Below are 226,613 nucleotides of genomic sequence, written 5' to 3' on the forward strand. Positions count from 1 at the left end.
GGGGGGGGAGGGGTGGGTAGGGGCGAGTAGGGGCGGGACCCAGCGGGCCCCGCGGTTTGATGATTGCCATGTCGAAATAGTTGCTCGGGGTCCCAAGACTGACCCGGGGTTACAGGAACGCCCCGTTGTCCACCTGGATCACCTGGCCGGTCACCGCCTTGCCCATTTCGCTCGCCAGGTAGAGCGCGGCATAGGCCTGGTCGCGCGGTTCGGTCCACGGCACGGTGGTGTTTACGTACTTGTCGGAGAACTCCAGCATTACCGCGCCGCCGTCCTGTTCGCCCGCGGCCCAGGCTGCTGCGGCGTCGGTCTCGGTGACACCCGGAGCGATGGCGTTGCAGCGGATATTGGTGCCGGACAGGCGTATGGCGATGTTCTTGCTCATGGTGTTCACCGCGCCCTTGGTCGAGGTGTAGGCGACACCGCAGATCGGCAGGGTGCCGTTGACCGAGGAGATGTTGATGATGCGGCCCTCGTTGCGCGGCAGGAAATGCTGCACTGCCTCGCGGCAGTAGCGGAACACGCCGGTCAGGTTGAGCTCGACGATCTTCGCGAAATGCTCGTCGCTGGCTTCCTCGACCGCCACCATATCGCCGGAGCCGGCGTTGTTGACCATGATATCGACCTGGCCGAAGGCTTCGATGGCGCGCTCGAACACAGCCTTGGGCGCTGCCGGGTCGCTGGAGTCTGCGACTACCGCCAGGGCCTTGCCGCCGCCCGCGGCGTTGATGGTGTTGGCTGCCTCTTCCAGTGCGGCCTCGCTGCGCGCTGTCATTACCACGTTGGCGCCTTCTTCGGCGAACACTTGTGCGATCGCAAAACCGATGCCCTTGCTGGCGCCGGTAACGATTGCGGTTTTACCTTCGAGTAGTTGTTTCATTGCTTGCTTCCTTCCTTTTCTTGCGTGTTTCCGGAGTCCGGCAGGGCCTCATGTGTTTTGACGGGCGCTGCGATCCGGCGTTGAAAGGACTGTATCGCCGCAATCGGGGCCGCACTACCGTATTGCGAAAGAAGCAGAGAAACAGGCAATAAATACATCGAATCCGGATATCTGTGTGTCAATTTGTAACCAGTTTCGGCTCTGGCGGGCGTGGCCGCCTGCGCTATCTGTTTGTGAGGTCAATAGAATCAGGCAAGAATTGCAGTGAATCGTTAAACCACATTTGCATTGCGGCAACTAGAATAGGTCATGTCGAATCTGGCCAGCGCGGCCGCGACGCGACCCCGGGTCGCCGGACTTGCGCAAGGCCAACGATCCGGCACCACCGTTTTGCAATTGGGAGAGCCTGACATGCGCATTGAACATCCATATCTCAGCCTGGCATGCATCGCACTGACAGGCGGCTTGCTGGCCAAGGGCCTCTGGGCCGACACCGCGTCGGCGCCGGCGGCCGGGCAGGTGCACTACACGAAAGACTCCCAGCAAGCGTTCACCGGCCCGGAAGCTTATTTCACCGGCGACGTGCAGGTGCAAATGGTTTTCCCGGGCAACGACACGGCGCATTACTCTGCCGCGTATGTCACCTTCGCGCCCGGCGCCCGCACCGCCTGGCACTCCCACCCGGCGGGCCAGCACATGGTTGTGGTCTCCGGCACCGGCCTCACCGGTACCCGCGACGGCAAGATCATCGAGTTCCAGCAGGGCGAAGCCGTCTGGTGCCCCCCGGGTATAGACCACTGGCATGGCGCGGCGGGCGATACGCCGATGACCCACCTGGTGGTGACCGGCAGCAAGGATGGCGAGAACGTCGTCTGGAAAGAAAAAGTCACGGATGAACAGGCCCACGCGACTGGCGGCTGAGCGCCGCGCGAGCCTGTCCCTCTGTTCATTACCGCAAGGAGAACACCATGATCCTGAATCGTAACGGAACCCGCGCTTCCATCCCCGGTCCTTCGGACTGGTTTGTCGGTGCCGTGCGCATCGATCCCATTCACATGGAACAGCAGGAGCCCTCGCGGATTACTTCAGCGCTGGTCACCTTCGAGCCGGGCGCGCGCACCAACTGGCACACCCATCCGCTGGGTCAGCTGCTGATCGTGACCGCAGGCCGCGGCTGGACCCAGTGCGAGGGCGAGGCGCGGGTGGAGGTAAACGCGGGCGACACCATCTGGTGCCCGCCCGGCCACAAGCACTGGCACGGCGCCACCAGCAGCACCGGTATGAGTCATATCGCCGTGCAGGAAATGCTCGACCGCAAGAATGTCGACTGGCTGGAGCCGGTCACGGACGCCCAGTACAAGGGCGAGTAAGGCGGTAGTGAGCATGCCCCGGACCAATACGCCATGGTTCTCACCAGGCGCGCTGCGAATCCTGCGCCGGGTGCTGGGGACCCTGGTCGCCGGCGTGCTCTGCCCCGTGGCCCTGCACGCCGCGGAAGATTCGGAGAGAACGATGACCAAGATCGTATTCAGTATTGACGGACAACAGGTCGTCGGCAGCATGGACGACAACGCCGCGGCGCGGGACTTCCTCGCCATGCTGCCCATGACCATGACGCTGGAAGACTACAGCCGTACGGAGAAGGTCAGCGACCTGCCCGGCGGGTTGTCTACCGAAGGTGCGCCGAAGGGCCACGACCCGGCCGTGGGTGATATCACCTATTACGCGCCCTGGGGCAACCTGGCCATTTTCTATCGGGATTTCGGTTACGCCAGCGGACTTGTCCGCCTCGGCACGGTGGTCTCGGGAATAGAGATTCTGCGGCGGCCGGGCCCGCTGGAAGTCACAGTCGAACGCGTCCAGTAACCTGGATGCAGCAACCAACATGGCGTGATGCGGCGCGAGCGACGCCGCAAGCACGCGAAACACGACGAATTGGAGAACAGCAATGATTTTGAATGAGACCTACACACTGTCCAACGGTATCGCCATCCCCAAGCTGGGCCTGGGTACCTGGTTTATCGAAGACAACAAGGCCGCTCAGGCGGTGCGCGACGCGGTCGACCTCGGTTACCGGCATATCGATACCGCCCAGGCCTATGGCAACGAGGCGGGCGTGGGCGAGGGTGTGCGCAGCTGTGGTGTGCAGCGCGATGATATCTACGTCACCACCAAGCTGGCCGCGGAGGTCAAGTCCTACAAGGAGGCAGTGGCCTCTATCGATGATTCCCTCGTGACGATGGGGCTGGACTACGCCGATCTGATGATCATCCACAGCCCGCAACCGTGGATGGAGTTTGCCGGTGACGACCGTTACCATGAGGGCAACCTGGAGGCCTGGCGCGCGCTGGAAGAAGCGCTCGCCGCCGGCAAGTTGCGCGCTATCGGCGTGTCCAACTTCGAACGCGGCGACATCGAGAATATCCTGGGTGGCTGTTCGGTCAAGCCGATGGTCAACCAGGTTCTCGCGCACATCAGCAATACGCCCTTCGACCTGATCGACTATTGTGAGGAGCAGGGTATCCTGGTGGAGGCCTACTCCCCGGTCGGCCACGGCGAACTGCTGAAGAACCCGGCGATCCAGGAATACGCTGCGAAATACGGCGTGTCTGTTCCGCAACTGTGCATTCGCTACGTGCTGCAACTGGGCCTGCTGGCCCTGCCGAAAACGGCGAACCCCGCACACATGAAGAACAACGCCGAGCTGGATTTCGAGATTTCAGCCACTGATATGGAGGCACTGAAAACCATGGAAACCATCAAGGACTACGGCGAAGCCAGCGTGTTTCCCGTCTACGGCGGCAAGCTGTGACATCACTGTCCAAGCTCAACCGACGCGAGTTTCTCTCCGGGCTCGGCACCAGTGCACTGGTGCTGGGCCTCGCCCTGCGTACCGGACGGACGATGGCGGACGCCACCGCCGGTGGCCTGCAGGAAGTGCGCGGCGGCGACGCCACGCCTGCGCTGTTTATCGCCCTGGAAGAGGATGGCACCATCAGGATTACCTGCCATCGCTCGGAGATGGGCCAGCAGGTGTGGACCTCGATGGCGCAGATCATCGCCGAGGAACTGGAGGCGGACTGGAGCCAGGTCGCCATCGTGCAGGCCCCCGGTGATGCGCGCTACGGCGACCAGAACACCGACGGTTCGCGCTCGGTGCGCTGGAATTTCCACCGCCTGCGGGTGGCCGGGGCGGCGATGCGCACCATGCTCGAGCGCGCCGCTGCCGCACGCTGGGGTGTCGCCCCCGGCGAGTGCCGCGCCGCGCAGAGTGTGGTCACCGGGCCGGGAATGTACAGCGCCACCTACGCCGAACTGGCACAGGATGCCGCCGCCCAGCCGCTGCCGACAGAAGCCGAGCTGCGGCTCAAGCCGCGCGAGCAGTGGCGCCTGATCGGTAAGGAAGTCCCGTCACTGACCGTGCCGGATATCGTACAGGGGCAGGGCACCTTCGGGATCGACGTGCAACTGCCGGACATGCTCGTCGCCGTGGTTGCCCATCCGCCGCAGGTGATGGCCTCGGTAGCGAAGTTGGACGACAAGGCTGCGCTGGCAGTGCCCGGCGTGGTGCGCACCGTCCGGCTACCGGCGCTTGACGGACCGGTGTTGTTCAAGCCGCTGGGCGGTGTCGCGGTCGTCGCCACCGATACCTGGTCGGCCATCCGCGGCCGCGCCGCCCTGAAGATCGAGTGGGAGGCTGGCCCGAACGCTGGCTACGACTCGCAGCAATTCGCCGAGACCATGCTGGAAACCGCGCGCCAGCCGGGCACGGTGCGACTGCGCCGCGGCGATGTCGATGCGGCCATGGGCGCGTCCGCCACGCGTATAGAGGCGGACTACTATGTGCCGCACCTGTCGCAAACACCGATGGAACCGCCGATGGCCACCGCGCGCTGGGACGGTGACAAGGTCGAGTGCTGGGTCTGTGTGCAGGCGCCGCAGCGCACCCGCTCGGTGATCGCCCAGGCCTGTGGCATCCCCGAGGAAAACGTCACGGTCAATGTCACCTGGCTGGGCGGCGGTTTCGGCCGCAAGTCGAAGCCGGACTTCGCGGTGGAAGCCGCACTGGTCGCACGCGAAGTGGGGCGGCCGGTAAAGCTGACCTGGACCCGCGAGGACGACCTGCAGCACGGCTACTACCATTCGGTCAGTGCGCAGCACCTGGAGGGCGCGCTGGACGCCGAGGGCAAGTGTACCGGCATCCTGCACCGCACCGTGTTCCCGCCGATCGGTTCCACTTTCGTCGACGGCCTGGCCACGCCCTCCTGGGAGGAATTGCGCCAGGGTGTCACCGATAACCCGTTCCACGTGCCCAACCTGCAGGTGGAAACCGGCGATGCCCCGGCCCATGTGCGCATCGGCTGGCTGCGCTCGGTGGCCAACATCTACCACGCCTTCGCGGTGCAGAGTTTTGCCGCGGAACTCGCCCATGCAGCGGGCCGCGACCAGAAGGATTACCTGCTCGAACTGATCGGCCCGCCGCGCCAGCTGGATCCGCGCAATGACGGCGCCCAGTACGACAACTACGGCGAGTCCCTGGAGGAGTACCCGATCGACACCGGACGCCTGGCCAACGTGGTGCGCGAGGCGGCGGCGCTGGCCGGCTGGGGCAGGGAACTGCCGGCCGGGCACGGGCTCGGTATCGCCGTGCATCGCAGCTTCGTCAGTTACGTCGCCACCGTGATCGAAGTGGCGGTCGACGCCGAGGGGCGCCTGCGCATTCCGGGCGTCTGGTCGGCGATCGACGCCGGTACGGTGGTCAATACCCGCCACGTCACCGCGCAGGTGGAGGGCGGCACACTCTACGCGCTGTCCAATGCCCTGTACGGGGAAATCACCGCAAAGGACGGCGCTGTCGAACAGGCCAACTTCCCGCAGTTCCGCCTGATGCGCATGAAAGAGGCACCGCGCGACATGGCCGTGACCATCGTCGCTTCCGATGCCCCGCCCGGCGGGGTGGGCGAGCCCCCGTCGCCGCCGGCCGCACCGGCACTGGCCAACGCCATATTCGCGGCGACCGGCCTGCGCATCCGCCGCCTGCCTATTTTCGGCAGCGGTTCAGATGATCGCCTGCCCCTGGACGCCACGCGTGAAGGAGAATCCGCATGAGTATCAAGCTCAAGGTCAACGGCAAGCAGCACGAGGTCGAGGTGAGCGAGGACACGCCGCTGCTGTGGGTACTGCGCGATCACCTGGGCCTGACCGGCACCAAGTTCGGTTGCGGGGTCGCCCAGTGCGGCGCCTGTACCGTGCACATCGACGGCAAACCGCGACGCGCCTGCGTGACACCGGTCGCCGGCGTCGGCGCACAGGCGGAAATCACGACCATTGAGGGCGTACAGGGCGAGGTCGCCAACGCGGTGCGCGAGGCCTGGGTTGAGATCGACGTGCCGCAGTGCGGCTACTGCCAGTCGGGCCAGATCATGTCCGCCGTGGCGCTGCTGGAGCAGAACCCGAATCCCGACGACGATGCTATCGACGCGGGCATGTCGGGCAACCTGTGCCGCTGTGCTACTTACATGCGGATTCGTAGTGCGATCAAGAGTGCGGCGAAGGCGGGTTCCTAGGCGGGACTGGGGGCTCGTCTGGCGTTTTGATCGCTCTCACAACTCGCGAATCGGGGCCGGGGGCTGGCCGCCGCGCAACTGGCCCTCGCAGCAAACGGACAGGAGTTAGTATCGCAGCGCAGTAGTTCGGCCCACCTGCGCATTCACGGAGGAAGGCACATGATCGATCTGCAACAGGTGGGCGCCCACGTCGGTGGCGCCCATCCCGACTCCCTCGTTCTTGGCATTCATCTCCCCAATATCACCCCTGGCAAGGGCTACCAGCTGTTTGCCGACCTCATCCACATGCGCGACCAGTTCGACCCGGACATACCTGCGGTCGCGGTCGAACTCGTTTATCAAGGCGGCGCGTACGACCTGTGGCGCTTCGAGGCTCGTATTGGCCAATTGCCGGCGCAGGGTCACATGGGCGACAAGGGGCGCTACCTGTACCGCTACCGACTGCTGCGTCACGGGCAGGAACTGGTGCGCTACTTCGCCGACCCGTTCGCCACCGTCAGCGGGCCTGGCACCAACTCCGCGTTCGACTTCCCGCCCGCGCCGGCATTTGCCTGGCAGGAAGACGGTTTCGAGGTGCCCGACTTGGACGACCTGGTCATGTACGAACTGATGGTGGACGACTTCGCCCACGATTTCGACGGCGTGATCGAGCGTCTCGACTACCTGGCGAGTCTCGGCGTGAACTGTATCGAACTGATGCCGGTGACCAATGTCCCCGAGCCGTACCGCTGGGGTTACATGCCACTCAGCTACTTCGCCATCGAGGAGCGCTACGGTGGGCAGGAGCAACTGAAGGCGCTGGTGAACAGCTGTCACAGCAGGGGCATCGCGGTGATTCACGACGCCGTTTACGCCCACATGCACGAGGAATTTAGCTACCGCAAGGTGTACTGGGCCGCCGGCGAGGACAACCCGATGATCGGTCCCTTCGCCGAGGATATGTTCGGCGTCGGCACGGACTTTACGCGGCCGTTCTGTTACGACTACTTCGCCGCGGTCAACGCGCACTTCATCGATACCCTGCACCTCGACGGCTTTCGCTACGACTACGTCCCCGGTTTCTACGACGGGCCGGTCGGGCAGGGTTACGCGCGCCTGGTGCACGACACCTACCAGCACAGCCGCGCCATTCCCCGCTTCGACGCCGGCGAGCGCAGCCGGCTGATCCAGGTCGCCGAGTACCTGGACAAACCCAAGACTGTGTTGCGCGAAACCTATACCAGCGCAAGCAAGCGCTGGTGGCCCATGCTACAGGCCCAGTCGATGGTGGGCGCTGCGAACCGCGCCGTGCCCGAGGCATTCGTGCACGACATGTTGCTCATCGACTTCACCGATCCCTGGCCGCAGTCCTACAGCAACGGGGACGACAGTTTTCCGGTGGCGCCTTTGCAGTTCATCGAGTCGCATGACAAGAGCCGCCTGATGTACCTGCTGAGCGGCGGGCACGATGCCTACCAGGGCGGCTTCGACCTGTTCAGCCGCGACCGCAGCCAGTGGTACCGGCTGCAGCCCTTCGCGATTTTCCTGATGACCTCGGTGGGCGTCCCGTTGCTGTGGCAGGGGCAGGAACTCGGGGAAATCTACGGCAAGCACGACGACGGTGGTTCGCGGGTACTGGCGGCGCGCCCCCTGCACTGGAACTACTTCTACGAAACCAGCGGTCGCACGCTGGTGCGCCTGTACCGGCGGCTGGGGCAGTTGCGCAAAAACCTGCAGGCGCTGCGCAGCCGCAACGCCTATTACCACTTTGAGCACGCGCGGCTCGAGCACGGGCTGCTGGCCTTCACCCGCTTCCCGGACGACGAGACACAGCCGGCGGTGGTCGTGCTGCTCAACTTCGGCGACCTGCCGGGGGAACTGTTGACGCCGTTCCCGCGGTCCGGGGCCTGGGTGGAACAGCTCAATCATGGCGACGTCAGCGCTGTCGAAAGCCTCGATCTGCCAGCGGGTGGCACCACGGTTCCCGTATATGTGCCGGCCAATTACGGCAAGGTGTTTGTTTCCGCCTAGTCGGGCCTGTCCCGTACTCAATTGAGCACGCTGTAATAACCCTCTTCCATCAACACCTGGCGCACCGCCGGCCGCTGCAGCATCTGCCGGTAATGCCGCTCGCAGAAGGGCGGCAGCGCGACCTCGCTGCGCTGTGCCCAGAATTCCACGTAGAACTGCGCCGCGTCCGCCACACTGAAGGTGTCGAGGTAGAGTTCACCCGCGGCATAGCGCCGGTCGAGTTCCTCGAGCCCCGCGCGCACCATGCTCCAGCCTGCTTCCTGGATGGCCGCGTGTTGTGCTGGATTGTCGCTGTACTTGCCGGTGGTGAACACACGCGTGTAACCCTGGCCGTGGATGGTATTCACGCAGTACGCCAGCGTGTCGAGAACCGCTTCCCGCCGCTGCGGGTCATCGGGCAGCAGCTTGCGCCGGGGATACTTTTCGGCCAGCCAGTTGGCGATCGCGATGAAGTCCGTTAACACCTCGCCGTCGGCGGCCACCAGGCTGGGGATGGTGCCGTGGGGATTGATGGCCAGGTACTCCGGGGCGAGGTGTTCACCCTTGACCAGGTTGACCAGGTACGCCTCGAAAACCAGTTCCAGTTCTTCCAGCAGGATGTGGATGCCGATGCTGCAGGCGCCGGGCGTAAAGTAGAACTTCATGTTGGCCATGCGCTTCGCCTGTCCGCCGCTCAGCGCACCGCACCGTAGTCCGCCAGCGAATCTTCGATGCCCAGGTGGGCGTAGTCGTCGACGGCGGTCACGCCGATGGCCTGCAGTTTTTCGCTGGGGCCGTCGCCGATTTTCGCCACGAACACCGCGTCGCAATCGGCAATGGTTTTGAGGATGCGCTGCATCGCGCCCTGGTCGCCGGTCTGGCCGTGGCAGTAGTGGTCGACATCGCGGCGTTCCAGCAGTTGCCACTGCCCGGCGGCGAACTCGTAGACCCAGAATTCGCGCGCGTGGCCGAAGTGCAGGTTGATGGAGATGCCGTCCTTGCTTGCGACGGCTACGCGCGGTGCGGCGTCCGCGACTGCCTGTGGCGTCGTCATGTTCGCGTGCCGTAAGTGCAGGGTCGGTCGGACACTGTTCGCACATGGTGTGCAGTGCCCACCAGCAGGCAAGACCGCGGCGGTGTTCCCAGCATCAGCCGTACCAGCATCAGCCGTCCCACCCCTCATCGTCCATCGCGTCGAAGCGCGAGTCGTCGGTCGATTTCTGTTTTTTCTGCAGCAGTTTCTCCAGCCAGCCCTCCGGCTCGCCGCACAGTTGCGCCTGGAGGGACTCGATCTCTTCCACCACGTCCGGCCCGCCTTTGACCTTCAGCGGGTGGATGCCCAGCGCCAGCAATTGCCGGGTGGCGGAGCCGCCGATCGAGCCGCAGTAGACGATGTCTGCGCCGGCCAGCCAGGCCAGCTTGGGTTTGAGCTTGTCCTCGTTGCCGTCCTTCTTCTCGATGCCGAAGGACTGGAAGCCGAGCAGTTCGGCGCTGTCGGCGCTGACCGCCCAGAGGTAGAAGGCCTGCGCCGAGCCGAAGTGCTGGTCGACCATGTCGCCGTCCATGGAGGCGAAGGCGACCAGCAGGCAGTCTTCGCGGGCGCTGGCGTCGCTGACGCTGGGCAGGTGGGCGGGGCTGTTCATGCTGCTGTCCTCCGTGGATTGGCGCTGTGGAATGTCTCCGTGGATAGCCGCGCGCTTCAGGCGGCCGCCTGCAGTCTCTCCAGCAATTGTGGTTTCACCTGGGCCACCCAGGTCTCCAGGCGCTCGGCGGTTTGCATGCCCTGGGTCCGCTGGTCGATGACCAGCCCGACGAAGCGCCCGTCGACCACCGAGGCGGAGTGCTCGAAGACGTAGCCGTCGGTGGGCCAGTCGCCGATCATCTCTGCCCCCAGGTTTGCAAACACTTTGTACAGCGCCAGCAGCGAACTGGCGAAACGTTCCGCGTAGCGCTCCTGCGCACCCAGGCCGAACATGGCGATGCGCTTGCCTGCGAGGTCCGGGCTGCCGAACTGGGCCAGGAATTCCTCCCAGTTGCGCTCCAGGCAGCCGGCGCTGAGCCCGGGGATTTCGCCGACGCCGTAGCTCGGCGTGCCCAGGATCAGGGCGTCGTACTGCAGCAGCTCGTCTGCCGTGATGCGATTGACGTTGAGCGGCTTGTCGGCGACATCCTCGCCGAGGAGCTTGAAGATTTTCTTCGCGATCAGGCGGGTGGTCCCGGTCTCGGTACCAAAAAAAATGCCGATCTTCTGCATGTGCTGTCTCCTGGCGTTACGGCGGCGGGTTGTGGGTACGGCCTTTGCGCAGTCCGAAGCCCACGGTCGTGCGGTGGCGCACCGCGCCTTACCAACGGTAAGAGCAAGAATCCGGCCAGCGCGGGGTTTGCGTTGCTGTCGCGTAAAAAACAATAAAAACAACATGTTACGATTTTTGGAATAGCGCGTCGGCGGGCGTGGGATTGTGGTATATCCGACAATTTCCCGCTCCCGGGCTCGCCGAGCGACACTGCGCAGGCCGGCACGGTGTCCCGCGCGGCCCGCTGGCGTTACTCTTGGGGGAACCGGACTATCACTACGCGTGTGGTGCGTGCCCGGCGACTGTCCAGAACAAGAAGTCCAGAACAAAAAGCCCAGAACAAAAAGTCCAGAACAATAAGGAGACCCGCCAGATGCAGCCCGATATCGAGATCGCCCGCGCCGCGAGCACCATCCCCGTGCTGGAGATCGGCGCCCGCCTGGGTATTCCCGCGGCCGAGATGATTCCCTACGGCCACGACAAGGCCAAGATCCGCCTCGACTACCTGCACTCTCTGGCGGACAGGCCCCAGGGCAAGCTGGTGCTGGTCACCGCCATGAGCCCGACGCCGGCGGGGGAGGGCAAGACCACCGTCGCCATCGGCCTGGCCGATGCGCTGAACCGTGTCGGCCACAACGCCTCGGTGTGCCTGCGCGAACCCAGCCTCGGCCCCTGTTTCGGCCTCAAGGGCGGCGCCGCCGGCGGCGGCTATGCGCAGGTGGTGCCGATGGAGGACATCAACCTGCATTTCACCGGCGACATGCACGCTATCGGTGCCGCCCACAACCTGCTGGCGGCGATGATCGACAACTACGTGCACTGGGGCAACGAGATTCGCATCGACCTGCGCAAGGTCACCTGGCGCAGGGTGGTGGATATCAACGACCGCCAGTTGCGCCAGATTGTCACCGGTGTCGGTGGTCCGGCCAACGGCTACCCGATGGAGGGCGGCTTCGATATCACCGTGGCCTCCGAGGTGATGGCGATCTTCTGCCTGTCGCGCAGCCTCGCGGAACTGCAGCAGCGCCTCGGGCGTATCGTTATCGGCTATACGCGCGGCGGCGAGCCGGTGACCGCGGAACAGGTGCAGGCGGCGGGCGCGATGACCGCCTTGCTCAAGGACGCCCTGGCGCCCAACCTGGCACAGACGCTGGAGAACAACCCGGCTTTCATCCACGGCGGGCCCTTCGCCAACATCGCCCACGGCTGCAACAGCGTGATCGCCACCGAGGCGGCGCTGCGCCTGTCCGACATCGTGGTAACCGAGGCGGGTTTCGGAGCCGACCTGGGTGCGGAGAAATTCTTCGACATCAAGTGCCGCAAGTCCGGACTGCGCCCGGACGCGGCGGTCATCGTGGCTACCGTGCGCGCGCTGAAGATGCACGGCGGCGTGCCGCGCGGCGAACTGGAGGCGGAAAACGTGGCGGCCGTGGAGGAAGGCCTGGCCAACCTGGGGCGCCATATTCGCAACATCGGCCAGTACGGCGTGCCCGCGGTGGTCGCACTCAATCACTTCGACAGCGACACCGACGCGGAAATACAGGCGGTGCGCGAATACACGGCGCGTAGCGGCGTGGACACCCAGGTATGCCGCTATTGGGCCCAGGGCAGTGCCGGGGGCGAGGAACTGGCCCACGCGGTCGCGGCGCTGGCGTCCTCGGGCGCGGCGCAGTTCCGCACGCTGTACGACGACGCGCAACCGCTGTGGGACAAGGCACGCACCATCGCCCGCTCCATCTACGGGGCGGACGATATCGCCGCGGACCAGAAGATCCGCGACCGCTTCCGCCAGTACGAGGCGGAGGGCTACGGCCACTTCCCCATCTGCATGGCGAAGACGCAGTACAGTTTTTCCACCGACCCCCAGTTGCTGGGCGCGCCGGACAAGCACACGGTGGTGATCCGCGACCTTGCCCTGGCCGCCGGCGCCGAGTTCCTGGTGGCGATCTGCGGCGACATCATGCGCATGCCCGGCCTGCCGCGCAAACCCGCGGCCAACGGCATTTTCGTCAATGCGCAGGGGCAGATCGAAGGTTTGTTCTGAGCAAGTGTGAACTGCGCCAGGGACCGGCAAATTAGCCGCTGCGTCCCCCGTCGCGATGGGTTATAGTACCGCCTGAATATTGGCGACATTCCTATGTCGCCAATTTGCAGGTTACCCCGAGGTAGATCCCCGACCCGTTCGTCCCGCGCAAAACGCGGACTGCGGGCGCGGTGATTGCCGGCGAGGCACGCGCCCGGAAGAGCGCGGCGGGGACAGCGGCTGACAGCGGGACTCCCGAGCAGGGGCCCGGCCTGGTGGTCAGCGGGACACAGACGTCTGGAAGTAGAGCCAAATCGAGTTGTAACCACCCTTAGAGTCCAACGATGACACGACGCAAACGTATCCTGGTGATACTGCTGCTGGTATTGGTGCTGCCCGCCGCTGGCGTCGGCGTCACCGCGCTGCTGGCACCACAGGTATTGCTGAGCCTCTTCATGCCGCCGCCGGCCGCGCCGGACCCGCCGCCACCGCCGGTGAAGTTCGCCGTCGAGAGCACCGAGGTCGGCCAGTTCCTCGATCACCCGGTGGCCAGGAAGTGGCTGGACAAGTACTTCCCCGGGCTGCGCGAGGCCGAGCAGGTCGAACTTACCCGGCGGCTGACCCTGGTGCAGGTACAACCCTATTTCCCGGAACTGATCAGCGATGAGGCATTGGCCGCGCTGTCTGCGGAGCTGGCGCCGCTGCCGCCGCTGGAGCCGGTGGTCGTGTATTCCAGTGGCCAGACGGAGCTGGGCACGATCCTCGACGACGCGCAGGCGCGAGAGATTGTCGAGGCGCATATCCCGGGTTTCTTCGACGACGACCGCATCAACATGGCGCGTCCGTTCACCATGAAATTCCTGCAGATACATATCCCCGACGTGATGACCGAAGAGCGGCTCCACGCCATCGATGCGGATTTTGCCGCGCTGGCCGAGGCGCGGGCGGAGAGTGCGACACCATGAAAACCATCAGCCTGACCATCAACGGCAAAGCCCACAGCCTGGAGATCGACCCCGCCACGCCGCTGCTGTGGGCGCTGCGCGATCACCTGGGTATGACCGGCACCAAGTTCGGCTGCGGTATCGCCCAGTGCGGCGCCTGCACCGTGCACCTGGACGGTGTCGCCATGCGCTCCTGCTCGGTGCCCGTCGAGTACGCCGAAGGCAAACAGTTGACGACGATTGAGGGCCTGTCCGAGAGCGGTGACCACCGCTTGCAACAGCTGTGGGTAGAGATGAACGTGCCCCAGTGCGGCTACTGCCAGGCCGGCATGCTGATGGCGGCGGCGGACCTGCTGCAGCGCAACCCCACGCCCAGCGGCGAGGAGGTCGACGCCGCGATGACCAATATCTGCCGCTGCGGCACCTACCCGCGTATCCGCGCGGCGATCCTGCGCGCGGCGGGCGACCCGCAGGCTGTAGTGCGTTACGCCGGAGGTGAGGCGTGAGCGACGTGGTCCTGAATCGCCGCCGCTTCCTGGTCAGCAGTGGGCTGTTCGCCGGTGGTATGGCGCTGTCCCTGAGTCCCCTGGCGGCGGTGCCCGGCGGTGTCGCGGCGCAGCCGGCGAAGGTACCGGGGGAGGGCGATGAGCTCGACCCGTGGATCGTCATCCGCCCGGACAACCGCGTGATCGTGCGCGTGCCCTGCCCGGAAATCGGCAACGGCGCCGCGACGCAGACGGCGATGAACGTGGCCGAGGAACTGCAGTGCGCCTGGGAACAGGTCGAGGTGGAGTTCTGCGATTTCACCCGCGAGTGGCGCCAGCCCGGCACCTACGCCGTGGGCCTGCAGCCGTTCTTCGGCGGGCACAGCACCGACCACGAGCGCATGCCCTACACCATGCAACTGGGCGCCAGCGCCCGCGAGAGACTAAAGGCTGCGGCCGCCGCCCGCTGGCAGGTGGCGGCGAGCGAGGTCGAAGCGCGCGGCGGCGAGCTGCGCCACGGCGACAAACGGCTTAGCTTCGGCGAAGTGGCCGCGGAGGCCGCGGCGATCGCGCTGGCGCAGGAGCCGGCGCTGAAATCGCCCGGCGACTGGTGGCTGATCGGCAAGGCGACGCCGCACAAGCTGCACCTGCCGCAGGTGGTGACCGGCAGCGCGGTGTACGGCATCGACGTCAAGCTGCCGGGCATGGTGCACGCGGCGCTGAAGCAGTCGCCGGTGCACGGCGGGCGCGTCAAGCACTTCGACAGCGCTGCGGTCATGGACATGCCGGGAGTGCGCGCGGTGGTCGAGATCGACCCGCGCAAAAGCGTCGGCTCCCCGGTGGAAACCCAGTCTACTTTCGGCCTCGAGGACTCGCAGCTGCGCAGCGGCGTGGCGGTGATCGCGGACCACTACTGGCAGGCGAAAAACGCACTGGACGCACTGCCCATCGAGTGGGACGACCGCCTCGGCGCCTTCTGGAAGTCCAACGAGCAGATCTACGCCAAGCAGGAGGAAATCCTGCAGCGCTGGCAGGGCAAGGCGATCACCCGCAAGGGCGATATCTACTCGGTGGAACCCGCGCAAACCGTCGAGGCCACCTACCGCACGCCCTACTGCGAGCACGTGGCCATGGAGCCGCTCAACGGCACGGCGCTGGTCAGCGACGGGCGCCTGGAGGTCTGGCACTCCAGCCAGGACATGCAGCAGGCCTTCTGGGTGGCGGTGGACGAGAGCGGCTTCATGCCGGAGAACGTGCGCGTGCACCAGACCCAGGTCGGCGGCGGCTTCGGCCGGCGCACCATGGGCGACGACCTGCGCGTGGTGGTGGCGGTGGCCCGCCAGTACCCCGGCGTACCGGTGAAGGTCATCTGGTCGCGCGAGGAGACGACCCGCCAGGGTTTGTACCGCACGCTGCTCGGCGCCAGCTACCGCGCGGGACTGGACCGCAAGGGCATGCCCGAGTCACTGGAGGCGGAGACCTGCTTCAGCGGCCTGCAACTGAACCTTGGGTTTGTCGACAACATCTACGCCAGCAACGGCGAGATCGAGAACGTGCGCCTGGCGGTGAGCAAGTTCCCGCTGCATATCGGCACCGGCGCCTACCGCGCGCCGTGCTACAACTCCCACGTGTTCACCGTGGAGACGTTTATCGACGAGTGCGCCGCCGCTGCGGGCATCGACGCCTACGACTACCGCCACAAGCTGCTCGGCAGCTGGGACAAGAGCTGGCGCAAGTGCCTGCAGGTGGCTGCGGAGAAAGCCGGCTGGGGCGAGCCGCTGCCGCGCGGGCAGGGCCTGGGCATTGCCATCAGCAACTGGCCGGCGGCGGGGGAGAAAAACGCGGGTACCACCGTGTGCGCCGTGGCGCGGGTGGAGGTCAGCCCGGCGGGGGAGGTGCGCGTGCGGCAGATCGATATGAGCTTCGACAGCGGCCGGGTTGCCAATCGCGACGCAGTGTCGGCGCAGCTCGAGGGCGGTATCGTGTTCGCCATGAACATGACCCTCAACGAGGAGCTGACCATCCGCGACGGCGCCATCGTCGAGGGCAACTACCACGAGTACCCGGTGCTGCGCATGGCCGACATGCCGCAGATCAACATCCACTTCGATGCCCTGTCCGGGCACGAGCGCTTCGCGATTATCGGCGAAGCGCCGGTGGGTCCGGTGGGGCCGGCGATCGGCAATGCCATCTTCCAGGCCACGGGCAAGCGGCTGCGCAGCATGCCGTTCCGCAAGCACGACCTGAGCTGGGGGTGATTCGCGCGCGCTTGCTGCGCGCTCTGTGACCCGCGCTCAGGCGACCTTGATCGCCATGTCCTCGAAGTTGTTGGCGCTGATGTGGATGCGCTTGGCGATCTCGCGCAGCTGCGCCACGATGTCGTGGTGGCGTAGTACATCCAGCGCGTTCGCCTCCTGGAAGCGCTGGGCCATCGCCTGTGCACACTGTTCCACCACCGCGTCGTAGCTGTCGTGAATGCGCTCGGCGGTATTCGCCAGTGCCCCCAGTTGCTTGCCGACCAGTTGCGCCGAGGCGTCCTCCAGTAACTCCGCCATGCTATCCAGCAGCGCGAAGATCGCCGCGTAGTCGGACAGCGATTCGATGCCGTAAACCTCGCGCTCGATGACGAAATGCTTGGTACTGAGCACCACCCAGTCCAGCTGGGTGAACAGGCGGTAGATCGACTCCTTGTCGTAGGGGGTGAGGAACACGTCCAGCAGCAGCTGCAGGTTCTGTGTCTTCAGCGCCGCCGCGCGCTTGGCATCCACGCGGATGCTGTCGAAAGCCTGCGCGTTGCCCGCCACGCAGGCCTCGTGCAGGTCGCGCACGATGCGTCGCGTCAGCGCGGTCTGCTCGCGGATCGCCGCGTTGAAGTCGACGGATTTCGGCAGGATGAATTTTGCGATGAACCCCATGTTTACCCCCAGATGCGCAGGCAGACATAACAGTAGGTGAAGCCCAGCCCGATGGAAATGGGCACGTTGAACAACCAGCCGGCGACGATGCTGCCGGCGGTCTTCCAGCGCACGTGCGCGGGTTTTTCCGCGGCGCCGAAGACGGTGGCGACGGAGTTGACCAGGGCGGCGTTGAGCTGGCTGGCGACCGAGTGCAGCAGGCGCACGCGGAACAGGTCGAAGCCCAGGGTCTTGATGATCTGCCAGCCGCCGAACAGGGTACCCGCGGTGATCGACGAGGCGCACAGCACGATCACCCAGTCCGGCACGAAGAATTCGCTGCTGTGGCCGCTGGCCAGCAGCATCATGGCGATCAGCGCCATGCCTTTTTGCGCGTCGTTGCCGCCGTGGGAAAAGCCCAGCCAGGCGACGCTCACATACTGCGACGCGACAAACAGGTGCTGCACCTGTGCCGTGGCCCGGGCCAGCGCGCGCAAAAGCAGCTTCATCAGCGCAAAGCCGAGCAGGAACCCGAACAGCGGCGAGAGGAACAGGCCCACGATCACCTTGGCCACACCCTCCAGGTGGCCCGCCTGCAGCGCCGCCAGGCCCCAGTTGATCTCACTGGCACCGACGGCGTAGAGGCCGGCGCCCACCAGTCCGCCGGCCAGCGAGTTGGACGAGGAGGAGGGGATGCCGAGGCGCCAGGTCACCAGGTTGTAGGTGACCGCCGCGCCGAGGGCGGCGATCACCAGGGTCTCGCCGACTACCGGACCGGCGCTGTCGATGCGCACGAAAGTGCCAATGGTGTCCGCCACGGCCAGCCCCACGGTGAACGGTGCGAGGAAGGTAAAAAACGTGAGCAGGGCGATGGCCACGCCGGGGCGCATGGCGCGCGAGGCGATGGCGGTGGCGACCATGTCGGCGGCGTCGTGGAAACCGTTGGTGAAATCGAACACGGCGACCATGACGACCACCAGGACCAGCAGCAGCGTGATCGTGTCCAAGGCGCGTCGCCCGCGTCAGGGCTGTGTCAGCCGGGCAACCAGGGGGCGACGAGTTTTTCGCTCTCCTCCCACAGCCGCCGCGCCGCGTCGTCGTCCTGCCCCGCCGCGCTGGTGGGAATGGCCTCGCGCAGGTAGAAGTAGCCGCCGGTGCTCGCGCCTGGCTCTGTGGCACTGGCCAGCCATACCAGCGTATCCGCCGCCACCTCCGGGGTTTCCCCTTCGAGGGTCGCCATGTAGTCCTGCATCTGCTGGTCGGCGTGGCTGGCAAAATTGCTGTGTACCACGCCGGGGTGCATGGCGTGGGCGACAATGCCGTCACCGGCGAGGCGTTTGGCCAGTTCCCGGGTGAACAGGATGTTGGCCAGCTTGGCGCGGCAATAGGCGGCGCCGGAAATGAACTGGCGGGTGGATTGCAGGTCGTCCCAGTCCAGGCCGTCGGTGTGTTCGTGACCGGTGGAGGAGACACTGACCACACGCACTGCGCCGGGGCCGGTGTCCGCCGCGGCCGCGCGCAGCAGCGGCAGCAGGCGCGCGGTGAGCAGGAAGTGCCCGAGGTGGTTGCTGGCGAAGGTGTTCTCGTTGCCCTCGGCGGTCATGTGCCTGTCGCGGGTGACACCGCCGGCATTGTTGAGCAGGGCATCGACGCGATCGGTCAGCGCCGCAATCTCGTCGGCGGCGCGCGCGGTGTCCGCCATCAGTGCCAGGTCGGCGCACAGCATCACGGCGGGGTTCGCTTCACTGGCACAGGCCTGCAACTCGGCCTGAGCCTGGGCGCAGCGTACGGGATTGCGGCCGATGCCGATCACCCGCCAGCCGGCGCGTGCCAGTGCCTTTGCCGCTTCCTTCCCGATACCGGAACTCGCACCGGTCACTACCGCGACCCGCGCGCTGTTTGCCTCGGACATGGACTTCTCCTGGGTTCGACGTGTGTCGAGCTTACCAGACCAGCGGCACGTGTTCCGGTCCGACCACGCCGCCGGGGCGGTACTCGATGGTGGTGCCGGGCTTGACGGAGAACTCGGGGATGCGGCGCAGCCATTCCTGCAGTGCGATTTTTATCTCCAGCCGCGCCAGGTGCGCGCCCATGCAGCTGTGCACGCCGCCGGCAAACGCCAGTACCGGCTTGCGCCGGCGGTGGAAGTCGGTCTCCTTGGGGTTGGGGAAGACGTCCGGGTCGAAGTTGCAGGTGGGCAGGATGGCCGAGATACGGTCGCCTTTTTTCATCTTCACGCCGTGGAACTCGTAGTCCTGGGACAGCATGCGGCCGGAGAACGTCACCGTCCACATGCGCAGCAGTTCCTCGACCTGGTTGTCGATGTTCTCCGGCTCGTCGATCAACTCACGCACCCGCTCGGGGTTGTTGGCCAGCCACAGCCAGATGTTGTTCAACGTGGCGAAGACAGTATCCAGGCCGCCGATGAACAGGAACACGACAAAACCGAAAATTTCCGGCGGGGTCATCGGCCGGCCATCGACTTCCGCGTGCGCGATGCGGCTGATGACGCGGTCGTCCGGGTGCTCGACCTTCTCGGCGATCACCTCCTTCAGGTAGCTGCTGATGGACTGCATGGCGCGGCCCATCACCGCCGGGTCCTGCGAGTGCAGCAGATCCATGGCCCAGTCGACGAAGGTGTCGCGCTTTTCCTGGGGCAGGCCCATGAGGTCGAGGAACACCATGACCGGCAGCGGCCGGCCGAAGGCGGTGGTGAACTCGCACTCGCCCTTGTCCTGGAATTCGTCGATCAGTTCGTTGGCCAGCGTGCGGATCTTGTCCTGCAGGGTGAGCACGGCCTTGGGCGAGAACACCGGGTCGAGGATCGCGCGGTACTTCTTGTGATGCGGCGGATCGATCTCGATGGGGATGAAGTAGAAATAGTCGTCCGGGTCGCGGGGGAAGGGGGTCGCACCCTCGTTGGTGAAGATCTCCGGGTGGCGCAGCATGAACAGGGCATCGGCATGCTTGATCAGCTGCCAGGCGTTGCCGTAGTTGTTCACCTCGTAATACACGGGCGGCATGCGCTCGTGCAGGTCGGCCATGAACCCGTGCGGGTTGACCAGGAACTCGGGTGAAAACGGGATGCCGGTGGTGCGCACCAGCGCCGGGTCGACGTGATCCGGGATGTTGTCGCTGCCGGCGATACGCGGGAATTCAGGGGGTACGGGGCGGGTTGCGTCGATTGCCATGGTCGTTCTCGTTATGTTGGAAATGGTCAACAGTGCTGCCTAATAGCGTAGTGAGATTCCGGCCCAAATGCCAGTGTTTCGGCACACCGCGCAAAGGGGCTTGCACCGCGCGGCGACAGCGGTCAAAATTGACGAATATTTAGTTATTTGGCCGAACTTTACTCTCCGGAGTAGAACTTTTGTAGCGACCGGCATACCGGCCCGGCGCCCTGGGCCGTCGATCGCGCTTTGGAGTCACGCATGACAGCAGTGCTGGAAATCGAGGATGTGTCCGCCGGATGGCTCTCCGGCGCGCTGGGCTGCGAGGTGACTGCCTTCGAGCGCCAGCGGGTAGGCACGGGCCAGACCGGCGCCTCCTATCGACTGCAACTGCAGACCGAAGATGGCCCGTCGTCGCTGATCGCCAAGGTCGCGCACGGTTCGCTGGAGGCACGCGGCCGGGTGAAAGGGGGGTACGCCGCCGAGGTCGGCTTCTACTCGCAACTGGCGGACACGGTGGACGTGCGCATGCCGCGCTGCTGGTACGCGCAGATTTCCCCGGACCACCTGCACTGCCTGCTGCTGCTGGAAGACCTCGCGCCGCGCCGCCCGGGCGTACAGGCCGAAGGCTGCAGCGTAGCGCGCTCGCGCGAGGCCATCCGCAACCTGGCGGGGCTGCACGCGCCGCACTGGAACGACGCCGCCCTGCACCAGTGCGGTTTCCTGATCAACACCTTTGAGCCCGGCCGCGTCGATTTCCTGATCGGTATCACCCGGCCCGCCGCCGCGCAGTTTGTCGAGCGCTACCGGGAACAACTGGGCGAGGAGGATTGCGCCACGGTGCTGGCCGCCGCGCAGTGTATAGACCGCTGGCTGCGCGCCGCGGACCGGCCGTTTTCCGTGATCCACGGCGACTACCGCCTGGACAACCTGCTGTTCGGTGACAGCGACGGTGATGTCTACGCCCTCGACTGGCAGACCGCCGCACTCGGCCCACCCCTGCGCGACCTGGCCTATTTCCTCGGCACCTGCCTGTCGGTAGAGGACCGTCGCGCGGCGGAACGCGAGCTGGTGACCCTGTACCACGATGAACTGCTGGCCCGCGGCATCCGCGACTACGACTTCGCGCAGTGTTTCGACGATTACCGGCTCGGCCAATTGCAGGCCACGATGATCACCACCATCGGCTGCATCTACGCCACCGGGGAGCGCAGCGCCGACAGCGACGCGATGTTCCTGGCCATGGCCAAGCGCTCCTGCGCCGCCATTCGCGACCTCGACACGCTGGCGTTGCTGTAGGCCAGGGTATCCGCCAACATTCCAGTTCCCGAGCATTCCAGGTCGCGCGCATGATTACCCGTTTCGACGATTTCCCGATTCACCAGACGGTGGACCCGATCGCCTACACCGCCACCAGCGACCGCTTTACCTACGACCGCTACTGGTACAACGGGCACTCCCGTGATGGCGCCGTGTATTTCGCCGTGGCCCTGGGGCGCTATCCCAACCTAGGTATTCTCGACTGCGGTTTCAGCCTGGTCATCGACGGCAGGCAGTATGCTTTTCACGCCTCGCGGCGTGCGCCGCGCGAGCCTTCGGAGACCGTGGTGGGTCCGTTCTCCCTGCAGATCCTCGAACCCATGGGTCGCCACCGCCTGCGCATCGAACCCAACGAGACCGGCATCGAGTGCGACCTGGTGTTCACGCCGCGCAGCTGCGCGATCGAGGAGGGGCGGCAGACCAAGCGCAATGAGCGCCACCTCATCCAGGACGTCACGCGCTTCGACCAGTTCGGCTTCTGGCACGGCTATATCCGCTGCAACGGCATCGAGCTCGCGGTGGATGCCAGCGAGACCTTCGGCCTCAAGGACCGCTCCTGGGGCATTCGCCAGGTCGGCGAGCGCTACACCGGCGGTGCGCCCATGCAGGCCAGCCACAACGTGCACTTCCTGTGGGCGCCGATCCACTGGCGCGAGCGCTGCACGCTGGCCGGCCTGTACGAGGATGGCGACGGCTACCAGTGGCACAGCGACCAGGCCATCGTCACTGCCGGCGCCGTGGCGCAAACGATCGACCCCGGCGATGAAAGCGGTCTCACCCAGTGGCGCGGCCGGGTCGAACACCAGCTGTGCTTCGAACCCGGCACGCGGCGCGCGAGTTCCGCGCAGATCCGCATGCAGGACCGTGATGGTGAGAACATCGAGATCGACCTCGAGCCCGTCGCCCTGTTTCGCATGAAGGGCATCGGCTACCAGCACCCGGAGTGGGGCCACGGCGCCTGGAAGGGCGAACTGGCCATCGGCGCCGAGAGCTGGGACTGCGATGCCCCGGACCCGCTGGCCTGGGAGAACCTGCACATCCAGCAACTGGTGGTGGCCCGCTGCGGCGACGAGGTGGGTTACGGCGTGCTCGAGCAGATGCACATCGGGCCGTATGCGCCCTATGGGCTGGAGGGCATGTTCGGCGGCGCCCCGGGGGCGGATCAGCCGCTTCCCTGAGGCCGGGGCGCATCGTCGCGATTGCGCGTGCCGCTATTTCGGTGGCGGCTTTTTCCGTCGCGGCGTTTTCAATTTTGGTTTTGCCGGGCTGGTCCGGTCTCGGCTGTCTCGCTGACCGCTAACTTCTTTACGGCCAACTCCTTCACCGCTACCACCGATAGCGCTATCGAAGCGGTCCCAGTACGGCGGCTCGCCGTAGTAGCCCTGGATCGATTCGACAAAGCAGCGCAGCTTGTTCGCCAGCAGCTTGCGGTGGGCGTACACCGCGTACAGGGCCAGGGGCGGGGGCTCGTGATCGGGCAGCAGCACCTGCAGGTCGCCGGCGGCAATCGCCTCGCCGCAGATAAACGTCGGCTGCAGCACGATACCGCCGCCGGCGATTGCCGTCTGCACCAGTACGTCGCCGTTGTTGCTGGCCAGCGCCCCGCGCGGCGGGCTGCCTTCGCCCAGCCAGCGCTGTAGCGCGTCGTCGGCGTCGCTGTCGCGGTAGCCGTAGCGCAGGTAGCGGTGGCCGGCGAGGTCCTGCGGTTGCTGCGGCGTGCCGTGGCGCTCCAGGTACTGCGGGGCGGCGCACAGCACCAGGCGCACCGGCGCAATGCGCCGGGCGATGAGGGATGAATCCCTGAGCTGGCCGATGCGCAGGGCGACATCGAAACCCTCCTCGACGATATCCACCTTGCGGTCATTCAGCTGCAGGTCGATACCGACCTCCGGATACGCCTGTTGGAAATCGTTGAGGAAGTGGCCCAGGTGGCGCATGGCGAAGGACACCGGCGCGCTGACGCGCAACTCGCCGCGGGCCTCCCCGTGCAGGTCGCCCAGCTGGTTTTCCATGTCATCGATATCGTCCAGCACCTGCTGCGCCTGCTGGGCGTAGCGGCTGCCGGCCTCGGTGGGGTGCACGCGGCGCGTGGTGCGGTTGAGCAGGCGCACGCCGAGGTGCTGCTCCAGCTGCCCCACGTACTTGCTCACCAGCTGCGGCGACATCGACAGCCGTTGCGCGGCGGCGGTGAAACTGCCTTCCGACACCACCGCGACGACGGCGCGCATCGCGTCGATCCGGTCCATGTTGTTCTCCGCTCGGGTTTTCAATCGCAATTATCAATGTATCGTTGATAATTAAGCAATGATTGCCCGATTAATAATCCAAATCGGTGATAGTAATCTAGGCCCCATGCTTGAGGTGCCGGCGAGCGAACAGCACGAAGCCGCCACCGCGACCACAAACACCTACGATCAAAGCGAGGGTACCACCATGAACAAGGCAATCACCGATACACTTCTGGCATCGTCTGGCGGCTACGCCGCGCTGCTGCTGCGCGTTCCGACCGGCATCATCCTGGCGGGCCACGGCTCGCAGAAACTGTTCGGCTGGTTCGGCGGCTACGGCCTGGAAGGCACTGGCCAGTGGATGGCGAGCATCGGCCTGGAGCCGGGCTACCTGATGGCGCTGCTGGCGGGCAGCGCGGAATTCTTTGGCGGCCTGGCCCTGGTGCTGGGACTGCTGACCCGCCCGGCGGCGCTGGTGACCGCGTTCACCATGCTGGTGGCGATTCTCAGCGTACACATCGGCAACGGCCTGTTCCTGGCCAACAACGGCTACGAATTCGGCCTCAGCCTGCTGGCAGCTACTGCCGCGCTGGTGATCCAGGGTGCGGGTGAGATCTCCCTCGACGGCCTGTTGCACAAAGCCCTGGCCGGTGGTTCCAGCCAGCGCAGCTCGCTGCTCGGCCGCCCCGCGGTACGCGGTGCGTGATCCGCTGATCACTTCCTCCGGTGCCGGCCGCGTTGCGGCTCGCAGCATAGCCCGCGCGTCGGTACCGGAACCTGTTTCCCGATTCTGAGGGTGCTTCGATGAACAGCAATACCCAGGTGCTTTTCCTCTCCCACGGTGGCGGCCCGCTGCCGCTGCTGGGTGACCCCGGGCACGCCGCCCTGGTCGAACGGTTGCGCGAGATCGCCCCCGGCCTGCGCCGGCCCTCGGCGATACTGGTGATCAGCGCGCACTGGGAGGCGCCGGTGGCGACAGTCACCGGGGCTGCCAACCCCGAACTCATCTACGACTACTATGGTTTCCCGCCCGAATCCTACGAGATTCGCTACCCCTGTCCCGGCCAGCCCGCGCTGGCGGATGCGGTGGCCAGCGCAGTGGCACAGGCGGGTATCGCCGTGGAGGTCGACACCCAGCGCGGCCTGGACCACGGTGTCTTCGTGCCCCTGAAGATCATGTACCCGGCGGCCTCGATACCCTGTGTGCAGCTCTCACTCACCGGGGATCTCGACGCGGCCGCCCACCTGGCCCTGGGGCAGGCCCTGCGCGCCCTCGAGTTCGAGAACCTGCTGGTGATCGGTTCGGGTTTTTCCTTCCACAATATGCGCGCGTTCGCCGCACGTACGCCGGCCGCGCTGGAACACAACCGGGCGTTCGAGGCGTGGCTGCAGGAGACCATCGCATCACCGGCACTCACCGAGGCCGAGCGCGAGGCGCGCCTGCGGGACTGGGCGCAGGCGCCCGGTGCCCGTTTCTGCCACCCGCGGGAAGAACACCTGCTGCCCCTGCACGTCTGCTATGGCCTGGCGGGCAGGGCCTGCGATGAGGCGCACAGTGTTCCCGTGCTGGGCTATGCCAGCAGCCAGTTTCTCTGGAGCCGGTGAGCGGGTGTGGCTATATATCTGAAATACCTGGGTGTATAGAAAATCAATATTTCGGGAATAAAGTACGCTACATTGCTTTGGTTATGACGTGTCGTATAAAGCCATAGACTTGGTAAAACCACTGTATATACAGTGCTAAATCCCGTTTACATTTCGTTACATTCTTTTTCATTTTTTTCTCGGTATTCCTGCATAGCGATCTCCTGCTGAAGTCCGCTTTAATCGACTCAACTCGTCGTTTGGCAGCTGCTGCAACAACAGCGCGCTGAATGAACGACGGACATCATGAGCGAGACAGGAGTGAGAACAATGAACAAGTCGATGATTACAGGCACCGTCATGGGTATCGCTGTCGCCACTGCAGCCGGCAGCATCGCGGGCTACAGCATGTTGTCCGATGGGGATGCCGCCGAAGTGGTTGCGGTGGAGCCGATCACCCGCCAGGTGTCCACACCGCGCGAGGAATGCGCGGACGTCGTGGTCACCAAGCAGGCGCCGGTCAAGGACAAGCATCGTATTGCCGGTACGCTGATCGGCGCGGTCGGTGGTGCGCTGGCTGGTGATGCCATCGGCGGTGGCGGCAAGAATACCGGTGCCAAGGTGGCGGGCGCCGTGGTTGGCGGCGTGGCGGGCAACCAGGTGCAGGGCAGCATGCAGGCCAACGACACCTACCAGACCACCGAGCGCCGCTGTAACACCGTCAACGACGTGAGCGAGGAGACCGTCGCCTACCAGGTCACCTACGAGCTCAAGGGCAAGACCGGCACCGTGCGCATGGACTACGACCCGGGTTCCACCATCCCGGTGCGTGACGGCGAACTGGTGACGACCCGCAACAACGGGTAAGCAAGCCCGCCGCCCTCCGTAGTACACTGCCGGGATCATCCCGATAAGCATAACTACGGAGGGCCCCTGCATGGGCACGCTTGGCGTTCACCAGATGTGCGCGCTGGAAATCCAGCCGCTTGAACTTGTACGCATCGCCGCCGAGGTCGGCTGCCAGGAGGTCTCGGTGGTCTCCCAGCCCCTCGACCCCGCCAATAATATCTTTCCACTGGTGACGGCGGACAACATCGCCGCCCTCAAGCAGGAACTTGCAGCCACCGGCGTTGGCGTGGCGAATATCGAGGCGTTTCCGATCGCGCCCGCCGCGCCGGTAGAGGCCTATCGCCCGGCGCTCGAACTGGGCGCGTCGCTCGGCGCACGCGGTGCCACTGCGCTGCTGTTCGATACCGAGGAATCCCGCGTGGTGGAGACCCTGGCGCGCTTCGGTGAAGTGGCCGGGGAGTACGGCCTGCGCGTGGGTATCGAGTTCATGGCACTGTCGCCGCGCTGGAATACGCTGGAGAGCATGCGCGACCTGGTCGTAAAGGTGGGCAGCTCCAACGTCGGTATCGGCATCGACCTGTTGCACCTGGTGCGTTCGGGAGGGAGACCGGCCGACGTACTCGCCCTGGACCCGGCACTGTTCGCCTACGCCCAGTTGTGCGATGGCGCCAATCTCGACGTGACCACCGATTATGTCGAGGAGGCAGTAGGCAACCGCCTGGCGCCGGGGGAAGGCTGTTTCCCGGTGGTCGATTTCCTGCGCGCCTTACCCGCGGGCGCAGCGGTGGAACTGGAAGTGCCGCAACCGGTGACGCGCCCCGCGCTGGAGCGCATTGGTCACGCCGCGCACTGTGCCCGCGAGCAACTGGCTGCCGCTGGCCGCTGAATCCGTCGCCAGCCTACAGCAGGGTGCCGCCCTCCACTGCGAGCACCTGGCCGGTGACGAAGGCGGCGCTGTCCGCGGCAAAGTAGATCACCGCCGCGGCCACTTCCTCGGGTCTGGCCAGTTTGCGCTCCAGCACGCCGCCGGGGCGTTGCATCTTCTCCCGGTCGGCCGGGTCAGCCTGGGCCAGGCGCGCGAAAAATGCACTGTCCGGGCGAAAGCGGCTGCCGCTGCTGAACGCCTCCGGGTCCTCTGACACTGTGCCGTAGGGCGCCACGCAATTGACGGTGACGCCGTGCTGGCCGAGCTCCTTGGCCAGTACTTTGGTAAAACCGTGGACGGCGGCCTTGGCGGTGGAGTACAGGCTGAGCATGTAGTCGCCCACCAACCCGGCGGTGGAGCCGATGTTGATGATACGGCCACCTTTGGCCGCGACCATTGTCGGCAGCACGGCGTGCGTCATGCGCAGCAGGCTGAGCAGGTTGAGGTCGATATCCGCCTGCCAGTCGTCCGGGTCCGAGTCCACGAACAGGCCAGCGCCGACATTGCCGCCGGCATTGTTGACCAGCACCGCGATCGGTCCCAGGGCCTGCGCTGCGCTGACGATACGCCCGGGGGAGGCCGGGTCCAGCAGGTCCGCGGCGACGAACTCCGCGCCCGCCGCCCCGCGCTCCAGCGCCTGCGCCACGACGCGTGCGCCCGCGTTTTCATCGCGACCGACCACCACCAGTTGCGCGCCCTCTGCGGCGAAGGCGAGCGCGATGGCCCGGCCGATATTCGCAGTAGCGCCGGTCACGATGACCACCTTGCCTGCCAGTTGTGTATCCACATTGTCTCCCGCGTCTATCGAATTTAGGTCCCGCTATCGGCCGCCGGCCATAGGCCGTGTGATCGCGCCGCCTGCAAGCGGCCGCGGACTGGCCGGCGCCGTCGCCGCGGTGCTAGTCTAGCGGCGTCACCGCGCGCTCGTCGCCCCAGGCGGCGCGCCAGTCCGGCATAAGGATTACAACACCATGGGACTGCAGCACAAGCTCGACGAACTGATCGACATCCCGCGCCTGAGTACCTGGCTCGATGCGCACCTGCCGGAACTCGGCGATGGCCCGCTGCAGGCGAGCCTGCTGCACGGCGGGTATTCCAACGTGGTGGTCAACCTGGAGCGCGGCCGCCACGCGGTCGTCATGCGCCGTCCCCCGGCGGTCCCGCCGCCGGGCAGCGAACGCACCGTTTTGCGCGAGGCGCGGGTGCTCACCGCACTGGCCGGCACCGACGTACCGCACCCGCACTGCTACGCCAGCTGTGACGACGATAGCGTGGTTGGCGCGCCGTTTTACATCATGGAAAAGGTCGAGGGCTGGTCCGGGCAGGTGATCGACCAGAAGGTGGTGCATCCGGCGCCCTTCGATCGCATGCCCTACGAGTATCGCATTCCCTTTGCCGTGGTCGATGCGCTGGTCGCGCTGGCCAATGTCGACTACCTGGCGGTGGGCCTCGAGGGATTCGGCAAGCCCGACAACTACCTGGAACGACAGGTGGACCGCTGGTCCGGCCAGCTGCGTTCCTACAAGGAAAAGTACAATTACCCGGGCCGCGAACTGCCGGGCTACGACCTCACCGAGCGCTGGTTGCGGGACAACATTCCGCCGGCGGCCAAACCCGGCATCATCCACAGCGACCTCGGCACGCCCAACATGCTGTTCGCCCATGAGCCGCCGGCGCGCCTCAACGCGTTGATCGACTGGGAGTTGTCGACGATCGGCGACCCGATGGTGGACATGGGCGGTTTCTGCAGCGGCCTGCGCGACGAGCGCACGCCCGACCTGACACCCAACTCCCTGCACGACACCAGCCAGTGGCCCACCCGCCAGGAGCTGGCGCGCTATTACGCCGCCGGTACTGGCCGCGATGTCAGCCACCTCGACTACTACCTGATTCTGGCGCGTTTCAAGGCCGGCTGCATTATGGAGTACAAGGTCGCCCAGGCTGCCGCCGGCAAGCTCGACGCGAAAGTGGGCGCCTGGTTTGCCGAGATCGTGGCGGACTGTTTCACTACCTCCGCCGAGCACATCCGCAAGTTCTGTTGAACCGCCAATAACGACAACAAGCGCCAGCACTGCAGCGGGCGCGAGCGATAAGAAAATGAGGTAACGCCGATGATCGATTTCCGTGTCGAACCGGACTTCCAGGAAAAACTGGACTGGATGAACACGTTTGTCCGCGAGGAATGCGAACTCGTGGACCTGCTGTTCCCCAGTCCCTACGACATGTACGACGTCAAGCACAGCAAGGCGCGGCGCATCGTGCGGCCCTTGCAGGAGCAGGTGAAGGCGCAGGAGCTGTGGGCCTGCCACCTGGGCCCGGACCTTGGCGGCCCCGGCTACGGCCAGGTCAAGCTGGCGCTGATGAACGAGATTCTCGGCCGCTCCAGCTGGGCGCCGACAGTGTTCGGCACCCAGGCGCCGGACACCGGCAACGCGGAAATCCTCGCCATGTTCGGTACCGAGGAACAAAAAGCGAAATACCTTAAGCCGCTGATGGATGGCGATATCGTCTCCTGCTTCTCCATGACCGAGCCGCAGGCCGGCGCCGACCCGCTGGAGTTCGAGTGCAAGGCCTGGCGCGAGGGCGACGAGTGGGTGATCGAGGGCGAGAAGTGGTTCTCCTCCAATGCGCGCTTTGCGGAGTTCATCATCGTGATGGCGGTGACCAGCCCGGACAACGCCCCGCACGAGCGCATGTCCATGTTCCTGGTGGACGGCAACACGCCGGGCATCGAGATCCTGCGCAACTCGCCGATGCTCACCGACGACCTCGACGGCGAGAACGCGACCTCCGCCTACATCCGCTACAACCAGGTGCGGGTACCGCTGGACGCCATACTCGGCGGGGAAGGCCAGGCCTTCAAGGTGGCCCAGGCGCGGCTCGGCGGCGGGCGCATCCACCACTGCATGCGCACAGTGGGCCTGCTGCAGCGCGCGATCGACATGATGCTCGAGCGCGCGGTCTCGCGACGCACCAAGGGCAAGCGGCTCGCCGACCACCAGATCGTGCAGGCGCAGATCGCCGACTCGATCATCGAACTGGAGCAGTTCCGCCTGCTGGTGTTGAAGACGGCGTGGATTATCGACAACGAACCCCACGGCGCCGCGCGCACGCATATCGGTATGTGCAAGGTGCAACTGGGCAAGATTTTCCACGACGTCGCCCAGCGCGCGGTGCACCTGCATGGCGCGCTTGGGATCACCCACGAAACGCCGCTGGGCAAGATCTGGGCGGGGGCGCCGGCGCTGGCGGTGGCTGACGGTCCCACCGAGGTACACCAGGTGCAGGTGGCAAGGGCGTTCCTGAAGAACGTGCAGCCCGCACCCGGCCTGTTTCCCACCGACCACAATCCCACCCGGCTGGAAGCGGCGAAGCGCAAGTACGGCCACCTGCTGGAGGACTGACCCTGGACCCGCTACTCGATTTTACCGGCAAGGTCGCCCTGGTCACCGGCGGCTCGCGCGGGCTCGGCCGCGAGATGGTGCTGGCGCTGGCCGCGCGCGGCGCCGACGTGATCATCGTCAGCCGCAAGCTGGAGAACTGCGAGGCAGTCGCCGCGCAGGCGCGCGAATTCGGCGTACGCGCATTGGCACTATCGGCACATGTCGGCCGCTGGGAGCAGTGCGATGCGCTGCTGGATGCGGCCTACGCCGAGTTCGGGCGCATCGATATCCTGGTCAACAACGCGGGCATGTCGCCGGCCTGTCCCAGCCACGAGGTGAGCGAGAAGTTGTTCGACGCGGTGCTCAACCTGAACTTCAAGGGGCCGTTCCGGCTCGCCAGCCAGGTCGCGCAGCGCATGGCGGCGGGGGAGGGCGGTAGTATCGTGAACATCAGTTCCACCGGTGCGCTGATGGCGCTGCCCGGCGTGGTGCCCTATGGCGCAGCCAAGGCAGCCCTGAATGCGATGACCGTGTCGCTGGCCAAAGAGTACGCCCCCTCGGTGCGTGTCAACACAGTGTCCGCCGGGCCGTTCATGACCGAGGCCCACGGCGACTGGACCGATGAGGTCGTCGCCCAGTTCACCAACGCCGCCGCCCGCCCTGGGGACCCGGTCGAAATCGTCGGTGCCGTATTGCTGCTGGCCAGTAGCGCCTCGGCGTTTACCACCGGCGCTATTTTGCGGGTCGACGGCGGCCAGCGCGGTTAAGCAGATCGCGCGGTTGACAGGCAGCGCGCTGTCACCCTAACTAGAGAGCGATACTGTCACGAGGTAACGCCATGAAACCCCTGCTCTGGCTGCTGGCCATCGGCCTTGGCGGCGCGCTGTCCGCCTGTTCCACGCTCGCCCCGCAAGAACCGGCAGCGCCTGGCTATATCGCCCTCGTGGCGGCCTACCAGGGCGAGTTCGACAATATCCTGGCCGGACTGCAGGGCGAGGAAATCGAGCGGGTGGAACAGCACAACGGCGTGGACTTCCACATCGGGCGCGTACACGGCCAGGACATCGTGGTTTTCCAGAGCGGCATCGGCCTGACCAACGCGGCGATGACCACGCAACTGGCCTTCGATCACTACCCGATCCGCCACCTCATGTTCTCCGGCGTCGCCGGTGGGCTGGACCCCAGCCTGCGCAAGGGCGATCTCAACGTCCCGCTGTACTGGCACTACTATGAATTCGGCGGCCGTTTCACCCGCGACGACACTGCTCCTACCGGCTATCGCATCCCCCCGTTCCTCGAGGATGAGCGTCGCGATGTCAACTACGGCAACCTGTTCCCCTGGGGCATGGCGACGCGGCGCGCCGGCGAAGAGGCGCCGGTGCGCCAGGAACTCTACGCGATGGACGAACGCCTGGTGCGCCTGGTCGGTGACACCGCGGAGGGCCTGGACCTCGTAGCGGCGGACGGCGAACCGGCGCGGGTGATCACCGGTGGCCTGGGTACCTCGGGCATGGCGTTCAACGACGATGCCGAGTTGGCCGCGTTTATTCGCGAAACCTGGGGCAGCGCCTCGGTGGACATGGAGAGCGCCGCGATCGCCCAGGTGTGCTGGGCCAACCGCGCCTCCTGTGTCCAGCTGCGCGCCATCAGCGACATTGTCGGCAACGACAATCCCAACGAATTCGACGAGTTCAAGGCGGTGGCCGAACGCAACGCCGGCCGACTGCTGGATGCGGTACTGGCCAGCGGTGAACTCTGACCCGGTACGCTCCGGGACCTGACAGCTCCAGACAATAAAGAGAAAAACATGCATCCCTACCAGCACGCCGCCACACACCCCGACCGTCTCGCCTTTGTCGTCGCCGACAGCGGTGAGTCGCTCACCTACCGCGAACTGGACGAGGGCTCCAACCGGCTCGCCCATTTGTTGCGCAGCATCGGCCTGCAACCGGGCGACCGCATCGCCATCATGCTCAAGAACACGGCGGACTTTCCCCTGCTGTACTGGGCGGCGCAGCGCTCGGGCCTGTTCATGGCGCTGCTCTCCACTCACCTGAAGCCCGCGGAAGCCGCGTATATCGTCAACGATAGCGGCGCCCGTGCGCTGTTCTTTTCCACCGCAGTGGGGGAGACGCCGGCGGTCCTGCTGGCCCAGCGCGAGACGCTGATCCCGGCGATCACCCATTGCTTCGATGTCGGCGATTCGCCCCTGCCCGGCGCCCAGTCGCTGTGGCGGGCCGCGCAGGACATGCCGGTCACGCCGATCGCCGACCAGGTCGGCGGCTATCACTTCCTGTATTCCAGCGGTACCACCGGCCGGCCCAAGGGCATCATGCACAAGTTCACGCCGGGGCTGATCGAGGCGCTCTCACCCACCGAGGGCGGTACGCAGCTCTACGAGCGCTTCGACCCTCTGGTGACTTTTAACGCGGGCCCCGTCTACCACGGCGCCCCCTTGAGCAGCATGCTGGTGACCCAGCGCCTGGGCGGCACTTTCGTCACCCTGTACAAGTTCGATGCACTGGCGGCGTTGCGGGCGATCCAGGAGTACCAGGTGTGCGCCGCGCAGTTCGTGCCCACCATGTTCGTGCGCATGCTGGCCCTGCCCAATGAGGTGCGCAGCGCCGCCGACACGTCATCCCTCAAGTACGTACTGCACGCCGCGGCTCCCTGCGCGGTGGGGATCAAGCGGCAGATGATCGACTGGTGGGGCCCGATCATCGACGAGTACTACGGCGCCACGGAAAACATCGGCGCCACCTACATCCGCGCTGCCGAGTGGCTGGAGAAGCCCGGCTCCGTCGGGCGCAGCCTGCAGGGCGCCATGCACATCTGCGACGAGGCGGGCAATGAACTGCCCCCCGGCGAGGACGGCATTCTCTACTTCGAAGTGGCCGAGGGGCGCGGTTCCGATTACCTCAACGACGCCGACAAGACTTCGTCTTCACGCCACCCGCAGCACCCGGAGTGGGCGACGGTGGGCGATGTCGGCCACCTCGACGAGGACGGCTACCTGTTCCTCACCGACCGCAAGGACTTCACCATCATCTCCGGCGGAGTCAACATCTACCCGCAGGCGATCGAGGACACGCTCATCCTGCACCCCTGTGTTCTGGACGTGGCGGTGATCGGCATCCCCAACCCGGAGTTTGGCGAAGAGGTGAAGGCCATCGTGCAGCCGCTGCACTGGGAGGACGCCGGCGACGAACTGCGCCGGCAACTCGACGACTGGTGCCACGAGCGCATCTCCGCGATCACCTGCCCGCGCAGCTACCAGTTTGTCGAGGAATTGCCGCGCCTGCCCTCGGGCAAGCTGGCGAAGAAGGAGTTGCGCAAGCTGTTCGGCGGCGACGCGCCGTGGACGCGCTGAGCCGGGTCAGAACTCCGGCCCGACGGTGATATACACCTGGAAGGAATCCTCCGCGTCATCCAGCGGGATACCCAGGTCGATACGCGCCATGCCCACTGGCGAGCGCCAGCGCACGCCGATACCCGCCCCGTACACCGGCTTGATGCGGTCGAAGTCATTGAACGCGTTGCCGCCGTCGACAAACACGGCGACGCTCCACTCCGGTATGACCTGGTGTTCGTATTCCACGCTGGCGATCACCTGGTGCTTGCCGCCAGTGATGGCGTCGTCGGGCACCAGTTCCTCCCAGCCGTAGCCGCGGATGCTGTGCACGCCGCCGGCGCGGAATTCGTAGTACTCCGGCATCTTGTTGAAATCCACCAGCAGCACATTATCGCTTTTCGCCTCGGAGTAGCCGATGGCCGTGCGCACCAGCACGCGGTCGCTGTCGAACAGCGGACGGATGTGCCAGGTGCTCAGCGCGGCCTGCCAGAAGCCGATGTTCGAGCCCAGTGCCTCGTCGGTGCCGAGCAGGTCGAGGCGGAAGTGGTCGCCGTCGCGGATGAACAGGCGCTCGTCGGCGCGCCGCGCGGTGAGGCGCACACTGCCGACCACTGCCTCGAAGTCCGGCGTCAGCGTGTCGTAGGCCTGCGGGCCGAGCAGGTCGATGAGGAACTCCTGGTCGGCGTTCGACAGGTTGCCGAACAGCACCTCGAACACGTCGTAGTCCTCGGCGACCAGGCTGATGCCGCTGCGCGTTTCCAGTGAGAACGCGCCCCACTCACGCGGCGGGCTATGCCAGAAGGCCGAGACCAGGTTGGTGGCGATACGCGTTTCACCGCCCTCGGGCAGGCCGACATCTTCGTAGGTGAGGTCCTTGCTCTCGTGGCGGGCGGAGAACTCGAGCTGGCTGCCGCTCAGCGGGTCCATGGGGATGATGTAGTTGAGGTCGCCGGCGAGTTTGTTGCGTTCCTCCACCGCGGCGCCGCTGGCGGTGAAGCGCTGGCCGCGGCCGCCGACATAGCGCCGCGTCCAGTCCAGCTGCGCGCCGAAGCCGGTGTCGGTACCCCAGCCCAGGCTGCCGCGGAAGCGGTTGGGCGGGTAGTCGGCGAGACGGATGCGCAGGTCCACGGTGTCGGGTCGCGCGGGGTCGCCGGGCAGGGGGAGAATCTCCACCTCGCGAAAATAGCCGCTGCGGCTGAGCACCCGGCGCTGTTCCGCCAGCGCCGCGCCGTTGTAGGGGGCGCCGCTGTGCAGCACTAAGAAGCGCTCGAGAAACGCGGGATCGAGCCGCTCCTGTTCGAAGGTGATCGCACCGATGTAGAAGCGCGGGCCGGTGGCGATCGCCAGGGCGATATCCGCACGCGAGGCCGGCACATCCACCACCACCCGGTGCCGGGTGTAGGCCGCGTCGCGGTAGCCCAGCTCTTTCACCGCCTGCAGCAGGTCGCGCTTGGCCGCCTCGTAGCGGCGGTGGTCCAGGCGTGTGTCCTTCGCGAGGGCGAAGCCGGTGGCGAGTTGTGCAAGCTGCGCGTCACCGGAGGCGCCCGTGAACTGGATGTCGAGGTCGCCGACGGTGACCGCCGGCCCGGGATCGATGACATAGCTTGCCCGCCACAGGCCGTCACTGGCGGGCGGCTCGCGCAGGCGGTCTTCCACCGTCGGTTGGTAATAGCCGAAGGGTTGCAGGGCGAGGCGGATCTCGTCGGGCGCGCGGCTGTGCAGGTCGCGAATCTGCTGAGCACCGAGGCCCGGCTTGCCCGCTTGCTGCGCGATAGCCAGGGCGGCGCGCGCGTTATCGAGCAGCTCGCCTTCGATGCCGCTCACCTCCACGGCGAGTGTCGGCGCAGCGCGCGCGGCGGGCGCTGCCAGCGCGACCAACGCCAGCAGGCAGAGCAGTAACAGGCGTGCGACGGGTTCAGCGTTCATAGGTGAATGTCAGGTTGACCCGGTTGTCCGCCTCGCCGGCACTGGCCTCGATACCGTAGCGGGGGGTGATGGTGTACAGCGCGTCGAACTCGCTGGTCTCCGCCAGCACGTTATAGCCGTAGCCCACGTACAGTTTGCGGTGGATGTAGGTGCCGATGCTGAGCACGCTGTCGCGGGAACTCGCCGAGTGGCCGGTGAGCAGGTAGGACTGGATGTCCGCCGGGTCCAGCTGCGGCTGCGAAAACAGCACCAGCACCGGCTCGTCCAGCGGCCCGCTGATCTGTACCCCGGCGGCGCTGACCACCGTGTCGTTGTCGATCCAGCGCACCGCGCGCAGGGAGACCTCCGGCTCGGTCGCCGAACCGCCGTTGAACAGCACGGTGCCGGTTTCGATTTCCAGGTCCTGGCCGAAGGCGCGAAAGGTGCCGTTCTCCACCGCGAAGCGGCCCTTCGCCAGCGGCACCAGGGTGCGGTCTTCGGGTTTGTTGACGAAGGTCGCGCCGCCGCTGATACCGCCGGCGAAACCCAGCGCGCGGACCTTCACCTTGCTGCCCAGGCGCACCTCGATCTCGCTATCCAGGCGCACCGGCAGCTCGGGCGCTGCGGGGGCGCTCACCTCGCCGTCGTCGCCGAGCACGATGACATCGGGGGAGGGCGCGATCACCGCGGGCGACGCCTCGTCCGCCGCCACGTCTTCCGTGGCCAGGCCCGGGCTGAGCTTGAGCTGCGGTGTCACGTCGGCCTGGGGTATCTCGAGGCTGCCGCGAATGGTCGCCAGGTCGCCGTCCCAGCCCAGGCGCAGGTCCGGCGAGAGTACCGCGCGGGCGTCCTCCGTGTCGTAGGCGAGGAAGCGGTCGCCGCGCAGGCGCAGGTCGAGGCGGTTGTCGGCCAGGGCGTAGTCGCCGGTGATCTCGATATTGCCCTGGCCGGAGCGCATGCTGCCATCGATAGCCAGTACGCCGGGTTGTTCCGCGCTGCCCGTGGCGCTGAAGTTCACCGCCTGCAGCTTGAGCCCCGCCTGTGGAACCTCGATGGCCGCATCGCGCAGGGTGACCTCGCCGAGCACCAGCGGTTGCACCAGAGTGCCGGCGAGCTGCAGGTCCGCCCGCAGGCGGCCGGAGGTGGGCCCCAGTTCCGCGACCAGTGCCTGCAGGCCGCTGAGGTCCGCGAATTCCGCGTGGATGTCACCGCGCAGTGGTTGTTCCTCGGCCAGCGGCAGGCGATTGAAACGCGGCAGTTGCAGCGCGGCCTCGACCACCGGCTGCCGCTGGCCCTGTAGCGCCAGCTGTGCATCCAGCCCGGCGGCGCCGATGGTCAGGCCCAGGCTGCCGCCCTGGTGGGGGAGTTGCTGCTGGCCCTGCGCCGTGTCCACGCTGAGGGCGCCGGGGCTGAGGGCCAGGTCCGCGCGCGCCAGCAGCGCGCCGTCCACCGCCACGGAAGCCTGCAGGTCGCCGCTGACCTGGCCGGTAATCCCGGGGGCGAAGCGGTCGATGAAGACGCCGCCCAGTTCGGCGTCCAGAGTGATGGCACCGGCGCTGTCGCGCGCGGCGCCGGTGCAGACAAAGGCCTGGTCCAGTGGTTCATCGATACAGGCGCGCCCGAGTTGCTGGCCGTCGGCGGCGAGTTGCACCGCCGCTGCCTCGCGCAGGAACCAGTTGCCGTAGGCGGCGCTGTGCAGGTTGAGAATGGTCAGCTGTCCGTCCCAGGCAGCCTCCTGGAGGCCGCCCTCGAGTTGCAGTTGCAGGTCCTCGCTCGGCGCGCTCGCGTCCAGTCGCAGGCGGTGTGCGGCGGTGGTGCCCTGCGCCACCAGGTGCGCGCTGTCGAGCAATGCCTGGCCATCGGCGCTGACCGTGTCTACCCGGACATCCAGCTCCAGCGGGTCGTCGGCGCCCAGGCCCGCCTGCACCCTGGCGCGCAAGCCGGCGATGCCCTGGGACTCCGTGGCGAGACCATCGCTCTCGACCTGTGCCTGCAGGCGCGGTGCGTCCGGGCTGCCCAGTACCTGCCCGCTGGCACTGAGCGCGCCGCGCCAGTCCGCGGCGAGGGCGCCGGGATCGTCCACGGCCAGCTGCCAGTCGATGGCCAGCGTCTCGGGGCTCACCTTGCCTGCCGCGCTGAGCCGGTTGGCACCGCTGGCCAGCCTCGCGGATACCAGTTCGATATTTTCGCCTGCGATGCCGGCCTCGGCGCTGGCGTCCAGGGGATAGCCGGCGAGCGCGCCGTGCAGGCGCTGCAGCATCAGGCTGGCCCGGGGGCCGGTATCCGGGTCGATCACGCCCTCGGTGGACAGCCCCAGGGCCAGCGAGCCGGGCAGGTCCGCCTGCCACTGCCCCGGGTCGAGGTCGCGACCGCTGGCCCGCAGCGACCAGCGTGGGGCCTGCGCCCAGTCGATGTCGCCCTGCACCACGAGTTCGCCGCCCAGCAGTTCACCGAGCAACTCGTGCAGTTGCAGGTGCCCGCTGTCGCCGCTGGCGTCCATATGCCACTGGCCGGGGGGCACGGCGCTGCCGGCGACGTCGCTCGCCAGTTGCAGGCGGTAGTCGTCCGGTGTTCCCGCCAGGGTCAGCTGGCCCTGGGGTAGCGATGCCATGGGTGTCTCACCGAGTAGCGGCCAGCGCAGTTCGCGCCAGGTCACGCCGATTTGCAGTTGCGGAGCCTGGGCGTCGCGCAACTGCACAGAGCCGCTGGCGGCAAGCTGCGCCGGGCTGTCGTCGACACGCACTTGCATCTGTGTCAATTCAAGCTGGTCGCCCAAGTAGCTCGCCGCGAGTTTGCCGGAGAGGCCGAGCTGTCGCGGCAGTTCGGCTTGCAGCGCATCGAGCTTGTCCAGGCGTGCCGTGAATTCGAGCTCGGCGGCGGGCGCTGTCTCCCAGGCCAGGGTGCCGCGCAGGTCGAGCCGGCCGCGCTCGCTGTCCAGCGCCAGGGAGCGGATGGCCAACTGCCGGGTATCGCCTTCAGCCTGCAGATTGGCGGCGACGGGTTCCGGTACGACGCCGCTGAGCGCGAGTTGCAGCTCGAGCTGGTACTGCTGCAGGTTGCCATTGCTGCGCAGTGTGCCGGCGGCCACACGCAGGGGTTCGGCCTCGCCCAGGGGCGCGAAGTCGGGCCAGCTGAGCTCGCCCTCCCAGCGCGCATCGCCGAGCGCGTCTTCGATATGCGCCTGCAGCTGCAGTGGAAACGCGCCGCTGGCCGTGGCGGACAACTGCAGGCGGGCGCTGTCGCCGCGCGCGCTGAACTCGCCGGTGGTCTCGCGCTGGTCCGGCAGCTGCCACTGCCAGCGTCCGGCCAGGTCCAGGGGCAGGGCGTCGTGCAGGCCACCTTCGCCGTACACTGCCAGTGAACCTTCCGGGGCGCGCACGCTCATCTCGCGCAGGTCGAGGGCGCCGTCCGCGTAGGCCGCGACGAGCTCGACGCTATCGATGCGCAGCGGGGCCTCGCCGCCGGTATCTACCGTGATGTCGCGCAACTGCAGTTGGTCGACGCGAATGGCCAGCGGCGGCTGCAGGTCCTCGGGGCGCAGCGGCGCGCTCTGGGTCGTGTCGGGTTCGGCTTCAGCGATACTGACCTGGATGCCGCTGGCGATAAGCGCATCCACCTGCAGGCGGCCAGCGAGCAGGGCCGTTGGCGTCCAGCGCAGCTGCAGGTCGCGGATGCTCACAGCATTGCCGGCGCTGTGCAGCTGCAGGCCGGTGAATTGCAGGTCGCCCAGCAGTTGACCCTCCAGCGTATCCCAGGCCAGGGCGTCGCCGGCGACATGCCGGGCGCGCTCGGCGAGCCAACGCGTACCGCCGCTGGTGGCGCCCAGCAGCAGCGGCAGGGCGACCAGAACGATGACGAGCAGTGGCAGAATTACCAGGACTGGCTTGAGGCGTAGGCGCACTTCCGGCGGTATCCGTTGTCTATTGACTTACGACAGGTGCTGGCGGAAAGTCTATCCGCAACCTGTCCAGCACATACTAGAGAAAGGTCCCAAGCAATGAAACACGCAACCCTGGCGACACTCGCTTTCGCCGTCTCCGTTACTGTCTCCGCGCCTGCGGCTCTGGCCGTGGACCTCAACACCACAGCCCTCAAGACGATGCAGCAGCAGGGCCACCAGCTGCTCGAGGAGGCCCAGGACTGGCGGCATTTCGAGCTCAAGTCCAAGCGCTGCATGCAGATCGCCGGCGGTGTCAGCGCGGTGGGTGCGAACCTTGTATTCCGGCCCTGCAATGCCACCGCTCAGACCCAGGAGTTCCGCTTCGACGACAAGGGCCGGCTGGTCAGTCGCGGCGATACCTGTGTCGGCGTGCAGGGCAACGCCCTCAAGCTCGGCGCCAGCGCAATCATGCAGGCCTGCGACGACAGCAAGGCCCAGCAGTGGGAACTGGATGACAAGAACCGCCTGGTGAACAAGGATGAGCGCTGCCTGCAGGCGACCGGCAAGCCCGAGCAGAAACAGGGCAATATGATCCTCACCAAGTGCAGCGGCTCGCCCAACCAGGTCTGGGAAGAGTCCTGATTCAGCCGGCGGCGCGGGCGAAGCCCACGCGCTCATAGGCCTCGCAGATCGCCTGCTTTCCCGCCTCGGGCAGCAGGGCCTGGGGTGGGCGCGAATGGGGGTAGTCGCCGACCGGCAAGCCGATCACCGCCGCCGCATAACGAAACGCCTCGCCCCAGTGGGTGAGGTAGTCCGGCCGTCCCGGGTAGCGGGTGAACCAGCCGGCCACTTCCTCCAGCAAACGGTCGAAATCCGTTTCCCGCGCGTAGTCGATGGCCTCGCCCAGGCGGCACTCCCAGACCAGCGTCCAGTAAGTGGTCAGGCGGCGGTCCTGCGGGGTCTCCAGCAGGTAACCGGTGGTGCCCAGTTGCGCCGGCCCGACGATGCCCTGCTGCAGCCAACCGGCGCGGTACACCAGCGCGTCGCACTCCCAGATGACCAGGCCCGGCGCAAGGCGGTGTGCCTGCTTGCTGCGCCAGCGCTGCTGCGTACCTTCTTTCAGCGCGCATACGGCGGGGATGTCGCGATAGATGCGGGCCACGTCCGCCGGTGTGAGTACACAGCCCGAGGACGTGGAGTTGAACATGCCCAGGGCGATGTCCGTACGCTCGGCGACGTACTGGAAAAACCGCTGTACCCCCTCGCCGCCGTGTACCTCCGTTGGCGGGGTCTGGATGTAGCAGATATCGGCGCCGGCCTGTTGCGCGTGCAGTGTCAGCTCCACGCAATCCTTGGCCGAACTGGCACAGGTGCAGGCCTGGATCACCGTATCCGGGGCGATGGCTCGCGCGGTGGTGATGGCCTCCTCGGTGAGACGCTTGCGTTCATCCAGGGTCAGCGACCACCACTCGCCCACGCCGCTGGTCAGCCAGAGCATGGCGTGGCCGAGGTCGCCCACGCAGTAGCGCACCAGGGCGCGGTAGGCCTCCCAGTCGATGGCGTCGCCGTCGGGACCGGAGAAGGGGGTGTAGAGGGAGTCGCCTATACCCTGCAGGCCGCCGTCGGCAGCCCATTGTTTCGCGTCGCGCGCCGCCGGCATGTATCGCTCTCCGTGGCTGGGGATTCAGTTCAGATAGTGTCCCAGAAAGCGCACAGCGCCTTGGTGTCTTTCGGGTATACGTCGATGCGGCTGATCAGGCCGTCGCTGACAGTGTAGAGTTCCACGTAGGGCATCTCCAGCGTGGCGCCGTTGCTGTGGCCGATAAACTCCAGGGTCATATTGACCACCACCTGGTCGCTCTCGCTGATCACGCGGTAGTCGTGGATACGCATGTCTGCCTTGGCGGTAATGCCCTCGATCACGCCCTTGAGGAATTCCTGCTTGCCGCGGTGCACGCCGCCGATCGCCAGGGACAGCGGTTCATCCACCACCAGGTCTTCCGCCAGGTGGGAGAACATGCCCTCGAGGTCGCCCGCCAGGACCGAGTTGATCAACCCCTGTACCACCGCCTTGCCGTCGCTCATTGCCTTTGCTCCTGTATCTTTCGGGTTGTTATGCGTTGTTGTCGTTTGTCTTGTGCAGCTGCCCGGCGCCGCGCGCTCAGTATTCGACGCCGGTGAGCGCCTCGGACAACGCCCACAGCCGCGCCGCGGCCCCGGTGTCGCGCGCGGCGTCGGTGCAGGCCACGGCTACCGGCGGCCCGCGCATCTCGTTGCGCCCGCCGGGGCCGAAGTAATCGCCGGCGCCGGCCTGCGGGTCCACCGCCGCGCGCAGGGTGGGCAGCGCGCCGGCCGCGTTGTCCTGGCCCATGAACAGGCCGAGGAAGCGGTATTTCCACACGTGGCGCTGCAGGTCGGTGCGCGTCCAGCCGGGATGCGCGGCGGTGGCCAGGGTGTCGCTGCCGGCGTCCGCGAGCTTGCGCGACAGGGCGGTGACGAACAGCAGGTTGGCCAGCTTGCTGTCGCAGTAGGCCTGGCCGGTGTTGTACTCGCGCCGCTCCCAGTTGGGGTCGTCGAAGTCGATGTTGCCGCCGCGGTGGGCGAGGCTGGAAACCGTCACCACGCGCGCCCCCGGCGTCGCCTGCACCAGCGGCAGGAGCAGGCCGGTGAGCGCGAAGTGGCCGAGGTGGTTGGTGCCGAACTGGATTTCGAAACCATCGCGGGTGGTGGCGTAGGGGCACATCATGATGCCCGCATTGTTGATCAGCAGGTCCAGCCGTTCGTGCCCGTCGGCGAACTGCGCTGCGAACGCGCGCACCGAGGCGAGGTCAGCGAGATCCAACTCGGCCAGTTGCGCGTTGGCCTCGGGTACCGACCCGGTGAGGTTGTCCAATGCTCGCCGGCCCTTGTGCATGTCGCGCACCGCGAGAATTACCTGTGCGCCCTTGGCGGCCAGTGCCTCGGCGGCAGCCAGGCCGATGCCGCTGCTGGCGCCGGTGACCACCGCGACGCGGCCGTCTTGCGCGGGAATATCCGCAGTGTTCCAGGTGTTTGCCGCCATGTGTCGTCCTCTTATAGTTATCTGCCTGCCCGCCCGATTCTAGACCAGTGCTGCCGCGTTATCCCTGCAGTGCCTGCAGCAGGTCCTTCAGCGCATGGTGAATCTCGCGGTTGACGTTGAGCATGGTCGAGAGTTGGATGCCGCTGACCGTGTCCTGCCCCGCCATGTCGTGCACCGCCTCGTTGGCCTGCTGGTAGTGGCGCTCATTGTCCTCGAGCAGGGCGTTCAGTGTGACTGCGTCTTCGCCGCCGCTGGCGATGGACTGTGCCGCCGGCAGGTAGCGCCGGTAGAGATGGGCGACGAACTGCCGGTGCTGGCGGTACAGCGCCTGCACCTCGGGCGGGTCACTGTGGCGCAGCGCCACCAGGTTCTCGCGAATGTCGTTGAGAGTCTTGCTGCTGTAGACCAGGGCGCGGGCCTCGCGCGTCTGGCGGCCGAGCAGGGCGACCTGCGGAGCGCCCAGCGGCTGCTCCTGCAGGTCGAAGGAGTAGGCGAGCAGGTCCGACTCCTGGCGCTTGATACGCTGGTAGCGCTGTTCGGCGTCCAGGTGTTGCGCGAATACCCCCTGCAGCGCCTCGCCCAGCTCACCGCCCAGTTGCAGGTTTTCCGGCGGCAGCTGGAAGGCGTGCAGGTTGAGGACCACCGCGTTCAAACGCATTTCCCCGAGCACCGCGGCCGTCGCTACCAGGGCGGCATCGGGCACGCTGGTGGGCTGGCCGACCAGCGGCCGCTCGTGTTCCTCGCCCGTACTGAAGCGTTGCGCCAACCAATCGGAGAACGGCCGCAGCAGCGGCAGGAACAGCACCAGGCCGATGAGGTTGAACACACTGTGGAACGTGACCAGGCTGTACAGCGGGTCGGCGAGGCCAAGCAGGTCCAGCAGCGCGGGGAGCAGCGGCAGCAGGAACAGCAGGGCGGCGAGGTCCACGGCGAGGTTGAACAGCAGGTGGGCCAGGGCCAGGCGCCGCTTCACGGCGCTGCCGCCGATGCTGCCGAGCACGGTGGTGCTGGTGGTGCCGAGGTCCGCGCCGATCACCAGGGCCGCCGCGGCGTCCAGCTGGATCAGCCCGGCGTGCAGGGCGGCGAGGGTGATCATCATGGTCGCGGAGCTGGACTGGATGAGTGCGGCGATGCCGGTGCCGGCGAGGAAGTAGACGATGACGCTGTGCCCACGCAGGGCGCTGATATCCCACTGCGCCGGCAGCTCGGCGACGGCCTCCTTCATGGTGTCCAGGCCGAAGATGATCAGGCCCAGGCCAAACAGCAGCACGCCCAGGCCGCGGCCGCGCTCCCCCTGCCGCGGCAGCATCTGCGCGCCGGCGCCGGCGGCCATCAGTGGCAGGGCCAGGGTTTGCAGGGACAGCTTGAAGCCGATGGTCGCCACCATCCAACCGGTGACAGTGGTGCCCAGGTTGGCGCCGAGGATGATGCCGACCGCGTTGTACAGCGGCAGGACGCCGGCGCTGGCGAAGGCCAGCACCAGCAGGCTGACCATGGAGCTGCTTTGCAGGATGGCGGTGACGCCCACGCCGAGCGCGGCGCTGCCCACCGGGGATGCGGTGGAGCGCGACAGCCAGCGCTTGAAGGTCGCGTAGCCCAGCGCGCGGATGCCGGACTCGAGCTGGTGCATGCCGAACAGGAACAGCAGCAGGCCGATCAGCAGGGCGGCCGGAACCAGCAGCGAATTCAGCACGGGGAATGCGTGCTCAGTAGGCGGTGTCGCGTGTCGCCCGCACCCAGACTTCGGACAGGTTGACGTGCTGCGGTGCGGTGGCGATGTGCACGATGGCCGCGGCGAGTTCGTCCGGCAGTATCGCCGCCTCCTGGTTGAGATGCGCGCGAATCGCCTCGCTGTGCTGTGGGTCCTTGATCTGGGTCCATATCTCGGTGGTCACGGTGCCGGGCAGGAGCAGGGCGACACGGATGCCGTCCGCGCCCAATTCCTGGCGCAGGCCGTCGTTCATCGCGTACAGCGCGTGCTTGCTGGTTGCGTAGGCATTGTACACCGGCGAGGTGGTGCGGCAGGCCAGCGAGCCGACATTGATGATGGTGCCGCCGCCACGGGCGCGCATCGGCACGATGGCCGCGTGGCAGGTGTACAGGCTGGCCAGCAGGTTGAGTTCCAGGGTCTCGCGCCACAGCTGCAGGTCGCCGCCGCCCACGCTGGTGGCCTGGATGGTGCCCGCGGAATTGACCAGGATGTCGAGCCGGCCGCAGCGCTCTACCGTCTCCTTGACCACGCCGAGGGCGAAAGCTTCGTCGGTGATGTCGCCCGCGCGGTAATCCGCCTGCCCACCGGCGGACTCGATCTGGGCCACGACAGCCTGCAGGCGGGCCTCACGGCGGGCGACCACCACCACCCGCGCCCCGGCGGCGGCCAGCGCGCGCGCCGCCGCCTCGCCGATACCCGAGGAGGCACCGGTGACCAGGGCTACCTGGCCGGTCAGCGGTGCGCTCACGCAGCGACGTCGAAGCGGATGGGCAGGGTGCTCAGCCCCCAGGCGCCGAGGAAGGGGCGCCAGGCGATGTCGCCGGCGAGCACCGGATTGCTGATGCGCCGGGTGATCAGGTGCAGGCCCTCTTCGAGCTGTGCGCGGGCCAGGAACTGGCCGAGGCAGATGTGCTCCCCGCGGCCGAAGGCGAGGTGCCGGGTTTCGCTCTCGCGGAAGGGGTCGAAACTCATCGGGTCCGGGAACGCGGCCGGGTCGCGGTTGGCCAGCGGCATTGAGAACGCGACCATGGCGCCGCGCGGGAAGCGGTGGCCCTGGTAGTCGAAATCCTCCACCACGCTGCGGAACACGGTGGCGATACTGGAGTGGCGCAGCATCTCCTCGATGACCTTGGCGCAGAAGTCGATATCCTCGGCGCAGCGCTGCCAGTACTCCGGGTGCTCGAGCAGGCGGTACATGGTCAGCGTCAGCATGTTCTTGGAGGTGTCGTAGCCGGCGATCAACAGCACCAGCACCATGTCGCGCAGTTCCAGGTCGCTCAGCTTGCCGGCGTCGCGCGCGGCGATCAGCGCATCGAGCAGGGCATCCTCGTCGCGCTCGCCGCTGGCCTCACGGTCGCGGACCAGTTCATCCACGTAGTCCCACAGCAGGTCGAAGGCTTCGAGGAAGCCCGGGTAGTACTTGTGGTCCAGGGTCAGCGAGGCCATGTGCGTCTCGATGGCGTTGCGGATGCGCGGGATGCCGGTGGTGGGCACGCCGAGCACGCCGCACAGCACGGCGATGGGGAAGTAGGAGGCGAACTCGGCGAAGTCGAAGCCGTCGCGGCCGGACCACTCGTCGAGCAGCCCGTCGATCACTTCGCGCATGGCCGGACGCACGCGGTTGGCCCGCCGCGGGGTGAAGGCCTGGGCGACGCTGGCGCGGATGCGCGCGTGCTCCGGGCCGGTGTGCGACTGCAGCATCTCGAGCATGAAGCGCGCCCAGGGCGTGCCGCGCACCTGGTAGAAGTCCACCACGTGGCCCAGGCCCATGACCAGTTTGTCATCCATGAAGGCGAGGTCTTTGACCGCCTGGTAGCCGTGCACGATATAGCCCTGCTCGAAGCGCGCCAGCCAGGGGTGGCGTTGTCGCGCCGCGTCCACGTAGGGCATGGGGTCGCGCTGGAAGTCGGGGTTTTCCACCGGCAGCACCGGCAGGTTCATCTCGGTGATCAGCGGCATGGCGGTATCCTCGCGCTATCAGTACTGGCTGTCGGGCAGGTGTACCACCAGTCCATCGAGTTCGTCGCTGGCCTTGATCTGGCAACTCAGGCGCTTGCCCTCGTGGGGGTTGTCGGCGTGCAACTCGAGTGTAGCTTCCTCCATTTCCTCCGGCTCGCCAGTCTTGTCGCGCCAGGCGGGGTCGACATAGACCAGGCAGGTGCCACAGGCCAGTTGGCCGCCGCACTCGCCGAGGATGCTGGGCACGCCGTTGTTGAGCGCGCCCTGCATGACCGAAACGCCGGGTTCCAGGTCGGTGGGGTGCTCGGTGCCGTCGGATTCCTTGTAGATGATTTTTACCATGGTGTCTGCCCGTTATTGTAATCATGTCACCAGGCGGCACACTGCGCGCCGCGGTTGAGCTTTGAGCCGCTTATGAGGTTATATTACCGCCCCGGCCGTTTCAATAAATCACTGCCGCAGTGGCGCGTTATCGCCAGCCGATTTGCGTCTGCAGGCAATAAAAATAAGGAATGCGAACACCATGACGAACACGAGTTCTAGAACAGCCCTGGTCACCGGCGGCGCCGTGGGTATGGGCGAGGCCTGTTGCCGGCGCCTGGCGCGCGACGGCATGGCCGTGGGGGTCCTCGATATCAATGGCGAGACCGCCGCCGAGGTGGCCGCGGCGATCAACGCCGAAGGCGGGCGGGCGCTCGCACTCACCGCGAACATCGCCGACCGCGCGCAGGTGGCCGCGGCGCTGGAGCAACTGCGCGCGGCGTTCGGGCCGATCGGCGTGCTGGTCAACAATGCCGGCGTCGAGGACTTCACGCCCTTCGAGGAGATCGAACCGGACACCTGGTCGCGCATTATCGAGATTAACCTCAACGGCACCTACAATGTCACCCAGGCGGCGCTGGTGGACATGGAGGCGCAGGGCTGGGGGCGGATCATCAACTTCGCCTCGATCGCCGCCCAGACCGGCGGGCCGAATATGGTGCACTACTCGGCGGCCAAGGGCGGCATTGTCTCCATGACCCGTTCGCTGGCGCTGGAAGTGGGGCGCAAGGGCATTACCGTCAACGCGGTGGCGCCGGGCCTGGTGGACACGCCGATGGCGCGCCGCGCGATCGACGGCGGCAAGTTCCCGGTGCCGCTGGAGCAGATGCTCGCCGCTTACCCGATCCCGCGCATGGGACGGGCGGAGGAGGTCGCCGCCACCGTCGCATTCTTTGCCTCGGAAGATGCGGGCTACATCACCGCGCAACTGATCGGCATCAACGGCGGCACCGCGGTATAGTGGTTCGCGGCGCGCCCGCGCCGGAAAATAACAAGTGGGAGATTCCATGAGTACTAACCTGCTCAAGGGCAAGGTCGCCATCGTCACCGGCGCTTCCGCCGGTATCGGTGCCGCCACCGCAAACCTGCTGGCGGCGCAGGGCGCGCGTGTGGCCCTGGTCGCCCGGCGCCGGGAACGCCTCACGGCGCTGTGCGAGGAGATCGCCGCGGCCGGCGGAGAGGCCGCTGCCTTCGCCGCCGATGTCGCCGACGAGGCGCAGGCCGGGACCACGGTAGCCGCGGTCATCGCGCACTTCGGGCAGGTGGATATCCTGGTCAACAACGCGGGCATCATCCGCCCCGGCGGCATCGTCGGCGCCGACGCCGCGGACTGGCGCGATACCTTCGATATCAACCTGCTGGGCCCCATGTACTGGAGCCGCGCGGTACTGCCGGGCATGCTCGAGCGCGGGGCGGGACATATCGTCACCGTGTCCTCCAACGCCGCCAAGGGCCCTGGTGCGCCCACCAACAATGCCTACGCCGCCAGCAAGCACGCTATCACCGCTTTTTGCGGCGGCCTGCGCCGTGAAGTGGGGCCGCAGGGGGTGCGCGTGACCATCGTCGAGCCCGGCGCGACCCACACCGAGATCGCCGAGACTATCGCCGAGCCCGGGGCGCGCGACGCCATGCGCGAGCACCTGTACAACAGCACGGCGATGCAGGCCGGGGATATCGCCGCCGCAATCTGCTATGCGCTGGCTCAGCATCCGCGTGTCAACGTCGACGAGATCTGGCTCACGCCGACAAAGTGATCAATCGTCCACTTTGGGCGTGCTACACTGCAGCTTTTCCAGCCTCTGCCGCATTTAAGGAGAATAACGATGGCCGAGCAGCAAACCTCCCTGGCGCTACCCCCGGCCGGCAAGCGTTACCGGGTCGTGCAGTGGTCCGCCGGCAGGGTCGGCACCAGCAGCATGCGGGCGATTATCGATCACCCGGACATGGACCTGGTCGGCCTGTGGGTACACTCTGAATCCAAGGCGGGTCGCGATATCGGCGAACTGTGTGACCGCGGCCACCTCGGTATCGCCGCCACCCGCAGTGTGGACGACGTTATCGCCCTCAAGCCGGACTGCGTGATGTACATGCAGGAGGGCTACGATGCCGACGATATCTGCGCCATCCTCGGTGCCGGGATCAACATCGTCACCTCGCGCGGTGAGTTCCACAGCCCGCCGCGCATGGACCAGGAACTGCGCCGGCGGGTCGAGGCGGCCTGCGAGGAGGGCGGCGCCAGCATCCACAGCACCGGCATCAGCCCCGGTTTCATCACCGAGGCCTTCCCGCTGGTGCTCACGTCCATCGCCCGCCGCCTGGACTGCCTGACCATCGACGAGTTCGCCGACATGACCGCCAGCTGCTCGGACGAGATGTTGCTCGACGTGCTGCGCTATGGCGGCACCCCGGAGGAGGCGTCCAACCCGCACCTGGTGCATCACATGACGGCGAACTTCGGCCAGTCGCTGAACGTGGTGGCGCAGGCGCTGGGGCTGTCCTTCGACGATATCCAGACCACCGCGGAAAACGCCGTGGCGCGCGAGCGCATTCCGCTGATGGGCGGCCGCGCCATCGAGGCCGGTACCGTCGCCGCCATGCGCTTCACCGTCGCCGGCATGCGTGACGGCAAGCCGCTGTTGCAGTTTCGCGCCAACTGGTTCTGCACTACTGACCTCGACGCCGACTGGTCGATTCGCGAGAACGGCTGGCGCGTGCAACTGGAAGGCGATACCCCGCTGGATATCTACATCGGCATGCCGGTGGACTGCTCGCCGGAGGAAATGCCGCTGGTGATGGCGGGCTACACCGCCCAGCGCGGGGTCAACTGCGTGCCCTATGTGTGCGCGGCAGCGCCGGGTATCCGCACCTCCGCCGAAATGCCACAAATCATCTCGCGCCTGGGCTGAGGCGCGCAGGGAGGCCCCGTGAGCGAACCCACGACCTACAAGATCCTGCTGTTCATGAAGCGTCGCTCGGACCTGTCCATGGCGGAGTTTCGCGACTACTACGAGAACCACCACGTGCCGCTGTGCCTGAAATACGCCGGCGGCGTGGACCGCTACCTGCGGCGCTACCTGGACCCGATGCCCGATGCGGCGAGCGGTGAAACCACGGAAATGCCCTACGACGTGATCACGGAGCTGTGGTTCTCCGACGAGGCGGTCTACCGCGGTACCGTGCAGTACCTGTCCACCAGCATCATGCCCGACGAGGTGGTCGAGGACGAGAAGAAGCTGTTCGACCGCAGCAAGACACGGTTCTGTACGGTGGAGGAAGTCGCGACGCGCTGAGCGCGTCGCGCGGGTATCACGGGTTCAGGCGATTGCCTCTGAGCCCTTGATCGTGGTGCGGTGCATCAGTCGCCCCGAGGCCTCATCGTAGGGCTGTGAGCGGTGCAGCAGGCCGGGGTTGTTGAAGATCACCAGGTCGCCCTTGTGCCAGTGGTGGCGGTAGGTGAATTCGTCCTGGGTGCAATACTCGACCAGTTCGTCCAGCAGTTTGCTGCCCTCATCCTCCGGCAATTCACGGATTCCCCAGGCGGTTGAGCCGATCACCAGCGAGGTGCGTCCGCTCTTCTGGTGCCACACCAGCGGGTGCTCGGTGGGCGGGAACACCTTGTGCCAGCGAGCCTGGTCCTCGACGTCGTAGTCGGGCTTGAACTTGCGGCCCACCGCTTCCAGGCAGTGCACCACGTGCAGGTTTTCCAGTTCGCGCTTGCGTTCCTCGGGCATGGCTTCCCAGGCGGCGAACAGGTGGGCGAACTCGGTGTCGCCGCCGGCGCTCGGCGGCTGCTCGCACTTGAGCAGGGTGGCCTTGCCCGGCACGCTGTAGGAAGTGCCGTCCATGTGCCACCAGTTGTTGCCGATCACGTACTCGCGCTGGCTCTTGTCGCTCTTCGCCAGGGATATCGGGTAGATGCCCTTGTTGGCGGTGTCGGAACCGTCCGCCGTGGCCACGGGTTTTTCCAGGTCGCCCATACAGCCGGTGAGCTCGACCATCAGCTCGTCGCTGAGGTTCAACTGCGGAAACACCAGCACGCCGTACTCGGTGAGCGCTTCCAGGATGCGGTCCGGGACACCGTCGGCGACGATGTCCTGGGGCGCGACATGGGCGTAGGCACCCAGGTTCGGCGTGATCCGCTCGAAGCGGATTTTCTCGCTGATTGCGTGCGCTTCCATGGTTCAGCCCTCCTGCGGACCCGGCACGATGGCGCGGGTCTGGGTGATGCAGCTGCCGAAGCTGTGGAAACCGGTGGCGTGCAGGCCGCCGGTGCCGCCGCAGCAGACGATGAGCACATCCTTCGGCTCCACGCTGACATAGGCGCGCCCGCCGATGATGCGGTCCTGCGCTTCCAGTTGTTCGCGGTGCTTGGGCAGCAGGCGGTCGGCGTCGATGCCGGTATTGGTCCAGATGATTTCCTGCACGTCCTCCAGGCTCGGCACATCGCGGTGGATGATCTCGGCCCACACCGGGTTGATCGCCACCATCATCTCGGCGAAGGGCATGGCCGGGGAGTAGCCGTTGGCGCCGGGGTAGCCCAGCGACTTGCCGATCATCTCGAGGAATTCCGGGCCGCGTGTGGAGGTGGTGTCGATGATGTTCATGGTGCCCATGGTGCCGTAGACCGACACCGCATCGCCCTGCACGCCGCGGCGCTCGGCGAAGGGCGCCCAGGGCGAGCGTTCTTCCCACTCGCCGAACAGGATGCCGCCGATGCGCCCGGGCGAGCCGAACGTCGTCTGCGAGGTGACGTTGGCCTCCTGGCCGGCGACGTTACGGATGACCAGGCGCAGGGCGCGGCCGATGGCCACCGCCTGGGTGCGCGCGCCGCCCAGGCAACCGTGGCGGTAGGGGATGTCCAGGCGCTCGCGGACCGGGCCGTTGACCACGGTCAGCGGCAGCACTGGCGCGGTGGTGGTGTTGAGGCCGAACAGTTCGAAGTCCGGGTCGCCCATCGCTTCCAGTGCGGCGATCAGCAGTGGCAGGGACTCCGCGCTGGCGCCGGCCATGACCGCGTTGATGGCGATCTTCTCAACCGTGCACTCGCCATCCGCCGGGGGCAGGGTGCAGATCACTTCGTCCGCGTAGCGGTTGTTCTTCGACAGGAACTGGCGCACGCGGGCCTCGGTGGGCGGGATCAACGGCAGGCCGTCGCCCCAGCCGCGCGCAGTGGCTTCCTCGGTGAAGGCCATGACGTCGTCGACCTCGACCTCGTGTTTCTGGCTGGAGAGCCAGTCGATGTCGCAGCCCTCCGGGCCGCAGTCGCGCAGGTTGACGACTTTTTCCTGTTTTACCGCGCCCTGGCTGATGCTCCGGCTCATACTGCGGCCTCCTTCAGCGCGGCGGCGCCGACGCCCATGGCGTCGAGCAGGCCGTCGAAGTGTGCGCGCGCCACGGCGGCGACCTCGTCGTGTTCCTTCTCGTTCAGCGGGTAGGGCAGCACGTGCAGGCGCAGGCCGGAGCGCCCGCCGCGGCGCGCCAGGTTGTGGGCGAGTTCCTCGAACACCTCGGTGCACACGGCGGTGGTGGGCAGGCCCTTCTCGGCCGCGGCGAGGGCATCGCGCACGGTCCAGCCGGTGCAGGAGCCGCAGTTGGCGAGGCCGACCACGGCGATGTCGATGCTCTCCAGGAAGGCGTCGAGCTCGGCGGCGACGCGTTCACCGGCCGCGCCGGTGCGGCCCTGGTGCGAGCGCCACATCTTCACCTCGGCGCCGGCCTTGCGAAATTCCTCGCCCCAGATTTCCGCCATCCAGTCCCAGGCGCGCCAGATCTCGTCGAGGCGGAAGCCCACGGTCTTGCCCGCCAGGGGGCCGGCCTCGGGGCCGGGGGAGGTGATGTCATCCGCCCGCAGTGCGGTCGGGTCGAGTACGCTGCCTATCGCCATTGTTATTGCCTCCGTTGGAGTTTGCGCGATGACCGGGTGCGGTTTGGTGCATCCGGCTGCTGCTTGTAAAGTCCAGAATGCTGGACTATATTATTCACTATTCTGGATAATATTGGAGCGTCTACGCCCTGATGTCAACGCATGTGCGGCAACTCGGTAACCTGTTCAGCCTCATGGATCTGTTCGCCCGCGAGCGGCGGCCGCTGTCCGTGCGCGAGATCGTCGACGAATTCGGCTGGCCGCGCTCCAGCGTGTTCAACATGGTCACGACGATGGTGGACGAGGGCTACCTGTACCAGCCGGCGGCGCGCGGCGGTTACTACCCGACCTCGCGCTGGATGGAGTTTGCCCGTGCGGTGGGGGAGGCGCAGCCGCTGCCGGCCTCAGTGCACGAGTTGCTGGAGTCGCTGTCGCGGGAGACCGGCGAGACCGCCTGCCTGGCGGCGGCGGAGGGTACCAGCGCGGTATTCCTCGATGTGGTGGAGTCATCGGCCGACATCCGTTTCATCGCCAACGTCGGCCAGCGCCTGCCCATCCACGTCGCTTCCGCGGGCCGCGCGATACTCGCGCAGTACTCGCCGGCGGAGTTGCGCGCGGTGCTCGGTCGCATCAAGTACCAGCGCTACGCCGGCGACACTTTCCTTTGCGCCGACGACGTCGAGGCCGACCTGCACGCGCAGGCCCGCCAGGGCTGGTACCTCAACCTCGAGATGTTCGCCCCCGGCGTCGCCGGCATTGCCGTCCCGTTTCCCCTCGGCGACCGCCGCTGCGCCCTCGCCCTCGGCGGCCCGGTGTCGCGCATCGAACCGCGCATCGACACCCTGGGCGAACTGCTACGCAGCGCGGTCACTGACTTCCTGAACGAACAGCCCTGACCCCGACAGTGAGTGGGGTTAGTTGCAATAGCGGCCGCCGTTGACGCCGAGGGTGAGGCCGGTGATGTAGTCGGCGTCCTCGGAGGCGAGGAAGGCGACGGCGGCGGCGATGTTGCGCGGCTTGCCGGGGCGCTTCATCGGCGTGGTCTGGGCGAAGGCATCGACGTCCAGCGGCGCTTCGCGCAGGCCCTCGGTGTCGACGAAGTTCGGCGGCACGTTGTTCACGGTGACGCCGCTGGTGGCGTATTCCAGCGCCAGCGCCTTGGTGAAGCCGATGACGCCGCCCTTGGAGGCGACATAGTGCGCCATGCGGTTGGCGCCGGTCTGTGCGGACGACGACGAGATGTTGATGATGCGGCCCCAGCCGGCCTCGACCATCTCCGGTAGGATCGCCTTGCAGCACAGGAACGGGCCCTTCAGGTTGATCGCCATCAGCCGGTCCCAGGCCTCCTCGGTGAGCTCCTCAAACTTGCAAAACGGCGAGAGCGCCGCGTTGTTGACCAGGATACCAATGTGGCCGAGTTCGGCGTGGGTACGCTCCACCGCCGCGGCGATGTCCGCCGCGCTGGAGGTGTCGGTCTTGCAGGCGATGGCCTTGACGCCCATCTCGCGCAGCATGGCCGCGGTCTCCTCGGCGCCCTCCAGGTTGAGGTCCCACACGGAAATGTTCACTCCATCCTCCGCCAGTCGCTGGCTGATGGCGCGGCCCAGGCCGCGTGCTGCGCCGGTGACGACGGCGGTTTTGCCCTGTAATGACATGCTGCTGCTCCTGTTCTTGTGTTGTTGTGGTCGCGATGCAGCGCCGGATACTACTCGCGGTTCGCGGTTGTGTACAAGCTTGTTCATCACTTTGATAGCGCGTATCGTGCGTCGCGGTCGACACAGTAATGGCAACCGGGAGGCACCCCAGCAATGGCTCTGGAAGAAGAATTCAAACAGCTCAAGGCGCGATCGAGCAACTGGAAAACCGCCAGCAGATTATCGATTGCATCCAGCGCGAGAGCCGCGCCCGCGACCGCCAGGACGTGGCGCAGATCAACAGTTGCTGGTGGGAGGACGGCCAGGACGAACACGGTCCGCTGATCACCCGGGCGCCTGAATATGCCGAGCGCGCCAACGCCGGGCACCGCGCGCTGTTCAACATGACCAGCCACAACATCACCAATCACCTGTGCGAGATCGATGGCGACACCGCCTACTGTGAGTCCTACGTTATCGGCGGCCTGTTCTGGCTGGATGACCAGACCACCACCATCGCCATGGGCCGCTATCTCGACCAGCTGGAAAAGCGCGACGGTGAATGGCGTATGCTGACGCGGCGCTGCACCATAGAGATGAGCGCCACCACCGATGGCGGCTGGGTGCACTCGGAGAACGTGAAGGGTTTCCTCAAGGCGCTGTGGGACGGCAACGACCCGTCCTACCAGCGGCCCGTCGTCGCCCAGCCACGCAGCGAGGGCGTGCGGTGGTAGTGCTCGATCTGCAGCGCGAGAGTGGGGTCAGATACGATTTTTTCTGATGTGTCGCTGCAGCAAATTGGCCCGGCCAAGCGGCCAAGCTAGCGAATAATTTTCTCGAACTGCGGCCGCGGGTACACACCGTAGAGTTCGCGGTAGGAGGGCGGCTGGCGCTCGCTGGCGTCCTTCACCCCGTACTCCAGCGCCGCCTCGGCGCCGATGATGGTCTGCCCGCTCCTGGCCATCAGCTCCGGGTCCCTGAACAGGGCCCAGATCACGTGGCCGGTAAACTCCGGGGTTTCCAGCACGTCCTTGAGGTAACCGTACTTGTCCGGCTCCATGTCGATCATAGCCTGCATGCGCTCGGTGAGCAGGCTGCCCATCCAGATCGACAGGCAGGCGACGCCCTGGTCCCTGAAGTCGATCGCCATGTCCGCCGCGAACTTGTCCAGGCTCGCCTTGTGCGCGCCATACACCGGGCCGAACACGTAGTGGGATGCGCCGGAGGCGGAGGTGAACACAATGAGCCCGCCATTTTTCATCAGCAGCGGCGCGGCGTACCAGGAGGCCACGTAGTTGCCGCGCACGCCCACCTCTAGCATGTCGACAAGGTCCAGCGGCTTTTCCCAGAAGTTGCCCGGCTGGGTCATGGCCGGCAGGTTGGGGAAGGCGTTGTTGACCAGGATATCGAGCTTGCCCTGCTCGCGTTCCACCTGTTCGAACAGTGCCTTTATTTCATCGTCGTCAGCCTGGTCCACACGCACGGCGATGCCCTTGCCGCCGGCGGCGGTCACCGCATCGGCGGTTTCGTAGATAGTGCCGGGCAGGCGCGTATCACCGACTTTTGGCGCGTCCTCCGGCTTCTGTGAGCGCCCGGTGACGTAGACGGTGCAGCCATAGCTGCCCAGGGCGATGGCGATACCGCGACCCGCACCGCGGCTGGCGCCGGTGACGACGGCGACGATATTGTTGTTATCCATGCTGGTTTCCCGGTTCAAGACGTTTCAAGCCGGCCGCTACGCGTGCGCGGGCGACCCGGGCGCTCAGCCCGCAACGAGAGTATACACCAGTGCGTTCGTCATTGTGATAGCGCGCGTCGCCGGCGTGCCGGGCGGTGCCGAGCTTCAGGGCTCCAGGGTGGCGAAGAATTCCTTCACCAGCTTGTTCACCGAGCGGTGACCCTTGCCGATACCGAGTGCGCTTTCGCGATTCAGCGCCAGGGCGATGCTGCTGCCGATAAAGGCGATGGCGTCCGGGGAGTAGCGGCTGGTATCCAGGCCGCTGGCCTGCAGTGCTTTTTTCAGCGCGCGCACCTGCACCTTGCGCGATTCCTCGATGTAGTCGATGACCAACTCACGCAGGCCCTCGTGGTGGTTGGCCAGAGCCATGAACTCCGCCACCAGCCGCGCATCGGCGGTGTTCATACAGATGTTCCAGATCTCGTGCAGGGGTGTGTCGGACTTCAGTACGCCCTCGAGGCGCTGCTTGTCGCGCTGCACCAGGCGTTTGAAGGCGGCGAGCACCAGGTCGTCCATGGTCTGGAAGTAGTAGTACACCAGGCGCTGCTTGACGCCGGTCTGCTCCGCCACGCGCCGCGAGGTGAGCGCGGCGTAGCCCTCGTCGCGCAGGATGATCTCGGCGGCGTCGAGCATGGCCTCCGCTTTTTCGGACTCGATAGAGCCCATTCTTCGGGTCGCTGCCAAAACGGCGGTTCCTCTTTCAGCGCTGGCGCGCCCGGAGTGGGCTGGGCGCGCAAGCGAGGAAAGCTACAGGTGGCCGCGCGCCGCTGTCAAGCGCGCCCCGGGCATCACGGCTGTGCGGCCAGTGCTTCCCGCGCCCCGGTGCGGATAAACGCGTGAATCTGGCGCACTTGTTCGCGGCTGAGGTCGGCCAGGCGCGGCATGCCGCGCGGCAGCAGGATACCGTCGTGTACCACCGACCACAGGCTGTCCTCGTACAGTGCCAGGCGCGACTCGCGCAGGTCCGGGGCGGGGCCACCGGCGGCGTTCAGGTTCTGGCCGTGGCAGGCGGAGCAGCGAATGGTATAGAAGAAACGCCCGGCCTCGGCGTCCGCCGGGTCGACGGTAACCTCGGGGTCGTCCACCGGGTAGACACCCAGGTCCGGCGGCGGGCTGGGGGGCAGGGCGGTATCCCCACCCAGGGCGAAGGTGAGCAGGCGCCGCGGCTGTAGCCCGTAGCGCCAACCCACGTCCATGAAGTCGCTGAGTACCGACGCGGAACCGCCGTAGCCGGTGAGTACGGAGACGTACTGCTTGCCATCCACCGTGTAGCTGCTCACCCCGCCGATGATGCCGAGCCCGGCGTAGTAGCGCCACACGCGCTCGCCGTTGCTGGCATCGAAGGCACTGAAATAGCCGTCACCGGTGCCCCAGAACACCAGGCCGCCGGCCGTCGCCAGGGTGCCGCCGTTCCAGATGGTCTCCTGCGGCACGCTCCAGCGCGGCGCCTGTTGCAGCGGGTCCCAGGCGATGAGCTTGCCCTTGCCGTCCCCCGGCTCCTCGAGCACGTTCTTCATCACGATGCCGCCGAACTCGAACTCCCCGGGTTCGGCCTTGCCGCGGCGGAACAGGGTGCCCATCTGCATGTAGGGGATGTACACCAGGCCGGTCTGCGGGTTCCAGGACATGGCCTGGAAGTTGTGCGCCCCGGTGGTGGCGGGGAAAATCACGGCCTGGTCCGTGTCGTAGCGGATACCGGGGTTCTCCACCGGCCGGCCGGTTTCCAGGTCGATGCGCTCGGCCCAGGTCACCTTGCCGATTTTCTCCGCGGAGATCAGCTCGCCGGTCTCGCGGTCGAGCACGTAGAAGAAACCGTTGGTCGGCGCCTGCATCAGCACCTTGCGCGGCTTGCCGTCGATCTCCAGGGTAGTGGCGATCATGTTCGCCGTGCACTTGTAGTCCCAGGCCTCGCGCGGGTTGGCCTGGTAGTGCCAGATGTACTCGCCGGTATCGGCGTCCAGCGCGACGATGGACGCCAGGTACAGGTTGTCGCCGTCGCCGGGGCTGCGCTTGCTCACGTCGTAGGGGCCGCCGTTGCCGGTGCCGATGTACAGGCGGTTCAACTCCGGGTCGAAGGTGATGCCGTTCCATACGGTGCCGCCGGAGCCGGTCTTCCAGTATTCGCCGCTCCAGGTTTTTGCGGCGCGCTCCATCACCGGGTCGCCTTTGTTCTGCTCCGGCGAGCCGGGCACGGTGAAGAAGCGCCACAGGCGCTTGCCGGTGGCCGCGTCGAAGGCGGTGACGAAACCGCGGGCGCCGAAATCCGCGCCGCCGTTGCCGATGATGACTTTGCCGTCGAAGGTGCGCGGGGCGCCGGTGCTGTTGTTGCGCATGTCCGGATCGATGCTCTCGGCAATCCACAGTACATCGCCACTCTTTGCGTCCAGCGCATGCACCCGGCCGTCGATGGAGGCGACGAACACGCGGCCGTCCTCGTAGGCCACACCGCGGTTTACCGCCATGCCCATCTTGTGCGGGTTGTGCTTCCACACCTCGGGGTCGTAGCGCCACAGCAGCTTGCCGCTGAGCGCCTCTACCGCGTACACCGCCGCGTAGCTGCCGCTGAAGTAGAGCACGCCGTCCACCGCCAGCGGCGTGGCCTCCAGCGACACCTCCCCGGGCAGGTCGAGGTAGGACACCAGGCCGAGCTGACCGGCGTTCTTGGGTGTTATCTGCGCCAGCTGGCTGTAGCTGCTCTCGTCGGCGCCGCCGCCCGGCGCCAGCCAGTTGTCGGCGGCGCCGGTGGCCGCGTGCAGGGCCGCGCCGGGTGTGCTGAGCGCGGCCGCCAGCGCGAGTCGGGTGAGGAGTTTGTTGTGCATGTTATGGCTCCCGTGGTCATGCGTGCGCAACAGGCTAAGCGGCGCATCGCGCGATTGCTAAAACAGCTGTTGTGGGTTTTCGGTCCCGTGGTATTACAGGGCGCGCCTGCGCCCGGGGCGCGGTTCAGGACTCGCTCCAGGCCTCGGCCGCGGTGACCGCCTCGACCATCGAACGCCGGCCCAGGAACAGGATCAGCGCCGCCAGCGGGCAGCACAGGGCCACCAGGGTGGCGATGCCGGCACCGATGGCGTTGCCGCCGTACAGATAGTCGGAGAACACGGCGATGGTGACCGGACCCAGGGCCAGCGAGATCAGCCCGACAGTGGCGCCGAAGAAGGCGACGCCGGTGCCGCGCAACTCGTTCGGTGTGACCAGGTTCAACGCGGCAACGTACAGCGCGGTAAACGGCGACAGCAACAGCATGAACAGGCAGATGCCGGCCAGGAACACCCAGGGGCTGGCGCTGGTGGCGGCGATCATGGCAATCGGCGTGGCCACCAGCAGGCAGCCGCTGAACCACAGGAACTGGGCATCCTTGTAGCCGCGCCGGTACAGCGCGCTGACGCTCAAGCCGCAGATGAACTTGCCGGCGAAGCCGCCGATGAGCATGGCGATGCCGATACCCAGGCCGATCTCCCCGGCGTTCCAGCCGAAGCTGCGGCCCATGTGCGCGGCGTACCAGGCCTGGCCGCCGGTGAAACCGATGGAGGCCAGGCCGAAGCCGAAGTAGTGGCAGGCGAAGAAACGGCCGCGCGAGCGGATGAAGCGCAGCAGGTCCGGGTAGCCGGAGAATACATTGCCGAGTACGGAGTCACCGGCGGGCTGCGCGCGCACACCGCGGCGGCGCGGCTCGGGCATGGTGAAAGCGAGCAGGGCGATGAACACGCCTGGAATGCCGATGATATAGAACACGGCCTGCCAGGGGCGCACGTCGCCCACCAGCGGCAGGGTCACGCTGTCCAGCTCCGAGACCGTTTCGATCAGCAGGCCGCCGAACAGGAAGGCGCAGCCCGCGCCCGCGGAGGCGCCCAGGGAATACACCGCCAGCGCCAGGGTCAGGCGCGCAGGGGGAAACAGGTCGGTGATGATCGAGGTGGCGCAGGGGTTGAGGCCGGCCTCGCCGGCGCCGACCCCGACCCGCGCCAGCAGCAGGTGCCAGAAATCACGCGCCATGCCGCAGGCGGCGGTGGCGAGTGACCAGATGGCCACGCTGACGAAGATGATCGTGCGCCGGCTGAAGCGGTCGGCCAGGGTGCCGGCGGCGAGCCCGAACAGGGAGAAGGTAATGGCGAAGGCAAAGCCGTGCAGCATGCCGAACTGCACGTCGCTGATACCGATGTCGGCCTTGATCGGGTCCACCAGCAGGGAAATGATGCTGCGGTCCAGCAGCGACAGCCAGTACAGCACCGCCAGCAGTATCGTCGAATACCAGCCGATGGCGGGGGAGGCGGGGCCGTTACCTGCTGCGTGCTTGCCGTGCTGGCTCATGGGTCGTTCCGTTTATTATTTTATCGCGCCGTTCAAAGCGTCACCGTTCCCCGCGGGGTCGCCGCGGTCGCAACGCAATGGGGAGGGAGTGCGGGAACGATAGCTCGACAACGATAGCACAGTTCGTCGCCGGCGGTACCGGGCGGTCTTATTTACTGTACGGACATTAGGCGCGGCCCTGGCTAGCCCCGCGTAGCGTCGGGCAGGTCACAACAACACCAGCGTGGCAAGGCCCAGGAAGATGAGAAAGCCCATGCTGTCGGTGGTGAATGTGAGCACCACGCTGGACCCCAGCGCGGGGTCGCGACCGAGTCGCGCGGCCAGCAGCGGGAAGGCCACGCCGACCAGTGCCGCCACTACCAGGTTGAGGGTCATCGCCACCGCCATCACCAGGCCCAGGGCGAGGTCGCGATAGAACACGGTGGCCACGCCACCCAGCAGGCCGCCCCAAATAGTGCCGTTGATCAGGCTGATAGCCAGCTCCTTGCGCAGCAGGAAGCGGCTGTTCTCGCGCTTGATCTGCTCCAGGGCGAGACCGCGCACGAACAGGGCGATGGTCTGGTTGCCGGCGTTGCCGCCGATGCTGGCGATGATCGGCATCAGCACCGCCAGCGAGACCAGTTGCTGCAGGCTGCCCTCGAACAGGGCGATGAAGCGCGTGGCGACAAACGCGGTGAGCAGGTTGGTGGCCAGCCATGGCCAGCGTTCGCGCGCACCGCGCCAGATCGGCCCGAACAGGTCGGAATCCTCGCTCAGGCCGGCGCTGGCCAGGGCCTGGTCCTCGGCGCGCTCGCGCACGTGGTCCATGACGCTCTCCACCGTGAGCCGGCCGATCAGGTAGCGGCGGCGGTCGACCACCGGTACCGAGATCAGGTCGTAGCGCTCGAAGGCCTGGCTGGCGCGATCCCCGGACTCCTCCGGCTGCAGGCTGAAGCTGTCCTCGCGCAGCAGTTCGCGCAGCGGTGTGTCGGGTTCCGCCAACAGCAGGTCGGTGACGGTCACCGCGCCGGCAAAGCGCTGGTATTCATCGTGCAGGAACACCTGGTCGGTCTGCTCCGGCAGCGGCTGGCGCTCGCGCAGGGCCGCCACCGCGCTGGCGACGTCACCTGCGACGGGCAGCGAGACGAAGTCGTGGCCCATCAGCGCGCCGACGCTGCCCAGCGGGTATTCGGAACTGGTGCGTAACTGGCGCCGGGCGAGGGCCTCCATCTGTGCTTCCAGCCGCGCGAACACCTCCGCCGGGATGTACTGGCGCAACGCGCTGAGTTCCTCCGGGTCCAGTGCCCCCAGTACTTCTACCAGGCGCTCGTCCCCGGTGGCGCCGACCAGGTCCTCAGCAACCTGCCCGGTGACCTCCTCCAGCGCCTCGCCGGCCAGGGTGGTCGGCAGCGTGTCCCACACGCGATAGCGCGCGGCGCCGGGCAGCATCTCGAGCAGTTGCGCGGCGTCCGCGCCCTCCAGGGCGGACAGCCGTCGCGCCAGTTCCGCATCCTGCTGCCTGCGCAGCAACGCGCTCTCCACGTCCGCCTGGCGGTGGGGCTGGCGCGCGTGGATCTCGTCCATCACCTGGAAGCGCTCGAGCGCCTCCAGGACGGGGCGCAGGCGCTTGTCGAGTGCGGCGCTGTCGCTGCCGGTAGGCTGGTTCATACTGGTTTCCCCGTGGCGGGCGCGTGTCCCTCCCGCGTTGACTCGACGGGGAGGGGCCTTATACTGAAAGTCTACTCGACAGTTTTTATTTGTGTCCTGCGTTTACGTTCAGTCCCGCTGATCCTCTTCCTGTCTCGCATGAATATGGGCTCGCTCGGGTAGCCCCACCCGGGGAACACTCTCAGCCTAAGGGACAAAACCTATGAGTCTATTGATTGGAGACAAACTGGTCGCCAGCTTCCACTACAAACTGACGGATGACGCGGGCGCCGTCCTGGACAGCTCCGAGGGCGGTCAGCCGCTGAGTTACCTGCACGGTGCCGGGAATATCATCCCCGGCCTGGAAAAAGCGCTGGTGGGCAAGTCTGCGGGCAGCTCACTGCAGGTGCGCATCGACCCCGAAGAGGCCTACGGCGAAGTGCGCCCGGAGCTTATCGACGTGGTGCCGATGTCCGCCTTCCAGGGCGTGGAGAACGTCGAACCCGGCATGGCTTTCGAGGCGCGCAGCCCCAGCGGCCAGGCCCAGCGCATCGTGGTGAAGAGCGTCGAGGGCGATAACGTCACGGTCGATGCCAACCACCCGCTGGCCGGTCAGCCCCTGAACTTCGATGTGCAGGTGGTGGATGTCCGCGAAGCCAGCGAAGAAGAAATCGCGCACGGCCACGTGCACTGATTCGTAGCGCCGGCCCGCCGTTCAGCCCTCGGGCTGGGGTGGTGAGGCCGGCGCCGCGTACCACTGCTCCGGTGGCACCAGCTTGGGTGCCTCCGGGTCCGCCTCATAACTCGGCGACATGATCTGCACGCCGTACTCGTTGAACACATCCTGGACATTGCCGTGCAGCGCGCTGTACAGGGCGGGCATGCGTGTGGCGTCCTTGCAGAACGCGTTGAGCTGGTAGACCACGGTGTAGTCGCCCATCGCCGTCTGCAGTACGAAGGGCGGTGGCTCCTTCTCCAGGCCATCGGTACGCGCCGCGGCCATCAGCAGCAGCGCCTCCACCTGCCGCCACGGCGTGTCATAGCCGATGCCGACGTCGGTGTGCAGGATGATGCCCTTGTCCCGCGAGTAAGTGCTGTAGTTGACCACCGCCGAGGCCAGCACCTCGGAGTTGGGAATGTTCACATCCTCGTTCTTCAGTGAGCGCAGCTGGGTGGATAGCGCGCGCACGTTGACCACCTCGCCCACGTGCTCGCCGATGCGCACCCGGTCGCCCTCGCGGAACGCTCCGCGGTAGGTGAGGCTGTAGCCGGCGATCATGTTGGCGATGAAGGACGAGGATCCGATCGAGAACACCACGCCAAGGAAGATGCTCACGCCCTTGAACGCCTCCGAGTCCGAACCCGGGATATACGGGTAGGCCACCACCAGGGCGAAGGCGATGACCAGGATGCGCACGATGCGGTAGGTCGGCAGCGCCCAGTCGCGATCGAAGTTCTCAAGGTGAATCCAGCCGCGGTGAATGCGCAGGAAGAAGGTGTGGGTCGCGCGCAGGATGAAGCGCACGACGAAGGTCAGCACGAACAGGAACACCAGGTCCGGCAGCGACTGCACGACGCCGCGGGCCATTTTCTCCAGTGGGTTCAGTACCAGGTGGAAGATGTCGCTGGCGAAGGGCCGCGTCCACGGGTACAGGCCCAGCGCCGCGTTGAGCCAGGTGAGCACGATGGCGAACAGGGCGATGGCGCGCAGGCCGCGCACCAGGCTGCCGAGGAAGCCCCACAACTGCGCGGCGTCGATAATCCGGTGCGAGGCGCGCTCCAGGCCCTCGATGCGCTGTTTGACGGCGCGCTCCGTGAGCCGGCTGAACCAGCGGAACAGGGCGTTGACGGCGTACAGCAATGCCGCCGCCAGCAGGGTGAACAGCACCAGTACGCCGGTCGCGCGCAACAGCCGGCTGGTGCTGCGAGCCTCGCGGTACTCGCTGATGGCCTGGGCGACGCGCTCCACGGTGACCTCGGCCAGCACCGGCAGTTGCACGTGCTCGATGGCGGCGTCCTCGGGAAGCAGGTTGGCGATGAACTGCCCGTCGATATACAGCGCGTAATAGCCGTTGACTGCCGTGAAGCGCTGCTGTGCAGGGTCCACCTGCGGATCGTCCGCTGCGGCAACGATATTCGCCAGGATGTTGGCAGCCCGCTCGCGGGCGGGCAGGGCGGAAATGCCGCGCACCCGGAACAGGGAGCGGCCGTCCAGGCGCACCTCCGCGCTCAGGGTGCCGTCGTCCGCGCGGGGTAACTCCACGGGTTGGGACGCGGGGATGGCGGCTTGTGGCTGTGCGGGCGCGGCAATGCCGGCCAGTAACAGTGACAGCAGGGCGAAGGTGGCGAAGCGCATGGTTGTCCCCCGGTGAGCGGCTGGCCCGGCGGGAGCTGCCCGATCGGCGCCCCCGTTTGGGGACAGTTATGGACCAGAGCGCGGGTCAAGTCCAGCCCCATTCTGTGGAGCAGTGGGGGTGTCAGTAATCTTTACAGTGGCGCTGGTGCGGACGCCTTACTGTCGGCCAAGTCGTTGATTTTTAACGACTGGCACGTGCCTTGCTTTGTGTGGGACCGAACCGGGGCAGTTTTGCGTTCCTGCCCCTGGAGAGCAGTGTCCGGCGCGGTTTGCCGGTCTCTGCATCCCCGTTTTCCTGGGCCCGCTTCGTGCGGGCTTTTTTAATGGCCGGGCGAGTTGTGTTGCGAACTCAGGGGTCAGAGTCGCGACTCTGACCCCGGTACGGATCGCGATGCGGAAGTTGGGGGCCAGGGCTGCGACGCTGACCCCGGTACGGTTCGCGGCGCACTGGGGCTCGCGTTTCAGCGCCCCGCATCCAGCGCCAGGCGGATGCGGTACTTCGCCAGCTGTGCGTCACTGACTCCCACCCGTTGCAGGAAGGCCTGCCAGCGCGGGTCGTCGTGCAGCTTCGCGTACAGCGGTTGCAGCTTCCACTCGCCCCAGCCGCCGGGACCGTAGGTGGCCAGTTCCTGTTCCAGCCAGCTGAAGGCGGCGTCCGGCTCGCCGCGCCAGGCGTGGATGTGGCTGACCTCCGAGGGCCATTGCTCGCCCCAGGTCGCGATGAAGTGCTCCAGTGCCGCATCCGCGCGTTCGCTTTCTCCCAATGAGTAGTAGGCCAGCGCGCGGCCCTTGTCGCGGTAGGCCGGGTCGGTCTCCGCCTCCCAGGCGGCCAGTGCCTCGCGGTACCGGCCCTGCAGCAACAGGGCTTCGGCGAGGTGATTGCGCGCGGCGCTGTAGTCCTCGCTCAGTGCCAGCACCTGCCCGAACTCGCGCTGGGCATCGGCGTAGCGACCGGCGTAAAGGTAGGCGAGGGCGAGGTTGTTGCGCACGATCGCGTCCACCGGCGAGCGCTCGACGCTGGTTTCGAGCAGGGCGATGGCGGTATCCAGTTCCCCGAGCGCCTCGAGCAACAGGCTGGGCATGTCCAGGGCATGGATGTTCTGCGGCCAGTACTCCACGGCCCGGTTGACGTTGGTTACCGCGTCGCCGATGTCCGCCCGGTACCAGAACGCTACGGAGGCGAGCTTGTCGTAGGCCGGCGCATAGCGCGGGTCGAGTTCCACCGCGTGCAGGGCCGCTTCCTCGGCGAGGCGGTAGCCCTCGTCGTAATCGATGAAGCCGCTGGCGGCGCGATTGAGGTAGACCGCGGCCAGCTGCGACCAGGCCTGGGGGAATGCCGCGTCCACCGCCAGCGACTGGCGGTAGAACCCGGTGGCCGCCTCCAGCGCCTCCTCCGAGCCCTGGTAGGCGCGGTAGCGACCCTGCAGGAACAGCGCGTAGGCTTCCGGGTCCGGCTCCCCGGTGGTCGCGGTGTCTCCGAGGACACTCGCCTGCAGGGCCTCCGCGATCTGCGTCGACATGCTGTCCTCGATGGCGAAGATATCCTCGAACAGCGCGTCGTAGGTGTTCGACCACAGGTGGAAGCCGCCGCTGGCCTCGATCAACTGCACGGTGACGCGAATGCGCTCGCCGTCGCGGCGCACGCTGCCCTCCACCACGTGGTCCACGCGCAACTGGCGGGCGATGTCCTCCAACGGCAGCTGGCTGTCGCGAAAGCGGAACGAGGATGTGCGCGAGGCGACCAGCAGCGAGGTGTTGCGGGCCAGCTGGTTGAGCAGTTCCTCGGCGAGGCCGTCGGCGAAGTAGGCCTGGTCGCCGGTCGCGGTGAGGTCGGCGAAGGGAAGCACGGCGATGGTCGGTGCGCTGGTCTCCTGGCGCAGGGCGAAGCGGTCGACCGCGAACAGGGTGACGGCCAGGGCGAGCACGACGATGATCACGCGGTCGCCGGTGCGCGAGGCGGGCATTGCGGGTGCGTTTGCGTTTTCCTGGTCCGCCTCTTCCTGGGTGCGCAGTCCCTGCGGCGACCACTGGAAAGCCCAGGCCAGGGCCAGGGTCGGCAGGAAACCGATTGCCAGCAGCAGTACCACCCAGCGGATGACGGCGTCGTCGACGTCGTACAGCGGCAACGTCGTCTCGGCCACCTGTACGATCAGCCAGGCGGCGGCGAGATAGAACATGGCCGCCCGGTCGACGTGGCGGCGCCGGCATTCGTGGAGGAAGTTGCGCATGTCGCCCAGTATAGCCGCGCGGCCTGCACGCGGCAGCCTGCGGCTGATGCGACAAGCTTCGGCTGATGCGGAAGCCTGCGGCTAATACAGAATCCTGCGGCTAAAGGCAGGGGTGGGGGATACGCCCGTCCCTCCCGGCGACGCTGGCGAAGGGGATCTCGAAGGACTCGCCGCCAGCGCGTCCCCACCAGCAGGCCCGCGCGTCCAGGTGCAGTTGCCAGTGTTCCTGGCGCGGTTCCATGCCCGGGGGGATCGCCGCCGGCGAGAGGATGGCCGCGTTCACGCCGTGCGGGGCGCGCGCCGAGTGGAACCAGATGCCGCCGGCGCCGGTCTCGCGCAGGCGCGCGCCCAGCGCCTGGGAGAAGCTGTAGTCGGCGGGGTCGGAAAGACGCTTGCGGTGGCCACTGCCCGGTTCGCGGGTGAGGTCGCAGATGGCGCGGTGGCGCAGGCCGAAGTGAATAGCTGTGCGCGCATCGGCGATGCGCGCCAGCGGGCCGGTGTCCAGGGGACCGGCGCGGAACAGCCAGAGGTACACGGCGGATTCGGTCATCGCGGTCTCGCGCTCGCGCGAGGCGTAGAGGATGCCCGGCTCGACGCGTGTGCCGAAGCGCGAGCCGTGGCGCAGGGGCGGGTAGCGGAAGGGCGTGCGCAACAGCCAGTGGAGTTGCTCACTGCCCGGCAGGTAGGCGGGCTTGTGCGCATCCAGCAATTCCTCGAGTCGCGACTGCTCGGCGGCGGAGCGGGTGATGCGGCGCGTCGCCGCCTGCTCTTGGCTCTCGACGATACGCCAGACCTGGCCGCGCGACTGGCGCGTCGCCAGCAGGGTGTCGGGGATCACAGCCGGCCGCGCATCGCGTCGAGGTAGACGTTGAGTTCAGCCAGGCCCTGGTAGCTCTGCACCAGTGCCGCCGGCGCCTGTTCCTGGAAGTGGCGGTTGGGGGTGTGCATCCAGTGCTGCATCTGCGCGCTGTCGCCGCCGAGGATGGCGAACAGGGCGCGGTAGACCCGCACCAGGCCCAGTGAGAGTTCCTGTTGCTTGGCGGCGGTGATCGCCGCGGCGCCGCGGGAATAGTTCTTCATGCTGGAGTCGCTGACGCCGATGACCCTGGCCAGCTGGCCGAGGTTGAGGCCCAGTTCGCGACCGGCCTCGACCAGGGCGTGAGTGACCAGTTCGGCGTCCGATGTTTCTGCGAGGGCTTTCTGCATGTTTGGCCGCTCCTTGCATGGGTGTGTTCATATTTATACCAAAAGTAATTTAAGGTATCAATATAGACTTCGTGTGGCCGGGTCGTCGCCCCTCGGCCACCGGGCAGCTTGCCCCTGTGATACTCTGGGCGCAGGGTGGTGCTGGTGCCACTCGCTGTACCTCCGGGGTCCCTCTCACGATGCAACCGATTCTGCGCGCGGGCGACAACTGCTGGCGCATTGCCGAAGCCGAGCGCCTCGCCGTGCTGGTCGATGGCGAAAACTATTTCCGCGCCCTGCGCGAAGCCTGTATCAACGCCCGTCGCGCCATCTTCCTAGTCGGCTGGGATATCCACAGCCAGTTGCGGCTGGTGCGCGAACCGGTGGACGACGGCTATCCCGAGACCCTCGGCGCGCTGCTCGACGCCCTCGCCGAGGAGCGGCCGCAGCTGGATATCTTCGTCCTGTGCTGGGACTTTTCCATGATCTACGCGATGGAACGCGAGTTCTTTCCGCGCTACCGGCTGCGCTGGAAGTCTCACGATCGCGTGCGCTTCTGCCTCGACGGCAATCACCCGGTGGGGGCGTCGCAGCATGAGAAGATCGTGGTCATCGACGACGCCATCGCGTTTGCCGGTGGCCTGGACATTACCCAGTGCCGCTGGGATACCCGCGAGCACCGCGCCGACGAGCCGCGCCGGGAGGCCCCCGGCGGCGGCCGCTACCCGCCGTTTCACGACCTGCAGGTACTGCTCGACGGCGAGGCCGCGGCAGCGCTGGCGGAACAGGTGCGCGAGCGCTGGCGGCAGGCCGCGGACGAGTCGCCCCCGGAACTGCTCGAGCCGGCCGGCCCCGATCCCTGGCCGGCGCAGGTAGCCGTGCAGTTCGAGCAGGTGTCGGTGGGGATTACCCGCACCCGCTCCGCCTATGCCGGGCGCGACGCGGTGGGTGAGGCGCAGCAGCTGTACCTGGACAGCATCGCCGCCGCGCGCGACTTCATCTACATCGAGAACCAGTACCTGAGCTCCCACGCCGTGGGTGAAGCGCTGGCGGCGCGCCTGCGCGAGGCGGACGGCCCGCAGGTGGTGGTGGTCATGCCCGAGAAGACCGAGGGCTGGCTGGAGCAGCACACCATGGACGTGCTGCGCGCCCGCCTGGTGCGCAGCCTGCGCGAGGCAGACCAGGACGACCGCCTGCGCCTGTACTACGTGCGCGCCGGGGAGGATCCACACGTCTCCGTGATCGTGCACGCCAAGTGCATGATCATCGACGACCGCTTCGTGCGCATCGGCTCGACCAATCTCAGCAACCGCTCCATGGGGCTCGACGCCGAGTGCGACCTCGTCATCGATGCCGCTGAACAGCCCTCCCACGGCGAGCAGATCGCCCGGCTGCGCCGCGACCTGCTGGCCGAGCATCTCGGTGTCGAGGTAGATGCGGTCGAGCGCGCGGAGCAGGACTGCGACGGCCTGATCGCCGCGATCGAATCCCTGCGCGAGCCGTCGCGCAGCCACATGCTCATGCCACTGGATACTGAGGTGCCCGACAACATCGATGCCTGGGTGCCGGATGCCGCGGTGCTCGACCCGGAACAGCCGGTGGAACCGGAGGCGTTCTTCGACTACCTGGTACCCGCGGTGGAGCGCGGCAACGGCCTGCGCCACGCGCTGCAGATCGGCGGCCTGGTGCTGTTGCTGCTGGGTCTGGCGGCCCTTTGGCGCTGGACACCGATGGCGGAGTGGCTGCAGCCGCAGCGCCTGCAGGCGCTGGCGCAGGACCTGCGCGAGGCGCCGGCCGGCCCGTTCCTGCTGCTCGGCGCGTTCGTGCTCGCCAGCACGGCGATGGTGCCGCTGACCCTGTTGATCGTCGCCACGGTGGCGGTGTTCGGCACCTTCACCGGCATGGCCTACGCGCTGGCCGGCGGTGAGATCGCCGCACTGGTCGGTTTTGGGCTGGGCCATGCCTTCGGCCGCAATGCGGTGCGCAAGCTCGCCGGCAGCCGGGTCAACCGGCTGAGCCGTTCGCTGTCAAAACGCGGTGTGCTGACGGTGATGACCTTGCGCATGCTGCCGGTGGCGCCGTTCACCCTGATCAATATCGTCGCCGGTATCTCGGACATCCGCCTGCGCGATTTCATGATCGGCACGCTGCTCGGCCTGCTGCCGGGAATCCTCGCCCTGACCCTGCTCACCGACCGCATCCTCGCCTCCCTGCGCCACCCGGACTGGACCAGCATCGGCCTGCTGCTGGCGGTTACCGTCGGCGTGGTTGCGCTGATGCTGGGCCTGCGTAAATGGCTGCGGCGCAGCCGCGACGAGGACTGAGGCCGGCCCTTGCGCTGCGTGAGCTATAACATCCACCGCGCCATCGGTGCCGACGGGCGCGAGGATGCGGCGCGCATCGCGGCGGTGCTCCGGGAAATGAACGCCGACGTCGTCGCACTACAGGAGGTGGGGCACCGGCCGGGCACGCGCGACGACTTGCTGGCCAAGCTGGCGCGCGCTACCGGTACGCAGGCCCACGCCGGCAAGACCTTCGAGGACGAGCGCGGGCACTACGGCAACGCGGTGCTCACCCGCCTGCCGGCCAGCGCGGTGCACCGGCATGCTATCGGTGTGGATGGACGCGAGCCGCGCGGGGCGCTGGAGCTGCAACTGGAGCGGGGCGGTCGGCGTATCCAGCTGGTCGCCACCCACCTGGGCCTCGGTGCGCGGGAGCGTCGGACGCAGGTGCGCCGGCTCCAGCCCCTGTGCAGCAGCGGCGAGGCCGATGTGCGCATCCTGCTCGGGGATTTCAACGAGTGGTGGCCCTGGGGGCGGCCGCTGCGCTGGCTGGATGATAGCCTCGGCCGCAGTGCGCATCGCGCCACCTTTCCCGCGCGATTACCGCTGCTGGCGCTGGACCGCGCCTGGGTGGCGCCGCGCGCACTGCTGCGCGACGTGCATGTGCACCGCTCGGCCCTGGCGCGGCAGGCCTCGGATCACCTGCCGCTGGTTATCGACCTCGCGCTGTAAACCCTCAGTTGACGTTGCGCTCGCTGCCTGCCCAGTAGGGTTTGCGCAGTTCTGTCTTCAGTACCTTGCCGGCGCCGGACAGGGGCAGCGGCTCGCTGCGGAAGTCCACGCTCTTGGGCAGCTTGTAGCCGGCGATGTGGCCGCGGCAGTGGGTGATCAGTTCCTCGGCGCTGGCGCTGGCATCGGGCTTGAGGATGACGATGGCGTGCACCGCCTCGCCCCATTCCTCGTGCGGGATGCCGATCACCGCGCAGTCCTGCACCGCGGTGTGGCTCATCAGCGCGTTCTCGACCTCGGTGGTGTACACGTTCTCGCCGCCGGAGACGATCATGTCCTTGACCCGGTCGACGATGAACAAATAGCCCTCGGGGTCGAAGTAGCCGGCGTCGCCGGTGTGCACCCAGCCCTCGCGCAGCGTGTCGGCGGTCTGCTCCGGCTTGTTCCAGTAGCCGAGCATGGCGTGCGGGCCGCGCACCACGACTTCGCCGGATTCCCCCGGCGCCGCCTCGCTGCCATCCTCGGCGACGATGCGCACGTCGGATACAGCAGTGGGGCGGCCCGCCGAACGCAGCCGCGGACCGCCGGCGCGGTGGTCGGCCGGCGACAGGGTAGTGGCCACCGGGGCCAGCTCGGTCTGGCCGTAGGCCTGTACCAGGTCGACGCCGGGCCATAGCGCCATGCATTTTTCCAGCGTGGCGGCGGGCATCGGCGAGGCGCCGTAGAGGATCTTGTCCAATTGGCTGATGTCGGTCGTGGTCGCCTCCGGGTGGGCCAGCAGCATCTTGATCATCGACGGCACCAGCAGGGTGTGGGTAATGCCGTCGTCGGCAAAACTTGCCAGCACCTTGCCCGCGTCGAAGGCCGGCAGCATGACGTGGCCGGCGCATTGCAGGGTGGCGCCCATGGAGCCGGCGAAGTCGGCGATGTGAAACATGGGTGCGGCGTGCAGGTAGATCGCGCTGCGGCTCAGGGAGAAGTCCTGGGCGGCGCCGATGGCGCTGGACCACAGGCCGCGGTGCGACTGCATCACGCCCTTGGGAAAACCGGTGGTGCCGCCGGTATAGAAGATACCGGCCATAGCCTCGCCGCCGCGGGCGGCGGGCAGGACGGGGCTGTTGTCCGCGACCAGGGCCTCGTAGCCGCGTGCCCAGGGCGGGGTGTCGCCGTCGTCCATGAATACCGCCGCGCGCAGGCCGCTGCAGTGGGCTACCAGTTGCTCGGCCTGGGCGCTGAAGCCGCTGTCGAAGAACAGGAACTGCGGCGCGCAGTCCTCCATCGCGTAGCGGTTCTCGGGTAGTGCCCAGCGCGTGTTGAGCGGCACCACCGCGCCGCCGGCCCAGCAGGTGGCGAACACGGTCTCGTAGTAGCGGTCGCTGTTCAGGCTGAGCACGGCGACGCGCTCGCCTTCGCCAAGGCCCAGCGCCTGCAGCGCGCCGGCCAGGCGCGCCACGCGCCCGGCGAGGCTCGCCCAGTCCTGTTCGCGATCGCCGCAACGGCTGGCCAGCCCCTGCGGATTGAGGCGCGCGGCGCGCTCGATCAGGCCCTGCATACTAATCATGGATCATTCCCCCCGGAAGTGATGACAGTGTGTACCGCGTCGGCCCCCCTAGGCCGATGAGCGCGTGAACTTCTCCAGTATATCCACCGGGATCGGAAACACGATGGTCGAGCTTTTGTCGCCGGCGATTTCGGTGAGCGTCTGCAGGTAGCGCAGCTGGATGGCCTGTTGCTCATGGGACAGCACCTGGGCCGCCTCGGCGAGTTTCTCCGCGGCTTCGGCCTCGCCCATGGCGTGGATCACCTTGGCGCGCCGCTCGCGCTCGGCCTCGGCCTGCTTGGCGATGGCGCGCACCATGGACTCGTTGAGGTCCACGTGCTTGATTTCGACGTTGGCCACCTTGATGCCCCAGGCGGCGGTCTGCTTGTCGAGGATTTCCTGGATGTCCGCGTTGAGGCGCTCGCGCTCGGCGAGCATGTCGTCCAGTTCGTGCTGGCCGAGCACCGAGCGCAGGGTGGTCTGCGAGAGCTGGCTGGTGGCCTCCAGGTAGTTTTCCACCTGGATGATCGCCCGCTCCGGGTCGAGCACACGAAAGTAGATCACCGCGTTCACCTGCACCGAGACGTTGTCGCGGGAGATCACGTCCTGGGTCGGCACGTCCATGACGATGGTGCGCAGGTCCACGCGCACCATCTGCTGCAGGATCGGGATGATGATGATCAGCCCCGGCCCCTTGACCTTGTGGAAGCGCCCGAGCATGAACACCACGCCGCGCTCGTACTCGCGCAGCACCCGCAGCGCCGAGAACAGCAGCGCCAGGAACAGGAAGATGATAACGCCGCCGAACATACCTAGATCCGTCATGACTCGCTCTCCTCGCGGGATTTACTGACCTTGAGCACCAGGCCGTCGACCGCGTCGACGATCACCCGGTCGTGGGGCGCCAGCGGCTGCGCGCTGTGCGCCTGCCACAGTTCGCCGTCCAGCCGTACATAGGGGGTGCCGCCGCGCACCACTTCCACCTGCGCGGCGTGGCCGAGCAGCGGCTGCACACCGCTCACCGGCGGACCGCGCCGCGATTTCAACAGCATGCCGAGGGCGAAGGTGAACAGGGCGACGCTGAACAGGGCGACGCCGGCGATCAGCGGCAGGGCGATCTGGTAGGCGGGCAATTCGGTGTCCATGAGCATGATCGAGCCGAACACGAAGGCGACCACGCCGCCGATGCCGAGCACGCCGAAGCTCGGCACGTTGGCCTCTGCCACCATCAGCCCCACGCCGAGGGCGATGAGTCCCAGCGCCACGTAGCTCACGGGAAGCACCTGGAAGGCGTACAGGGCCAGCAGCAGGCAGACCGCGCCGGCGATGCCGGGGACGCCGACGCCCGGGTTGTAGAACTCCAGCACCAGGCCGTAGAAGCCGACCAGCATCAGCAGGTAGGCGACGTTGGGATTGGTGATCACGGCGAGGAAGCGGCTGCGCCAGTCCATCGCCTGCAGGTGGACCGGCGCGCCCACCGTGCGCAGGGTGTGTGCGGTGTCGTTGACGCTTACCTCGCGGCCGTCCAGGGCGTCCAGCAATTCGTCGCGCGACGCGGCGAGTACATCGATCACGCCCTGGTCCAGCGCGTCTTCCGCGCTGAGGCTGGTGCCCTCGCGCACGGCGGCTTCGGCCCAGTCGCCGTTGCGCCCGCGCAACTGCGCCAGGCTGCGGATATAGGCGACCGCGTCGTTGACCAGTTTGCGTTCCATGGCCGAGCCGTGGCCCGCTGCGCCCGCATCCCCGTCCTCGTTGGCGCCGCCGGGCAGGCCGGGGGAGGCGATCTGTACCGGTGTCGCGGCGCCCAGGTTGGTGCCCGGCGCCATGGCGGCGACGTGGGTGGCGTAGAGGATATAGGTGCCGGCGCTGGCGGCGCGCGACCCGGAGGGGGCCACGTAACCGACCACCGGCAGCGGGGCGGCGAGGATGGCCTTGATGATGTCGCGCATGGCGCCGTCGAGGCCGCCGGGGGTGTCGATGCGCAGCAGTACCAGTTGCGCGCCGGCGGCATCCGCCGCGGCCAGGGCGCGCACCGTGTGGTCGGCCAGCGCCGGACCGATCGGACCGGCGACATCCACCTGCCACACCTCGGCGTGCGCGCTCGCGCTGCTCACCGCCAGCAGCAGGCTGGCCAGGAACCCGGTAATGGTTGTCAGTATCTGCCGCATTTCACTGGCGAGTATAGTCCAGTCGGTGGTGAATACCCGAGCGATTTGGTGGTCGCGGGGCACTGCGCTATCCTGCTTTCCTCGCCTGCTTCCCTCGCTGTGGAGGGAGGCGACGCCTTCAGTTCTACCCACAACAACAACGCAGGACAGGCCGACGATGCAGGATTTCACCGCGCAACCCTCACCCGATTTCGCCGGGCGCCACGCACTGGTCTACGGCGGCGGCAAGGGTATCGGCCGGGCCATCGCCCTGGAATTCGCGCGCCGTGGCGCGCAGGTAGCAGTGGCGGATATCGATCGCAAGGCCGCGCGCGAGTGCGCGGCCGCGGCCCGGGAGTTCGGCGTCGCGGCGCTCGATGTGCACTGTGATGTCACCGACGCCGAGTCGGTACGCGCCGCCGCGCAGGCGGCCGAAGACACCGGCGCGGTGGACCTGGTGGTGAACAACGTCGGCGCGATCATCTCCGGTCACCCCGAGGACATTCCGTTGTCCGAGTGGCAGCGTATTCTCGACCTCAACCTGATGCCGGTTATCCACAGCAACGATGTGTTCCTGCCCCGGTTGCTCGAGCGCGGCGCCGGCCACATCGTCAACACCGCGTCATTTGCCGGGCTGTTTCCCTATGCGTTGAACCGCATGCCCTACGTGGCGGCGAAGGCCGCGGTGATCGCGCTGAGCGAGTCGCTGGCGCTGTACTGCGAACCGCGCGGCGTGCGTGTGAGTTGCTTCTGCCCCGGGCCGGTGGCGACCGAGGTCCTCGCCGGCATGCGCTCCTGGACAGAGGATGCGGTGATGTGCGGGCCCGGCTCGCAGTACGAACTGATCCTGCCGGATGCCGCCGCGCGCACCCTGGCCGAGGGCATGCTGGCGGGGCGCATCATGATTCCCACCCACACGGCGGCGTGGGAGGATGTCCGCGCCCACGCCGCCGACCCCGACGCCTACCTGCGCCGCAGGATGGCCGCCCTGGCCGAGGGGGACCCCGGCCTGCCACAGGTGAGCGAAGCCCTCAGACAATCACTGCGAGGAAAATAACGATGACTGATGCCGCGGCGGGTTTTCCCGCGACCGGGCGCTGCAACTGCGGCGCCATCCAGTTCCGGCTGTTGCGCGAGCCGATGTTCGTGCACTGCTGCCACTGCACCTGGTGCCAGCGCGAGACCGGCTCCGCCTTTGTGCTCAATGCGCTGATCGAAACTGCCGAGATCGAACTGCTCGAGGGCGAACCGGAGCGTACATGCCGGCCCTCCAACAGCGGTATCGGCCAGACCGTGCTGCGCTGCCCGCAGTGCGAGGTGGCGCTGTGGAGCCATTTCGGTGGCCGCGAGCAGTTCGCCTTTGTGCGGGTCGGCAGCCTGGAGGAGCCCGCGCTGTGCCCGCCCGATATCCACATCTTCACCAGTACCAAACAGCCCTGGGTGGATCTTCGCGGCGACACCCCGGTGGTGCCCGAGTTCTACCGGCGCAGCGACTACTGGCCGGCGCCGGCCTATGCCCGCTACCAGGCGCTGATGCCGGGATGAACCGACGGCGGCGCCGCCGCGTAGCTAGCCAGCGACTGTAACCCGGAGGATCGACCATGCGCGTACCCCTGTTCCTGGCCATCGCCCTGCTGCCGGGCGCGGCCTGGGCCGACTGCCCAGAGTATCTCGACCAGACCATGCGCAAGCTGCACTCCCAGGACAGCGTGAACCTGTGCACGCTGCGCGACGAACGACCGATGCTGATCGTCAACACCGCCAGCCACTGCGGCTTCACGCCGCAGTTCAAGGGCCTGGAAGCGCTGCACGAGAAATACGCGGAGCGCGGCCTGGTGGTGGTGGGTTTCGCCAGCGACGAGTTTTTCCAGGAGGACGACGACGAAGGCAAGGCCGCCGAGGTCTGCTACGTGAATTACGGCGTGACCTTCACCATGCTCGCGCCCACCGGCGTGCGCGGTGGCGACGCCAACCCCGTATTTCGCGAACTGGCGCGGCAGAGCAAGCCGCCGAGCTGGAATTTCAACAAGTACCTGGTTGACCGCGAGGGCAAGGTGGCGGGGCACTTTGGCAGCCGCACAAAGCCCGACGACCCGGCGCTCACCGCGGCCATCGAACAACTGCTCTGACGGCTCCTGCGCTGCGCGCTTGCCCGTTGTAGGGCGCGTTGCGCGGCAGCAAATCGCGGCCATAAAAAAACCGGCGGTAATCGCCGGTTTTTTGTGTCCCTGCGCACCCCGGGTGGGGCGCGCGGGCGGTTCGCATATCAGGCGGCGACGGCAGCGCGCTTGCGGCGCACACCGACCAGGCCCAGCAGGGCGGAGCCGAACAGCCAGGCTGCGGCGGGTACCGGAATCGCGTTGACTTCGGCCAGCACCTGGTAGGTCATGCCCGGAATGTAGATGAACGCGAAGTCGTTGTACTCGAGCAGCGGGCCGGGTTCGTCGGTGGAGAACGCCCACTTGAACTTCAGGGTGTCGCCGGCTTTCTTGTCGATGTTGAAATACAGGACTTCGCCTTCGACACCGTACTCGTTCTGTGTGTTGAAGAAGCCGCTGGTGTCGGTCTTGTAGTTCGACTGGTCATCGCTGTGGGGAATGGTGTCCAGGGCAAACGCCAGGGTCTTGCTGAACACCAGGTTCAGGTAGGAGTTACCAAAGTAGTCGCCCTCGTCACTGACGCCGATGGCGACCAGGCCGGAGTAATCCTGATCGAAGGTGAAGCTGAACAGTTGCACCCCGGTGCTGCCGTTGGCACCGACGTATTCGGTAGCGGCCTGTGACGCGGCGGATGCCAGCAGCAGGCTAATTGAAAGTACGAGTTTCCTGAACATGTTACCGTCCTCTAGATATAGGGTCTGGGGCGAGTGCTGCTCTCCCCGGTTTGGCGCCTTCTCTAGTGCGCCTGCAATTAATTTGCGCAAGCTAAAACCATGCCATGCAGAAGTTCCGGAGTTAACTCAATGGGTTAGCTCCGGGCGCAGCGCCGAATAAGTTGCCGGCGCGGTGGCAATGTAAAATTTCCTGACACTGTTATCCGGAAAAACCAGGCGCGTGTGCCGAAACGGTGATTGTCGCCTGAGCGGTCGAGGGGGACGACCCACAGTGGCGCGAATCGCTTACCGCGGCGCTGTCCGCCCTCACCCGGATGGTGCGTATCATGCAATGGTTTGCAGTCGGTCCAAGGTAGCCAGCGCGCTGACGGAAGTCAAAATTTCCCGGGACCCACCTGGGCTATAGCATTGCGCTTTTCGAGTCGCTGCAAGATAAATGCAGTCAAAGCGGGCAGCATCGTCAGTGTTACGAGGGCTGCGCCGAGGATGCCGAACATCACGATCGCGCCCACGCCGCGGTACAACTCGGTGCCCGCGCCGGGGATCAGCACCAGCGGCGCAAGGCCGAAAATGGTGGTGATGGTGGACATGGCGATGGGCCGCAGCCGGGCCTCGACCGCCTCGGCAACCGCCTCCCTCGCGCCCATCGCGCCCTCGCGGAAATTCTCCACCGCCCGGTGCACGATAAGAATCGGGTTGTTCACTACCGTGCCCATCAGGATCAGGAAACCGAGCATGGAGATCATGTCGAAGGGCTGCACCACCGCCGGCGCGCCGAGCAGCGGCAGCAGCCCGCCCACCGCGTTGAGCAACCACAGGCCGACGATACCGCCGGCAATGCCCAGCGGGATGGAGGTCATGATCAGCAGCGGGTAGCCCCAGTGGCCGAAGATCGCCACCAGCAGTAGATAAATGATGAGCAGGGCGACCAGGTAGTTGCCGACCAGGGTCTGGCGGGTGGCGTCGAGCTGGTCGGCGGCGCCGGAGATGGAAAGGGAAATGCCCGCGGGCACCTGGCCGCGCTCGCGCAGGTACTCCACCAGTTGCGTGCGCACGATCTCGACACCGCGCTCCAGCGGCACGCTGCGCGGCGGGATGATGTTCAGGGTCACCGTGCGGTTGCCGTTGACGCGGCGCACGCTGCTGGTATCCACCGTCTCGCGCAGGGCGCTGATCGCCCCCAGCGGCAGCACTGCACCGCTGGGGGTGTAAATCGGGATCTGCGGCAGGGTGTCGATGGCGGCGCCCTGGCCGGCGGTGCTGTACAGGTAGATGTCGATCTTGTCGTCGGCGAGGAAGAACTCGTCGACATAACTGCCGTCGGTGAGCGCCGACACGGTGAAGCCCAGTTCCTCGGCGCTCATGCCGATTTCCGCCGCGCGCTGCCAGTCCGGGTGAATTTCCAGCAGCGGCTGCGCCAGGGTCAGGGAGGAGGGCTGGGTCTGCACCCGCGGGTTGTCGAAGATCTCGCCGGCGCGCTGGTAGGCGGCCTGGGCCACCGCGTAGATCTCACTGAGGCCGGGCCCGGCGATATCCAGGTTGATGCTGCGCGTACCGCCGTCGTTGCTGGTGATGATCGAGCCGCGGGTGGCGAAGGCGCGCATCCCCGGGTACTCGCGGTATTTCGCGCTGAGTGCGTCCATCAGCGGCTCGATGTCCGCCGGGTCGGTGGCCTCGGCGATGATGCGCATCGACTGCGGCCCGACACGCATGTTCATGTAGCTGACCGAGGGCACCGGCGAGCGGCCGGCGTGGTAGTCCTCGGGGTCGGCGTCCACGTACTGCAGCAGCCACTGCTCGATCTCCTGGGAGATCGCGTGCATGGTCGAGAGGTTGTAGCCGGGTGGGGCGCTCATCGCCGCGAAGGCCTTGGGTTCCTCGCCCTCGGGCAGGTATTCGGCGGGCGGGGTGAGAAACTCGATGATGGCGGCACTGGCCAGCACGGTGAAGGCGATGCAGCCGAGCTGTCGGCGCGTGCTGGCAAGCAGCCAGTCGACCGCCGCCAGCGTGCTGCCGGCTATGCGCGCGCCCAGCCCGCTGGCGGAGAAACCCCTGCGCGCCCCGGTGTCTGGGGGTTCGTCAGCCGCGGCCAGTTGCAGGCGCGCCGCGGCGGTGGGCAGCACGGTGATCGCCACCAGCATGGAGGCGAGGATTGCCGCGGAAATGGCGATGGCGATGTCCGAGTACAACTGGCCCGCCTCCTGCTGCACGAAGGCCACCGGCAGGAATACCAGCACGGTGGTCATGGTCGAGGCGAACACCGCCGGCCACACTTTTTTCACGCCGGTCACCGCCGCATTCCAGCGCGAGGCACCGCGGCGGCGTTCCAGTTCGATGCTCTCCAGCACCACGATGCTGTTGTCCAGGGTCATGCCGATGGCGAAGGCGATACCCGCCAGGGAGATGACGTTGATGGTGCGGCCGGTCAGCAGCAGCCCGAGGAAAGCGACGATGATGCAGATGGGAATGCCCATCACCCCCACCGCGGTGGCGCGCAGCGAGCGCAGGAACAGGAACATCACCACCACCGCGAGCAGGCTGCCCAGCGCCAGGTTCTGCCAGACGTTCTTCACCGACTCCTGCACGTAGCGCACGTCGTCGCTGATGATGGTGATCTCCATGCCCGCCGGTCCGAGCACGTCGCGATTGAGCGGGCCGAGCAGGCCGAGAATCTCCTCCTTGATGGCGATGACGTTGGAGCCGGCCTCGCGGCGAATCGCCAGGAACAGGTTCTGGGCGCCGTTGTAAGAGGTGATGCTGCGCTTCTCGAAATGCCCCAGTTGCACCTCGGCCACATCCTGCAGGCGGATCACCGCGTCGCCGCGGCGGGCGAGAATCATGCTGCGCAGGGCATCGAGATCCTCGAAGCGGCCGATGGTGCGCAGCAGGTACTGGCGCTTGCCGGTCTCCAGGTCGCCGCCGGAGCGGTCGCGGTTGCGCAGGCGGATGGCGTTGCGCACGTCGGTCAGCGAGAGCTGGCGCTGGGCCAGCCGCGCCGGGTCGATGAGTATCTGTATCTGGCGTTCGGCGCCGCCGTAGACGCCGACCTCGGACACACCGGTGACGCGGGTGAGCACCGGCTTTACATGGTCCTCGACGTAATCCAACTGCAAGTCCATGTTCAGCTCGCGGGGGTTGCCCGGCAGCGGCGAGATGTTGAAGAACATGAAGGAGTTGCTGGAGAACGAGTTGGCGTAGATGCGCGGCTCGTCGGCGCTCTCCGGGTACGAGGGCACCTGGGCGAGGGCGTTGTTCACCCGGATCAGCATCTCGGTGATGTCGGTGCCGAAGGGAAATTCCAGTTCGATCTCGGCGCTGCCGCTGTTCGCGGTGGCGACGATGCGCGACAGGTTGGGCAGGTTGCGCAGGTACTCTTCCTGCTCGATGAGGATTTCCTTTTCCACGTCCTGCGGGGTGGCGCCGGGCCAGGTGGTGCGCACGCTGATCACGCGCACGTCGAGGTCGGGGATCATCTGCACCGGGATGCGCGTCGCCGCGACGATGCCCAGCACGCAGATGATGAGCGCGACGACCGTGGTGAGGATGCCGCGCTGGACGATCGCCTCGATCATGGCGTGGCCCGGTGGCGTTCGACGATGCGGATGCGCTGGCCGTCCTTGAGCGCCTCGTTGCCCTGCACCACGACGCGGTCACCGGCGTCCAGCCCACCGCGGATTTCCACCAGGCCGTCGAAGGCGTTGCCCGGCCGCACCACTTTCTCGCGGGCCAGGGTGCCGTCGGGGCCGTCCTCCACCACCCACACGACCATGCGCCCGTCCGGGTAGTTCAGCGTCGCGTCGCGGGGCACTGCGAAGCCGGCGTCACTGTCCGGGATCAACAGGGTGGCCTGTGCCGAGAGGCCGGGCAACAGGGGCGCGTTCGCCGGGTCTTCGGGTACCACGCGCAACAGGAAGGTGCGCGCCCCGGTGTCGGTGACCGGGACAATGGTCTGCACGCGGCCGGCGAGTTGCTCGCCCGGTCGCGCACTGAGCGAAAAGCGCACCAACGAATCCTCGCCCAGGGCGCTGAGGTAGTCCTCGGCGACGGCGAAGTCCAGGCGCAGGCCCTCGGTGGCCACCAGCTCGAACACGCCTTGGCCCTGTGCCACCCATTCGCCGGGGGCGGTCAGCTTGCGGCTGATCACGCCGGCGAAGGGCGCGCGCAGCTCGTGGCGCGCGAGCAGGGCCCTGCGGTAGCCGGCGTCCGCCGCGGTGCGATCGAGGGCGGCCTGGTCGGCGGCGACCTCGGCTTCCAGTGCGCGCACCGCGGTCTCGGCGATGCTCTGCTGCGGCGCCAGCGCCTCGGCCTCCCGCAGTCGCCGCCGGGCATCGGTGAGCGCGCTGGTCGCCTGCTCGTGTTCGGCGCTTGCGCTTTGCAACTGCAATTCGGCCAGTTCCGCGTCCAGGCGCAGCAGCGGGTCGCCGGCGCTCACGCGGTCCCCTTCCTCTGCCAGTACCTCGGTGACCAGGCCGGCGGTGGCCGGTGACAGGCTGGCCACCTGCGGCGAAGTCACGCTACCGGTGACCTGTACCTGGCGGTAAATCGCCTGCTGGCTGACCGGGCTGACAACGACGGGAACACCTTCATCGGCGGCGTGCGGGCCGCCACTCAGGCAGGCGAGGACGATTCCCGCGAGCAGCGGGAGGCGGTTGCGGCAAGGGAGCATAGGGGCTGGGGTACTGACTCGATAGATTCTCATTCTCGTTGAGAGACTCTAGCACCGAAAATGTTCACCGCAAAATGCGGTTTCGTATCGCCCCGGTGTTTATAGGGGCTTCTATCGGGCCTTCTGCAGGGCCTTCAACAGGACCTTCAACAGGACCTTCAGCGGTCATCGCGCAGGATTACCAGCAGCAGGTCGCCGACGTGAAAGCCGAACTTGCTCAGGCGCGATTCATTGACCAGCACGTCCGGTGATACCAGGTACATACGGTCGTCGACCTTGACCTCGATGACGTCGCCGCGCCAGGGCACCTGCAGCACGTAGTCGAGGAAAATACTGTTGCCCGCCTGGCGCAGGGTGGCCGGACCGCTGACATCGCCGGCGCTGCCGATATAGCGGTTCTCGCCGTCCGGGCGCAGGGTCCAGACGCGGCGCTGGGTCTCGCCATCGTCGAACACGAAGTGCTCGTCGAGGGTGCCGACGCCGTTGTCCCAGCTTGCCTCGATGCGTGCGTTGAAACTGCGGGTGACGCGTCCGGCGCGGTCCTTGAGTACACCGTGGGCGGTGAGCTGGCCGTTGAAGAATTCGTCGGCACGCAGGCGCGGCTCGCGCCCGGCGTAGTCCTCGACGTCCACCGCGGAGCAGGCGGTGATGGCTATGGCTATTAGTGCCGTGAGCAGGCTGCGCAGCATGGGTCTCTCCGGTGAGGTTACGTGGGAGATACGCGCCGCGCCCGCGCTTCGATCACTGCCGCCACGTTGCAGTTTGCGTCCCGAGGCGACACTATTAGCGCTCCCCGGTGACGAGAGAACAGCATGCCCGGCAGCGCGCGCCGCCCGACCCTTGGCGACCTCTACCGCATGTGGCGACAACTGGAAAGCGACCGCGAGAGCAGCCCGGAAAGCCTGCGCCAGCGCGACCACGCGATCGGCCAGCGCTGTCCCGCGCGCGACGATACTGGCGCCCTGCTGTACTGGCTGGACCAGGCCGGCGCTGCGCCGCAGGCGGCGGCGACCGAGTCGCAGATGACCGTCGTCCTGCGTCTCGGCGCGCTGTTGTTCGGTGCCCTGGGCATGGCCGGCTTCCTGCTGGCCAGCGACCGCGACCTGGTCAACGTGCCGCTGTTCCTGCTGATTTTCGTGCTCCTGCAATTCCTGCTCTGCCTGCTCGCCGCGTTTGTCACGGTGCGCGCCCTGCAGGGCGAGCCGCCGGCGTCCTTCGCCCTCAACCCGGTGCGCCTGGCACTGCGCGGTGCGCTGCGCGACAGCGAGTACCTGCGCGGCCATACGCCGGTGCTGCGCCTGCTGCTGTTGCGCTATGGCCAGGAAGTGGGCGCGCTGTTCGCGCTGGGCGCCACCGCCACCTTCCTCGTGCTGCTGGCGTTTATCGATTTCAGTTTCGTCTGGGGGTCCACCCTCGCGGTGAGCGACGACGTGGTCTACGGACTCACGCGTGCAGTGGCCGCGCCCTGGTCGGCGCTACTGCCGCAGGCGACGGTATCGCCGGAGCTGGTGGCTGACACCCGCTTCCACGCGGCGCAGCTGGACCTCGGCAGCATGAACGCCGACAGTCGCCGCGGCTGGTGGCCCTTCCTGCTGCTGTGCATGCTGGTCTACACCCTGTTGCCGCGCCTGTTGTTGTGGGCGCTGTCCCTATGGGGCTTTCGCCGCCAGGTGGCCGCGGCGCTGGCCGGTTGGCCCGGTGCCGCCAGTGTCCTGGCGCGCATGCGCGCCCCGGTGGTGGATACCCGGGCCGAGGGCGAAGGCGCGAAGCCGCCGCGGCAAATGGCAGCGGATGTGGCGCAGGTGGATGCGGACGCGCTGTTGCTGGACTGGGCCGGCGCGCTGGACAGCGCCGCGCCATCCGGTCGGGCGCGCAGCCAGCGCGAAGGCGTGTTGAGCGCCGGCCTGGGCTCCCCGGCGGAGGATGTCAGCGCGATCAGCGCCATCAACCGCCGGGCGCCGGACACCCTGCAGGTCGCGGTGCGCAGCTGGGAGCCGCCGATGGCGGACCTCGCCGATGTGCTTTCAGAAGTGCACGGCGTGCGCGAATGCCGCCTGTTGCTGCTGCCCCTGCACGGCGCGGAGGTGAGCGAGGCGCGCCTCGGCGACTGGCGTTCGTTTGCCGGTCGCCTGCCGTTCACACGCACCCAGGTCGTGGTATGGGAGGACGACAAGGCATGAGCCGCGATTCCCAGGTACCCGGCTTCGCGGTGGTCGGCCGGCCCAACAAGGGCAAGTCCTCGGTGGTCGCCACCCTGGCGCGGGACGACTCCGTACACATCGCGGCGGCCGCCGGTTCCACCCGCGACGTGCGCCGCTTTCCCATGCGCGTGGACGGCGAAACCCTCTACGAACTGGTCGATACCCCCGGTATGCAGCGCGCCCGGCAGGTGCTGGCCTGGCTGCGCGAGCACTGCCAGGACGCCGCGGCGCGGCCCGCGGCGGTGCGCCAGTTCCTGCTCGAGCACAGGGACGACGCACAGTTTGCGGATGAAGTGCACGCCCTGGAGCCGGTGGTGGCCGGCGCCGGCATCATTTACGTGGTCGATGGCTCGGTGCCGTTTGGCGCGGACTACGAGGCAGAGATGGAAGTGCTGCGCTGGACCGGCCGGCCGAGCCTGGCCCTGGTCAATCCCATCGAGAACTCGGACTACGTCGAGCAGTGGGTGACGGGCCTCGGGCAGTATTTCCAGACCGTGCGCGTGTTTGACGCCCACCGCGCGGAGCACCACAAGCAACTCGAACTGCTCAGCCTGTTCGGCCACCTCGACCCCGAGTGGCAGCAACCGCTGCAGCGCGCGGTCAGCGTGTTGCGCGCGGACCGCGAGCGCCAGCACCTGGAGGCGGCCGAGGCGATTGCGCTGATGGTGGAAGAGGGCATCACCTACAGTGTCAGCCAGGCGCTGCCCGAGGGCGCGCCCGAGGCGCCGGTGAAAAAACTGCTCTACAACCGCTACTGCCGCCACCTGATCCGCCGCGAGCGGCAGTGCCGCGAGCAGGTCGAAGCGCTGTTCTACTACCGCGAGCTGAAGACGGCCGAGGCGGGCATGGACTTCGACGAGGAGGAACTCTTCGACCAGGAAAACTGGTACCTGTGGGGTCTGTCACAGCGCCAGTTGCTGGTCGCCGCCGGCGCCGCCGGCGGCATCGCCGGGGGCAGCGCGGGGATGGTGGTGGACGGCATGGCCGGCGGTCTGTTGCACGGCCTGGGCACGCTGGCCGGCGGCATCGGCGGGGCCATCGCCTCGTCGCGTCAGGTGCTGCGGCGCAGCGAGGATATCGCGCGCTGGACGGTGAGCGGCATTCCCACCGGCGGGCGGCGCCTGGTCTACGGCCCCTCGCGCAACCTGAACTTTCCCTTCGTGCTGCTCGGCCGCGCCCTGCAGCACCACCGCCAGGTGAGCCAGCGCACCCACGCCGTGCGCGGCGCGCTGAAGCTCGACGAACCGGTGCTGGACTGGCTGGACGATAGCCAGCGGCGCAAGCTGGCGTTGATCTTCGAGGATTTACGCCGCGGCCGGCGCGTCGACCAGCGGCGCAGCGAACTGGTCGGCCTGCTGCGCGCCTGGTGCCTGGCGGCGGATCACGCCGAGAGCAGTTCCAGCAGCCGCTGATCGATCCACCCGTGCATACGCCAGTTGGCGAGGAAGCCGCAGTGACCGCCGTGGGCAGGTGTCTCGACCTTCAGCGTCGGCGGTGAGGCCAGGCGGGCCAGGTCTACCGACGGGATCATCGGGTCGTCCTGGCTGAGGATGATATGCGTCGGCACCTGCAGATCGGCCAGCGTGTCGCCGGTCAATGCGTAGGCGGCGAAGTAGCTCTCGACGTCGCCAAAATCCGTATAGCGCGGCACGAAGAACTCGTTCATCGCATCCAGCGAGTGCAGGCCGAGCAGGCTGTCGCCGTAGCCGAGGTCCGGAAAGTGCTGCAATTTCAGGGTCAGCGAGCGTTTCCAGCGGTGCAGGAAGTACTGGTGATAAATGAAGCTGCCCTCCATCAGCCGGCGCATGGTGTGCGCCGGGTCCAGCACCGGGCAGATTGCCACCGCCTGGTCCAGGGCGATGCCCTCATTGTGCGCCTGCGCCGCCACCCGCAGGGTGAAATTCCCCCCCAGTGAATGACCGGCCATGACCGTGCGCACGTGCGGAAACAGCTGCTGCACCTGGGCCACGGCGTCGAGGATCTCGCGCAGCCGCGCCGAGTGGTAGAGCTCGCGGTTCAGCGCGTGGCTGGGGCCGTGGTCGCGCAGGTGCAGGCGGAACACCGAGAAACCGGCGTCGAACAGGGTTTGCGCGTTGGACAGCAGGTAGGCCGAGTCGCCGTTGCCCTCCCAGCCGTGCAGCAGTATCGCCAGGCCCTGCGATGATTCCGGGTGCGGGTTGTAGTAGCCGTGCAGGCGTACGCCATCGCTACACTCCAGCAGCACATCCTGCGCTGCGTTGCGCAGCGCGCGCGTGCGCCACAGCAGCGGAAGCTTGCGCGGTGCGGTACTGGCGATCAGGGTCTGCGCGTGCGGGTTGCGCAGCAGCGGCGGCGGATTGAAGTCGGACATGGTTACAGCTGGAGAATAATGCAGGTGCAGAGTATCAGAACCGCGGTGCCGAGCAAGATTGCGGTGGGTACCGGTGGCAGGCGCAGGCGCTCGCCGGCCACGTCCGCGGGGCTGCCGGCAGTGACCAGGGCCGCCAGCAGGGCGACGCACCAGCCGGCGGCGAAGCCCAGCAGGTTCCACCACAGCCAGGACACCTGGGGCAGGAACAGCCAGGTGAGCAGGTTGGCGAGCAGGCCGCCGACAAAACCGGCGATGGCCGCGCGCTGGCCCAGGCCCGGTCGCAGCACGGCGACGGTAAACAGCATGAGCAGCGGACCATTGGCCATGGAGCCGACCTTGTTGATCGCCTCCAGTACGGTCGGCGCGATGCTCTCCACCTGGAAGGAAAAGACCACGGCGAAGGCGCCCCAGCCGAAGGTGGCCAGCTTGGAGGCGAGGAACAGGCGGCGCTCGGGCAGTTCGCGGAAGCGGGCGATGAAATCTTCCACCGTGCTGGCGGAGAGGCTGTTGAGCGCCGAGTCGATGGAGGACATGGCAGCGGCGAACAGGCCGACGATGGCCAGCCCCGCCAGCCCGGCGGGAAACTCGCGGGCGACGAAGGCGGGGAACACCAGGTTGAGGTTGGGCTCGCCGGCGGCGGTGCGCGGCAGGGCATCGATAAACGCGCTGTGCTCCAGCGCGTAGGCGGCCAGACCCAGTCCCACCAGGCAGTAGGCGAGCACCAGCGGGAAGCGCAGCACGCCGTTCAGCACCAGGATATTAAACAGCTGTTTTTCACTCGCGGCACTTTGCAGGCGCTGAGCCTGGCTCTGGTCGCAGCCGTAGTAGGCGGCGTAGAGGAACAGGCCGCCGAACAGCATCGGCCAGAAGCCGTAGTTGTTGCCGGTAGTGAAGCCCCAGTCGTTCACCAGCGGCCGGCTGCGCGCGGCCAGTTCATCCCAGTGCAGGGCCAGCGGCTCGGCCAGCCAGAACAGGGCGAGGATCACCGCCGCCACCAGCAACAGCATCTGCACCACGTCCGAGATCACCACCGCGCGCATGCCGCCGAGCACGTCGTAGGTAATGGTGATGCCCATGAGGATGGCCACCGCGGCGGGGAAGGGGATGCCGGTGATCAGGCCGATGACCGCGGCCACGCCGTACACGGTGACGCCGGTGGCGACGCCGCGAAAAAACAGGAAACAGCCGCTGGCCAGCAGCCGTGCGCCCAGGCCCAGGCGCCGCTCCAGGTAGGCGTAGATGGAGATGACGCCGCTGCGGTACACCGGTAAAAACAGGGCGCACAGCACCAGCATGGCCAGCGGCACCGCCAGTTCGTACTGCAGCCAGAGCAGGCCGCCGGCGGCGGCAAAGCCGACGAAGGCCGGCGCGCCGAGCAGGGAGTTGGTGGAGCACTGGGTAGCGATGATCGAGCCGGCCAGCGCCCAGCCGGGCAGGCGGTGGCCGCCGAGGTAGTAGTCCTCGCGGGAACTCTGGCGCCGGCCGATGAAATAGGCGAGGGCGAGCATGGCGGCCAGGTAGGCGCCGAGTACGGTCCAGTCGAGAGCTTGCATCGGGCCAGTCTAGCGAACCCTCAGGCGAGTGTCTCCCGCGCGCGGCCGAAGGCCTCCAGGGCCATCGCCAGGTCGTCGTCGGTGAGCGCCGCGGACATCTGCGTGCGGATGCGCGCACGCCCCTCGGGCACCACCGGGTAGGAAAACGCGATGACATACACGCCGAAGCCGAGCAGGGCCTCGGCCAGGCGCGCGGCCTTTACCGCGTCGTGGAGCATGACCGGCACGATGGGGTGCTCGCCGGGCAGCAGCTCGAAACCCTGTTTTTCCAACCCCTCGCGGAACACCGCGGTGTTGTGGGCCAGGCGCTCGCGCAGGGCGGGCTCCTCGTCCACCAGTTGCAGGGCGCGGATCGCCCCGGCGACCACCGGCGGCGCTACCGTGTTGGAGAACAGGTAGGGCCGCGAGCGCTGGCGCAGCAGCCCGACCACCTCGGCGCTGGCCGCGGTATAGCCGCCGGAGGCGCCGCCCAGGGCCTTGCCCAGGGTGCCGGTGATGATGTCGACGCGGTCCATGCAGCCGCGCAGCTCGTGGGTGCCGCGGCCGCCGGCGCCGATGAAGCCGGTGGCGTGGCAGTCGTCGAAGTGCACCAGGGCGTCGTAGCGGTCCGCCAGTTCGCAGATCTTGTCCAACTGGGCGATATAGCCGTCCATGGAGAACACGCCGTCGGTGCTGATCAGCTTGAAGCGTGCCCCCGCGGCATCCGCCGCCTGCAGCTGCGCCTCGAGGTCGGCCATGTCGTTGTTGCGGTAGCGAAAGCGCTGGGCCTTGCACAGGCGGATGCCGTCGATGATGCTGGCGTGGTTCAGCGCGTCGGAGATCACCGCGTCCTCGGGGCCGAGCAGGGTCTCGAACAGGCCGCCGTTGGCGTCGAAGCAGGAGGGGTAGAGGATGCAGTCCGCGGTGCCGAGGAAGGCCGCCAGTTGCTGCTCCAGCTGCTTGTGCAGGGTCTGCGTGCCGCAGATGAAGCGCACCGAGGCCATGCCGTAGCCCCAGTCCGCCAGGCCCTGGGCCGCCGCCGCGTTGACCTCGGGGTGCTGGGCCAGGCCCAGGTAGTTGTTGGCGCACAGGTTGAGCAGCTCGCGTTCGGGGGCCTGGCCGCCGCCGGCGACGCCGACATGGGCGCCCTGGGGCGTGCTGATCTGGCGCTCGCGCTTGTACAGCCCCGCCGCCTCGATGGCGGCCAGCTCGCCGGCCAGGTGCTCGGTAAATCGCTCGTTCACGGCTGCCTCCTCAGTCCCAGTTGAGTACCACCTTGCTCGCCTCGCCGCTGCGCATGACGTCGAAGCCATGCTGGAACTCGGTGAACGGCAGGCGGTGGGTGATCACCGGCGAGATGTCCAGGCCGGACTCGATCATCACCGACATCTTGTACCAGGTCTCGTACATCTCGCGGCCGTAGATGCCCTTGAGGGTGAGCATGTTGAAGATCACCCGGTTCCAGTCGATGGCGGTGTTCTCGGACGGGATGCCGAGGATGGCCACCTTGCCGCCGTGGCACAGGTTGGCGAGCATGTCGTTGAAGGCCTGCGGGTTGCCGGACATCTCCAGGCCGATGTCGAAGCCTTCCTCCATGCCCAGCTCCGCCTGTACCTCTGCCAGGGTCTCGCGAGATACGTTGACGGTGCGTGTGGCGCCCAGCTGGGCGGCGCGCTCCAGGCGTGAATCGATGACGTCGGTAATCACCACGTGGCGGGCGCCGGCGTGGCGGCACACCGCCGCGGCCATCGCGCCGATCGGGCCGGCGCCGGTGATCAGCACGTCCTCGCCGAGCAGGTCGTACTGCAGGGCGGTGTGCACGGCGTTGCCGAAGGGATCGAACAGGGCGGCGACGTCGAGGTCGATGCCCGGGCGGTGCTCCCACACGTTGGACATGGGCAGGGCCAGGTACTCGGCGAAGGCACCCGGGCGGTCGACGCCGATACCCGAGGTCTGCGAGCACAGGTGGCGGCGGCCGGCCATGCAGTTGCGGCAGCGGCCGCAGACCACATGACCCTCGCCGGAGACGATCTGTCCCGGGCGGAAATCGTTGACGTTGGAGCCGACCTCGACGATCTCGCCGACAAACTCGTGGCCGACGACCATCGGTACCGGGATGGTCTTCTGTGCCCACGCATCCCAGTTGTAGATGTGCAGGTCGGTGCCGCAGATGGCGGTGCGCCGCACCTTGATCAGGACGTCGTTGATGCCGGGTTGCGGCTCGGGCACGTCCTCCAGCCAGATGCCAGGGCAGGCCCGACTCTTGACCAGTGCTTTCATGGTGATGATTCCCAGTGTTCAGAGCGCGTATTGTAGCGGCAAACACGGGGTATCGGGGCGGGCCTACCCCGAGGGGGTAGGCGGCGGTGCCGGCGCCGCGGCGGTATGTGTGCCTGGTGCCTGGTGTGCTGTGGGAGCGAGTCCTGGAGGCGGGTTATGGGGCGGCGGGCCCGGGACCTCAGCGCTGGGCGTTGCCCGGCTCGCGCCTGGCCTGCCCGGAGCGATAGTTCTCGACCCCCGCGACGCTGCGGTCGCGGTCGCTCTCCCAGACGCCGCGGTTGCCCTTGCTGCTCACGCCATCGCCGAAGTTGACCGTCTCCACGCGCACCTTGCGGCGCCCGGCGTCCGCGTTCGGGCAGGCCGTGTCGGTGAAGGTTTTCTTGCCGGTCTGAGGGTCTACACACATGAAGACCTTGGCACTGGCGGGCAGGGAAGTCGCCGCCAGTGTGGCGGCCAGCATGGTGGTCAGGAGCGCGTATCGCATGTGCAAATCCGGTATCTCGATGCTTTGTCGCAGGTTATGGTCCGCCACCCGGTGCGTCCAGCAGTATCTCGGAAAATGCCCGGAAGTGTGACCTGCTTATCTGTATGATGTCGGCTGCGCGCCATATGTACTTTACCCGGTCGATTCTTTACTCTCCTCGCATGAATGTTTTCCGCAATCTGATCGCCGTCGTGGGCCTGGCGGGTGTCGCCGGATGCGCGACCGCACCGCCGGACGCGCCGCCTCCTGAGCCCCTGGCCTGCCCCGAACCCGTCGAGTGCCCGGTGTGCGATGCCGTGCCGGAGCCGGCCGCCTGCCCGCCGCCCGAGGTGATCGAGAAAATCGTCCGCGTGCCGGCCCCCGCGCCGGCACCGACCAGCACCGGTGACGAGATGGACCTGCCGATCATCGGCGCGGTGGAAATGGCGCTGGTCGAACCCGCCGGGCTGCTGCTCGAGGCGCGCATCGACAGCGGCGCGGAGACCACTTCGATTCACGCCGAAGATATCCAGCTGGTCGAGAAGGAAGGCAAGCGCTACGTGCGCTTCAACCTGCTCGACGACAAGGGCGCCAAGGTCCCGCAGGAGCTGCGCCTGAAACGCCGCGTGCTGATCAAGCAGCAGGACAGCGAGGACCTCGAGCGGCGCTACGTGGTGCGCATGTGGGTGACCATCGGCGATATCCGCACGCGTATCGGCGTCAATCTCTCGGACCGCGAGGATTTCGAGTTCCCGCTGCTGATCGGCCGCAACTTCCTGCTCGACGCCGCGGTGGTCGATGTCAGCCGCAACCATACGCAGCCGACGCCGAAACCGGCGCCGGAGACCGCCGCGAACTGAGGCCCTATGCTCTCGACCCGCAAACGTATCGAACTGATTGCCGGCGCCCTGATTCTCGCCGGTGTGGGCCTCATGCTGTACAAGGTGTTCGCGCTGGGCTTCCCGCTGCTGCCCGGCGCCTCGCGCGACGTGTGGACGGTGGAGTCCAAGGTGAGTTTCCGCCCCCTGCGCAAACCCGGCCCAGTGGAGATCGAGCTCAAGCTGCCCGAGCCCAAAGCGGGCTGGCAGATTCTCGACGAGCACTTTGCCTCCTCGGGCTTCGGCTTCACCCTGCAGCAGCGCGACGATGCACGCTGGGCGGTGTGGACGCGGCAGTCGCTGGAAGAGACCACCACGCTGTATTACAAGGCGCAGATCTACCAGCCGCGCCGTGAGCCCCTGCGCCAGAACTCGGTGCCCGCCATCCAGCAACCGATGCTGGAGAAGGACCAGGCCACGGCCATGGACCGCCTGATCGCCAACCTGCGCAGTCGCTCGTCGAGTCCCGGCAGTTTCACCGGGCAGTTGATCCAGGCCCTGGGCGAGGACAGCAGCGATGCCGATGCCGCCTTCCTGCTCAGCACCTGGGACGACGAGCAGCAGCCGGTGTTGCTGGCAGTGCTGGCGCGGGCCAAGATTCCCGCGCGCGCCATCCGCGGCATTCGCCTGGAGGATGGCCGCCGCCGGCAGCGCCTGTCCTCGCTTATCGAGATTCACAACGGCCGCGAGTGGGTGGTGTTCGACCCGGCTACCGCCCAGCGCGGCCTGCCGGCCAACTATTTCATCTGGCAGCGCAACGGCGACAACATCCTCAACGTGGTCGGCGCCCAGGACTCGCAGCTGGAATTCGCCCTGGTCAGCAACAGCCTGCCGGCGAAGACCGTGGCGGTGATGGACGAGCGGGTGGAGCGCTTCGCGCTGCTCGACTTCTCCATCTATTCGCTGCCGGTGGAGCAGCAGGGCGTGTTCAAGGGGCTGCTGGCGATTCCCGTGGCCGCGCTGGTAGTGGTGATCATGCGCCTGCTGGTGGGGCTGAAAACCTCGGGCACCTTCATGCCCATCCTGATCGCGCTGGCCTTCATGCAGACGACGCTGTGGGTCGGCCTGGCCATGTTCCTGATCCTGGTCAGCGTCGGCCTGTGGATTCGCTCCTGGCTCAGTCACATGAACCTGCTATTGGTGTCGCGCATCTCCGCGGTGGTCATCGTGGTCATCTTCCTCATGGCCGCGCTGGCCATCGGTAGCTACAAGCTGGGCTTTGACCAGGTGCTGACGGTCACCTTCTTCCCCACCATCATCCTGTCCTGGACTATCGAGCGCATGTCCATCCTGTGGGAGGAGGAGGGGCCCCACGAGGTGCTGGTGCAGGGCGGCGGCAGCCTGCTGGTGGCGGTGCTGGCCTACCTGGCGATGTCCAACTCGCTGGTCTCGCACCTCACCTTCAATTTCCCGGAAATCATGCTCAGCCTGCTCGGTATTATCCTGCTGCTCGGCAAGTACACCGGCTACCGCCTGAGCGAGCTGTACCGTTTCCGCGCCCTGGGTGACGAGCGTTGAAGATGTTCGCCTCGCCGGCGGTGCTGCGGCGCAACGGCATCCTGGGCATGAACGAGCGCAACGTCGGGCTGATCGGCAAGTTCAACCCGCGCAGCCGTTTTCCCCTGGTCGACGACAAGTTGCAGACCAAGAAGGCGGCCCAGGCGCAGGGGATTCCGGTGCCGGAGCTGTACGACGTGGTCGAGTTCCAGTACGAGGTGCGCGACGTCATCGGGCGCCTGGAACCGCTGCAGAGCTTTGTCATCAAGCCCACCCAGGGCAGCGGCGGCAAGGGCATCCTTGTGATTACCGGGCGCGATGGCGAGGGCTATGTGAAATCCAGCGGCCAGGTGGTGGAGGCGGAATACGTGCGCCGACACCTGTCCAACGTGCTCGCCGGCCTGCACAGCCTCGGCGGGCGCAACGACAAGGCCATGCTCGAGGCGATGATCGATTTCGACCCGTACCTTGCCAGCTACTCCCACGAGGGTGTGCCGGACCTGCGCGTGATCGTGTTCAAGGGCGTGCCGGTGATGGCCATGATGCGCTGCGCCACCCACGCCTCCGACGGCAAGGCCAACCTGCACCAGGGCGCGGTCGGCGTCGGCCTGGATATCGGCAGCGGCAAGGCAGTGGCGGCGGTGCAGCACGGCAACCTCTGCTACCAACACCCGGATACTGGCGCCAGCTTCGAGGCGCTGGAAATTCCCGGCTGGCCGCAGGTGCTGGAACTGGCCGCGCGCTGCGTGGAGATGACCGGCATGGAGTATCTCGGCGCGGATATCGTGCTCGACCGCCAGCGCGGCCCGACCCTGCTCGAGCTCAACGCGCGGCCGGGGCTGTCCATCCAGGTGGCCAACCAGGCCGGGCTGCGCCATCGCCTGGCCAGGGCCCGCGAGATCGCCGCCGCGGCCACTGACAACGCGCAGAAGATCGAACTTGCGCGGCAGGCCTTCACCGTCGTCAGCTGATGCAGGCCCTGGAGCGGTACCTTCCCGAACTCATTTTCTGGGCCGGCGTATTGTCGCTGGTCTCGCTGCTCGCCCTGCTGGTGGCGGTGCCCTGGGTGGTTGCCCGGCTCCCCCATGACTATTTCAGCGCCGAGGACCGGCACAGCCTGATGCCACGCAGTGGACCGCCGGAGTGGTTGTTGAGCGCGCTCAAGAACCTGCTCGGCGCGCTGCTGCTGGTGCTCGGCGTGATCATGTTGTTTACCCCGGGGCAGGGACTGCTGACCATGCTGGTTGGCCTGATGCTGATGAATTTTCCCGGGAAATACCGCCTGGAACGTGCTTTGGTCGCGCAGCCGAAGGTGCTGGACGCCCTCAACTGGATGCGCCGCCGCCGCGACCTGCCGCCCTTCGACGCGCCGCGGTGACTGTGCGCGGGACGCGCCAGGTTCTATACTGGAGCGGTCTGGCCGCGAGGGAGGACACGATGCTCGGACAGTTGTTCGCCATGGGCGTGGATATCGCTACGCTGCCCGCCCGGCTCACCTGGCGTAGCGCGCGTGCGGTGAGCATGACGCCGGCCCAGTTGCAGCAGTTCAGTCGTGAACTGCGCGCCGCCTCGGACGAGGCCGCCCGCGAGGTGCGCGCCCTGCTCGACGAGGTGGATGCCGAGATGTCCGCGCGCGCCGGGCACCTGAGCCCCGAGCAGAAGATGCAGGCCGCCTCCCTGGCGCTGAACGCCGCGGAACAGCACCTGAGCATGGCGGCGGTGAACCTGTTGCGCGCCTTCTGGCTGGGTTCGCGCGCCGCGCGCGAGGATGCGGCCGCAGGCTACCGTGCCGGGCGTACCCGTGCCGGCGACACCATCATAGAACACGACCCGGACGTGGCGGTGCCACGCCGTGCAGATCGAGACACCCCCTGAGGAGTAAGCACCCCGTGAAGAGTTTGTTGCGCAACGTCACCGCCCCCCTGGCCCTGCTGCTGGCCGTCGCCACGCCAGCGTCGCTGGCGCAGGACGACACCTCCCTGTCCAGCGATTGGATGGAACTGGTCAAGGGGCAGAAGAGCGAATCCATGGGCGTGGAACTGCGCGATATCCAACCCGGCGCAGAAGCCGGTACCCAGACCGTGACCTTCGCCGTCCCCAAGTCCTCGGTGCGCGACCCGGACGATATCGAGGAAGTGATCGTCGTCGGGCGCAAGCCGGACTCCGTCGAGTTGCCCAAGCTGAACATCCAGTACAAGTGGCTGCGCGACTACGACAACGACAACTATGGCCTGGTGATCACCCTCGGCGAAGGCAACTGGCCGATCCGCCTGTTCATGAACTCCCGTCCCGGCTATGTGAACTGAGCGCTGAACTGACAGCGCCTGTCGCAAAAGCGTCATCTGCGCGCGGCACACTGCGCGCGAACCCCGAGGTACCAAGGAACCCACGATGATTCACTACACGGATACCGCCCTGGAGGCGGTCAGCGTGATCGGCTCCGGCGAATATGTGTGGAGCCATTCCATGGCCGCCACGCCCACCGTGTTGCTCGAGGCACTCGGTCAGCACGCCAGGAACCTGAGCGGCGTCACCCTCATGCAACTGCACCTGGAACACGCCGAGTCGGTGGCCGCCCCCGAACTCGACGGACACCTGCGCAACCGCTGCTTTTTTGCCGGCAAGACGACCCGGGAGTTGATCAACCAGGGCAGGGCGGACTATGTGCCGGTGTTCCTGTCCGAGATTCCCAAGCTGTTCCGCCGCCGCGAGCAGCGCGTTGATACCGCCCTGGTCCAGGTCTCCACCCCGGACCACCACGGCAACTGCTCCCTGGGTATCTCCGTGGAGGCGACCCGCGCCGCCTGCGAGGTGGCCGGGCGCATCATCGCCCACATCAACCCGAACATGCCGCGCACCCACGGCGACAGCTTCATCAATATCCGCGATATTGATTACGCGGTGGTCCAGGAAGCTCCGCTGCTGGTGAGCGAGCACCGCGACTGCACCGAGACCGAACGCGCCATCGGCGAGATCGTCGCCAGCCGCATCAAGGACGGCGACTGCCTGCAGATGGGCATCGGCGCCATTCCCGACGCTACCCTGGGCTTCCTCAAGGACCGCCGCAACCTCGGCGTGCACACCGAGATGTTCTCCGACGGCGTTCTCGACCTGATCGAGGCTGGGGTGATCGACAACAGCAACAAGAAGATCAGCCGCGGGCGTACGGTGACCGGATTCACCATGGGCAGCCAGCGCCTGTACGACTTCGTCGACGACAACCCGGAAGTGGTCTTCCTCGACATCGAGTTCGTCAACAACCCGGTGGTCATCGCCAAGAACCCGCAGGTGGCCTCGATCAACAGCGCCATCCAGATCGACCTCACCGGGCAGGTGTGCTCGGACTCCATGGGCCACCGCATCTATTCCGGGGTGGGCGGCCAGGTGGATTTCGTGCTCGGGGCCTCCTTCTCGGAACACGGCAAGTCGATCATCGCCCTGCCCAGCACCGCCAAGCACGGCACCCTGTCGCGCCTGGTGGCCTCGCTGGAGCGCGGCGCAGGGGTGGTCACCACCCGCGCCCAGGTCGACTACGTGGTCACTGAGTTCGGCATCGCCGAGTTGCGCGGCCGCTCGCTGAACGAGCGCGCCCGGGACCTGATCAACATCGCCCACCCAGACTTCCGCGAGGGCCTGGCGCGCGAGGCGCGCGACGTGCTGGGGCTGGCGGTGTAGGGGGCGAAAAACTCGCCCCTAACCCCTTGACTGTAAACAGGTTGGTCCCTATAGTACGCCCCCTCAACGCGCCTGTAGCTCAGCTGGATAGAGTACCTGGCTACGAACCAGGCGGTCGCACGTTCGAATCGTGCCAGGCGCGCCATATCCGCTTAAAAAAAGTGGGGTCAGATCTAAAGATCTGACCCCACTTTTTTTGTGGGTGGGTGTCTGGTCGGGACGAGCGTGTCCGTTAGACAAATTGCGCAGCAATTTACACCGAGCCGCGCCAGCGGCGAAGCTCCGCACGGGGCACAACGGCCCGAAGGCCGTTGTGAGTCATCGTGCCAGGCGCGCCATATTCTCAAAAAGATCAAACGGTTGGCCCAGCATGAGCCAGCCGTTTTTTGTTTCAGCATCACCAGTGCCGGAGATTAGCCGGACTTTTCCCCACGGCCCCTGTTTGCCGCCGCGATAAGCTCCTCAAACTCGGGGGCGGAGTAGTGTGTCGTGATGTCGCCGTTGCGGTGGCCTGACAACACTTCCCGGGTTTCCAGGCAGACGCTGGCCGACGACACCCGGGAATGAATGGGGTGCGGCGATCCACGCCCGGCCTTCTGCGGGATATCAGATGGTGCGCCGCAGCAGGGGTATGCGGCTGAACACCCAGGAAATGCCCAGCGAGACCGAGAATGCCATCGCTGCCACCAGTGGTATCGTGACCAGCGGATAGACGCTAGCGGGATTGAACCCCAGGTGGAGCAAGCCGTCGATGACCAGCGGATGAACGAGGTAGACACCGAAGGTCAGCGTGGAAATGGTCCTGTTGGACTGCGCCGGACACAGCGGTTTCGACCAGCCGGTAAACAGCAGGAAGAGACAGATGGAGGCGGGGATTACCGTGACACTCAGGTTCCCGGGAAAGTAGAACTTCAGCCCCTGCCCACCATAGAGCTGAAACAGATAATTACCCAGGGCGGTGGCGAGCGCCAGTATCAGGAACACAGTGAACATCAGCCTGCCGTTGACGGCAGGGGCTTCCGAGCGGATGAAATAGCCGAGCAGAAAATACGGCAGGTACATCAGGAAGCGGTTGAAAAAAATCCCCGAGTCTTTACCCGCCAGATGGTTCACCGCCGCGAACCCGAAAAGGAGCAGAATGAGTATGGTCTTCTCACTACTGGACAGTGCCGCGAACATCTTCCTCAGGAAGGGCGTGAAGATATACAGCGAGACGATCATGTACAGGTACCACATGTGGTAGTACGGCTGGCCGAACACCAGCTTCCGGGCAAGCGTTGAGAACTCGACGTCCACGCCGCTGATTTCCGCCCTGTGCACCGTCCAGAGCAGGTAGATCACCGTCCAGACAATTGTCGGAATGAGTATTTTGGAAACCCGCTTGACGTAAAACGTTCTCAGGCTGTCCTTGCTGGCGGGATCCAGCAGCAGTGCGCCACTGACCATGACGAAGACCGGCACCGACCAACGCACGAGCGAGTCAAAGGCGTTCGCTACCCACCACGCCTGGGTCCCTACCGCATTGGCGCCGAGAGTGATCGCGCAGGTGTGGAGTACCACAACGGCGAAGATCGCCAGAATCCTGGCGTTGTCAAGCCATACCATCCGTGTATCCCGTCAGTCACATCATTGCAGGCGTCTCGCAGGTTGCGTGAGCAGTGACGCGCTCAGTGTTGCGTGGCGACGCACTTCTCCAGCAACAGCGACCCCTCTCGCCCGGGCACTAGTGTCCCGGCCAGTATACATGCTCGGAGCTGCGGATCAGTGACGATTCCGGTCCGGTGTAGGTGTGGCTGATGGCGTGTGGGTCGTATTCACGGCCCATCGAACGTGCACATTCTCCCTGTTAGTGTCGAATTGACCTGGGCTGATCAGCTGAACCAGGACCTGCAGTCTGCGCCGTGTTCTTCACCGACGCCTCTTCTTTCACCTGGGAAGGGCCGTTTTGCATATGCTATCGTGACAGCTTGTGGCACGTAACGAATTCACGACGCCCAGCATCCATTTGTATAATTTTTCCTGTGTGTGGCGAATCAGTCATTTATCGATCACTCTCACACGATAACCGGAGAGCACAATGATTCGATTACTCCTTGGCCTGCTTATGGGCATACCCCTTCTTGCATCCGCCGGTACAAGCAGCGTGATTCGCGCCGCAGCCCTGCTGGATGTGGAAAGCGGACGCATGCTACAGAATCCGGTGGTGCTGGTAGAGGGCGACAAAATTGTCGACATAAACCCCACAGCGGTCCCTGGGGATGCGATCAAAATCGACCTTCCCGGTATGACCTTGCTGCCCGGGTTCATGGATGCGCACGTGCACCTGACGATTTCCGATGCCCAGTTCCACAAAACAATGCTCACGGAAAATTCGGCCAGTGCCGCTTTGCGCGCTGCACAATCCGCGCGGGAAACACTGATGGGGGGCTTTACCACGGTCCGCGATATGGGGCAGGTGTATCCCAGTCTGGACCTGATTACTGTTTCAGTTGCTGACGCCATTGCCAAGGGCCAGATCATAGGGCCCCAGGTGATCGCTTCCGGGCACGCCATCGGTATCAACGGCGGTCACGTAGATCCGACCATGGGCTACGCGGAGGGCCGCATTGAACTGGACTGGCGCTATGGTGTCGCGGATGGTGTCGAGGAAGCCATGAAAGCCACTCGATACCAGATCAAGCATGGCGCTAAAGCGATAAAAATTTCCGCCACTGCAGGTGTTTTGTCACTGGAATCCAGTGTTGGGGCCCAGCAAATGACGGACCAGGAGATGCGTGCAGTGGTTGAAGAGGCGGAGCGACATGGCCTGAAAGTGGCCGCCCATGCGCATGGCGCCGATGGAATCATGGCGGCCGTACTCGCCGGCGTGGCCTCTATTGAACACGGCTCAATGGTCAATCGCGACATCATCCGCGAGATGAAGAAAAACGGCACTTACCTTGTGCCTACCACCGGCCTACTGGACACCATCGAACTGGAGGGGCTGGAGCCAGAAATGCAGGCAAAGGCGAACCATATTTTACCCCTGGCCGCCGACAACCTGCGTGAAGCGATCAAGGCCGGGGCTCTCATTGCACTGGGGACCGATGCCCCACTGGTTCCCCACGGTAAAAACGCCTATGAGTTTGAAGCTATGGTCAATCGTGGCATGACACCGCTGCAATCGATCCAGGCTGGCACGATACGAACCGCTGACCTGTTTGGGTTGGAAGACCGGGGCAAGTTGGTAAAAGGGCTTCGCGCGGATATCGTTGCTGTCCCAGGCAATCCGCTGGAAGATATCAAGCTGCTGCAGCAAGTGGGCTTCGTGATGAAAGCCGGGATCATTTATCGTCCTGCAAGGCTTCCGCAAGTCGACTGAAAGAGGAACTGCAGTCAAAACGAACGGCCGCGCTAGTTGAAGCTTAGCGCGACGCTGTTGATTTCTTTCGCAGATAGCAGGTTGTTGCGCTGATCAGTTGAATTCGCAGGTGACAGTGGAAGTCGCGTTGGGAAATCGGTTCTGACCCCGTTCTCCAGCCTGTTCTTCGCCGCGCTCCAGGGCGCGAAGGCGCTGTCCGGCCCGTTCTTCTTCGTGCATATGCTGCGCGAGCTGGAATTCAGTTCACCGCGAGTGGGGGCAGATCTGAAGGTTTGCCCCCACTTTTTTGTATAGTCCGAGTGTTTGGCCACGCAGGGCGTATCGTCACCGACGCCCAACCTGCCTGTCTCCTTTCGCCTAATAGCGGCCATCAGAAGTGGCCGTCAAAGATAGTTAAATGTGGTTCTCTGTTGTACTGTTATACGCGCTAGCCAAATCGACAGGACGTCGGTATGCAAAGACATTTCCAAATCCCCCAAATTACAGATCGGGACGGCGACAAAGTGAGCCCCGTCTATGTTTTTAACTACTAAAAAGGACTCAAGGAAGACTTATCATGGAACGATATCGTGATACTGATCGAGATTCTGGTGTGGTTCTTTATGAAACAGGGCCAAATTTCATTCGAGTGCAATTCAGCGACGGGTCTCAGTACTTATACACCTATAGCAGTGCTGGCAGCCACCACATCGAAAATATGAAGCAACTCGCTCAGCGAGGCGACGGCCTCAATGCATATATCAATAGACACGCCAAAAAGTCGTATCAGATGCAGGAGCGATGAGCCCAGCTAATAAGAGAGGCCGCTAGAGCGTTTCGCACAGGGACCCGCTAACGCAGGCCCCTGCTTGAAGCGTTACACGACACAGAAACTCGCGGCCACCCGTTTTAGGGGGATAAAGTGCGACTACACAAAATAACCGTCAAAAACTTCCGGAAGCTTAAGGAATGTGAGGTCATTTTTAGAGATGCCACCTTCCTTATCGGGCCAAATAATACCGGCAAGTCCAGTCTATTTGATGCAATTGATTATTTGCATAAAGCAAAGAACGTCGACCGTGAAGACTATTCTAAGCATTTTGACGAGAATGAAGGAGACTACGTCTACGAACACGAAATAGAAATTGTAGCTGAATACAGAAATGTTCCAGTTGAAGCGGAGGACTGGATTGGGTTCAAAGGCCGAATTATCGCTATTGACGACCCCCTTCCAGGCGAAACGAATGGTGCAATAACGTATAAAAAGGTCTGGGCCCTTGATAAGGGCAAACCGGAAACCTTCATGCGAGAGTATCCCCGGTCAAGAGCCGAGAAATATGCAGACTGTTCGAGTGTTCAAGAACTGGTAGGGGATGACTTCAGCGAGGATTTTCTGAAGGAACATTTTGGCGCCGCAAATTTTGAAAAGCCTCTTACATCAGCGCCCGTAAAGAGTAAGCTACTGGATTTAGCTGCTATATGGGAGGTGAATACAGGTGGTGAAGTAGACTGGATAGAGAATCCAGGAGGTATTCCCGGAAATGTTCTATCCAAGCTACCAAGGGTTGTAGTAATTCCAGCGGAGTCGTGCATGACCGAGCTTACAAGTCAAAACGGCGCTCTATTCTCCCTACTTGGGGACTTATTTGGCCAAGTTCGAAAAACCTCCGAAAATTACAAGCAAGCACAAATATTCCTAACCCAGTTGGCGGCAGAACTAGACCCAACTGATGGCGATACGGATTTTGGGAAACTTATAGACCAACTCAACAACATGGCGCATCGGTTGTTTCCCGAATCTGCAGTTCATGTTTCTGCTTCACTAGACCAGCCAGACAAGACTATAAAGCCCATTTTCGATGTAGAGCTTGAGAGCAACGTCAAAACAGGTGTTCGCTATCAAGGACACGGGATGATTCGTGCTACAGCGTTCCAATTACTAAGATATGTGCAACAGTTTGTGAACCAAAACCTAGATTTCCCTCGAGCAACGATTTTCTGCTTCGAGGAGCCGGAGTTGTTTTTACATCCTTCCGCTGCAAATCAAATGAGGGATGCTATTTACGATTTATCAGGCGCGGGTTGTCAAATCATTGCGACAACACACTCCCCATATATGGTCAACCTCGGGTCAGAAAAGAGTGTCAGTCTATGCAAGTTCTATCTTCTGGATGATGGCTTTTCTGCTTCTAGCACACTGAATCTCGGTGACGCATTTGAAGCGCTCCAGGCAGACGAAAAGCAAAATCTGAAGATGTTGCTAAAAGTCGATGACTATATTTCTAGGATGTTTTTCGCACGTAAGAGCGTATTCATCGAAGGGGACACGGAAGAAGTTGTTGTAAGAGAGACTTTAGCTAGGCTATCTGTAGAGCAGCGGGCGAAAGTTATCGGCAATATCGAGTTTTTGAGGGCCCGAGGAAAGCCTGTTCTAATTTCCATCGCAAAATACCTAAACGCTTTAGGTATCGAGTACTTCATAGTACATGACAGGGACGAGGGCACAACGGGTGCTGAAGCTGTAAATGCGGCAATTGCTGCAGCTGCTGGTGATGAGCGGCGAGTGATGCTATCTGAATGTATTGAGGATGTATTGGGCTATGAAGCGCCTAATTCCGAGAAACCCTTTAAAGCGCATCGTCATATTGAGGAAAACTGGGGCGGTTCCTTTGACGATATTCCAGAGTCATGGCGCCATATATTTACTACTGTTTGCGGACCTTATATTTAGGACTAGCACGTATGGCATGTAACTAGTGCAATTAAGCTGCTTCCTTCAGTTAGTGAACTGACCTGTTGGCCGGCCCTCGGTGTAGGCGTTAAAGTCCCCTTTGAGGTGGTAGCGGTCATATACCTTGCTCTCTTAGCCGGAAACTCGCCGATCAGCGGTTTTACCTGGAAACGGGCAGCCCAACAAACGCCCGCCGTATCAATCAGCTTCTAACGCCCCAGAACCTCCAGCAGCACATCCCCAGCGGCCCCGTCGGGCGGTCTTGTATCTGCAACCGTGGCAAGCGTGATCGCGACATCGACGGTGTGCACCCTGCGTGACACCGTCTGCGGGGTCACACCGTAGCCGGCGAAAATGATGGGCACAAAAGTGTCGTAGCGCCACGGCGAGCCATGGGTGACCGTCACGGAAAGCCCGTCAAAGTCGTTGATGAACCAGCCCGGGTTGAAGACGACATAGATATCGCCGGAGCGGTCCGGGTTGTAGTTGTTGAGCACCGCGCGCGTCAGTCCGTTCTCGGGCAGCGACCCTTCCTGTAGTCGGGAACTCGGAAACGCGTAGGCCACGCCTTCAAACGTGACCAGCGCCTCGGCGATCGCTGTCTCGAGGGCTACCAGATCGACGCCCTCGGTATTGCGGGCTTCTTCGGACAGATTGAGATAGGGGTGGTCGTAACCCTGGATCAGCTTGCCGGTGATACCGAACTTGTCGCGGATTCGCTGGGCGGCCGCTGTGGTATCCCACTGGTCCGGCGTGACATAGCCGCCCAGTTTCCCCAGCTCGCGCAGGTAGCCAGGCGCCTCCGGGCTTCCGTGGTCGGCAGACAGCACTATGAGCGTGTTCTCCAGGCCGATCTCCCGGTCGATGTAGGCAAACAGGTCGGCCAGTGTGCGGTCGAGGTGCAGCAGGTTGTCTTCGGCTTCGAGACTCGACGGGCCGAACACGTGGCCGATGTAATCGGTCGACGAAAAACTGATGGAGAGGAAATCGGTCACCGCGTCGTCGCCGAGGTCTTCGGCGTCGATGAGCGCCTTGGCGAAATCGGCGGTTATCTCATCGCCCGCGGGGCTGAAGGTCAGCTTGGTGGTGAAGTAGGGGTCCGCGACGTTCGAGAACGGATGCGGAAAAGTCCGGCCGAAACCTGCAAAGTCGGGCTCCCAGGCCTGGTCATCGCGATCACCGAAGAGGTAGTCCGCAGCCGGGTGAAGGAGATTCCACGATGCGTTGTCGTAGCCTGCCGGCACACCCCTGGCATTCCACGCTGCCACCCATTCGGGATACGCGTCGTAGTAGTAGCTGCTGGTCACGAACTGCCCCGCGGCTTTCGAGAACCAGAACGCCTTGCCGGTGTGACCCGCCATTGCCACCGCGCCCCGGTCCTTCACCGACACCCCGAACACCTTCGCCTTGCCGAGTGTCGCGATCGACAATTCGTCGGCGAAGGTGGAGGTCAGGATTGCCGCGGGTGAGCGGCCGTCGGTTCCTGCGGCAAGCTGCGTCGGATCGACTTCCGTGTCTGAGTTCACGCCCCCGCCGCCGGTCAGCATTGCATAGTCGGCGTCCTCGATGTTGTAGACGGTACGGCCGGCCTTGCGGTCGTACCAGAGATTGCCCACCATGCCATGCGCTGCCGGGTGCGCACCCGTGGACAGTGTGGTGTGGCCGACCACGGTCTCGGTGTTCGCATGGGCGTGGTGCGCATTGTCGTAGTGGACACCCTGCTCGAGCAGGTAGCGAAAGCCACCCTCTCCGAATTGCGCGCGATGCCGAAGCGGCAGGTCGCCACGCAACTGGTCCACGGTGATCTGCAGGATCAGCCGAGGCCGTTCCCGGGCTGCGACTGTATCCGGAATCGTGGATTGAGCGCCGGGGGCGCAACCGGCAAGGCTGGGCAGCAGAAAAAACGGGGCCACCCCAATTGACCAGGATGAGGGCGTAAGTCCTGCAAGGCGGCGGGACAGGAGCCTGGGGAGGAGGCTCGTGAAGGGCAAGCGCGCGCCTTTGGTCGCAGTCTTCCTGTTTATCTGTTGCATCAATCTCATCCTTTAGGGGCGGCGTTCAGTCGGCCGGTTGCCAGTTCTGGTCGAACCACTGTCCAGGCAAACCATACAGGATTAACAGGGCAGCTTGAACAACGGCGCAGAACCGGGCGGCCGTACATTGTAACCGTGCCACGTGGGCACAGGTGGCAGCAGGCAATATACTGGAGGCCTTTCCGCCCGGCCCCAAAGGAGCCGCCATGCCCGGCCCCCAGCAACTCATCCTGCTACTCATCGCGGCCGTTGTTCTCGTCCCCCTCGCCGCGCGCCTGGGTCTCGGGGCCGTCATGGGCTACCTGATTACCGGCGTCCTGGTTGGCCCCTGGTCGCTGGGGGTCGTCAGCAATGTCGACAAGATCCTGCATTTTGCCGAGTACGGCGTCGTCCTGCTGCTGTTCATTATTGGACTGGAACTGAGGCCCAGCCGCCTGTGGGCGCTGCGCCGCTCGATATTCGGCCTGGGTAGTGCCCAGTTCATCGTGTCGGCCATTGCGCTGTCGGCCATCATGTATGCAAGCGCAGGTTCCATCTCCGAGGCGGTGGTGGTCGGCCTGGTACTCGCGCTTTCCTCGACGGCGTTTGCACTGCAGTTGCTCGCCGAGCGCGGCGAGCTGACCACGCGCTGGGGCAGGTCCGCGTTCGGCATCCTGTTGTTCCAGGACCTCGCGGTAGTGCCGCTGCTGGCGCTGTTGCCGCTGCTGGGAAGTGGATCCAACGGGGCGTCGGGGGGCTGGCAGGGCGCTGCGGTGAGTGTCGGCGCCCTGCTGGTGGTGGTGCTCGGGGGGCGCTATATCCTGCGCTTCCTGCTGTGGCTGGCCGCCCGGAGCAAGGTGCGCGAAATCCTCACGGCGACCGCGCTGCTGGTCGCTTTCGGTACGGCATTCTTCCTGCAGCTCGCCGGTCTTTCCATGGAACTCGGCGCCTTCCTCGCCGGTGTCCTGCTGGCCGACTCCGAGTTTCGCCACCAACTCGAAGCGGATATCGAGCCTTTCAAGGGTCTGCTCCTGGGTCTGTTCTTCATCGCCGTGGGTATGTCGATGAACCTCGGGCTGCTGGTGGAAAGTCCGGGTGTCATTGCCATAACGGTAGTCGGAATCGTTGCCACCAAGCTCGCCGTGCTGGTGGTGCTCGGTCGCCTGTCCGGCCTGTCATCCGCGGATTCGGGCAAGCTCGGTATCGCGATATCCCAGGGCGGCGAATTCGCCTTTGTGCTGTTCGGCGTCGCGGTTACCGCGGGGGCCCTGGACGCCTCGCTTTCCGAGCTGTTGATCGTCGCGGTGTCCCTGTCGATGGTGACCACGCCCTTGCTGTTCCTGCTCAATGATCGCTTCCTGCGCCGCGCCGAAAAGGCGCCTGACTATGACGAGATCGAAGCGCAGGAACCCCCGGTGCTCATCGTCGGCTTCGGCCGCTTCGGGCAGGTCGTGGCCCGTGTGCTTTCGGCGAAGCGCATTCCCTTCGTCGCGCTGGACGCCAGTCACCAGCAGGTCGATTTCGTGCGCCAGTACGGCAACGATATCTACTACGGGGACGGGTCGCGCATCGACCTGCTCGAGGCCGCCGGCGCCGGCTCGGCGCGACTGCTGGTGCTGGCGATCGACGACGCCGACGAGTCGCTGAAGGCAGCAGCGGTCATCAGGGAACACTTTCCCGAACTGGCGATTTACGCCCGCGCCCGCGATCGCAAGCACGCTTACCGGCTGATGGACCTTGGCGTCAGGTTTATCCGGCGCGAGACACTGCATTCGTCGCTGGCGTTGACCAACGATATCCTTCTGGGGTTGGGGCTGGACCCGAAGGCGGCGCGGTTGGCAGTGGACCGGTTCCGCGAACACGACGAGAGACGGCTGTTGGAACACCGCAGCCTGCATGATGACGAGCAGAAAATGCAGGCGCTCGCCAGGGAGTCGGCCCGGGAACTGGAGGAACTGTTTGCGCGCGACGCCCTGGAACTCGCGGAAGAATCACGCACAACAGAACGCTGACGACCGGGACAGGGCGGCAATCCTATGTTGCGCGCCGCGCGTATCGTACTCATACAGGAGGAAGACAGATGAGTTTTTTCGAGAGCGGCGACGCCCCTTGCGACGAGCGCCAGGGCAGCATTCGCCTGCGCATCGAGCCCAAGCTTGCCGACCTCGGCGAGTTTTCCGTGCGTCGTGCCCTGCCGGCAAAAGAAAGGCGCATGGTCGGCCCCTTCGTGTTTTTCGATCACATGGGGCCGGCGGAATTTCCGCCCGGCAAGGGCATCGCGGTGCGTCCGCACCCACATATCGGCATCGCCACCATCACCTACCTGTTCCGCGGCGAGATCATGCACCGGGACAGCCTCGGGGTAGAGCAGCCCATCCGCCCGGGCGCGGTCAACCTGATGGTGGCAGGCAGCGGCATCGTGCACTCGGAGCGCGCCGGTTCGGACCTCGATACCACCTCGCACCTGCACGGCATCCAGAGCTGGATCGCGCTGCCCGTGGCGCAGGAGGAGATCGACGCGGCCTTCACTCACTATGCGGCGGGTGACCTGCCGGAGCTTTCCCTCGCGGGCGCCCGAGTGCGCATCATCATGGGCGAGGCCTACGGCGAGTCCTCGCCGGTGCAAACCTTCTCCCGCACGCTCTATCTCGATATCGAGATGCAGGCCGGGGCCGAACTCGCATTGCCCGAGGGCGAGGCGGAGCTGGCTTTCTACGTCGTCGAAGGCAGCGTGGAAGTCGACGCCGAGACCGTACAGGCTGGCGTGATGGCCATTGCCTGCCCCGAGCAGCGTGTCCAGCTGCGCGCCCTGGAGAGCAGCAGGGTCATGGTGATCGGCGGCGACAACATCGGGCCGAGGCAGCTGTTCTGGAATTTTGTCTCGAGCCGCCCCGAGCGCATCGAGCAGGCCAAACAGGACTGGCGCGACAAGCGCTTTGCCATGGTACCGGGGGACGACGAATTCATCCCGCTGCCGGAGTGAGCGCCGGCGCCCGGCTGCCGGGGCGGTCCACGGTCTCGGCCTGAAACCCCGGACAAACCGGCCCGAGGCACCCTCACGACCGCCCCGACCGGGCCGGGATCAACGCGACCCGGCCGGTTTTTGCCCCGGGGAAGCCCGCGCCGCGCAGCTTGCGCTTTCGCCAGATTCGGTGTCTTCCCGCCCTTGCCATCAACCCCCGCCCACGTATAATGCTCGGCCAGCAAAAACCTGCCTGTGAGCCCGTAAAAAAGCACTTAAATCAATAAGTTAGCTATTCGATGGTGCGTCGGGCGTGAGATTTCCCCAACGGGAGCCAGATAAGCCGCGTGCCAAGCTCTACCGCCTTCAGCCAGTCCCGCCTCGGCAGCCTGCTCGCCTCCCTCGGCGGGCCGGCGAAAGGGCCGGACCCGCGGCACTTCGGGCAGCGCCTGGGCACGCTGTTCGATCTCTCCCAGTCGGTGGCGCTGGCGGACACGCTGGCGACGCTGCAACGTCAGCCCTTCGAGGCCGCCGACGCGGACGATGCGCCGTCGCGCGCCCGCGAGGACTTCCTGCGCGTGCGCGCAGCGATGATCGCCACGGTGATGCGCTCCCTGGTGCCGGACTCCGGCCCCACGCGCATCCGCTGGCCGGACGCGGTGCTGGAGGAGGGCGGCGGTGACGCGCTGCGGCGCTTCTACCTGGCCCACCAGCGCGAGATGGAGATGCGCGCGATCGGCGTGCACGAGCGCTGCCGCGACGCGTTGCGCGGGTGTACACCGGAACTGGCGCGCCTGGCGCTGCTCGACGAGGCCCTGATGGGCAGCCTGCTGGGCCACAGCCGCAAGTTTTTCGCGTCCATTCCAGGCGTGCTGGTACGCATGCAGGCGGCGGCCCGCGAGGCGCTGCTGCAGGGCGCCGCGGACGCCGAACAACAACTGAAATCCGATGTGCAGGCGCTGCTGCTGGCGGAAGTGTCCGACCGGCTGCTGCCTGTGCTGGGGCTGGTCGAGGCCCTCGACGAACACCTGGAACGTAATCCCCTATGAACAGAGTCCTCTATTTCCTGATAACCCTGCTCGGCGCCGGTATCGTGGCCTGGGTGGCCGCGCGGTTTGTCGGCGGCAGTGCCCTGGCACTGGCGATCACGCTGCTTATCGCCGTGGCCTACGCGGCGGGTGTGATCGAGCTGTGGCGCTTCCGTCGCGCCACCGCCAGTCTGGCGGCCGCCCTGGCCGGCCCGCGCGATGCGGCGCTCGGCGATTGGCTGGCGGGCGTCGAACCCGGCCTGCGCATTGCGGTGCGCGCGCGCATCGAAGGGCAGGGCGCGAGCCTGCCGGGCCCGGTGTTCACGCCTTACCTGGTCGGCCTGCTGGTCATGCTCGGCCTGCTCGGCACCTTCTTCGGCATGGTCGATACCCTGTCCGGCGCGGTCGGCGCACTGCAGGGCAGCACCGAGCTGGAGTCGATCCGCGCCGGCCTGGCTGCGCCTATCGCCGGCCTCGGCGTCGCATTCGGCACCTCTGTCGCCGGTATCGCGGCCTCCGCCTGCCTCGGCCTGCTCTCCGTGTTCAGCCGCCGTGAGCGCATGCTCGCGGGTGCCGGGCTCGACGCCTTCGCCCGCGATGTATTCCCGCAGCACCACCTGGACCGGCAGCGGCAGCAGACCTTCGAGGCGCTGCAGGCACAGTCCGCGGCGGTGCCCGCGGTAGTGGAACGGCTCGACCGACTGGTGGACCGCCTCGCGCGGCTCGGCTCGGAACTGGGCGACACCCTGGGTGGCAACCAGCAGCAACTCTACGGCGCCTTGCGCGAGGACTTTGGTCGCCTGGCGGAGGATGTCGGCAACACCCTGTGCAGCAGCCTCGACGAAAGTACGCGCAACACCGGCGCAGCGCTGCGCGAGGCGACAGACAGCGCCGCGCGCAATCTCGCCGAGCACGGCGAGCGCACCCGCGAGCAACTGGCGGAACTGGCGCGGGAACAGGCCGCCAACGCGGCGGCGCAGTTGGCGCAGGCGACCAACACGGTACAGGCCGAAGTGGTTGCCGCCGGCGAGCGCCAGGCCGAGGCCGGCGCCGAACTGGTCCAGCGTATCGGCGAGGGCATGGAGCGCGCCGCGCGCGAGCAGCAGGCGCAGCAACAGGCGCAGGCCGAGCAATTGCTGGCGCAGTTCGAGGGCCTGTTCGCGCGGGCCAACGCGCTGGCCGAGACCCGCGAGGCCGCCGAGGAGCGCTCCCTGGCCCAGCACGAACAGCACATGCAGGCGCTGGTCGAGCGCAGCGCGGATGCGCTGGCGGCCCTGCACAGCGCGGAGGAAGCGCGCGGCGCCCAGCTGCTGCAACAGCTGCAGTCCCTGGCCGCGGCGCTCGAGGACCAGCGCGAAGCCAGCGACAAGGCCGAGGCGGCGCGCCTGGCGCAGCAGGACGAGCACCTGCAAGCGCTGGTGGATGCCGCGGCATCACAGCTTGCGGCCCTGCGCGATGCCGAAGCCGGGCGCGCGCAGGCGGCCAGCGAGCGCCTGCAGGCGCTGGCGGAAACCGCGGCGTCACAGCTCGCGGCCCTGCGCGATGCCGAGGCCGAACGGGCACAGGCGGCCACCGCGCGCCTGGAGGCACTGGAGGGCGTGGCCGCTGAACACCTGGCCCAGCTTGGCCAGTCGCTGGAAGCGCCGATGACGCGCCTGATCGAGACCGCCTCGGAAACCCCGCGCGCCGCCGCCGAGGTGATCGCCCGCCTGCGCGAGGAGTTGTCCAACAACGTGGCGCGCGACAACCAGCTGCTGGAAGAGCGCGCGGACCTGCTGGTGCGCCTCGGCGAAGTGCTCGAGCGACTCGAGACCAACGCCGATGGCCAGCTTGCAGCGGTGCAGGCGGCGGTCTCCAGTTCCGCCCAGACCCTGGCCGAGCTGGGCGACAGCATCGGCGGCCGGGTCGACGGCAACGTGGAGCGCCTGGCCGGCCTCGCGGTGGATGTTGCCGGCAGCGCCGGGGAGGTGGCCAGCCTGGGCGAATCCTTCCGCGCGGCGGTCACCCAGTTCGGCGACGCCAACCAGTCGCTGATCGACGCCCTGCAGCGCATCGAGGATGCCATGGAGCGCTCTGGCGCGCGCAGCGATGAACAGCTCGGCTACTACGTGGCCCAGGCCCGCGAGATCATCGACCACAGCGTGCTCTCGCAGAAGGAGATCATCGAGGAACTGCGTCACCTTGGCGGCCAGCAGCAACTGTTCGAACCGGGTGCCAACGCGTGAGCGAGCTGCACGACAACAGCACCGAGGCGCCGGTCTGGGCGATCTTCGGCGACCTGATGGCGGCGCTGGTCGGCGTGTTCGTGCTGATCCTGGTCTGGGTCATCGGCTACCAGCTGGAGCTGGCCCGCGACCTGGCCGCGGAAACCGAGCAGCGCCAGGTGGAGCAGCAGCGCCGCGAACAGCTGGAGCGGGCGCTGGCCGAACCGCTGGCCTCGGGGCGCATCTCCCTGCGCGACGGCCGTATCGGCATCTCCGGCAATGTGCTGTTCGCACTGAATTCCGCGCAGTTGCAGGCCGAGGGCCGCGAGCTGCTCGGCTCGTTGATCGGCCCGCTGCAGGATTACCTGGCCGAACGCGATGAGCTGTTGATGGTCAGCGGCTTCACCGACGACCTGCCGATTCGTGAGGACAACCTGCACTTCGACGACAACTGGGAGCTCTCCGCCCAGCGCGCCCTGACCGTCACCCGTGCGCTGATCGATGCGGGCATGCCGGCATCGCTGGTGTTTGCCGCCGCCTTTGGCGAGCAGCAGCCGGTGGCGCCAAACAGCGACGAGGACAACCGCGCCCGCAACCGCCGGGTGGAGATGGCGCCGGTGCCCAGGCAGGGTGGCGATGGCTGAGGGGCCGGCGGGAACGCAAGCGCAGGACGTCGATCCGCTGGCGGCGCAACTGCCCGAGGGTGCGCAACCGTCCACGGCTTTGCAGCTACCCGCCGCGCTGCCGCAGGTCGCCGAACTGGCGCTCGACGAGGCGCTCCAGGCACTGCGCACGGTCGGTGCCGGGCGTTTCGATGCAGCCCGGTTCGCCTACCTCGAGGCGCTGGTCGCGCGGGCGCAGGCGGCGCAGGGCGAACTGGCGTCCTGGTTCGAGCAGCGCGCGCGCGAAGCCCTGGGCCGCTACACCGAACAGGCGGAACAGGCACGCGAGGACTGGGCGTCACGGGCGCGCGAACTGTTCGACGCCGTGCCCGCCCTGGCGCCGGCGATCAACGCCGCGCTGGCGGACTGGGACGGACGCGCCCTGGCCCGCCTCGAACACAGCTGCCGGCAGCAGCCCGCCCCAGGGCCGTTACTGGCACTGGTCACGCAGATCGAAGCGCTGCACGCGGATTCGCCACTGGACGAGGGCGGCAGCTCCCTGGAAGGGGACCTGCGCCAGCAGGAGAGGGCGGTGCTGGCGGAATTCGGCGCCGGCCTGGCCAGCCCCGAACTGCGCTCGGCGCGTTCCTACCGGCAGCGCATGCAGCGCAGCGGCGCCCAGCGCCTGCTGGCGCAGTCGGTAGCCGAGGCGCCGCAGGAGTCCGGTCCGCTCAATCCACAGAAGCTGGTCACCCGCGCGCTGGCCAGCATGCAGGAACTCTCCCCCCAGTGCAGCGCGCGCTACGTAACCTGGCTGAATACGCTGCTCTACCTGGAGCAGTTGGGCGACAACTGAAATAGCGCTTGAGATAGCGCTTGAGATAGCGCTTGGGATAGCGCTTGGGGATAGCGCCTGAAATAGCCACGACCGCCGAAGTCCGGCGGCGCGCTAATCACATGACAAACCCTGGCGATGCGCTGCCGCGCACCGGGACCGGGCCCTTTTTTTACTGCGCTATTTTTCCAGCAACAGCGGCAGCCGATCGACCCCCAGCACACCACCGGTGTGGTACTCGTACTGTTCCCCCGGCTGCATGGAGATGCGGCTGAAGCGCGACAGGAATTTCTCGATCACTACGCGCAGCTCGCGCTTGGCCAGGTGCACGCCGAGGCAGAAGTGCGGCCCGGTGCCGAAGCTCAGGCTGCGCGCGCCGCGGTTGATGTCGATGCGGTGCGGGTCCGGGTAGACCCGCGGGTCGCGGGCGGCGAGGTACAGCGGCAGCAGCACCGTGTCGTGCTCGCGGAAGGTCACGCCGTGGAACTCGAAGTCCTTGGTTACCCGGCGGTGCGGGGCGGGCACGCCGAAGGCGCGGGTGAACTCTTCCACCGCCTTGTTGATGTCCTGCGGGTTGCTGCGCAGGTGGTCCTGCAACGGCTGGTCGTTGGCCAGGTGGCGCATGATCCAGCCCAGGGTGCTGTACACGGTATCCAGGCCGGCGACATAGAGCAGGAAGCAGGTGCCGAGAATTTCCATGTCGTTCATCGGGCGCCCGTCGACCTGGCCGTTGATCAGGGTGTCCATGAACTCGGTGCGGTTCGGGTTCTCCCGCTCTTTAGTGACGAAACCGTACAGGTACTGGAAGATCAGGCCGGCGGCTTCCTGGGATTTTTCAAAATCCGCCTGGTCGCCGGAGCGCAGTAGCTGGCGCTCCCAGGCCAGGAACTGCGGCAGTTCCTCCTGCGGCAGGCCGACCAGCGAAAGGAAGATCGAGTTGGGAAACAACTCGCCGAATTCGCTGATGAATTCGCACTCGGGTTTCTTTGCCACCTCATCGACCAGGCGGTCGCAGGTCTGCTGCACCATGTCGACGTAGTTGTTCACGTGCTTTGGCGTGAACAGCGGGTTGAGCAGGTAGCGGTAGTGGTGGTGCTCGGGCGGGTCCACTTCCACCGGGATCATGCGCATGATGGCCTCGCCCAGCACTTCGCCGGAGCTGGTGTCGCGGGTGCTGGAAAAATGCTCCCAGTCGATGAAGGCATCGCGGATCAGGTCGTGCTGGGTGAGCACCCAGCCGGCCTTGCCCAGCGAGGCCTCGCCGGCCCAGATGATGCCCGGGCCCTCGTGCAGGCGCCCGCCGGCGATGAACGGGTCGTCCAGCTCCGAGGTGAAGGCGTTGAGACTGTGGTTCCAGACCAGTTCCGGCGGTACGTGGTCCGGGACCTTGCCGAAGGCTTTGACAGCAGTTTCCGACATTGCGGTGTTCCTCTTTTATCGTTGCCGGCTCCGGGCCGGCGGGTACGGTCGTTATTCCATGTAGGCGTCGATGACCGGCGCGACCACCAGTTGTTCGTAGATCTTCGCCACCTCGGCGGCGGGCATGCGCCGCGGCTGTTCCAGCCACCAGCCGAGAATTTCCAGGGTGCCGGCAGCGACGAGGCGCACCCCGACTTCTGCCGGTGAGGTGGCGTTGGCCGCGATGCGCGCCGCGGTCTGCTCGCGCAGCAGGCGCATGAATTCCTCGCGCAGCAGGTTGCTGGCGCCGCCGGTGAGCAGGGTGGACCACAGCGCGTCGTGGCTGGCGACGAACTCGCACAGGGCGAGGGAGGCGCGGGCGCTATCCGAGGCATCCAGGGTGGTGACGCACAGCTCGATCAGCTGCTGCAGTTCCTCGCTGATCACCGCGCGCACCAGCGCGTCGCGATCCTGGTAGTGACGGAAAAACGTGTTGTAGCCGATGCCCGCGGTGGCGGCGATCTCGCGGATGCTGATCTGCTCCAGCGGCTTGTCGCCGACCAGGTCCAGCAGCGCCTGGCGCAGGGCCTGGCGGGTGTGCAGGATGCGCGGGTCGGTGGCCGTCGCGTAGTGCGGTTGCAGCAGTTTCTTGCGCGCCATGTGCCAGTTCTCCTTCGCCGTCGCGACAGCCCGAAGCGCTGTGCGCCGGGTCAGCCCTTCGCCTGCTGGCGGGCGATTTCCGCGGCGAAGATCGGGTTTTCCAGGGTCATGTGCATGGCCGCCATGAGCTCGGCATCGGGCTCGCCCGCCGGCAGTGCCGCGAGAATCGCCGCGCCGCGCTGCTCCAGACCCGCGCGGTGCTCGTTATGGGTGAGGATGTACAGCAGGTCGCGCTCGATACCCTCGCGCACCAGTTCGCCGACCGCATCTGCGCTCATCATCCAGTCCGGCAGGTCCGCGGCGCTGGGGCCTGCCGCCGCGGTGTAGCCGGAGCCGGCATAGGCGGCGGGGCGGTTGCGGCCCGCGTTGGAAATATCCGAGCGCACCGGGCCGGGGCAGAGCACCGAGACCGCCACGCCCTGGGGCTCGAGTTCGCTGCGCAGGGCCTCGCTCATGCCGATCAGGCCGGCCTTGGTGGTGGTGTAGATACCGGCCCCGGCGTGCGGCAGCAGCCCGGAGGTCGAGGCGGTGTTGAGGATGTGCCCGCCCTCGCCGTGGCCGAGGATGCGCGGCAATACCGTGAGCAGGCCGTTCACCGGCCCGCGCAGGTTGACGTCGATCACCCAGTCCCAGTCGCTCGCAGAGGCCTGTGCGATAGGGCCGGAGACCACCACGCCGGCGTTGTTGGCGAGCAGGTGGATGGCGCCGAAGCGCGCCTCGACGGCATCGGCAAAAGCGGCGAAGCCCTCGCGGTCGGTGACGTCCAGCCGCGCCACCAGCAGGCGCTCCGGGTAGTCCGCCAGTTCATCGCGAGCGTTAATAAGCGCGGCTTCCTGGATATCGCCGATGGCGACGTTCATCCCCGCGCGCAGCAGGGCGCGGCTGATGCCGAGGCCGATGCCCGCGGCGCCGCCGGTGACGATGGCGGTCTTGCCTGCCAGATTTTGCATAGTGCGTGTCCTTGGTCGGCCCTGGCGCCAACCCTCAGTCGGGGGCGTCAGCAGCCGGCAGTGGCGCGGGCGCTTGCGGCTACCTGCGCGTTTTTATGGAGTAGTGTGCTCCATAATAAATCGAAGTGGCAGAATGTCAATCGCCGGGACACGAAGGACAGGGGGTGTGTGCGGATGGGCGCTGGTCAGTCGCTGCGCGCGCGGAGCGCGGCTAGCGAGTGACCGGCGGGGTAGCGCGCTGGAACAGGTAGTTCGCTGGCAGCCCGAGCCGTTCGCAGGCCTGCACCGCCGGTTGCGAGGCGAAGCTGGGGCGGTCGGCGATGGCGGCGGAGGCGCGTACCAGGCGGCGCTGCCAGGACTGCAGGCGGTAGTCGTCGTCGAGCCCGAGCAGTGAGCCGATCTGCGCCGGCAGCAGTGCCACCGCCGCGCGCAGGTAGAGTCCGCCCAGCGGGCGCAGCGGTAGGGGCAGGCCGCCGGCGCTGCCTATGATCTCCAGGAATTCGCGCACGATGGGGTGGGCTTCCAGTTGCGGCAGCATGTGCTGGAACAGCGCCTGCTGCTCCGCCTCGCTGCCCGGCGCAGCGGGGGCACCGTAGAGCCGCGCGGCGGGCTGTGCCTCGCGATAGAGGCGGTCGCGGTCCGTCGTGGACACCGGCGCAACGTACTGGTGGTAGGCCTGCAGGAAACCGAACGAGGCGGTGGCCTGCACCCAGTTCATCAGCTCCGGGTCGAGCGCCTCGTAGGCCTGCCCGCCGGGCGTCTCGCCGCTGACACGGGCATGCATGCGCGTGACCCCCGCTATCATTTGTTCGGCCACGCTATGCGCAGCGTACACCGTGACCATGGCGGCCAGCCCGGTGCGCTTGAGCCGCGGCAGCGGGTCCTCGCGAAATGTGGTGTGGTCCCACACGCCGCTGCGCACCCGCGGTTCCGCGAACTCCAGGAGTACCGCGGTAATGCCGCCGATGTACATGGCTACCGGGTTCTTGAATACACGCCAGGACACCGAGTCCGGCGCCAGCAGCGCCGGTTCGCCGCGCGGTTGGCCAAAATCGACATGGGACATGCGGGTATCCTCCTGCGCGGCGCGTGATGAACCGATGGCGGCGCGCGTCAAAACCGGTAAGTGAGTGTCGCGCCATAGGTGCGCGACTTGCCGGGAAAACGAATGACGGTATTGGCGCCCTGGGTCACGGTCAGCCAGTAGTACTCGTCGGTCAGGTTCTCCGCCCATAGCGAGACGTCCCAGTTACCCGTCAGCGCGCCCAGCCCGATGCTCGCATTGACCACGTTGTAGGCGTCGATGGTGTACTCGTCGTCACCTTCGAGATTGGCGTAGGAGTCCGACTGGTAGCGCGCGTTGAGACTGGCGTTGAAGCCGAGCCCGGCGGAGATGGCGCGCTGGTAGAGGAAGGTCAGCGAGGCGGTGAGGTCCGGGCTGTAGAGGAATTCGGCGCCGTCGTAGTCGGTGACCTCGCCGGCATTGTTGATGCCGGTGTAGTCCTGGATCTCGGTTTGCAGCCAGGTGGCGGCGGCGAAGGCGGTGAGTCCCTCGGTGACCAGCCAGGTCAGTTCGGTATCCAGGCCGTAGGCCTCGGAGTCAGGGATATTGTCCAGGCGCGGCAGCGCGGTGTAGATGGGGTCGGCAAAGTACACGTTCAGCTGCTTGTCCGTGTAGTCGTAGAAGAACGCGCTGGCGTTGGCCTGCAGGCGGCCGTCGAACAGGGTCGCTTTTACGCCGGTCTCATAGGCGAGCAACTCCTCCTGGGTGACCGGCGCGTTCTGCTCGGCGAGGTTGGCCGGGTTGACCGGTGTCTCGCCGGACTTGGCGCCCTGGGTGACCGACGCGTAGAGCAGGGTGTCCTCGCCGGGCCACCAGTTCAGCGCGAGGCGCCAGGCCACGTTGTCCTCGTTGAGTTCGGACTCGACAATGCCGAAGCTGCCGGTGTCCGGATGGAAAGTATTGCACTCGCCCGCGCTGATTTCCTCGGGCATGACACCGTAGGCGGTGAAATACAGGTAGCGGTTGGTCACGTTCACGTTGGGCAGCATGCTGCCGTTGAAGTCGCGCGAGCAGCCGGCGTAGTCCTGCTCGTCCTCGGTGTAGCGGATGCCGGTGGTCAGGTTGAGCTTGTCGGTAAGCTTCCAGTCGGCATTGGCGAACACACTCCAGGAGCGCGCGTCGATATCCGCGCGGTCGATATAGGTGCGGAACGCCTGGCTGGCATCCTCGGCGGTGTAGCCGCCGGTGTTGAACGGCGTACCGAGCAGTTGCAGGGTATAGGTGCGCACCAGTGCGACGTTGGCGTTCTCACCGAGCAGTGTGCGGTTGGAGTCCAGCAACTCGTCCTCGGCATAGTAGACGCCGACCAGCCAGTTGGCCGGGCCGGTCTCGCCCTCCAGGCGCAGTTCCTGGGAGAAACTCTCGATCTCGCCCTCGAGGTCCTCGATCAGTAGTTCATAGGGCGCGCCGCTGAAGTCGGTGAGCCCGTCGCGCTGCAGGTCGTGGTAGCCGGTAAGCGACACCAGGCGCATCTCGCCGGGCAGGTCGGCGCTCACATGCAGGGCCAGCGCATTGAGTTCGCTGTCCTGGGCCAGGTCGCCGGGCAGGCCGGCGCCGATGCCGATGTCCTGGCTGCGCGTGGCGCGCGGTGCCCAGTCGGCCTCGTCGGCGCTGTTCGGCTGGTTCGCCGCCACGTAATCGATCAGGCCCGGTGCGTTGAACGGGCTGCCCAGCGTGGACGGGGTAAAGCCGATCGCCTGTGCGGCGAGCATGTCTGACTGGTTGCGCCACCAGTTGTAGGAAAAGTCGATGTGCAGGCTGTCGCTCGGGTCCCAGGCCAGCGACAGGCGCGCACCCTGGCGATCCACCTCGCCCAGCCGCTCGCCGCGGCTGTTCGACTTCTGCCAGCCCTCGCCGCTGTTTTCGCTGCGCACCGCGAGGCGCGCACCGAAGCGGTCGCCGAGCGGGCCGCTGACCACGCCTTCCAGGTTGATCGAGTCGTAATTGCCGACTTCACCGCGCAGCATGGCCTCGAATTCCTGGGTTGGCTTGTTGGTCACCAGGTTGATCAGGCCGGCGGTGGTGTTGCGGCCGAACAGGGTCCCCTGCGGGCCCTTGAGTACCTCGACGCGCTGCAGGTCGTATACCGGCCCCGAGTTCAGCACAGGGTAGGGGTAGGCCACTTCGTCGACGTAGGTACCCACGCTGGATTTCGCCGAGATATTGATCGTGTTGAATCCGATGCCGCGCAGGGTGTAGGTGGGCACGCCCTGGTAGCTCTGCGCCACGGTAAAGGCGGGCACCAGCCGTGTGAGGTCTTCCACGTCGGTGACGCGCAACTGCTCAAGGCTTTCGCCGGCGTAGGACTGGATGTCCATGCCGACGTCGTTGGCGGACTGCTCCTTGCGCTGGGCGGTGACGATGACTTCCTCGAGGGCCAGGGAAGTGCCGGATTGCCGGGCCTCGACGGTCGGTGCCAGGAACGCGGTGCTGCAGGCCAGGGTGCAGGCCAGGGAGAGTGAGGAACGCGATGTAGTGTGCATGATTTTATCCTTATGTATTTCGCGAATTGTTGGGTACCGAACTACGGGGTTTCCTTACCGCCGGCGGACCTCTCCGGGGGCGATTTGCTGTGAGATGTGTAGTGATCAGTGCAGTGAATGACGCCGTCGCGTGCCAGCGCGTGAATATCGGCGTCGACCAGGCCCAGGCCGTGCAGGATGTCCCGGGTGTCCGCGCCGGGTAGCCGCTGGCCGTGGGCGACCTGCGATGCGGTGCGGCTGAAGCGAGGTGCGGGGGCCGGCTGTGGGAAACCGTCCACCTCCAGGTAGGCGTTGCGAGCGCGGTTGTGCGGGTGTGCCGGGGCCTCCAGTGCGCTCAGCACCGGGGAGAAGCAGGCGTCGCTGCCCTCCAGCAATTCGCACCACTGTGCGCGTGTCTTGCGCAGGAAAACCGCGGCGAGTTCCTCGCGCAGGCGCGACCACTGCGTCGCGTCCATCTGCTCCTCGGCGCGGAAACGTGCGGGGTCGAGTCCGGCGAGTTCCAGCAGTTGCGCATAGAACTGCGGTTCTATCGCACCCAACGCGATGTACTCGCCGTCGGCGGTCGCGTAGGTATCGTAAAAGAAGGCGCCGCCGTCCAGGGTGTTGACGCCGCGCCGGGACAGGTCCCAGAAGCCGGCGGCGTGAAAGCTGTGGCACATCCACATCAGGTTGGCGGCGCCGTCCACCATCGCCGCATCGACCACCTGGCCGCGGCCGGAGGCGCGCGCTTCCAGCAGCGCCGCCAGTACGCCGGTGACCAGGAACAGGCTGCCGCCACCGAAGTCGCCCACCAGGTTGAGTGGCACCACCGGTTTGCCGTCCGCGGGACCCACCGCGTGCAGCGCGCCGCTCAGCGCGATGTAGTTGATATCGTGTCCCGCGCTGTGCGCCAGCGGACCCTCCTGGCCCCAGCCGGTCATGCGGCCGTAGACCAGCGCCGGGTTCATTGCGGCGCAGTCGGCGGGGCCAATGCCGAGTTTTTCCGCGACGCCGGGACGAAAGCCCTCCAGCAGCACATCCGCCGTCGCCACCAGTTCCAGCAGCAGGTCACGGCCCTGCGGCGTTTTCAGGTCGACGACCATGGACTTCTTGCCGCGCCGGCTCATGTCGCGCGCGTACAGCGGGTCGCGGCGGTGGCTGCGGTCCACGCAGATGACGTCGGCGCCCATGTCGGCGAGCAGCATGCCGGCCATGGGGCAGGGGCCGATACCTGCCAGTTCGATCACGCGGTAACCGCTGAGCGCGCCCATGGTCGGCTATCTCACTGCGCCGGCGATGAGCATGCCGCTGTCTCTGGAATCAGGCGAAGAGAGCATCGTTGGCGACCTTTTCCTCGAGAATGGCGGGTGCAGTGAAGCGCTCCCCGTAGCTGGCCGCGAGTTCCCGCGCGCGGGCCAGGAAGGCGCGCGGGCCGCGCTCGCCGGCGTGCTCCCAGGTGTTGACCACCTGGATGAAACCGCCGGACCAAGCTGGCGCGCCGATACCCAGGAGCGAACCGACGTTGCCGTCCGCCACCGAGCGCAATACGTTCTCCTCCAGGCAGCGCAGGCTCTCGATGGCCTGGCGGAACAGGATGCGGTCCTTGATGTCCTGCCTGGGGACGTTGACCTCCGAGCGGTAGAACAACGTGTAGAGCTGTGGCCAGATCGTCTTGCCACCGTCTGCGCTGTACTCGTAGAAGCCGCCGCCGTGGTGGCGGCCGCCGCGGCCGTACTCCTCGACCATCAACTGTGCGAGGTCCGCGTTGAAGCTGTTGTCGCTCTTGCTGCCGTACACGCCCAGTTCGCGGTGGGTCTCGGCGACCTTGCGCGTGAGTTCCTGGCTGACCTCGTCCTGTATCGTGAGCGGTCCCACCGGCATGCCCACCTGCCTGCCCATGGCGTCGATCAGCAGCGGGTCCAGCCCCTCGCGCAGCAGCCGCGCGCCCTCGTCCATGTAGGTGGCGAAGACGCGTGAAGTGAAGAAGCCCAGCGAGTCGTTGACCACGATCGGCGTCTTGCGGATCTGCCGCGCGAAGTCGAAGGCCCTGGCCAGGGTTTCGTCGCTGGTCTGTGCGCCGCAGATAATCTCGATCAGTGGCATTTTGTCGACCGGCGAGAAGAAGTGGATGCCGATGAAGTTTTCCGGCGCGGCGCTGGCCTCGGCCAGCCGGGTGATCGGCAGGGTAGAGGTGTTCGAGGCGAACACGCCACCCGCGGCGAGGTGCGGCTCGGCCTCCTGCGAGACGCTCTTCTTCAGCGCCATGTTCTCGAACACCGCCTCGATGATCAGGTCGCAGCCGGCGAGGTCGGCGTAGTCCGCGGTGGCGGTGATACGCGCGAGCAGCTCCGCCTTGTCCTGTTCGGTTTTCCGCCCGCGCGCGATCTGTTTGTCGAGCAGGGTGGCGCTGTAGGCCTTGCCTTTCTCCGCCGCCTCACGGGTGACGTCCTTGAGCACCACGTCGATGCCCGCCGCCGCGGCGCTGTAGGCGATGCCCTGGCCCATCATGCCGGCGCCGAGGATACCGAGCTTTTTTACCTGTGTACGTGGCGGTGCGGTGGGACGGCTGGCGCCGCTGTTGATCTGGTTCATCTGGAAAAAGCCGGTACTGATAATGTTTTTGGCTTCGGGCGTGGTGATCAGCCAGGCCAGCTCCCGCGACTCGACGCGCAGCGCAGTATCGAAGTCCACGATCAGCGCCTCCGCGGCCACCGAGAGAATGCGTTCTGGCGCCGGCAGCAGGCCGCGGGTTTTCCTGAAGGTCATCGCCGGCGCAGCCTGCAGGATTTGCGCGACCGCCGGGTTGCGCAGGTCGCCGCCCGGGATGCGGTGGCCGTCGCTGTCCCAGGGTTGCGCGCTAGCATCCGGGTTGGCGGCGATCCACGCCTTCGCCGCGGGCACCAGCCCAGCGGCGTCCGCCACCAGTGCGTCGACGTAGCCGCAGGCCAGCGCCTGGGCCGGTTTCAATCGCTGGCCCTCGAGCAGCAGGGGGAGGGCGCGTTCCACTCCCAACAGATGAATGGAGCGCACCACGCCGCCGCCCCCCGGCAACAGGCCGAGGGTGACTTCGGGCAGGCCAATCTGCGCCGTCGGCGCATCCAGCAGCAGGCGGCGGTTGCAGGCCAGGCAGATCTCCAGGCCGCCGCCGAGGGCTGCGCCGTTGATCGCCGCGACCACAGGTACCGGCAGTTTTTCCAGGCGCCGCAGCGGGGCCTTCACGCCGTCCTCGATCAGGTGGAACTGGGCTTCCTCCTCGCCCTTCGGCGCGGCGAGGATATCCTTCAGGTCGCCGCCGGCGAAGAACGTGTCCTTGGCCGAGGTGATCACGACGCCGGCAAGGCCGGGTTCGTTCTCCAGGCGGTCCAGGGTCGCCACCATCGCCGCGCGGAACTGTGCGTTCATGGCGTTCACCGGCCCGTCCATGTCCATGGTGATGGTGACGATCCCCGCCGGGTCGCGCTCGTAGGTAAAGCCGTGGAGAGATTCGCTCATGCCGCCGTGTTCCCTTGTTTTTTCGGTGTCCGTTCGCTCGTGCCCGTTCGCTCGTGTGCGTCGCCTACTCGCGCTCGATAATCGTTGCGATACCCTGGCCGCCGCCCACACACAGGGCGACCAGGCCGCGCTTCAGGTCCCTGCGTTCGAGTTCGTCCAGCAGCGTGCCCACCAGCATGCCGCCGGTAGCCCCCAGCGGGTGGCCCATGGCGATTGCGCCGCCGTTGACATTGGTGATGTCGTGGGAAATATCGAGGTCGCGCATGAAACGCAGCGCCACCGAGGCGAAGGCCTCGTTGATCTCCCACAGGTCGATGTCTGCGACTTCCAGGCCGGCGCGGCGCAGTGCCTTGCGTGCGGCGGGGGCCGGCCCCAGCAACATGATCGTCGGGTCGCTGGCGAGCACCGCGGTGGCGACGATGCGCGCGCGCGGCTGCAGGCCGAGGTCGCGTCCTGCCGCTTGATTGCCGATCAGCACCGCGCTGGCGCCGTCGACGATGCCCGAGGAATTGCCCGGCGTGTGCACGTGGTCGATCGCCGCCAGCCGCGGGTATTTCGACAGCACCACGTCGTCGAAACCCAGCGCGCCCAGTGCGGCAAAGGAGGGCTTCAGATTGCCCAGCGCTTCGAGGCTGGTATCTGGCTTGATGAATTCGTCACGGGCGAGGACCGTCATGTTATTGCGATCGACCACCGGCACCACCGAGCGGTCGAACCAGCCGCTGTCGCGGGCGTGGGCGGCGCGTTGCTGCGACGCCAGAGCGAAGGTGTCGACGTCCTCGCGTGTCCAGCCGCCCAGCGTGGCGATGGTGTCGGCGCCGATGCCCTGGGGGGCGACGCGGTCGTGGAAGCTCATCTCAGGGTCGTTGATCCAGGCACCGCCGGCGGTGCCCATCGGCACCCGCGACATGGACTCGATGCCGCCGGCCACCACCAGGTCCTCCCAGCCGGAGGCGATTTTCTGCGCGGCGATGTTGACCGCTTCCAGCCCCGAGGCGCAGAAACGGTCCAGCTGCACGCCGGCGACGCTCTGGTCCCAGTCGGCGAACTGCACCACGGTCTTGGCCACGTCGCCGCCCTGTTCGCCGACCGGCGAGACGCAGCCGAGGACGACATCGTCCACGCGGCTGGTGTCCAGCTGGTGGCGCTGTTGCAGTGCGCGCAGCAGGCCCGCGGCGAGGGCCACGGGCTTCACTTCGTACAGCGAGCCGCCGGGCTTTCCCTTGCCGCGCGGTGTTCTCAAGGCGTCGTAGATGTAGGCGTTCTCTGGCATTCCCTGCATTCCTGGCTGGATGGTTGGCGTTCCGCTTTGCGAGTTCTCAGGACTCCGGAATCTGCAGCATCGCCTGCAGGCTCAACTTGCAGCTCTCGAGCAGTTCCGGCAGCGCGACCCGCGCCGGACTCACCAGCCACTGGTAGATGGCGCCGAAGATCAGCGCGCAGTACTGCTCGGCAAAGCGCTCGCGCGAGACCTGGGGGTGCGCTTCCTTGCGCGCTACTGCCTCCTCGGCCCATGCGATCGCCTGCTTGCGCTGGCTGACATGGATCTTCTCCAACTGCTGGGTCATCTCGGAGTGGTGGTCGATGCTGTAGTAGTAGAGGTTGAACATGGCGCGCAGCTCGTCCGGCCGCGCCTCGACGTAGTTCTTCAATGCGGTGACCGCGAGCAGCACGGTTTCCAGCCCTTTGGAATCGCCGATGGTGAGATCCAGTTCCTCGCACCAGGAGTGGTGCAGGTGGGCGATCAGCGCGGAGAAGAACACGTCCTTGGTGCCGTAGCGGTAGGCGGCCAGTCCGCGGCTGTAGCCGGCGCTGATGCCGATGTCCGTCAGGGTGGTCTTCTCCGGACCGCGCTCGACGATCAACTGGGTCGCAGCTTCGAACATCTGCCGGTCGGATTCCGCGGAGCGTTCGGCCTGGGTGCGTCGCTTGTTTTCGGTCGCCATTGGCTGCCTTCCTGTCACTCGATGGGCGCAGTCTAACAATACATGCTTGTAACAAACAAGTATTTTGTTTAGGATGCCCGTCAAGCTGATCGAGGAAGAGCAACATGCGGCGCAGGTGGCTGACGGAAGAACACGAAATGTTCCGTGATTCGGTGCGCCGTTTCCTGCAGGACGAGGCCGAGCCGCATATGGATGAGTGGCGGCGGCAGGGCGTGGTGGACCGGGCGGTGTTTCGCAAGGCCGGCGCACTGGGCTTCCTGTTCATGTGGGCCGAGTCCGAGTTCGGCGGGCTGGGCCTCGACGATTTCCGCTACGACCAGGTGCTGATCGAGGAACTGTACCGGGCCGGCTGTGGCGATATTTTCATTCCGGCGCACAATCGCCTGGTGGGGCGCTACCTGGGGCGCCTGGCCAGCACGGAGCAGAAACAGCGTTTCTACCCGGGCTGTATCTCCGGCGATACCATCCTCGGCATCGCCATGACCGAGCCGGATACCGGCTCCGACCTGGCGGCGATGAAAACCCGCGCCGTCGACTGCGGCGATCACTGGCGCCTGAGCGGCGCCAAGACCTATATCTCCAACGGCATCATCGGCGACCTGTTCGTGGTCGCGGCTAAGACCGGCGAGGTCGGCGACCGCCAGACCGGGCTGTTCCTGGTCGAGCGCGACATGCCCGGCTTCAGCCGCGGCCGCAACCTGGAGAAACTGGGCATGAAAGCCCAGGACACCGCCGAACTGTTCTTCGACGAAGTGCGGATACCGAAGAACAATGAACTGGGCGATCCCAGTCGCGGGTTCTACTACTTGATGGAAAACCTCGCGGAGGAGCGCCTGCAGAGTGCGACCTGCTCGCTGGCCAACGCCAGGGCAGCGCTGGACGAGACCCTGGCGTTCACCCGCGAGCGCCTGGTTTTCGGCGAGCCGGTGGCGAGTTTCCAGAATACGCGCTTCCAGTTCGCCAGCATGGCCACGGACATGGAGGCGGCGCAGGTGTTCCTCGACCGCTGTGTCGAGGAACTCAATGCGGGCGAACTCGCCGCGGAGGACGCTGCGAAGGTCAAGCTGTTCTGCTCGGAGCTGGAAGGGCGCGTGGTTGACCAGTGCCTGCAGTTCCACGGCGGCGCCGGCTACATGGACGAGTACATGATATCCAGGCGTTATGCGGACGCGCGCATCTCACGCATCTACGCGGGCACCAGCGAGATCATGCGCGAGATCATCGCGCGCAAGATGGGCCTGGATTTTCGCGGTAAACACTGAGCTGCAGGGGCGGCGGAGGCAGGATTGAAAACACGTATTACTACGATGCTGGGCATCGAGTACCCGATCATCCAGGGCGGCATGATGTGGGTGGGGCTGGCGGAACTGGCCTCGGCGGTGTCCAACGCGGGCGGGCTCGGTATTCTCACCGCGCTGACCCAGCCGGACCCGGAATCGCTGTACCGGGAGATCCTGCGCTGTCGCGAGATGACCGACAAACCTTTCGGCGTCAATCTCACGTTGTTGCCGACCATCAAACCGGTGCCCTATGCGGAGTACGCGCAGGCGGCGGTGGATGCGGGCGTGCGTGTCATCGAAACCGCCGGTCGCAGCCCTGAGGAGTACATGCCACTGTTCAAGGCGAACGGCGTGCACGTCATCCACAAGTGCACCTCCGTGCGCCACGCCCTGAAAGCCCAGGCCATCGGCTGCGACGCGGTCAGCGTCGACGGATTCGAGTGCGCCGGCCACCCCGGCGAGGACGATGTCACCAACCTGGTATTGCTGCCGGCCGCGGCGGCACAGCTGGAGGTGCCCATGGTGGCCTCCGGCGGTATCGGCACCGGGCGGCAGATGGCGGCGGCCATGCTACTCGGCGCGGAGGCGGTGAACATGGGTACGCGCTTTGTCGCCACAATCGAGGCGCCGGTGCACGAGAACCTGAAGCGGGCGATGGTTGCGGCGGACGAGCGGCAGACGGCGCTGATCTTCCGCACCCTGCGCAACACCGCGCGGGTGTTCCGCAACAGCGTGGCGGAGCAAGTGCTGGCCATCGAGAGCCGCGACGGCGCGACGGATTTCGCGGAGATCCAGCCGCTGGTGGCTGGCGTGCGCGGCCGCGAGCAGGTACTCGAGGGCGGCGATATCGACGGCGGTATCTGGACCGCGGGCCAGGTGATCGGGCTGATCGAGGATATCCCGAGCTGTGCCGAGCTGCTCGCGCGCATGATGGCCGAGGCGCGGGCGGAACTGGACCGCGTCAACGCGCAGTTCGGTCTATCCTCAGCGCAATAACAACAACCGAAGGAGTCGATAAACATGTTGCCTAGAACCCTGTACGGGCCGGAGCACGAGGAATTCAGGCGCACGGTGCGGCGCTTCATGGAGCAGGAGGTGGTGCCCTATCACCAGGCCTGGGAGGAGCAGCAGCACGTCGACCGCGAGCTGTGGCGCAAGGCCGGCGAGCTCGGCCTGCTGTGTCTCACCATCCCGGAGGAATACGGCGGGCTGGGCGTGGACCGCTCGTTCAGTGCCGTATTGATGGAGGAACAGAGCTACTGCGGCGCCACCGGCCCCGGCTTCGGCGTGCACTCGGACATTGTCGCCAACTACATCTGCAACTTCGGGCGCGAGGCGCAAAAGCTGGAATGGCTGCCGAAGATGGCCAGCGGCGAGGCGATCGGTTCCATTGCCATGACCGAGCCCGGTACCGGTTCCGACCTGCAGTCGATCCGGACCTCGGCGGTGAAGGACGGTGACGACTATGTCATCAACGGCTCCAAGATATTCATCACCAACGGCTACCTCTCCGACATCGCTGTGGTGGTCTGCCGCACCGGCGACAGCGGCTCGGGGTCCAAGGATCTCTCGCTGATCCTGGTCGAGGCAGAGCGCGCGGGGTTCACCAAGGCCAAACCCCTGCACAAGGTCGGTATGCGCGCCCAGGATACCTGCGAGCTGTTCTTCGACGAGGTGCGCGTGCCGCAATCCAACCTGCTCGGTGAGGTGGAGGGACGCGGTTTCGTGCAACTGATGCAGGAGCTGGCCTGGGAGCGGCTGATCATCGCCATCCTTTCGGTGGCCTCCGCCGAGGCGGCGCTGGCGGTGACCCTGGACTACACCCGCGAGCGCAAGGTGTTCGGTCAGCCGGTGGCGGATTTCCAGAACAGCCGCTTTACGCTGGCGCAGATGAAAACCGAGATCGCGATGGGCCGGGTGTTTGTCGACCGCTGCCTGGAACTGGTGCTGGACAACCAGCTCAGCCAGGAGGCCGCTGCCGCGGCCAAGCTGTGGACCTCCGAGATGCTGTGCCGGGTGGTCGACGAGGGCGTGCAACTGCACGGCGGCTACGGCTACATGCTCGAGTACCCTATCGCACGCGCCTGGGTCGACTCGCGCGCCGGACGCATCTATGGCGGTACCAACGAGATCATGAAGGAACTGATCGCGCGCAGCCTGTAAACAACCGGCCACGCGCCTGGCAATAATAAATCGAGGCAACACAAGGGTGAGTGACGCCATGGAATTTCCCACCCCACTTCACGCGCTGGCGCACTGGGCGCAGGTGCAGGGCGATGCGCCCTTCCTGACCCAGCCGCTATCGGACGGGAGCGAACTGGTACTGAGCTGGCTACAGGTCGAGGAGCAGGCGCGGCGCGCCGCCGCCTACCTGGTGTCGCTGGATCTGCCCCCGCGCAGCAACATCGTGCTTACCGGCAAGAACACGGCGCACTGGATCGTCGCGGACCTCGCCATCTGGATGGCCGGGCACGTCAGCGTGCCGGTGTACCCGACCCTGGGCGCAGAGGCCACCGCGTACATACTCGATCACTGCGCTGCGCGCCTGGTCGTCATCGGCCGACTGGACGGGCAGGGCGATAGCTGGGAGCAGGTGCGCGAGGTCCTGCCGCCGGCGCTGCCGCGCCTGTGTCTGCCCGAGGCGCCGGACACGCACGGCGAGCGCTGGGAGGCCATACAGGCGCGCTGTACCCCGCTAGAGCACATCGACCTGCGCGACCCGGAGGCGCTGGCCACGATCATTTACACCTCGGGTACCACCGGCAAGCCCAAGGGCGTGATGCACTGTTTCCGTTCGCTGATGGCGCCCTGTCGCTGCTCCGAGGACCTGTGGCGCCCTGCGCCGGAGGACCGCATGCTGTCCTACCTGCCGCTGGCGCACATCGGCGAGCGCGCAGCGGTGGAGATTCCCGCACTGGTGTTCGGCTTCCAGCTGTTCTTCAATCGCTCGCTGGACACCTTCGCCCAGGATCTCAAGCGGGCGCGCCCGACCCGGTTCTTCACCGTGCCGCGCCTTTGGACCAAGTTCTACCAGGCAGTCAACGCGAAGCTGCCGCCGCTACAGCAGCGCATCCTGTTCGCGCTGCCGATGGTCGGTAAGCGGGTCAAGCGGCGCATCCTCGCCGAACTCGGGCTGGACGCGACGCGCGTGGCCCTGGCCGGCGCGGCGCCGATGCCGGCGGACCTGCTCGCCTGGTACCGGCGGCTGGGGCTGGAGATCCTCGACGTGTTCGGCATGACGGAAAACGCCGCGACCTCCCACGCCTCGCGACCGGGACAGGTGCGCCTGGGCTATGTCGGGATACCGCTGCCCGGGGTGGAGTGTCGCATCGACGCCAGCGGCGAGGTCCTGGTCAGGAGCCCGGGGCAGATGCTCGGCTACTACCGCATGGAGGAGGAGACTCAACGCCTGCTGACCGAAGACGGGTTTTTCCACACCGGCGATCGCGGCGAGGTGAGCGGGGACGGTTTCCTGCGTATCACCGGCCGGGTGAAGGAATTGTTCAAAACCAGCAAGGGCAAGTACGTGGCGCCGGTGCCTATCGAGAACCTGCTCGCCGCGCACCCGGCTATCGAGGTGTCCTGCGTCACCGGACCGGGACAGCCCCAGCCCTTCGCGCTGGCCGTGCTGTCACCGGGGACCGACAACCCGGACCAGCGCGCGCGCCTGGAGAGCGAACTGGATGAACTGTTGCAGCAGGTCAATCGCCAGTTGGAGGAGCACGAGCGGCTCGATTACATCGTGCTGGTAAAAGACCCCTGGACCATCGAGAGCGGCGCGCTGACGCCCACATTGAAGCTGCGCCGCGAGGTGATCGAGCAGCGCTGCCTGCCCCTCGCCGAAGGCTGGCGAGGTTCCAGGCGCAGGGTTATCTGGGAGTAGGCCTCGCGCCGCGGGAGTTTACCGGGCCAGGGCCAGGGTCAGGTTCAAGGCGTCCGCTGCTGGTGTCGCGCGTATCGCGGCTGGCACCTACGCATTTCGCGTTCGCACCTTCCGCAGCAGTCGCCGCACGAGTGAGTCCGCCGTCCCGGCCTCCTGCGTGTCCCCGAGCAATTGCGCCAGTTCCGCCAGGCCGTCGTGTGACGGCCAGCGACGCTGCAGGATGGCGAACTGCTCGCGCGCTTCGTCCAGGCGCTTTTCTTCCGCCAGCGTCCTGACCGCCAGGCGCAGCGGCTGCGGATCGTCGGGAAACGCCTCGCGGTAGGCGTCCAGCGCGCGCAGGGTGGCGTCGGCATCCAGGCGGTAGTCGGCGAGGCTGCGCGCCGCCCACAGCCACACCTGCGGCCGGTCTTCGAAACGTGTTTGCGCAGCTGCGCGGCTCGCCGGGTCATCCTCGGCAAAGGCGCGGATAAACAGCCGCGCGTCCTCCAGTTCGGCCAGCTGCCGTGAATTGACCGGCAGGGACATGGGCTCGCCGTCGATGGCGACGTTGGGTGCCTCGTTGGCCGGCGTGGCGAACAGGCCCGCGCGCTGCAGGGTGGACTCGAGGCTATCGCCGGTACCGTGCAGGTAGAACAGAGGCAGCATGCGCTTGAACAGCACCGCGCTGTCGCGCAACTCGTCGGCCAGCCCCGGTCGCGCCAGCTGCGCCATCCACGGCGTGATATTGGCGGTGCGGTACTGGGTGGATATGCCGCGGCGCTGCGGGGTGCGGCTGGAAAAACGCAGCACCGAGATGCCGGAAGTTGCCGCCACGCGCAGTTCGGGGTCGTTAAAGAACTTCGCCCACATGTACATGTCCGAGGCGCCGGCCTCCCAGGGCGCGCAGGTCCAGCCCACCGGCAGTCGCAGGTAGGCGCTCTTGCGGTAGGCGGTGTTGGTGAGCCCGGGGTTGATGCCCTTGATGCGATTCGCAGCCATCGCCGCGCGCAGGGTTGGCGTGCCGAAATTGCGCGGGTTCCAGATGTTTTCCCGGTCCAGCAGTTCCAGCGGGGCGCGGCCGGTCCAGTCCGCGTCGGCCAGTTGCGCGCGCAGCCCGGCGAGGTGGTCCGGCAGGTAGAGGTCGTCGTCGCCGAGGTGGCAGACGAATTCGGCGTCCGAGGCGCGGATGATGGCGTCGCGGTGTTCCTCGCCGTAGCGCTGCGACTTGGGAAAGCTGTACATGCGGATGCGCGGGTCCAGGCGCGTGAACGCCTCGACGAGGGCGTGGGTCGCGGGCGGGGCGCCGTCCAGTACTACCGCCAGTTCCCAGTCCTGGACGCTCTGCGCTAGCAGGCTGCCGATGGCCGCGTACAGGGTATCGCCGTGGTCGAAGGTCGGGCAGATCACCAGGATGTTGGCCATGTCAGGGTTCCTCACCGCGCGCCAGTCGGCGCAGGCTGTCGATGGCGGCGACCACCGCCAGTCCCTCGCTAGCCGGCGTCTTGGGCGGCGGGCCGCCGCGCAGGTGATCCGCGAAACTGCGCAGCTGGCGCAGCAGCGGAAACTCCTGCGCTATTGCCACTTGCTCGACTGTGCCCGGCTGCGCCGCGTCGCCATGGTGGATATCCAGGTGTTCGGCATAGGCGTCGGCCAGTACCGCCACGGCGTCGTCGAACACGACCTGCACGGATCGCTCCTCGTGCGGCCAGTTGCAGGCCAGGTGCAGGTGCGCACTGGGGCCGTTCGCGCCCGCCAGCAGTGCCACCATGGATACGGGCCTGCCGCGTGCATTGCAGTGCATCACTGCGCTGCGCGGCGGGGGCAGCGCGCCGGCGATGGCCTGGACGATGGACAGGTCGTGGGGCGCAAGGTCCCACACCGCGTCCTTGTCCGGGTCGTCCAGGGACCACTGCAGGCGGCGGGTGTGAATCTCGCGCACGGCGCCGTAGCGTTGCTCTTTTGCCAGCGTTTCCAGCGCTTCGATCCCGGGGTGGTAGCGCCACTTGTGCATAACGAACAGGCGCTGGCCCGCGCGCTGGACGATGTCATGTGCCGCGGCGGCGTCATTCGACAGCGGTTTTTCGCAAAACACCGGCTTCGCGTGCACGAGCAGGGCGTCGATATGGGCCAGGTGCATTTGCATGGGAGAGGCGACGACGAAGCCATCGAGGGCGTCGTCGACCCAGTCGCCGACGTCGCTCACATTGCGGGTTGCGCCCAGTTGCGCCGCCGCTTGCCGCGCCGCCGGGTCCGGATCGGCTACCTCGACCTGGCAGCCCAGGCTGAGCAGGTCGCGCAGGATGTGCCTGCCCCAGCGGCCGCAACCGACCAGGCCGATACGCGGTTTGTCGGTCATCGTGGCGCGTTGGCGTTCCAGGCGGCGGCCAGTTCAGCGAGCGAGCCTGCCGCCGCGTCGCGCGCCGACAGGGCCGGGGTTTCGATGTGCGGCCAGTCCAGCGCCAGGGCGGGGTCGTCCCAGCGACAGCACAGGTCGTCCGCCGGGTTCCAGGTGTGGGACAGGCCGGTGACCAGGGAATAGCCCTCGGTAGTGACAAACCCGTGCACCACGCCGGGAGGGATGATCGCCGCCTGCGGCTGGTCGCCGCGCAACTCGACGATACATGAGTTGGCGGCAAAGCCCTGGCGGGTGTCGCACAGGCCCAGCAGCATCACGCCGGACAGCACGACCACATAGTCCGTGTGACGCAGGTGCGCGTGCATGCCGCGCACCGAGCCGGGCGCGCTGTTGAGCAGGTTCCACTGCCGCGGCGGCGCCAGATCCGAACCGCCATCGCGGTACAGTTCCATCAATTCGCCGCGCTGGTCCGTGTGCGGTTGCAGGGCGAGCAGCTGCACGCCGCCAGGGAGGTCGAGCGCAGGCGCAGCGAGGGATTCGACGGATGCCATGTCGGGCCTTTTCTTATCGCGTGGTGGTTGCCTTTGATGATAGGCAATACCGGGTATTTATGACACCACGAATGAGGACAGGGCTCGGAGATGCTGTCTGGGTTGTTCGAAGGGGTGGCGGTGCTCGTGGGGCAACGCCAGCGCAAGTAACAGGCCGGCGGAACCCGGCGGAAGCAGGTTTGTACCCCCGGCATAGAAACTTTACACTGTAAAGGCTCGCGCCCCGGGGTAGGGGCGACAACAGGGGAGATAACAATGAAGCATTTCTCGCGTAGTACGATAGCGGTACTGGGGCTGCTGGCGCTGCAGTCACCTGCCTGGGGCGACTGTATCGTGCAGTCCGGCAACGGGGACAGCGATGTGAACATCGGTCCCTTCAGTATGCCCGCCGGCTCGTCGATCGACGTCACCATGGAGACTGGTGTGGGTGGTGGCACTGCAATCGTGATGGGTGACTCACCCGGTGGCAACAATATCCTGGAGGATGTGGAGTTCGTCACGCCGCACCAGGTGACCTACACGTTCGTCAGTGCCGAGCCGGTGGTCTACCTGCTGCTGGACTGGCAGTTCAACGGCCAGCCGGAAAACACCTATTCCGTCAGCACCGACGACTGCGCATCCGAGCCGGTTCCCGCGACCACGCCCTGGGCGCTGGTCACCTTGTGCGGGGCGCTGGTGCTTGCGGCAGCTGCCTACCTGCGTCGGCGGGTGACTGCCTGACCCCATCCGCGAAGTCGTGGCCCTCGATATCACCGGTGACGTCGGCTGTGCATCACCCGCGCCCGAGCGGTATCTCCGGACTCGATCAGAAAAAGTGGTAGGTCACCGTCACGCCCACGGTGCGCGGATCGACGAAGGCCACATAGCCGTCGGCCGCGCTGCGCCCCGGCGGTTCGCGCACGGTGAAGGCCTCCTCATCGGTCAGGTTGTTGACGTAGGCTGAGATGCTCCAGTGGTCCAGCGTGATGTCGGCATAGGCGCGCGCCAGGTAGTAGTCGCCGGCCACGCGCTCGTCGCTGTTTTCCAGGTCGCCGTAATACTCGTCCACATAGCGCACCTGGGCGCCCGCGCCAAACGCGCTGCTGAAGGTGTAGTACAGGTCCAGGCTGCCGGTGATTGCCGGTGCATTGCTCAACTCGTTGCCGTTGACCGCGGGGTAGGCCGCTCCGCCATCCTTGATTTCAGTTTCCAGTAAGCCCAGGCCAAGCGAGAGTGCCAGGTCCGGCGTCAGCAATGCCTCGGCCTGGAGCTCCAGGCCGTAGGTTTCCACCGCGTCCATATTGCTGATCTCGCGCAGCGAGTTGAGTGCCTGGTAGCCGTCGTAGTCGTTGTAGAACAGGTTGCCGGCGAGGTTCAGGCGATTGTCGAACCACCCGCCGCGCAGGCTGGCCTCGTAGGTGTACACACTCTCCTCGTCGAAGTAGTAGTAGTTGCCGGAGGCGAAGGCGAAGGCACCGCCCGGCGCGTTGTAGCCCTTGCGCGCGCTCAGGCCCACCGTGGTATGCAGGTCCAGGTCGTACTGCAATTCGATTTTCGGCAGGGTGATGGTTTCGTCGGTATCCAGGTCGCTGGCGCGCTCGAAGCTGATGTAGTTGAAGTAGCGCTGCTGTTGCTCGCGCTCGACGCGCAGGCCGCCGGTGAGGCGCAGGCGGTCGTTGATCGCCCAGGTCACCTCGCCGTAGAGCGCAGCGGCGTCGCTGCTGTCGTCGCCGATGTACAGGTAGGCGCCGGTGCTCTCGAAATCCTGCTCGCGTTCGAAGTACGCCAGACCCAGGAAGCCGTAAACGCTGTCGCCTGCCTGTCCCGCGTGTAAGCGGGCATCCAGCGTGATGTCCTGCTGGTCGAAGACCAGTTGCTGTTCCAGCGCCGGGTCCGCCTCGTAGGAATCGAACCCCCACTGGTAATCGGTGTAGGCGGCGAGCACTTCCAGCGAAAACCGCTCGCTGAAGCTGTAGTCGATGCGCGCGCTGGTGGTGTCCGAGTCGGTTTCGATATCGCGGAAGAATATCCGCTCGTAGGCCCACGGGTCTTTGGCGCTGTAGAGCACCCGCCCTGTATCGCCCTGTTCGTTGTTGCCCGAGTAGGTCAGCAGGACGCGCAAGTCGGTGGTCGGCGTCCACAACAACTTGGTTTTCAGCCGGCGGGTTTCGATTTCGTCCAGGTCATAGTCTGGCGGATTGCTGTCGAAGCCGCGGTCGTCGGTGATAGTGTCCGCGTTCAGCGCCTGCGCCGCGACGCGAAAGGCCAGGATGTCGTCGACAAGCGGGCCGGACAGCATCACCGCGCCGTCCAGGTACTCGTCCTGGTCGCGGTAGCCCACGCGCCCCGCGCCCTCCCACTCGAAGGTGGGGTCCTTGGTCTGGATATACACCATGCCGCCGATGCTGTTGCGACCGTTGCTGGTGGACTGCGGGCCGCGGAAAACCTCGATCTGCTCGATATCCCAGATGCCGGAATCCCCGGTGAGGTCAGCGACGAAGGGCTCCGCCACGCCATCGATCAGCGTGGATACCCGCGGCTTGGCGCCGCCGGTGATGGAGTTGAATCCACCGGCGGAACCGTTGCCGGTGACCCCGCGGATATTCGGCGCCGAGCCGGTGGTCACGATTACGTTGGGAATCTCCGACAGCAGGCTGGACACGGTATAGCTGCGCAGCGCGTTCAGGGTGTCTTCGGAGATCACGGCTACAGAGGACGTCGTTTCCTTCAGTGAGCGCTCTACTTTTTCACCCACCACGCGAACCACTTCGATGTCTTTTTGCTCGCCGGGGGAATCGCCGCCCATTGCCTGGTTCGATGCTGCGCTGCTGCCCGGCGCGGCCAAAGCGGCCAGGGCAAGGGTGGAGAACAGCAGTGGGGCGCTGCGACCGCTGGGGGAGTGTTTCACGGAAAATCCTCTTCTCATGGGTTGTTTGGGTAGTGACCGGGATGCAGCGCCGCGGGGGTCGCGCAGCGTCGGTCCGCAAACAAATCTAAACGATAATGATTATCAGTTGCAAAGGTTTTGTGGCTGTGCCCATAATTGGGTGGCATGGAGGGCCGGGTATTCCGGTACGGGTGTTCGTAGCAGTGTCAGCATCAGTGCCTGCGCCCGGCGCTATCTGAATTTCTCGGCCTACTGCGCGCAGCGCGGTAAAAGCGCGGGGCGAGGTCGCGCGGATGTGCAGGGCGAAACAGCGTCCGGAACGCACCAGTTCAATGGGGGGAAGCTATGAGTCTTGAAAGCGGGTGGGTCAGCGCCGTGCTGCTGATTGCAGGCGCGGCCTGTCTCTACATGGCGAGCCCACACCAGAGGTTCGCGCCGCGGCGCCCGCTGGCGCCGCGCGTGCTGGGGGCGGCCGGGTTGGCCTGCCTGCTGCTTGCACTGTGGTCGCTGCTGGCGCAGTTCGGTGGCGCGACCGCGGTGTTCATCGCTGTCGCCGCGCTGATGCTGCTGTGGACGCTCTCGCCACTGGCCTGCGCCGCCCTGCGGCCGCGGTCCGGCGCGCAGGACAACAAGGTGGTGCGCCGATGAGCCCGGTACGCGCAAGCCGGCGCAGTGCAGACGCCTATCGCTACAGCAGTCGCGACTGGCTGGGCAAGGCCAGCGCCGGGCTGGTGTGCGGAGTGTTCCTCGCCCTGGGCGCGGGTGGCCTGCTGGCACGTTTTGCCCTGGGCGGGGTGGGGCGATTTTCGCTGGAGCACCAGTTCACCATGTGGCTGGTCTCGCCCTTGCTGCTTGCCATCCTGTGCGCCTGCTTCATGTTTCGCTCGGGCCTGCGCGCCTGGGCCTGGCTTGGCGCCGCCAACCTGCTGGTCTGGGGGCTGCTGCTGGCTGTTCCCTGATATGACCGGGCGCTTCTGTTTCCAACCCGGGGCGGCGTGCAGGCCGGCCCCATGCAACCCGTGAGTCGTTCGCATGCGCAGTGATGTCATCAAAATGTACAAGGACGTGCACACCTGGACCGGAATCGTCTGCGGCCTCGCGCTGTTCATCGCGTTTTACGCCGGCGCCCTGACCATGTTCAAGGCGCCGCTGGAACGCTGGGCGTCGGCGCCCTCCGTGTTCGGCGAACTTTCACCGCTGGAAAACGTGCCGGTGCTGGTGGAGCAGGTGCTGGCGCGCTACCCGGAGGCGGGGCAGGGCTACCAGATCGTAGTGCAACCGAGCGCGCAGTATCCCGCGCGTATGAGCTGGGAACTGCCCAGGGAAGACGCGGACGAGCACCACCCCCCACAGCTGATGCACGCCGACCTCGATGCTGAGGGGGAACTGGTGGTCGCACGCGCCGCGCACTCCCCGCTGCCGCAACTGGTCGATGAGTTACACGAGCAGGTCGGCCTGTTGCTGCCGCATGAAGTCGCCATGCCGATCATGGGGATGATTGCCCTGCTGTATGGTCTCGCGCTGGTGTCAGGCTGCGTCGTACTCCTGCCGACCCTGGTGCAGGACCTGTTCGCCCTGCGCATCGGCCACAACCTCAAGCGCATGTGGCTCGACGTGCACAACCTGCTAGGGGTGTTCAGCCTGCCGTTCCACCTGGTCATGGCGTTTACCGCGGTAATCTTCGCGTTTCACGACCAGATCTACGCGGCGCAGGAGCAGCTCGCGATCCGCGGGAGTGACAAGCCGCAAAGTGCGGCGGCCCCTGCCACCCCAGCGGCTCCTGCGGTTGGCGCTGCCACTGGGGTCGTCAGCGGAGCTTCGTTGGCGCCCGCCGCGCTTGTGGCGCGGCTCGCTGAACAACAGCCGGACTTCATTCCCCGGCGGTTCGTGTATCGCGAGTCGCCTCAGCGCGGTCCTGCGCTGGTCGTGTTCGGCGACAATCCGCGCTACGCCATGCGTTCCCCCGAGGGCGGCGTGGCCGGGCTTGACCCGGTGAGCGGCGCCATCGAGATGACGGATTACATGCCCGGCATGCAGGACGCCTGGGGTGCGACGATTACCAGTTTTTTCAGCCTGCACTTCGGTACCTACGGCGGGGCGCCGATACGCTGGGCCTACTTTTTCCTCGGCCTGGCCGGCGCCGCCCTGTTTTACACCGGCAACCTGCTCTGGCTGGAGTCCCGCCGCACCCGCCAGCGCGCCCGCTCGGCCGGTGCGGTAACGCAGCGTCGTTCGGTGCAGGTCATGGGGGCGCTGACCGTCGGCGTCAGCCTGGGCTGCATCGCCGGTTTGTCACTGACTATCGCGGCGGCGAAGTTGTTGCCGGCGCTGGTCGCGGATCTCGAGTTGTGGCACGCGGGGCTGTACTACGCGGTGTTCGTCGGTGTGATAGCCTGGTCCTTCTGGCGCGGGGTGGCACGTGCCGCGGTCGAGCTGCTGGCGTTTGCGGCCGCCGCGACGGCGACGATCCCGCTGGTCAGCCTGTTGTCCCTGTGGCTGCCTGGCGTGGGGTGGAACCACGCGGATCTCTCGGTCTTGGTCGATGTGGTGGCGCTGGCGGGCAGCCTGGTCCTCGCCCTGCTGGCACGGCGCACCGCGCGGCGCGTGCGTCGCGCCCCGGCGGACAGTCTGTGGTTCATTGCGGCTAGAGCTGAGGGGGATGCCGGCGATTCGCTGGTCACCAACGCTTGAAAAGGCGAGTGCGGGTCTACTGATCGTCGCCGGCGGAGAAAATTCGCCGGAAAAACCCGACAATTCCCTTGTCTTCCTGCTGCAGGTCGACGTCCGGTTGCGCCTCTTCCACGGGGATGCCGGCGGCGGTGTCCGGCAGGCTCGCCAGCAGCGCGTCCAGTTCCCGGTGATCGGCACCGATGGTGCGTGCGCGGCGCGCATAGGTTTCCGCCCGCGCGTAGTCGCCACGGGCAATCGCGGACTCGGTGAGTTGCGCATAGCGGTCGACGATGGCCTGCATGCCCTCCAGCGCGGCAGGGCTGCCGGGGGCCAGCGCCAGTACCTGGTCGAAGTAGTCCCGCGCATTGTTGTCGCTCGGCGTGGTCAGCCGGTCTGCCGCCAGCGCGGCGCGGCCCGCGGCGAGCAGTACCGCCATCTGGTCGGCGAGGCTGGGGCCCGCGTCAGCTACCGAATTTGCGTCGGCTCCCGCTTGCGCGGCTTCGCCAGTTGGAACCACAACCACGGGCGCCCTGGCCTCGGGGGCCTCGTTGCGGGTGCCCCCCAGGGGGGCGGCCCGCACAGCGTCGTCGGCGGTATCAATTTCCCGAAGCGCCGTTTCGGCCTGGGTCTCGCTTGATTCTGGGGTGACCGGCGCATCGGGGTTCGCAGGTACGGTGTCAGCTGCATCGACCTGTGCGATTCCGCTCAATGTCGATGACGCGTCGGCGGCGACCTCGTCAGAGGTATCCACCCCTGGTGCAGCCTGGCTGGGCGGCTCCTGCGCGGATGCTTGCGCCTCGCGAATCGCCATGCGCGCGTCAGTCGCAATGCTGGTCACCGGCAGATCCGCGGATTCCGCGGTCGGGGTATCGTCCTCGGGTGCCTCCGGGCTGGTCGTTTCCGCACCTGACGCCTGCATTCCTGTGGTCGCCGATCCGGATGTTGCCGGGAGCATCGCTGGAGGGTCGCTGGTCTCGCTCGTCACTTCGGCCCGGGTGACCACTGTGGTGGGCGAAACCGGGGCCGGAGTGTCTGGCGCCGTGTGGTTCTGCGTCGGTGGCGCGCCCGGTGTGTCCGGTGTCGCCTGCTGTTGGGCTGGCGCTGGCGCGGCTGCCGAAAGCTCGGTTGCTGGCGGTATCGGTGTGTTTTGCGTGTCGGCGGTCGGTACATCGACATCGCTGAAGATGAACACCACCAGCATGCAGCCGAGCAGCAGGACGATGCCGCTCAGGGCGTAGAACTGGGTCACATGCGGGTGTTGGCGCCGGCGCAGTACCCGCGGCGGCGGGTCCTGGGGAGCGGGCCGGGGTGCGGCTGGAGCCGAAGGTGTAACCGTGGCTTTCGCGCTGTTGCCAGCGGCTGCCGCGATGGAGTGGTCCGGCGCTGGGTCTTGCTCCCACTCCGGCTCCAATTCCGGCTCCAATTCCGGCTCCAATTCCAGCTCTGTGTGCATGGCCGGTACCGGACTCTCCGCTACTGCCGGTGTGTGCCGGTCCCGCTCTGGGGGAGGGGGTTCAGCGGCCGCGATGGGCGGTGGCTCGGGAGGGGGTGTCTCGTAGGTGCTGGGGTCCGTCGCTGTCGACGCGGCGGGCGTTCGTGTGGGCGTTCGTGTGGGCGATGGTGTCGCGTCAGGCGTCGTCCCACGGCCGCTGCGCGAGGTGCTCATGGCATCGCTGATAACCCGTGCGAAATCCGTTCGCACACGCTCATCGCCCACTTCGCGGGGGAGCTGCCCCTTGAATAACTGGTCGGCGGCCGGGTCGGGCACGGGGTTGGCGTCGGCCGGTTTTTCCTTTGTCCCGACGCTGACCGAAGCGAGCCCGGTCTCGGCCGTATCACCGTCGCGCGCTTCTCCGTTGGCACTGGCACCCGGCGCGGGCTGCAGCGCCGTGGCATCGTCACCGGTCGCGGTCGCGGTCGCGGTCGCGGTCGGTATAGAGGCGGACCCGTTCCCGCCGGGGGGTACCGCATCGTTGTCGCCATCCTGCAGTTGTCCGATGGCGGCCACAATAGTGTCGACGTCGTACAGGCCGTCGTCCGGGCTGGCGCACTGGGCCAGGCATTCGCACAGCCGGCTGATGCGCTCGGGAATGCCCTGGCTGTAGCGATTCAGGGCGTAACCCGCCTTGAAGCCGAAGCGCGGCGGGGCTCCCCCGGTCAGTGCCTGCAGGTTGTCCGCGGCGTAGAGCAGGGCGTCCTGCGGGCCCAGGGCGGCGAGGCTGTAGTGCTCGATGCGCCATTCGTCGATCTCCGACCCGGCGATGTGTTCGCCGAGGCTGTCGTCGCCGGCCAGTATCACCTGTAGCGGCGGGCGGCCACTCCCCGCCAGGTCGCTGAGATCGCGTAGTTCGCCGAGCGCGCGGGCGTCCAGCAGGTGCGCGTTGTCCACCACCATCAGCGTATCGCCGAAGGCCTGCAGGCGCTGGGCCAGGCGCTGCAGCGCGGTGTCCGCGTCCCAGCCGCGGTCGCCGAGGCCGAACTGGCGGCAGGCAGCGCGCAGCAGACTGGCGCCGGCTGCGTCGCGGGCGTCGAGCCAGGCCAGTGGCACCCGTCGACCCAGGGGGGCGGTGAACTCGCGCAACAGCAGTGTCTTGCCGACACCGCCGGGGCCGGTCAGCAGGCAGACGGGGTTGTCGCCGGCGCAGAACTCCGCGAGGCAGGCCAGGGCCTCCGCGTAGCCGGGGTGCTCGTGAACAAAGCCGGTCCCGCCGCCGTGACCGGCGGTGGCCGGGCTGGATGCTTGCCTGTCGTCGGGCATCTGGAGTTACCGTCGGTTTGTCGGCGCGCGGTATCGCCATCCGGCGAGCGCGCCCTGCCTTAGCTTAGCCTATCCCGGGGTTCGCGGGGATGTGTGGCGCGGCCGCCGTCAGTCCTGTTTGAACTGGGTGCTGGGTGCGATGACCAGGCGGTCGAGCACGGTGGCGATCTCCTCCACCGGTGGCGGCGCTTCCTGTTTCAGCCACCAGGCGAGAATCTCGACAGTGGCGCTGACTGCAAACACCACGTTGAGGTCGCCAGGCAGCCAGGCATGTTCGCGGGCGAGGTCGGCGGCCAGCGCCTGGGCCTGGTCGACGAACTCGGCCTTCAGGCGGGTCGCCGCGCCGCCTGTCAGCAGTGCCGACCATAGCTGGCGACCCTCCCACATGTAGGCGCACAGGGCCTGGGCCGAGGCCAGCGTATCCACGGTGAACACGATCGGTACCGCCATGCTCAGCAGGCGGTCGATCTCGTCGGCCACCAGGTCCTCGAGCAGGGTCTCCTTGTCCGGGTAGTGGCGGAAGAACGTGGCGTAGCCGATATCGGCGCGAGCGGTGATATCGCGCACGGTGATGCGGTCGAAGGATTTCTCGGTGAGCAACTGCAGCAGGGCCTCGCCCAGCGCCTGGCGGGTGCGCGTGCGGCGCGTCCTGGCCGGCGGTTTGGCTGGGGCTTTGGTGGCGGCTTTGCTGGTGGCTTGAGTCATGGTGCCTCGTTAGTTGCTCCCGCTGGCGGAGGCGGCACGGCCCCGGTGTCCTGAGGGTTTGGTCAAGCCTAGCATTTTGCCGGGTATTTTCGAAATGTCGCCGGGTGAACTCTTGGACGGGGTGCGCGGGACGGAGGAAAATGTAGACGCATGCCAGTTTTTAATGATATATAGTATATCAATAACAAAGCTCATCCCCAGCTGGGGAAGATGTATTTCGTCCTTGTAGAGGTCGATAGTGCGGCCGATACGCATAATCTACGTGAGATTTTCGCGCAGTCGTGGATCCAGCTGCACCCCGGCGGCCTCTGTGCCTACATCACTGGGGGGAATAAATGAGCTTGTGTGTATCGACAAAGGCGGCATGAAGCCCCGGGTGAGGCTGTCTCCCGGGGTGCGGTGTCCGCCACAGCAGTTCCATCCGCGACACGCCCGCGTGCCGCTTTCACACACTGGAGACCAACCATGCAAGCTATCGCCGACCTCGATCTCGCCCACCTACCCATGGAGACACCGGAGTTTTCCGCCGACCCCCTGCCATATTTCGCCGCGGCGCGGGATAAACACCCCTGGCTCGCCCAGTGCCTGTTCGGCCACGTGATCCACGAGTACGAGGCAATGAAGGACCTGTTGATGATGGACGAATTCATGGCCCCGGCGCAGGAGATGGTGGTGCAGATCATGCAGGCGGAGGGCACGCCCTGGGGCCGGCTCGCCTCCAACGTGCTGCTGGCGCAAACCGGTGACAACCACCGTCGCCAGCGGCAGGTGCTCACACCGCTGTTTTCGCCGCGCCAGGCCAAGCTCAGCCGCGAGCTCATGCGTGGGACCATCCGCCAGCTGCTGGACGAGTGGGCGCCGCGCGGCGAGTTCGATTTCGAGGCGTTCATCTCGCTGTACCCGATAGGCGTGATGTGCGCCATGCTCGGCTCCCCGCGCGAGGCGCTGCCCGGCCTGCGCCAGTCGCTGGAGACGCTCGGGCTGTCCATGAGCATGGACCCGGACCTGCTGCCCGCGCTGCAGGAGGCGACCAACCATATCGATACCTTTGGCCAGCAACTGGTAGCGGCGCGCCGCGCCGGCGAGCGCCCGGCGCAGGGCGGCGAGTTGCTGGATATCCTGGTCGATGCGCTGGATGCGGGCGGGCTCGATGAACGCGAACTCTACGATCTGCTGATCTTCCTGTTCGTCGGCGGCTACGACACCTCGAAGAACGTGCTGACCCTGCTCATGTTTGAAATGCTGCGCTACCCGGACATCTACGTGCGCTGCGCCGAGGACGAAGCCTACTGCGGCAAGGTGGTGGAAGAGGCGATGCGCTTCCACGGCGTCGCCAATATCCCGCGCATGACCACCCAGGACCTGGACTACCGCGGCGTGCGCATTCCCGCGGGCAGCATGCTGTTCATTCCCGCCAGCCTGGCCGGGCGCGACCCGGGGGCCTTCGGCGAGGCGGATCGCTTCGACCCGGAGCGCGCTCAGCAGAACCGCCATCTCGGTTTCGGCCGCGGCATGCACATCTGCCTCGGGCAGCATATCGCCCGGGCGCAGATGGAAGTGGGCCTGCACGAGGTGGCGAAGCGCCTGCGCCAGCCGCGCCTGGCGGATGCGGACCTGGCCTGGCGGCCGTTCTTCGGGGTGTGGGGGCTGCAGGGCCTGCCGATCTGGTTTGAGGACGCCGGCCCGGCGTGAGTTGATTCTCAGGAGTGGCGGCCGGTGCTGTGCCGGCCGCCGTGTGCAGGTCAGTCCTCGGCCACGCAGTCGATGAAGTACTCCGTGCGGCCGTCCACTTCCTCCACGCTGAGGCCGTGGATGTCGGCGTCGAAGCCGGGGAACTTGCCGTGCAGGTCGCGGGCGAACTTCAGGTAGCGCACTATGGCGCTGTTGAAGCGCTCGCCGGGAATCAGCAGCGGAATGCCGGGCGGGTAGGGGGTGAGCAGGATCGCGGTGATGCGCCCCTCGAGTTCGTCGATCGGCACGCGCTCCACCTTGCCGTGCACCAGCGCGGTGTAGGCGTCGATCGGGCGCATGGCCGGGGCCATGTCGGAGAGGTACATCTCGGTGGTGACGCGGGCGATGTCGTTGGCCTTGTAGATGTCGTGCAGGCCCTGGCACAGGTCGCGCAGGCCCATGCTCTCGTACACCGGGTACTCCTCGACCAGATCCGGCATGATCTTCCACAGCCGGAGGTTGCCGTCGTAGGCGTCCTTGAACTGCTGCAGTTCGGTGACCATGGAGTTCCAGCGGCCCTTGGTAATGCCGATGGTGAACATGATGAAGAAGGAATACAGGCCGGTCTTCTCGACGTAGATGCCGTGCTCGCCCAGGTAGTTGGTGACCACCGCCGCGGGAATGCCGCTGTCGGCGAAATTGCCGTCGACGTCGATGCCCGGGTTGATGATGGTGGCCTTGATCGGGTCGAGCATGTTGAAGCCGTCGGCGAGATCGCCGAAGCCGTGCCAGCGCTCGCCGGCTTTCAGGGCCCAGTCGGCGCTGTCGCCCATGCCGGATTCGGGCAGGTAGTCCGGCCCCCAGACCTTGAACCACCAGGTGTCGTCGCCGAATTCCGCACCGGCGCGGCGCATGGCGCGGCGGAAATCCAGGGATTCCTGGATCGATTCCTCGACCAGCGCGGTGCCGCCGGGGGGCTCCATCATCGCCGCACTGACATCGCAGCTGGCGATGATCGAGTACTGCGGCGAGGTCGAGGTGTGCATCAGGTAGGACTCGTCGAAGCGGCCCACGTCCAGCTCGCGGGTCTGCGAGTTCTGCACCAGGATTTGCGAGGCCTGGGACAGGCCGGCCAGCAGCTTGTGGGTGGACTGGGTGGAGAACACCATGGCGTCGCGCGACAGCGGCCGGTCCACGCCGATCGCGTGCATGCCGCGGTAGAACGGGTGGAAGTTGGCGTGGGGCAGCCAGGCCTCGTCGAAGTGCAGGGCGTCCACCTCGGTGTCCAGCGCCTCCTTGATCATGTCGACGTTGTAGATGATGCCGTCGTAGGTGGACTGGGTGATGGTGAGGATGCGCGGCTTGACCGTCTTGTCCTCGATAAACGGGTTGTTCTCGATCTTCTTGCGGATGTTCTCGATGGCGAACTCGCGGCGCGGGATCGGTCCGATGATGCCGTAGTGGTTGCGGGTGGGCATCAGGAACACGGGGATCGCCCCGGTCAGGGTGATCGAGTGCAGCACGGACTTGTGGCAGTTGCGGTCGACCACCACCACGTCGCCCGGCGCCACGATAGAGTTCCACACGATCTTGTTCGAGGTGGAAGTGCCGTTGGTGACGAAGAACAGGTGGTCGGTGTTGAAGATGCGCGCCGCGTTGCGCTCGCTGGCCGCCACCGGGCCGGTGTGGTCAAGCAGTGAGCCGACCTCGTCCACCGAGTTGCAGATGTCCGCGCGTAGCATGTTCTCGCCGAAGAACTGGTGGAACATCTGGCCGGCGGGGGATTTGAGGAAGGCTACGCCGCCGGAGTGTCCGGGGCAGTGCCAGGAGTAGGAGCCGTCCTGGGCGTAGTTCACCAACTCGCGGAAGAACGGCGGCGCCACAGTTTTGAAGTAGTCGCGGGCCTCGCGGATGATGTAGCGGGCGACGAACTCCGGGGTGTCCTCGGACATGTGGATGAAACCGTGCAGCTCGCGCAGGATGTCGTTGGTAATGTGCTGCGAGGTGCGCGTTTCGCCGTAGAGGAAGATCGGCACGTCCTGGTTCTTGAAGCGCACTTCGTTGACGAAATCGCGCAACCGGGTCAGCGCTTCTTCCTCGCCCTCCGGCGTGGAGAACTCCTCGTCGTCGATGGACAGGATGAATGCCGAGGCGCGCGAACTCTGTTGCGCGAAGCTGGCCATGTCACCCGGGCTGTTCACGCCCATGACCTCGATGCCCTCGTTCTCGATCGCCTGTGCCAGGGCGCGCACGCCCAGGCCGCTGGAGTTTTCCGAGCGGAAGTCTTCGTCGATGATGACAATGGGAAAACGGAATTTCATGCGTAGCGTCTCCGGCGTGAATGGCGCGCGCCCTCCAGTATAGAGGGTCGCGGGTTGCAAGCATGCTAGACTTTCGCTCCCGATTCCAGAGCCAGCGGGAGATTCGATGGCCAGCCCCGGCAACCCCAATACCTTCACCGATAACCCGCTGGACCGCGCCTCCCACCTGCGCGCGGATCCGGACTGGCTGCGGGCGGCAAAGTGCAGCGCGCGCGCTCGCTTCGTCGCGCTGTGGCGCCTGCGGCCGCTGTTGCGGGCAGCTGCCGGTAGCGCGCCCAGCGAAATTGCCTGGCTGGATGCCGCCGCGCTCGCCGGCTGTCGCGTCGAGGATGCGGTATTCCTCGGCCGCGACGAGGAGCACGACTACTTCGCGCTGGACGCCACGCACCTGGCCCAGGACGAGGAGGACCTCCCGTTCCGCGAACTTGGCAGCTACGAGGACCTGATGTTCGCCCTCGGGCGCCTGGACGGGGTCAGTGCGTCACTGCTCGCCCAGGCCAAGAGCATGGTCGACTGGCATGCGCGCCACGGCTTCTGCGCGCGCTGCGGTGCTGTCACTCATTTCGCGGACGGCGGCTACCGGCGCGATTGCCCGGCCTGCGAAGCGCAGCACTTCCCGCGCACCGACCCGGTGGTGATCAGCCTCGTGGTGCGGGAGGGGCGCTGCCTGCTGGGCCGCAACGCGATGTTCCGCGGCCCCATGTTCACCGCGCTCGCCGGCTTCCTCGAGCCGGGGGAGACGGTGGAGGAGGCGGTGGCGCGCGAGGTCATGGAGGAGGTGGGTGTCGCGGTGGGCGAGGTGCGCTATTTGTTCACCCAACCCTGGCCGTTTCCCTCCAGCCTGATGATCGGTTGTATTGCCCAGGGGCTGGGCGAGGCCATCACGCTGGACGAGAAAGAGATTGCCGAGGCGCGCTGGTTCACGCCGGAGCAACTGCGCCAGGCTATCGCCGACTCACAGGACCTCGACTACCGCAGCATGATGAGCGACCCTGCGGGCGCCGGGACGCCGTCTTTCTTCGTGCCGCCGCCCAGCGCGATCGCCCATCAGTTGATGCTGGCCTGGCTGGCGCAGGTCTAGCGCCCACGCCGCTCGCCTCAACTGTCGGACTGACCCTGTTCGACCATGCGCCGGGCGTAGGCCTCGACGTGGTCCATCAGCACCTCGAGGGCGTCCGCCGGATTCAGTTCCAGCGCCTCGGTGGGCTCTTCGTAGATGAGATGGTGTCCCGGGCGGAAAAAGTACACGTCCCCGGTTTCCGCCACCTCGTCGTCCCAGGTGGAATCCGGGTAGGTGCAGCGGATGCGGCCGCTGAACACGTAGCCGTAGTGCGGGCACATGCACAGGCCGCCGGGCAGGCCCTTGTAGGTGGCGGCGGCGCTCATCGGCCCCGCGGTGGTGAAGCCCACTTCCATATCGCCCCACTTGATGGAGCGGAAGCCCTCGCCGCAGAGCGGCCAGCGGCCGCCGCCGCCCTTGGGCAGGTCCCTGAGTTTGCTGGTTGGCATTTTGTTATTCCTGTTTTGCGGATGATTGCCTATGGGGTTGATCGCCGGGTGCCTCGCGGCTGCCCGTCGCAGTATGCGGGGAAGTGGGCGGCGGAGTCACGGCTCCGACCTCGCGTCGCGGGTTCATGCTGCCCGGGGTCAGAGTCGCGACTCTGACCCCAGTGACGGACCTCAGCGGTGCCAGGGGTCAGAGTCGTGACTCTGACCCCGAGCTCCGGCCCCCGAGCTGCCGGTCCCGACACCCCCGGTGACGCAAACCCTGGCGGCAATCGCGGAAGCCGCAAAATACGCAAAAAAAGGCCCGCGTACACGCGGGCCAGGCACACTACACACTGTAAAACCGTACCGCGATCTCGCATCGTCAGGCGCGGTCAGGCGGTTCGACCGCCGGACTGCGTAATGAAAATTCTATATAACGACACAAAATTCTATTTCACACCCGGTTTATAGCCCGGGGTCAACAGCCTGTCAATCGCCAGTGGGTGCCCCTGCTGCGTGAAACGGGCGGCGCTACTCCGGCTCCGCGTGCACAGAAGCCGTCAAAATCGCGAATCACGGCCCGCTGTCTCCCTCCGAAAACGCAGCCCTAAAACTTTGCGTGGCCAAGTTCGTGCTTGACCGCTGGAGGCGGCTCCCCAATAATCCTTCCGATAACAGATAATTAATTCTGAATAACGAATATATCAGGTGCACCATGTCCGACACCCTCACTTCCGACGATCCCCGTTACCGCGAACTGTTTGACGTTCAGAAAGAAGCCAGCAGCACCAACGCCGAAATCTACGGCGATCTCTCGCCGGCGATGGACCGCCTGCGCGATACCGCGCCGGTGATGCGCGGCTCACTGCGCGAGTTGCTACAGCTGCCGACGCTGGATCACTACTCGGTGAAGCGCCAGAGCTACACGCTGTTCACCTTCGACCTGTGCAACCGCGCCCTGCGCGAGAACGAGCTGTTCTCCTCCGAGGGGTACAACGATTCGCCCTCGGTGCGCGCCATGGGCAAGGTCATCCTGAAGATGGTGGGCGACGAACACCGCCGCTACCGTTCCGTGGTGCAGCCGATGTTCCTGCGTCCCAAGGTCGAGAACTGGTGGAAGCCGACCTGGATTACCGGCGCGGTGGAGGCGCTGCTCGACCGCATCGACAGCAAGCAGGACAAGGTCGACCTGAACATGGACCTGTGCGCGCGCCTGCCGGTGCATATCGTGACCCGTGGCATCGGCATGGATGAGGCCAACGGCCTGGAGTTCCGCGAGCACCTGCTGCGCAGCACGGTGGGCGGCCACAACCTGTCGCAGGAGGAGCGCATGGCCTCTGCCGGGGAGGTGTCGCGCATGCTGCGCGAGCTGATCACCCGGCGGCGTGCGGACCCGCAGGAGGATGTCATCTCCGCGTTGATTACCAACGACCTGCCGCTGCCGGATGGCAGCGCGCGCAAGCTGGATGACGAGGAGGTGTTCTCCTACTGCCGCCTGATCATGCTCGCCGGCGGCGGTACTACATGGCGGCAACTGGGCATCACCCTGCACGCACTGCTGAGCAACTACCACCTGTGGGAACTGTGCCGCGACAACCGCAAGCTGGTAGCGCCGGCGATCGAGGAGTCCGCGCGCTGGATGCCTACCGACCCGGTGTTCGAGCGGGTGCTGACCGCGGACGTGGAACTCGAGGGTATGCATATTCCCGCGCAGTCGCGCATCTGTATGTGCCTGGGCGCCGCCAACCGCGACCCGGGACGCTGGGACAACCCGGGCCAGTACGACCCCCTGCGCCCGTTCCAGCCGCACCTGGGTTTCGGTATGGGGCCGCACCGCTGCCTGGGCCTGGATGTGGCCAAGCAGGAGATGAGCAGTGCGCTGAATGCACTGATGGACCGCTACCCCAATCTGCGCCTGGACCCGGACGCGCCAGCGCCGGAATTGCTCGGCGGCGTGGAGCAGCGCGGTATGTCGGCGGTGCCGGTGGTACTGCGCTGAAACCGGGGTCAGTTCGGTAGCGGGTAGGGTTCGCTGCGGCCGTTGATGAAATAGGTGAGCCGCTCGGCGGCCTCGCGCAGGTCGTTGCCCATCTCGGCGATGGTCTCGCCCTTGAACGAGCCGCGAAAGCCCGAGAGATTCAGCACGAACTCCACCTGCCGCTCGCGGTTGAACACCGGGCAGGTAAGGAAGGCGAGTTGGTAGCTGGAGCGGGGCTTGAGCTCCCAGGCAATCTTGACCGGGTACTCCATCTTGCTGCCGACGAAGGCCAGGTGAAACGGCTGGTTGGCGATTTCCATGTCCGGGTTGAAGACGCCGAAGGAATAACCGTGCTCGCGGGTGAACTCGATGCCGGCGAGCAATTCGCGGCGCTCTTTCTCCGGCGGCTTGGGTGAGGCCTCGTCCAGCCACTTTTCCAGGTCGTAGGATTTGGTGGTGGCGAAATAGGCGCCGGCAAATGGCGCACGCAGGGGCAGGCGCTGCCCCTGTGGTACCGCCCAGGCCTCGCTGCGTCCCGCGCCCGCGCGCAGCTTGATCACCACGTCGTGCCCCTCCAGGTAGACTGCCGAGCAGGCCGTGCGGTAGCGGTCGGACAGCGCGCGCAGTTCCGGCTGGGTCGCCTGGGTCGGCGAGAACTGCTCGCTGGCGATGCGCCCGACGGCCACCAGCGCGGGGCCGATCACATAGGTCTTGTCGGTATTGCGATACAGGTACTGCGCCTCCACCAGCCCGGCGAGCAGGGCGTGGCAGGTCGCCCGGCCCAGGTCCAGCGCCTTGACGATGTCGGTGAAGGTGAACGACTGGCCGGGGTGTTCGGCGAAGAAGTTGAGTACGGCGACGACGCGCTGTACACCGGGCGGCGGCTTGGACATAAATATTTCGCTATATCGAATTCCCTAGCGGGAAACTAGGGGTAATCCCGTGTTGAGTCAAGCTGTCGTTGTATCGAGGGTGAGCCCCAGAGTCCTGAAATTGTAGTGTTTGGCGGCTCCGGAACAGGCGTTCGGCTGCGCGGGCGCGGTGTGGCCTGAAGTGGGGAAGCCCCGGCAGAGTTCGAAATAACTAACCGCGGTGCTGCCTCAGCACTCGATGATGCTGACCGGAACCTCCACCACGTTGACCGCCAGGCCGCCGCGCGCGGTCTCCTTGTACTTCTCCGCCATATCGCGACCGGTATCGCGCATGGTGCGGATCACCTGGTCGAGCGAGACGTGGTGCTCGCCGGTTCCGCGCAGCGCCATGCGCGCGGCGCCGATCGCCTTGATCGCGGCCATCGCGTTGCGCTCGATGCACGGCACCTGTACCAGGCCGCCGATCGGGTCGCAGGTCAGGCCGAGGTTGTGCTCCATGGCGATTTCCGCCGCGTTCTCCACCTGTGCCGGGGTGCCGCCCAGGGCGTCCGCCAACGCGCCGGCGGCCATCGAGCAGGCGGAGCCGACCTCGCCCTGGCAGCCCACCTCGGCGCCGGAGATCGACGCGTTGGTCTTGTACAGAATGCCGATGGCCGCCGCGGTGAGCAGGAAGCGCGGGACGTCGTCCTCGCCGGCGCCCTCGCAGCGGGTCAGGTAGTACTTGAGCACCGCCGGGATAATACCGGCGGCGCCGTTGGTGGGGGCGGTGACCACGCGGCCACCCACCGCATTCTCCTCGTTGACCGCCAGGGCGTAGAGGGTAACCCAGTCCATGGAGGCCAGGCTCGCGTCACCGAGGGAGCCGGTGGCGCTTTTCAGCTGCCGGTACAACTGCGCCGCGCGGCGCTTTACCTTGAGGCCGCCGGGCAGGATGCCCTCGGTGTGTGTGCCGCGGGCGATGCAGGCGTCCATGGCCCGCCAGATCGCCAGCAGGCCATCGCGGATCTCGGCCTCGCTGCGCCAGCAGCGCTCGTTGGCGAGCATCAGCGAGCTCACCGACCTGCCGTGCTCGCGGCACAGCGCCAGCAACTGGTCGGCGCTGTCGAAGGGGTAGGGGAGGACCGTACTGTCCTCCACCAGGATATCGCCGCGGGCGGCGGACTCGTCGACCACGAAGCCGCCGCCGACAGAGTAGTAGACCCGCTGTGCCAACACCGTGTCTGCCGCGTCGCGGGCGGTGAAGCGCATGCCGTTGGCGTGGTAGGGCAGGGCCTCGTCGCGGTGCAGCACGAGGTCGTCGGGGTAGCGGAAGGCGATCTCGCGCCCGCCGGCCAGGGTCAGCCGGCCGCTGTCGCGCAGCGCGGCGATGCGCGCCGGGATGCTCTCCACGTCCACGCTCTCGGGGGCCTCGCCCTGCAAGCCCAGGATCACCGCCCGCGGCGAGCCGTGGCCGGCGCCGGTCGCGCCCAGGGAGCCGAACAGTTCTACCCTGACGCCCTCGGTGGTGTCGAGCAGGCCGCGCTCCCCCAGGCCAGCGACAAACTGGCGTGCGGCGTTCATCGGGCCCACGGTATGCGAGCTGGAGGGGCCGATGCCGATCTTGAACAGGTCGAAGGTGCTGATTGCCACGTGCTACTCCGGGGTTCGAGGGGTTCCGGTCTGGAACACTCAAGTGTAGAACGAGCGCCGCGGCGAGTCCCTCAGCCCAGGGCCAGCCAAAGTCCGATGCCGACCATCAGGGCGCCCGAGACCTGGTTGAGCAGGCGCGCGCGGCCGCGGCGGAACAGCAGGTCGGCGAGTTTGCGTCCGCCGTGGGCGTAGATCTGCAGGCAGGTCAGCTCGATGACCAGGATGATCGCGATCAGCGCGCCGAGCTGCGCGGGCAGGGGCTGCGCCGGCTCGATGAACGGTGGCAGCAATGCGACCAGGAAAATCCACGCCTTGGGGTTGGCAGTCGCGGTGACGAAGCCCTGCAGGGCAAGCGCCCCGCGCGAGCGCAGGCCGGCCGTGTCACCCGCGCCCGGCGCCCGGGGTTCAGCGTGCCAGCTCTGCCAGCCCATGTAGAACAGGTAGGCCGCGCCCAGCCAGCGGAACACCTGGAAGAACAGCGGCGACTGCAACAGGATGGTTGCGGCGCCGAGCACCGCGGCGACCGCCACCAAAGCCAGCCCGGCCAGTTCGCCGAGCATCATCCAGCCGGCGCGGCGCGGGCCGACGCTGATACCAAGGCTCATCGCGAGGGTCATACACAGGCCCGGCGACAGGGAGATGACGAAAAACGTCGGTACGAAGGTGAGCAGCTTGGCGAGGGTCACACTGCGCAGTCCGGGTAAGCGGCCGTGCGCCGTATCAGCGCGCGGCGATCCAGCCGGTCACCACGCCCTTGATGGCGGCGACAAAGGCAAACGGCTGGTCGATCTGCGGGTAGTGGCTGGTCCCCGGGATGATAAATACCGGCACTGTCGGGCCGTTGAGCACCGCCATGCGCTCGGCGACATCCGCCTCCGCCAGGTGGGTGTGCTCCGCATACAGTGAGGCGCCGCGGCAGGGCAGGTCTTTCAACGCATCGCGCAACTCCAGGGCCAGGTCGATGGTCGCCACCTGGGCGGGATCGTACTTCGAAACCCAGCCGCCGTCGGTCTCGCGGTAGGAATGCGCGGCGATGTAGTCGACGATGTAGTCGTTGCCCACCGGTTGCAGCGGCGGCGGGGCGAGCCGGAAACGCGCCAGGGCTTCTTCCCGGGAAGGGTAGACACGCGCGGGTCGCGGCGCCGGCGGCCCGGCCTTTAGCACCTTTACCGCCTGGTCTTTGTCCAGCTCGGTATAGCGCAGGCCATCGATGGCAATGGCGCCGAGCAGGCGCTCGCCGTGGGCCTGTGCCGCGCGCACCACCCACTGGGCGCCGGCGCTGTGACCGACCAGGCTGGGCGGGACAGCGGCCTCGAACAGCCCGGCGTGTTCCAGTGCCGTGAAGATCTCCGCGTTGATAGCGTCCTGGCTGTAGGCCTCGCGGCGGCCCGAGTCGCCGCAGCCGGCGGGGTCGATCGCCAGTACGTGGAACTGGTCGGCGAACATCGGCGCCACGTGGGCAAACCAGCGCGCGTGCCCGCCACTGGGCGGGATGAAAGCCAGCCCCGGCCGCGAACGGTCGCCCCAGCGCAGGTAGTGGATGTCGCAACCGCGCACATTGACCCGGCAGCTTTCACCCGGTGTGGCGAGAGCGCGTTGGAACCAGGCGGGTGGCGTACCCTCGACGGAGGATGCAGTCGTCTGACCGGGTGTCGTCATGGCTGCACCGCACTGCGTTGATCGCCGACCGGTGCCGCCGTCGCGCGTGGGAAGAAGCGCTCGCGCATTGTGCTGGTTCCTTATTTTGTGTGGTCCCGCGTGCCGGGCGGGGATTGCCCGCAGGCGACGCCGCTGGCGTGGTATGCTGGCGCTGGCGCCGCCCGGTGCGCACCACCGCAGCGCGCCAGTCCCCTGCAAACGACCCCGGAGAATACCATGAATCGACGCGATTTCCTGAGCGCGGCCATGCTCGCTGGCGGCGCCATGGTGCTGCCTCGCGCAGTGGCCAGCGGCGACGCCGACCCGGCGATGGCCGCGATTTTGCGCGCCGCGCAACAGCAGCGCGAGGCCGCCATACAACGCATCCGGGACTGGATCGCGCTGCCCTCGATCGCAGCGGAGAACCTGAACATGCCCGAGGGCGCCCAGTACATGGCGGAGCTGGCGCGCGCAGCAGGCTTCGACAGTGCCAGCATTGTTCCCACCGACGGCCACGCCGGCGTGTTCGCGACCATGGACAACGGCGCCGAGCGCACCCTGGGCATCTACTTCATGTACGACGTGAAGCAGTACGACCCTGCCGAGTGGAGCTCGCCGCCGCTGGAGGGGCGCATGGTCGACAAACCCGGCTACGGCCGCGCCATCGTCGGGCGCGGCGCAGTCAACCAGAAGGGGCCGGAGGCGACTTTCCTCGCCGCGCTGCACGCCATGCGCGCCGCCGGCGTCAAACCGCCGGTGAACATCGTGCTGGTGGCCGAGGGCGAGGAGGAGATCGGCTCGCCGCATTTCAGCCAGGTGGTGCAGCGCCCGGAAGTCTTCGCGGCACTGAAAAAAGCCGAGGGCATTTTCATTCCCGCGAGCTGGCAGAACATCAACGGCGGGGTGAACGTCAACCTCGGTTCCAAGGGTGTCGTCGAACTGGAACTGGTGGCCAGCGGCGAGCGCTGGGGCCGCGGGCCGAAGGGCGACATTCACTCCAGCTACAAGGCGATGGTGGACTCTCCCTCCTGGCGCCTGGTGCAGGCGCTGCACACGCTGGTGAGCGAGGACGGCAACACCCCGGCCATCGACGGCTGGTTCGAGAACGTGCGCCCGCTCTCCGCGCGCGAGAAAGCACTGATTGCAGAAGCCGCCCGCGCCGGTAACGAGGCGGCCCAGCGCGAGCAGCTCGGCGTGGCGCGCTGGATCGACGACCTGCCCTATCGCGAGGCGCTGGAGCGCCTGGCCTCGCAGCCCACGGTGAATATCGAGGGCCTGGTGGCGGGCTATACCGGCCCCGGCGGCAAGACCGTATTGCCGGGCCGAGCCGTGGCCAAGCTGGACCTGCGCCTGGTGCCCGACCAGACCCGCGCGGAAGCCGAGGCCAAGCTGCGCGCGCATCTCGACAAGCGCGGCTTCACCGATATCGAGACCAATGTCAGCGGCGGCTACGACCCCACCGAGACCGCCGAGGACAGCCGCCTGATCCGCGCGCAACTGGCCGCCTACCAGGCCGCCGGCGCCACCGCGAAGCTGAACCCGAGGCTGGCCGGTTCCTGGCCAGGCGCCGTGTTTACCGCGCCGCCGCTGTCGCTGCCGGCGGGCCATTTCGGCCTGGGCCACGGCAGCGGCGCGCACGCCCCCGACGAGTACTACGTGGTGGACTCCACCAACCCGAAGGTGGCGGGTATCACCGAGGCGACCATGGGTTACGTGGACATTCTCTACCAGCTCGCGCGCATCAGCTGAGCGTTGCCGTCCGCGGCCACGGTTGCGGTCGCGGGCGGCAATGGCCGGGGTGGGCCCCGGCGTTTTCATATTTCTGCAACACTCGGCGAATAAGTTCGGGCATTCCATACCGATACCGATATACAGGGTGCCCGATGAAACGACCTGCCCGGCGTGTACTTGCCTCCGCATTGTTTGCCTCTCCTTTGTTAGCCGTCCTGCCACTGTCCGCCCACGCCGCGGTGGATCTGCAAATCAGTGAAATCTGGATGGGCAACGAGCCCGGCGACAATCTCTCCGAGGACTGGTTCGAGATCGTCAACCTCGGCGATACCGCCTGGGTGGCGGGCGTCGATGCGCCGCTGTTCTACGACGACGATTCCCAGGATGCCGGCGCCGCGGACCGGATCACCGGCCTGGTGGATATCCAGCCGGGCGAAGCGGTAATCGTGCTGGTGACCGATGACCCCAGCGCGGTCGACGCGTTCGGCGACCTGTGGTCCCCCGTCTATAACCTGGACGGCGTGGAGATCGGCCTGACCGACGGCTCCGGCCTGGGCCAGGGCGGTGACGGCGTCACCCTGTTCCTCGGCGGCCCCGACGCCGTCAGCATCGTCGACTTCGAGGAATACCCCGAGGCCGACGCCTTCGGCGGACAGTCCTGGAACGTGTTCAAGGCCGGTTTCAGCGAGCCGGGCGACCTGCCCGACGAGGCGGTGGCCACCGCGGCGGTGAACGACGCCGCGCAACCGGCGGTGGGCTCCCCCGGCAACGGCGGCCCGGCGGAAATCGTCGGCAACCTGCCGGAGATTACCCTGCTCGGCGACAACCCGCTGGTTGTTTCCCTGGGCACGCCCTTCGCAGACCCGGGCGCCAGCGCCTTCGACGCCGAGGACGGCGATCTCAGCGGCGCTATCGTGGTCGCCGGCGATGTGGTGGACACCGCCACCCTCGGCGAATACAGCGTGACCTACGACGTCACCGATACCGACAGCAATGCCGCCGCCACCGTGACCCGCACCGTCGTGGTCACCTACGCCGAGCTGATTCCGGCGGTGGCGCCGCCGGCGACCACCGGATTGTTCCGCCACGTGGCGACCCTCGGCGGCCTGCCCGGAGCCGAGATTCCCGCCTACGACAGCATCTCCCAGCAGGTTTACGTGACCAGCGGCGACGGCCTGCAGGTGGTCGACTTCAGCGATCCGCTCAATCCCGTACCCGGCATGCTGATCGACCCGGCCTCCGCGCCTTTCAACCTGTCCAGCGCCGCGGTAACCAGCGTCGACTCCTGTGGCGGCCTGGTCGCCTTCAGCGTGCCCGCCGACCCGCAGACTGACCCGGGTAGCGTGATCCTGGTGGACAGCGCGGGCACCCTGGTCGACCTGTTCACGGTGGGTGCACTGCCGGACATGCTCACCTTCACCGCCGACTGCGGGACAATCCTCACCGCCAACGAGGGCGAGCCGGACGACGGTATCGACCCCGAGGGCAGCATCAGTATCATCGATGTCGCCAGCGGTGTGGTGGAAACCGCGGGCTTCGGCGCCTTCAACGGCCAGGAGGCGCTGCTGCGCGCCGCCGGCGTGCGCCTGTTCCCGGAAGTCCTGGTCGCCAACGACCTCGAACCGGAATACATCGCGCTCTCCAAAAACCGTCGCTATGCCTATGTCACGCTGCAGGAAGCCAACTCGCTGGCGGTGGTCGATATCCGCAGCGCCACGGTGACGGAGATTCTGCCGCTGGGCCTCAAGGACCACAGCCTGCCCGGCAACGCACTGGACGCCAGCGACCGCGACAGCGTGATCAACATCCGCAACTGGCCGCTCTACGGCATGTACATGCCGGACGCCATCGCCGGCTACCGCGTCGGCGGCAAGCAGTACTTCATTACCGCCAACGAGGGCGATGCGCGCAATGCCGACGAGCGCGTCAGCAGCCTGCCGCTGGACCCGGTCGCATTCCCGGACGCGGCTGCCCTGCAGGGCGATTTCGACATGGGTCGCATCCAGGTCTCCGCCATCGACGGCGACCCGGACATGGACGGCGACTACGACGCCCTGCAGTCCTATGGCGCGCGCTCGTTCTCGATCTGGGACGAGGAGGGCACCCTGGTCTACGACAGCGGCAGCGACATCGAGGCGATCGTGGCGACCTACAGCGACGCCTACGACGATGGCCGCAGCGACAACAAGGGACCGGAGCCCGAGGGTGTGGAGATCGGCCGTGTCGGCAAGCGCAGCTTCGCCTTCATCGGCCTGGAGCGCACCGACCAGGTGCTGGTCTTTGATGTCAGCGAACCCAGCGCGCCGGTGTTCATGCAACTGCTGGAAAACGCGGGTGACGAGGCGCCGGAAGGCTTGCACTTCATCGCCCGCCGCGACAGCCCCAACCGCTGCCCGACCCTGCTGGTGACCAACGAGGACAGCAACACGCTGACCGTCTACCAGTACGGCGCCTGCCGCTTATTCAACTGAAGTCGCGGGCAGTTGCTTGCTCGCAACTGCCCGCATCGCCGCCTGGTTTCGGGCGTCCACTTGCGACGCCCCTGATCCACAGCCGCTCTCAGCGGCTGTTTTCGTTCTGGGCTTGCCGGGTCGCGCTCAGGCCCACAGGTCCGCGATACATTTGCCGTCCCTCGGCAGGTCGGTGAAGGTATCCAGGCCGTCGAAGTGATCGATGGGGATTGCCGCCACTGCCTGCGGCTCGGCGAGCCGCAGGTTCACCGCAATGCGTCGCCGCCCCTGCTCGTCGTCCCTGCGCCCACGCCAGTACACGGTGCAGCCGCAGTGTGCACAGAAGTGGAATTCGATATCTTCCCCGCGCACGTAGTGGGCGGTGGCTCCTTGCACGGTGACGCCCTGGTTTTCGTAGTCGTAGGCCCACAGGGCGCCGTAGCGGCGGCAGATGGTGCAGTTGCAGGCGGTGGCGCCCTCGACCTCGGGTTTGTAGGTCCAGCGCACGGCGCCGCAGTGACAGGCTCCCTCGATCATGTTGTTTTCTCCCGGTTCGGTAACGCGGCGAGCTGGGGCAGGGTGCTGTGCTCCAACCCGGCGGCCGCGGTTGGCCGGGCGGAGTTGCCTGAATACCAGTAAGGCGACTGAGAGCTATCTCGATAATAGTGCGGTGGCTAAGAGTTACCTGAATAAGAGCTACCTGAATAAGAGTGACGTGACCAACAGGTAATCTCAGCGCCCCTGGAAATTGCCGGGACGGCGTTCACCCACCGCCCGTACGCCTTCGGCGAAATCCTCGGTGTCCTGCAGTTTGATCTGCTCCGCGTGTTCGCGCTGCAGCGCCGCGGTGACCTCGGCCACCAGCTCCCGGCGCAGGGTCGCGCGCGTCGCCAGCAGGCCCAGCGGTGCGTTTTCCGCGATATCCGCGGCGAAGGCCTGGGCGGCCTCGAGCAGGGAATCCGGCGCCGCGATGGCATCGACCAGGCCCCAGGCCGCCACTTCCTCCGCCTTGTAGCGCAGCCCGGTCAGGCACATCAGTGACGCGCGCTGTGCGCCGAGCAGGCGCGGCAGGGTGTGGGTGAGGCCGAAGCCTGGGTGGAAGCCGAGCTTGACGAAATTCGCGGCGAAGCGCGCCGCGGGGCTGGCGACGCGAAAATCCGCGGCCACCGCGAGGCCGAGGCCGGCGCCGATAGCGGGCCCCTGTACCGCGGCGACGATTGGCTTGCGCGCGGCGAAAATGCGGATGGCCTGGTCGTAGAACTCGCGCAGGGGGTCGTCGCCCGCGGCGCCGAAGCCGTTCTCCGAGACCAGGTCGGCCCCGGCGCAGAAGGACTTGCCCCCGGCGCACAGGACGATGGCGCGGATGTTGGGTTCCTCGTCCAGGGCGTGCAGCGCATCGGCAATCACGCGCAGTAACTCGACGGTAGCGAAATTGTAGGGCGGGTTGTGGAACTGCAGCGTGGCGACGTGGGCGTTGTGCTGGATATCGAGGCTGACGGGCATGGTGTCGGGTCCGGCTGTGGCTGATCGGCGGCTTGGCGACAGGTGCCGCCTGCGCCATTGTACCTGCGCCGGTGCCCCGGCGGGCAAGCGTTGCGCCGCCACGCCCCCGTCCCGGTTGCGGGGGCGGTCCGGTGCGCAGCGCGCGCTTTCGCCGACACACTTCGCAGGTCGCAATGGGCTGCGCGTCGCGCGCCGCGCCCGCCGCCGCATGCGGTATACTCTCGCCCCATGACTCCCGCCCTGGAAACCCTGCAGTCCGTCTTCGGCTATGCCGCCTTCCGCCCGCAACAGGAGGACATCATCCAGCGTGTCGTCGCCGGTGACGACGCCCTGGTGCTGATGCCCACCGGCGGCGGTAAATCCCTGTGCTACCAGATTCCCGCGCTGGTGCGGCCCGGCTGCGGCGTGGTGATCTCGCCGCTGATCGCGCTGATGCAGGACCAGGTGGATGCGCTGCGCGAGCTCGGGGTGCGCGCCGGTTACCTCAACTCCAGCCTGCACGCCGGCGAGGTCCGCGAGGTGGAGGAGGCGCTGCGCGCCGGCGCGCTGGACCTGCTGTACATCGCCCCGGAGCGGCTGGTGATGGAGCGCACCCTGTCCCTGCTGCGCAGCGTCGATATCGCCCTGTTCGCCATCGACGAGGCGCACTGCGTGTCCCAGTGGGGGCACGATTTTCGTGCCGACTACCTGCAGCTCGAGCTGCTGCACCGGGAGTTCGCGGCGGTGCCGCGCATCGCCCTCACCGCCACCGCGGATGCGCGCACCCGCGCCGAGATCGTGCAGCGCCTGCAACTGGAGGAGGCCCACCAGTTCATTGCCGGCTTCGACCGCCCCAACATCCGCTATCGCATCACCCTGAAGCAGAACCCGCGCCAGCAGCTGCTGCGCTTCCTGCGCGAGGAGCACCCGCACGACGCCGGCATCGTCTACTGCATGTCGCGGCGCAAGACCGACGAGACCGCCCAGTGGTTGTGTGAGCAGGGCTTCAACGCGCTGTCCTACCACGCCGGCCTCGACGCCGCGCAGCGCGCGCAGAACCAGTCGCGCTTCCTGCGCGAGGAGGGCATCGTCATGGTGGCGACCATCGCCTTCGGCATGGGTATCGACAAACCCGACGTGCGCTTCGTCGCCCACCTCGACCTGCCCAAGACGGTCGAGGCCTACTACCAGGAGACCGGCCGCGCCGGCCGCGACGGCCTGCCGGCGGACGCCTGGATGGTCTACGGCCTGCAGGACGTGATCAAGCTGCGCCAGATGATGGAAAACTCCGAGGGCAGCGAGGCGCACAAGCGCGCCGAACAGCAGCGCCTGAATGCCATGCTCGGCCTGTGCGAGATCACCTCCTGCCGGCGCCAGGCGCTGCTCAACTACTTTGGCGACAGCCTCGAACAGCCCTGCGGCAACTGCGATGCCTGTCTCACGCCGGCGGAAACCTGGGATGGCACCGAGGCCGCGCGCATGGCGCTGTCCGCCGCCTACCGCACCGGCCAGCGCTTCGGCGTCAACCACCTGGTGGAAGTGCTGCGCGGCAGCGACAGCGCCAAGGTCCAGCAGTTCGGCCACGACCAGCTCGCGGTGTACGGCCTGGGCAAGGATCTGGACAACAACCAGTGGCGCTCGGTGTTCCGGCAGCTGGTGGCGCGCGGCTACCTGAGCGTGGACATGGAAGGTTACGGCGCCCTGCGTCTGAGCGACAATTGCCGCCCGCTGCTGCGCGGCGAGGAAAGTATCGACCTGCGCCGCGACGTCGCGGTGAAAACCCGCGGCCAGCAGACCCGCCAACCGCTGCCCGAGGATATCGACGTCGAGCTGTGGGAGGCGCTGCGCGAGTGCCGGCGACAGCTGGCGGAGGAGCAGGGCATTCCGCCGTACATCATCTTCCACGATCGCACGCTGAAGGAGATGTGCCAGCGCCTGCCGGCGGACCTGGCAGCGCTGGGCGAGATCGGCGGGGTGGGGGAACGCAAGCTGGAGAAATACGGCGGTGAATTTCTCGCGGTGATCGACGCGCACCTGCAGCGCGCGGTGCCTGCCTGAAGCGTATTCGTCGCTGCGCTGATTCGGAGTCGCTACGCTAACTCGGAATCGCTGCGCTTAGCGCTGCTCCGGCGAGACCGTCACCTCGAGACCCTCCATCGCCTCGGTCACCTCGACCTGGCAGGACAGGCGCAGGTCCGCGCCCGCGTCGTCCAGAAACTCCAACATGGCGGCTTCCATATCCCCGGGTTCGGCGACCAGCGCCTTCGCCGCGCCGCTGATGAACACGCGACAGGTGCCGCAGGCGCAGTTGCCGCCGCACTCGGCGATGATGCCCGCGACGCTGTTGGTAGTGGCGGCTTCCATCAGCGAGGTGCCGGGCGTGGCCTCGACCGTGCGCGGTGTGCCGGAAGGTTCGATAAACGTGATGCTGACCATGGTGCGGGCAAGTCTCCTCAGGCGCGGGTGAAGTCCAGGTGCAGTTCCTTGAGCCCGCGCAGCGTATAGGTGGGCTCGTACTCGAAGCGGCGCTGGCCCGCCGGGCCGTGGGCGGCCTCGTTGATGCGGATGTCGGCGAGGCGATCGAACAGGCGCTCCAGGCTCACCTTGGCCTCGCCGCGCGCCAGCGGCGAGCCGGCACAGGCGTGTACGCCGCGCCCGAAAGCCACCTGCTCGCCGGCGTTGGTGCGGTCCAGGCGGATGCTGTGCGGGTCCTCGAACACCGCCGGGTCGCGGTTCATCGCCGCCAGCAGCAGCATCACCGTGGTGCCGGCCTTCACTTCCAGGTCGCCGATCTTCGTGGTCTTCGTCACCAGCCGATAGTCGCCCTTGACCGGGCTTTGCAGGCGCAGTACCTCCTCGATGAATTTCGGGATCAGGCTGCGGTCCGCGCGCAGCTGCGCCTGCAGCTCGGGGTCTTCGCCGAGGATGCGCAGGGCGCTGGCCAGCAGCAGCACCGTGGTGTGCTGGCCGGCGCCGAACATGAAGGTCGCGGTCTTCACCACGTCGATCACCGAGGGCGTGGTGCCGTCGCGGTATTTCACCTGGGCCATCTTGCCCAGCACGTCGTCGCGCGGATTCTGCCGGCGCTCCTCGATATAGCCATAGAACTGCAGGCCGATCTGTTCCAGCGGGTCGCGCACCGCCTCTTTCTCGCCGCCGACCTGTCCGGGCAGGTTGGAACGCAGCATACGGAAATTTTTGTGGTCCTCCTCGGGCACGCCGAGCAGGTCGGCGATAACCAGTGTGGCGTAGGGCTGGCCGTAGTCCATGATCGCCTCGAAGCTGCCGCGCTCAATGAACTCGTCGATCAGCTGGTCCGCCAGCTCCCACATGAATGTCTCGTTTTCCTTCAGGCGGATCGGGGTGATCATGCCCATCAGCAGCGACTTGGTTTTGGCGTGCTGCGGCGGGTCCTCGGTCATGATCAGCCCGGAGTGGCTCAACTCCTCGCGGTGGGCGGCGAGCTGTTCGGTAATGTCGTCGCCCTCCGGCGTGAACGGCAGCGGCGGGAACGGCCCGGTCACCGCGTTCGCGGCGGAGAAAATCTCAGGGTTAGAGAACAGCGGCAGCCCCTCGCGGTAGCCGGTCACGGCGACCACGTTGTGCTGCGGCAGGTATACCGCCGGCCCCTGGGCGCGCAGGTGTTCGTAGTAGGGGTAGGGGTCCTCGATCAGCGACATGTCGTTGAACATGTCGATCTCTTCGTAGTGAGTCATGTCAGTTCTCCGCCTCTTCGCGCAGTTTGGCGCGCACGTTCATGAGGACTTTGCCGTAGTTATTGTCGCCGCGGCGGTCCCGTCCGCAGCCCCAGTAGTAGTCGTACTGGCTGTTTTCCACCAGTCGCCGCTCGCCGGTGGCCAGCAGCTTGCGCGCGACCTCCGGCCAGGCCTTGCACTTGGTGTACAGCGCCCGGGTCATGTACACGCGCTTGACCTCGCTCCAGTCGCCGCGCAGCTTGCGCCGCCGGCTGCGGCCGAGTTTGCGCGCCTTCTTCGGGTGGTCCGCCGCGCGCACCGCCTCGCGCGCTTCCTCGGACTCGAATTTCATCGCCTGGTAGTAGTGCTCCACGGAGGGCCACTCGCGCTCGTCGAGGAAGAAACCGTGCCGGGAGAAGGTGCCCAGCAACTCATTGACGTCGCTGCGCGACAGGTACAGGGCATCCAGGTCGAGCTCGGGAAACAGGCCGGTACTCACTGCAAAGGCACTCCGTGTCTGGCCGCGCTAGAAGCGGTAGCTGATGACCGCGGTGGGTCCGGTAAACGTCACGTCGTACTCGGACTCCTTGCGCGAAGAGGAAGTATAGGTGAGATCGACTTCCATGAACTGGTAGCCCAGGCTGAAACCCAGGTGCTCGCCGGGGGCGTAGATGATGCGCGGGTGGGCGTAGGTGAAGCTGCCGTCGTAGTCCTGGTAGCTGGCGCTCAGCCAGCCGGCGGACAGCAACACGCCCCAGTCACGGCCCAGGTCGTAGAAGGCCTGGGCACGCAGGTTGGGCAGGGGGGCCAGCAGGTCGTTGGCGGCTGTTGCCACCTCGGCATCGGCGCCGCCGACGAAGGCGCGACCGCGGATAGCCACATCGATGTCCAGGGCGTGGATACCGCCGCCGATCTGCAACTCGGCGCGCTGCGAGCGATACAGGGAGTACATGAGATCCACGATGTAGGTGTCCATGTCGATATCGGTGTCCACGCCGACCCCGGCCTCGAACACAATGCCGTCGTAGTTGAACTCATCCTGTACCGTGCGGCTGCCGCTCTGGCCGAAGGTATAGAGCAGGGCGCTGACGCTCCAGCGCGGACTCATGCGCCAGCGGTATTCCAGTGCCAGGCTGCTGTCGCGGCCGTCGACGCCCAGTTCCTTGAGTTTGACATCGACCTCGGGGAGGTCGCCGACCGTGGCACGCAGGCTGGCATCGCCCTCCTGCCAGGCACCGCCCAGCGCCAGGCTGTGGCCGGTTTCCAGGAACGGATGCAGGCCTTCTGCGCGCGCCGGGAGTGCAACTGTGAGGACACAGCCGACAATGGTGAGAATGGCAGATCGCATGGTACGCCCCGAAAGTCCTTTTTTTGTTGCGCTACCTTAGCGAATCCCCATCCCGGCGTCGATGCCGCCGTGGCCGATGCGGCGCCGCCGCGTACCTGCACTGTCGGTGGCCTCGGCGCTGGATTATGCTTGGTGCATACCCTCGATGGATCGCCTGTGCATGTCACGCGACGCCTCCTACGCGATTTTGCGCCAGCCGGCGCGTCCCGCCGCCATCGCGCCCTTCCTCGGGCAACTGGGGATCGCGCTGGCGGCGTTGACCGCGGTGCCCGCGCTGGTCGCCCTGGTCAGCGGGGAGCGCATCATGTTGCTGCGTTATGCGCTGATCATCGCCGGCCTGGGCCTGGTCTGCGTGCCGCTGTCGCTACGCCCGCGGGTCGGACGATTACAGGCCAACGAGGGCCTGGTGATCACTGCGCTGGTGTTCATCGCCCCGCCGTTCCTACTCGCGTGGCCGCTGATGGCGGCGGGACTCGACTACGGCGCCGCCTTGTTCGAAGCGGTGTCGGGAATCACCACCACCGGCCTCAGTACCCTGGCCAGCGTCGAGCAGCGCCCGCCGGCTTTCCTCTTCTCGCGCGCCTGGTTGCAGTGGATCGGCGGCCTGGGCATCGCCGCGCTGGTGCCGCTGTGGCTGGAGCCGGGGCCGGTGGCCCGGCGCCTAGCCGGACTGGAGCAGATGGCGGTGGAGAGCCACAGCCCGGCGCGCGAGTTCGCCGCGCAGATTCTCTCGGTGTATGTCGCGGTAACTGGAATCGCTTTCGCGCTGCTATGGCTGGTCACTGGCGATGCTTTCGTCGCGCTGCTGCACGCCCTGGCGGCGATTTCCACCGGCGGCTTTTCCAGCTACGACAACAGCCTCGCCGCCCTCGGCCCCGCCGCGCAGCTGGCGACCATCGCGGTGAGCACCCTGGGCGCAGTACCCCTGCTGGTGTTCCTGCGCGGCGCGCGCGGCTCCCTTGGCGGCGCCCTGGGCGACCCGCAGCTGCGCCTGCTGCTCGCCAGCGGTGCGTTGGTGGCGCTGGGCTGCACGGCGCTGCTGGTCGCGCACTCCGGGTTGGCCTGGCCCGCGGCGCTGCGCCACGGCCTGGTTCTGGCGTTCTCCGCACAGAGTACCGCCGGGTTCAGTTCACTGGATATCGGGATGCTCTCGGACACCACCAAGCTGTTGCTGATCTTCGCCATGATCACCGGCGGCGGCATCGGCTCCACCGCGGGCGGCATCAAACTGCTGCGGGTGCTGGTGTTCCTGCGCACCGTGCAATTCATGTTGCGCCGCACACGGCTGCCGGCGCACGCCTGGGCGCGTCCGCGCCTCGGCGGCCAGGAGCTCGACGAGCACCTGGTCAACAACTCGTTGGCCCTGTTCTTGTTATTCACCGTGAGCATCATGCTATCGTGGCTGGTCTTCGTCGCCGCCGGCTACCCGCCGCTGGATTCGCTGTTTGAAGTGGTCTCGGCGCTGGCGACCGTGGGACTGTCCAGCGGGCTCACCGCCTCCGGCCTGCCGGGACCGCTGCAGGTGGTGCTGGGTGTCGACATGCTGCTCGGCCGGCTGGAAATCGTCGCCGTGCTGGTGCTGCTGGGGCCGATGACCTGGTGGCCACGGGCGGATTGAGCGCCGGCTGCGGCGCAATGGGGGAGGGCGTATGCGAATCGTGTTCGTAGGTGCGGGGACCACCGCGGTGGCCACGGCGCGGCAGTTGATCAGCCAGGGCCACAGCGTGATCGTCATCGAGCGCGACGCGGCGCGTGTGCAGGAACTCTCCGGCGAACTCGACTGCGGCCTGATTCACGGCGATGGTACGCGCCCGGATATCCTGCGCGAGGCGGATACCTCGGCCACCGACGTGCTGCTGTGCATGGCGGACATGGACCAGGAGAACATCCTCACCAGCCTGGTCGGCCAGGTTGAGAACATCCCGCACATTATCACCAAGGTGCAGGACCCGCAGTTCGAGAAGGTCGCCATCGCCCTCGGCCTGGAAAACATCGTGGTGCCTTCGCGGGCGATGGCCCGCCACCTGGTCGACCTGATCGAGTCCCAGGACACCCTGGAGGCCTCGCCGGTGGTCAAGGGCGACGCCCGGGTGTTTTCGTTTATCGTCACGCCCGCCCAGGCCGGGCCGCTGTCCGCACTGAAGTTGCCCAGCGCGGCGCGGGCGGTGTGCCTGTACCGCGAGGGGCACATGGAGTTCGTCGACGCCGAGGACAAGCTGCGCGAGGGCGACGAGGTGGTGGTGCTGACCCACGAGGCGGGGGCCGCCGAACTGCACCGGCGCCTGAGCAAGGCGCCGGAAGCCTGAGTCAGTTGTGGGAATCCCCGTGCAAGGCGCCTGCAATCCCTAACAATGTGCCTGAAACCAGCGCGCCGGGATTCAGCCGCGCGTCGCCACCTTCACGTTGCCGAGCATCATGTCGCCGGTGGGCGTGCCGATCATGGTCTGCGGGAAACAGGTCTCAACCCGTGAGATCGCATCCAGGCGCTCGACCTGGTCGGCGTTGAACGTCACTTCCAGCGCCGCCAGGTTGTCCTCCAGTTGGGCGAAGGTGCGCGCGCCGATGATTGGTGAGGCCACCGCCGGGTTGAGCAGCGTCCAGGCCAGCGCGACCTGGGCGGAGCTGCGCCCGAGTTCCGCCGCGACCTCCGCCACCACCTCGGCGATAGCCAGGGACTTCTCGGTCAACCGGCCGGTGGCCAGGTTGATGTTCTTGCGCGAGCTCATGTCCTGCGGCTGCGCCGCGAGGTCGGCGCGGGTGTATTTGCCGGTCAGCACGCCGCCGGCCAGCGGCGACCAGGGCAGCACGCCCAGGCCCAGCTTGCGCGCCATGGGCATGAATTCGCGCTCCACCGTGCGCTCGGTCAGCGCGTAGGGTACCTGTAGCGCGACCAGCGGCGACCAGCCGCGCAGGTCGGCGATCGCCTGCATGCGCGAGACTTCCCAGGCCGGCGTGTCGGAGATGCCGACGTAGAGGATCTTGCCCGCACGCACCAGGTCGTCGAAGGCGCGCAGCACTTCCTCGGCGGGGGTGCGGTCGTCCCACAGGTGCAGGTAGAGCAGGTCGATGTAGTCCGTACCCAGCCGTTGCAGGCTGTCCTCCACCGCCTGCACCATGTTCTTGCGCTGGTTGCCGCTGGCGTTGGGGTCGCCGGGGCGCATGGTCAGGCTGTACTTGGTGGCGATCACCACCTGCTGGCGCACCTCGGCGGCCATGCGCCCTAGCATGCGCTCGGATTCGCCGGCGGCGTAGAAATTGGCGGTGTCGACGAAGTTGCCGCCGCGCTCGCGGTAGTGGTCGAACATGCGCCGCGCCTCGTCGTACTCCGTCCCCCAGCCCGGTGTGCCGAAGGTCATGGTGCCGAGGGAAAGGGGGGATACGCGCAGGCCGGAGCGGCCGAGCAGGCGATAGTCGTCGAGGGAAAGGCTCATTCAGGCGTCTCTCTTGCGGTTCTGGTTATGTGGGCGGTGGCGTGGCCACCGCCCGGGGGACGTTGCACCAAGATATAACCAAATGGTTAGTTTGGCCAGTCCCGACAGTCACGCAGAACCCGCAAGAAGAGCGGGGAGGGACCCCTGGTGATCAGGCGAACACTTCGGCGAAGAAGTTCTGCATGCTCTGCCAGGCGCGCTGGTCCGCGCTGGCGCTGTACACGGTGCCGAAGTCGGGATCGTTGGCCTCGGGGTTGGTGAACGCGTGCAGGGTGCCGCCGTAGGCGTGGATCTGCCAGTCGGCGCCGGCGCCGCTGAGTTCGGTGGCCAGGCCGACCATCTGCTCCGGGGTCGCCATCGGGTCGTCGTAGCCGTGCAGCACGAGCACCTTCGCGCTGATCTGTGTGCCCTCGGTATTGCCCGGCGCGTAGAACAGGCCATGGAAGCTGATCACGCCGCTGACATCGGCGCCGCAGCGGGCGAGGTCCAGCACGCACAGGCCGCCGAAGCAAAAGCCCATCGCGGCGACCTTGCCGGCGTCCACCTCGGGCTGCTCACGCAGCACCTCGACGGCCAGCTTGATGCGCGCCTGCAGCATGGCGCGGTCGTCGAGGAAGGGCTGGATCAGCGCCTGGTTTTCCTCCACTGACGTTCCCTGCACTCCCTTGCCGAACATATCGATGGCGAAACCCACGTAACCCAACTCGGCGAGCTTGCGCGCCTTCTCGCACTCGAACTCCGAACGCCCGGACCAGGCGTGGGAGATGGCGACGGCGGGGCGCGGGCCGGCCAGGGCATCGTCCCAGGCCAGGTAGCCCTCCAGCGTGGTGTCGCCGTGGGTGTATTCGATCAAACGGGTCTGGATGGTCATGTCGTCTCCTTAAAACGCAGGGGATGCTGTTGTGCCCAAAACAGGCGAATGTGTAGGATGGGTGCAGCGGGATGACAGTGTGCATACTCCGCGCTAAAACCACAATAACATGCGGCTGCCGGCCGCCCCGTTGCGGGAAATCAAAGCATGAGCAATACCAGCGACGCCGCAGGCGGCGAACTGTCCGGGCGCGTCCTGCGCCTTATCGAATGCATGCACGGCCTGGTCCAGCGCGGCAAGCGCGACGGCGATGTCGAGGTAGACGACTGGCTAGCGCTGGCGGACATCGTGGAGATCGAGGGCTTCGAGCGTATCGGCCCGTTTCACGATGCGCTGGACTGGCAGGGTTACACCGAGATGCTCACCGGCTGGGTCAACAACACCGAGGGCTGGGACCCGGTGGTGAAGCAGGTCAGCGAGGCCGGCGACACGGTCTTCGTACAGTGCGAGGAGATGCTCACCCAGGGCGACGAGGTGGTGCCGTTCTATTCGCTGTCCATGTACCGCTTCAACCCCGCTGGCAAGATCTGTCACATCGGCGTCTACATGCAGCAGACCCATGTCTACGATCCCGACGCCGCCGCCTGACGCTGCGCGCTGCAGCCGCACCTGATCTGGCTAGGGCAGGTAGCGGTCCCACTCGTAGGGCACCACGCAATGGAACGGCGCGGCCAGCAGGGGGCGTGCCGTGCCCTCGGCCCAGCGCGCTTCCAGCAGCGGGCGCAGGGTGCCGGCGGTGGCCGCCGGGTCCTCGTCGAGGAACAGCAGGGTGAGTTTCTGGCCGGCGGCGATCCCGGCGAGATCGCAGTCGAAGGAGGTCGCGTGGTAGATGCCGGCGACGCCGTCGAGCGCGGGCAGTGCCAGCGGCGGTGCCGCGCCTTCTTCCAGCAGCAGGTACAGGCCGCGTACCGGGTACCAGGGCAGCACGTCGCGACCGGTGCGAATACGCGGCGCCGCCTGTGCGCCATCCAGCGTGTAGGCGCCACGATTGACCGGCGGCATGATGAACGGCGAGCGCCCGGCCTGGTTGAGTGCCACCGCCAGGTCGTAGAACTCCTTCATGCCGGCATCGCGGCCGGCGAAAAAATAGAACATGGCGTGATCGACGCATTCGTAGCCGTCACAGCCCGCGGCCCGGGCGGTGCGACAGGCCGGCGTCGAGACCACCCGCAGCGAGGTGCGCAGGGTGCGCAGGCGCTGTTGCTCGGGACGGTGGTCGAGGCTGTGCCAGCGCAGGTAGTCGGCGTCGTAGCCCTCGGGGTGGCGCTTGGACATCGATACATAGAGCGTGTCGATATCGCTGTGGCCGGTGGCGAGAATGTCGGGGGCCTCGTCGGAGGGCGTGCCCACCGCGTCGCTGTAGTAGTTGCGGGTAGTGTCGTGATCGTCCATCAGTCGTCCGCCAGGGTCAGCTCGGGGTGCAGCGCCTCGACCATGCGGCGCATGCCCTCGCGCCAGGGCACGCGAGTTTCGCCCAGGGTGGCGTGCATCAGCGTGGTGTCGGGCCACAAGGGCGTGTGAGTCTGCTCGGTGTACTCGAACAACGGTTCGCGGCCGACCAGCTTGCCGAGATATGCGCAGTAGTCCTCAATGCTCACGGTTTCGCTGCCCGACCAGTTGACCGTCAGCGGCGGCGTGGCGGCGCATTGCATGGCGCGGATGCCGAGCTCGACGTAGTCGTCCTCGTAGATCGGGTTGTAGTTGTTCGGGCCGCCGGGGTACAGGCGGATGGGCCGGCCGTCGAGAATTGCCTGCAGGCGGTCGGCGGGGGCGCCGCCGAGGGGGCCGTAGGTCGAGCAGATGCGGATGATGCACAGCGGCACGGCGTATTGTTCTGCCACCCAGCCGCACACGGCCTCGCCGGCGATCTTGGAAAAGCTGTAGTTGGCGCGGTCGGGCACGCCGGGCGGGTCGTCCTCGCGCAGCGGACGCTGGCCCTGGTAGCCGTAGATCGAGCCGGTGGAGCAGTAGACAAAGCCTTTGGCAGCGCGGCAATGGTGCAGCAACTGGCCGGAGTTGTGGGCGTTGGTGCGCACGCAGTCGCGCCAGGCGCCGAGCCCGGGGTCGACAGCGGCGTGGAACACGTAGCTGAAATCCCCCGGCAGCGCGCTGAAATCGCCGCTGGCGAAGTCCAGGGGCAGCGGCCGGATGCCCGCCGCCTGCAGGCGTGCGCTGTCCGCCGGGTCGCGCAGCCGGGCGACTCCCCAGACCTCGTTGTCCGCGGCCAGGGCGCGGGCAATGGGAAAGGCGATCTTGCCGGTGACACCGGTGACCAGGATTTTTTCGTTCTTCAACACGGGAGGGACTTCCGCTGGTGACGTCTATTATAGTTAAGTGATCACCTGGCCAATTTAGCCCGGCGTGCCCGAATTGTCCACAGCGGCAAGCGCATGGCACTTACCTTCTCACCCTGGCCGCGCCGCGAGTGGCAAGGCCTACAGACCCGGGAGAACACCATGACCCTGGAGGAAATGCTCGACCGCGAGTGCATCCGTCGCACCCTGGCGCGCTATACCACTGCGGGCGACCGCCTGCGCCTTGAGCCGTTCCTGTCGGTGTTTACCGAGGACGCGGTCCTCGAGAGCGAGGGGGTGCCCGAGGCCGACGCCTTTCGCTACCAGGGGCGCGCGCAGATCGCCGGCTGGATCACGCGCTGGACCGAGCGCGCGGATGATGCACAGGCGCCGACCCACGCGGCGAGCTTTGTGCGACACCACCTGTCCACCAGCGATGTTGAGTTCACCGCCCCGGACACCGCGCGCGGCCGCACCTACTGGACGGCCTACACCGATATCGGCCCCGATCACGGCGGCTATTATCTGGACATATTCAGGCGTTGCGGCGATGAATGGCTGATCGCCCACCGCCGTGTGCGACTCGACTGGCGGGCGCAAAACAGCCTGTTTCGCACCGCTATTTCGCGCTCGCGCGAAGTGTGAGACGCATTCAAGTTATTGAACAGCACTGCTGTCTAGAGCGACTGGTAAAATCTATCAGCTTTTGGGGGTGTATTTTCCCACCGATCGTATATTCTAGGCCGGTCAAGCTTTGACGTAATACCCATAATTCCAATAACGGGAGAAGCACTGTGAAGCCTTGGTACTACACTACACTTTTGTATGCATCCACCGCCGCGCTGAGCGCGGGACTCGCACCGAACACGTTCGCCCAGGGGGATTCCTCCGGCCGCGCCAACGCGATGACGCTCGAAGAAGTGATCGTCACCGCCCGGCGCCGGGAAGAATTCATCCAGGACGTTCCGGTGTCCCTGACGGTGTTCAACCAGAAGCAACTGGACGCCGCCAACATCACCAACCCGGGTGAACTGGCGACCTACACGCCGAACCTGTCAGCCAACGCGCGCTTCGGCGGCGACAACACCACCTTCGCGATCCGCGGTTTCTCGCAGGAACTGCGTACCACCGCGTCGGTGGGCGTGTACTTCGCCGAAGTGGTCGCGCTGCGCGGCGCCAACTCGCAGCAGTCCGGTGACGGCGCCACCCCCGGCGACCTGTTCGACCTGGAAAACGTCCAGGTACTGAAGGGCCCGACCGGTACGCTGTTCGGCCGCAACACCACGGGTGGTGCGGTGCTGCTGACACCCAAGCGTCCCACCGACGAGTTCGAGGGCTATGTCGAGGGCTCCGTGGGCAACTACGACATGCTGCGTGGCCAGGCGGTATTGAACGTGCCGATCACCGACAGCTTCAAGATGCGCTTCGGTATCGATCACAGCGAACGCGATGGTTACCTGGACAACATTTCCGGCATTGGCCCGGACAACTTCGCCGACCAGGACTACACCGCCTATCGCGTGAGCGCCCTGTGGGAGATCACCGACAGCCTGGAGAACTACACCATCGTGCGTGGCTCCGAGTCGTCCAACAACGGTTACCCCGCCTCGCTGATCGATTGCAACCCAGAGCAGCCGCTCGGTCTGATCTTCTGCCAGGCCGACCTCGATAACCGTCGTGCCACGGGCAACGACGGCTTCTACGACGTCTACAGCTTCGTGCCCAACCCGGTCAACGAGCAGGACATGTGGCAGGCGATCAACACCACCACCTGGGAAATCACCGACGACCTGCTGGTGAAGAATATCCTGGCCTTCGGCGCCCTCGAGACCAAGCAGCGCTCGTCCATCTACGGCAGTGACTGGCGCTTCGGCGGCGAGCAGTTCATCTTCCAGCAGGTGGGTCTGGCCAACAACTTCCCGACCACCGACCAGGAAACCTTTGTCTGGGAACTGCAACTCCAGGGTTCTGGCCTGGACGACACCCTGACCTGGCAGGCGGGCCTGTACTACGAGGATAGCGAACCCGGCGGCGACTACGGTGCGCAGTCTCCGGCACTGATCATCTGCGACCAGAGCACTATCACCGGTGACCCGGAGAATTTCCAGTGTAACAACCCGCTGGGTGCAGGCGCGGTGCAGAGCGTGCCGGGTGGTGTCGAGTACACCAACATGGCGATCTACGGCCAGGCCACCTACGAGTTCACCGATACCCTCGCGCTGACCGTCGGCCTGCGTTACACGGACGACGAGACCAAGGGCTACACCAACGAGACCATCTACTACTTTCCGTCAGTGCCTCCGGGCCAGTTGTCCGGCTACGTCGATACCCTGGTGGAGACCCGCACGCCGGAGTCCAGCAGTGACGAGCCGACATGGATGATCGACCTGGACTACAAGCCCACGGATGACCTGCTGGTGTACGGTAAGTACAGCAAGGGTTATCGCCAGGGCAGCGTGAACATCGGCGGCTCTTCGGGCCTCGACGTACACGGCCCGGAAACCGTGGATACCTTCGAGATCGGTAGCAAGAGCAGCTTCTACGGCGCCATGCCCGCCACCCTGAACGTCGCCGTGTTCTACAACGACTTCCAGGACCAGCAGGTGCAGTACGGCTACTTCAAGCCCACCGGCGTCGGTACCACCGCGATCGTCAACGCCGGTTCCTCCACCATCTACGGTGCGGAAATCGAGGCCACGCTGCAGCTGACGGAGAACCTGATCCTGAACGCCAGCTATGCGTACCTCGACTCCGAGGTGGACGAGCTGATCTTCCCGGACTTCCCGCCGAACGCCGTGGCCACCGAGCCGACCACCACCACCGCCGAGGGCGAACCGCTGTCCTTCGCACCGGAGCACACCGCGGTGATCACCGGTGTCTGGTTGCTGCCGTTCGACGCAGAATGGGGTGACATGAAGCTGTCCGCCACCTACGTCTACACCGACGAGCAGCAGGCGGTGTCCGAGGAATCCTCGATCTACGCGACCCTGGATTCCTACGACCTGTGGAACTTCAACTACAGCTGGGAAGGTATCTTCGGTACCGGTGTCGATCTCGCCGCCTTCGTGACCAACGCGACGGACGAGGAGTACGTCACCTACGTTACCGGCAACTGGAACAGTGGCTTCGAATTTGGCCAGGTGGGCATGCCGCGCATGTACGGCGCGCGTATCCGCTACAACTTCGGCGTCAACTAAGCTGTCTCCCCGAAAGCGCCCGCCTTGCGGCGGGCGCTTTTTTTTTGCCTGCGGCATTGCCACCCCAGTCATTTTTTATGGCGTTGTTTGCCCCTGTCGGGATGGCAGTCGCTTCCACAATCGCTAAAATGGGCGGATACCCTCGCAGCAGGGTAGCCGTACCCGTACCTGGACGTCCTTGGAGAGAGTTATGTCTACCGCCCCCAGCATGAGCCCCGCCACGCCCAAACCCGACCACGTGCCGGATTCCCTGGTCTACGACTTCGACATGTTTGCCGACCCGGGCATGCTCGCCGGCGGCCACGATCGCGCGCTGGAGCTGGTCAAGGAAGCGCCGCCGATTTTCTGGACGCCGCGCCAGGGCGGCCACTGGGTGCTGGCCGGCCACAACGCGATCTTCGAGGCCTCGCGCGATATCGACCGTTTCAGCAATGCCATGGTCTCCTACGAGCAGATCCAGGAGATCCAGGCCTCCATGCCGCCGGACGCCCCCAAGCTGCTGATTCCCGCGCCGATCACCTACGACCCGCCGCACCACGCCGTGTACCGCTCGCCGCTGCAGAAGGCGTTCTCGCCCAAGGCGATGGCCGAGTCCAAGGAATCCATCGTCAAGCTGGCCCGCGACCTGATCGAGGCGGTCAAGGCCGACGGTCACTGCGAGTTCATCTCGGCGGTCGCCGAGCCGATGCCGGTGACGTTCTTCCTGCGCATTTTCGGCCTGCCCGAAGAGAAGCAGCTCGAGTATCGCGCGCTGGTCAAGGAGCATTTCTCAGCCTCTACCGACAAGGACCCGGGCCGCATCCAGGCGCGCCTGCGGCATGTCGCCGCGGTGATGTACGACACCATCATAGACCGCAAGGACAACCCCAAAGACGACCTCATTTCCCTGCTCTGGCAGTCCGAGTTCAACGGCAAGCCGGCGACCCTGAACGACCTGGAGAACTACGCGGTGATGCTGTTCACCGCCGGCCTGGATACCGTGGTCAACGGCATGGCCCTGGGCGCCGTACACCTGGCCCGCGACCCGGCGCTGCAGGCGGAACTGCGCGCCGACCCGTCGAAGATCCCGCAGGCCACCGAGGAACTGCTGCGCCGCTACACCTTCACCGTGCCGCCGCGCTTCGTGCGCGAGGATACCGAGTTCCAGGGCGCGGCCATGAAAAAGGGTGAGATGGCAGTGCTCATGCTGCCCACCGGCGACCTCGACCCGAGCGAGTACCCGGAGCCCGAAGAATTCCGCCTCAACCGCGAGGGCAAGGCCCACATCGCCTTCGGCGCCGGCCCGCACCGCTGCCTGGGCTCGCACCTGGCGCGCATCGAGCTGAACATCGTCTACGAGGAAATGCTCAAGATGCTGCCGGAGTTCCGCCTGGATGCCGACAAGCCGCTGCACTACCACGGCGGCCACGTCTGGGGGCCGGAGGAAGTGCACCTGCGCTGGGACTGACCAGCGCCGCCGGTTAACGGCCCCTCGCGCCCGCGCCGCCGTCAGCGACGCGGGCGCTTTGGTTTCAAAACACCTGTTTTTGCCTTGTCCGCGCAGCTTGCCTAACCTGCGGCTTGCGCTCCACCCGGTGCGCCTGTCTTCATGCGCTGGCCAACAGGTTGAATAACAATGCAAACGCCCGAGCAACTGGACCTGGCCTACATGGCCATGGAATCCCGCGAATTTTCCGACAATCCCTTCCCCCATTTCGACGCGGCCCGTGAGCGCCACCCGTGGCTGGCGCGCTGCGCTTTCGGCGTGGTGGTGCACGAGTTCCAGGCCATCCAGGACCTGCTGATCCAGGACGACAAGATGTGCTCGGACCAGGAGGGCGTGGTGGCCGCCATGCAGGCCGAGGGTACGCCCTGGGGGCGCTTCCAGGTGGAGAGCATCCTGGGCCGCTCCGGCGACAGCCACAAGCGCATCCGCGACGTGGTTGCGCCCATGTTCACGCCGCGCGAGGCGAACAAGAACCGGCAGCTGATGCGCGACGTGGTCAGCATGGTGCTCGACGAGTGGGCGCCGAAGGGTGAATTCGATTTCGAGGAGTTCGCCTCCTACTTCCCGGTGTCGGTGATGACCGCGATGATCGGTGCACCGCTGGACGCCATCCCGCGGCTGCGCCAGTCGATGGAGGACCTTGGCCTGAGCTTCAGCATGGACCTGGCGCACATGCCTGCACTGCAGGCGGCGGTGGGCACCATGGACGACTTCGTTCGCGACCTGGTGGCGCGGCGCCGGGCCGGGGAGCGCCCCGGCGATGAGCCGGATCTGCTGGATACGCTGCTGGCAGCGGTGGCGGCGGGGCAGTTGGCAGACGACGAGGTCTACAACCTGTTGATCTTCCTGTTCGTCGCCGGCTACGACACGTCCAAGAATATTCTCACCCTGGCCATGTACTCGCTGCTCGAGCACCCGGATATCTACCAGCGCTGTGCCAGCGACTACGAGTACTGCAGCAAGGTCATCGAGGAGACCTTCCGCCTCAACAGCCCGGCGACCATCCCGCGGCGCCTGCAGGAGGACATCGTCTACCGCGACGTGCTGCTGGAGAAGGACTCCATGCTGTTCTTCACCGTCGGCATGTCCGGGCGCGACCCGCGCGCCTTCGAGCGCCCCGATGTTTTCGACCCGGACCGCGAGAAGAAGAACTACCGGCACATGGCCTTCGGCCGCGGCGTGCATCTGTGCCTGGGACAGTACATTGCCCGCGCCCAGCTGCAGGAGGGCCTGCACCTGATCGCCCAGCGCCTGCGCAACCCGGTGCTGGCGGGGGAGATCGGCCACCGGCCATTCTTCGGTGTGTGGGGCCTGCGCGGCCTGCCAATTCGCTTCGAGCCGGCACCGGACAGCGCGCTGGAGCGTTCGATTGCCTGAGTGGGGGCAAAACCGCGCGGCACACGGTAGAATTGCCCGGACATTAACCGGCCCGGGCATCGACCGCCGGGCCTCTCGGGTAAAGGGCGCCATGCAACCGGAAGAACTGGAATCGCGCAGGCAGGGGGTGGCCCGTGTGGCGGCGGAGCTGATCGCGCGGGAAGGCCTCGAAGCGGCTACCGTGCGCCGTATCGCCGCGGAACTCGGCTGCAGCACCACCATGATCACGCACTACTTCAACGACAAGGAAGAAGTGCTCCTGCTCGCCTACCAGCACATTGCCCAGCAGGGCGCCGACCGCGTGCAGGACGCCCTGCGGCGCCACCCGGACGATCTCGCCGAGGTGATGGTGTCGATGGCTGCCGTCGGCGCCGAGGCCCTGAGCCGCTGGCGCGTGTACCTGGCGTTTCGCGAGCGCGCCTCCTACGACACGGTGTTCGCCGCCGAGCAGCGGCGCTGGGTGGAACACACCCTGGATACGGTGACTGAACTGGTGCGCGGCCGCTGCCGGGAAGAGGACAGCGCTCGTGAGACGGCGCAGTTACTGATTGCGCTGGTCCACGGTATTGCCCTGCAGACCCTGTTCGACCCCGACCTGTGGCCCGAGGCGGCTATCCGCGCCGCCCTGCACAGCCAGGTGCGCCACCTGCTCAGCGATTGAGCGTCTCGCGCGCGGCGGGCTCCTTCAGCGACAGGCTGGCGATGGTCCAGCCGGGTTCCAGGAAACTCTCCCAGCGTTTGGAATAGGGCGCCAGCCGCCCCTTGTCGTTCCACGCCGCCAGCAGGATGCGCTGCTGGTCGCCGTCGGCCAGGAATTGCTCGAAATCGTAGGTTTCGGACAGGCGCGTGGCCTTGATCTCCGCGCCGCGGCTGATGTAACTGAGCAGCTTGGCCAGGCTGACGTCCTCGGCGAACAGGCGGCGGCCGGGCAGTTCCATGGAGGGTTTGGTCTTGCTGTTGCTGCGGCCATCCTCGCTGACCATGCTCACCGGCAGCATGAACACCTCGCGCCGGCCGAACTGGTGGGCGAAGTAGGTGCAGGCCAGGCGGTTGAACTCGGTATTGCGCGACATGGCGAACAGGCGGCCGATACCGGACAGGTCGAGGGTGCGCTCGGCGTGGTTGGACATGGGGTTGCCGTAGTAGGTGCGCAGGCCCGCCATGCGCGCGTCGCGCAGGCTGTCCCAGTCGTTGTCCGCCACCACCACGGTGAAGCCGGCCTCCTTGAGCACCTTGCCCAGGGCGATGGCGAAACTGTTCACGCCGAGAATCAGGACGCCCTCCGGTGCAGGTGCGGCGACACCCAGGGCTTTGGCCAGCGGGCGCGCGGTCAGGCTCTGGATGACCACTGTGCCGGCGATCACCGTGAACGCCAGGGGCACCAGCAGTTGGGCGTCGGCCACGTCCTGCGCGAGCAGGCGCTCGGCGAACACCGCGCTGATCGCCGCGGCGACGATACCGCGCGGGCCGATCCAGCCGATCATCGCGCGCTCGCGCCAGCCAAGGCTGGAGCCGACGGTGCAGGCGGCGACCTTGAGCGGGCGGGCGACGCACTGTATGCCCAGGATCAGTAGCAGGGCCGGCCAGCCCAGGGCGCTCAACTGGTCGAACTGCAGACGCGCGGCGAGCAGGATGAACAGGGCGGAGATCAGCAGGATGCTCAGGCTCTCCTTGAAATCCAGCAGGCTGCGGATGTGGATGCCGCGGGCGTTGGCCAGCCATACGCCCATCGCAGTTACCGCCAGCAGGCCGGACTCGTGGGCGATCACGTTGGAAATGGCGAAGACCGCAAACACCACCAGCAGCGTCGCCACATTGTGCAGGAACTGCGGCACCCAGTAGCGGCGCAGCGCCCAGCCCCAGGCCCAGCCACCGAGCAGGCCCACGGCCAGGCCGGTGCCGAGCAGGCGCAGCAGGTGCGCGAGCAGTTCGATCCAGTGGGTCGAAGTCTGGGTGGCGACCACCACCGAGAAGGTGATCACCGCGAAGATGGCGCCCAGTGGGTCCACCAGGATGCCCTCCCAGCGCAGGATGTTGGCCACCGCCCGGGTGGGCCGCACGGCCTGCAGCATGGGCATGACCACGGTGGGGCCGGTCACGGTCATGATCGCGCCGAACAGCACCGCCAGCTCCCAGTGCAGGCCGACGAGGAAATGCGCGAGCAGGGCGATCAGCAGCCAGATGATCAGCAGCCCCAGGCTGATCAGGTTACGCACCACCACGCCGTGGCCGCGGATTTCGTCAAAATTCAGGGTCAGGCTGCCCTCGAAGATGATCACCGCCACCGCCAGCGAGATGAACGGGAACAGCAGGTCGCCGAACAGGGCGTCGGGATCGAGCACGCCGCTGACCGGCCCCATCAGCAGCCCGGAGGCGAGCAGGAAGAGGATGGCGGGGACTTTCAGGCGCCATGCGAGCCACTGTGAGACCAGCGAGAACAGGCCGATGGCGGTGAGTACGAGCAGTACGTCCTGGGACATGCAGGGGAAGATCCTGAAGCGGCGGGAAACCCTGCATGTTACGCGAGGCACAGGCGCGGTAGAAGTGGCGGATCCGGGGGGTGTCGGGGACGCGGACCCTGGGGCTGGCCGTGCGCCGCGTCGGCCGCCGTGCGCCGGATGGACGCAAGCGGTGCACGCGATAGCACCGAAAGCGGGCGCCGGCGGCAGGGGACGGGCGAGGGCGGCGTGACCCGATTCACAAAAACATCAATTAAAACAGTGAGCTGGAATTTTCTGGCAAGTCTTTTGCTTCGCGTAGGGCAGGCGTCGCATTTGCAGGGTCTGGAGCAACCGCAGGTTCGGGTTGCCGCGCGGCGCCGGTGGAGCAGCCCCCCGGGGCGCTCCGTGAGTATGGCGGTTACTCAGGGAGTAAGATTTATGGACACGTTCAATCGTTTGTTCCTGCTTGGTCTCCTGGCCGGTTGCATGCTTGTAGGGACCCTTTCCCACGCGACGCCCTGAAGCCGGCGAGCAATGCCCGCGCACTGAACACCAGCAGCATGCCGGCGCACAACCCGAACAGGTTGGCGCGCAGGTCCAGCAGGGAGAAAGTGCGGCCCGGAACATATTGCTGGGACCATTCCAGCAGTCCCCCGAACACCCCGATGGCGAGGCAGCCCCACAGGTAGTGGCGCGGCCGTTGCAGGACGATGGCCGCCAGTAGCGCAAAGGTCAGGTAGGTGGCGAAATGCGCGGTCTTGTCGATGCCGTTGAGTTCTTGCCCGATTGCCGGTTCCAGTGACAACCAGGCCACCAGCGCCGCATAGCCGACCACTATCAGCCAGTGCAGGCGCCGCGCGCGCAGACGGGACAGGAAGCTGGGCATGGGTGTGTCGGGTACCGCGCGGGCCTCCTACAGGCCGTGCAGCAGCAGGCCGCGGTAGTCCGCCGCGCGCAGGCGGTGCTCGCGGGCGGCCTGGTAGGACGGGCTGTAGTACCAGGCTTTGGCGTCCTCCTCGGAGGCGAACTCTAGCAGCACCACGCCGTCCGGCGCCTCACCCTCCACCGCCTCGGTTTCGCCGTACACCACCAGTGGCCTGAACGAGAAGTCCGCCGCGGCTTCACTGGCCAACTGTGTGTATTTTTCCAGCTCCGCGGGATCGCGCACGGCGCTTTCGCGGATGAAGAGCATATAGACGGCCACGTGGAGAACCTCGCAGCGCCGCCGCGGAACTCGCCGCACGGCGTGTGGTGGAATCGGAGTTGCCGGCGCTTGCGCCGGACGCCCGAAGCGTATCAGAGGGTGTCGGGTGCGGCAATCGCGGCACGGCTGGCCGCTGTCGGGGAAGGGCGCGCGACCCCCAAGGAGAGACAACGGGGCCGCGCGGAGGTGTCGCGCATCAGACCAGGAAACCGCTCAGTCCAATGACCGCAACAACACACAGGGTAATCATCGCCAGTTCGAAACTGCTGGCCCCGCGGGAGGGTTCTTGGCGTCCCTTGACGAGGTACTGGTCTGTTTTTTTGGGGTTCAAGAGCATGGTCACGTCCCGTTATCGTGGGCTGTCTGGGGCCAGTGTATGAGCGCGGGCGGTGAATACCAGCGCCGCATTGCGGAAGTGTGATCCAGGTCCGCAGCGCGGCGTGAACTGTGAGCCAGGTCGCTGTTGCCGGGGTTTGCGCCGGTCCCTCGCGGGGGTTGCGGTATACTGGATTGGCCGTGCCACCCGGGCGCGGCGCCGGTTGCGTCAATGTCGCGGAGGCCATGAATGAAACCATTGCTGGGTGTGATTGCGCTGCTGCCGTGCCTGGCACTGGCGCAGACGGCGGGGACGCAGACCGTGTACCGCAGTGTCGGCGCCGACGGCGTGGTGACTTTCACCGACCGCCCGCCCGCCGATGACGTATCCGCGCAGGCCATGCAGATCGATGTACCACCGGCGCACTCGCCGCAGGATTACCAGCAGCGCCTGGACGACATGCGCGAGACCACCGACCGCATGGCTGCGGATCGCCGCGAGCGTGAGTTGCACCGGGCGCAGTTGCGCGAGATCGCCTCCCGCGAGGCGGCGCCCGCGCCCACCGCGCAACCGCAGGTTATCGACTACGGCATCACCAGCAGCACATGGTACGCGCCCGGCTACGGCTATTACCCGCCCGGCGCGCGGCCCTGGCGTCCCGGTCACGGCCACCGGCCCCACCCCAAACCCTATCCGGGCGCAGTGGTGCCACCGCTGGACCTCGACGCCTGGTCCGCCAGCCACAACTCGCAGCTGATGCGGCCCATGCTGCCGCGCCATCACTAGGGGCGTTTGCCTCCATAGCAGCGATCGACTAGAATCCGCTGCGTCCTAAGGGGTGGCCTGCCGGCCTGAGATGTCGTTCACGACGAACCCTTTGAACCTGATCCGGATAACACCGGCGTAGGGATAGGTTTCGGAACACCGGCCGCTGCGGCCGCCTCCAGCTCTCCATCGCTGTCCGGGTCTTCTTTGACTGTTTTACTCAAGGAGACCAGATGTCCACGTTTTCACGTTTTACGTTTTCCCTCGCCGGTCTCGGCGTGTTGCCCGCTGTCGCCATCGCCCAGGCGCAAGCCCCGACGCAGGTCGAGCCGGACCGGGTCGAGGAAGTCATAGTCACCGCCGATTTTCGCGCCGCGGACCTCATGCGTGCGCCCGCCAGTATCAGCGTTCTCGGTGAACTGGAGATGGCCGAGCGCGGCGCGCGGCACCTCGAGGATGTGCTCAGCGCCGCGCCCAACGTCAGCTGGTCGGCGGGCGCCTCGCGCAGCCGCTTCCTGCAGGTGCGCGGTGTCGGCGATCTCGAGCAGTACGCCGAACCCAAGTACTACCCCTCGGTGGGCGTGGTGGTCGACGACCTGGAACTGGGCTCCGCCGCCAGCGCCGGCATGCTGTTCGACGCCGCCCAGGTCGAGGTGCTGCGCGGCCCGCAGGGCACCCGTTACGGCGCCGCCGCCCATGCCGGCATGGTGCGTATCGAGACCAACGCGCCGGGCGATGACTTCGAGGCGCAACTGCACGGCGGCGTCGGCAATTACGGCAGCTACCACGCTGGCCTGGTGCTCAGCGGTCCCCTCGGCCCGACCCTGGGTGCGCGCCTGGCGGTGCAGCAGAACACCGGTGACGGTTACGTCGACAACGCCTTCAGCGGCGAGGACGATACCGCGGGCTACGACGAATTCACCGGCCGCGCCCGCCTGCGCTGGCAGCCCACCGACAACGCCAGTTACGAACTGTCCGGCCTGCGCTTCGACAGCGACAATGGCTACGACGCCTTCACCCTGGACAACAGCCGCACCAGCTGGGCCGACCAGCCGGGCAGCGACGCCCAGGAAATCGATGCCGTCACCGCGCGTGGCGATTGGCTGCTGGGTGGTGGTCGCAGCCTGCAGGCCATCGCCAGCTGGTTGGACGGGGACCAGCTGTACGCCTACGACGCCGACTGGGTCTCCCCGCCGGTGTGTGAGCTGGCCACCTGTTCCTACGGCTTCGATACTGCCCAGGAGCGCTTCGACCGCGGCCGCGAGCAGGGCACGCTCGAGCTGCGCCTGTTGGGCGGCGCGGACACCCTCGGCGCGGGCGACCTGCGCTACGTTATCGGCCTCTACGCCAATCACAACGACGAGACCCTCGACTACGCCTATCCCAGCGCCTGGTACGGCCTGTACGAAAGCAGCTCGGGCTACGACACCGAGCGCTACGCCGTCTACGGCCAGCTGGAATACGGCTTCAGCGAGCGTCTCAGCCTGAAGGCCGGGCTGCGCCTGGAGCGTTTCAGCGACGACTACGCGGACAGCAACGGTGTCGCCACTGACAGCGACGACGACCTGCTGGATGCCGAAATCAGCCTGCAATATGAGTTCGACGACAACACGTTCCTGTACGCTACCACCGCACTGGCCAGCAAGCCTGGCAGTGTCAACGTGGCCGCCAGCTCCCAGTTCGACTTCATGAGTCCGGGGTTCCAGGACTTCATGCAGGACAAGCTGCGCTTCGACAGTGAGCAACTGGTCAATTACGAGATCGGCCTGAAGACGCGGCAGTGGAACGGCCGCCTCGACCTGCGCACGGCGCTGTTTTATGTGACCCGCGACAACGCTCAGCTGGAAAACTGGATGTGGGACGCCGACGCCGGCCTGTGGGTGGGTTACCTGGACAGCGGCTCGGACGCCGAGAACTACGGCCTGGAACTGGAGGGCAGCCTGGCGCTGACGCAGCAGTTGGAGGTCTACGGCAGCCTCGGCCTGCTGGAAACCGAGGTGGACACCATCACCACCTTCGACCTCGACCGCAACGCGTTCGTCACCAAGGACGGCCGCGACCAGGCCAAGTCGCCGGCCTACCAGTACAACCTCGGCCTGCGCGCCGCGCTGCCGCTGGGCCTCACTGCCTCGCTGGAAGTGGAGGGGCGCGACGACAGCTACTTCGGCTACTACCACGACGGCCAGCTCGAGGGCTACGACCTGGTCAACGCCAGCCTCGGCTGGTCCGGTCGCTCCCTGCGCGTGACCCTGTGGGGCCGCAACCTGGGCGACGAGGACTACGCGGTGCACGGCCTGTATTTCGGCGCCGACCCGCGCGACGATTTCGGTGCCTGGTCCAACCAGTCCTACTACCAACTCGGCGCGCCGCGTACCTACGGCGTCGACCTGGTGTGGACCCTGTGAGGTAGCGCGCGTGACACCGGATACGCTGGTCGAGATCGCCGCCACCGCCTGCGGGCTGGCCTATATCGTGTTCATCATTCGCGAGAACATCATCTGCTGGCCCTTCGGCATCGTCGGCTCGTTGCTGTCCGTCTACCTGATGCTGGAGAACCGCCTCTACTCGGAGGCGATTCTCTACGTGTTCTACGTACTCATGGGTGTCTGGGGCTGGGTGCACTGGGCGCGGCGGGAGGCGCAGGCGGACAATCCCGTGCAGCGCTACGCGGCGCGCTATCACCTGGTCCTGGTGCTGGGGTGCAGCCTCGCCACGCTGGCCCTCGGCGGCCTGTTCAGCACCTACACCGATGCCGCGCGGCCCTACATCGATGCCGCCACCACTGTGTTCAGCTTTGCCGCGACCTGGCTGGAGATCAAAAAGGTGCTGGAGACCTGGGTGTACTGGATCGTGCTCAACGCGGCGTCGGTCTGGCTGTACGCGGACCGCTCGCTGGACATCTACGCCGGCCTGATCTGGGTGTACACCATTCTCTCGGTCTGGGGGTTGGTGCAGTGGACCCTCAGTTACCGCGCCCGGGCGCTGCCCGGCGACAGCTGAGGCCGGGTCATCCGGTGGCGCGGGCGGCTGCCTCGCCGCGCCGTTCGTTGACCGTCAACAGCAGCAGTAGTCCCGCCACGAAGAAGGCCAGCGTGCACAGCAGCGCCAGCCGGTGGTTGTCCCCCCACAGGTGGTTGATCAGGCCGTAGCTCAGCGGGCCGACGATGGCCGCGGCGCGGTTCGCGAAGCCCCACAGGCCGAAGATCTCCGCATTGCGCTCCGCCGGCGTGAGGTTGGCGATCAGCGCCCGGCCGCCGGCCTGGGTCGCGCCCATGGCCAGGCCGATCAGGTTGCCGCTGAGCCACAGGTGGGCGGGTTCGCTGGCCACCAGCGCGGCGAGTATCGCCGCCACCCACACCAGCAGCGCTGCGCTCAGTGTGGGTATGGAGCCGAAGCGATCCTGCAGGTGACCGAAGCCCAGCGCGCCCGCCGCAGCGGTGAGGTTGACCACCATGATCAGCACGATGAGCTGCTGGCTGTCGAAGCCGAACACCTCCTGGGCATAGATAGCGGCGACCACCACCACAGTCGCCACGCCCGCCTGGAACAGGGTCAGGCAGAGCAGGAAGCGGAACAGGTCGGGCAGCTCCCCGGCGCGGCGCAGGGTGTGTGCGACCTGGCTGAAGCCCGCGTGCAGCCAGCTGTAGCCTGGCGGCAGCGGGCGCGGCGTGGCGCGCTCGCGCAACCAGATGAAGGTCGGGGCGGCGGTGCAGGCGTAGATCAGGGCGGTGATCAACAGGGTCGCGGGCACGTACTGCGCGGCGCTCATGCCGGCGCCGCTGGCGTAGTTGATCCAGGCCAGGCACAGCCCCAGGGTGAGCAGGCCACCGAAGTAACCCAGTCCCCAGCCGTAGCCGGAGATGCGCCCGGCGCGCTCTTCGCTGGCGATCTCCGGCAGGAAGGCGGCGATCAGGTTTTCGCCGAAAGAGAACGCGGTGGCGGAGAGGATCACCAGCGCCATGGCCAGCGTCACCTCGCCGGGTCCGGCCAGGGCGAGCAGGGCGGTGCCGAGAATGCAGACCGCCGAGGCGACCAGCAGGAAGCGTTTTTTGCGCGCCCGGTAGTCGGCCAGGGCGCCGACCACAGGCCCGGCCAGCAGCACGATGAAGTTGGACGCACCGATCGCCAGCGTCCACAGCAGGGTGGCGAGCCCGGGCGAGGTATCGTTGCCGCCGCTGGCGATGACGCCGACGAAGTAGGCACTGTAGATCGTGGTCAGCACCACGGTGGTGTAGCCGGAGTTGGCGAAGTCGTAGAACGCCCAGGCGAGGATCTCGCGGCGGCCCGCGGGCGGCAGGCTCACGCGGTGCCGCTCGCGGCGGCTTTCCCCGCGGCGGCGCGGGGCGCTACCATGGCCGGGCCTGGCGTCAACGCGTAACAGTCCCGGAGGGAATCGCGCCGCATGCACGACCGCATCAACCATGTGCTAATGACTGTCGTCGATACCTGGATGGCGGCGATCCCCCGTGCGGTGCCCGACCCGGAACGCCTTGCCCGGTGCCGGTTGGTATCCCATCGCGGCGAACACGACGGGCGGCTGGTCAGGGAAAATACCCTGCGCGCCTTCGCCAATGCAAGCGCCAGGGGCGTGTGGGGCCTCGAGTGCGACATTCGCTGGAGCGCGGACCTGCAGCCGGTGATACACCACGACCTCGACGCGCGCCGCGTGTTCAACCGCGAACTGGAAGTCGGCGCCACAGCGCGCGCCGACCTCGCGCGCCTGCTGCCGGAAGTGCCCTGCCTGGAGGACGTGATCGAGACCTTCGCCGGCCGCAACCACCTCATGCTGGAACTGAAATCCGACACCCTGGGCAACGATGCGCGCAAGCGCGACGCCCTGCGCAGCCTGCTGGCGTCGCTCACCCCGGTCGAGGATTTCCACATCCTGGCGCTGGAACCCGAACTGTTCTCACTGGTGGATTTCCTGCCGCCCGCCGCCTGCCTGCCGGTGGCCCTGACCAATACCGCGCAGATGAGCGAGCTGGCGCTGGCGCGCGGCTACGCGGGTGTGGCCGGCCACTACCTGCTGCTGAACGCCGCCATGCAGGCGCGTCACCGGGACGCCGGGCAACAGGTAGGCACCGGCTTTCCCACCTCGCGCAACTGCCTGTTCCGTGAAATCAACCGCGACGTGGACTGGATTTTCACCAATCATGCGGTAGCCCTGCAGGGCGTCATCGACGCGGCTTTGGCCGCGGCGCGCACCCGCGTCACCCGCGGTGGGTGAGGGGAGGGCGGTTCAGCTTTCGCTGAGCCGGAACACGCCGAACAGCGCCGCGTGATCGGACAGGTCGCGCCAGTGGCCGCTGGCCAGGCGCCGGCAGGAGATGGGTTGCAGACCGCGGAAGTAGACGCGGTCCACCGGCAGTAGCGGCGCCCACACCGGGAAGGTGCGCGCGTGGCGGCCCTCCAGGGTGACGAACAACTCGCGCAGTTCGAGATCGTCGTGCAGGTGGTTCTCGGCGCGCCGGCGCCAGTCGTTGAAGTCGCCGGCGATGATCATCGGCTCGTCCCGCGGCACATGTTCGGCGATGCGCCGGGTGAGTGCCTGCAACTGGTCGCGGCGCTCCTGTTCGAGCAGGCCCAGGTGTACGCACAGGGTGTGCAGTCGTTTGCCCTTCGCATGCAGGTCGATCACCCCGTGCAGGATGCTGCGACTGGAGCGCGGGAACAGGGCGACGTCAATGTTCTCCCACTCCAGGAACGGGTGCATGCTGAGGATGGCGTTGCCGTGGTCGCCCTTGCGGTAGATCGCGTTGCGGCCGTAGGCGTAGTGCGGCCAGGCCTTGTCCGCCAGGTATTCGAAGTGCGGCTGGTCCGGGTAGGAGAATTTGCGCCGCTTGTCCTCGCCGGGTTCGGCGTGGCCGTGAATCTCCTGCAGGAACACGATGTCCGCGCCGGTCTCGGCGATGCGCTGGCGCATCGAGTCGAGCACGAAGCGACGGCGTCCCGTGCAGTAGCCCTTGTGGATGTTGTAGGTGAGGATGCGGACGCAGCCGTCGTCGGTGGTCATGCCGGACGCTCCCCGGCCAGTTCGCGCTTCGCCCGCAGGCTCCAGGTGACGACATAGTGAACTCCCGAGGCCAGTGCAGCGGCGACCACCACCGCACTGCCGATGGTAATCAGCGATGCAGGCACCGGGGTCAGCGCCTGCCCGGCGAGCAGCAGAACGCAGAAGATGATCTGCACACCCATGTTGAGCTTGGACAGCACGCTGGCGCCGAAGGGGAAGGGGCCGACCAGCAGGCGGTAGGCCACCGCCCCGGCGACGATCACCAGGTCGCGCCCGATCACCAGCGCCGCCAGCGGCCAGCCGACCAGCCCGACGCCGGCGAAGCTGAGGAAGCTCACCGTTACCAGCAGTTTGTCGGCGAGCGGGTCGAGCATGGCGCCGAAGCGGGAGAACGCCTGCAGGCGGCGTGCGGCGAAACCGTCCAGCGCGTCGGAAACACCGGCCACCACGCCCACCAGCAGGGCGCCGCCGTACTGCTCGCGCAGGATCAGCAGCCCCAGCGGCAGCGCCAGCAGCAGGCGCGCCGTGGTGAGCAGGTTGGGCAGGTATTTCAGCATTGCGGCGGTCACGTGTCCTGCGCAGTCGGGAAGGCCAGTATACCTGACCAGGGCCGCCGGCTGGTGCGCGCCACTCAGCGCATGGCTGGCGGTGTGACGCGGTAGATGACGCCGGCGTAGTCGTCGGAGACGAACAGCGCGCCGCCCGGGCCCTGGGCCAGCGCCACCGGCCGGCCGATGACGCCGTCGTCGGTGAGAAACCCGGTGAGGAAGTCGCGCTCCTCGATGCGCTGTTCGCCGAAATGCAGCGAGACCAGCTTGTAGCCGTCGAGCTCGGAGCGGTTCCAGGAACCGTGCAGGGCGGCGATGGCGGTGCGCCGGTACTCTTGCGGCCAGTGCGAGGCGTCGATGAAGCGCAGGCCGAGCGGGGCGTTGTGGGCGCGGAACCCGTGCACCGGCGGCGTCGGTTCGCGCGCGCCGGCGTAGGGGTCAGGCCCCATGTCCGGGTCCTGCAGGTTGTCGCCGTTGAAATAGGGCCAGCCGTAGAACCGGCCGGGTTCGATCAGGTTCAACTCGCAGGGCGGGAAGTCGTCGCCGAGCAGGTCGCGGCCATTGTCGGTGGCGTACAGTTTGCCGTTGAACGGACTCCAGTCGAAATCCACCGCGTTGCGCAGGCCGCTGGCGATCACCTCGCCGGCGCTGCCGTCCGCGGCGAAGCGCATGAGCGTGGCGCGGCGCGGGTCGCTCTCGGCGCAGACATTGCAACTGGAGCCGATGGCCAGGTAGAGCGCCGCGTCGGGGCCGGCGCGCAGGGTCTTGCGCCAGTGATTGCCGCCGCGCGGCAGGTCAGGGATCACCACCTGGTAGGCACCGCGGGTGGTGCCGTTGGCGTGGTCGTAGCCGATGCGCCCGACCTGGCCCTGCTCGGCGACGTACAGCCAGCCGCCGAGGAAGGCGAGCCCCTGGGGCTGGTCCAGTTGCTGCAGCAGCACGCGCCGGCCGTCGGCGCGGCCATCGCCGTCGCGGTCCGGCGCGAGCAGGATGACGTCGCCCTTCGCCGGCCGACTGAGCAGCAGGTCGCCGTTGACGCCGGCCAGTAACATGCGCGCGCCGGGCAGTGCCTCGGCGTAGACCGTCACCTCGAAACCTGGCGGCGCCTGCAGCGGGGCGACCCCGCCCTTGCCGGCGACGCTGCCGCCGCTGTAGCCGGTGGCGGCGTTGAGCAGCGGGGGCAGGCCGCCAGGGGCGATGTTGCCGCTGGCGCGCAGCCAGGTGTAGCCGAGCGCCGGCAGCAGGCCTGCCAGCAAAAACAGTATCAATAGCTTGCGCATTCCCCGGTCGTGTCCCCTGTGCCTCTTGCACCGCTGGTATAAACGATCTAAATTAAAAATCGTAGTGGTATTTTCACCTTCACCCTCGGGTCAGCGACTCACATGGAAAGCTTACTGCGTGACTGCCGGGTTTTGCCGGTCGTCACTGCGCGCGATGTTGCCTCCACCGTTGCGCTTGCCCGTGCCCTGCAGCGCGGCGGCATGCGCGCGATAGAAATCACCCTGCGCACGCCGGCGGCCCTCGAAGCGATTGCCGCGGTGCGCGATGAAGTGCCGGAGATCCTGGTCGCCGCGGGTACCGTCAACACGCCGCAGGACGTCGAGCGCGTGGTCGCCGCCGGGGTCGGCCTGGCGCTGTCGCCGGGTGCGACGCCGCAGTTGCTGGCGGCCGCCGCCGAGGCGCCCCTGGATTTCATCCCCGGTATCGCCAGCGCCAGCGAATTGATGGCGGCCCAGGCCCACGGGTTTGGCATCTGCAAGCTGTTCCCGGCCGCGGTGCTGGGCGGGATCGACCTGTTGCGCGCGCTCGGCGGCCCGTTTCCCGAGGCGCGCTTCTGTCCCACCGGCGGGCTCGGCCCGGACAACTTCCGCGACTACCTGGCGCAACCCAACGTGGTCTGCTGCGGCGGCTCCTGGATGGTGGCCGGCGACCTGGTGAGCGGGGGGGAGTGGGAAACCATCGAATCACTGGCCCGGGAGGCAATGCACTAGTTTCCGGGCCTTACACGAGGAGGAACGCAATGAGCAGGCAACGACCCATTCGCGTGGGCATCATGGGATTCGGCCAGACCGGCCGGCAAATCTACGAACTGGCTGCGATGAGCGAGGATGTCGAGATCGTCGCCGTCGCCGATATCGGCAGGCCCCACATCCTCCACTACCTGTTGCGCTCCGAGGTGGAGCAGCCGGAGAAGTTCCGGTTGGAGGGCAACTTCCTGGTCACCGACCGCTTCCGCTCGCGCCTGGTGGAGATCGACCGCCCGGCGGAGATGCCCTGGGACGTGTTCGGCGTCGACGCGGTGATCGATTCCACCGGTAAATTCCGCGACAGCCAGTCGATGGGCGATCACCTGGCCAGCGGCGCGCCGCGGGTCATCCTGCGCACCCTGCCCACCGACGACATCGACCGCATCATAATCCCCGGCCTCAACGAGGCCAGCGCCAGCGCCGACGACCGCATGATCTCCGCCGGATCGGCCACTACGGGCGCGCTGGCCCTGCTGCTGGACAGCCTCGCCGAGCAGTTCGAGATAGTCTGCGGCAACATGACCACGGTGCATGCGTACACCTCGGACCAGGCGCTGCAGGACTACGCCGGTTCCGACTACCGCCGCAGCCGCTCCGCGGCCAAGAACATCATCCCCAACAACCATGAGGCCAGCGACTGGATCGGCTATTTCCTGCCGCAGTTCGAGGGCAAGATCCTCACCTCGGCGCTCAATGTGCCGGTGCAGGAGGGCTGCCTGCTCGACGTCAACCTGGTGATGGCGGACAGCGCGGTGGATGCCGAGGCGATCAACGCCGCCATGTGCAAGGCGGCGCAGGATCACCCCGGGATCATCGGCGTCGCCGAGGACCCGATCGTCTCCTCCGATGTGATCGGCAGCCCGCTGAGCCTGCTCTTCGATCTCAAGGGCACCATCAAGGCCGGCCAGAACACCATCAAAACCCTGAGCTGGTACGAGACCCGCGGCCACGCCGCGCGCCTGCTCGATGTGGTGCGGCTCTATGACAGCCTGGACAGCCGGAAGGAGGTGGCCTGATGAAAGTTGGTATCAATGGTTTCGGCCGCATCGGCCGCTCGGTCTTCCGTATCCTGGAAAACGTCCCCGGTGTCGACGTGGTGGCGATCAACGACCTGTTCGACTACGACGCGCTGCGCTACCTGCTCAGCTACGACACGGTGATGGGGCCGTTCAACAAATCGCTCAAACTCGAGGACGGCCACTTCGTCACCGACAAGAGCAAGGTGAAACTGTTCAGCGAGCGCAACCCGGCGGACATTCCCTGGGGTGAGATGGGCGTCGATGTGGTGGTGGAATCCACCGGCGTGTTCCGCAAGCGCGAGCAACTGGAACAGCACCTGGCAGCCGGCGCCTCGCGCGTGGTGCTCACCGTGCCCTCCAAGGACCCGGTGGACTACACCGTGGTGCTGGGCGTGAACCACGATGGCCTGACCCCGGAGCACAAGCTGATCTCCAATGCCAGCTGCACCACCAACTGCCTGGCGCCGATGGCCTGGGTACTGAACGACGCCTTCGGTATCGAGGAGGGCGTGATCAACACGGTGCACGCCTACACCAACGACCAGCGCCTGGCGGATGTACCGCACTCGGACTGGCGGCGCAGCCGCGCGGCGGCGGAGAACATCATTCCCACCTCCACCGGCGCAGCCAAGGCGGTGGGCGAGGTGCTCCCGGACCTCAAGGGCAAGCTGCACGGCATCGCCGCGCGGGTGCCGGTGCCGGACGGCTCGGTGGTCGACCTGTTCGTGAAGCTGGGCAAGTCGGTCACGGTTGCCGATGTCAACGAGGTGGTGAAGGCCGCCGCTGAATCGGAGCGCCTGAGCGGCATCCTGCAGTTCAGCGATACGCCGGTTGTCTCCTCGGACATCATCGGCAACTCGCACTCGTCGATCTACGATTCCGGCTTCAGCGGCGTGACCTGCGAGCGCTACCTGCGTGTGCTCAACTGGTACGACAACGAGTGGGGTTACTCCTCGCGTGTCTGCGACCTGCTGGGGAGGATCAGCGGCTGGTGAATGTGCCCCAGGAGCCCGACTACAGCAGCCTGCGCAAGAACGTCAGTGCGCTGGGCCGTATTCTCGGCGACACCGTCGCCGCCGCCGAGGGCGAGGATGTCTTCGCCCTGGTGGAGCGCATCCGCGGCCTGTCCAAGGGTGCGCGCGACGGTTCCGGCGACGACCGCGAGCAACTGCTCGCACAGCTGCGCTCGCTGGAGACCGGGCAACTGGTGCCGGTGGCGCGGGCCTTTGCGCAGTTCCTCAATCTCGCCAACATCGCCGACCAGCGGCACATGGTCTCGCGCGAGATGGACGAGCTGCTCTCGGCCTCGCTCAACCTCGACAACTGCCTGCGCGAGCTGCGCGAGGAGGGCTTTTCCAGCGAGGCGATCGCCGCCACCGTCGGCGACCTGCGCATCGAGCTGGTGCTCACCGCACACCCCACCGAGATCACCCGGCGCACCCTGATCCACAAGCACAGCGAGATCGGCCGCTGCCTCGGCCAGTTGGAGCTGTCCGGCCTCACCCCGCGCGAGGAGGAGCACCTGCACGAACGCCTGTGCGAACTGGTCGCGCAGATCTGGTACGGCGACGACTTCCGCCGCGAGCGGCCGACGCCGGTGGACGAGGCCAAGTGGGGCTTCGCCGTGGTCGAGGAATCCCTGTGGCGGGCGGTGCCGGAATTCATGCGCCGCCTGGACGGCGCCCTGCGCGAGTACTGCGGCGAGCGCCTGCCGCTGGACGCCGCGCCGGTCAGCTTCGCCTCCTGGATGGGCGGCGACCGCGACGGCAATCCCAACGTCACCGCGAAAGTCACCCGCGAGGTGCTGCTGCTCTCGCGCTGGCAGGCGGCGGACCTGTACCTGGCGGACGTCACCCAACTGCTGGAGGAGCTTTCGGTCACCCGTGCCAGCCCGGCGCTGCGCGCCCTGGCCGACGGCGCCCACGAACCCTATCGCGACATCCTGCGCGGCCTGCGCGACATGTTGCGCCGTACCCTGCTGACGCTGGAGGCGCGGCTGGACGGCGAACCGCCGCCCGAGGGCGAGATCCTCGAGGATTCAGCGCAGCTGTGGGACCCGCTGTACGCCTGCTACCAGTCGCTGATCGACTGCGGCATGCAGATCATCGCCGAGGGCACCCTGCTCGACGTGCTGCGCCGGGTGCGCTGTTTCGGCGTGCACCTCGTGCGCCACGACATCCGCCAGGACAGCGCCCGGCACACCGAGGCGATCGCCGAGATCACCCGCTACCTGGGCCTGGGCGACTACGCCGGCTGGGACGAGGACACGCGCCGCGCCTTCCTGCTGCAGGAGCTGTCCAGCCGCCGGCCGCTGCTGCCGCGGCAGTGGCAGCCCTCCGCGGACGTGCAGGAAGTACTCGATACCTGCGCGGTGATCGCCGAGCAGCCGCGCCAGGCGCTCAGCGCCTACGTGATTTCCATGGCGCAACAGGCCTCGGACGTGCTCGCGGTCTACCTGTTGATGAAAGAAGCCGGCGTGCCCTACCACCTGCCGGTGTCGCCGCTGTTCGAGACCCTCGACGACCTGTCGCGGGCGCGCGCGGTGATCAGCGACCTGCTGCACAGCCACTGGTTCCGCGGCCAGATCGGCGGCGAGCTGATGGTGATGATCGGCTATTCGGACTCAGCCAAGGACGCCGGCGTGCTGGCGGCGTCCTGGGCGCAGTATCGGGCGCAGGAGGAATTGCTCGAGCTGTGCGCGCAACACCAGGTCGAACTGACCCTGTTCCACGGCCGCGGCGGCACCATCGGGCGCGGCGGCGCACCGGCACGCGAGGCGCTGCTGTCGCAGCCGCCGGGATCGCTGAAGACCGGCCTGCGGGTGACCGAGCAGGGCGAGATGATCCGCACCAAGCTGGGCTGGACCTCGCTGGCGGTGAAGACCCTGGCGCTCTACACCGTCGCCATCTGCCGCGCCAACCTGGCCACGCCGCCGGCACCGCGCGAGGACTGGCGGGCGGTGATGGACGAACTCTCCGAGGTGTCCTGCGCCGCCTACCGCAAGGTGGTGCGCGAGGACCCGGATTTCGTGCCGTATTTCCGCGACACCACCCCCGAACAGGAACTGGCCAAGCTGCCACTGGGTTCGCGCCCGGCGCGGCGCAAGAAGGGCGGTGGCATCGAGAGCCTGCGCGCGATTCCCTGGATCTTCGCCTGGTCGCAGAACCGCCTGATGCTGCCCGCCTGGCTGGGCGCCGGCGAGGCGCTGGCGGCAGTGGTCGCGGACGGCAGGGCGGAGCTGTTGCGCGAGATGGCGGCCCAGTGGCCGTTCTTCGAGGTGCGCCTGTCCATGCTGGAGATGGTCTTCGCCAAGACCGACACCGGGCTGTCCACCTACTACGACGACCTGCTGGTGCCGGCGGACACCCGGCGCATCGGCGACGAACTGCGCGCCCAGCTGGCGCGGGATATCGACACCGTGCTGGGTATCCACGGCAGCGAGAGCCTGCTGCAGGACCAGCCCTGGACCGCGGAGTCGATCCACCTGCGCAACATCTACACCGACCCGCTCAACTACCTGCAGGCGGAGCTGCTCAAACGCCACCGCGCCGCCGGCGACGATGCGGTGGAGCCGGAGGTGGAGCGCGCCATCATGGTGACCATTGCCGGCATTGCCGCGGGTATGCGCAATACCGGTTGAGCCGTCGCCGACGGCGGGTTCTGGCGGAGCGACGCGAGACCGCTGCAACACGGCTTCGCAATCTGCATTGTCTGGCTATACTGTGGGCTCCCGGCCCGCAAGGCTGTCTGACAACGAGGTGAAACCCATGTCGATTTGTGCAAGAAATACGTTCCTGGCAGTACTGCTGGCCTGCCTGGCGCCGTTTGCCGCGGCGGACGATGCCGCCGCCGATTACGCCAAGACGATCGGCGCATTCAAGAGCGCCGGCGAGAGCGGTGGGTATTTCGGGTCGGCCTACGGCTACGCCGTGTTCCCGACCATCGGCAAGGGCGGTATCGGCGTGGGCGGGGCGCATGGCAAGGGGCGGGTCTATGCCGGCGGCGAGTATGTCGGTGATACCAAGATGACGCAGCTGACGGTAGGTTTCCAGCTCGGCGGCCAGGCCTTCAGCCAGATTATCTTCTTCGAGGACGAGTCCGCCTTCAAGTCGTTCACCTCGGGCAACTTCGAGTTCGGCGCCCAGGCCACCGCGGTCGCCATCACGGCAGGCGTTTCCGCCCAGGCCAATACCGGCGGCGGTGCCGGCGCCGGGGTCAGCGGCGGCCAGAATGACGCCTCCACGGTCTCCGCCGGCTACCGCAAGGGCATGGCTATTTTCACCATCGCCAAGGGCGGCCTGATGTACGAGGCGACCCTGGGCGGGCAGAAGTTCTCCTATACGCCGCTGTAGCAGTTCGGGCTATTTCGCCCGGGCGTCGCAGTTCTTGCCGGTTCCGGTATTCCAGCCGGTTCCGGCAGAAACGCCTGTTCTTGGACTCGCTGCTAGGCGTCCTGCGGGATTGACTGTGCGGCGCGGCCGGCCAGCTCGTTCGCGCGTTGCAGCGCGTCGGGCGCCACTTCCCCCATGACGATCACGTGCCAGGCTTGCGGGCCGTGGGCGCCGTAGACCAGCTTGGCCTCGATATCCCCGGTACTCGACGGACCCGCGACAAAGCTGATGCCGCGCGGGCGCTTGCCGCGCGGCAGTTCGCTGCGCTGCCAGAACGCCTCGAGGTCAGGCAGGATGTTGGCGCTCTCCACCAGTACCAGGTGGTGAACCGGCAGCAGGTGATTGCTGGACGGACTATAGCGACCGGTGACAAGGACGGTCGCACCGGTTTCGGCGATGCCCCAGGGCGCGTAGCTCAGCGCCGCCTGTTCGCCGTTTTCCAGCGTGCCGAAGCGCGGCAGCACACCGCCGTCGCGCCAGGGCATGGCGGCGAGGTGTGGGTCGTTGCCCGCCACCAGGCGATGGCTGCGCAATTCGCGGTAGAGGTAGCGGCCGACTGCTTCCACCGCGGCGCGGCGGTCGGCGGCGATATCCACGCTGCCGTGGTTGCGCAGCACATTGCACATGAAGCTGGTCACCGGGTCCTCGTCCGGGGCCGGGGCGCCCGGCGCCGCGCCCAGTGCGGCGAGTTCGCGCTCGATCGACGCCGCGTCGCGACCGCCACCGATGCCGCGGATACGCGCCAGTATGCGCCGGCGGCTGTCGTCACTCATCGTCCGGCACCTCGCGTTGCAGGGCCCGGTACTGCTGCATGAAGGTGCCGCGCTGGGGCGCCGGGAAGTCCCGCTCCCCGGTCCAGCCACCGGCGAAGGGCAGGCGGCGGAACGCGCCGCGGCGGCGGCCCAGCCAGTTCAGCAGGCCAATACCCCTCGCCGTCAGCCAGTGATAGAGGCGCGGCTGCCCGGCGAGCCAGGCGTGCAGGCGCATTCCGCGCCGCCAGCGCTGCGGCGTGATGCCGGCGCGCTGCTGGTCGTGGCGCAGGTCGCGCAGCAGGTCGGGCAGGGGAATGGCCGCCGGGCAGACTTCCTCGCAGCGGCCGCAACTGGTGCAGGCGTTGGGCAGTTCCGCATAGGTCTCCAGCGAGTCCAGCAGCGGGGCGAGCACTGAGCCCATGGGGCCGGGGTAGACACTGCCGTAGGCATGGCCGCCGGCGGCGGCGAAGATCGGGCAGTGATTGAGGCAGGCGCCGCAGCGGATGCACTGCAGCATGTCGCGGTAGTCGCTGTCCAGGATGTCGCTGCGGTGGTTGTCGAGCAGCACGATATGGGTTTCCAGTGGGCCGTCGGCGTCCGCCGCGCGGCGTGGCCCGGAGTAGAAGCTGGTGTAACAGGTCTGGTCCTGGCCGGTGGCGGAGCGCACCAGCAGGCGCTGCAGGGCGGCGGCGTCCGTGGCCCGCGGCAGCAGGCGGTCGAGCGTCGTGCACACGATGAGTACCTTGGGCAGGCTGGCGCACAGGTCGCCGTTGCCCTCGTTGGTGACCAGCATGCTGTAGCCGTTCTCCGCGATCAGCGCATTGGCGCCGATGATGCCGACTTCGGCGCCCAGGAAATGCTCGCGCATCACCTGGCGCGCTTCCGCCACGAGGTCCTCGGCGCGCTCCAGTTTGCGCTCGCCGAGCTTGTGTGCGGCGAGGAACAGCTCGCGGATCTGGGCGATGGATTTGTGCCGCGCGGGACCGACGATGTGCGCGGGCTTCTCGCCGGCCAGTTGCACGATGTACTCGCCGAGGTCGGTCTCCACCACGTGCAGGCCCTCGCGCTCCAGGCTGGCGGTGAGCTCGGTTTCCTCGGTGACCATGGACTTGCCCTTGGCGACGCGGCGCGCGCCGTGTTCGCGGCAGATGTCCAGCACGATACCGTTGAGGTCGCGCGCGGTTTCAGCGTAATGCACGCGGTTGCCGTTGTGGGTGGCCTCCAGTTCGAAACGCGGCAGGTAGTAGTCGAGGTTGTCGAGGGTATGTTGGCGTACCCGGCGCAGGTGCTGGCGCAGCGCCTCGAACTCGCCGAAGCCGGCCACTGCGCGCTCGCGCAGTTGTGGCGTGACCCGCGCCAGCATGTCGCGCTGCGCCACCGCGGCGGGATCGCCCAGGGCGCGCTGGGCGGCGTCGATGAACGAGTAGTGCTCGGGGTCCTGGGCGTTCATTCCGCCTCGCCGATGGCCGGGGTGTCGAGGTCGCCGGCGAGGATCTCGGCCACGTGGCGGATTTCCAGGTCGACGCCGGTGCGCCGCGCGCGGCCGGCCAGGTGCAGCAGGCAGCCGAGGTCGCCGCCGGTGAGCATGCCGGAGCCGCTGGCGCTGGCCGCGGCCAGTTTGTCGTCGGCCATCTTGGCCGAGATCGCCGGCATTTTCGCGCAGAAGGTGCCGCCGAAACCGCAGCAGACCTCGGTCTGCGCCAGCTCGTCGATATGCACGCCGCGCCCGTGTTCGAGCAACTGCCGCGGCTGCTGGCGCACGCCCATCTCGCGCAGGCCGGCGCAGCTGTCGTGGTAGGTGATGCGCGGCAGCTTGTTGCGCAGTGGCGGCAGGCGCTCGATCTTGACCACCTCGGTGAGGAAGCTGGTGAGTTCCCAGGTGCGGCTGGCGAGGTCGCGGGCGCGTTCGCGCCACTGGCCCTCCAGCAGTTTCGGGTAGTGGTGGCAGATCATGCCGGCGCAGGAGCCCGAGGGGGCAACCACGTACTCGGCGTGTTCGAACAGTTCGATGGTGCGTTGTGCCAGCGGGATGCCGGCCTCGTAATCGCCGGTGTTGTAGGCGGGCTGGCCGCAGCAGGTCTGCGCCTCGGGTACGTCGACGATACAGCCGGCGTACTCGAGCAATTCGAGACTGGCGAAGGCGACCGACGGCCGCATCAGGTCCGCGAGACAGGTCACGAACAGGGACACGCGGGTTGCGCTGGGATCGCTCATCGTAGGGGTCCGGGGCTGCACCGCGCCAGTATAGCGAATTCGCCGCCGGGCTGTCCCTGAGCCGTTGACTGGCCGCGCGGCTCCACGCTTACCAGGGCAGTCCGCCGACCAGCAGGGCGAGCGCGGCGAAGGCCAGGCCGGTGGCCAGCAGGAGTCCCGCCTGGCCCAGCGGGTGGCCGCTCTCCCGCAGGCGCACCAGCAGCGCGCCCAGCGGCGCCGGCGCCGCGTCGGCCAGTCGCGGTTCCAGCTGCTCGCGCACGGCACCGCGTTCGAGGGCGGCGAGCCAGGGGCTGCCGGTGTACACCATTACGTCGTCGATAAACAGGAAAGGGCCGCGCCGCTGCAGACCGCGGCCACTGCTGTGGTGGTAGGTCTCGCGGTGGTCTACCAGCACCAGTTCCCGGTCCAGCAGGCCGACATGATCCGCGCCGCTGCGCTGCAGTACCAGCAGCGCGGCGAGTGTGCTGCCGATCACCAGCAACAGGGCCGCCATTCCGGCGACACCGGTCCCCAGTACTGCCGCCACCGCGAGCAGGACCACGCCCAGCGCGCCGGTCACTGTCACGGCGAGCAGCAACTGGGTATCCCGGCGCGGGTCCTCGGGCAACCAGCTCACGCGCTCCAGCGCCGCATCCAACGGCTGTGCGCCGTGTGCCTTGTGACCGCGGTACACACGCCAGCGATAGCGGTTGAACGCTGCGTAGCCCAGTCCCAGCAGGGTGACCGTGGTGCAGGCGAGGAGGGCGAGGTACCAGCCGAGGTCGACGGCGCGACGCACGCTGGTTTCACCGCCGATCAGTTCGTCGAGCAGCGGTGAGGTAAACAGCGCCTCGGGTTTGCCGCGGTCGTTGAAGCGCAGTACCTCGCGTTGCCGGTCGCTGGCCAACAGCACCTTCTGGCCCCAGTTCACCAGGTCTCCCGCACCGGCGAAGTCCTTGCGCAGCAGGGTGCGATGCAGCTGCCAGTCGTTGTCAAAGATATAAGTGTCCGCACGGCCACTATCCGGGTTGAGCAGGGTGGCCCACCAGTTGTCGTCCTGGCGGATGAAATCCGCGACGCTGTCCTGGCCGGCTTCCACCGCCATCGGCGGCAACAGCAGGATTTCGTCCAGTTGGTGGCCGAAGGCGCGGTCCTCGAAGCGCAGCACGCTGATCGCCGGGCCCTCGGCACTGTTCACGAACAGCAGTCCCATGTCCAGTCGTAATACGGGGTTGGCGGGCAGTTCACGTTCCGTGCGTGCTTTCTCTCCCCCCTTGGAGTCCAGTTTCACCAGTCCGGGCAGGCTGGCGTCGGCGACGATGAAGTCGCCGCTCAGTGCGTGGTGAACGATGGCGACGATATCCAGTGCGGCGCTGTCGGCGCCGAACGCCGTGCACTGCGGCGCCTCGAGGTCGCAGCGCCACAGTTGCATGACGCTGTCGTCGTCCGCCGCGCGGGCGCTGAGCAACAACTCGCGCTCCACGAACAGCAAGGGCGGAGCGAGTTCGCGCAGGCCCAGTTCGGCGGCTTCGATACGCCGCTCGGGAACACCGGCGCGATCGTGCAGCAGCAGCTTGTCGCCGGCCAGCAACACCAGGGCGCCGCCCGGAGCGGCGGCCACCGCCGCCGGACCACGCAGCGGTGCGCTGGCGTGCCGCGCGATAAAACTGCCGGCCAGAATCAGCAGTACTGCCAGCGCCGCGGTTCCCCACATCAGCCCGCGGCGCGCGCCGGTAGCAGCGCGGGCCGCCCGGCCGCGCACCTCCGGCGTGTTGCGAAACGGGTGCAGGCGGTAGGGGTTGGGCGCGCCCGAGCGCTGCTTCGTCGGCTCCGCCGCGCGGCGCAACACCCCCGGCAGGATGAGCCGGGAGGTGATTGGTGCGCGCTTGCGCGCTTTGCCGGGGGTCGACTGCGCGCTGCGTTTGCCGGAGGTGTTGGTCGGACTGTGTTTGCCGGGGATCTTGGCCGCGCTGTCGGCGCGGGCTTTGCTGCTGGCACTGGCGGCCGGTTGGCGTGGGGACTTGCCGGCGGGGCTGGCGGGTGTCTCGGTCTTTGGTCGCGCCGACGGCTTTTTTGCCGCCCTGGATGCTGTCCGCGCGGCGGCCTTGCCTGGCGCTGGACTTGCCGCGGCGTCCTGCGCCCCGGCCGTGCCGGTTTTGCCCGCCGGGTTTTCCTTCGCCCGGGCTTTCGTTGCTGGGGTTTTGGCTGTGGTGGTTTTTGCCGGCGGCGCTGCGGTGCTCTTTGCCGGTGGGGCTGTGGCGGTCTCGCTCTGCGCTGCGGTGGCCGACGATGCCTGTTTACGCGTCTTGCGCTTGGCCGCCTGCTGCGCCTGCTTGCGCTCGTGGGCCTGGCTCTTGCGCCGGCGCTTCCTGTCGGCGGCGGCCTGCTTGCGCGAGGTGCTGCTGCCGGTTTTCGGTTTCTCTTTTGTGGCAGGCGTGTTGTCGGTGGTGGGTGCTGGCTCCGCTTGCGCCGCCTCGGTCGCGATCTTGACCAGGTTTGCCTCCAGGCCGACCTTGCGCATCCTGGCGAAGTATTCGCCGGCCACTTTGCGGTCGAGCTTTTCGCGCAGCACGAAGGTTTCGCCGGAGAAGTAATGTTCAAGGCGAGTGGGGCTGTGCACCTCGAACATTTCTGCGAAGCGCGCGCGAGCCCGGGTGACATCCCGCCCCGGCAGAATTTTGCCCGAAAATTCGAGGTTGAACAGGTTCACCCCGTCTTTCACACATCCCCCGGATTATTGTGTTTTTTGCAGGGGCTTATGTTCGATGATCGCCGCCGGCTTGCCAAGCGGGAAGTGCGCGAATGTGCATTGTCTGGCGCGTGGCCAGTGCGTCCGTCGCCGCGGGCTCAGTGCACGCCGTGCATCATGCGTTTGAGCAGCGGCGACAACAGCAACAGCAGGGCGCCGACGCCGAGGCCGGCGAACAGCAGGTCGGTAAACAGCTCGGTGTAGCTGGAAAGGGCGGCGGCGACATCGGTGACACCGCCTTCCACGGTGGGGATGGCGGCGAGCTTGGCCAGCTGTGCCGCGACGAATTCCGAGTAGGCGGTGGCCAGGAACCACGAGCCCATCATTACGCCAACCACGCCGGGTACCGACAGCCGGGTCACCGCGGACAGGCCCACCGGCGACAAGCACAACTCGCCAGTGGTGTGCAGCAGGTAGGCCAGAACCATCCAGTAACCGGCCACGAGGCCTGCCTCGTTGGTATGGGTGGCGCCGTACACCAGGGCGCCGAAACCGAGTCCTGCCTGGGCGATGCCCAGCGCGAATTTGACCGGGGTGCGCGGTTCCAGGCCGCGCCGGCCCAGGGTGGTCCACAGCCAGGCGAACAATGGGGCGAAGATGAAGATAAACATCGAATTCAACGAACCGTACTGTGCCGCCGTCAGGTTGAGGCCGAAAATCTGCCGGTCCATTACGCGGTCGGCGAACAGGGTCATGGAGGCGGCGGCCTGTTCGAACAGCGCCCAGAACACCACCGATGAGATGGTCAGGATGATCAATGCAATCATGCGCTCACGCTCGATCTTGTTGCAGCGGGCGAACACATACCAGGCCAGGCCGATGAGCACGATCACGGACAGCGAGTGCAGCAGCATGCCGACCGCGCCATGGAATTGCAGCATCTGCCATGCCGCGGCAATCGCCAGCAGCGAACCCAGGTAGATGGTGACCTCGTGGCTCAGCCCGATGGGAGACTTGGCGCGCAGTAGTTCCGGGTTGCTGGGTTCGGCGTAGCCATGCAGGTATTTCTGCCCGCGAATAAACGTGACCAGGCCGAACAGCATGCCGATACCCGCGGCGCCGAAACCGTAGGCCCAGCCCAGGGTTTCGCCGAGGTAACCGCACAACAGGGTGGCGATAAATGCCCCGATGTTGATACCCATGTAGAAGATGGTGAAGCCCGCATCGCGGCGCGGGTCGTCCTCGCTGTACAGGCGCCCGACGATGGTCGAGATGTTCGGCTTGAGGAAGCCCACGCCGACGACGATCAGCGCCAGCGACAGGTAGAACACCTGCAGGGCGGTCTCGTCGCGCACCACCGCGCCGTTGACCAGGCGCGCCTGTTCGCCCTCCACCGCCATGCCCAGATGGCCCAGCACCAGCAGGAGGCCGCCGAAGATCACCGATTTGCGCATGCCCAGGTAGCGGTCGGCGAGCAGCCCGCCGATCACTGGCATGGCGTAGACCAGGCCGGCGTAGCCGCCCAGTACTTCCAGGCCGTTGGCGTCGCTGAACAGGTGGTACTTGGTGAGGTAGAGCAGCAGCAGGTACTTCATGCCGTAGAAGGAGAAGCGTTCCCACATCTCGGTGGCGAAGCACACGAACAGGCCGCGCGGGTGGCCGAAGAAGGCGGTGTCCATGTCGGTGCTGGCTGCTGTCATTGGCTGGAGTATCCCTGCGCTGCTGAATATCGAGGTGCCGGTGTCCCGGATGATACACCGCGGTGAACGCTGCCCGACAGGGCGCGGGGCGCGAAACTCCGGAACCGACGAGCATTAGACGAACGGCATGGCCAGTTCCTCAACTGCGTTGCCTCACGCGCGTTGCCTCAATTGCATCGACTCGACAGCGTCACCTCAACTGAATGGTCTGAACCGCATGGCCTCACTTGCGCGGAATGGACGCCTGTCGCCGATGGCCATCCCGCTGGCGCCCCCGGCAATCCCCACGGCGCGCGAGAAACGGTGCAATAGCGCCCATCGTGAGCCGCATATGAATCGCCCATGGATCCCCTCGACCGACTGCTGGACCACCTGCTGGGCACACCGGGCCGCTCCCAGTACCTCGACGCCCGCCGCCAGGTCACCGACTACGCGCAGTTCCTCGAACGCGCGGCGCCCATGCCCGGGCAGGTGGCGGATGCCAACCAGTTGCCGCACCCCAAGGGCGAACTCAAGCTGGCGCTGCTGCTGTGTCTCGGTGGCGCCTGCGAGGAGAAGGTGAGAGAGCAGCTGGAGGCTGGCTACCTGATGCTCTCCGCTTTCCAGGAGGGCGTGGGGCGGCCGTTTGTCGGTGCCGACTTCGCCGGGCTGGACCTGGACACGGACCCGGAGGAGGTGGCGCTCGCCCTCGAACGCGCCTACCTGGAGGCCAGTCCCTGGCGCCGCCTGGCCATGCGCGAGTTGCAGCGCCTGCGCGAGGAACTGCAGCAGCTGCAACTGGTGCTCGGCGGCAGCCCATCCTAGGCTGGCGCTGAACGGGCTCGCGCGGCGGCCTGCTGCGACCATGGCGCTCGCCCTGCGCCTGCTTTATGCTTAGGGCAACGGCGCCACGCTCGCAGCGATTACCCCGTCCCAGTTTATGCAGCAGGATCTTCTCACCCAGGGTTTTGAACTATTGCTCTACGGCATGGGTACCGTGGTGATATTCCTGTGCCTGCTGGTCCTGGCGACGGCGGCAATGTCGAAAACCATCGAGCGATTTTTCCCTGAGGCGACGGTTCCGGCGGCGAAACCACCAGCGCCGCGGGCGGCCCCGGCGGCCGACGATGCCGAACTGGTCGCGGTGATCACCGCGGCCATCCGCCAGCACCGGCAGCGCGGCTAGCGCATCGACAGGAGGAGTTCCCCAACCATGAGTGACAACAAGCGGCCACTGGGTATCACCGACGTCGTGCTGCGCGATGCATCCCAATCCCTGCTGGCTACACGGGTGCGCCTGGACGACATGCTGCCGATCGCGGCCAAACTCGACGAAGTGGGCTTCTGGTCCCTCGAGTCCTGGGGCGGCGCCACCTTCGACGCCTGCATTCGCTATCTCGGGGAAGACCCTTGGGAGCGCATCCGCGAGCTGAAAAAGGCGATGCCGAAAACCCCGCAGCAGATGCTGTTCCGCGGCCAGAACATCCTCGGTTACCGCCACTACGCGGACGACGTGGTGGCCAAGTTCGTCGAGCGCGCGGCGGTCAACGGGGTGGATGTTTTCCGCGTATTCGACGCCATGAACGACATGCGCAATATCGAGGTGGCGCTGAAGGCGGTGAAAGAAGTGGGCAAGCACGCCCAGGGCACGATCTCCTACACCCTCAGCCCGGTGCACACCATCGAGACCTGGGTGGAGCAGGGCAAGCGCATCGAGGACATGGGCGCAGACTCCATCGCCATCAAGGACATGGCCGGCCTGCTGCACCCCTACGACGGCTTCGAACTGGTCACCCGCCTCAAGGCGGCTTGCGCCATTCCCATCCACATGCAGTGCCACGCCACTACCGGGTTGTCCACCGCCACCATCCTCAAGTGCGTGGAAGCGGGCATCGACAACGTGGATACCTCGATCTCCTCGATGTCCATGACCTACGGCCACTCCCCGACCGAGGCGGTGGTAGCGATGCTGCACGGCACGGACCGCGACACCGGCCTGGATATTCGCAAACTGGAAGAGATCGCCGGCTACTTCCGCGAGGTGCGGCGCAAGTACGCGAAGTTCGAAGGCTCCCTGCGCGGGGTGGACTCGCGCATCCTGGTGGCCCAGGTGCCCGGCGGCATGCTCACCAACATGGAGAACCAGTTGAAGGAGCAGGGCGCGGCGGGGCGCCTGGACGAGGTGCTGGAGGAAATCCCGCGGGTGCGTGAAGACCTCGGTTTCATTCCGCTGGTGACGCCCACCTCACAGATTGTGGGCACCCAGGCGGTGCTCAACGTGCTCACCGGCGAGCGCTACAAATCCATTTCGCGGGAAACCGCCGGCGTGCTCAAGGGCGAGTACGGGGCTACCCCCGCCCCGGTCAACGCGGACCTGCGCGCGCGGGTGCTGGACGGCGGCGAGCCGATCACCTGCCGTCCCGCCGACAGGATCGAACCCGAGCTGGATACCCTGGTCGACGAGTTGCGCAGCCTGGCCGGGGAGAAGGGCATCCGCCTGACCTCCGGCGAGGGCGAGATCGACGATGTGCTCACCTACGCGCTGTTCCCGCAGATCGGCCTGAAATTTCTCGAACACCGCGGCGATGCCTCGGCCTTCGAACCGGCACCCGACGCCGCTGCGGCAGCGCCGGCGGCGCCCGCGGCTCCGGCCAGGGCGGCGGGCGCGCCGGAGGTCTACACGGTCACGGTCAACGGCAAGCAGTACGTGGTCGAGGTCGCCGAAGGTGGCGAGGTCAGCGCCCTGGCCGAGGCGCCGGCGCCGGCCGCAACCACCCCGGCCGTGGTCGATGGTCACGGACAGCCCCTGCCCGCGCCGCTGGCCGGTAACATCTTCAAGGTGAACGTCAAGGTTGGCGATGCGGTGGAGGCGGGTGACGTGATCGTCATCCTCGAGGCGATGAAGATGGAGACCGAGGTGCGCGCCATTCGCGGCGGCACCGTGGTCGCGGTGAACGTCAAGGCGGGCGACGCGGTGGCCGTGGGCGACTCCCTGGTCGAGATCGGCTGAGGGACGCTGCCGGCGATGCACAACCTCGAACTCCTGTGGAATTCCTCCGGCCTGGCGCAACTGCATGCGGGCCAGGGGCTGATGATCCTGATCGGCCTGCTGCTGCTGTTCCTCGCCATTCGCAAGGGTTTCGAGCCGCTACTGCTGGTACCCATCGGTTTCGGCGGCGTGCTGGCCAATATCCCGGGCGCCGGCATGGCCTACTCGGCGGTGGAGAGCGCGCTCCACGCGGCGGACCCGGCGACCCTGCACGCGCTGGCGCAACTGCTGCAGGTGCCGGTGGATGCCGGGGCCAAGGCGTTGCAGGCGGCCTACGATGCCGCCGATACGGCAACCCATCTCGCCGTGCGGCAGGTCGTGCTGGACGCCGGCTTCACCGACGGCATGCTCTACAACTTCTACAGCGTCGCCATCGCCAGCGGCGCGGCGCCGTTGATCATCTTCATGGGCGTCGGCGCGATGACCGACTTCGGGCCGCTGCTGGCCAATCCCAAGACCCTGTTCCTGGGTGCCGCGGCCCAGTTCGGTATTTTCGCCACGGTGATCGGGGCGGTGGGACTCACTGAACTGGGGGTGATGGATTTTACCATCGCCGACGCCGCGGCTATCGGCATCATCGGCGGGGCGGACGGTCCCACCGCCATTTATGTGTCCAGTTTGCTGGCCCCGGACCTGCTCGGCGCGATCGCCGTGGCCGCCTATTCCTACATGGCGCTGGTGCCGATGATCCAGCCGCCGATCATGCGCGCACTGACCACTGAGGAGGAGCGCAGGATCGAGATGGTGCAGATGCGGCATGTCTCGCGGCGCGAGAAAATCGTGTTCCCGCTGGTGCTGCTGATCCTGGTGGCATTGCTGTTGCCGGCCGCCGCGCCGCTGCTCGGCATGTTCTGTTTCGGCAACCTGATGAAAGAGTGCGGGGTGGTCGACCGCCTGTCGGATACCGCGCAGCACGCGCTGATCAACATCACCACGATTTTCCTCGGGCTCTCGGTGGGCTCCAAGCTGGTCGCGGACAAGTTCCTCGACGTGAATACCCTGGGTATCCTGTTCCTGGGCATTATCGCCTTTGCCATCGGCACCGCCTCCGGCGTGCTGATTGCCAAGTTGATGAACCGCTTTGGCAAGCACCCGCTCAACCCCTTGATCGGTTCGGCTGGCGTATCCGCAGTGCCGATGGCGGCGCGGGTCAGCAATAAACTGGGACTCGAAGCCAACCCGCACAACTTCCTGCTGATGCACGCCATGGGCCCGAACGTGGCCGGGGTGATCGGCTCCGCGGTGGCGGCGGGGGTGATGATCAGCCTGGTCGGCGGCTGAGTCCGCGCAGCACTTTCACCACAACAAGAACTTTAAGGATCGACATTGCCTGCCTTTGAAACCACGATAAAACCACGCTTTTACGAAACCGATGGCCTCGGCCATATCAGCAACACGGTGATCCCGGCCTGGTTCGAGATCGGCCGCACAGAATTCCTGCAAAGCCTCGCTGGCGGGCCGGGCGCGCGGCGGCGCGTATGGCTCACCGCCTCCATCCAGATCGACTATGTCGCGGAGACCTTCTACGGCAGCGACGTCAGCGTGCGGGTCACCGACGTCAAGGTCGGCAATACCTCGCTCACTCTCTTTGGCGAGCTGTGGCAGGACGGCAAGCTGACCGCGCGCGGCAGTTCCGTGTTGGTGCATATGGCCGGGGAGGGCGGCGGCAAGGCGCCGGTGCCAGACGATATCCGCGAGGCGATCGCCGCGCAATTCGCCTGAGGGGTCACGCCGCCGGCTTTCCCCGGGCGAGTTGATATTCATCACACATCCCAGCGCGGGCACGTGCTAAAAATCTACTCATATCCATCGGTTTGCGCCCCTGCGCACTTAAGGAGAGTCGATGATGACCATGCAAGCCCGCGCCCATACCCACCTGTGGCCGGCCCTGTGCCTGTCCCTGGCGCTCACCGCCTGCAGCGGAGGTGGGGGCGGCAGTTCCACGCCCGTACCCGAAGAGCCGGAAGTTCCCCCGGTACCCGAGGAACCAGTAGTACCCGAGGGCATCCGGGTCTACCAGTTGGGCGATACCGTGGACTTCTCGGGTACCCGCTCGGAGACGCCGGCTGGCGGCCAGACCACCACCGGGAATGTCACCGCGCAATTGCGTTTTCTGCCGAATGTCTACTCCAACGACGACAAGAACGTTCTCGCCGCGGAGCTTACCGTTACCGTGGAGGGCACCGGGCAGGAGATCGTGCGTACGGTGCATATCTGGCAGGAGGCCGATGGCACGCTCTACGACCTGACCGACCTGTACGGGAATTTCTATACCGACGCAGCCACCAACGAAACCGGGATTATCGCAGTACCGCTACCGCTGATCCCGTTTACCGAGGTCGAGCTGTCGTTCTACACCATGTTCGGCGGCAACACGAGCACGCCGCTGACTATGGGCGAGCGCTCCATCAGCATGGGTGAGCCGCTGGCGCTTTCGGTACCGCTGGGGACATTCGATACCCTGCCTGTCACCGGGGTGGATGACTTCGAGTACCTGGTCAGCTTCGATATCTACAAGCGCGACCAGCGTATCGTCGACGAACTCACGCGCTGGTTTTCGGCTGCGGCGGGAGTGGTGAAGTGGGAACAGACCACCCGGCGCTATTCTGTCAATGGCAACCTGGAGATGACCTACGAGTTGCGGCTGGAGGCGGAGGCCACCAGTTTCACACTGGAATAGTGGTCAGCGAGGCCGCGGGAACCTCCGCCGCGGCCAGTACTGCTCCGAAGAGAGTCCATCCTAAGACAGCGCGCGCCCGGGAGGGCGCCCGCCAGCGAAGTGATCAACTAATACTGCGACGCCAGCAGGTGATCTGTCGGCGCCGCGCAACCGCGTGTTAGCGGCGCTTGCGCCCCAGGCCCACCGCCGCCAGTGCGCCGAGCAGGCTGCCGAGAATACCCAGTCCGACAACCCCCATGACCGGGATGGCGTTGGGGTCGGGCGGCGGCGAGACGTATTCCACGGCGTCACAGCTCAAATCGACGGTGGCCACATCCGGCGAGGCGCCGTTGTCCAGGGTGAATTCCACCTCCAGTTGACCCGTGGCGCTCCCGGCTGCAAGTGGGGCACAGGTCACTTCTACCGCACAGGTGTCCCCGGGTGAAGCGGCACTGAAAGTCGTGCCTGCGCAGGCCTGGCTGACACTGAGGCCGCTGCCGCTCACGTTGATCAGGCTGATCGAAGTCACGCTGCCATTGTTGGCGTTGCCATCCAGCGCGCCGTTGCCGTCAAAGGTAATGCCGATAGAGGCATTCTCGGTGACGGAATTCCCCACCGCCAGCGTGCCGTAGTCAATGGCGGGCGGTGTCAGCACCAGTTCTATGTCGGCCATGGCGGCCGAAGAGGCCAGGAACAGGCCGCAAGCAGTTATCAGTCGTTTGCGCATCACAGTAAAGACTCCTTCTGGTATTTGGCGCCAGGCGCCTTTCCTTGGGCAAAGCAGCGCGATGGTGACTATCACGCACCCACGAATACTTTACATGAGAAAGTTTTTTGGAAATATGCGATAGATCAATTCCGCGAAATCTACCTTTGGCTAGCATTTTGGTCATGGGCAGTCAGGACTGCCTTCCAGTTGAAGCAATAAGAGGTGTGTATGAAGCGACTTTCAGCCTTGATTTTTATCTGCGGTCTGGCGTCAGCGGCCGTGGTGGCGCAAACGCCGGTACCCACTGGCGACGCCGAACAGGAGCGGGTGCGCGAAGTGATTGGCCAGGAGAGCGCGCCGGGCGCGCAATCCGGCGAGATCGAGCGGGTGCGTGAGCTAGAGCGTGTCGAGGAAGCCGGCGGCGAACCCGCCAACCAGCAGCGCACCGGCACGCCCGGCGAGGGCAAGGGCGACCAGAACTGGAAGTACCACGGCAAGGGCGACCCCGCCCAGTCGGGCAAGTCGGCGCCTGCCGGCAGCAAGAACCGGCCGCAGAAAAGCGGCAAGTAACTGGCTGGCGCGCGCTGCGCCGGCGACCAGAGCATCGGCCCAGGACGGGCCGGCATGATTATTTCAACATGGGGAGCGACACGTCATGAAATTCCACAAAACACCACTGGCCCGGGCCATCCCGGGCATCGGTTCCATCTGCCTGCTGTCCAGCGGTCTGGCCTCGGCGGCGGTGTATGAGACCGAACACACGTTCTCGGTGCTCGACCTGCAGGGCACGGGCCAGGGCCGCAATTTCGGTCCGCGCAACACCTACAACGACGCCGGTATTCTCAACTGGCCGCGCGCCATCTGCGGCATCGACGTGCGCGGCTCCGAGGCATGCCCGCTCGACGGGCCGCAGCCCTTTGTCGACAAGGGCGGTATCACCCTGTACCCGGTGAATACCAAGTTCGCTTTCGATGTCGTCGACTTCCTCGGCGCGCAGGTCGTAGGCATTAACGACGGCGAGTACGGCGAAGGCTGGGTCGGCGATATCACGGAAAACGGCGAGGTCGTGGGTGTGAAGGTGTCCAATGCCGAGACCGACACCTACAAGGTGAAGCCGCCGCTGGGCACCTGGTGCCAGGGCCTGGGCGGTACGTCGATCAAGTGCTCCACCGAACACTACACTGTGATGGAGCACGTACTGAGCTGCCACGAGACCGTGCCGTATTTCTACGCGGACCCGGTGACCGGCCAGCAGGCGCTGCTGAGTTTTCCCGACCCGGCGGACGGCACCTTCGACTGCACCAACGCCGCACTGGATGACAATCTGCTGATCATCGGCGGCGCAAACGACGGCCTGCGTCTCACCAGCGTGACCCCGCTGCCGGAGGCGGGAGGGCAGATCTACGCCAACGACAATACAACGGTGCTGAGCGATATCGCCACCGGCACCGACTACTCCGTCACCCTGAAGGATGACGGCAAGCCCCTGTACCGCTGGGGTTCGCTGATCAAGCGTCCGCGCGATATCCGCTTCTATGTGCCGATGCCGCTGCCGGCGCAGTGGAAGGAGCCGGGGGTAGACTATCCGGTGACCCGCGCCGAGCTGCAGATCACCCACTGGATCACCAATAACCCGAATGACCAGGTGCGCCCGGAAGACCTGGAAAACGAGGCGGCAACCGGCCGCCAGGTGTCCTACCAGGAGGAGGGCGACGGCAGCTGGACGTCCCTTTACGACTGCTACGAGGGCGATGGCGACTACCTGCCCACGGAGGAGGGCGAGACCGACCCGGTGCCGATCGGTGCGGGCACCGTGCTGCGCCAGACCGACACCTACGCCCTGGACCCGATGGCCACGCCCGGTACCTCGCGTAACGATCCTCCCTACGCGTTCTCCTCGGACCTGGTCGGCGCCTTCACCAACGCCTACTACACCAGCATCAACCGCGACCCCTTCGAGTGGTCGTACGTCAATGTGGACGACGCCGCGGCGGGTACCTACGACTTTGTCGGCACCCAGTGGCCGCTCAGTGAGGCGGAAATGGACGCACAGAACCTGGAACTGGTCTCCGGCCCGCGCTGGCGCCTGAAGGCGAACAAGTTCGGCCAGGATATCCCGGGCCTGGAAATCCCGCTGATCGAGTGCAGTGCGCCGCCCTTCGGCCACGACAACATCAAGTACGAGGTGGGCAGCATCGTGACCACGGTGATCAACCTGCTGGACTGGGACGAGGCCACCAACGGGCCGTCGCCGCTGTCCTCGACTCGCGGCTGGGTGGACGTGACGGCGAACGATTTCGTCGAAGTGGCGGGTTACCAGGACAAGGTGGAAGACGGCCTGGACCCGGTGCCGTTCACTACCAACAGCACGCCGATGACCAGCGACTTCGACCTCGTCGTGTACATCAAGGGTGATCGCAAGTCGACGGCGCTGTACAGCGCGCGCCTGGTGGTCGAAACTGACGAGGCGGATGCCCTCAGCGTTGGCGACTGATCGCTTCGCCTTCGCCGCCGGCGCCGTGTGCGCCGGCGGCTACTTCCCCAGTGCCCGGCGGTAGGCCGCGATGGTCGCCGCCAGTCCCATGCGGATCGCATCCACGGTCAGTGCGTGGCCGATAGAGACCTCCAGCAGCCCGGGAATGTCCGCGGCGAAATGCGGCAGGTTGTGCAGGTCCAGGTCGTGTCCCGCATTCAGGCCAAGTCCTTCCTCTGCGGCTACCTCCGCCGCACGGCGAAACTGCGTGAACACGGCGTCGAGATTCTCACCGCTGCGGTAGGCGGCGGCGTAGCTCTCGGTGTACAGCTCGATGCGGTCCGTGCCGGTTTGCGCGGCGAGGCGGATCTGCTCCGGGTCCGGGTCCATGAACAGGCTTGTGCGGATGCCCAGGCCGCGCAGTTCCTCGACCAGCGGGGCCACCGTGTCGCCGTCGCGCTTCAGGTCGAAGCCGTGGTCCGAGGTCAGCTGGCCGTCGCCATCCGGTACCAGGGTGCACTGGGCCGGGCGCAGTTCGCGCACCAGGGCCATGAAGCCCGGGTAATCGCCGACCCCGGCGCGCTCGCTGCGACGCGGCCCGCTCATCGGGTTGCCCTCGATGTTGAACTCCACGGTGAGCACGCCGGCGAGGTCGACGCAGTCCTGGGCGCGGATGTGGCGCTGGTCCGGCCGCGGGTGCACGGTGATGCCGTCGGCGCCGGCGTCGATGCACATCTGCGCGTGCTGGATGATGTCCGGGTTGGTGGTGTCCCGGGAGTTGCGAATCAGCGCGATCTTGTTGAGATTGACCGACAGGGCGATGTTCGGCACTACTGGCGCACCACGTCGAGAATCTTGATCGGCTCCAGCGGCACGTCGTTGTGGCCGCCCACGTTACCGGTGGGGGCAGTGGCGATGTAGTCGACGACCTTCATCCCATCGATCACCTCGCCGAACACCGTGTACCCGTCGCGCCCCGGCGCCCAGTCCAGGCGCAGGTTGTTGCGCACATTGATGAAGAACTGCACGGTGGCCGAATCCGGGTCGTTGAGGCGTGCCATGGCGATAGTGCCGCGCTCGTTGTGCAGGCGGTTGCGCGATTCGTTGGCGATCGGCTCGCCGGTTTCCTTCTCGCTCATGTCGGCGAGCAGCCCGCCGCCCTGGATCATGAAGTCCGGGATCACGCGGTGGAAGATAGTGCCCTTGTAGAAGCCCGCGTCCACGTAGCCGAGGAAATTCGCCACGGTTACCGGGGCCTTGTCGACGAACAACCTCAGCGTGATGTCACCCTCGCTGGTCTTGACCAGCACAATGGGGTTGCCGGCGGCGCTCTCCGCGGCGCTGGCGGACGGCGCGAGCAGGGGCAGGAACAGCAGGGCGGTACTCAACAGCAGGGCGCGTAACATGGTGGTTTCCTCTCTCGCTGGGGTGCTGTGGCTCTCGGGTTCTCTGGCGCTCAGGCCCACTCGGACATGCGGCGGCGTTTCGGCCACAGCCGCGGCACCACCAGGGTAATGATCACACCCAGCAGGACCGCCATGGCACCGTTGAGGAAATCCTCGCTCTGCAGGTTGTCGGTCAGGCGCTGGTTCTCCGCCTCCAGCATTTCCACCTCGGAGCGCAGGTTCTCGTTTTGCTCGACCAGCCGGCGGTTGTCGGTATCCAGCTGCACCGCGTTGCCGGAGATCTGCTGCAGGTTGGCCAGCTGGGTGCTGACCTCGTCCAGTTCCCCGGTGCTGTCGCCGAGCTGGGTATTGAGCTGTGCCTTCTCCGTCTGCAGTGCCTGCAACTGGGCGCTGAGCTCGCGGTTTTGCGTCTCGAGCTGGCTGGCGCGTGATTCCGCGCGCGCCAGCTTCACCTGCGCGGTAGGCGCGGGGGTGAGGAATTCGGTCTTCACCCAGCCGGTGGTGCCGGCCGACGTGGTCACCTCGGCCCATTCGCCATCCTCGGCGGTCTGGCCCAGTTCCATGCGCGTACCGGGCGTGAGCTTGCCCAGCCAGCGGTACTGATTACCAGGGCCGGAGTGCAACACGATGAACACCTCGTCGCTGACATAGCGGGTCTCGCGGGCCGTCGCGGGCAGCGCACATAACAGGATCAGGCAGGGCAGTAAAAATCGGCGCAAAACAGGCTCCCTCGGTGCTGGTTCCAAAGCGGCGCTAGTGTAGCGCCGATGGCCGGGGATTTGAATTCCCGGTGTCGCCGTCAGTGGTCCCCGCGAATAAACCTGCCCCGACCGTTAAAGTCGGCCTGGCCACCGCCGATACAACGGCTGTAGGACGAGGCTGCCGAATCGCCCGCAACAGTTCCGGCGTGGCCGCAGGCGCCCCGCAGTGTCGTTCTCTACCGAAACTTTCGCACAAGCACCGCAGGTTCCGGTGTACGGAGATGAGCAAATGTACAGGTTGGCGGTTTGCCTTGCGGCAGCTGTAGCGCTTAACGGGTGTGCCGGGGACAAGTGGGCCGATTACAACTACGGTCCCGCGGACTGGCTCGCCGAGCATACCGCCGTCGAGGTGGTGGGTACGGCGAGCTATGATCGGCTCGTCGAGCCGCTGATCAGCGTGCACCGCATCGACGACGACCTGTCCGCTCACTGCGGCTCGGTGCACGTGGCCGCCTGTGCCATTCGCAATGGCGAGACCTGCGATATCTACATCGGCTCGCGGGCCGCCCCCGGGGTGCTCGAGCACGAAATGCGCCACTGCCACGGCTGGGACCACTACGAGCCGGAATACGCGCGCTGGAACGCCATGACCCCGCAGCGCCGCGCCTTCGATACGCGTATCGCGCAGAGCTGGTATCCGGCTGTCGGGGGGGAATAAGCCCCCAATCAAGGGATGGTCGGCCAGCCGGTCAGGCCGGTCGCCGGCGTCCCCTCGCGCGCTGCAGTGCGCCGAGCGCAGCACAGGCCGAGAGCATCAGGTACCCCGCCGCGGGCAATGGCACCACGGAGGGACTCACACTCAACAGGGAAACGTCCGTCGCCTGTGCGCTGTAGAACGGGTCACTGGTGGTGACGAAGACAAATTTCTCCAGCACCGTCAGCACCTCGTAGGTCGTCAGATCCACTTCAAACACAATGCGGAAGTCGTCCGACAGGCCGATCATGAAGTCGTTGCTACTGGCTGCGCCGCCCAACACGATCAGGCCTTTGCCCGCGCTGATGGAAAAATCGACCAGGGCGTTGCCGGTGTTGTAGTCAGTCACCGTACCGTCGTTCCTGGTAATGTCGATGCCGGACAGCGCCAACGGCACGATGTCGTCCTGCTCGCCGGATAAAAAGCTGTCGTCGATGGTGAAGGTCACTGTCCCGGCGACGCTGCTCGAGGTCGGTGCGGGCGGTGGCTGACTATTCGAATTGAGGAAATCTGACGCGCTGATCGCGTAGGTGAGGTCAATGAGCGCCGCTTGTGACGGGGCGGCGAGCGAAAAAAGCAGTGGCGTGGCTACGCAGAGTATTGCGGTAATCGAGCGCATGGCATTGTCTCCGTGGCGTATGTGTCCATACCCCGTATGAAGTTCCTGGGCCTTGTGATGCTTATGTAGCGTGAAACCGACGTGCTGCCGCCCCGGGCGGGGCGGCTCTGGAGTGAGTTAAGACCGTGTCCGTTGTATGCGCAAGCGCCACCGCGCTCAGGCTTCGTCTTCCTTGAGGTGCGGGCTGATCATCAGTGCGGTGATCACCGTGAGCAGCAGGGTGAAGCCGATCGCCGAGTACAGCTTGTAGCTGACCCAGGTCGGTTCCGAGAACTGGTAGGCGACCACCAGGTTGAGCGCGCCGACGATGGCGAAGTTCGTCGTCCACAGCAGGTTGAGTCGGGTCCACACCGGGGCCGGCAGGCGAATCTGGCTACCCATCGCCCGTTCCATGAGGGTTTTCGTGCCGACGAACTGCGATGCGCCGAACACGATCGCCAGCGCCCAGTTGAAGATGGTCGGTTTCCACTGCACGAACAGCGGGTTGCGCAGGAGCAGGGTAGCGCCGCCAAACACCAGCACTGCCGCCAGCATCCACAGTGCGCGCTTTTCCAACTCGCGGGTCAGCGCGTAGACCAGGCCGACCTGCACAATGGTCGCGATCATCAGCACTGCCGTTGCGGTGTAGATGCCGTCGAAGGTGAATGTCGCGCCGTTCAGCGCGAGCTCGTGCCCATCGAGCTGGTAGACGATAAAAAACAGCGCGATGGGTATGAATTCTGCCAATTGCTTCATGGTGTGCCGACTGCCTGGCCTGTTACCATTGGGGCTCGCCCCGAATTCGAGTCGACGCCGCCGCCACCTGGAGGTATTGCCGCGTGCAATGCCGCCCGAGGCGCGGAAGATGACGTCGCCGGTAAATGCCACTGTTTCAGGGATTGCCAAGTTTAAAGATTGTGCGCTTTGACTTCCACACCCACAGCACCGCCTCCGATGGCGCCCTGAGTCCGCGCGAGTTGCTGGCGCGGGCGGCGCAGGCCGGTGTCGACCTGCTCGCCATCACCGACCACGACACTCTGCGCGGCTACCGCGAGGCCGCCGCCCTGGACGATTTCCCCGGCGTGACCCTGGTGCCCGGGGTGGAATTCTCCTGCCGCTGGTCCGGCGCTAATATTCACATCGTCGGCCTGGGTATGGACTGCGACCACCCGGCCATGCTCGAGGGTGCCGCCCGGCTGGACGAGGCCCGGCTGCAACGCGCGCGCAAGATCGCCGACACGCTGGAAAAGCGCGGCTTTGCCGGCGCCCTGGAGGGCGCGCTCGCCGAGGCCGCCGGCAGCCAGCTCGGCCGCCCGCACTTTGCCCGCTGGCTGGTGGCCCGGGGCCACGTCGCGGATTTCACCACCGCCTTCGACAAATACCTCGGCCGCGGCAAGCCCGGCGACGTCAAGGCGTTCTGGCCGGAGCTGGCCGAGGTGGTCGGCTGGATCTCCGCCGCCGGCGGGGTGGCGATCATCGCCCACCCGCTGCAGTACGACTTCACGCGGATGAAACTCAACCGCCTGGTGGCGGCCTTTTGCGCCTCCGGTGGCACGGCGATCGAGGTGCTCAACGGCCGCCAACCCGCCGACCAGGTTTCACGCCTGTGCGCCCTGGCGCGGGAGTATGGCCTCGAGGTCTCCGCCGGCAGCGATTTTCACCGCGATGGTCCCTACTGCGCGCCGCTCGGTGTAGAATTGCGCGATTTTGCGGGGCTGGCTGGCGTGTGGCGCCACTGGCCCGTCGCTGCAACCGAGGACGCGCAGTGAGCCAGTTCTTCCAGATACACCCGGAAAACCCCCAGGCGCGCCTGGTCCGCCAGGCGGCGGACATCGTGCGCGGCGGCGGGGTGATCGTGTATCCCACGGACTCCGCCTACGCCCTGGGCTGCCAGATCGGCGACCGCGCGGCGCTCGAGCGTATCCGCCGCATCCGCCGCCTGGACGACCGCCACAACTTCACCCTGGTGTGCCGCGACCTGTCCGAGATCGCCACCTATGCGCGGGTCGATAACACCGTCTACCGCCTGCTCAAGCACGCCACCCCGGGCGCCTACACCTTCATCCTGCGCGCCACCTCCGAGGTGCCGCGGCGGCTGATGCACCCCAAGCGCAAGACCGTGGGCCTGCGCGTGCCGGACAACAACATCGCCCAGGCCCTGTTGGCGGACCTCGGCGAGCCGCTGATGAGCGTCACCCTGATCATGCCCGGCGAGGACCTGCCGCTGATCGACCCCTACGACATCCGCGAGACCCTGCAGCACGATGTCGACCTGGTTATCGATGGCGGCTACTGCGGCATGGAGCCGACCACCGTGGTCGACCTGGTCGACGACACCCCGCTGCTGCTGCGCGCCGGCAAGGGCGACCCCGCGCCCTTCGAGCTGTAGACCGGCCCCCGGGGCTGCCTCAATCCGCGGCCCCAGTCCCCCTGGCCGGGCATGCCCGGCGCCCCCAGTTCAGGTATACTGGCGCGAACTTAAGAACAGGTACTCCCGTGTCAGCCAACGAAGCCAACCCCGACGCCCCGGCAACGCCCGGAGCGGCCAGCCCGGAGCAGGGCGCCGGCCCGGCCGCCGCGACCCGCACCGCCGCACCACACACCCCGAACCGGCCCCAGCAGGGCGAGATGCCCTTCGCCGTGGTCATGGGCAAGGCGGTCACCGAGCTGCCCAAGGACCTGTACATCCCGCCACAGGCGCTGGAGGTGTTCCTCGAGGCCTTCGAGGGGCCGCTGGACCTGCTGCTGTACCTGATCAAGCGCCAGAACCTGGACATCCTGGAGATCGACGTCTCCGAGATCACCGCCCAGTACATGCACTACGTCGACCTGATGGACGCCATGCAGTTTGAGCTCGCCGCCGAGTACCTGCTGATGGCCGCCATGCTGGCGGAGATCAAGTCGCGCATGCTGCTGCCGCGCTCCAGCGAGGTGGAAGAGGACGAGGAGGACCCGCGGGCCCGCCTGATCCGCCGCCTGCAGGAGTACGAGCGCTTCAAGAAGGCCGCCGAGGAGATCGAGGAGCTGCCGCGCAACGAGCGCGACACCTGGGTGGGCAGCGCCGAGCCGCCGCAGGTCGAGCGCGAGCGCGCCGACCCAGACGTCGACATGCGCGAGCTGCTGGTGGCGCTGTCCGAGGTACTGCGCCGCGCCGACATGTACGAGAGCCACCATGTGCAGCGCGAGGCGCTGTCCACCCGCGAGCGCATGTCCGAGGTGCTCGAGCGCCTGTCCGGCAAACAGTTCGTGCCCTTTGTGTCCCTGTTCAGTGCTTCCGAGGGCCGCCTCGGCGTGGTGGTGACTTTCCTCGCTGTCATGGAGCTGATCAAGGAATCCCTGGTGGAGATCGTGCAGACCGAGGCCTTCGGTCCCATCCACGTCAAGGCGAGGGCCGAATAGGATGGCCGATATCGGGCTGGTACAGATTATCGAGGGCGCCCTGCTCGCGGCGGGCAAGGCGATGACCGTGGCGCAGTTGCAGGAGCTGTTCGAGGAGCACGAGCGCCCGGACACCAGGGCTGTGCGCGATGCCTTGCAAGAAATTGCACAGCGCTGTGACGACCGCGGTTTCGAACTGGTCGAGGTGGCCAGCGGCTTCCGTTACCAGGTACGCCAGGCGCTCAGCCCCTGGGTCTCGCGACTGTGGGCGGAACGCCCGGCCAAGTACTCCCGCGCGCTGCTGGAGACACTCGCCCTGGTCGCCTACCGCCAGCCCATCACCCGCGGCGAGATCGAGGAGATTCGCGGTGTGGCGGTGAGTTCCAACATCATCAAGACCCTGCACGAGCGCGAGTGGATTCGTGTGGTCGGCCACCGCGACGTGCCCGGCCGGCCGGCGATGTACGCCACCACCCGCCAGTTCCTGGACTACTTCAACCTGAAGAGCCTCGACCAGCTGCCGGCGCTGGCAGAAATACGCGACCTCGACACCCTGAACGCCGAGCTGGGCTTTTCTGAGCCGCTGCCGGACAGCGAGGCCGGGAAAGCCGCTGAAGCGGAGAAAGTCGCGCCCGGGCTGACTGTGGTCGGCGGCACCGAACACCGCCCGGCCGTGGGCGACGACGACTCGGCAGCGGCCGACGCGCCGGCCCCGGACGCCGCGGCGGAAGATACCGATGAAACCGCGCCGGTGAGCGCCGCCGACGAGACCGGTGAACCGGTCGACGCCGCCGCGGAGACCACCCTCGAGGTGGAGCCTGAAGCGGCCGGCGAGCTGGCCGATGCCATGCAGCAGTTCGCCAGCGCAGAAGCTGAAGCGGTCGACGCGGATACCGATTCCGTCGCCGCCACCGAACTCCAGGCGGAGACCGGCGACGCCGAGGCCACCGCGGGCGAGCCTGAAGAGGCCGACCCCGACGAAGCCTCGCGCCCCGAGAGCCAGGCCTGACCCCAGTGTCGATGAACAGGCAACCCCCGGCCGGCGCTGATGACGACGCCCCGGAAGACGCACTCCCCGGTGAAAAACTGCAGAAGGTCCTGGCCCGCAGCGGCATGGGTTCGCGGCGGGAAATGGAGCGCTGGATCGAGGAGGGGCGGGTCACCGTCGACGGCCGCACCGCGACACTGGGCGACCGCGTCGAGAGCAGCGCGCGCATCGCGGTGGACGGCAAGCCGCTCACCGCCGCCCCCGCCGAGGAGGTGCGCTGCATCCTCTATCACAAACCCACCGGCGAGGTCTGCTCGCGCAAGGACCCGCAGGGCCGGCGCACGGTCTTCGAGCGCCTGCCGCGGCTGAAGAGTGGCCGCTGGATCTCCATCGGCCGCCTCGACTTCAACACCTCCGGCCTGCTGCTGTTCACCACCGATGGCGAACTGGCCAACAAGCTGATGCACCCATCCTCCAACATCGAGCGCGAGTACATGGTGCGGGTGATGGGCGAGTGGAACGAGGACACCCTGCAGCGCTTGCTCGATGGCGTCATGCTCGAGGACGGCGTGGCGCGCTTCACCGACATCCAGGACGGCGGCGGCGACGGCATCAACCACTGGTTCTACGTGGTACTGATGGAGGGCCGCAACCGCGAAGTGCGCCGTCTGTGGGAATCCCAGGGGCTCACCGTGTCGCGACTCAAGCGGGTGCGCTACGGCGAGGTGTTCATCCCCTCGCGGGTGAAGCAGGGCCAGTGGGTGGAACTGGAACCCAAGGAAGTGAAATCCCTCTACCGCATGGCGGAGCTGCCGCCGAAGAAGCTGCGCAAGGCGGCGGGCAAGGAGCGCGAGAAGATGGAGCGCCAGTTCGGCAAGCGCGAGGGGCGCGGAGCGCCGCCCGGTCGCGGCGGGCGCAAGGCGCGCTGATCGCAGCACGGACTTTGTGACTATTATTCAGGGGGCGGGAAGCCCCCTTTTCATTGGCGTCGGAAACCGGTTATGAGCACACACGCGCAGATACTCGATCTCAAGCAACGCATGCTGGCCAGCGTGATCGGCCAGGAGGCGGTGGTCGACCACCTGCTGATCGCCCTGCTGGCCAACGGCCATGTATTGCTGGAGGGGCTGCCAGGGCTGGCCAAGACGCGCACCATCAAGACCCTGGCAGCGAACCTGGAGAGCGAGTTCAGCCGCATCCAGTTCACCCCGGACCTGCTGCCCAGCGATATTTCCGGCACCGAGATCTATGTCGCCGAGGCCAGTGGCGACAAGTTCCAGTTCCAGCCCGGCCCGATCTTCGGCAACCTGGTGCTCGCCGACGAGATCAACCGGGCGCCGGCCAAGGCCCAGGCGGCACTGCTGGAGGCCATGGAGGAGCGCCAGGTGACGGTGGCCGGCAGCACCCACCCGCTGCCGGAACTGTTCCTGGTGATGGCGACGCAGAACCCGATCGAGCAGGAGGGGACCTACCCGCTGCCCGAGGCGCAGATGGACCGCTTCCTGCTGCACGTGTTCGTGGATTACAGCTCGGACGAGGACGAGCGCCGCATCCTGCGCCTGGTGCGCGGGGAAGAGGCGGGCAGCGCGCCGGCGAGCGCCGGTGAAATTCCGGCGCAGGTGGTGCTGGACGCCCGACGCGAGGTGCTCGCGGTGCAGGTGAGCGAGGCGGTCGAGCGCTATATCGTGGCCCTGGTCGCCGCCACCCGGCGGCCGGCGGATTACCCGCAGTCGTCCCTCGCCCAATGGATCCAGGTCGGCGCCAGCCCGCGCGGTACGCTGGCGCTGGATCGCGCCTCACGCGCCCACGCCTGGCTGGACGGTCGCGATACGGCGACCGCCGCGGACGTCCAGGCGGTACTGCATTCCTGCCTGCGCCACCGCATCATTCTCAGCTACGAGGCCGAGGCGGAGGGCGTGGACCGCGACCGCGTGCTGGACGAGGTGCTGGGCCAGGTCGCCGCGCTGTGAGCCGGGCCGCTGCCCCGGACAGCGCGGGCGAGCCGTCAGTGCCTGTGCCTGGGGTGTATGTCGGTCTCGACGAACTGCTGGCCATGCGCCACCGCGCCAGTGGCTTCAGCTTCCTGCCGCGCCAGCCGGTGCACTCGCAACTCGCCGGCCGCCACACTTCGCGCCTGCGCGGCCGCGGCCTCAACTTCGAGGAGATCCGCCGCTACCAGGCCGGCGACGATATCCGCCAGATCGACTGGAAAGTGACCGCGCGCACCCGCCGCACCCACAGCCGCGTGTATACCGAGGAGCGCGAGCGCAGCACCCTGCTGCTGGTGGACCAGCGCAGTTCCATGTTTTTCGGCAGCGTGCAGCGCATGAAGTCGGTGACCGCCGCACAGGCGGCGGCGCTGGCGGCCTGGCGGGTGCTGGCGCAGCAGGACCGGGTTGGCGCGCTGGTGTTCGGCGATTCCGACATCAGCGAAGTGCGCCCGCAGCGCAGCCGCGCCGCGGTGATGCGCATCCTGCGCGCGGTGGTCGATGCCAACCACGCCCTGCGCGCCGGCGTGTCCGCGGCGACGGCCCCGGACATGTTCAACGCAGCGCTGCGCCGCTGCGACCGCCTGGCCAAGCACGACTGCCTGGTGTGCATCATCAGCGATGCCGCCGGCCAGGACGACGAATCCCGTCACCTGCTCACGCGCATCGCGCGGCACAACGACGTGTTGTTCGGTTTCGTCCACGACCCGCTGGAGGCGGCCCTGCCCAGCGCCGGCCCACTGGTGTTTGGCGACGGTAGCGGACAACTCGAGGTGGATACCGGCCAGCGCCAGCTGCTCGAGCGCTACCGCGATGAATTCGCCGCCACCCGCGCCGCCGGCCGCCACTTCCTGCTGCAGCGCGAGACCCCGGTGATTCCCCTGGCCACCGATGCGGACGTGGTCGAGCAGGTGCGCCGGCGCCTGGGAGCCCGGCGCGGATGACACCGGACACGGGCAGCCTCGACCGCCTGCACGACCTCGTGCCGCCGCCCACGACCCCCTGGTGGCCGCCTGCACCGGGCTGGATGTGGCTCGCGGCGATACTCGGTGTGCTGCTCGCCTACCTGCTGCTGCGCGGCTTCCTGCACTGGCAGTCCAATCGCTACCGGCGCGAGGCGCTGGCCGCGCTGGCGCGACTGGACGCCGGTGATGACCGGGCCTTCGCGCAGGGACTGGCCAGCGTCCTCAAGCGTACCGCGCTCACCGCCTATCCCCGGGAACAGGTCGCGCCGCTGACCGGCGCCGCGTGGTTCGCCTTCCTCGACGCGGCTGCCGGCACGCGTTTCGCTGAGGGACTCGGCGCGCAACTCGAGGCCGCCATGCATGCATCCTCGGCGGCGTCCTGGGATGTGCCAGGCCGCGAGCAGGTGCTGCACGAGACACGTCGCTGGATTCGCGAGCATCGCCCGCCGCTTCCGGGAGAGCCGCGCGCATGAGCCAGCTGGTGCTGCTGTATCCCTGGCTGCTGGCGTTGCTGCCGCTGCCCCTGCTGGTGTGGCGCTTGGTGCCGCCCTACAGCCGTCCGCGCGGCGCGCTGCTGGTACCGTTCCTGCCGCGGTTGGCCGCCCTGGTGGGCCGGCAGCCGGATGCGGGCGTGGCTGTTTCCCGGCGCGGCTGGCTCGGCGCCACGGTGCTCTGCCTGTGCTGGCTGTGTGCGCTGCTGGCGCTGGCCCGCCCGCAGGTGATCGAACCGCCGGTCAGCAAGTCGGTGCCGGTGCGCGACCTGCTGCTGGCGGTGGACCTGTCCGGCTCCATGGGCACCCGGGATTTCACCGACGCCGACGGCGCGGTGAGCGATCGCCTGACCGCAGTCAAGGAAGTGCTGGACGGTTTCCTGGCGCGGCGCGAGGGCGACCGGGTCGGGCTGATCTTCTTTGGCAGCGCCGCCTTCGTGCAGGTGCCGTTCACCGAAGACCTCGATGTTTGCCGGCAGCTGCTGGACGAGGCGCAGGTCAGGATGGCCGGTCCGCAGACCGCCTTCGGCGACGCCCTGGGCCTGGCGATCAACGTCTTCGAGCGCAGCGAGGTCGAGCAGCGCGTGCTCATCGCCCTCACCGATGGCAATGACACCAACAGCCAGGTGCCGCCGGACAAGGCGGCGCAGATCGCCCGCGACAAGGGCATCGTGATTCACACGGTGGCGGTCGGCGACCCGCGCGCGGCGGGCGAGGAAGCCCTCGACGAGGCCATGCTGCAGCGCGTGGCCACCACCACCGGCGGCAGCTTTTCCCACGCCGGTGACCGCGCCGAGCTGGAGGCGGTCTACGCGCAACTCGATGCGCTGGAAACCCGCCAGGCGCAGTCCGTGTCGCAGCGGCCGCGGCGCGACGTGTTCTGGTGGCCGCTGGCCCTGGCGCTGTTGCTATCGATGGGCTATCTCGGCGGCGTGCTGTTGCGCGAGCAGCTCGCGAGCAGGGCGGCGCCCCCGCTCGGCAGTCTGGCCGCACTCGCCCCGGCCGGATTGGTGCTGGCACTGCAGGCGTTCCACTTCCTGCGCCCGGCCTGGTGGCTGGCGCTGCTGCCCGCGGCGCTGCTCTACCTGCTGTTGCGGCGCCGCGCGGATAGCGCCCGGGTCTGGCGCGGCCTGGTCGCGCCGCACCTGCTGGCGTACCTGTGGGCGGAGCAAGGCGCGGCCCGGTGTAGCGGTCCATTGCAGTGGGTTGCGGCGATCTGGCTGTTGGCCATCCTCGCCATTGCCGGCCCCAGTTGGCGCCACCAGCCCTCGCCCTTCGCCGAGGACACCGCGGCCCTGGCGGTTGTCATACGCGTCGCGCCGACCATGCTGACCGAGGATATCCAGCCCAGCCGCCTGGCGCGCGCCGTGCAGAAACTCCACGACCTGTTACAGGCGCGCGGCACTGGCAGCACGGCGCTGGTCGCCTACGCCGGCTCCGCCCACCTGGTCATGCCCGCCACGCGCGACGCCGGCATTATCGAAAACTTCGCCGCCGCGCTGACCCCCGGGATCATGCCGGTGGACGGCGATGCCGCCGCGCAGGCCCTGGCGCTGGCGCAGCAGAGCCTGGACAGCGCCGGTGGCGGCTCGATCCTGTGGATCACAGACAGCGTGGCTCCGCAGCAGTCCGCCGCGCTGGCCGACTGGCGGCGCGGCAGCCAGGCCCCGGTCAGCCTGTGGCCGCCGCTGATGCCGGGCCCGGAACTCGACGCACTGCGCAAGACCGCGGGCGCGGCGGATGTGCGCCTGCAGCGCTGGAGCGCCGACGACGCCGACGTACAGTCGCTGGCGCGGGCCGCAAGGTTTGCCGACGCCGCGGCGACCGGGGAGGGTGCGCGCTGGGCCGACGCTGGCTACTGGCTCACGCCGCTGATCGCATTGCTGGTGCTGGCATTGTTTCGTCGCGGCGCGATGGTGCCGCGCGGGAGCGGTGCATGAGCTCGCGCTTAGCCGCGGTGTTCGCGCTGGCCTGCGCTATCCCGCTGCTGTGGGGCAGCTGGCGCGACCCCGGCTTCTGGCGCAGCGCGGAACAGCGCGGCGACCGCCTGCTGGCCGCCGGCGAGTACGCGGCTGCGGCGGCGACCTATGAGGACCCGTGGCGAATCGGCATGGCGCAATACCGCAACGGTGATTTCGAGGAGGCGGCCCACACCTTCGCCCGGGTGCCGGGTGCCAGCGGCGCCTACAACCAGGGCAACGCCTGGCTGATGCGCGGCGATTACGACGCGGCCATCGCCAGCTACGAGCGCGCGCTGGCCGCTCGCCCGGACTGGCCGCTCGCCCGGGACAATCGCGCACTGGCGGAACTGCGCAAACAGCGCCTGGAGGACGCCGGCAACGACCGCGCGCAGGACGACAACGCCACCTTCAAGCCGGACGAGATTCGCTTCGACAACAAGGCCGGTAACAGCGATGGCAAGCCGGTCGAACTCAACGACGCGAGCCTGTCGGATGCGGCCCTGCGCGCGACCTGGCTGCGCCGCGTGCAGACCACGCCCGCGGATTTCCTGCGCGTAAAGTTTGCCTATCAGGCGGCGCAGGCCACGCAAGGGGAGCCCGCGCCATGATTTGCCGCACCAGGAGGTGCCGCGCCGCGCTGCGGGCACGGCTGGTTGTGTTGCTGGCAGCACTGTGCGCGCCGGTCCTCGCCCAGGCCCCGCAGGTGCGCAGCAGCCTGCAGGCGCCGGACACATTGTGGGTGGGGCAGGGTGTGGTCGTCGTCGTAGAACTGCTGGCGCCGGGCTACTTTGACAGCGCGGCCAGCTTTGCCCTGCCCGACCCGGCGGGGGTGCTGCTGATGCCGCCTGCGGGGCACCCGCTGGTGGGCAGCGAGACCATCGACGGCATCGACTACACGGTGCAGCGCCACGAGCTGCGCGCCTGGCCCATGCGCGCCGGCGAGCAGAGCGTGCCGGCCATCACGGTGCGCTTCGGTTTCAAGCACAACCCGATGGATACGGACGCCGAGAACGCCGAGCTGAGCACTGCGCCGCTGCCGCTGCAGGTACAGTCGCCTCCCGGCGCGCAGGACCTGGGTACGGTGCTCAGCGCGCGCGACCTGCAGTTGGAAGAACACTGGGAGCCGCAACCCGACGACGCCGAGGTGCTCGCCGGCAGTGCGTTCACGCGCACGGTGACCTTCACCGCGCCGGACCTGCCGGGCATGCTGTTTCCGCCGTTTCCGGCGGCGCGGGTGGACGGCCTGGGTATCTACAGCAAGCAGGAAGTGCTGGACAGCGAACACCGGGGGGAACTGCAGGGCCAGCGCCGCGACACCATCACTTACGTGATGCAGCGCCCCGGCGACTACCGCCTGCCGCCGGTACAGTTGCACTGGTTCGACCTGGATGCCGGGACCCTGCGCAGCGCGACGCTGCCGGGGCAGGTGTTTCGGGTGGTCGCCAATCCGGCGCTGGCGGCGGGCGAGTCACAGGCGCAGCGCACCGAACTCCCGCTGCGCGTCTACGGACTCGCCGCGCTGCTCCTGGTACTGCTTGCTGCAGCCGGCTGGCGCCTGTCGCGGAGCCCCCTGTGGATGGGCCGGCTGGCCCGGTGTATCGCACCGTTGCGACCGCGCCACCTGCGGCCGCTGTACCCGTCCTCCCGGCGTCGCTAGCCGAGGCTACTGCTCGTTGCAGGGCACCGCGGCTGCGCTATCGCGCATTTAAGGCTATTGCGCGTTAAAGGAAAGCCCCGTCACACCCGCGCTGTCATCGCCCATCAGGAACAAGTAGACCGGCATGATCGCCTCCGGGGAGGGGTTGTCGGTGGGCCGCTCCGCCGGGTAGGCGGTGCGCCGCATGGTGGTATTGGTGGCCCCGGGGTTGATGCAGTTGACGCGGATACTGCTGGTGTTCTCCAGCTCCGAGGCGAGCACCTGCATCATGCCCTCGGTGGCGAATTTGGACACCGCATAGGCGCCCCAGTAGGCCTTGCCGACCCGGCCCACGCCGGAGGAGGTGAAGATCACGGATGCGGCGGGCGCTGC

At 66.6% G+C, this 226,613-nt stretch carries 201 protein-coding genes, 1 tRNA gene and 1 riboswitch (1 of these 203 running past the window's edge); of the genes, 105 read left to right on the forward strand and 97 right to left on the reverse strand.

From position 1 onward, the window contains the following. Positions 1-109 precede the first annotated feature (109 nt). Positions 110-880 carry an SDR family NAD(P)-dependent oxidoreductase gene (locus tag E4634_RS09550; protein ID WP_135443289.1) on the reverse strand — a complete coding sequence of 257 codons (771 nt, stop codon included), beginning with the start codon at positions 878-880 and terminating at the stop codon, positions 110-112. Positions 881-1,189: 309 nt separating this feature from the next. On the opposite strand from E4634_RS09550, the gene E4634_RS09555 reads away from it, so the two are divergent. The 7 genes from E4634_RS09555 (at position 1,190) to E4634_RS09585 (ending at position 8,457) form a co-directional block, all read left to right on the forward strand. Beyond that, positions 1,190-1,801: a (R)-mandelonitrile lyase gene (locus E4634_RS09555; protein WP_240725142.1), complete on the forward strand. Its 612-nt coding sequence runs from the start codon at positions 1,190-1,192 to the stop codon at positions 1,799-1,801. Between the two features lie 47 nt (positions 1,802-1,848). Continuing rightward, complete coding sequence (locus E4634_RS09560; protein WP_135443291.1) at positions 1,849-2,250, forward strand: (R)-mandelonitrile lyase; 402 nt, start codon at positions 1,849-1,851, stop codon at positions 2,248-2,250. 142 nt (positions 2,251-2,392) lie between these two features. Further along, positions 2,393-2,746, forward strand: coding sequence for a cyclophilin-like fold protein (locus tag E4634_RS09565; protein WP_135443293.1), 354 nt, complete (start codon positions 2,393-2,395; stop codon positions 2,744-2,746). Positions 2,747-2,828: 82 nt separating this feature from the next. Beyond that, positions 2,829-3,692 carry an aldo/keto reductase gene (locus E4634_RS09570; protein WP_135443295.1) on the forward strand — a complete coding sequence of 288 codons (864 nt, stop codon included), beginning with the start codon at positions 2,829-2,831 and terminating at the stop codon, positions 3,690-3,692. Continuing rightward, positions 3,689-5,989 (forward strand): xanthine dehydrogenase family protein molybdopterin-binding subunit, encoded by a 2,301-nt coding sequence (locus E4634_RS09575; RefSeq protein WP_240725143.1) that lies wholly within the window; start codon positions 3,689-3,691, stop codon positions 5,987-5,989. Before E4634_RS09570 ends, E4634_RS09575 begins: the two co-directional genes overlap by 4 nt. Next, positions 5,986-6,447 (forward strand): (2Fe-2S)-binding protein, encoded by a 462-nt coding sequence (locus E4634_RS09580; RefSeq protein WP_135443297.1) that lies wholly within the window; start codon positions 5,986-5,988, stop codon positions 6,445-6,447. The genes E4634_RS09575 and E4634_RS09580 overlap by 4 nt, the downstream gene beginning before the upstream one ends. A 159-nt stretch (positions 6,448-6,606) precedes the next feature. Continuing rightward, positions 6,607-8,457 carry an alpha-amylase family glycosyl hydrolase gene (locus E4634_RS09585; protein WP_135443299.1) on the forward strand — a complete coding sequence of 617 codons (1,851 nt, stop codon included), beginning with the start codon at positions 6,607-6,609 and terminating at the stop codon, positions 8,455-8,457. 17 nt (positions 8,458-8,474) lie between these two features. On the opposite strand, the gene E4634_RS09590 is transcribed toward E4634_RS09585, so the two are convergent. The 4 genes from E4634_RS09590 to E4634_RS09605 all read right to left on the reverse strand — a co-directional run bounded on the left by E4634_RS09590 (position 8,475) and on the right by E4634_RS09605 (position 10,690). Further along, positions 8,475-9,110 (reverse strand): glutathione S-transferase family protein, encoded by a 636-nt coding sequence (locus E4634_RS09590; RefSeq protein ID WP_240725144.1) that lies wholly within the window; start codon positions 9,108-9,110, stop codon positions 8,475-8,477. Positions 9,111-9,130: 20 nt separating this feature from the next. Continuing rightward, complete coding sequence (locus tag E4634_RS09595) at positions 9,131-9,490, reverse strand: NifB/NifX family molybdenum-iron cluster-binding protein (RefSeq protein WP_135443301.1); 360 nt, start codon at positions 9,488-9,490, stop codon at positions 9,131-9,133. 109 nt (positions 9,491-9,599) lie between these two features. Beyond that, on the reverse strand, positions 9,600-10,079 hold the full coding sequence (locus E4634_RS09600; RefSeq protein WP_135443303.1) for a NifB/NifX family molybdenum-iron cluster-binding protein: 480 nt from the start codon (positions 10,077-10,079) through the stop codon (positions 9,600-9,602). Positions 10,080-10,135: 56 nt separating this feature from the next. After that, on the reverse strand, positions 10,136-10,690 hold the full coding sequence (locus tag E4634_RS09605) for a flavodoxin (protein ID WP_135443305.1): 555 nt from the start codon (positions 10,688-10,690) through the stop codon (positions 10,136-10,138). Positions 10,691-11,103: 413 nt separating this feature from the next. Between E4634_RS09605 and E4634_RS09610 the strand changes: the two genes are divergently transcribed. From E4634_RS09610 to E4634_RS09625, 4 genes are all read left to right on the forward strand, one after another. Beyond that, entirely contained in the window at positions 11,104-12,774 is a 1,671-nt protein-coding gene (locus E4634_RS09610) for a formate--tetrahydrofolate ligase (protein ID WP_135443307.1), read from the forward strand. 323 nt (positions 12,775-13,097) lie between these two features. Continuing rightward, a complete protein-coding gene (locus tag E4634_RS09615; RefSeq protein ID WP_135443309.1) occupies positions 13,098-13,718 on the forward strand; it encodes a hypothetical protein in 621 nt (206 codons plus the stop codon). Then, complete coding sequence (locus E4634_RS09620) at positions 13,715-14,203, forward strand: (2Fe-2S)-binding protein (RefSeq protein WP_135443311.1); 489 nt, start codon at positions 13,715-13,717, stop codon at positions 14,201-14,203. The genes E4634_RS09615 and E4634_RS09620 overlap by 4 nt, the downstream gene beginning before the upstream one ends. Continuing rightward, the gene (locus E4634_RS09625) at positions 14,200-16,440 is read left to right on the forward strand and encodes a xanthine dehydrogenase family protein molybdopterin-binding subunit (protein ID WP_135443313.1); all 2,241 of its coding nucleotides are present in this window, start codon (positions 14,200-14,202) and stop codon (positions 16,438-16,440) included. The genes E4634_RS09620 and E4634_RS09625 overlap by 4 nt, the downstream gene beginning before the upstream one ends. 36 nt (positions 16,441-16,476) lie before the next feature. Here the strand turns inward: E4634_RS09625 and E4634_RS09630 are convergent, their stop codons facing one another. The 4 genes from E4634_RS09630 to E4634_RS09645 are packed head-to-tail and all read right to left on the reverse strand — an operon-like array spanning position 16,477 to position 20,267. Continuing rightward, positions 16,477-17,097, reverse strand: a complete 621-nt coding sequence (locus E4634_RS09630; protein ID WP_135443315.1) for a DUF47 domain-containing protein — start codon at positions 17,095-17,097, stop codon at positions 16,477-16,479. 2 nt (positions 17,098-17,099) lie between these two features. Then, the gene (locus tag E4634_RS09635) at positions 17,100-18,083 is read right to left on the reverse strand and encodes an inorganic phosphate transporter (RefSeq protein ID WP_135443317.1); all 984 of its coding nucleotides are present in this window, start codon (positions 18,081-18,083) and stop codon (positions 17,100-17,102) included. Positions 18,084-18,109: 26 nt separating this feature from the next. After that, the gene (locus E4634_RS09640) at positions 18,110-18,988 is read right to left on the reverse strand and encodes an SDR family NAD(P)-dependent oxidoreductase (protein ID WP_135443319.1); all 879 of its coding nucleotides are present in this window, start codon (positions 18,986-18,988) and stop codon (positions 18,110-18,112) included. Positions 18,989-19,019: 31 nt separating this feature from the next. Further along, positions 19,020-20,267 carry a cytochrome P450 gene (locus tag E4634_RS09645; RefSeq protein WP_135443321.1) on the reverse strand — a complete coding sequence of 416 codons (1,248 nt, stop codon included), beginning with the start codon at positions 20,265-20,267 and terminating at the stop codon, positions 19,020-19,022. 240 nt (positions 20,268-20,507) lie between these two features. Between E4634_RS09645 and E4634_RS09650 the strand changes: the two genes are divergently transcribed. Both E4634_RS09650 and E4634_RS09655 read left to right on the forward strand, forming a co-directional pair. Then, positions 20,508-21,545: a phosphotransferase family protein gene (locus E4634_RS09650; RefSeq protein ID WP_135443323.1), complete on the forward strand. Its 1,038-nt coding sequence runs from the start codon at positions 20,508-20,510 to the stop codon at positions 21,543-21,545. A 50-nt stretch (positions 21,546-21,595) separates the two neighbouring features. Next, positions 21,596-22,744 (forward strand): Rv3169 family protein, encoded by a 1,149-nt coding sequence (locus E4634_RS09655; RefSeq protein WP_135443325.1) that lies wholly within the window; start codon positions 21,596-21,598, stop codon positions 22,742-22,744. 33 nt (positions 22,745-22,777) lie between these two features. Here the strand turns inward: E4634_RS09655 and E4634_RS09660 are convergent, their stop codons facing one another. Then, positions 22,778-23,812: a LysR family transcriptional regulator gene (locus tag E4634_RS09660; protein ID WP_135443327.1), complete on the reverse strand. Its 1,035-nt coding sequence runs from the start codon at positions 23,810-23,812 to the stop codon at positions 22,778-22,780. Positions 23,813-23,999: 187 nt separating this feature from the next. Between E4634_RS09660 and E4634_RS09665 the strand changes: the two genes are divergently transcribed. The 4 genes from E4634_RS09665 (at position 24,000) to E4634_RS09680 (ending at position 27,113) form a co-directional block, all read left to right on the forward strand. Next, a complete protein-coding gene (locus tag E4634_RS09665; RefSeq protein ID WP_135443329.1) occupies positions 24,000-24,500 on the forward strand; it encodes a DoxX family protein in 501 nt (166 codons plus the stop codon). Between the two features lie 98 nt (positions 24,501-24,598). Then, positions 24,599-25,399, forward strand: a complete 801-nt coding sequence (locus tag E4634_RS09670) for a DODA-type extradiol aromatic ring-opening family dioxygenase (RefSeq protein WP_135443330.1) — start codon at positions 24,599-24,601, stop codon at positions 25,397-25,399. Between the two features lie 309 nt (positions 25,400-25,708). Then, the gene (locus tag E4634_RS09675) at positions 25,709-26,245 is read left to right on the forward strand and encodes a glycine zipper 2TM domain-containing protein (RefSeq protein WP_135443332.1); all 537 of its coding nucleotides are present in this window, start codon (positions 25,709-25,711) and stop codon (positions 26,243-26,245) included. A 70-nt stretch (positions 26,246-26,315) separates the two neighbouring features. Further along, positions 26,316-27,113, forward strand: a complete 798-nt coding sequence (locus E4634_RS09680; protein WP_135443334.1) for a sugar phosphate isomerase/epimerase family protein — start codon at positions 26,316-26,318, stop codon at positions 27,111-27,113. Positions 27,114-27,126: 13 nt separating this feature from the next. Here E4634_RS09680 and E4634_RS09685 read toward each other — a convergent pair whose 3' ends face one another. Beyond that, positions 27,127-27,939, reverse strand: coding sequence for an SDR family NAD(P)-dependent oxidoreductase (locus E4634_RS09685; protein ID WP_135443336.1), 813 nt, complete (start codon positions 27,937-27,939; stop codon positions 27,127-27,129). Positions 27,940-28,123: 184 nt separating this feature from the next. Between E4634_RS09685 and E4634_RS09690 the strand changes: the two genes are divergently transcribed. The 5 genes from E4634_RS09690 (at position 28,124) to E4634_RS09710 (ending at position 33,905) form a co-directional block, all read left to right on the forward strand. After that, positions 28,124-29,194 carry a phosphotransferase family protein gene (locus E4634_RS09690; RefSeq protein ID WP_135443337.1) on the forward strand — a complete coding sequence of 357 codons (1,071 nt, stop codon included), beginning with the start codon at positions 28,124-28,126 and terminating at the stop codon, positions 29,192-29,194. Between the two features lie 69 nt (positions 29,195-29,263). After that, complete coding sequence (locus E4634_RS09695) at positions 29,264-30,556, forward strand: acyl-CoA dehydrogenase family protein (protein WP_135443339.1); 1,293 nt, start codon at positions 29,264-29,266, stop codon at positions 30,554-30,556. A 38-nt stretch (positions 30,557-30,594) separates the two neighbouring features. Beyond that, positions 30,595-31,302: an SDR family NAD(P)-dependent oxidoreductase gene (locus E4634_RS09700; RefSeq protein WP_276606626.1), complete on the forward strand. Its 708-nt coding sequence runs from the start codon at positions 30,595-30,597 to the stop codon at positions 31,300-31,302. A gap of 71 nt (positions 31,303-31,373) precedes the next feature. Beyond that, positions 31,374-32,294 (forward strand): 5'-methylthioadenosine/S-adenosylhomocysteine nucleosidase, encoded by a 921-nt coding sequence (locus tag E4634_RS09705; RefSeq protein WP_135443343.1) that lies wholly within the window; start codon positions 31,374-31,376, stop codon positions 32,292-32,294. A gap of 48 nt (positions 32,295-32,342) precedes the next feature. Beyond that, positions 32,343-33,905, forward strand: coding sequence for an AMP-binding protein (locus E4634_RS09710; RefSeq protein WP_135443345.1), 1,563 nt, complete (start codon positions 32,343-32,345; stop codon positions 33,903-33,905). A 6-nt stretch (positions 33,906-33,911) separates the two neighbouring features. Here the strand turns inward: E4634_RS09710 and E4634_RS09715 are convergent, their stop codons facing one another. Both E4634_RS09715 and E4634_RS09720 read right to left on the reverse strand, forming a co-directional pair. Further along, a complete protein-coding gene (locus E4634_RS09715; protein WP_135443347.1) occupies positions 33,912-35,813 on the reverse strand; it encodes an autotransporter assembly complex protein TamA in 1,902 nt (633 codons plus the stop codon). Next, the gene (locus E4634_RS09720) at positions 35,803-39,693 is read right to left on the reverse strand and encodes a translocation/assembly module TamB domain-containing protein (RefSeq protein WP_135443349.1); all 3,891 of its coding nucleotides are present in this window, start codon (positions 39,691-39,693) and stop codon (positions 35,803-35,805) included. Before E4634_RS09720 ends, E4634_RS09715 begins: the two co-directional genes overlap by 11 nt. A gap of 96 nt (positions 39,694-39,789) precedes the next feature. Between E4634_RS09720 and E4634_RS09725 the strand changes: the two genes are divergently transcribed. Then, positions 39,790-40,314, forward strand: coding sequence for an RICIN domain-containing protein (locus tag E4634_RS09725; protein WP_135443351.1), 525 nt, complete (start codon positions 39,790-39,792; stop codon positions 40,312-40,314). Between the two features lies 1 nt (position 40,315). Here the strand turns inward: E4634_RS09725 and E4634_RS09730 are convergent, their stop codons facing one another. From E4634_RS09730 to E4634_RS09760, 7 genes are all read right to left on the reverse strand, one after another. Continuing rightward, the gene (locus tag E4634_RS09730; RefSeq protein ID WP_135443353.1) at positions 40,316-41,332 is read right to left on the reverse strand and encodes a dihydrodipicolinate synthase family protein; all 1,017 of its coding nucleotides are present in this window, start codon (positions 41,330-41,332) and stop codon (positions 40,316-40,318) included. A 29-nt stretch (positions 41,333-41,361) separates the two neighbouring features. Next, positions 41,362-41,757: a nuclear transport factor 2 family protein gene (locus E4634_RS09735; protein WP_135443355.1), complete on the reverse strand. Its 396-nt coding sequence runs from the start codon at positions 41,755-41,757 to the stop codon at positions 41,362-41,364. A gap of 76 nt (positions 41,758-41,833) precedes the next feature. Next, entirely contained in the window at positions 41,834-42,733 is a 900-nt protein-coding gene (locus E4634_RS09740; RefSeq protein WP_135443357.1) for an oxidoreductase, read from the reverse strand. Between the two features lie 58 nt (positions 42,734-42,791). Next, positions 42,792-44,426 (reverse strand): Na/Pi cotransporter family protein, encoded by a 1,635-nt coding sequence (locus E4634_RS09745; RefSeq protein WP_135443359.1) that lies wholly within the window; start codon positions 44,424-44,426, stop codon positions 42,792-42,794. 13 nt (positions 44,427-44,439) lie between these two features. Next, a complete protein-coding gene (locus E4634_RS09750) occupies positions 44,440-45,192 on the reverse strand; it encodes an SDR family oxidoreductase (RefSeq protein WP_167854839.1) in 753 nt (250 codons plus the stop codon). Next, positions 45,189-46,403 (reverse strand): cytochrome P450, encoded by a 1,215-nt coding sequence (locus tag E4634_RS09755; RefSeq protein ID WP_135443363.1) that lies wholly within the window; start codon positions 46,401-46,403, stop codon positions 45,189-45,191. Before E4634_RS09755 ends, E4634_RS09750 begins: the two co-directional genes overlap by 4 nt. Before the next feature lie 18 nt (positions 46,404-46,421). Next, positions 46,422-46,745 carry a 2Fe-2S iron-sulfur cluster-binding protein gene (locus E4634_RS09760; RefSeq protein WP_135443365.1) on the reverse strand — a complete coding sequence of 108 codons (324 nt, stop codon included), beginning with the start codon at positions 46,743-46,745 and terminating at the stop codon, positions 46,422-46,424. A 181-nt stretch (positions 46,746-46,926) separates the two neighbouring features. Here E4634_RS09760 and E4634_RS09765 point away from each other — a divergent pair, with 181 nt between their 5' ends. The 4 genes from E4634_RS09765 (at position 46,927) to E4634_RS09780 (ending at position 50,014) form a co-directional block, all read left to right on the forward strand. Further along, on the forward strand, positions 46,927-47,685 hold the full coding sequence (locus E4634_RS09765) for an SDR family NAD(P)-dependent oxidoreductase (RefSeq protein ID WP_135443367.1): 759 nt from the start codon (positions 46,927-46,929) through the stop codon (positions 47,683-47,685). A 46-nt stretch (positions 47,686-47,731) separates the two neighbouring features. Continuing rightward, positions 47,732-48,478, forward strand: coding sequence for an SDR family oxidoreductase (locus E4634_RS09770; protein ID WP_135443369.1), 747 nt, complete (start codon positions 47,732-47,734; stop codon positions 48,476-48,478). Positions 48,479-48,547: 69 nt separating this feature from the next. Continuing rightward, positions 48,548-49,630: an NAD(P)H-dependent amine dehydrogenase family protein gene (locus E4634_RS09775; RefSeq protein ID WP_135443371.1), complete on the forward strand. Its 1,083-nt coding sequence runs from the start codon at positions 48,548-48,550 to the stop codon at positions 49,628-49,630. 18 nt (positions 49,631-49,648) lie between these two features. After that, positions 49,649-50,014, forward strand: a complete 366-nt coding sequence (locus tag E4634_RS09780; RefSeq protein ID WP_206046851.1) for an EthD domain-containing protein — start codon at positions 49,649-49,651, stop codon at positions 50,012-50,014. A gap of 24 nt (positions 50,015-50,038) precedes the next feature. Here E4634_RS09780 and E4634_RS09785 read toward each other — a convergent pair whose 3' ends face one another. Genes E4634_RS09785 through E4634_RS09795 form a run of 3 tightly spaced genes read right to left on the reverse strand, consistent with a single transcriptional unit; the run spans position 50,039 to position 52,608 of the window. After that, a complete protein-coding gene (locus E4634_RS09785; protein WP_135443372.1) occupies positions 50,039-50,902 on the reverse strand; it encodes a TauD/TfdA dioxygenase family protein in 864 nt (287 codons plus the stop codon). A gap of 3 nt (positions 50,903-50,905) precedes the next feature. Continuing rightward, positions 50,906-52,045 carry a hypothetical protein gene (locus E4634_RS09790; RefSeq protein ID WP_206046852.1) on the reverse strand — a complete coding sequence of 380 codons (1,140 nt, stop codon included), beginning with the start codon at positions 52,043-52,045 and terminating at the stop codon, positions 50,906-50,908. Beyond that, a complete protein-coding gene (locus E4634_RS09795; protein WP_135443374.1) occupies positions 52,042-52,608 on the reverse strand; it encodes a UGSC family (seleno)protein in 567 nt (188 codons plus the stop codon). The genes E4634_RS09790 and E4634_RS09795 overlap by 4 nt, the downstream gene beginning before the upstream one ends. Before the next feature lie 131 nt (positions 52,609-52,739). Between E4634_RS09795 and E4634_RS09800 the strand changes: the two genes are divergently transcribed. Then, complete coding sequence (locus E4634_RS09800) at positions 52,740-53,483, forward strand: IclR family transcriptional regulator (RefSeq protein WP_135443376.1); 744 nt, start codon at positions 52,740-52,742, stop codon at positions 53,481-53,483. Positions 53,484-53,501: 18 nt separating this feature from the next. Here E4634_RS09800 and E4634_RS09805 read toward each other — a convergent pair whose 3' ends face one another. Beyond that, positions 53,502-54,242, reverse strand: coding sequence for an SDR family NAD(P)-dependent oxidoreductase (locus tag E4634_RS09805; RefSeq protein WP_135443377.1), 741 nt, complete (start codon positions 54,240-54,242; stop codon positions 53,502-53,504). Between the two features lie 128 nt (positions 54,243-54,370). On the opposite strand from E4634_RS09805, the gene E4634_RS09810 reads away from it, so the two are divergent. Beyond that, the gene (locus E4634_RS09810; RefSeq protein ID WP_135443379.1) at positions 54,371-54,955 is read left to right on the forward strand and encodes a nuclear transport factor 2 family protein; all 585 of its coding nucleotides are present in this window, start codon (positions 54,371-54,373) and stop codon (positions 54,953-54,955) included. Positions 54,956-55,041: 86 nt separating this feature from the next. Here the strand turns inward: E4634_RS09810 and E4634_RS09815 are convergent, their stop codons facing one another. From E4634_RS09815 to E4634_RS09835, 5 genes are all read right to left on the reverse strand, one after another. Next, positions 55,042-55,920 (reverse strand): SDR family NAD(P)-dependent oxidoreductase, encoded by an 879-nt coding sequence (locus E4634_RS09815; protein ID WP_135443381.1) that lies wholly within the window; start codon positions 55,918-55,920, stop codon positions 55,042-55,044. A gap of 144 nt (positions 55,921-56,064) precedes the next feature. Further along, positions 56,065-56,643, reverse strand: a complete 579-nt coding sequence (locus E4634_RS09820) for a TetR/AcrR family transcriptional regulator (RefSeq protein WP_206046853.1) — start codon at positions 56,641-56,643, stop codon at positions 56,065-56,067. 104 nt (positions 56,644-56,747) lie between these two features. After that, positions 56,748-58,778 (reverse strand): PQQ-dependent dehydrogenase, methanol/ethanol family, encoded by a 2,031-nt coding sequence (locus E4634_RS09825; RefSeq protein WP_135443383.1) that lies wholly within the window; start codon positions 58,776-58,778, stop codon positions 56,748-56,750. 124 nt (positions 58,779-58,902) lie between these two features. Then, positions 58,903-60,267 carry an MFS transporter gene (locus tag E4634_RS09830; protein ID WP_135443385.1) on the reverse strand — a complete coding sequence of 455 codons (1,365 nt, stop codon included), beginning with the start codon at positions 60,265-60,267 and terminating at the stop codon, positions 58,903-58,905. A 207-nt stretch (positions 60,268-60,474) separates the two neighbouring features. Continuing rightward, on the reverse strand, positions 60,475-61,914 hold the full coding sequence (locus E4634_RS09835; RefSeq protein WP_135443387.1) for a magnesium transporter: 1,440 nt from the start codon (positions 61,912-61,914) through the stop codon (positions 60,475-60,477). Positions 61,915-62,116: 202 nt separating this feature from the next. On the opposite strand from E4634_RS09835, the gene E4634_RS09840 reads away from it, so the two are divergent. Continuing rightward, on the forward strand, positions 62,117-62,587 hold the full coding sequence (locus E4634_RS09840; RefSeq protein WP_135443389.1) for an FKBP-type peptidyl-prolyl cis-trans isomerase: 471 nt from the start codon (positions 62,117-62,119) through the stop codon (positions 62,585-62,587). 21 nt (positions 62,588-62,608) lie between these two features. Here the strand turns inward: E4634_RS09840 and E4634_RS09845 are convergent, their stop codons facing one another. The 4 genes from E4634_RS09845 to E4634_RS09860 form a co-directional block, all read right to left on the reverse strand. Continuing rightward, on the reverse strand, positions 62,609-64,249 hold the full coding sequence (locus E4634_RS09845; RefSeq protein WP_135443391.1) for a mechanosensitive ion channel family protein: 1,641 nt from the start codon (positions 64,247-64,249) through the stop codon (positions 62,609-62,611). Between the two features lie 461 nt (positions 64,250-64,710). Continuing rightward, complete coding sequence (locus tag E4634_RS09850; protein WP_135443393.1) at positions 64,711-66,477, reverse strand: tetratricopeptide repeat protein; 1,767 nt, start codon at positions 66,475-66,477, stop codon at positions 64,711-64,713. A gap of 100 nt (positions 66,478-66,577) precedes the next feature. After that, positions 66,578-67,315 (reverse strand): RES family NAD+ phosphorylase, encoded by a 738-nt coding sequence (locus tag E4634_RS09855; RefSeq protein WP_135443395.1) that lies wholly within the window; start codon positions 67,313-67,315, stop codon positions 66,578-66,580. Then, positions 67,312-67,683: an MbcA/ParS/Xre antitoxin family protein gene (locus tag E4634_RS09860; RefSeq protein ID WP_135443397.1), complete on the reverse strand. Its 372-nt coding sequence runs from the start codon at positions 67,681-67,683 to the stop codon at positions 67,312-67,314. Before E4634_RS09860 ends, E4634_RS09855 begins: the two co-directional genes overlap by 4 nt. A gap of 179 nt (positions 67,684-67,862) precedes the next feature. Here E4634_RS09860 and E4634_RS09865 point away from each other — a divergent pair, with 179 nt between their 5' ends. Beyond that, positions 67,863-69,986, forward strand: a complete 2,124-nt coding sequence (locus tag E4634_RS09865) for a VTT domain-containing protein (protein ID WP_135443399.1) — start codon at positions 67,863-67,865, stop codon at positions 69,984-69,986. An 18-nt stretch (positions 69,987-70,004) separates the two neighbouring features. After that, positions 70,005-70,676, forward strand: coding sequence for an endonuclease/exonuclease/phosphatase family protein (locus tag E4634_RS09870; RefSeq protein WP_206046854.1), 672 nt, complete (start codon positions 70,005-70,007; stop codon positions 70,674-70,676). Positions 70,677-70,680: 4 nt separating this feature from the next. Here the strand turns inward: E4634_RS09870 and E4634_RS09875 are convergent, their stop codons facing one another. Genes E4634_RS09875 through E4634_RS09885 form a run of 3 tightly spaced genes read right to left on the reverse strand, consistent with a single transcriptional unit; the run spans position 70,681 to position 74,444 of the window. Next, positions 70,681-72,234, reverse strand: coding sequence for an acyl-CoA synthetase (locus tag E4634_RS09875; protein ID WP_135443403.1), 1,554 nt, complete (start codon positions 72,232-72,234; stop codon positions 70,681-70,683). Positions 72,235-72,282: 48 nt separating this feature from the next. After that, on the reverse strand, positions 72,283-73,038 hold the full coding sequence (locus tag E4634_RS09880) for a slipin family protein (RefSeq protein ID WP_240725145.1): 756 nt from the start codon (positions 73,036-73,038) through the stop codon (positions 72,283-72,285). Further along, positions 73,035-74,444: an NfeD family protein gene (locus E4634_RS09885; protein WP_240725146.1), complete on the reverse strand. Its 1,410-nt coding sequence runs from the start codon at positions 74,442-74,444 to the stop codon at positions 73,035-73,037. Before E4634_RS09885 ends, E4634_RS09880 begins: the two co-directional genes overlap by 4 nt. 94 nt (positions 74,445-74,538) lie before the next feature. On the opposite strand from E4634_RS09885, the gene E4634_RS09890 reads away from it, so the two are divergent. From E4634_RS09890 to E4634_RS09900, 3 genes are read left to right on the forward strand one after another with little or no spacing between them, the layout of a single operon-like run. Further along, complete coding sequence (locus E4634_RS09890) at positions 74,539-75,417, forward strand: SDR family NAD(P)-dependent oxidoreductase (protein ID WP_167854840.1); 879 nt, start codon at positions 74,539-74,541, stop codon at positions 75,415-75,417. 2 nt (positions 75,418-75,419) lie between these two features. Further along, positions 75,420-75,905, forward strand: a complete 486-nt coding sequence (locus tag E4634_RS09895; protein ID WP_135443409.1) for a GFA family protein — start codon at positions 75,420-75,422, stop codon at positions 75,903-75,905. Positions 75,906-75,961: 56 nt separating this feature from the next. Continuing rightward, the gene (locus tag E4634_RS09900) at positions 75,962-76,489 is read left to right on the forward strand and encodes a glutathione peroxidase (RefSeq protein WP_135443411.1); all 528 of its coding nucleotides are present in this window, start codon (positions 75,962-75,964) and stop codon (positions 76,487-76,489) included. Positions 76,490-76,626: 137 nt separating this feature from the next. Here the strand turns inward: E4634_RS09900 and E4634_RS09905 are convergent, their stop codons facing one another. The 4 genes from E4634_RS09905 to E4634_RS09920 all read right to left on the reverse strand — a co-directional run bounded on the left by E4634_RS09905 (position 76,627) and on the right by E4634_RS09920 (position 82,548). Further along, the gene (locus E4634_RS09905) at positions 76,627-77,193 is read right to left on the reverse strand and encodes a VPLPA-CTERM sorting domain-containing protein (RefSeq protein WP_135443413.1); all 567 of its coding nucleotides are present in this window, start codon (positions 77,191-77,193) and stop codon (positions 76,627-76,629) included. A 374-nt stretch (positions 77,194-77,567) separates the two neighbouring features. Next, complete coding sequence (locus E4634_RS09910) at positions 77,568-80,765, reverse strand: efflux RND transporter permease subunit (RefSeq protein WP_135443415.1); 3,198 nt, start codon at positions 80,763-80,765, stop codon at positions 77,568-77,570. After that, complete coding sequence (locus E4634_RS09915) at positions 80,762-81,859, reverse strand: efflux RND transporter periplasmic adaptor subunit (RefSeq protein WP_167854841.1); 1,098 nt, start codon at positions 81,857-81,859, stop codon at positions 80,762-80,764. The genes E4634_RS09910 and E4634_RS09915 overlap by 4 nt, the downstream gene beginning before the upstream one ends. A gap of 158 nt (positions 81,860-82,017) precedes the next feature. Further along, positions 82,018-82,548, reverse strand: coding sequence for a DUF3833 domain-containing protein (locus E4634_RS09920; RefSeq protein WP_135443418.1), 531 nt, complete (start codon positions 82,546-82,548; stop codon positions 82,018-82,020). A gap of 123 nt (positions 82,549-82,671) precedes the next feature. Between E4634_RS09920 and E4634_RS09925 the strand changes: the two genes are divergently transcribed. Both E4634_RS09925 and E4634_RS09930 read left to right on the forward strand, forming a co-directional pair. Then, positions 82,672-84,039, forward strand: a complete 1,368-nt coding sequence (locus tag E4634_RS09925) for a DUF2868 domain-containing protein (RefSeq protein ID WP_135443420.1) — start codon at positions 82,672-82,674, stop codon at positions 84,037-84,039. Then, on the forward strand, positions 84,036-85,472 hold the full coding sequence (locus E4634_RS09930) for a DUF3482 domain-containing protein (RefSeq protein ID WP_167854842.1): 1,437 nt from the start codon (positions 84,036-84,038) through the stop codon (positions 85,470-85,472). The genes E4634_RS09925 and E4634_RS09930 overlap by 4 nt, the downstream gene beginning before the upstream one ends. Here the strand turns inward: E4634_RS09930 and E4634_RS09935 are convergent. The 5 genes from E4634_RS09935 to E4634_RS09955 all read right to left on the reverse strand — a co-directional run bounded on the left by E4634_RS09935 (position 85,442) and on the right by E4634_RS09955 (position 90,706). Beyond that, the gene (locus E4634_RS09935; RefSeq protein WP_135443424.1) at positions 85,442-86,410 is read right to left on the reverse strand and encodes a YheT family hydrolase; all 969 of its coding nucleotides are present in this window, start codon (positions 86,408-86,410) and stop codon (positions 85,442-85,444) included. The genes E4634_RS09930 and E4634_RS09935 overlap by 31 nt on opposite strands. A gap of 2 nt (positions 86,411-86,412) precedes the next feature. Continuing rightward, positions 86,413-87,963 (reverse strand): sodium:solute symporter family transporter, encoded by a 1,551-nt coding sequence (locus E4634_RS09940; RefSeq protein ID WP_135443426.1) that lies wholly within the window; start codon positions 87,961-87,963, stop codon positions 86,413-86,415. A gap of 20 nt (positions 87,964-87,983) precedes the next feature. Then, on the reverse strand, positions 87,984-89,186 hold the full coding sequence (locus tag E4634_RS09945; RefSeq protein WP_135443427.1) for a glycine C-acetyltransferase: 1,203 nt from the start codon (positions 89,184-89,186) through the stop codon (positions 87,984-87,986). 10 nt (positions 89,187-89,196) lie between these two features. After that, positions 89,197-90,222 carry an L-threonine 3-dehydrogenase gene (gene tdh, locus E4634_RS09950; RefSeq protein ID WP_135443429.1) on the reverse strand — a complete coding sequence of 342 codons (1,026 nt, stop codon included), beginning with the start codon at positions 90,220-90,222 and terminating at the stop codon, positions 89,197-89,199. 178 nt (positions 90,223-90,400) lie between these two features. Beyond that, entirely contained in the window at positions 90,401-90,706 is a 306-nt protein-coding gene (locus E4634_RS09955) for a DUF4124 domain-containing protein (protein WP_135443431.1), read from the reverse strand. Positions 90,707-90,867: 161 nt separating this feature from the next. On the opposite strand from E4634_RS09955, the gene E4634_RS09960 reads away from it, so the two are divergent. From E4634_RS09960 to E4634_RS09995, 8 genes are all read left to right on the forward strand, one after another. After that, positions 90,868-91,545 (forward strand): ATP-dependent zinc protease family protein, encoded by a 678-nt coding sequence (locus E4634_RS09960; protein WP_135443433.1) that lies wholly within the window; start codon positions 90,868-90,870, stop codon positions 91,543-91,545. A gap of 6 nt (positions 91,546-91,551) precedes the next feature. Continuing rightward, entirely contained in the window at positions 91,552-93,081 is a 1,530-nt protein-coding gene (locus E4634_RS09965; RefSeq protein ID WP_135443435.1) for an inactive transglutaminase family protein, read from the forward strand. Between the two features lie 2 nt (positions 93,082-93,083). After that, positions 93,084-94,031: an alpha-L-glutamate ligase-like protein gene (locus tag E4634_RS09970; protein WP_135443437.1), complete on the forward strand. Its 948-nt coding sequence runs from the start codon at positions 93,084-93,086 to the stop codon at positions 94,029-94,031. Beyond that, positions 94,031-94,438 (forward strand): PGPGW domain-containing protein, encoded by a 408-nt coding sequence (locus tag E4634_RS21845; protein WP_135443439.1) that lies wholly within the window; start codon positions 94,031-94,033, stop codon positions 94,436-94,438. The genes E4634_RS09970 and E4634_RS21845 overlap by 1 nt, the downstream gene beginning before the upstream one ends. 59 nt (positions 94,439-94,497) lie before the next feature. Next, complete coding sequence (locus E4634_RS09980; RefSeq protein WP_135443440.1) at positions 94,498-94,935, forward strand: hypothetical protein; 438 nt, start codon at positions 94,498-94,500, stop codon at positions 94,933-94,935. A gap of 14 nt (positions 94,936-94,949) precedes the next feature. After that, positions 94,950-95,366 carry a hypothetical protein gene (locus tag E4634_RS09985; RefSeq protein WP_135443442.1) on the forward strand — a complete coding sequence of 139 codons (417 nt, stop codon included), beginning with the start codon at positions 94,950-94,952 and terminating at the stop codon, positions 95,364-95,366. An 85-nt stretch (positions 95,367-95,451) separates the two neighbouring features. Further along, complete coding sequence (locus E4634_RS09990) at positions 95,452-96,735, forward strand: acetyl-CoA hydrolase/transferase family protein (RefSeq protein ID WP_135443444.1); 1,284 nt, start codon at positions 95,452-95,454, stop codon at positions 96,733-96,735. Positions 96,736-96,803: 68 nt separating this feature from the next. Further along, positions 96,804-96,880: transfer RNA gene (locus E4634_RS09995), tRNA-Arg, on the forward strand. A gap of 461 nt (positions 96,881-97,341) precedes the next feature. Here E4634_RS09995 and E4634_RS10005 read toward each other — a convergent pair. Next, a complete protein-coding gene (locus E4634_RS10005) occupies positions 97,342-98,340 on the reverse strand; it encodes an acyltransferase (RefSeq protein ID WP_135443446.1) in 999 nt (332 codons plus the stop codon). A gap of 472 nt (positions 98,341-98,812) precedes the next feature. Here E4634_RS10005 and E4634_RS10010 point away from each other — a divergent pair, with 472 nt between their 5' ends. The 3 genes from E4634_RS10010 to E4634_RS10020 all read left to right on the forward strand — a co-directional run bounded on the left by E4634_RS10010 (position 98,813) and on the right by E4634_RS10020 (position 102,806). Then, entirely contained in the window at positions 98,813-100,096 is a 1,284-nt protein-coding gene (locus E4634_RS10010) for a metal-dependent hydrolase family protein (RefSeq protein WP_135443448.1), read from the forward strand. Between the two features lie 556 nt (positions 100,097-100,652). Continuing rightward, positions 100,653-100,880 carry a hypothetical protein gene (locus tag E4634_RS10015; protein WP_135443449.1) on the forward strand — a complete coding sequence of 76 codons (228 nt, stop codon included), beginning with the start codon at positions 100,653-100,655 and terminating at the stop codon, positions 100,878-100,880. 117 nt (positions 100,881-100,997) lie between these two features. Then, entirely contained in the window at positions 100,998-102,806 is a 1,809-nt protein-coding gene (locus E4634_RS10020; protein WP_135443451.1) for an ATP-dependent nuclease, read from the forward strand. Between the two features lie 209 nt (positions 102,807-103,015). Here E4634_RS10020 and E4634_RS10025 read toward each other — a convergent pair whose 3' ends face one another. Continuing rightward, a complete protein-coding gene (locus E4634_RS10025; RefSeq protein ID WP_135443453.1) occupies positions 103,016-104,839 on the reverse strand; it encodes an alkaline phosphatase family protein in 1,824 nt (607 codons plus the stop codon). Positions 104,840-105,045: 206 nt separating this feature from the next. Here E4634_RS10025 and E4634_RS10030 point away from each other — a divergent pair, with 206 nt between their 5' ends. From E4634_RS10030 to E4634_RS10055, 6 genes are all read left to right on the forward strand, one after another. Beyond that, entirely contained in the window at positions 105,046-106,830 is a 1,785-nt protein-coding gene (locus E4634_RS10030) for a monovalent cation:proton antiporter-2 (CPA2) family protein (protein WP_135443455.1), read from the forward strand. Positions 106,831-106,898: 68 nt separating this feature from the next. Next, complete coding sequence (locus E4634_RS10035) at positions 106,899-107,801, forward strand: pirin family protein (protein ID WP_135443457.1); 903 nt, start codon at positions 106,899-106,901, stop codon at positions 107,799-107,801. 326 nt (positions 107,802-108,127) lie between these two features. Beyond that, positions 108,128-108,829 (forward strand): DUF3348 family protein, encoded by a 702-nt coding sequence (locus E4634_RS10040; RefSeq protein ID WP_167854843.1) that lies wholly within the window; start codon positions 108,128-108,130, stop codon positions 108,827-108,829. Further along, entirely contained in the window at positions 108,826-111,033 is a 2,208-nt protein-coding gene (locus E4634_RS10045; RefSeq protein WP_135443461.1) for a coiled-coil domain-containing protein, read from the forward strand. Before E4634_RS10040 ends, E4634_RS10045 begins: the two co-directional genes overlap by 4 nt. Beyond that, a complete protein-coding gene (locus tag E4634_RS10050; RefSeq protein WP_135443463.1) occupies positions 111,030-111,656 on the forward strand; it encodes an OmpA family protein in 627 nt (208 codons plus the stop codon). Before E4634_RS10045 ends, E4634_RS10050 begins: the two co-directional genes overlap by 4 nt. After that, positions 111,649-112,470, forward strand: a complete 822-nt coding sequence (locus tag E4634_RS10055; RefSeq protein ID WP_135443465.1) for a DUF2894 domain-containing protein — start codon at positions 111,649-111,651, stop codon at positions 112,468-112,470. The genes E4634_RS10050 and E4634_RS10055 overlap by 8 nt, the downstream gene beginning before the upstream one ends. 159 nt (positions 112,471-112,629) lie before the next feature. Here the strand turns inward: E4634_RS10055 and E4634_RS10060 are convergent, their stop codons facing one another. From E4634_RS10060 to E4634_RS10100, 9 genes are all read right to left on the reverse strand, one after another. After that, positions 112,630-113,868, reverse strand: coding sequence for a cytochrome P450 (locus E4634_RS10060; RefSeq protein ID WP_135443467.1), 1,239 nt, complete (start codon positions 113,866-113,868; stop codon positions 112,630-112,632). Positions 113,869-113,919: 51 nt separating this feature from the next. Next, a complete protein-coding gene (locus E4634_RS10065; RefSeq protein ID WP_135443469.1) occupies positions 113,920-114,507 on the reverse strand; it encodes a TetR/AcrR family transcriptional regulator in 588 nt (195 codons plus the stop codon). Between the two features lie 50 nt (positions 114,508-114,557). Further along, positions 114,558-115,457, reverse strand: coding sequence for an SDR family NAD(P)-dependent oxidoreductase (locus tag E4634_RS10070; protein WP_135443470.1), 900 nt, complete (start codon positions 115,455-115,457; stop codon positions 114,558-114,560). Between the two features lie 211 nt (positions 115,458-115,668). After that, a complete protein-coding gene (locus tag E4634_RS10075) occupies positions 115,669-116,523 on the reverse strand; it encodes an oxygenase MpaB family protein (RefSeq protein WP_135443472.1) in 855 nt (284 codons plus the stop codon). Positions 116,524-116,570: 47 nt separating this feature from the next. Beyond that, positions 116,571-119,003, reverse strand: coding sequence for a TonB-dependent receptor (locus E4634_RS10080; RefSeq protein ID WP_135443474.1), 2,433 nt, complete (start codon positions 119,001-119,003; stop codon positions 116,571-116,573). 41 nt (positions 119,004-119,044) lie between these two features. Beyond that, positions 119,045-120,253, reverse strand: coding sequence for a CaiB/BaiF CoA transferase family protein (locus E4634_RS10085; protein WP_135443476.1), 1,209 nt, complete (start codon positions 120,251-120,253; stop codon positions 119,045-119,047). 49 nt (positions 120,254-120,302) lie between these two features. Beyond that, positions 120,303-122,474, reverse strand: coding sequence for a 3-hydroxyacyl-CoA dehydrogenase NAD-binding domain-containing protein (locus tag E4634_RS10090; protein WP_135443478.1), 2,172 nt, complete (start codon positions 122,472-122,474; stop codon positions 120,303-120,305). Between the two features lie 64 nt (positions 122,475-122,538). Further along, positions 122,539-123,747, reverse strand: a complete 1,209-nt coding sequence (locus tag E4634_RS10095) for an acetyl-CoA C-acetyltransferase (protein ID WP_135443480.1) — start codon at positions 123,745-123,747, stop codon at positions 122,539-122,541. A 46-nt stretch (positions 123,748-123,793) separates the two neighbouring features. Continuing rightward, complete coding sequence (locus E4634_RS10100; protein WP_135443482.1) at positions 123,794-124,420, reverse strand: TetR/AcrR family transcriptional regulator; 627 nt, start codon at positions 124,418-124,420, stop codon at positions 123,794-123,796. Between the two features lie 104 nt (positions 124,421-124,524). Here E4634_RS10100 and E4634_RS10105 point away from each other — a divergent pair, with 104 nt between their 5' ends. The 4 genes from E4634_RS10105 to E4634_RS10120 are packed head-to-tail and all read left to right on the forward strand — an operon-like array spanning position 124,525 to position 129,583. Further along, the gene (locus E4634_RS10105; RefSeq protein WP_135443484.1) at positions 124,525-125,682 is read left to right on the forward strand and encodes an acyl-CoA dehydrogenase family protein; all 1,158 of its coding nucleotides are present in this window, start codon (positions 124,525-124,527) and stop codon (positions 125,680-125,682) included. A 24-nt stretch (positions 125,683-125,706) separates the two neighbouring features. Beyond that, positions 125,707-126,696, forward strand: coding sequence for an NAD(P)H-dependent flavin oxidoreductase (locus E4634_RS10110; RefSeq protein ID WP_135443486.1), 990 nt, complete (start codon positions 125,707-125,709; stop codon positions 126,694-126,696). 24 nt (positions 126,697-126,720) lie between these two features. Next, complete coding sequence (locus tag E4634_RS10115) at positions 126,721-127,863, forward strand: acyl-CoA dehydrogenase family protein (RefSeq protein WP_135443487.1); 1,143 nt, start codon at positions 126,721-126,723, stop codon at positions 127,861-127,863. A 58-nt stretch (positions 127,864-127,921) separates the two neighbouring features. After that, entirely contained in the window at positions 127,922-129,583 is a 1,662-nt protein-coding gene (locus E4634_RS10120) for an AMP-binding protein (RefSeq protein ID WP_135443488.1), read from the forward strand. An 87-nt stretch (positions 129,584-129,670) separates the two neighbouring features. On the opposite strand, the gene E4634_RS10125 is transcribed toward E4634_RS10120, so the two are convergent. From E4634_RS10125 to E4634_RS10135, 3 genes are read right to left on the reverse strand one after another with little or no spacing between them, the layout of a single operon-like run. After that, positions 129,671-130,984 carry a glycosyltransferase family A protein gene (locus tag E4634_RS10125; protein WP_135443490.1) on the reverse strand — a complete coding sequence of 438 codons (1,314 nt, stop codon included), beginning with the start codon at positions 130,982-130,984 and terminating at the stop codon, positions 129,671-129,673. Position 130,985: 1 nt separating this feature from the next. Then, positions 130,986-131,918, reverse strand: a complete 933-nt coding sequence (locus E4634_RS10130) for a Gfo/Idh/MocA family protein (RefSeq protein WP_135443492.1) — start codon at positions 131,916-131,918, stop codon at positions 130,986-130,988. Further along, a complete protein-coding gene (locus E4634_RS10135; RefSeq protein WP_135443494.1) occupies positions 131,915-132,469 on the reverse strand; it encodes a dTDP-4-dehydrorhamnose 3,5-epimerase family protein in 555 nt (184 codons plus the stop codon). The genes E4634_RS10130 and E4634_RS10135 overlap by 4 nt, the downstream gene beginning before the upstream one ends. A 255-nt stretch (positions 132,470-132,724) precedes the next feature. On the opposite strand from E4634_RS10135, the gene E4634_RS10140 reads away from it, so the two are divergent. Next, entirely contained in the window at positions 132,725-133,189 is a 465-nt protein-coding gene (locus E4634_RS10140; protein ID WP_135443496.1) for a hypothetical protein, read from the forward strand. A gap of 85 nt (positions 133,190-133,274) precedes the next feature. Here E4634_RS10140 and E4634_RS10145 read toward each other — a convergent pair whose 3' ends face one another. Next, complete coding sequence (locus tag E4634_RS10145) at positions 133,275-135,356, reverse strand: TonB-dependent receptor (RefSeq protein WP_167854844.1); 2,082 nt, start codon at positions 135,354-135,356, stop codon at positions 133,275-133,277. Between the two features lie 324 nt (positions 135,357-135,680). Here E4634_RS10145 and E4634_RS10150 point away from each other — a divergent pair, with 324 nt between their 5' ends. From E4634_RS10150 to E4634_RS10160, 3 genes are all read left to right on the forward strand, one after another. After that, positions 135,681-135,983, forward strand: coding sequence for a hypothetical protein (locus E4634_RS10150; protein WP_135443500.1), 303 nt, complete (start codon positions 135,681-135,683; stop codon positions 135,981-135,983). Next, positions 135,980-136,294 (forward strand): hypothetical protein, encoded by a 315-nt coding sequence (locus E4634_RS10155; RefSeq protein ID WP_135443502.1) that lies wholly within the window; start codon positions 135,980-135,982, stop codon positions 136,292-136,294. The genes E4634_RS10150 and E4634_RS10155 overlap by 4 nt, the downstream gene beginning before the upstream one ends. A 73-nt stretch (positions 136,295-136,367) precedes the next feature. Further along, entirely contained in the window at positions 136,368-138,026 is a 1,659-nt protein-coding gene (locus E4634_RS10160; protein WP_135443503.1) for a PepSY-associated TM helix domain-containing protein, read from the forward strand. A gap of 16 nt (positions 138,027-138,042) precedes the next feature. On the opposite strand, the gene E4634_RS10165 is transcribed toward E4634_RS10160, so the two are convergent. Both E4634_RS10165 and E4634_RS10170 read right to left on the reverse strand, forming a co-directional pair. After that, a complete protein-coding gene (locus E4634_RS10165) occupies positions 138,043-140,763 on the reverse strand; it encodes an ATP-binding protein (protein ID WP_135443505.1) in 2,721 nt (906 codons plus the stop codon). Positions 140,764-140,871: 108 nt separating this feature from the next. After that, positions 140,872-141,468 (reverse strand): TetR/AcrR family transcriptional regulator, encoded by a 597-nt coding sequence (locus tag E4634_RS10170; RefSeq protein WP_135443507.1) that lies wholly within the window; start codon positions 141,466-141,468, stop codon positions 140,872-140,874. A 465-nt stretch (positions 141,469-141,933) separates the two neighbouring features. On the opposite strand from E4634_RS10170, the gene E4634_RS10175 reads away from it, so the two are divergent. Continuing rightward, positions 141,934-143,160: a cytochrome P450 gene (locus tag E4634_RS10175; RefSeq protein WP_135443509.1), complete on the forward strand. Its 1,227-nt coding sequence runs from the start codon at positions 141,934-141,936 to the stop codon at positions 143,158-143,160. Positions 143,161-143,210: 50 nt separating this feature from the next. Here E4634_RS10175 and E4634_RS10180 read toward each other — a convergent pair whose 3' ends face one another. Beyond that, positions 143,211-145,460 (reverse strand): arginine/lysine/ornithine decarboxylase, encoded by a 2,250-nt coding sequence (locus E4634_RS10180; RefSeq protein WP_135443511.1) that lies wholly within the window; start codon positions 145,458-145,460, stop codon positions 143,211-143,213. 106 nt (positions 145,461-145,566) lie between these two features. Between E4634_RS10180 and nudC the strand changes: the two genes are divergently transcribed. Next, positions 145,567-146,541, forward strand: coding sequence for an NAD(+) diphosphatase (nudC, locus tag E4634_RS10185; protein WP_135443512.1), 975 nt, complete (start codon positions 145,567-145,569; stop codon positions 146,539-146,541). Between the two features lie 17 nt (positions 146,542-146,558). On the opposite strand, the gene E4634_RS10190 is transcribed toward nudC, so the two are convergent. Continuing rightward, positions 146,559-146,969 (reverse strand): cupin domain-containing protein, encoded by a 411-nt coding sequence (locus tag E4634_RS10190; protein WP_135443513.1) that lies wholly within the window; start codon positions 146,967-146,969, stop codon positions 146,559-146,561. Positions 146,970-147,663: 694 nt separating this feature from the next. Between E4634_RS10190 and E4634_RS10195 the strand changes: the two genes are divergently transcribed. Continuing rightward, a complete protein-coding gene (locus E4634_RS10195; RefSeq protein WP_135443515.1) occupies positions 147,664-148,947 on the forward strand; it encodes a cytochrome P450 in 1,284 nt (427 codons plus the stop codon). A gap of 8 nt (positions 148,948-148,955) precedes the next feature. On the opposite strand, the gene E4634_RS10200 is transcribed toward E4634_RS10195, so the two are convergent. The 4 genes from E4634_RS10200 to E4634_RS10215 form a co-directional block, all read right to left on the reverse strand. Further along, the gene (locus E4634_RS10200) at positions 148,956-149,819 is read right to left on the reverse strand and encodes an IclR family transcriptional regulator (protein ID WP_135443517.1); all 864 of its coding nucleotides are present in this window, start codon (positions 149,817-149,819) and stop codon (positions 148,956-148,958) included. Between the two features lie 207 nt (positions 149,820-150,026). Continuing rightward, the gene (locus E4634_RS10205) at positions 150,027-151,427 is read right to left on the reverse strand and encodes an L-serine ammonia-lyase (RefSeq protein ID WP_135443519.1); all 1,401 of its coding nucleotides are present in this window, start codon (positions 151,425-151,427) and stop codon (positions 150,027-150,029) included. Between the two features lie 71 nt (positions 151,428-151,498). Continuing rightward, positions 151,499-152,113, reverse strand: coding sequence for a LysE family translocator (locus tag E4634_RS10210; RefSeq protein WP_135443521.1), 615 nt, complete (start codon positions 152,111-152,113; stop codon positions 151,499-151,501). Between the two features lie 34 nt (positions 152,114-152,147). After that, complete coding sequence (locus E4634_RS10215; protein ID WP_135443523.1) at positions 152,148-153,086, reverse strand: alpha/beta fold hydrolase; 939 nt, start codon at positions 153,084-153,086, stop codon at positions 152,148-152,150. A 216-nt stretch (positions 153,087-153,302) separates the two neighbouring features. Between E4634_RS10215 and E4634_RS10220 the strand changes: the two genes are divergently transcribed. Then, positions 153,303-154,814, forward strand: a complete 1,512-nt coding sequence (locus tag E4634_RS10220; protein WP_135443525.1) for a M20/M25/M40 family metallo-hydrolase — start codon at positions 153,303-153,305, stop codon at positions 154,812-154,814. Positions 154,815-155,062: 248 nt separating this feature from the next. After that, positions 155,063-157,267 (forward strand): choice-of-anchor I family protein, encoded by a 2,205-nt coding sequence (locus tag E4634_RS10225; protein ID WP_206046855.1) that lies wholly within the window; start codon positions 155,063-155,065, stop codon positions 157,265-157,267. 126 nt (positions 157,268-157,393) lie between these two features. Here the strand turns inward: E4634_RS10225 and E4634_RS10230 are convergent, their stop codons facing one another. Continuing rightward, a complete protein-coding gene (locus tag E4634_RS10230) occupies positions 157,394-157,783 on the reverse strand; it encodes a GFA family protein (RefSeq protein ID WP_135443529.1) in 390 nt (129 codons plus the stop codon). 195 nt (positions 157,784-157,978) lie between these two features. Next, positions 157,979-158,749: an enoyl-CoA hydratase/isomerase family protein gene (locus E4634_RS10235; RefSeq protein WP_135443531.1), complete on the reverse strand. Its 771-nt coding sequence runs from the start codon at positions 158,747-158,749 to the stop codon at positions 157,979-157,981. A gap of 228 nt (positions 158,750-158,977) precedes the next feature. Between E4634_RS10235 and recQ the strand changes: the two genes are divergently transcribed. Beyond that, positions 158,978-160,786 (forward strand): DNA helicase RecQ, encoded by a 1,809-nt coding sequence (gene recQ, locus E4634_RS10240; protein WP_135443533.1) that lies wholly within the window; start codon positions 158,978-158,980, stop codon positions 160,784-160,786. Positions 160,787-160,843: 57 nt separating this feature from the next. Here the strand turns inward: recQ and E4634_RS10245 are convergent, their stop codons facing one another. From E4634_RS10245 to E4634_RS10260, 4 genes are read right to left on the reverse strand one after another with little or no spacing between them, the layout of a single operon-like run. Then, entirely contained in the window at positions 160,844-161,164 is a 321-nt protein-coding gene (locus E4634_RS10245; RefSeq protein WP_135443535.1) for a 2Fe-2S iron-sulfur cluster-binding protein, read from the reverse strand. A gap of 17 nt (positions 161,165-161,181) precedes the next feature. Beyond that, entirely contained in the window at positions 161,182-162,444 is a 1,263-nt protein-coding gene (locus E4634_RS10250) for a cytochrome P450 (RefSeq protein WP_135443537.1), read from the reverse strand. A 1-nt stretch (position 162,445) separates the two neighbouring features. Next, positions 162,446-162,922: a riboflavin biosynthesis intermediates N-glycosidase gene (ybiA, locus tag E4634_RS10255; RefSeq protein ID WP_135443539.1), complete on the reverse strand. Its 477-nt coding sequence runs from the start codon at positions 162,920-162,922 to the stop codon at positions 162,446-162,448. A gap of 27 nt (positions 162,923-162,949) precedes the next feature. Continuing rightward, positions 162,950-163,771 carry a porin family protein gene (locus E4634_RS10260; RefSeq protein ID WP_135443541.1) on the reverse strand — a complete coding sequence of 274 codons (822 nt, stop codon included), beginning with the start codon at positions 163,769-163,771 and terminating at the stop codon, positions 162,950-162,952. 160 nt (positions 163,772-163,931) lie between these two features. On the opposite strand from E4634_RS10260, the gene E4634_RS10265 reads away from it, so the two are divergent. Both E4634_RS10265 and E4634_RS10270 read left to right on the forward strand, forming a co-directional pair. Next, complete coding sequence (locus tag E4634_RS10265; RefSeq protein WP_167854845.1) at positions 163,932-165,389, forward strand: TrkH family potassium uptake protein; 1,458 nt, start codon at positions 163,932-163,934, stop codon at positions 165,387-165,389. A 31-nt stretch (positions 165,390-165,420) separates the two neighbouring features. Beyond that, entirely contained in the window at positions 165,421-166,077 is a 657-nt protein-coding gene (locus tag E4634_RS10270; protein ID WP_135443545.1) for a potassium channel family protein, read from the forward strand. Positions 166,078-166,149: 72 nt separating this feature from the next. On the opposite strand, the gene E4634_RS10275 is transcribed toward E4634_RS10270, so the two are convergent. Together E4634_RS10275 and E4634_RS10280 are read right to left on the reverse strand one after the other, a co-directional pair. After that, a complete protein-coding gene (locus E4634_RS10275) occupies positions 166,150-167,202 on the reverse strand; it encodes an aldo/keto reductase (protein WP_135443547.1) in 1,053 nt (350 codons plus the stop codon). Between the two features lie 151 nt (positions 167,203-167,353). Then, a complete protein-coding gene (locus tag E4634_RS10280) occupies positions 167,354-168,073 on the reverse strand; it encodes a dienelactone hydrolase family protein (protein WP_135443549.1) in 720 nt (239 codons plus the stop codon). A 147-nt stretch (positions 168,074-168,220) separates the two neighbouring features. On the opposite strand from E4634_RS10280, the gene E4634_RS10285 reads away from it, so the two are divergent. Then, a complete protein-coding gene (locus E4634_RS10285; protein WP_135443551.1) occupies positions 168,221-168,661 on the forward strand; it encodes a hypothetical protein in 441 nt (146 codons plus the stop codon). A gap of 30 nt (positions 168,662-168,691) precedes the next feature. On the opposite strand, the gene E4634_RS10290 is transcribed toward E4634_RS10285, so the two are convergent. Then, a complete protein-coding gene (locus tag E4634_RS10290; RefSeq protein ID WP_135443552.1) occupies positions 168,692-169,465 on the reverse strand; it encodes a hypothetical protein in 774 nt (257 codons plus the stop codon). Then, a complete protein-coding gene (locus tag E4634_RS10295; protein ID WP_135443554.1) occupies positions 169,465-170,370 on the reverse strand; it encodes an NAD-dependent epimerase/dehydratase family protein in 906 nt (301 codons plus the stop codon). The genes E4634_RS10290 and E4634_RS10295 overlap by 1 nt, the downstream gene beginning before the upstream one ends. Positions 170,371-170,529: 159 nt before the next feature. Here E4634_RS10295 and E4634_RS10300 point away from each other — a divergent pair, with 159 nt between their 5' ends. The 5 genes from E4634_RS10300 (at position 170,530) to E4634_RS10320 (ending at position 177,088) form a co-directional block, all read left to right on the forward strand. Further along, the gene (locus E4634_RS10300; protein ID WP_167854846.1) at positions 170,530-171,012 is read left to right on the forward strand and encodes a nuclear transport factor 2 family protein; all 483 of its coding nucleotides are present in this window, start codon (positions 170,530-170,532) and stop codon (positions 171,010-171,012) included. 149 nt (positions 171,013-171,161) lie between these two features. Continuing rightward, positions 171,162-173,564 carry a TonB-dependent receptor gene (locus E4634_RS10305; protein ID WP_135443558.1) on the forward strand — a complete coding sequence of 801 codons (2,403 nt, stop codon included), beginning with the start codon at positions 171,162-171,164 and terminating at the stop codon, positions 173,562-173,564. Between the two features lie 190 nt (positions 173,565-173,754). Next, positions 173,755-175,011 carry a cytochrome P450 gene (locus E4634_RS10310; protein WP_135443560.1) on the forward strand — a complete coding sequence of 419 codons (1,257 nt, stop codon included), beginning with the start codon at positions 173,755-173,757 and terminating at the stop codon, positions 175,009-175,011. 168 nt (positions 175,012-175,179) lie between these two features. After that, positions 175,180-176,427 (forward strand): cytochrome P450, encoded by a 1,248-nt coding sequence (locus E4634_RS10315; protein WP_135443562.1) that lies wholly within the window; start codon positions 175,180-175,182, stop codon positions 176,425-176,427. A 91-nt stretch (positions 176,428-176,518) separates the two neighbouring features. Next, on the forward strand, positions 176,519-177,088 hold the full coding sequence (locus tag E4634_RS10320) for a TetR/AcrR family transcriptional regulator (protein ID WP_135443564.1): 570 nt from the start codon (positions 176,519-176,521) through the stop codon (positions 177,086-177,088). On the opposite strand, the gene E4634_RS10325 is transcribed toward E4634_RS10320, so the two are convergent. The 3 genes from E4634_RS10325 to E4634_RS10335 all read right to left on the reverse strand — a co-directional run bounded on the left by E4634_RS10325 (position 177,078) and on the right by E4634_RS10335 (position 180,072). Further along, positions 177,078-178,907 carry a cation:proton antiporter gene (locus tag E4634_RS10325; RefSeq protein ID WP_135443566.1) on the reverse strand — a complete coding sequence of 610 codons (1,830 nt, stop codon included), beginning with the start codon at positions 178,905-178,907 and terminating at the stop codon, positions 177,078-177,080. The two genes, E4634_RS10320 and E4634_RS10325, sit on opposite strands and share 11 nt — an antisense overlap. A gap of 409 nt (positions 178,908-179,316) precedes the next feature. Next, positions 179,317-179,754, reverse strand: a complete 438-nt coding sequence (locus E4634_RS10330) for a VanZ family protein (RefSeq protein ID WP_135443568.1) — start codon at positions 179,752-179,754, stop codon at positions 179,317-179,319. Between the two features lie 27 nt (positions 179,755-179,781). Then, on the reverse strand, positions 179,782-180,072 hold the full coding sequence (locus E4634_RS10335) for a DUF1330 domain-containing protein (protein ID WP_135443570.1): 291 nt from the start codon (positions 180,070-180,072) through the stop codon (positions 179,782-179,784). Between the two features lie 565 nt (positions 180,073-180,637). Between E4634_RS10335 and E4634_RS10340 the strand changes: the two genes are divergently transcribed. The 3 genes from E4634_RS10340 to pnuC all read left to right on the forward strand — a co-directional run bounded on the left by E4634_RS10340 (position 180,638) and on the right by pnuC (position 184,153). Then, on the forward strand, positions 180,638-181,174 hold the full coding sequence (locus tag E4634_RS10340) for a DUF4124 domain-containing protein (RefSeq protein ID WP_135443572.1): 537 nt from the start codon (positions 180,638-180,640) through the stop codon (positions 181,172-181,174). A 38-nt stretch (positions 181,175-181,212) separates the two neighbouring features. Beyond that, positions 181,213-181,315: riboswitch (TPP riboswitch) on the forward strand. Positions 181,316-181,386: 71 nt separating this feature from the next. Then, positions 181,387-183,558, forward strand: a complete 2,172-nt coding sequence (locus E4634_RS10345) for a TonB-dependent receptor (RefSeq protein ID WP_135443574.1) — start codon at positions 181,387-181,389, stop codon at positions 183,556-183,558. Positions 183,559-183,568: 10 nt separating this feature from the next. Beyond that, on the forward strand, positions 183,569-184,153 hold the full coding sequence (gene pnuC, locus E4634_RS10350; protein WP_167854847.1) for a nicotinamide riboside transporter PnuC: 585 nt from the start codon (positions 183,569-183,571) through the stop codon (positions 184,151-184,153). Between the two features lie 7 nt (positions 184,154-184,160). On the opposite strand, the gene E4634_RS10355 is transcribed toward pnuC, so the two are convergent. Then, positions 184,161-185,456 carry an MFS transporter gene (locus tag E4634_RS10355; protein WP_240725148.1) on the reverse strand — a complete coding sequence of 432 codons (1,296 nt, stop codon included), beginning with the start codon at positions 185,454-185,456 and terminating at the stop codon, positions 184,161-184,163. Between the two features lie 99 nt (positions 185,457-185,555). On the opposite strand from E4634_RS10355, the gene E4634_RS10360 reads away from it, so the two are divergent. Then, positions 185,556-186,380, forward strand: a complete 825-nt coding sequence (locus E4634_RS10360; protein ID WP_135443580.1) for a glycerophosphodiester phosphodiesterase — start codon at positions 185,556-185,558, stop codon at positions 186,378-186,380. A gap of 12 nt (positions 186,381-186,392) precedes the next feature. Here E4634_RS10360 and E4634_RS10365 read toward each other — a convergent pair whose 3' ends face one another. The 3 genes from E4634_RS10365 to E4634_RS10375 all read right to left on the reverse strand — a co-directional run bounded on the left by E4634_RS10365 (position 186,393) and on the right by E4634_RS10375 (position 188,982). Beyond that, positions 186,393-187,166, reverse strand: a complete 774-nt coding sequence (locus E4634_RS10365; protein ID WP_135443582.1) for an endonuclease/exonuclease/phosphatase family protein — start codon at positions 187,164-187,166, stop codon at positions 186,393-186,395. After that, positions 187,163-187,735, reverse strand: coding sequence for a CDP-alcohol phosphatidyltransferase family protein (locus E4634_RS10370; protein ID WP_135443583.1), 573 nt, complete (start codon positions 187,733-187,735; stop codon positions 187,163-187,165). Before E4634_RS10370 ends, E4634_RS10365 begins: the two co-directional genes overlap by 4 nt. 62 nt (positions 187,736-187,797) lie before the next feature. Next, complete coding sequence (locus tag E4634_RS10375; RefSeq protein WP_167854848.1) at positions 187,798-188,982, reverse strand: PQQ-dependent sugar dehydrogenase; 1,185 nt, start codon at positions 188,980-188,982, stop codon at positions 187,798-187,800. A gap of 114 nt (positions 188,983-189,096) precedes the next feature. On the opposite strand from E4634_RS10375, the gene eda reads away from it, so the two are divergent. The 5 genes from eda (at position 189,097) to E4634_RS10400 (ending at position 195,112) form a co-directional block, all read left to right on the forward strand. Further along, complete coding sequence (eda, locus tag E4634_RS10380) at positions 189,097-189,705, forward strand: bifunctional 4-hydroxy-2-oxoglutarate aldolase/2-dehydro-3-deoxy-phosphogluconate aldolase (protein ID WP_135443587.1); 609 nt, start codon at positions 189,097-189,099, stop codon at positions 189,703-189,705. 29 nt (positions 189,706-189,734) lie between these two features. Continuing rightward, positions 189,735-190,757 carry a type I glyceraldehyde-3-phosphate dehydrogenase gene (locus tag E4634_RS10385; RefSeq protein ID WP_135443589.1) on the forward strand — a complete coding sequence of 341 codons (1,023 nt, stop codon included), beginning with the start codon at positions 189,735-189,737 and terminating at the stop codon, positions 190,755-190,757. Next, positions 190,757-191,755: a type I glyceraldehyde-3-phosphate dehydrogenase gene (gap, locus tag E4634_RS10390; protein WP_135443591.1), complete on the forward strand. Its 999-nt coding sequence runs from the start codon at positions 190,757-190,759 to the stop codon at positions 191,753-191,755. Before E4634_RS10385 ends, gap begins: the two co-directional genes overlap by 1 nt. After that, positions 191,752-194,400: a phosphoenolpyruvate carboxylase gene (gene ppc / locus E4634_RS10395; RefSeq protein ID WP_135443593.1), complete on the forward strand. Its 2,649-nt coding sequence runs from the start codon at positions 191,752-191,754 to the stop codon at positions 194,398-194,400. Before gap ends, ppc begins: the two co-directional genes overlap by 4 nt. Positions 194,401-194,527: 127 nt before the next feature. Beyond that, positions 194,528-195,112 (forward strand): YSC84-related protein, encoded by a 585-nt coding sequence (locus E4634_RS10400; protein WP_135443595.1) that lies wholly within the window; start codon positions 194,528-194,530, stop codon positions 195,110-195,112. Between the two features lie 92 nt (positions 195,113-195,204). Here the strand turns inward: E4634_RS10400 and E4634_RS10405 are convergent, their stop codons facing one another. From E4634_RS10405 to E4634_RS10425, 5 genes are all read right to left on the reverse strand, one after another. After that, on the reverse strand, positions 195,205-195,924 hold the full coding sequence (locus E4634_RS10405) for a LutC/YkgG family protein (RefSeq protein ID WP_135443597.1): 720 nt from the start codon (positions 195,922-195,924) through the stop codon (positions 195,205-195,207). Beyond that, a complete protein-coding gene (locus E4634_RS10410; protein ID WP_135443599.1) occupies positions 195,917-197,353 on the reverse strand; it encodes a LutB/LldF family L-lactate oxidation iron-sulfur protein in 1,437 nt (478 codons plus the stop codon). Before E4634_RS10410 ends, E4634_RS10405 begins: the two co-directional genes overlap by 8 nt. Next, on the reverse strand, positions 197,350-198,117 hold the full coding sequence (locus E4634_RS10415; protein ID WP_135443601.1) for a (Fe-S)-binding protein: 768 nt from the start codon (positions 198,115-198,117) through the stop codon (positions 197,350-197,352). The genes E4634_RS10410 and E4634_RS10415 overlap by 4 nt, the downstream gene beginning before the upstream one ends. 88 nt (positions 198,118-198,205) lie before the next feature. After that, positions 198,206-200,818 carry a hypothetical protein gene (locus E4634_RS10420; RefSeq protein ID WP_135443603.1) on the reverse strand — a complete coding sequence of 871 codons (2,613 nt, stop codon included), beginning with the start codon at positions 200,816-200,818 and terminating at the stop codon, positions 198,206-198,208. Between the two features lie 125 nt (positions 200,819-200,943). Continuing rightward, a complete protein-coding gene (locus E4634_RS10425) occupies positions 200,944-202,485 on the reverse strand; it encodes a peptide MFS transporter (protein WP_135443605.1) in 1,542 nt (513 codons plus the stop codon). A gap of 342 nt (positions 202,486-202,827) precedes the next feature. Between E4634_RS10425 and E4634_RS10430 the strand changes: the two genes are divergently transcribed. From E4634_RS10430 to E4634_RS10455, 6 genes are all read left to right on the forward strand, one after another. Further along, a complete protein-coding gene (locus E4634_RS10430; RefSeq protein WP_135443606.1) occupies positions 202,828-203,289 on the forward strand; it encodes a hypothetical protein in 462 nt (153 codons plus the stop codon). A 115-nt stretch (positions 203,290-203,404) separates the two neighbouring features. After that, positions 203,405-203,650, forward strand: coding sequence for an OadG family protein (locus E4634_RS10435; RefSeq protein ID WP_135443608.1), 246 nt, complete (start codon positions 203,405-203,407; stop codon positions 203,648-203,650). A 27-nt stretch (positions 203,651-203,677) separates the two neighbouring features. Continuing rightward, positions 203,678-205,474, forward strand: a complete 1,797-nt coding sequence (gene oadA, locus E4634_RS10440; protein WP_135443610.1) for a sodium-extruding oxaloacetate decarboxylase subunit alpha — start codon at positions 203,678-203,680, stop codon at positions 205,472-205,474. 15 nt (positions 205,475-205,489) lie between these two features. Next, complete coding sequence (locus tag E4634_RS10445) at positions 205,490-206,794, forward strand: sodium ion-translocating decarboxylase subunit beta (protein ID WP_135443612.1); 1,305 nt, start codon at positions 205,490-205,492, stop codon at positions 206,792-206,794. Between the two features lie 45 nt (positions 206,795-206,839). Next, a complete protein-coding gene (locus tag E4634_RS10450) occupies positions 206,840-207,235 on the forward strand; it encodes an acyl-CoA thioesterase (protein WP_135443613.1) in 396 nt (131 codons plus the stop codon). 121 nt (positions 207,236-207,356) lie between these two features. Continuing rightward, entirely contained in the window at positions 207,357-208,193 is an 837-nt protein-coding gene (locus E4634_RS10455; RefSeq protein WP_135443615.1) for a hypothetical protein, read from the forward strand. A 157-nt stretch (positions 208,194-208,350) separates the two neighbouring features. Here E4634_RS10455 and E4634_RS10460 read toward each other — a convergent pair whose 3' ends face one another. Then, positions 208,351-208,899, reverse strand: coding sequence for a hypothetical protein (locus E4634_RS10460; protein ID WP_135443617.1), 549 nt, complete (start codon positions 208,897-208,899; stop codon positions 208,351-208,353). 210 nt (positions 208,900-209,109) lie between these two features. Here E4634_RS10460 and E4634_RS10465 point away from each other — a divergent pair, with 210 nt between their 5' ends. Further along, positions 209,110-209,451, forward strand: a complete 342-nt coding sequence (locus E4634_RS10465; protein WP_135443619.1) for a hypothetical protein — start codon at positions 209,110-209,112, stop codon at positions 209,449-209,451. Positions 209,452-209,536: 85 nt separating this feature from the next. Continuing rightward, positions 209,537-211,375 (forward strand): hypothetical protein, encoded by a 1,839-nt coding sequence (locus E4634_RS10470; protein ID WP_135443621.1) that lies wholly within the window; start codon positions 209,537-209,539, stop codon positions 211,373-211,375. Between the two features lie 39 nt (positions 211,376-211,414). Here E4634_RS10470 and E4634_RS10475 read toward each other — a convergent pair whose 3' ends face one another. The 3 genes from E4634_RS10475 to E4634_RS10485 are packed head-to-tail and all read right to left on the reverse strand — an operon-like array spanning position 211,415 to position 213,479. Beyond that, entirely contained in the window at positions 211,415-212,185 is a 771-nt protein-coding gene (locus tag E4634_RS10475) for a pyridoxine 5'-phosphate synthase (RefSeq protein ID WP_240725149.1), read from the reverse strand. Then, on the reverse strand, positions 212,185-212,760 hold the full coding sequence (locus tag E4634_RS10480; RefSeq protein ID WP_135443623.1) for a peptidylprolyl isomerase: 576 nt from the start codon (positions 212,758-212,760) through the stop codon (positions 212,185-212,187). Before E4634_RS10480 ends, E4634_RS10475 begins: the two co-directional genes overlap by 1 nt. A gap of 50 nt (positions 212,761-212,810) precedes the next feature. Continuing rightward, positions 212,811-213,479 (reverse strand): TIGR04211 family SH3 domain-containing protein, encoded by a 669-nt coding sequence (locus E4634_RS10485; RefSeq protein WP_135443625.1) that lies wholly within the window; start codon positions 213,477-213,479, stop codon positions 212,811-212,813. A gap of 271 nt (positions 213,480-213,750) precedes the next feature. On the opposite strand from E4634_RS10485, the gene E4634_RS10490 reads away from it, so the two are divergent. Continuing rightward, positions 213,751-214,179: a hypothetical protein gene (locus E4634_RS10490; RefSeq protein WP_135443627.1), complete on the forward strand. Its 429-nt coding sequence runs from the start codon at positions 213,751-213,753 to the stop codon at positions 214,177-214,179. A 31-nt stretch (positions 214,180-214,210) separates the two neighbouring features. Here E4634_RS10490 and E4634_RS10495 read toward each other — a convergent pair whose 3' ends face one another. Together E4634_RS10495 and E4634_RS10500 are read right to left on the reverse strand one after the other, a co-directional pair. Continuing rightward, entirely contained in the window at positions 214,211-214,834 is a 624-nt protein-coding gene (locus E4634_RS10495; protein ID WP_135443629.1) for a VPLPA-CTERM sorting domain-containing protein, read from the reverse strand. 156 nt (positions 214,835-214,990) lie between these two features. Next, the gene (locus tag E4634_RS10500; protein ID WP_135443631.1) at positions 214,991-215,569 is read right to left on the reverse strand and encodes a septation protein A; all 579 of its coding nucleotides are present in this window, start codon (positions 215,567-215,569) and stop codon (positions 214,991-214,993) included. 161 nt (positions 215,570-215,730) lie between these two features. Here E4634_RS10500 and E4634_RS10505 point away from each other — a divergent pair, with 161 nt between their 5' ends. The 11 genes from E4634_RS10505 to E4634_RS10555 all read left to right on the forward strand — a co-directional run bounded on the left by E4634_RS10505 (position 215,731) and on the right by E4634_RS10555 (position 226,241). Next, entirely contained in the window at positions 215,731-216,582 is an 852-nt protein-coding gene (locus E4634_RS10505; RefSeq protein ID WP_240725150.1) for a PHP domain-containing protein, read from the forward strand. After that, positions 216,579-217,202, forward strand: coding sequence for an L-threonylcarbamoyladenylate synthase (locus E4634_RS10510; protein ID WP_135443635.1), 624 nt, complete (start codon positions 216,579-216,581; stop codon positions 217,200-217,202). The genes E4634_RS10505 and E4634_RS10510 overlap by 4 nt, the downstream gene beginning before the upstream one ends. Before the next feature lie 107 nt (positions 217,203-217,309). Next, positions 217,310-218,212 carry a segregation and condensation protein A gene (locus E4634_RS10515; RefSeq protein ID WP_240725151.1) on the forward strand — a complete coding sequence of 301 codons (903 nt, stop codon included), beginning with the start codon at positions 217,310-217,312 and terminating at the stop codon, positions 218,210-218,212. Position 218,213: 1 nt separating this feature from the next. Further along, complete coding sequence (gene scpB, locus E4634_RS10520) at positions 218,214-219,200, forward strand: SMC-Scp complex subunit ScpB (RefSeq protein WP_135443637.1); 987 nt, start codon at positions 218,214-218,216, stop codon at positions 219,198-219,200. A gap of 11 nt (positions 219,201-219,211) precedes the next feature. Further along, positions 219,212-220,108 (forward strand): 23S rRNA pseudouridine(2605) synthase RluB, encoded by an 897-nt coding sequence (gene rluB, locus E4634_RS10525; RefSeq protein ID WP_135443639.1) that lies wholly within the window; start codon positions 219,212-219,214, stop codon positions 220,106-220,108. A gap of 72 nt (positions 220,109-220,180) precedes the next feature. Beyond that, complete coding sequence (locus tag E4634_RS10530; protein WP_135443641.1) at positions 220,181-221,149, forward strand: AAA family ATPase; 969 nt, start codon at positions 220,181-220,183, stop codon at positions 221,147-221,149. A gap of 38 nt (positions 221,150-221,187) precedes the next feature. Further along, on the forward strand, positions 221,188-222,111 hold the full coding sequence (locus E4634_RS10535; RefSeq protein ID WP_206046856.1) for a DUF58 domain-containing protein: 924 nt from the start codon (positions 221,188-221,190) through the stop codon (positions 222,109-222,111). After that, positions 222,108-222,605, forward strand: coding sequence for a DUF4381 domain-containing protein (locus E4634_RS10540; RefSeq protein ID WP_135443643.1), 498 nt, complete (start codon positions 222,108-222,110; stop codon positions 222,603-222,605). Before E4634_RS10535 ends, E4634_RS10540 begins: the two co-directional genes overlap by 4 nt. Further along, a complete protein-coding gene (locus E4634_RS21460; RefSeq protein ID WP_167854850.1) occupies positions 222,602-224,563 on the forward strand; it encodes a VWA domain-containing protein in 1,962 nt (653 codons plus the stop codon). The genes E4634_RS10540 and E4634_RS21460 overlap by 4 nt, the downstream gene beginning before the upstream one ends. Further along, complete coding sequence (locus E4634_RS10550) at positions 224,560-225,192, forward strand: tetratricopeptide repeat protein (protein WP_135443645.1); 633 nt, start codon at positions 224,560-224,562, stop codon at positions 225,190-225,192. The genes E4634_RS21460 and E4634_RS10550 overlap by 4 nt, the downstream gene beginning before the upstream one ends. Beyond that, on the forward strand, positions 225,189-226,241 hold the full coding sequence (locus E4634_RS10555; protein WP_135443647.1) for a BatD family protein: 1,053 nt from the start codon (positions 225,189-225,191) through the stop codon (positions 226,239-226,241). The genes E4634_RS10550 and E4634_RS10555 overlap by 4 nt, the downstream gene beginning before the upstream one ends. Positions 226,242-226,295: 54 nt before the next feature. On the opposite strand, the gene E4634_RS10560 is transcribed toward E4634_RS10555, so the two are convergent. Then, positions 226,296-226,613, reverse strand: the 3' end of a protein-coding gene (locus E4634_RS10560) for a YciK family oxidoreductase (protein WP_135443649.1). It continues 441 nt past the right edge of the window; the window shows 318 of its 759 coding nt (coding positions 442-759); its start codon lies off the right edge, out of view; its stop codon occupies positions 226,296-226,298.

Source organism: Mangrovimicrobium sediminis, from assembly GCF_004745945.1.
Lineage (GTDB): Bacteria > Pseudomonadota > Gammaproteobacteria > Pseudomonadales > Halieaceae > Mangrovimicrobium > Mangrovimicrobium sediminis.

What these genes read in the sequence shown, in the direction of transcription:
- E4634_RS09550 (WP_135443289.1), bottom strand. Translation starts at nt 880, where the DNA reads ATGAAACAACTACTCGAAGGTAAAACCGCAATCGTTACCGGCGCCAGC.
- E4634_RS09555 (WP_240725142.1), top strand. Translation starts at nt 1,190, where the DNA reads ATGTCGAATCTGGCCAGCGCGGCCGCGACGCGACCCCGGGTCGCCGGA.
- E4634_RS09560 (WP_135443291.1), top strand. Translation starts at nt 1,849, where the DNA reads ATGATCCTGAATCGTAACGGAACCCGCGCTTCCATCCCCGGTCCTTCG.
- E4634_RS09565 (WP_135443293.1), top strand. Translation starts at nt 2,393, where the DNA reads ATGACCAAGATCGTATTCAGTATTGACGGACAACAGGTCGTCGGCAGC.
- E4634_RS09570 (WP_135443295.1), top strand. Translation starts at nt 2,829, where the DNA reads ATGATTTTGAATGAGACCTACACACTGTCCAACGGTATCGCCATCCCC.
- E4634_RS09580 (WP_135443297.1), top strand. Translation starts at nt 5,986, where the DNA reads ATGAGTATCAAGCTCAAGGTCAACGGCAAGCAGCACGAGGTCGAGGTG.
- E4634_RS09585 (WP_135443299.1), top strand. Translation starts at nt 6,607, where the DNA reads ATGATCGATCTGCAACAGGTGGGCGCCCACGTCGGTGGCGCCCATCCC.
- E4634_RS09590 (WP_240725144.1), bottom strand. Translation starts at nt 9,110, where the DNA reads ATGGCCAACATGAAGTTCTACTTTACGCCCGGCGCCTGCAGCATCGGC.
- E4634_RS09595 (WP_135443301.1), bottom strand. Translation starts at nt 9,490, where the DNA reads ATGACGACGCCACAGGCAGTCGCGGACGCCGCACCGCGCGTAGCCGTC.
- E4634_RS09600 (WP_135443303.1), bottom strand. Translation starts at nt 10,079, where the DNA reads ATGAACAGCCCCGCCCACCTGCCCAGCGTCAGCGACGCCAGCGCCCGC.
- E4634_RS09605 (WP_135443305.1), bottom strand. Translation starts at nt 10,690, where the DNA reads ATGCAGAAGATCGGCATTTTTTTTGGTACCGAGACCGGGACCACCCGC.
- E4634_RS09610 (WP_135443307.1), top strand. Translation starts at nt 11,104, where the DNA reads ATGCAGCCCGATATCGAGATCGCCCGCGCCGCGAGCACCATCCCCGTG.
- E4634_RS09615 (WP_135443309.1), top strand. Translation starts at nt 13,098, where the DNA reads ATGACACGACGCAAACGTATCCTGGTGATACTGCTGCTGGTATTGGTG.
- E4634_RS09620 (WP_135443311.1), top strand. Translation starts at nt 13,715, where the DNA reads ATGAAAACCATCAGCCTGACCATCAACGGCAAAGCCCACAGCCTGGAG.
- E4634_RS09630 (WP_135443315.1), bottom strand. Translation starts at nt 17,097, where the DNA reads ATGGGGTTCATCGCAAAATTCATCCTGCCGAAATCCGTCGACTTCAAC.
- E4634_RS09640 (WP_135443319.1), bottom strand. Translation starts at nt 18,988, where the DNA reads ATGTCCGAGGCAAACAGCGCGCGGGTCGCGGTAGTGACCGGTGCGAGT.
- E4634_RS09645 (WP_135443321.1), bottom strand. Translation starts at nt 20,267, where the DNA reads ATGGCAATCGACGCAACCCGCCCCGTACCCCCTGAATTCCCGCGTATC.
- E4634_RS09650 (WP_135443323.1), top strand. Translation starts at nt 20,508, where the DNA reads ATGACAGCAGTGCTGGAAATCGAGGATGTGTCCGCCGGATGGCTCTCC.
- E4634_RS09655 (WP_135443325.1), top strand. Translation starts at nt 21,596, where the DNA reads ATGATTACCCGTTTCGACGATTTCCCGATTCACCAGACGGTGGACCCG.
- E4634_RS09660 (WP_135443327.1), bottom strand. Translation starts at nt 23,812, where the DNA reads ATGGACCGGATCGACGCGATGCGCGCCGTCGTCGCGGTGGTGTCGGAA.
- E4634_RS09665 (WP_135443329.1), top strand. Translation starts at nt 24,000, where the DNA reads ATGAACAAGGCAATCACCGATACACTTCTGGCATCGTCTGGCGGCTAC.
- E4634_RS09670 (WP_135443330.1), top strand. Translation starts at nt 24,599, where the DNA reads ATGAACAGCAATACCCAGGTGCTTTTCCTCTCCCACGGTGGCGGCCCG.
- E4634_RS09675 (WP_135443332.1), top strand. Translation starts at nt 25,709, where the DNA reads ATGAACAAGTCGATGATTACAGGCACCGTCATGGGTATCGCTGTCGCC.
- E4634_RS09680 (WP_135443334.1), top strand. Translation starts at nt 26,316, where the DNA reads ATGGGCACGCTTGGCGTTCACCAGATGTGCGCGCTGGAAATCCAGCCG.
- E4634_RS09690 (WP_135443337.1), top strand. Translation starts at nt 28,124, where the DNA reads ATGGGACTGCAGCACAAGCTCGACGAACTGATCGACATCCCGCGCCTG.
- E4634_RS09695 (WP_135443339.1), top strand. Translation starts at nt 29,264, where the DNA reads ATGATCGATTTCCGTGTCGAACCGGACTTCCAGGAAAAACTGGACTGG.
- E4634_RS09705 (WP_135443343.1), top strand. Translation starts at nt 31,374, where the DNA reads ATGAAACCCCTGCTCTGGCTGCTGGCCATCGGCCTTGGCGGCGCGCTG.
- E4634_RS09710 (WP_135443345.1), top strand. Translation starts at nt 32,343, where the DNA reads ATGCATCCCTACCAGCACGCCGCCACACACCCCGACCGTCTCGCCTTT.
- E4634_RS09715 (WP_135443347.1), bottom strand. Translation starts at nt 35,813, where the DNA reads ATGAACGCTGAACCCGTCGCACGCCTGTTACTGCTCTGCCTGCTGGCG.
- E4634_RS09725 (WP_135443351.1), top strand. Translation starts at nt 39,790, where the DNA reads ATGAAACACGCAACCCTGGCGACACTCGCTTTCGCCGTCTCCGTTACT.
- E4634_RS09730 (WP_135443353.1), bottom strand. Translation starts at nt 41,332, where the DNA reads ATGCCGGCGGCGCGCGACGCGAAACAATGGGCTGCCGACGGCGGCCTG.
- E4634_RS09735 (WP_135443355.1), bottom strand. Translation starts at nt 41,757, where the DNA reads ATGAGCGACGGCAAGGCGGTGGTACAGGGGTTGATCAACTCGGTCCTG.
- E4634_RS09740 (WP_135443357.1), bottom strand. Translation starts at nt 42,733, where the DNA reads ATGGCGGCAAACACCTGGAACACTGCGGATATTCCCGCGCAAGACGGC.
- E4634_RS09755 (WP_135443363.1), bottom strand. Translation starts at nt 46,403, where the DNA reads ATGCCGCTGATCACCGAGATGAACCTGCCGGTGCTGCCGGTGGAAAAC.
- E4634_RS09760 (WP_135443365.1), bottom strand. Translation starts at nt 46,745, where the DNA reads ATGGTAAAAATCATCTACAAGGAATCCGACGGCACCGAGCACCCCACC.
- E4634_RS09765 (WP_135443367.1), top strand. Translation starts at nt 46,927, where the DNA reads ATGACGAACACGAGTTCTAGAACAGCCCTGGTCACCGGCGGCGCCGTG.
- E4634_RS09770 (WP_135443369.1), top strand. Translation starts at nt 47,732, where the DNA reads ATGAGTACTAACCTGCTCAAGGGCAAGGTCGCCATCGTCACCGGCGCT.
- E4634_RS09775 (WP_135443371.1), top strand. Translation starts at nt 48,548, where the DNA reads ATGGCCGAGCAGCAAACCTCCCTGGCGCTACCCCCGGCCGGCAAGCGT.
- E4634_RS09785 (WP_135443372.1), bottom strand. Translation starts at nt 50,902, where the DNA reads ATGGAAGCGCACGCAATCAGCGAGAAAATCCGCTTCGAGCGGATCACG.
- E4634_RS09790 (WP_206046852.1), bottom strand. Translation starts at nt 52,045, where the DNA reads ATGAGCCGGAGCATCAGCCAGGGCGCGGTAAAACAGGAAAAAGTCGTC.
- E4634_RS09795 (WP_135443374.1), bottom strand. Translation starts at nt 52,608, where the DNA reads ATGGCGATAGGCAGCGTACTCGACCCGACCGCACTGCGGGCGGATGAC.
- E4634_RS09800 (WP_135443376.1), top strand. Translation starts at nt 52,740, where the DNA reads ATGTCAACGCATGTGCGGCAACTCGGTAACCTGTTCAGCCTCATGGAT.
- E4634_RS09805 (WP_135443377.1), bottom strand. Translation starts at nt 54,242, where the DNA reads ATGTCATTACAGGGCAAAACCGCCGTCGTCACCGGCGCAGCACGCGGC.
- E4634_RS09810 (WP_135443379.1), top strand. Translation starts at nt 54,371, where the DNA reads ATGGCAACCGGGAGGCACCCCAGCAATGGCTCTGGAAGAAGAATTCAA.
- E4634_RS09815 (WP_135443381.1), bottom strand. Translation starts at nt 55,920, where the DNA reads ATGGATAACAACAATATCGTCGCCGTCGTCACCGGCGCCAGCCGCGGT.
- E4634_RS09825 (WP_135443383.1), bottom strand. Translation starts at nt 58,778, where the DNA reads ATGCACAACAAACTCCTCACCCGACTCGCGCTGGCGGCCGCGCTCAGC.
- E4634_RS09830 (WP_135443385.1), bottom strand. Translation starts at nt 60,267, where the DNA reads ATGAGCCAGCACGGCAAGCACGCAGCAGGTAACGGCCCCGCCTCCCCC.
- E4634_RS09835 (WP_135443387.1), bottom strand. Translation starts at nt 61,914, where the DNA reads ATGAACCAGCCTACCGGCAGCGACAGCGCCGCACTCGACAAGCGCCTG.
- E4634_RS09840 (WP_135443389.1), top strand. Translation starts at nt 62,117, where the DNA reads ATGAGTCTATTGATTGGAGACAAACTGGTCGCCAGCTTCCACTACAAA.
- E4634_RS09845 (WP_135443391.1), bottom strand. Translation starts at nt 64,249, where the DNA reads ATGCGCTTCGCCACCTTCGCCCTGCTGTCACTGTTACTGGCCGGCATT.
- E4634_RS09850 (WP_135443393.1), bottom strand. Translation starts at nt 66,477, where the DNA reads ATGCGCAACTTCCTCCACGAATGCCGGCGCCGCCACGTCGACCGGGCG.
- E4634_RS09860 (WP_135443397.1), bottom strand. Translation starts at nt 67,683, where the DNA reads ATGCAGAAAGCCCTCGCAGAAACATCGGACGCCGAACTGGTCACTCAC.
- E4634_RS09865 (WP_135443399.1), top strand. Translation starts at nt 67,863, where the DNA reads ATGCAACCGATTCTGCGCGCGGGCGACAACTGCTGGCGCATTGCCGAA.
- E4634_RS09875 (WP_135443403.1), bottom strand. Translation starts at nt 72,234, where the DNA reads ATGATTAGTATGCAGGGCCTGATCGAGCGCGCCGCGCGCCTCAATCCG.
- E4634_RS09880 (WP_240725145.1), bottom strand. Translation starts at nt 73,038, where the DNA reads ATGACGGATCTAGGTATGTTCGGCGGCGTTATCATCTTCCTGTTCCTG.
- E4634_RS09890 (WP_167854840.1), top strand. Translation starts at nt 74,539, where the DNA reads ATGCAGGATTTCACCGCGCAACCCTCACCCGATTTCGCCGGGCGCCAC.
- E4634_RS09895 (WP_135443409.1), top strand. Translation starts at nt 75,420, where the DNA reads ATGACTGATGCCGCGGCGGGTTTTCCCGCGACCGGGCGCTGCAACTGC.
- E4634_RS09900 (WP_135443411.1), top strand. Translation starts at nt 75,962, where the DNA reads ATGCGCGTACCCCTGTTCCTGGCCATCGCCCTGCTGCCGGGCGCGGCC.
- E4634_RS09905 (WP_135443413.1), bottom strand. Translation starts at nt 77,193, where the DNA reads ATGTTCAGGAAACTCGTACTTTCAATTAGCCTGCTGCTGGCATCCGCC.
- E4634_RS09910 (WP_135443415.1), bottom strand. Translation starts at nt 80,765, where the DNA reads ATGATCGAGGCGATCGTCCAGCGCGGCATCCTCACCACGGTCGTCGCG.
- E4634_RS09915 (WP_167854841.1), bottom strand. Translation starts at nt 81,859, where the DNA reads ATGCTCCCTTGCCGCAACCGCCTCCCGCTGCTCGCGGGAATCGTCCTC.
- E4634_RS09920 (WP_135443418.1), bottom strand. Translation starts at nt 82,548, where the DNA reads ATGCTGCGCAGCCTGCTCACGGCACTAATAGCCATAGCCATCACCGCC.
- E4634_RS09925 (WP_135443420.1), top strand. Translation starts at nt 82,672, where the DNA reads ATGCCCGGCAGCGCGCGCCGCCCGACCCTTGGCGACCTCTACCGCATG.
- E4634_RS09930 (WP_167854842.1), top strand. Translation starts at nt 84,036, where the DNA reads ATGAGCCGCGATTCCCAGGTACCCGGCTTCGCGGTGGTCGGCCGGCCC.
- E4634_RS09935 (WP_135443424.1), bottom strand. Translation starts at nt 86,410, where the DNA reads ATGTCCGACTTCAATCCGCCGCCGCTGCTGCGCAACCCGCACGCGCAG.
- E4634_RS09940 (WP_135443426.1), bottom strand. Translation starts at nt 87,963, where the DNA reads ATGCAAGCTCTCGACTGGACCGTACTCGGCGCCTACCTGGCCGCCATG.
- tdh (WP_135443429.1), bottom strand. Translation starts at nt 90,222, where the DNA reads ATGAAAGCACTGGTCAAGAGTCGGGCCTGCCCTGGCATCTGGCTGGAG.
- E4634_RS09955 (WP_135443431.1), bottom strand. Translation starts at nt 90,706, where the DNA reads ATGCGATACGCGCTCCTGACCACCATGCTGGCCGCCACACTGGCGGCG.
- E4634_RS09960 (WP_135443433.1), top strand. Translation starts at nt 90,868, where the DNA reads ATGAATGTTTTCCGCAATCTGATCGCCGTCGTGGGCCTGGCGGGTGTC.
- E4634_RS09965 (WP_135443435.1), top strand. Translation starts at nt 91,552, where the DNA reads ATGCTCTCGACCCGCAAACGTATCGAACTGATTGCCGGCGCCCTGATT.
- E4634_RS09970 (WP_135443437.1), top strand. Translation starts at nt 93,084, where the DNA reads ATGTTCGCCTCGCCGGCGGTGCTGCGGCGCAACGGCATCCTGGGCATG.
- E4634_RS21845 (WP_135443439.1), top strand. Translation starts at nt 94,031, where the DNA reads ATGCAGGCCCTGGAGCGGTACCTTCCCGAACTCATTTTCTGGGCCGGC.
- E4634_RS09980 (WP_135443440.1), top strand. Translation starts at nt 94,498, where the DNA reads ATGCTCGGACAGTTGTTCGCCATGGGCGTGGATATCGCTACGCTGCCC.
- E4634_RS09990 (WP_135443444.1), top strand. Translation starts at nt 95,452, where the DNA reads ATGATTCACTACACGGATACCGCCCTGGAGGCGGTCAGCGTGATCGGC.
- E4634_RS10005 (WP_135443446.1), bottom strand. Translation starts at nt 98,340, where the DNA reads ATGGTATGGCTTGACAACGCCAGGATTCTGGCGATCTTCGCCGTTGTG.
- E4634_RS10010 (WP_135443448.1), top strand. Translation starts at nt 98,813, where the DNA reads ATGATTCGATTACTCCTTGGCCTGCTTATGGGCATACCCCTTCTTGCA.
- E4634_RS10015 (WP_135443449.1), top strand. Translation starts at nt 100,653, where the DNA reads ATGGAACGATATCGTGATACTGATCGAGATTCTGGTGTGGTTCTTTAT.
- E4634_RS10025 (WP_135443453.1), bottom strand. Translation starts at nt 104,839, where the DNA reads ATGCAACAGATAAACAGGAAGACTGCGACCAAAGGCGCGCGCTTGCCC.
- E4634_RS10030 (WP_135443455.1), top strand. Translation starts at nt 105,046, where the DNA reads ATGCCCGGCCCCCAGCAACTCATCCTGCTACTCATCGCGGCCGTTGTT.
- E4634_RS10035 (WP_135443457.1), top strand. Translation starts at nt 106,899, where the DNA reads ATGAGTTTTTTCGAGAGCGGCGACGCCCCTTGCGACGAGCGCCAGGGC.
- E4634_RS10045 (WP_135443461.1), top strand. Translation starts at nt 108,826, where the DNA reads ATGAACAGAGTCCTCTATTTCCTGATAACCCTGCTCGGCGCCGGTATC.
- E4634_RS10055 (WP_135443465.1), top strand. Translation starts at nt 111,649, where the DNA reads ATGGCTGAGGGGCCGGCGGGAACGCAAGCGCAGGACGTCGATCCGCTG.
- E4634_RS10060 (WP_135443467.1), bottom strand. Translation starts at nt 113,868, where the DNA reads ATGTCGGAAACTGCTGTCAAAGCCTTCGGCAAGGTCCCGGACCACGTA.
- E4634_RS10065 (WP_135443469.1), bottom strand. Translation starts at nt 114,507, where the DNA reads ATGGCGCGCAAGAAACTGCTGCAACCGCACTACGCGACGGCCACCGAC.
- E4634_RS10070 (WP_135443470.1), bottom strand. Translation starts at nt 115,457, where the DNA reads ATGCAAAATCTGGCAGGCAAGACCGCCATCGTCACCGGCGGCGCCGCG.
- E4634_RS10075 (WP_135443472.1), bottom strand. Translation starts at nt 116,523, where the DNA reads ATGTCCCATGTCGATTTTGGCCAACCGCGCGGCGAACCGGCGCTGCTG.
- E4634_RS10080 (WP_135443474.1), bottom strand. Translation starts at nt 119,003, where the DNA reads ATGCACACTACATCGCGTTCCTCACTCTCCCTGGCCTGCACCCTGGCC.
- E4634_RS10085 (WP_135443476.1), bottom strand. Translation starts at nt 120,253, where the DNA reads ATGGGCGCGCTCAGCGGTTACCGCGTGATCGAACTGGCAGGTATCGGC.
- E4634_RS10090 (WP_135443478.1), bottom strand. Translation starts at nt 122,474, where the DNA reads ATGAGCGAATCTCTCCACGGCTTTACCTACGAGCGCGACCCGGCGGGG.
- E4634_RS10095 (WP_135443480.1), bottom strand. Translation starts at nt 123,747, where the DNA reads ATGCCAGAGAACGCCTACATCTACGACGCCTTGAGAACACCGCGCGGC.
- E4634_RS10100 (WP_135443482.1), bottom strand. Translation starts at nt 124,420, where the DNA reads ATGGCGACCGAAAACAAGCGACGCACCCAGGCCGAACGCTCCGCGGAA.
- E4634_RS10105 (WP_135443484.1), top strand. Translation starts at nt 124,525, where the DNA reads ATGCGGCGCAGGTGGCTGACGGAAGAACACGAAATGTTCCGTGATTCG.
- E4634_RS10115 (WP_135443487.1), top strand. Translation starts at nt 126,721, where the DNA reads ATGTTGCCTAGAACCCTGTACGGGCCGGAGCACGAGGAATTCAGGCGC.
- E4634_RS10120 (WP_135443488.1), top strand. Translation starts at nt 127,922, where the DNA reads ATGGAATTTCCCACCCCACTTCACGCGCTGGCGCACTGGGCGCAGGTG.
- E4634_RS10125 (WP_135443490.1), bottom strand. Translation starts at nt 130,984, where the DNA reads ATGGCCAACATCCTGGTGATCTGCCCGACCTTCGACCACGGCGATACC.
- E4634_RS10130 (WP_135443492.1), bottom strand. Translation starts at nt 131,918, where the DNA reads ATGACCGACAAACCGCGTATCGGCCTGGTCGGTTGCGGCCGCTGGGGC.
- E4634_RS10135 (WP_135443494.1), bottom strand. Translation starts at nt 132,469, where the DNA reads ATGGCATCCGTCGAATCCCTCGCTGCGCCTGCGCTCGACCTCCCTGGC.
- E4634_RS10140 (WP_135443496.1), top strand. Translation starts at nt 132,725, where the DNA reads ATGAAGCATTTCTCGCGTAGTACGATAGCGGTACTGGGGCTGCTGGCG.
- E4634_RS10150 (WP_135443500.1), top strand. Translation starts at nt 135,681, where the DNA reads ATGAGTCTTGAAAGCGGGTGGGTCAGCGCCGTGCTGCTGATTGCAGGC.
- E4634_RS10155 (WP_135443502.1), top strand. Translation starts at nt 135,980, where the DNA reads ATGAGCCCGGTACGCGCAAGCCGGCGCAGTGCAGACGCCTATCGCTAC.
- E4634_RS10160 (WP_135443503.1), top strand. Translation starts at nt 136,368, where the DNA reads ATGCGCAGTGATGTCATCAAAATGTACAAGGACGTGCACACCTGGACC.
- E4634_RS10165 (WP_135443505.1), bottom strand. Translation starts at nt 140,763, where the DNA reads ATGCCCGACGACAGGCAAGCATCCAGCCCGGCCACCGCCGGTCACGGC.
- E4634_RS10170 (WP_135443507.1), bottom strand. Translation starts at nt 141,468, where the DNA reads ATGACTCAAGCCACCAGCAAAGCCGCCACCAAAGCCCCAGCCAAACCG.
- E4634_RS10175 (WP_135443509.1), top strand. Translation starts at nt 141,934, where the DNA reads ATGCAAGCTATCGCCGACCTCGATCTCGCCCACCTACCCATGGAGACA.
- E4634_RS10180 (WP_135443511.1), bottom strand. Translation starts at nt 145,460, where the DNA reads ATGAAATTCCGTTTTCCCATTGTCATCATCGACGAAGACTTCCGCTCG.
- nudC (WP_135443512.1), top strand. Translation starts at nt 145,567, where the DNA reads ATGGCCAGCCCCGGCAACCCCAATACCTTCACCGATAACCCGCTGGAC.
- E4634_RS10190 (WP_135443513.1), bottom strand. Translation starts at nt 146,969, where the DNA reads ATGCCAACCAGCAAACTCAGGGACCTGCCCAAGGGCGGCGGCGGCCGC.
- E4634_RS10195 (WP_135443515.1), top strand. Translation starts at nt 147,664, where the DNA reads ATGTCCGACACCCTCACTTCCGACGATCCCCGTTACCGCGAACTGTTT.
- E4634_RS10200 (WP_135443517.1), bottom strand. Translation starts at nt 149,819, where the DNA reads ATGTCCAAGCCGCCGCCCGGTGTACAGCGCGTCGTCGCCGTACTCAAC.
- E4634_RS10215 (WP_135443523.1), bottom strand. Translation starts at nt 153,086, where the DNA reads ATGACGACACCCGGTCAGACGACTGCATCCTCCGTCGAGGGTACGCCA.
- E4634_RS10220 (WP_135443525.1), top strand. Translation starts at nt 153,303, where the DNA reads ATGAATCGACGCGATTTCCTGAGCGCGGCCATGCTCGCTGGCGGCGCC.
- E4634_RS10225 (WP_206046855.1), top strand. Translation starts at nt 155,063, where the DNA reads ATGGGCAACGAGCCCGGCGACAATCTCTCCGAGGACTGGTTCGAGATC.
- E4634_RS10230 (WP_135443529.1), bottom strand. Translation starts at nt 157,783, where the DNA reads ATGATCGAGGGAGCCTGTCACTGCGGCGCCGTGCGCTGGACCTACAAA.
- E4634_RS10235 (WP_135443531.1), bottom strand. Translation starts at nt 158,749, where the DNA reads ATGCCCGTCAGCCTCGATATCCAGCACAACGCCCACGTCGCCACGCTG.
- recQ (WP_135443533.1), top strand. Translation starts at nt 158,978, where the DNA reads ATGACTCCCGCCCTGGAAACCCTGCAGTCCGTCTTCGGCTATGCCGCC.
- E4634_RS10245 (WP_135443535.1), bottom strand. Translation starts at nt 161,164, where the DNA reads ATGGTCAGCATCACGTTTATCGAACCTTCCGGCACACCGCGCACGGTC.
- E4634_RS10250 (WP_135443537.1), bottom strand. Translation starts at nt 162,444, where the DNA reads ATGACTCACTACGAAGAGATCGACATGTTCAACGACATGTCGCTGATC.
- E4634_RS10260 (WP_135443541.1), bottom strand. Translation starts at nt 163,771, where the DNA reads ATGCGATCTGCCATTCTCACCATTGTCGGCTGTGTCCTCACAGTTGCA.
- E4634_RS10265 (WP_167854845.1), top strand. Translation starts at nt 163,932, where the DNA reads ATGTCACGCGACGCCTCCTACGCGATTTTGCGCCAGCCGGCGCGTCCC.
- E4634_RS10270 (WP_135443545.1), top strand. Translation starts at nt 165,421, where the DNA reads ATGCGAATCGTGTTCGTAGGTGCGGGGACCACCGCGGTGGCCACGGCG.
- E4634_RS10275 (WP_135443547.1), bottom strand. Translation starts at nt 167,202, where the DNA reads ATGAGCCTTTCCCTCGACGACTATCGCCTGCTCGGCCGCTCCGGCCTG.
- E4634_RS10280 (WP_135443549.1), bottom strand. Translation starts at nt 168,073, where the DNA reads ATGACCATCCAGACCCGTTTGATCGAATACACCCACGGCGACACCACG.
- E4634_RS10285 (WP_135443551.1), top strand. Translation starts at nt 168,221, where the DNA reads ATGAGCAATACCAGCGACGCCGCAGGCGGCGAACTGTCCGGGCGCGTC.
- E4634_RS10290 (WP_135443552.1), bottom strand. Translation starts at nt 169,465, where the DNA reads ATGGACGATCACGACACTACCCGCAACTACTACAGCGACGCGGTGGGC.
- E4634_RS10300 (WP_167854846.1), top strand. Translation starts at nt 170,530, where the DNA reads ATGACCCTGGAGGAAATGCTCGACCGCGAGTGCATCCGTCGCACCCTG.
- E4634_RS10310 (WP_135443560.1), top strand. Translation starts at nt 173,755, where the DNA reads ATGTCTACCGCCCCCAGCATGAGCCCCGCCACGCCCAAACCCGACCAC.
- E4634_RS10315 (WP_135443562.1), top strand. Translation starts at nt 175,180, where the DNA reads ATGCAAACGCCCGAGCAACTGGACCTGGCCTACATGGCCATGGAATCC.
- E4634_RS10320 (WP_135443564.1), top strand. Translation starts at nt 176,519, where the DNA reads ATGCAACCGGAAGAACTGGAATCGCGCAGGCAGGGGGTGGCCCGTGTG.
- E4634_RS10325 (WP_135443566.1), bottom strand. Translation starts at nt 178,907, where the DNA reads ATGTCCCAGGACGTACTGCTCGTACTCACCGCCATCGGCCTGTTCTCG.
- E4634_RS10330 (WP_135443568.1), bottom strand. Translation starts at nt 179,754, where the DNA reads ATGCCCAGCTTCCTGTCCCGTCTGCGCGCGCGGCGCCTGCACTGGCTG.
- E4634_RS10340 (WP_135443572.1), top strand. Translation starts at nt 180,638, where the DNA reads ATGAAACCATTGCTGGGTGTGATTGCGCTGCTGCCGTGCCTGGCACTG.
- E4634_RS10345 (WP_135443574.1), top strand. Translation starts at nt 181,387, where the DNA reads ATGTCCACGTTTTCACGTTTTACGTTTTCCCTCGCCGGTCTCGGCGTG.
- E4634_RS10360 (WP_135443580.1), top strand. Translation starts at nt 185,556, where the DNA reads ATGCACGACCGCATCAACCATGTGCTAATGACTGTCGTCGATACCTGG.
- E4634_RS10365 (WP_135443582.1), bottom strand. Translation starts at nt 187,166, where the DNA reads ATGACCACCGACGACGGCTGCGTCCGCATCCTCACCTACAACATCCAC.
- eda (WP_135443587.1), top strand. Translation starts at nt 189,097, where the DNA reads ATGGAAAGCTTACTGCGTGACTGCCGGGTTTTGCCGGTCGTCACTGCG.
- E4634_RS10385 (WP_135443589.1), top strand. Translation starts at nt 189,735, where the DNA reads ATGAGCAGGCAACGACCCATTCGCGTGGGCATCATGGGATTCGGCCAG.
- gap (WP_135443591.1), top strand. Translation starts at nt 190,757, where the DNA reads ATGAAAGTTGGTATCAATGGTTTCGGCCGCATCGGCCGCTCGGTCTTC.
- E4634_RS10400 (WP_135443595.1), top strand. Translation starts at nt 194,528, where the DNA reads ATGTCGATTTGTGCAAGAAATACGTTCCTGGCAGTACTGCTGGCCTGC.
- E4634_RS10405 (WP_135443597.1), bottom strand. Translation starts at nt 195,924, where the DNA reads ATGAGTGACGACAGCCGCCGGCGCATACTGGCGCGTATCCGCGGCATC.
- E4634_RS10410 (WP_135443599.1), bottom strand. Translation starts at nt 197,353, where the DNA reads ATGAACGCCCAGGACCCCGAGCACTACTCGTTCATCGACGCCGCCCAG.
- E4634_RS10415 (WP_135443601.1), bottom strand. Translation starts at nt 198,117, where the DNA reads ATGAGCGATCCCAGCGCAACCCGCGTGTCCCTGTTCGTGACCTGTCTC.
- E4634_RS10425 (WP_135443605.1), bottom strand. Translation starts at nt 202,485, where the DNA reads ATGACAGCAGCCAGCACCGACATGGACACCGCCTTCTTCGGCCACCCG.
- E4634_RS10430 (WP_135443606.1), top strand. Translation starts at nt 202,828, where the DNA reads ATGGATCCCCTCGACCGACTGCTGGACCACCTGCTGGGCACACCGGGC.
- E4634_RS10435 (WP_135443608.1), top strand. Translation starts at nt 203,405, where the DNA reads ATGCAGCAGGATCTTCTCACCCAGGGTTTTGAACTATTGCTCTACGGC.
- oadA (WP_135443610.1), top strand. Translation starts at nt 203,678, where the DNA reads ATGAGTGACAACAAGCGGCCACTGGGTATCACCGACGTCGTGCTGCGC.
- E4634_RS10445 (WP_135443612.1), top strand. Translation starts at nt 205,490, where the DNA reads ATGCACAACCTCGAACTCCTGTGGAATTCCTCCGGCCTGGCGCAACTG.
- E4634_RS10455 (WP_135443615.1), top strand. Translation starts at nt 207,357, where the DNA reads ATGATGACCATGCAAGCCCGCGCCCATACCCACCTGTGGCCGGCCCTG.
- E4634_RS10460 (WP_135443617.1), bottom strand. Translation starts at nt 208,899, where the DNA reads ATGCGCAAACGACTGATAACTGCTTGCGGCCTGTTCCTGGCCTCTTCG.
- E4634_RS10465 (WP_135443619.1), top strand. Translation starts at nt 209,110, where the DNA reads ATGAAGCGACTTTCAGCCTTGATTTTTATCTGCGGTCTGGCGTCAGCG.
- E4634_RS10470 (WP_135443621.1), top strand. Translation starts at nt 209,537, where the DNA reads ATGAAATTCCACAAAACACCACTGGCCCGGGCCATCCCGGGCATCGGT.
- E4634_RS10480 (WP_135443623.1), bottom strand. Translation starts at nt 212,760, where the DNA reads ATGTTACGCGCCCTGCTGTTGAGTACCGCCCTGCTGTTCCTGCCCCTG.
- E4634_RS10490 (WP_135443627.1), top strand. Translation starts at nt 213,751, where the DNA reads ATGTACAGGTTGGCGGTTTGCCTTGCGGCAGCTGTAGCGCTTAACGGG.
- E4634_RS10495 (WP_135443629.1), bottom strand. Translation starts at nt 214,834, where the DNA reads ATGCGCTCGATTACCGCAATACTCTGCGTAGCCACGCCACTGCTTTTT.
- E4634_RS10500 (WP_135443631.1), bottom strand. Translation starts at nt 215,569, where the DNA reads ATGAAGCAATTGGCAGAATTCATACCCATCGCGCTGTTTTTTATCGTC.
- scpB (WP_135443637.1), top strand. Translation starts at nt 218,214, where the DNA reads ATGGCCGATATCGGGCTGGTACAGATTATCGAGGGCGCCCTGCTCGCG.
- rluB (WP_135443639.1), top strand. Translation starts at nt 219,212, where the DNA reads ATGAACAGGCAACCCCCGGCCGGCGCTGATGACGACGCCCCGGAAGAC.
- E4634_RS10530 (WP_135443641.1), top strand. Translation starts at nt 220,181, where the DNA reads ATGAGCACACACGCGCAGATACTCGATCTCAAGCAACGCATGCTGGCC.
- E4634_RS10540 (WP_135443643.1), top strand. Translation starts at nt 222,108, where the DNA reads ATGACACCGGACACGGGCAGCCTCGACCGCCTGCACGACCTCGTGCCG.
- E4634_RS21460 (WP_167854850.1), top strand. Translation starts at nt 222,602, where the DNA reads ATGAGCCAGCTGGTGCTGCTGTATCCCTGGCTGCTGGCGTTGCTGCCG.
- E4634_RS10550 (WP_135443645.1), top strand. Translation starts at nt 224,560, where the DNA reads ATGAGCTCGCGCTTAGCCGCGGTGTTCGCGCTGGCCTGCGCTATCCCG.
- E4634_RS10555 (WP_135443647.1), top strand. Translation starts at nt 225,189, where the DNA reads ATGATTTGCCGCACCAGGAGGTGCCGCGCCGCGCTGCGGGCACGGCTG.